General features: G+C 58.5%; 142 protein-coding genes and 10 pseudogenes. 85 read left to right on the forward strand and 67 right to left on the reverse strand.

Annotation, left to right across the window (positions count from 1 at the left end):
• Positions 1 to 139: pseudogene (locus ACZYSM_RS10680) on the forward strand (IS630 family transposase); the annotation flags it as partial.
• Here the strand turns inward: ACZYSM_RS10680 and ACZYSM_RS10685 are convergent.
• The 4 genes and pseudogenes from ACZYSM_RS10685 to ACZYSM_RS10700 form a co-directional block, all read right to left on the reverse strand.
• Positions 98 to 3,286, reverse strand: a complete 3,189-nt coding sequence (locus tag ACZYSM_RS10685) for a DUF637 domain-containing protein (protein WP_489071598.1) — start codon at positions 3,284 to 3,286, stop codon at positions 98 to 100. The pseudogene ACZYSM_RS10680 and the gene ACZYSM_RS10685 overlap by 42 nt on opposite strands.
• 290 nt (positions 3,287 to 3,576) lie before the next feature.
• Positions 3,577 to 3,936, reverse strand: a complete 360-nt coding sequence (locus ACZYSM_RS10690) for a hypothetical protein (protein ID WP_489071462.1) — start codon at positions 3,934 to 3,936, stop codon at positions 3,577 to 3,579.
• Positions 3,937 to 3,992: 56 nt separating this feature from the next.
• The gene (locus ACZYSM_RS10695; RefSeq protein ID WP_489071463.1) at positions 3,993 to 16,865 is read right to left on the reverse strand and encodes a hemagglutinin repeat-containing protein; all 12,873 of its coding nucleotides are present in this window, start codon (positions 16,863 to 16,865) and stop codon (positions 3,993 to 3,995) included.
• Positions 16,866 to 16,890: 25 nt separating this feature from the next.
• Positions 16,891 to 18,593 (reverse strand): annotated as a pseudogene (locus ACZYSM_RS10700) (ShlB/FhaC/HecB family hemolysin secretion/activation protein).
• 289 nt (positions 18,594 to 18,882) lie between these two features.
• On the opposite strand from ACZYSM_RS10700, the pseudogene ACZYSM_RS10705 reads away from it, so the two are divergent.
• Positions 18,883 to 19,011, forward strand: a pseudogene (locus ACZYSM_RS10705) (IS630 family transposase); the annotation flags it as partial.
• Between the two features lie 235 nt (positions 19,012 to 19,246).
• Here the strand turns inward: ACZYSM_RS10705 and ACZYSM_RS10710 are convergent.
• The 5 genes from ACZYSM_RS10710 to ACZYSM_RS10730 all read right to left on the reverse strand — a co-directional run bounded on the left by ACZYSM_RS10710 (position 19,247) and on the right by ACZYSM_RS10730 (position 25,787).
• Positions 19,247 to 19,624, reverse strand: coding sequence for a response regulator (locus ACZYSM_RS10710; RefSeq protein WP_489071464.1), 378 nt, complete (start codon positions 19,622 to 19,624; stop codon positions 19,247 to 19,249).
• A gap of 78 nt (positions 19,625 to 19,702) precedes the next feature.
• Positions 19,703 to 20,884 carry a hybrid sensor histidine kinase/response regulator gene (locus tag ACZYSM_RS10715; protein ID WP_489071465.1) on the reverse strand — a complete coding sequence of 394 codons (1,182 nt, stop codon included), beginning with the start codon at positions 20,882 to 20,884 and terminating at the stop codon, positions 19,703 to 19,705.
• Positions 20,878 to 21,483, reverse strand: a complete 606-nt coding sequence (locus ACZYSM_RS10720; protein WP_489071466.1) for a chemotaxis protein CheB — start codon at positions 21,481 to 21,483, stop codon at positions 20,878 to 20,880. Before ACZYSM_RS10720 ends, ACZYSM_RS10715 begins: the two co-directional genes overlap by 7 nt.
• The gene (locus ACZYSM_RS10725) at positions 21,480 to 22,295 is read right to left on the reverse strand and encodes a CheR family methyltransferase (protein WP_489071467.1); all 816 of its coding nucleotides are present in this window, start codon (positions 22,293 to 22,295) and stop codon (positions 21,480 to 21,482) included. The genes ACZYSM_RS10720 and ACZYSM_RS10725 overlap by 4 nt, the downstream gene beginning before the upstream one ends.
• Complete coding sequence (locus tag ACZYSM_RS10730; RefSeq protein ID WP_489071468.1) at positions 22,296 to 25,787, reverse strand: response regulator; 3,492 nt, start codon at positions 25,785 to 25,787, stop codon at positions 22,296 to 22,298.
• Between the two features lie 264 nt (positions 25,788 to 26,051).
• Between ACZYSM_RS10730 and ACZYSM_RS10735 the strand changes: the two genes are divergently transcribed.
• The 3 genes from ACZYSM_RS10735 to ACZYSM_RS10745 all read left to right on the forward strand — a co-directional run bounded on the left by ACZYSM_RS10735 (position 26,052) and on the right by ACZYSM_RS10745 (position 29,457).
• Positions 26,052 to 26,420, forward strand: a complete 369-nt coding sequence (locus tag ACZYSM_RS10735) for a response regulator (protein WP_489071469.1) — start codon at positions 26,052 to 26,054, stop codon at positions 26,418 to 26,420.
• A 213-nt stretch (positions 26,421 to 26,633) separates the two neighbouring features.
• Positions 26,634 to 27,926 (forward strand): glycosyltransferase, encoded by a 1,293-nt coding sequence (locus tag ACZYSM_RS10740; protein WP_489071470.1) that lies wholly within the window; start codon positions 26,634 to 26,636, stop codon positions 27,924 to 27,926.
• A gap of 346 nt (positions 27,927 to 28,272) precedes the next feature.
• Positions 28,273 to 29,457, forward strand: coding sequence for an MFS transporter (locus tag ACZYSM_RS10745; RefSeq protein ID WP_489071471.1), 1,185 nt, complete (start codon positions 28,273 to 28,275; stop codon positions 29,455 to 29,457).
• Positions 29,458 to 29,466: 9 nt separating this feature from the next.
• Here the strand turns inward: ACZYSM_RS10745 and ACZYSM_RS10750 are convergent, their stop codons facing one another.
• Together ACZYSM_RS10750 and ACZYSM_RS10755 are read right to left on the reverse strand one after the other, a co-directional pair.
• On the reverse strand, positions 29,467 to 30,504 hold the full coding sequence (locus ACZYSM_RS10750; protein ID WP_489071472.1) for an alpha/beta hydrolase family protein: 1,038 nt from the start codon (positions 30,502 to 30,504) through the stop codon (positions 29,467 to 29,469).
• Between the two features lie 252 nt (positions 30,505 to 30,756).
• Positions 30,757 to 31,368 carry an FMN-dependent NADH-azoreductase gene (locus tag ACZYSM_RS10755; protein ID WP_489071473.1) on the reverse strand — a complete coding sequence of 204 codons (612 nt, stop codon included), beginning with the start codon at positions 31,366 to 31,368 and terminating at the stop codon, positions 30,757 to 30,759.
• Positions 31,369 to 31,497: 129 nt separating this feature from the next.
• Between ACZYSM_RS10755 and ACZYSM_RS10760 the strand changes: the two genes are divergently transcribed.
• Positions 31,498 to 32,406 (forward strand): LysR substrate-binding domain-containing protein, encoded by a 909-nt coding sequence (locus tag ACZYSM_RS10760; RefSeq protein WP_489071474.1) that lies wholly within the window; start codon positions 31,498 to 31,500, stop codon positions 32,404 to 32,406.
• On the forward strand, positions 32,403 to 32,762 hold the full coding sequence (locus ACZYSM_RS10765) for an MmcQ/YjbR family DNA-binding protein (protein ID WP_489071475.1): 360 nt from the start codon (positions 32,403 to 32,405) through the stop codon (positions 32,760 to 32,762). Before ACZYSM_RS10760 ends, ACZYSM_RS10765 begins: the two co-directional genes overlap by 4 nt.
• On the opposite strand, the gene ACZYSM_RS10770 is transcribed toward ACZYSM_RS10765, so the two are convergent.
• The 6 genes from ACZYSM_RS10770 to speB (ACZYSM_RS10795) form a co-directional block, all read right to left on the reverse strand.
• Positions 32,759 to 33,187, reverse strand: coding sequence for a DUF1294 domain-containing protein (locus ACZYSM_RS10770; RefSeq protein WP_489071476.1), 429 nt, complete (start codon positions 33,185 to 33,187; stop codon positions 32,759 to 32,761). The two genes, ACZYSM_RS10765 and ACZYSM_RS10770, sit on opposite strands and share 4 nt — an antisense overlap.
• Entirely contained in the window at positions 33,184 to 34,014 is an 831-nt protein-coding gene (locus tag ACZYSM_RS10775; protein ID WP_489071477.1) for an undecaprenyl-diphosphate phosphatase, read from the reverse strand. The genes ACZYSM_RS10770 and ACZYSM_RS10775 overlap by 4 nt, the downstream gene beginning before the upstream one ends.
• Positions 34,015 to 34,513: 499 nt before the next feature.
• Positions 34,514 to 36,202: a choline dehydrogenase gene (gene betA, locus ACZYSM_RS10780; protein WP_489071478.1), complete on the reverse strand. Its 1,689-nt coding sequence runs from the start codon at positions 36,200 to 36,202 to the stop codon at positions 34,514 to 34,516.
• A 2-nt stretch (positions 36,203 to 36,204) separates the two neighbouring features.
• On the reverse strand, positions 36,205 to 37,773 hold the full coding sequence (locus ACZYSM_RS10785) for a purine-cytosine permease family protein (protein ID WP_489071479.1): 1,569 nt from the start codon (positions 37,771 to 37,773) through the stop codon (positions 36,205 to 36,207).
• Positions 37,774 to 37,942: 169 nt separating this feature from the next.
• Positions 37,943 to 39,451, reverse strand: a complete 1,509-nt coding sequence (locus tag ACZYSM_RS10790) for an aldehyde dehydrogenase family protein (protein WP_489071480.1) — start codon at positions 39,449 to 39,451, stop codon at positions 37,943 to 37,945.
• 97 nt (positions 39,452 to 39,548) lie between these two features.
• Positions 39,549 to 40,526: an agmatinase gene (gene speB / locus ACZYSM_RS10795; RefSeq protein ID WP_489071481.1), complete on the reverse strand. Its 978-nt coding sequence runs from the start codon at positions 40,524 to 40,526 to the stop codon at positions 39,549 to 39,551.
• Positions 40,527 to 40,680: 154 nt separating this feature from the next.
• Between speB (ACZYSM_RS10795) and ACZYSM_RS10800 the strand changes: the two genes are divergently transcribed.
• The 11 genes from ACZYSM_RS10800 (at position 40,681) to fapF (ending at position 51,811) form a co-directional block, all read left to right on the forward strand.
• Entirely contained in the window at positions 40,681 to 41,595 is a 915-nt protein-coding gene (locus ACZYSM_RS10800; RefSeq protein WP_489071482.1) for a LysR family transcriptional regulator, read from the forward strand.
• Positions 41,596 to 41,724: 129 nt separating this feature from the next.
• Positions 41,725 to 43,260: a sigma 54-interacting transcriptional regulator gene (locus tag ACZYSM_RS10805; protein WP_489071483.1), complete on the forward strand. Its 1,536-nt coding sequence runs from the start codon at positions 41,725 to 41,727 to the stop codon at positions 43,258 to 43,260.
• A gap of 477 nt (positions 43,261 to 43,737) precedes the next feature.
• On the forward strand, positions 43,738 to 44,994 hold the full coding sequence (glyA, locus tag ACZYSM_RS10810; protein WP_489071484.1) for a serine hydroxymethyltransferase: 1,257 nt from the start codon (positions 43,738 to 43,740) through the stop codon (positions 44,992 to 44,994).
• Between the two features lie 250 nt (positions 44,995 to 45,244).
• Positions 45,245 to 45,808 (forward strand): nicotinamide riboside transporter PnuC, encoded by a 564-nt coding sequence (pnuC, locus tag ACZYSM_RS10815; RefSeq protein ID WP_489071485.1) that lies wholly within the window; start codon positions 45,245 to 45,247, stop codon positions 45,806 to 45,808.
• A complete protein-coding gene (locus tag ACZYSM_RS10820) occupies positions 45,805 to 46,329 on the forward strand; it encodes an AAA family ATPase (RefSeq protein ID WP_489071486.1) in 525 nt (174 codons plus the stop codon). Before pnuC ends, ACZYSM_RS10820 begins: the two co-directional genes overlap by 4 nt.
• 329 nt (positions 46,330 to 46,658) lie before the next feature.
• Positions 46,659 to 47,099 (forward strand): fibril amyloid chaperone protein FapA, encoded by a 441-nt coding sequence (gene fapA, locus ACZYSM_RS10825; protein ID WP_489071487.1) that lies wholly within the window; start codon positions 46,659 to 46,661, stop codon positions 47,097 to 47,099.
• Complete coding sequence (fapB, locus tag ACZYSM_RS10830; protein WP_489071488.1) at positions 47,096 to 47,668, forward strand: fibril amyloid subunit FapB; 573 nt, start codon at positions 47,096 to 47,098, stop codon at positions 47,666 to 47,668. Before fapA ends, fapB begins: the two co-directional genes overlap by 4 nt.
• A 52-nt stretch (positions 47,669 to 47,720) precedes the next feature.
• The gene (locus ACZYSM_RS10835; RefSeq protein ID WP_489071489.1) at positions 47,721 to 48,968 is read left to right on the forward strand and encodes an autotransporter outer membrane beta-barrel domain-containing protein; all 1,248 of its coding nucleotides are present in this window, start codon (positions 47,721 to 47,723) and stop codon (positions 48,966 to 48,968) included.
• A gap of 70 nt (positions 48,969 to 49,038) precedes the next feature.
• Positions 49,039 to 49,719: a C39 family peptidase gene (locus tag ACZYSM_RS10840; protein WP_489071490.1), complete on the forward strand. Its 681-nt coding sequence runs from the start codon at positions 49,039 to 49,041 to the stop codon at positions 49,717 to 49,719.
• 33 nt (positions 49,720 to 49,752) lie between these two features.
• Complete coding sequence (gene fapE / locus ACZYSM_RS10845; RefSeq protein ID WP_489071491.1) at positions 49,753 to 50,490, forward strand: fibril amyloid subunit FapE; 738 nt, start codon at positions 49,753 to 49,755, stop codon at positions 50,488 to 50,490.
• A 46-nt stretch (positions 50,491 to 50,536) separates the two neighbouring features.
• Positions 50,537 to 51,811, forward strand: coding sequence for a fibril amyloid transporter FapF (fapF, locus tag ACZYSM_RS10850; protein WP_489071492.1), 1,275 nt, complete (start codon positions 50,537 to 50,539; stop codon positions 51,809 to 51,811).
• 57 nt (positions 51,812 to 51,868) lie between these two features.
• On the opposite strand, the gene ACZYSM_RS10855 is transcribed toward fapF, so the two are convergent.
• Positions 51,869 to 53,194: a sigma-54 dependent transcriptional regulator gene (locus tag ACZYSM_RS10855; protein WP_489071493.1), complete on the reverse strand. Its 1,326-nt coding sequence runs from the start codon at positions 53,192 to 53,194 to the stop codon at positions 51,869 to 51,871.
• Positions 53,195 to 53,548: 354 nt separating this feature from the next.
• Between ACZYSM_RS10855 and ACZYSM_RS10860 the strand changes: the two genes are divergently transcribed.
• Positions 53,549 to 53,815 (forward strand): hypothetical protein, encoded by a 267-nt coding sequence (locus tag ACZYSM_RS10860; RefSeq protein WP_489071494.1) that lies wholly within the window; start codon positions 53,549 to 53,551, stop codon positions 53,813 to 53,815.
• Positions 53,816 to 54,019: 204 nt separating this feature from the next.
• Here ACZYSM_RS10860 and ACZYSM_RS10865 read toward each other — a convergent pair whose 3' ends face one another.
• The gene (locus tag ACZYSM_RS10865) at positions 54,020 to 55,519 is read right to left on the reverse strand and encodes an aldehyde dehydrogenase family protein (RefSeq protein ID WP_489071495.1); all 1,500 of its coding nucleotides are present in this window, start codon (positions 55,517 to 55,519) and stop codon (positions 54,020 to 54,022) included.
• Positions 55,520 to 55,820: 301 nt separating this feature from the next.
• Here ACZYSM_RS10865 and tynA point away from each other — a divergent pair, with 301 nt between their 5' ends.
• The gene (gene tynA / locus ACZYSM_RS10870; protein ID WP_489071496.1) at positions 55,821 to 58,109 is read left to right on the forward strand and encodes a primary-amine oxidase; all 2,289 of its coding nucleotides are present in this window, start codon (positions 55,821 to 55,823) and stop codon (positions 58,107 to 58,109) included.
• A gap of 334 nt (positions 58,110 to 58,443) precedes the next feature.
• Here tynA and feaR read toward each other — a convergent pair whose 3' ends face one another.
• The 3 genes from feaR to paaY all read right to left on the reverse strand — a co-directional run bounded on the left by feaR (position 58,444) and on the right by paaY (position 61,198).
• The gene (feaR, locus tag ACZYSM_RS10875) at positions 58,444 to 59,358 is read right to left on the reverse strand and encodes a transcriptional regulator FeaR (protein WP_489071497.1); all 915 of its coding nucleotides are present in this window, start codon (positions 59,356 to 59,358) and stop codon (positions 58,444 to 58,446) included.
• Between the two features lie 102 nt (positions 59,359 to 59,460).
• Positions 59,461 to 60,384: a phenylacetic acid degradation operon negative regulatory protein PaaX gene (gene paaX / locus ACZYSM_RS10880; RefSeq protein WP_489071498.1), complete on the reverse strand. Its 924-nt coding sequence runs from the start codon at positions 60,382 to 60,384 to the stop codon at positions 59,461 to 59,463.
• A gap of 217 nt (positions 60,385 to 60,601) precedes the next feature.
• Positions 60,602 to 61,198, reverse strand: coding sequence for a phenylacetic acid degradation protein PaaY (gene paaY, locus ACZYSM_RS10885; protein ID WP_489071499.1), 597 nt, complete (start codon positions 61,196 to 61,198; stop codon positions 60,602 to 60,604).
• Positions 61,199 to 61,555: 357 nt separating this feature from the next.
• On the opposite strand from paaY, the gene paaF reads away from it, so the two are divergent.
• The 13 genes from paaF (at position 61,556) to nhaB (ending at position 75,688) form a co-directional block, all read left to right on the forward strand.
• Positions 61,556 to 62,329 (forward strand): 2,3-dehydroadipyl-CoA hydratase PaaF, encoded by a 774-nt coding sequence (paaF, locus tag ACZYSM_RS10890; protein WP_489071500.1) that lies wholly within the window; start codon positions 61,556 to 61,558, stop codon positions 62,327 to 62,329.
• A 50-nt stretch (positions 62,330 to 62,379) separates the two neighbouring features.
• Positions 62,380 to 63,171: a 2-(1,2-epoxy-1,2-dihydrophenyl)acetyl-CoA isomerase PaaG gene (gene paaG / locus ACZYSM_RS10895; protein ID WP_489071501.1), complete on the forward strand. Its 792-nt coding sequence runs from the start codon at positions 62,380 to 62,382 to the stop codon at positions 63,169 to 63,171.
• Positions 63,172 to 63,174: 3 nt separating this feature from the next.
• Positions 63,175 to 64,692, forward strand: coding sequence for a 3-hydroxyacyl-CoA dehydrogenase PaaH (gene paaH, locus ACZYSM_RS10900; RefSeq protein ID WP_489071502.1), 1,518 nt, complete (start codon positions 63,175 to 63,177; stop codon positions 64,690 to 64,692).
• A complete protein-coding gene (gene paaI / locus ACZYSM_RS10905) occupies positions 64,685 to 65,134 on the forward strand; it encodes a hydroxyphenylacetyl-CoA thioesterase PaaI (protein WP_489071503.1) in 450 nt (149 codons plus the stop codon). Before paaH ends, paaI begins: the two co-directional genes overlap by 8 nt.
• Complete coding sequence (gene pcaF, locus ACZYSM_RS10910) at positions 65,127 to 66,338, forward strand: 3-oxoadipyl-CoA thiolase (protein ID WP_489071504.1); 1,212 nt, start codon at positions 65,127 to 65,129, stop codon at positions 66,336 to 66,338. Before paaI ends, pcaF begins: the two co-directional genes overlap by 8 nt.
• A 99-nt stretch (positions 66,339 to 66,437) precedes the next feature.
• Positions 66,438 to 67,763 (forward strand): phenylacetate--CoA ligase PaaK, encoded by a 1,326-nt coding sequence (gene paaK, locus ACZYSM_RS10915; RefSeq protein ID WP_489071505.1) that lies wholly within the window; start codon positions 66,438 to 66,440, stop codon positions 67,761 to 67,763.
• Positions 67,764 to 67,937: 174 nt separating this feature from the next.
• Positions 67,938 to 68,927 carry a 1,2-phenylacetyl-CoA epoxidase subunit PaaA gene (paaA, locus tag ACZYSM_RS10920; RefSeq protein WP_489071506.1) on the forward strand — a complete coding sequence of 330 codons (990 nt, stop codon included), beginning with the start codon at positions 67,938 to 67,940 and terminating at the stop codon, positions 68,925 to 68,927.
• Between the two features lie 95 nt (positions 68,928 to 69,022).
• Positions 69,023 to 69,304 (forward strand): 1,2-phenylacetyl-CoA epoxidase subunit PaaB, encoded by a 282-nt coding sequence (gene paaB / locus ACZYSM_RS10925; protein ID WP_489071507.1) that lies wholly within the window; start codon positions 69,023 to 69,025, stop codon positions 69,302 to 69,304.
• Between the two features lie 8 nt (positions 69,305 to 69,312).
• A complete protein-coding gene (gene paaC, locus ACZYSM_RS10930) occupies positions 69,313 to 70,074 on the forward strand; it encodes a 1,2-phenylacetyl-CoA epoxidase subunit PaaC (protein ID WP_489071508.1) in 762 nt (253 codons plus the stop codon).
• Positions 70,061 to 70,594, forward strand: a complete 534-nt coding sequence (paaD, locus tag ACZYSM_RS10935; protein ID WP_489071509.1) for a 1,2-phenylacetyl-CoA epoxidase subunit PaaD — start codon at positions 70,061 to 70,063, stop codon at positions 70,592 to 70,594. Before paaC ends, paaD begins: the two co-directional genes overlap by 14 nt.
• A gap of 32 nt (positions 70,595 to 70,626) precedes the next feature.
• On the forward strand, positions 70,627 to 71,703 hold the full coding sequence (paaE, locus tag ACZYSM_RS10940) for a 1,2-phenylacetyl-CoA epoxidase subunit PaaE (protein ID WP_489071510.1): 1,077 nt from the start codon (positions 70,627 to 70,629) through the stop codon (positions 71,701 to 71,703).
• A 298-nt stretch (positions 71,704 to 72,001) separates the two neighbouring features.
• Positions 72,002 to 74,056, forward strand: coding sequence for a phenylacetic acid degradation bifunctional protein PaaZ (gene paaZ, locus ACZYSM_RS10945; protein ID WP_489071511.1), 2,055 nt, complete (start codon positions 72,002 to 72,004; stop codon positions 74,054 to 74,056).
• 129 nt (positions 74,057 to 74,185) lie between these two features.
• Positions 74,186 to 75,688 carry a sodium/proton antiporter NhaB gene (gene nhaB / locus ACZYSM_RS10950; RefSeq protein WP_489071512.1) on the forward strand — a complete coding sequence of 501 codons (1,503 nt, stop codon included), beginning with the start codon at positions 74,186 to 74,188 and terminating at the stop codon, positions 75,686 to 75,688.
• A 73-nt stretch (positions 75,689 to 75,761) separates the two neighbouring features.
• On the opposite strand, the gene ACZYSM_RS10955 is transcribed toward nhaB, so the two are convergent.
• The 3 genes from ACZYSM_RS10955 to gnd are packed head-to-tail and all read right to left on the reverse strand — an operon-like array spanning position 75,762 to position 79,101.
• The gene (locus ACZYSM_RS10955; RefSeq protein WP_489071513.1) at positions 75,762 to 76,583 is read right to left on the reverse strand and encodes an HAD family hydrolase; all 822 of its coding nucleotides are present in this window, start codon (positions 76,581 to 76,583) and stop codon (positions 75,762 to 75,764) included.
• Positions 76,580 to 78,100, reverse strand: a complete 1,521-nt coding sequence (zwf, locus tag ACZYSM_RS10960; protein WP_489071514.1) for a glucose-6-phosphate dehydrogenase — start codon at positions 78,098 to 78,100, stop codon at positions 76,580 to 76,582. The genes ACZYSM_RS10955 and zwf overlap by 4 nt, the downstream gene beginning before the upstream one ends.
• Complete coding sequence (gene gnd / locus ACZYSM_RS10965) at positions 78,097 to 79,101, reverse strand: phosphogluconate dehydrogenase (NAD(+)-dependent, decarboxylating) (protein ID WP_489071599.1); 1,005 nt, start codon at positions 79,099 to 79,101, stop codon at positions 78,097 to 78,099. Before gnd ends, zwf begins: the two co-directional genes overlap by 4 nt.
• A 250-nt stretch (positions 79,102 to 79,351) precedes the next feature.
• Here gnd and ACZYSM_RS10970 point away from each other — a divergent pair, with 250 nt between their 5' ends.
• Entirely contained in the window at positions 79,352 to 79,543 is a 192-nt protein-coding gene (locus ACZYSM_RS10970; RefSeq protein ID WP_489071515.1) for a DUF6026 family protein, read from the forward strand.
• A 319-nt stretch (positions 79,544 to 79,862) separates the two neighbouring features.
• Positions 79,863 to 80,084: a DUF2790 domain-containing protein gene (locus tag ACZYSM_RS10975; RefSeq protein WP_489071516.1), complete on the forward strand. Its 222-nt coding sequence runs from the start codon at positions 79,863 to 79,865 to the stop codon at positions 80,082 to 80,084.
• Between the two features lie 450 nt (positions 80,085 to 80,534).
• Here ACZYSM_RS10975 and ACZYSM_RS10980 read toward each other — a convergent pair whose 3' ends face one another.
• The 7 genes from ACZYSM_RS10980 to ACZYSM_RS11010 form a co-directional block, all read right to left on the reverse strand.
• Positions 80,535 to 81,026 carry a GNAT family N-acetyltransferase gene (locus tag ACZYSM_RS10980; protein WP_489071517.1) on the reverse strand — a complete coding sequence of 164 codons (492 nt, stop codon included), beginning with the start codon at positions 81,024 to 81,026 and terminating at the stop codon, positions 80,535 to 80,537.
• Positions 81,027 to 81,162: 136 nt separating this feature from the next.
• Entirely contained in the window at positions 81,163 to 81,744 is a 582-nt protein-coding gene (locus tag ACZYSM_RS10985) for a DinB family protein (RefSeq protein WP_489071518.1), read from the reverse strand.
• Positions 81,745 to 81,764: 20 nt separating this feature from the next.
• Positions 81,765 to 82,886 carry a cell division protein ZapE gene (gene zapE / locus ACZYSM_RS10990; RefSeq protein WP_489071519.1) on the reverse strand — a complete coding sequence of 374 codons (1,122 nt, stop codon included), beginning with the start codon at positions 82,884 to 82,886 and terminating at the stop codon, positions 81,765 to 81,767.
• Between the two features lie 186 nt (positions 82,887 to 83,072).
• Positions 83,073 to 83,414, reverse strand: coding sequence for a nuclear transport factor 2 family protein (locus tag ACZYSM_RS10995; RefSeq protein ID WP_489071520.1), 342 nt, complete (start codon positions 83,412 to 83,414; stop codon positions 83,073 to 83,075).
• A 54-nt stretch (positions 83,415 to 83,468) separates the two neighbouring features.
• Entirely contained in the window at positions 83,469 to 84,185 is a 717-nt protein-coding gene (locus ACZYSM_RS11000; RefSeq protein ID WP_489071521.1) for a helix-turn-helix transcriptional regulator, read from the reverse strand.
• 176 nt (positions 84,186 to 84,361) lie between these two features.
• Complete coding sequence (speB, locus tag ACZYSM_RS11005; protein WP_489071522.1) at positions 84,362 to 85,321, reverse strand: agmatinase; 960 nt, start codon at positions 85,319 to 85,321, stop codon at positions 84,362 to 84,364.
• Between the two features lie 13 nt (positions 85,322 to 85,334).
• Positions 85,335 to 86,426 (reverse strand): polyamine ABC transporter substrate-binding protein, encoded by a 1,092-nt coding sequence (locus ACZYSM_RS11010; RefSeq protein WP_489071523.1) that lies wholly within the window; start codon positions 86,424 to 86,426, stop codon positions 85,335 to 85,337.
• A gap of 101 nt (positions 86,427 to 86,527) precedes the next feature.
• On the opposite strand from ACZYSM_RS11010, the gene ACZYSM_RS11015 reads away from it, so the two are divergent.
• The 3 genes from ACZYSM_RS11015 (at position 86,528) to ACZYSM_RS11025 (ending at position 89,425) form a co-directional block, all read left to right on the forward strand.
• Positions 86,528 to 87,427, forward strand: a complete 900-nt coding sequence (locus ACZYSM_RS11015) for a LysR family transcriptional regulator (protein ID WP_489071524.1) — start codon at positions 86,528 to 86,530, stop codon at positions 87,425 to 87,427.
• Between the two features lie 90 nt (positions 87,428 to 87,517).
• The gene (locus tag ACZYSM_RS11020) at positions 87,518 to 88,918 is read left to right on the forward strand and encodes a nucleobase:cation symporter-2 family protein (protein ID WP_489071525.1); all 1,401 of its coding nucleotides are present in this window, start codon (positions 87,518 to 87,520) and stop codon (positions 88,916 to 88,918) included.
• Between the two features lie 36 nt (positions 88,919 to 88,954).
• Entirely contained in the window at positions 88,955 to 89,425 is a 471-nt protein-coding gene (locus tag ACZYSM_RS11025; protein WP_489071526.1) for an LEA/WHy family protein, read from the forward strand.
• 6 nt (positions 89,426 to 89,431) lie between these two features.
• Here the strand turns inward: ACZYSM_RS11025 and ACZYSM_RS11030 are convergent, their stop codons facing one another.
• Positions 89,432 to 90,955, reverse strand: a complete 1,524-nt coding sequence (locus tag ACZYSM_RS11030; RefSeq protein ID WP_489071527.1) for an MFS transporter — start codon at positions 90,953 to 90,955, stop codon at positions 89,432 to 89,434.
• Between the two features lie 130 nt (positions 90,956 to 91,085).
• On the opposite strand from ACZYSM_RS11030, the gene ACZYSM_RS11035 reads away from it, so the two are divergent.
• Together ACZYSM_RS11035 and ACZYSM_RS11040 are read left to right on the forward strand one after the other, a co-directional pair.
• Positions 91,086 to 91,982, forward strand: a complete 897-nt coding sequence (locus ACZYSM_RS11035; protein ID WP_489071528.1) for a LysR family transcriptional regulator — start codon at positions 91,086 to 91,088, stop codon at positions 91,980 to 91,982.
• A 53-nt stretch (positions 91,983 to 92,035) separates the two neighbouring features.
• On the forward strand, positions 92,036 to 92,581 hold the full coding sequence (locus tag ACZYSM_RS11040) for a GNAT family N-acetyltransferase (RefSeq protein ID WP_489071529.1): 546 nt from the start codon (positions 92,036 to 92,038) through the stop codon (positions 92,579 to 92,581).
• Here the strand turns inward: ACZYSM_RS11040 and ACZYSM_RS11045 are convergent.
• The gene (locus ACZYSM_RS11045) at positions 92,574 to 93,494 is read right to left on the reverse strand and encodes a carbon-nitrogen hydrolase family protein (RefSeq protein ID WP_489071530.1); all 921 of its coding nucleotides are present in this window, start codon (positions 93,492 to 93,494) and stop codon (positions 92,574 to 92,576) included. The genes ACZYSM_RS11040 and ACZYSM_RS11045 overlap by 8 nt on opposite strands.
• Positions 93,495 to 93,579: 85 nt before the next feature.
• Here ACZYSM_RS11045 and ACZYSM_RS11050 point away from each other — a divergent pair, with 85 nt between their 5' ends.
• Positions 93,580 to 94,488: a LysR family transcriptional regulator gene (locus ACZYSM_RS11050; protein ID WP_489071531.1), complete on the forward strand. Its 909-nt coding sequence runs from the start codon at positions 93,580 to 93,582 to the stop codon at positions 94,486 to 94,488.
• A 268-nt stretch (positions 94,489 to 94,756) separates the two neighbouring features.
• On the opposite strand, the gene ACZYSM_RS11055 is transcribed toward ACZYSM_RS11050, so the two are convergent.
• Positions 94,757 to 95,215: a hemerythrin domain-containing protein gene (locus ACZYSM_RS11055; RefSeq protein WP_489071532.1), complete on the reverse strand. Its 459-nt coding sequence runs from the start codon at positions 95,213 to 95,215 to the stop codon at positions 94,757 to 94,759.
• Between the two features lie 335 nt (positions 95,216 to 95,550).
• Here ACZYSM_RS11055 and ACZYSM_RS11060 point away from each other — a divergent pair.
• Positions 95,551 to 95,706, forward strand: a pseudogene (locus ACZYSM_RS11060) (IS4 family transposase); the annotation flags it as partial.
• A gap of 68 nt (positions 95,707 to 95,774) precedes the next feature.
• Here the strand turns inward: ACZYSM_RS11060 and ACZYSM_RS11065 are convergent.
• Both ACZYSM_RS11065 and ACZYSM_RS11070 read right to left on the reverse strand, forming a co-directional pair.
• Complete coding sequence (locus ACZYSM_RS11065) at positions 95,775 to 96,419, reverse strand: c-type cytochrome (protein ID WP_489071533.1); 645 nt, start codon at positions 96,417 to 96,419, stop codon at positions 95,775 to 95,777.
• Positions 96,420 to 96,459: 40 nt separating this feature from the next.
• Complete coding sequence (locus ACZYSM_RS11070) at positions 96,460 to 97,860, reverse strand: cytochrome C (protein WP_489071534.1); 1,401 nt, start codon at positions 97,858 to 97,860, stop codon at positions 96,460 to 96,462.
• Positions 97,861 to 98,313: 453 nt separating this feature from the next.
• Between ACZYSM_RS11070 and ACZYSM_RS11075 the strand changes: the two genes are divergently transcribed.
• Positions 98,314 to 98,748 (forward strand): YeeE/YedE family protein, encoded by a 435-nt coding sequence (locus ACZYSM_RS11075; protein WP_489071535.1) that lies wholly within the window; start codon positions 98,314 to 98,316, stop codon positions 98,746 to 98,748.
• Between the two features lie 2 nt (positions 98,749 to 98,750).
• Positions 98,751 to 99,194, forward strand: a complete 444-nt coding sequence (locus ACZYSM_RS11080; protein WP_489071536.1) for a DUF6691 family protein — start codon at positions 98,751 to 98,753, stop codon at positions 99,192 to 99,194.
• 49 nt (positions 99,195 to 99,243) lie between these two features.
• On the opposite strand, the gene ACZYSM_RS11085 is transcribed toward ACZYSM_RS11080, so the two are convergent.
• Together ACZYSM_RS11085 and ACZYSM_RS11090 are read right to left on the reverse strand one after the other, a co-directional pair.
• Positions 99,244 to 100,590, reverse strand: coding sequence for a sensor histidine kinase (locus ACZYSM_RS11085; RefSeq protein WP_489071537.1), 1,347 nt, complete (start codon positions 100,588 to 100,590; stop codon positions 99,244 to 99,246).
• Positions 100,587 to 101,246, reverse strand: a complete 660-nt coding sequence (locus ACZYSM_RS11090; protein WP_489071538.1) for a response regulator — start codon at positions 101,244 to 101,246, stop codon at positions 100,587 to 100,589. Before ACZYSM_RS11090 ends, ACZYSM_RS11085 begins: the two co-directional genes overlap by 4 nt.
• A 133-nt stretch (positions 101,247 to 101,379) precedes the next feature.
• On the opposite strand from ACZYSM_RS11090, the gene ACZYSM_RS11095 reads away from it, so the two are divergent.
• From ACZYSM_RS11095 to ACZYSM_RS11115, 5 genes are all read left to right on the forward strand, one after another.
• Entirely contained in the window at positions 101,380 to 101,850 is a 471-nt protein-coding gene (locus ACZYSM_RS11095) for a DUF2271 domain-containing protein (RefSeq protein ID WP_489071539.1), read from the forward strand.
• Positions 101,851 to 101,875: 25 nt separating this feature from the next.
• A complete protein-coding gene (locus ACZYSM_RS11100; protein WP_489071540.1) occupies positions 101,876 to 104,101 on the forward strand; it encodes a PepSY domain-containing protein in 2,226 nt (741 codons plus the stop codon).
• Positions 104,091 to 105,071, forward strand: coding sequence for an FAD:protein FMN transferase (locus ACZYSM_RS11105; RefSeq protein ID WP_489071541.1), 981 nt, complete (start codon positions 104,091 to 104,093; stop codon positions 105,069 to 105,071). Before ACZYSM_RS11100 ends, ACZYSM_RS11105 begins: the two co-directional genes overlap by 11 nt.
• Positions 105,072 to 105,212: 141 nt before the next feature.
• Positions 105,213 to 105,794 carry a Spy/CpxP family protein refolding chaperone gene (locus ACZYSM_RS11110; protein WP_489071542.1) on the forward strand — a complete coding sequence of 194 codons (582 nt, stop codon included), beginning with the start codon at positions 105,213 to 105,215 and terminating at the stop codon, positions 105,792 to 105,794.
• 45 nt (positions 105,795 to 105,839) lie between these two features.
• Positions 105,840 to 105,968, forward strand: a complete 129-nt coding sequence (locus tag ACZYSM_RS11115; protein WP_489071543.1) for a hypothetical protein — start codon at positions 105,840 to 105,842, stop codon at positions 105,966 to 105,968.
• Between the two features lie 377 nt (positions 105,969 to 106,345).
• On the opposite strand, the gene ACZYSM_RS11120 is transcribed toward ACZYSM_RS11115, so the two are convergent.
• Entirely contained in the window at positions 106,346 to 106,750 is a 405-nt protein-coding gene (locus ACZYSM_RS11120) for a PHP domain-containing protein (protein ID WP_489071603.1), read from the reverse strand.
• Positions 106,657 to 106,969, reverse strand: a pseudogene (locus ACZYSM_RS11125) (nitroreductase family protein). Before ACZYSM_RS11125 ends, ACZYSM_RS11120 begins: the two are co-directional and overlap by 94 nt.
• Positions 106,970 to 107,342: 373 nt before the next feature.
• On the opposite strand from ACZYSM_RS11125, the gene ACZYSM_RS11130 reads away from it, so the two are divergent.
• The 3 genes from ACZYSM_RS11130 to ACZYSM_RS11140 are packed head-to-tail and all read left to right on the forward strand — an operon-like array spanning position 107,343 to position 111,771.
• Entirely contained in the window at positions 107,343 to 108,161 is an 819-nt protein-coding gene (locus tag ACZYSM_RS11130) for a polysaccharide deacetylase family protein (RefSeq protein ID WP_489071544.1), read from the forward strand.
• Positions 108,158 to 109,429 (forward strand): putative glycoside hydrolase, encoded by a 1,272-nt coding sequence (locus ACZYSM_RS11135; RefSeq protein ID WP_489071545.1) that lies wholly within the window; start codon positions 108,158 to 108,160, stop codon positions 109,427 to 109,429. The genes ACZYSM_RS11130 and ACZYSM_RS11135 overlap by 4 nt, the downstream gene beginning before the upstream one ends.
• Complete coding sequence (locus ACZYSM_RS11140) at positions 109,381 to 111,771, forward strand: serine hydrolase (protein ID WP_489071546.1); 2,391 nt, start codon at positions 109,381 to 109,383, stop codon at positions 111,769 to 111,771. Before ACZYSM_RS11135 ends, ACZYSM_RS11140 begins: the two co-directional genes overlap by 49 nt.
• 75 nt (positions 111,772 to 111,846) lie before the next feature.
• On the opposite strand, the pseudogene ACZYSM_RS11145 reads toward ACZYSM_RS11140, so the two are convergent.
• Together ACZYSM_RS11145 and ACZYSM_RS11150 are read right to left on the reverse strand one after the other, a co-directional pair.
• Positions 111,847 to 112,116, reverse strand: a pseudogene (locus ACZYSM_RS11145) (MBL fold metallo-hydrolase); the annotation flags it as partial.
• A 124-nt stretch (positions 112,117 to 112,240) separates the two neighbouring features.
• Positions 112,241 to 113,152, reverse strand: a complete 912-nt coding sequence (locus ACZYSM_RS11150) for a universal stress protein (protein WP_489071600.1) — start codon at positions 113,150 to 113,152, stop codon at positions 112,241 to 112,243.
• A gap of 646 nt (positions 113,153 to 113,798) precedes the next feature.
• On the opposite strand from ACZYSM_RS11150, the gene ACZYSM_RS11155 reads away from it, so the two are divergent.
• The 3 genes from ACZYSM_RS11155 to ACZYSM_RS11165 all read left to right on the forward strand — a co-directional run bounded on the left by ACZYSM_RS11155 (position 113,799) and on the right by ACZYSM_RS11165 (position 116,146).
• On the forward strand, positions 113,799 to 114,224 hold the full coding sequence (locus tag ACZYSM_RS11155) for a potassium channel family protein (protein WP_489071547.1): 426 nt from the start codon (positions 113,799 to 113,801) through the stop codon (positions 114,222 to 114,224).
• 152 nt (positions 114,225 to 114,376) lie between these two features.
• Positions 114,377 to 115,129 (forward strand): fumarate/nitrate reduction transcriptional regulator Fnr, encoded by a 753-nt coding sequence (fnr, locus tag ACZYSM_RS11160; RefSeq protein ID WP_489071548.1) that lies wholly within the window; start codon positions 114,377 to 114,379, stop codon positions 115,127 to 115,129.
• 33 nt (positions 115,130 to 115,162) lie between these two features.
• Positions 115,163 to 116,146: a zinc-dependent alcohol dehydrogenase family protein gene (locus ACZYSM_RS11165; RefSeq protein WP_489071549.1), complete on the forward strand. Its 984-nt coding sequence runs from the start codon at positions 115,163 to 115,165 to the stop codon at positions 116,144 to 116,146.
• Here the strand turns inward: ACZYSM_RS11165 and ACZYSM_RS11170 are convergent.
• The gene (locus ACZYSM_RS11170) at positions 116,136 to 117,056 is read right to left on the reverse strand and encodes a universal stress protein (RefSeq protein ID WP_489071601.1); all 921 of its coding nucleotides are present in this window, start codon (positions 117,054 to 117,056) and stop codon (positions 116,136 to 116,138) included. The two genes, ACZYSM_RS11165 and ACZYSM_RS11170, sit on opposite strands and share 11 nt — an antisense overlap.
• Positions 117,057 to 117,276: 220 nt before the next feature.
• Between ACZYSM_RS11170 and ACZYSM_RS11175 the strand changes: the two genes are divergently transcribed.
• Positions 117,277 to 117,840 (forward strand): GNAT family N-acetyltransferase, encoded by a 564-nt coding sequence (locus tag ACZYSM_RS11175; RefSeq protein ID WP_489071550.1) that lies wholly within the window; start codon positions 117,277 to 117,279, stop codon positions 117,838 to 117,840.
• A gap of 53 nt (positions 117,841 to 117,893) precedes the next feature.
• Here ACZYSM_RS11175 and ACZYSM_RS11180 read toward each other — a convergent pair whose 3' ends face one another.
• The 4 genes and pseudogenes from ACZYSM_RS11180 to ACZYSM_RS11195 all read right to left on the reverse strand — a co-directional run.
• Positions 117,894 to 118,817 (reverse strand): universal stress protein, encoded by a 924-nt coding sequence (locus tag ACZYSM_RS11180; RefSeq protein WP_489071551.1) that lies wholly within the window; start codon positions 118,815 to 118,817, stop codon positions 117,894 to 117,896.
• A 140-nt stretch (positions 118,818 to 118,957) separates the two neighbouring features.
• Positions 118,958 to 120,196, reverse strand: coding sequence for an MgtC/SapB family protein (locus ACZYSM_RS11185; RefSeq protein WP_489071552.1), 1,239 nt, complete (start codon positions 120,194 to 120,196; stop codon positions 118,958 to 118,960).
• A 44-nt stretch (positions 120,197 to 120,240) separates the two neighbouring features.
• Positions 120,241 to 120,483 (reverse strand): hypothetical protein, encoded by a 243-nt coding sequence (locus ACZYSM_RS11190; protein ID WP_489071553.1) that lies wholly within the window; start codon positions 120,481 to 120,483, stop codon positions 120,241 to 120,243.
• 66 nt (positions 120,484 to 120,549) lie between these two features.
• Positions 120,550 to 120,666, reverse strand: a pseudogene (locus ACZYSM_RS11195) (NAD(P)-dependent alcohol dehydrogenase); the annotation flags it as partial.
• A 350-nt stretch (positions 120,667 to 121,016) separates the two neighbouring features.
• Here ACZYSM_RS11195 and ACZYSM_RS11200 point away from each other — a divergent pair.
• The gene (locus ACZYSM_RS11200; RefSeq protein ID WP_489071554.1) at positions 121,017 to 121,943 is read left to right on the forward strand and encodes a universal stress protein; all 927 of its coding nucleotides are present in this window, start codon (positions 121,017 to 121,019) and stop codon (positions 121,941 to 121,943) included.
• A gap of 141 nt (positions 121,944 to 122,084) precedes the next feature.
• Entirely contained in the window at positions 122,085 to 122,315 is a 231-nt protein-coding gene (locus ACZYSM_RS11205; RefSeq protein ID WP_489071555.1) for a hypothetical protein, read from the forward strand.
• Positions 122,316 to 122,772: 457 nt separating this feature from the next.
• Here the strand turns inward: ACZYSM_RS11205 and ACZYSM_RS11210 are convergent, their stop codons facing one another.
• A complete protein-coding gene (locus ACZYSM_RS11210; RefSeq protein WP_489071556.1) occupies positions 122,773 to 123,024 on the reverse strand; it encodes a hypothetical protein in 252 nt (83 codons plus the stop codon).
• A 165-nt stretch (positions 123,025 to 123,189) separates the two neighbouring features.
• Here ACZYSM_RS11210 and ACZYSM_RS11215 point away from each other — a divergent pair, with 165 nt between their 5' ends.
• The gene (locus ACZYSM_RS11215) at positions 123,190 to 123,507 is read left to right on the forward strand and encodes an ElaB/YgaM/YqjD family protein (protein WP_489071557.1); all 318 of its coding nucleotides are present in this window, start codon (positions 123,190 to 123,192) and stop codon (positions 123,505 to 123,507) included.
• Positions 123,508 to 123,726: 219 nt separating this feature from the next.
• Here the strand turns inward: ACZYSM_RS11215 and ACZYSM_RS11220 are convergent, their stop codons facing one another.
• Complete coding sequence (locus ACZYSM_RS11220; protein ID WP_489071558.1) at positions 123,727 to 124,764, reverse strand: Ldh family oxidoreductase; 1,038 nt, start codon at positions 124,762 to 124,764, stop codon at positions 123,727 to 123,729.
• 472 nt (positions 124,765 to 125,236) lie between these two features.
• Here ACZYSM_RS11220 and ACZYSM_RS11225 point away from each other — a divergent pair, with 472 nt between their 5' ends.
• Positions 125,237 to 125,617, forward strand: a complete 381-nt coding sequence (locus ACZYSM_RS11225; protein WP_489071559.1) for a fe2+ zn2+ uptake regulation protein — start codon at positions 125,237 to 125,239, stop codon at positions 125,615 to 125,617.
• A 17-nt stretch (positions 125,618 to 125,634) separates the two neighbouring features.
• On the opposite strand, the gene ACZYSM_RS11230 is transcribed toward ACZYSM_RS11225, so the two are convergent.
• Positions 125,635 to 125,823 (reverse strand): hypothetical protein, encoded by a 189-nt coding sequence (locus ACZYSM_RS11230; RefSeq protein ID WP_489071560.1) that lies wholly within the window; start codon positions 125,821 to 125,823, stop codon positions 125,635 to 125,637.
• Positions 125,824 to 126,156: 333 nt separating this feature from the next.
• Positions 126,157 to 127,077 (reverse strand): LysR family transcriptional regulator, encoded by a 921-nt coding sequence (locus ACZYSM_RS11235; RefSeq protein WP_489071561.1) that lies wholly within the window; start codon positions 127,075 to 127,077, stop codon positions 126,157 to 126,159.
• A gap of 122 nt (positions 127,078 to 127,199) precedes the next feature.
• On the opposite strand from ACZYSM_RS11235, the gene ACZYSM_RS11240 reads away from it, so the two are divergent.
• The 13 genes from ACZYSM_RS11240 (at position 127,200) to ACZYSM_RS11300 (ending at position 145,273) form a co-directional block, all read left to right on the forward strand.
• Positions 127,200 to 128,195 (forward strand): aldo/keto reductase, encoded by a 996-nt coding sequence (locus ACZYSM_RS11240; RefSeq protein ID WP_489071562.1) that lies wholly within the window; start codon positions 127,200 to 127,202, stop codon positions 128,193 to 128,195.
• A 152-nt stretch (positions 128,196 to 128,347) separates the two neighbouring features.
• On the forward strand, positions 128,348 to 128,794 hold the full coding sequence (locus ACZYSM_RS11245; protein ID WP_489071563.1) for a DUF411 domain-containing protein: 447 nt from the start codon (positions 128,348 to 128,350) through the stop codon (positions 128,792 to 128,794).
• Positions 128,794 to 129,228: a YqaA family protein gene (locus ACZYSM_RS11250; protein ID WP_489071564.1), complete on the forward strand. Its 435-nt coding sequence runs from the start codon at positions 128,794 to 128,796 to the stop codon at positions 129,226 to 129,228. The genes ACZYSM_RS11245 and ACZYSM_RS11250 overlap by 1 nt, the downstream gene beginning before the upstream one ends.
• Before the next feature lie 86 nt (positions 129,229 to 129,314).
• On the forward strand, positions 129,315 to 130,337 hold the full coding sequence (locus ACZYSM_RS11255) for an alpha/beta fold hydrolase (protein WP_489071565.1): 1,023 nt from the start codon (positions 129,315 to 129,317) through the stop codon (positions 130,335 to 130,337).
• A gap of 465 nt (positions 130,338 to 130,802) precedes the next feature.
• Entirely contained in the window at positions 130,803 to 132,371 is a 1,569-nt protein-coding gene (gene glgA / locus ACZYSM_RS11260; protein WP_489071566.1) for a glycogen synthase GlgA, read from the forward strand.
• Positions 132,372 to 132,384: 13 nt separating this feature from the next.
• Positions 132,385 to 134,205 (forward strand): malto-oligosyltrehalose trehalohydrolase, encoded by a 1,821-nt coding sequence (gene treZ / locus ACZYSM_RS11265; RefSeq protein ID WP_489071567.1) that lies wholly within the window; start codon positions 132,385 to 132,387, stop codon positions 134,203 to 134,205.
• Positions 134,202 to 136,283 (forward strand): 4-alpha-glucanotransferase, encoded by a 2,082-nt coding sequence (gene malQ / locus ACZYSM_RS11270; RefSeq protein ID WP_489071568.1) that lies wholly within the window; start codon positions 134,202 to 134,204, stop codon positions 136,281 to 136,283. Before treZ ends, malQ begins: the two co-directional genes overlap by 4 nt.
• Positions 136,280 to 139,066 carry a malto-oligosyltrehalose synthase gene (locus ACZYSM_RS11275; protein WP_489071569.1) on the forward strand — a complete coding sequence of 929 codons (2,787 nt, stop codon included), beginning with the start codon at positions 136,280 to 136,282 and terminating at the stop codon, positions 139,064 to 139,066. Before malQ ends, ACZYSM_RS11275 begins: the two co-directional genes overlap by 4 nt.
• Positions 139,067 to 139,087: 21 nt before the next feature.
• Positions 139,088 to 139,372: a DUF2934 domain-containing protein gene (locus ACZYSM_RS11280; protein WP_489071570.1), complete on the forward strand. Its 285-nt coding sequence runs from the start codon at positions 139,088 to 139,090 to the stop codon at positions 139,370 to 139,372.
• A gap of 158 nt (positions 139,373 to 139,530) precedes the next feature.
• Positions 139,531 to 141,690 carry a glycogen debranching protein GlgX gene (gene glgX / locus ACZYSM_RS11285; RefSeq protein ID WP_489071571.1) on the forward strand — a complete coding sequence of 720 codons (2,160 nt, stop codon included), beginning with the start codon at positions 139,531 to 139,533 and terminating at the stop codon, positions 141,688 to 141,690.
• Between the two features lie 362 nt (positions 141,691 to 142,052).
• On the forward strand, positions 142,053 to 142,811 hold the full coding sequence (locus tag ACZYSM_RS11290; protein ID WP_489071572.1) for a PIG-L deacetylase family protein: 759 nt from the start codon (positions 142,053 to 142,055) through the stop codon (positions 142,809 to 142,811).
• A gap of 137 nt (positions 142,812 to 142,948) precedes the next feature.
• Complete coding sequence (locus ACZYSM_RS11295) at positions 142,949 to 143,707, forward strand: endonuclease/exonuclease/phosphatase family protein (protein ID WP_489071573.1); 759 nt, start codon at positions 142,949 to 142,951, stop codon at positions 143,705 to 143,707.
• 498 nt (positions 143,708 to 144,205) lie between these two features.
• Positions 144,206 to 145,273: an autotransporter domain-containing protein gene (locus tag ACZYSM_RS11300; protein WP_489071574.1), complete on the forward strand. Its 1,068-nt coding sequence runs from the start codon at positions 144,206 to 144,208 to the stop codon at positions 145,271 to 145,273.
• Between the two features lie 194 nt (positions 145,274 to 145,467).
• On the opposite strand, the gene glgB is transcribed toward ACZYSM_RS11300, so the two are convergent.
• The 3 genes from glgB to ACZYSM_RS11315 form a co-directional block, all read right to left on the reverse strand.
• Positions 145,468 to 147,699, reverse strand: a complete 2,232-nt coding sequence (gene glgB / locus ACZYSM_RS11305) for a 1,4-alpha-glucan branching protein GlgB (protein ID WP_489071575.1) — start codon at positions 147,697 to 147,699, stop codon at positions 145,468 to 145,470.
• Positions 147,700 to 147,701: 2 nt separating this feature from the next.
• Positions 147,702 to 151,058, reverse strand: coding sequence for a maltose alpha-D-glucosyltransferase (treS, locus tag ACZYSM_RS11310; RefSeq protein ID WP_489071576.1), 3,357 nt, complete (start codon positions 151,056 to 151,058; stop codon positions 147,702 to 147,704).
• 127 nt (positions 151,059 to 151,185) lie between these two features.
• A complete protein-coding gene (locus ACZYSM_RS11315) occupies positions 151,186 to 153,183 on the reverse strand; it encodes an alpha-1,4-glucan--maltose-1-phosphate maltosyltransferase (protein ID WP_489071577.1) in 1,998 nt (665 codons plus the stop codon).
• 882 nt (positions 153,184 to 154,065) lie between these two features.
• On the opposite strand from ACZYSM_RS11315, the gene ACZYSM_RS11320 reads away from it, so the two are divergent.
• The 3 genes from ACZYSM_RS11320 (at position 154,066) to mapR (ending at position 158,697) form a co-directional block, all read left to right on the forward strand.
• On the forward strand, positions 154,066 to 155,283 hold the full coding sequence (locus tag ACZYSM_RS11320; protein ID WP_489071578.1) for a glycosyltransferase family 4 protein: 1,218 nt from the start codon (positions 154,066 to 154,068) through the stop codon (positions 155,281 to 155,283).
• Positions 155,284 to 155,631: 348 nt separating this feature from the next.
• Positions 155,632 to 157,044, forward strand: a complete 1,413-nt coding sequence (gene ccoG, locus ACZYSM_RS11325; protein ID WP_489071579.1) for a cytochrome c oxidase accessory protein CcoG — start codon at positions 155,632 to 155,634, stop codon at positions 157,042 to 157,044.
• A 243-nt stretch (positions 157,045 to 157,287) separates the two neighbouring features.
• Positions 157,288 to 158,697 carry a GntR family transcriptional regulator MpaR gene (mapR, locus tag ACZYSM_RS11330; RefSeq protein WP_489071580.1) on the forward strand — a complete coding sequence of 470 codons (1,410 nt, stop codon included), beginning with the start codon at positions 157,288 to 157,290 and terminating at the stop codon, positions 158,695 to 158,697.
• A 152-nt stretch (positions 158,698 to 158,849) separates the two neighbouring features.
• Here mapR and ACZYSM_RS11335 read toward each other — a convergent pair whose 3' ends face one another.
• From ACZYSM_RS11335 to tpx, 7 genes are all read right to left on the reverse strand, one after another.
• Positions 158,850 to 159,596: an SDR family oxidoreductase gene (locus ACZYSM_RS11335; RefSeq protein WP_489071581.1), complete on the reverse strand. Its 747-nt coding sequence runs from the start codon at positions 159,594 to 159,596 to the stop codon at positions 158,850 to 158,852.
• A 91-nt stretch (positions 159,597 to 159,687) separates the two neighbouring features.
• Positions 159,688 to 161,769 carry a putative bifunctional diguanylate cyclase/phosphodiesterase gene (locus ACZYSM_RS11340; protein ID WP_489071582.1) on the reverse strand — a complete coding sequence of 694 codons (2,082 nt, stop codon included), beginning with the start codon at positions 161,767 to 161,769 and terminating at the stop codon, positions 159,688 to 159,690.
• 280 nt (positions 161,770 to 162,049) lie between these two features.
• Entirely contained in the window at positions 162,050 to 163,543 is a 1,494-nt protein-coding gene (locus ACZYSM_RS11345) for an efflux transporter outer membrane subunit (RefSeq protein WP_489071583.1), read from the reverse strand.
• Positions 163,540 to 166,647, reverse strand: coding sequence for an efflux RND transporter permease subunit (locus ACZYSM_RS11350; RefSeq protein ID WP_489071584.1), 3,108 nt, complete (start codon positions 166,645 to 166,647; stop codon positions 163,540 to 163,542). Before ACZYSM_RS11350 ends, ACZYSM_RS11345 begins: the two co-directional genes overlap by 4 nt.
• On the reverse strand, positions 166,644 to 169,745 hold the full coding sequence (locus ACZYSM_RS11355; RefSeq protein ID WP_489071585.1) for an MdtB/MuxB family multidrug efflux RND transporter permease subunit: 3,102 nt from the start codon (positions 169,743 to 169,745) through the stop codon (positions 166,644 to 166,646). Before ACZYSM_RS11355 ends, ACZYSM_RS11350 begins: the two co-directional genes overlap by 4 nt.
• Entirely contained in the window at positions 169,742 to 171,058 is a 1,317-nt protein-coding gene (locus tag ACZYSM_RS11360; protein ID WP_489071586.1) for an MdtA/MuxA family multidrug efflux RND transporter periplasmic adaptor subunit, read from the reverse strand. Before ACZYSM_RS11360 ends, ACZYSM_RS11355 begins: the two co-directional genes overlap by 4 nt.
• A gap of 249 nt (positions 171,059 to 171,307) precedes the next feature.
• On the reverse strand, positions 171,308 to 171,808 hold the full coding sequence (gene tpx / locus ACZYSM_RS11365; RefSeq protein WP_489071587.1) for a thiol peroxidase: 501 nt from the start codon (positions 171,806 to 171,808) through the stop codon (positions 171,308 to 171,310).
• Between the two features lie 811 nt (positions 171,809 to 172,619).
• Here tpx and ACZYSM_RS11370 point away from each other — a divergent pair.
• The 4 genes and pseudogenes from ACZYSM_RS11370 to ACZYSM_RS11385 form a co-directional block, all read left to right on the forward strand.
• Positions 172,620 to 173,051, forward strand: a pseudogene (locus ACZYSM_RS11370) (hypothetical protein); the annotation flags it as partial.
• Between the two features lie 80 nt (positions 173,052 to 173,131).
• Positions 173,132 to 173,482 (forward strand): hypothetical protein, encoded by a 351-nt coding sequence (locus ACZYSM_RS11375; protein ID WP_489071588.1) that lies wholly within the window; start codon positions 173,132 to 173,134, stop codon positions 173,480 to 173,482.
• 35 nt (positions 173,483 to 173,517) lie between these two features.
• Entirely contained in the window at positions 173,518 to 174,921 is a 1,404-nt protein-coding gene (locus tag ACZYSM_RS11380; RefSeq protein WP_489071602.1) for a DUF1254 domain-containing protein, read from the forward strand.
• A 39-nt stretch (positions 174,922 to 174,960) separates the two neighbouring features.
• Positions 174,961 to 175,337: pseudogene (locus ACZYSM_RS11385) on the forward strand (transporter); the annotation flags it as partial.
• On the opposite strand, the gene ACZYSM_RS11390 reads toward ACZYSM_RS11385, so the two are convergent.
• Together ACZYSM_RS11390 and ACZYSM_RS11395 are read right to left on the reverse strand one after the other, a co-directional pair.
• Entirely contained in the window at positions 175,334 to 175,828 is a 495-nt protein-coding gene (locus tag ACZYSM_RS11390) for a DUF934 domain-containing protein (protein WP_489071589.1), read from the reverse strand. The pseudogene ACZYSM_RS11385 and the gene ACZYSM_RS11390 overlap by 4 nt on opposite strands.
• The gene (locus tag ACZYSM_RS11395; RefSeq protein WP_489071590.1) at positions 175,825 to 177,498 is read right to left on the reverse strand and encodes a nitrite/sulfite reductase; all 1,674 of its coding nucleotides are present in this window, start codon (positions 177,496 to 177,498) and stop codon (positions 175,825 to 175,827) included. Before ACZYSM_RS11395 ends, ACZYSM_RS11390 begins: the two co-directional genes overlap by 4 nt.
• Positions 177,499 to 177,923: 425 nt before the next feature.
• On the opposite strand from ACZYSM_RS11395, the gene ccoN reads away from it, so the two are divergent.
• The gene (ccoN, locus tag ACZYSM_RS11400) at positions 177,924 to 179,351 is read left to right on the forward strand and encodes a cytochrome-c oxidase, cbb3-type subunit I (protein WP_489071591.1); all 1,428 of its coding nucleotides are present in this window, start codon (positions 177,924 to 177,926) and stop codon (positions 179,349 to 179,351) included.
• A gap of 15 nt (positions 179,352 to 179,366) precedes the next feature.
• Positions 179,367 to 179,588 carry a cbb3-type cytochrome c oxidase subunit 3 gene (locus tag ACZYSM_RS11405; protein WP_489071592.1) on the forward strand — a complete coding sequence of 74 codons (222 nt, stop codon included), beginning with the start codon at positions 179,367 to 179,369 and terminating at the stop codon, positions 179,586 to 179,588.
• Between the two features lie 130 nt (positions 179,589 to 179,718).
• On the opposite strand, the gene ACZYSM_RS11410 is transcribed toward ACZYSM_RS11405, so the two are convergent.
• Positions 179,719 to 180,213, reverse strand: coding sequence for a hypothetical protein (locus tag ACZYSM_RS11410; protein ID WP_489071593.1), 495 nt, complete (start codon positions 180,211 to 180,213; stop codon positions 179,719 to 179,721).
• A gap of 221 nt (positions 180,214 to 180,434) precedes the next feature.
• Here ACZYSM_RS11410 and ACZYSM_RS11415 point away from each other — a divergent pair, with 221 nt between their 5' ends.
• Positions 180,435 to 181,127, forward strand: a complete 693-nt coding sequence (locus tag ACZYSM_RS11415) for an aspartate/glutamate racemase family protein (RefSeq protein ID WP_489071594.1) — start codon at positions 180,435 to 180,437, stop codon at positions 181,125 to 181,127.
• Between the two features lies 1 nt (position 181,128).
• Here the strand turns inward: ACZYSM_RS11415 and ACZYSM_RS11420 are convergent, their stop codons facing one another.
• Positions 181,129 to 181,650, reverse strand: a complete 522-nt coding sequence (locus ACZYSM_RS11420; RefSeq protein ID WP_489071595.1) for a GNAT family N-acetyltransferase — start codon at positions 181,648 to 181,650, stop codon at positions 181,129 to 181,131.
• A 112-nt stretch (positions 181,651 to 181,762) separates the two neighbouring features.
• Here ACZYSM_RS11420 and pdxR point away from each other — a divergent pair, with 112 nt between their 5' ends.
• Together pdxR and ACZYSM_RS11430 are read left to right on the forward strand one after the other, a co-directional pair.
• A complete protein-coding gene (gene pdxR, locus ACZYSM_RS11425) occupies positions 181,763 to 183,196 on the forward strand; it encodes a MocR-like pyridoxine biosynthesis transcription factor PdxR (protein ID WP_489071596.1) in 1,434 nt (477 codons plus the stop codon).
• Between the two features lie 29 nt (positions 183,197 to 183,225).
• Positions 183,226 to 183,354: pseudogene (locus tag ACZYSM_RS11430) on the forward strand (cupin domain-containing protein); the annotation flags it as partial.
• Between the two features lie 141 nt (positions 183,355 to 183,495).
• Here ACZYSM_RS11430 and ACZYSM_RS11435 read toward each other — a convergent pair.
• Positions 183,496 to 183,688 (reverse strand): hypothetical protein (locus ACZYSM_RS11435; protein ID WP_489071597.1); only part of this gene is annotated, 193 nt, incomplete at its 5' end.

Below are 183,688 nucleotides of genomic sequence, written 5' to 3' on the forward strand. Positions count from 1 at the left end.
TTTAGCATTACACAATGCTCAGCCAAGCCTATACGTCTGGAATGCAAAAGGTGAAGACATCTTGCGCAAGATCCAGCGTGCGCGAGAGGCGATGGCATCACAGTCCAAAGAGAACGTTTTTTCTGAGACAGCACACTAGCTCTGCCTCTTTAGCAGCCGCAGAACCTACACCCTTCCCCCCTCCACTAGAAAGCCCCCCATCCAGTGCCAACCCGATACCAATACCCGCCGCCGTGGCCGCCGCCTCGTTGGCCCTGATAACATCAGCGCCATTGCCCTGCATGGTGTGCAACGTATCGAGATAGCCCTTGAGCCGAATGTCTTCAGGCCAGCTCTGAACCGAACTCAGGGCTGCTTGGATATCTTCGACGGCACAACTCGGACAGTTAGCAGCCCCCATTGCCCAAAGCGCTGTCTTCGAACCGGCGCTGGCCATTCCTTCCATGGCAGCCGCAAATCCCTCTGCGCTGCCTGCTCCCTTCGCGCTGAGTACTTCGGCTCGGTACTGTGGATCGTGGTGATATTTGTACGGATCGACCAAGCCGATGTAATCAACCAGCGCCTTTACCGAATCACGGTCCTTGTACAGCTCTTGGAGGCCAATTTTTTCATTGTTGTAGTCGGCCAGGCTGACCTGGAACAACCCTACATTCTGAGTGCTGGAGAGCTCCGCGCGCAGGAAGCCGGCAGCTTCTGCGGTGTTACCGCTCCCCAAGCCTAATGCAGTGTTCCAACCGTTATCCACCATTGCAGCGGCAGTACGCAACAACTCTGTACGTGCCTGCTTTTCGGAAATTCCTCTTTCACTGGCGTATCGATTTATGCGTTCGTCGTCGGAGGCAAATTTGATTTCATCGGGGTGTAACTGTCGGTTGTACGCGGTGGCATTTTTGGCAATATCAACTCCTGTCTGAAGATCACCACCTACCAATCCGGCTGCTGCGAGGCCGACTAACTGGGATGCAGCCAGTTGCAGTTTCGGGTCACCTTTGACTAACGCTGCCAAACTATTACCAAGCGCTTCATTGGCACCGGCAGCCGTCGCTCCGGTGACAAACCCTTTGCCCGCTGCTTCACTGAGCATGCCACCAACCAATGCATGCAGGGCGACTTTTTGCAGACTGCTATCGCCCCATTTCTGTTGTTTTGCGTAATCCCCAACGGCATTAAAAGCAACGCCCTGCAACACGCTTTGCAGTTGAGAGTTCAGGACGTCACCAAGGTTATTGCCGAAACTTCCGCCCGATATGGCAGTGTTGGCCCCCGCCTGAAAGACTCCTTGAGCACCGGAGTAGGCGGCAAACTTGCCGATGTCTCCGACTTTACTCAGGTCGAAGCCGTGAGTGACCTTGTTGACGTTGTCGCCGGTGACACCGAATGCACTATCAAGATAGCCAGCGGTAAAACCAGCTGTCGCCGCTCCGGTAGCGTAGTTTTTCAGACTGTCTTTCGACGTTAGATCCTTGAAAACGGCTCCTATATTGCCGCGATTGTTAATGGTGCTTACCGCAGCCGTGCTTGCCATTGAAGTCAGTACGCTGGAGGCCATCACATTGCCAAAACCTGCGGCCACCGTGGAGGTAACCCCAGCAGCCGAAGTTACCGTCCCAGCAGCAGCCATCGCTGTACCTGAACCAGCTGTAGCACTCGCCGCAGTCCCCACCGCCGCGCTCGCCGCACCCGCCGTCACAATAATAATCGCCAGCATCGCCCCCTGGCCGAGGCTGGAGTTGCTGTACTTGAAGGAGTCATGCATCTCCTTCACTTGGCGCCAATCCACATCCCCACGCTTCCCGGCTTCCTTGAGCCAAGCCAGTTGTGGGTCGGCCTGGACCATCGCATCGATGGTCTGGCTGACAGACTTCTGATCGATCTGTTTGATGTCGATTTTTAGGCCATCGACGGCCTTGATTGCCAGTTGTCCTTGAGCCACCAGCTGGTTCTGACGCAGGGTCTCGTCGGTGTTGCCCTTGCCCTTGGCGCTGTTCCAGGCCAGATCACTGCTGCTCTTCTCGTGGCTCTCCTGATGCAGGTCCTTGACCGCTTCAAAGGTCACCTCGTCGCCACTGATAATCGCCAGATCCTTGCCACTTTCCAGCTTCGCCACCTGATACCGCTGGTCCCCACCGCTTTGCAACGTCAGGTCACCGCCGGTCTTGATTTCACTGCCGACATTGGTGACCTTCGTCACCTCATCGCGTTGAGTCTCTTTACTGCCCCAACTGCCTTTTTTCTTCATGTCGTACAGCGAGTAGTCGCTGTCTTGGGCGGCCAGCAGTTCGATGTTGTTTCCGGCGACCAGGTAGGCTTCATCGCCGGCGCTGACACGGCTGGAGATCAGCGTCAGGTCCTTGCCAGCACTCAGCGCAACACTGCCACCCGCATTGACGGTGGTGGACACCTGCTGGACATGGTCTTCCTGAAGGGTGAGTTTCTTGGTCTTGGAGTAGGAGTGTTCCTCGTCTGCCGCTGAGGCCAGGGTCAGGTTTTCGGTGGCGGCCATGTCGATATCGCGCTTGGCGTCGATCTGGCTGGCGATAGCGGTGAGGTCACGGCCTGCAATCATGTTCAGATCGCGGCCGGCACTGACGGAGGCGCTATTTTGAGTGATCGAGCCACTGTTTCTTTGACTGCCGTAAGCCTCTTTGAGGCTGCTCTCGGCAGAAGTGATGTTGATATCGCGGCCCGCATTGATCGATGTATCACCACCGCTTTGCAGGACGCTGCCGCTGTTGTTAACGTCGCGACCGGCATTGATGGTCAGGTTATTAGCCGCTTCGATGCGGGCGGCGTTATCGACGAAATTCCGTTGCTGGTTGTAGCTGTCGACGCTGCTGTTGTGGGTGGTCACGCTGCGTTCGTTGATCACGTCGCCACGGACCGCCGTCAGGCTCACATCTCGCCCGGCGATGATGCCGCCGGCCTTGTTGACGATGTTGTTGCCCGCCAGCAGATCCAGACGATTGCCGGCTTCCACCAGGCCGCTGTTGACTAGGTCGTTGCCGGCGGCGGCAGACAGGTTGTGGCTGGCGCGCAAGGTGCCGACGTTGTTCAGGTCCTTGCCGGCGATCAGGGTCACGTCGCTGCCCTGGATCAGGGCACCGTTGGCGGCCAGGCGGTTGTTGGCGTTGGCCAGGTACAGCACGGGTACCAGCACTTGCTCGCCATTGACCTCGGCATTTTCCATCCAGACGATGTCATGGGTCAGGGCCGCGACTTGTTCGGAGGTGAGGGTCACGCCGAGCGCCAGGTTGAGTGTGTCCTTGCTGGCGATGGCGTTGTTCATCAGGTATTTGAACAGCGCTTCGTCCGAGGTCTGGCCATCGATGAAGCGCTGGCCGGTACGGGCGACTACCGCCTGCTGAATCAGTTTCTGTTCGTAGAAACCGTCACCGAGGCGTTTGGCGCTTTGGTCGGGGTTGTAGCCCAGGTTCGCCAGCAGGTAGTCCGAGCTCATGAACTGCTTGAGGTCGGTGAGGGTTGGGTTGGTTCCAATCAGAGGAGCGCCCTGCGGCGCCCCACTTAATAATTTTCCATATTTTTAAAGAACGATTGGATCAGTTAAATACACCCTTCTCACAAAAAGGAAACATAAACAGATTCAACAACAGCACGAACATCATCGTCAATCTCTGGCACAGAAAAGCTAAAACCCAACTCATCAACATAAAATCCGTAAGAGTCGAAAAAAATCTTTAAACCTTTACTTTCAAACTCCCGACTTAACTTCAACGCCTCTTCGCCAACCAACGGCCGCCCTTCCCATAACAGATTACTCCGCCCAAAAAATTCCACCCCCTTTACAACGTCTAATTCATTATAATAAACATGCAAATCACACGACTTAAAAGCATCACAAGTATTCAGCGCCGAAGGCGTCTTTCTAAACTCAACAAACCCCTCACCCATCAATGCACGTACCTGCAGACGAGTCATACCTTTCTTCAACGGCCCCACGCTGCCGTCTACCAAGCAGTCAAACCTCACAGAACTCACCTCTTAAAATCATCAGAATTTAGTTTCGAAGCATAGTCCAGCATTTGCTTAATACCGGCCTCATACTTTTCACCAAACTTGCTTCTAATATCATCAACATCCATCTGAATGGCTTCTTTCAACTTACCTTCTGCGAGAAGGCCTTCTTGTTTTTCCCTATACGCACGAGCCTCCGGCGAAGAACCATTACTAGCGGTCATTTTATGATCCTCGGGGCTCATTTTTATCGCAGGCCCGTCTTTACTGCTTATAGGTGCGCCTTTGTAACACCCTTGAGCTGGGCAATGATGCGAGTCTAAACCATCATTTACAGGTTTACTTGTCTCACGGTGAGGTCCACCTGAAACCGCCTCAGACTGTTTCTTGTTGATCCCGTCTTTTATGGTGACATGCGACTCGTTCTTACCTCGCTTACCTCCAGGCAACGCCCCCGTCAAAATGCTAGTGATCAACGCCCCGCCACCAATCAGGTACCGGTCATCATCATCGTTAGAATCAAGGACCCTACCCTCAATTTTTGTTGCCAGTGCCTTGCCTATATCGGCCTGAAGCGCCTCCAGATTTTTCAGCAAGGTCTCGGCTAGCGACGTGTTCTCCACAGCTTGGCTTACGAGAAGCTGAATCACCCCCTTCGGGCCTTGAGCCAACGCTAGAACAAACCCTACCGCTTGGGCTTTTTCAGGGTTCTCTGCGATATACACGTTTATGTCAGAGACAACACGAAGTGACTCTTGTAGATCGGTTATCTCTGGCTCTATGTGCGTTGCTGCGAGGTTAATCGCATTAGGGTAGTCCTTCGTTAAACTACTCAGATCCGGTAGATCTTTTTGTACCGTCGCGATATCACGTTCGCTGACATGCTCGATGTTCTGCAGTTGCTGCATAACCTCTTGCTGGAACTTCCCGTCGCTCATCAGCCCCATGGCGTCAGGACGGCTCATTCCTGAAGCAATCAGCGCCTCAAGCGTTTGCTCCGCGAACGCTTTGCCGCCAATGGCTGCTGCGCCAGGGTCCATCTGCCGCCCTAACGCGGCCTCCACCTTATTGATCGTCAGATTCAACCCAGTACTGGCGGCGTCGTAGTTGTCTTTGGCTTGTTGGTCGTAGGTGAGCAGGCCATTCACCCAACCTTTCAACGTTACGCCGGGCTGAAGTGCTGCATCTATGGATGAGCTACTGGCATATAAATCTGTACGCGATTCATCATCCTTGGTTACCTCATTGGCCTTGGTGACGTCACGATTCAGCCCGGCTGTCGAATCAACACCCTTCTCTGCATCTTGGCGTACAACAATGTCACCGGCCCCTACTGTGGCCCGGACTGTCTGCTCACGATTCCTCTCGTAATTCCAGCCGTTGACACTCCAACCACTCTCGCCCTCCTTACCTTTACCTACCTGGCTAGCGTCTTGGGTGGCGCTGCCACCTGAACCGTAAGTGCCCCCTACGTTCAGGTAATAGCCATGCTCCTTATCTTTCCCTGCAATGTCACTGAAGCCCAACGTACCGGTATCCAGCTTTAGGTTGCCGCTGTCCGAGGCAATCAACGCACCGTCGAGTTGGGTATGCTTCTCTGTGCGGATGTCTACCTTGTTCTTGGCGGTGATGCTGGCCTGGTCCTCAACCCACAGGGTCTTACCGGTCGTTTGGCCATAACCGACTGATCCGCTGACACCTACGCCCAAACCGACGGTCACTGTCGCATTGATATCAAACTCTTTGCCTTTGGCCTTGCCTGTATCTGCAACCGAGGACACGTTCAGGTCTCGCCCCACCCGGCCAACAACTTCATCACCTCGTAAAGTGGAGCCGGCAACGGTGGTGTCCCGGCCACTCTTGAAGCCCAGGCGATTTCCTGCATAGAGGTAAGCCTCTTGCTGGCGCTGCCCCTCTCGCTCAAGGTTGCCCTTGCCAAGGCTTACGCTGGCGTAGACCCCTACACCGCCATTACCGGCGGCAAGCCCGACCTCTCCCCCACCACTACTTCTGTTGTTTTCACTCTCGTAGCTATTCTGGGCAGAGCGAATACTCAGATCATTCCCAGCTTTCAGATTGATGTCTCGACCCGCCTTGGCTTGAGTCCCCGTCAGGCTGAGATCATTGCTGGCACTCAGATTAATATCTCGACCCGCTCCAAGCTCAGCAGCGGTGGAGGAACCAGCGTTACGGTCTTGAGTCGCAACACCATGACTCCCCCCCACACCGATCTTAAAACCACCACTGGTTCCGCCATGGATACCACCCCAACTCTGGGTTTCGCTGTTCTCCTGGCTGACACTGCCTTTAGCAACATCGATGGCAACATCGCGACCTTTAACATTGATATCGCGACCGGCACCCAGTTGCGAACCTTTCACCGTGACATCGTTGTTCGCCGAAAGGTTGAGGTCGTTACCGGCATTCAGGGTAGATGGGCGATTAGTCTGTTCGACCACCTCCTGACTGGTGCTCTGCTTGCTATTACCAAACTTGGCGTCCCCTGTCGGACCAGCAAGGAACTGACCGACAGCATCCACGCCCTTGAGCGTACTGGAGCCTTTACTAACCCCATCCTCTCCTTTGCCCGCACCACTGACGGCATCTTTGGTATTGCCATAGTTGTGGCTAATCGTCGCACTCAGACCGTTGCGTTCACTTTCACGTTGCTGCTCAGTCAACCGTGCCTCACGAGCGGCATCAATATTGATGTTACGTCCGGCTGTCAGATCAATATCGTTAGCGGCCTTTAAGTCCGAACCGGTCTGATTGATATCTCGTTTGGCATTGATTGCCAGGTCCAGCCCAGCACTGATATGGCTGGCTGCTGCCGTTTGCTGCTCAAGACGATTTTTTTCTTTTTGGCGATCAGCGCCTGCAAAAAAGCTGACGCCATTATCGTCACTGGAAACGCCAATACCGGACTGCTTGTTCTTCTTCCAATCCTGTTCAGAGCTGGCGTTCTGAGCAGCCACGATGTTCACATCGCGCCCGGCATCCAGGCTGACGGTGCGACCGGCGCTGATGCTGCTGCCGACCAGATTGATATCCCGCTCAGCCTGTAGAGATGCGTCACGATCAGCCACGACTTGACTACCCACGCTCGTGCTGCTTTGCGCTGTTCGTCCTGCCTCTTTGGCCGATGAGATGGAAAGGAAACCACCCGAAACGGAAAGCCCTGTCTTTTTCTTGTATTGCTCGCTGTGGCTATAAGCTGTGTCGTTGGCAGAGACTAAATTGATATCACCTGTTTCTTTGACTAATCCCGCCCGCAGCTCGCTGTCATTTCCCGCCTCTACAGTGCTGGCTCGTAACCGAACATCGTTCCCCGCCGCGATGACAACGTCATTACCTGCACTCAACTCACTGGCGACTTGAGTCGCGGTGGTTTTGAGTTCGCTTTTTCCGCTCTTGGACAGGCCGAGGAAACCGGACTTGGTTTTCTTGCTGTAGGATCCGTGCTCCTCGATACCCGAGAGCACCGCCACATCATTGGTGGCGCCAACAATCAGATCGTTACCGGCTTTCAACTGGCTACCGATGACCGTGACATCGCGACCGCCATCCAGGCTTACACCACCGTTGGCCGATTTGCTGGTATTGACGGTCAGGTCATGACCGGCCTTGATGACCGAAGCCACGTTGGTACTGTCGTAACTCTCCTGCTGATTGCTGCTGCTTCGGCCAAACGAACCCTTGCTCTTCTTCAGGTAGAAAGAGGCACTTTCATCTTTGGCCGAGGTGATGGTGAGATCCCGAGCAGCATCGATATCAATGTCGCCACCACCCTGGATACGGCTGGCGACGATCTCCATGTCGTTGCCCGCACTCAGCGCAACACTGCCACCCGCATTGACGGTGGTGGACACCTGCTGGACATGGTCTTCCTGACTCGTCACCTTCTTGCTCTTGCTGTAGGAGTGCTGTTCATCCGCAGCCGAGGCCAGGGTCAGGTTTTCGGTGGCGGCCATGGCGATGTCGCGTTTGGCGTCGATCTGGCTGGCAATGGCGGTGAGGTCTCGGCCGGCGTTGATCGTCAGGTCGCGACCGGCGTCGACGCTGGAGCCGTTTTGGGTAATGGTTTGATCGCGGTGGTTGCTGCCGCGCGCGTTGCTGACGACCTGCTCGGCGGAGGTGATGTTGACGTCTCGACCGGCGTTGATCGTGGTGTCGGCGCCGCTTTTCAGGACACCGCCGCTGTTGTTGATATCGCGTCCGGCGTTGAGGGTCAGGTTGTTGGCCGCTTCGACGCGGGCGGCGTTGTCGACGAAGTCAGTCCGCTCGCTACGGTAGCCGCTGGCGCTTTCATGGGTGGTGACCGTGCGTTCGTTGATCACATCGCCATTGATGGCGGTCAGGCTCACATCGCGACCGGCGATGATGCCGCCGGCCTTGTTGATCAGGTTGTTGCCCGCCAACAGGTCCAGACGATTGCCGGCTTCCACCAGGCCGCTGTTGACCAGGTCGTTGCCGGCGGCGGCAGACAGGTTGTGGCTGGCGCGCAAGGTGCCGACGTTGTTCAGGTCCTTGCCGGCGATCAGGGTCACGTCGCTGCCCTGGATCAGGGCACCGTTGGCGGCCAGGCGGTTGTTGGCGTTGGCCAGGTACAGCACGGGTACCAGCACTTGCTCGCCATTGACCTCGGCATTTTCCATCCAGACGATGTCATGGGTCAGGGCCGCGACTTGTTCGGAGGTGAGGGTCACGCCGAGCGCCAGGTTGAGTGTGTCCTTGCTGGCGATGGCGTTGTTCATCAGGTATTTGAACAGCGCTTCGTCCGAGGTCTGGCCATCGATGAAGCGCTGGCCGGTACGGGCGACTACCGCCTGCTGAATCAGTTTCTGTTCGTAGAAACCGTCACCGAGGCGTTTGGCGCTTTGGTCGGGGTTGTAGCCCAGGTTCGCCAGCAGGTAGTCCGAGCTCATGAACTGCTTGAGGTCGGTCAGCACCGGGTTGGTTTCGATCAGGTATTTCTGGGGTTTGGACTGGCCGCTACTGGCCGGTAAACCCTGGACACGGTTAACCGTAAAGGCCGTGGAGCGGCCGGGCACTACAGCGCCCGATGGATCTGCGCCTGGAGTGCTGGCATTGATTGCGCTGGCATCAACACCAACATTGGCGACCTGACGATCCGCTGGACTCAGATCAACGGCGCTGGCAGAAACCTGAACGATGCTGCCCAGCTGAATGTCCCGCGCCTGGCCGGTAGGGAGTGGTTGCTGGCGCTGCGCCGGTGTGAGGCTCGCGCCGCCCATGGCCCAGCTTTGCGGACCGCTGGCGACGGGGGTGCTGCTGCCTTGCCCGCTCAGGCGGAACAAGCCGTTCTGGCCGGTGGGCAGGCTGAAGCCGGGGAGTGCCAGCGGGTTGACTTGCTGCTGGGCAAGGTTCGGCGGCAATTGCTGATTAAGCGTGATGCGGGTGGAATACTGACTGCCCGAGGAGCCGGTGCCGGTCCGGGGACCACTGCCGACGTAGTTGTAGCCGGGCCGTACCACGCTGTTGTCGATGTTGTTCTGGGCGTTGATGTTGACCGCACCGGCTGCCTGAATCACGGCGGCGTAGCTTTGATCGCTGGAGGCGAGCTTTCTGGTCTGACCAAACTGAGGAAGTTCAGCTTCTGTCGTGCCAATAAAGCTGCTCATCGCCGGCTCAAGACCACCCAGGTCATTGGCGTTATAGCCGCCGCTCTGATACCAGTACTTGTCAGTAAAGGCACTGGCCGCGTCATACCACCCCCCCGCATCCCTGGTCCGTTCGGAACGAAATACCCTGGAGGTTTCAGTCTCTCCTGTCTCGATTCCGCTGTTGGTCAAGTTGTTGACGGTGGCGGTCAGGCTACCGCCTGTGGCGATGGTGCTGCTCTGGTTGAGCAGGTCCCCACCGTTGACACTCAGATTGCCTCCCGCAGTGATACTCGAAGCGGCGCTGGCAGCGGTGACTTCGAATTTATCGCGCTGAAGTATTTGCCAGACGTGGTTTTCCTTGCCGCCGCCGCAATCACCCGCGTTATATCCCTCGATGCATTGCATCTCGGTAATTGATGCGGTGTAGATGCCCTGATTGTTGGTGGTCAGCACCGCACGGATATTCTGAATCGTGCTCGCCGCCAGGCTCATGCTGCCGTCGCTCTGAATCGACGCAGAACTGTTGACGATGCTGCCGGCCAGACCACCTTGCCCATCACGGTCAATTTTGAGATTGCCCAGACTGTAGATGTTGGCGTAGCTGTTGTTCAGCGCATTGACCCGAAGGCTCATGTCGCCGCCGCTGAAGATCAGCCCGTGATCGTTGACCAGTGAGCCGGTGGTGACGGTCAGTTGCTGTCCGCTGCCCAGCGTCCCGAGGTTATTGATCGCGCCTGCGGTCAGATTCAGATTGGTGGCCGAGGTCAGGCGACCGGCGTTGGTCAGCTGGCCACCGACGTTGATCGTGGTGTCGCCGCCGCCGGCGATGCTGGAGACGTTGTTCAGGTTCAGTTGGGCGGCGCTCAGGCCAAGTGTCCCCAGGCTGCTGACACGACCATTGCCCCAGTAAGTGCCGCCCAGGTTCAGGCTCATGCTGCCGTCACTGGCGATCAAGCCGTCGTTGTACCAGTTGCCGCCACTGCCGACGAAGCTGTTGGAGGCCAGCAGTTGACCGCTTGCGGTCTGACTGAAGTTGTTGACGTTGACGTTCAATCGCCCGGCCTGAATCACGCTGCTGTTGATCCAGCTATCGGCGTTGAGGCTCAGGCCGCCACGGGTGACGATGCTGCCACCGGCGCCGGTGACGTTGGCAGTAGAGATGTCGAAGGTGCCGTTGCCGACGTGCAACAGACTGCCGCCGCCATTGAGGAAGTTGCCGACACCTAGGCTCAGGTCGGTGTTGGCGCTTTCCAGGATGCCGTTACGGTTGTCGAATAGGCCGCCGATCTGGAAATTGGTTTTGCCGCTGGTGCCCAGGGCGCGCAGTTGACCGGTCTGGTTGTCGAGGCTGGCGGCCTTGATCGCGAGGGTAGTGTCGCTCTCGATGATGCCCAAGCGGTTATTCAGGGCGCCACTGAGATTGAGGTCGATCTGGTTGCCGGCGATCTGGCCGTCGTTGTCGCCGCTGTTGTCGAAGTTGCCGCCGGTGACGCTGACCCGGCCTTTCGCGTAGAGGCCGCCGTTGCGGTTGTCGAAGTTCGTGGTAGTGACGATCGCATCGCCGGTTTGCGCAGAGATGCGTCCACCGTAGTTGTCGATGCCGGCCAGGGTCGTCAGGTTCAGACGCTGGGCCTGGGTGATGCCGCCTTGGCGGTTGTTGTTCAGGTCGTAGCCGTTTTTCAGTACACCGGTCAGGTGGGCAGTGAATGCACCTTGCAGGCTGGAGAGCACGCCACCCCGATTGTCGAGGTTGCCAGCACTGATGGACAGCTCACCCGTCTTGGCCAGGATCCGGCCGCTCTGGCTGTCGATATCACCGCCCACAGTGAGGCTCAGGTTGCCCTGGCTTTGCAGTGTGCCCTTGGCATTGGCGAGGCTGGCGGCTTGTACGTGCAGGCCACCGTTCTGGCTGTAAATCAGGCCATCGGCGCTGTTCTGCACCGCTCCGCCGGTGGTGAGGGTCAGTTGATCATTGGCCGCGACCGTACCGCGATTGCGGTTATCCAGGCCGCCGGTGAGCAACGTCATCAACCCCTGGCTGGCGAGTTGACCGCCCTGGTTGTTGATCTGTGTCGAGCGCTGAACAACCAGAGGACCGGCGCTGGAAAGCTTGCCGTTGGTGTTGGTCAGGGCGCCGAGCAAATCCAGGGTAACTGCGCCGTTGCCCACCAGAGTGCCGTTGCTGTTGTCCAGCGTGGTGCCGATGAAGCTCAGGGCTTGTTGCGCGTTGATGGTGCCGCCGGCATTGCCCAGGGTCATTGCCTGCATGGCCAGGGTTGCGCCACTGTCGATCAAACCACCTTGGGCGTTGTTGATCAGACCGCTGATCGTCAGGGTCTGGTCACTGCCGCTGGAGAGGATGCCGCCGGTGCTGTTATCGAGACTCGCCGCAGTGACGGTCAGGGCTTTCTGGCTGACCAGCGCGCCTGCGCCGCTATTGAGGATGGCGCCGCTGACCGTCACGCCCACATCACCGCTACGGCTGGACAGCGTGCCGTTGTTGCGATTGTCCAGGCTTGACGTATTAAGGCTCAGCCCTTGCCAGCCGGAGATCAAACCGCCCTGGTTGAGCACCGTGCCGGCGTTGACTGCCAGCAGGTTGTTGCTGATCAGTTTGCCGGCGCTGTTGTCCAGCGCTCGTGCGCTCAGGTTGAGGCTCTGGCTGCTGGAGATTTCACCGCTCTGGTTAGTCAGGTCGCGCAGGTGATTGATGCTCAACGTGCCGGCCGTGGTGATCAGGCCGGCGCTGTTGTTCAGGTCGCCGGTGGCCGCACCGAAGTCGATGGCAATGGCGCTGCCCAGCAGCGAACCGCCTTGGTTGTTCAGTCCAGTACTGCTGATGTTCAGGTCGGTGGTGGCGTTGATCAGGCCCTGGTTCTGGTTGTTCAACTGACCGTCAAGGTTCAGCTCGAGGCTGGCACGACTGGTCGGCGTACCGCCGCTGTTGTCCAGGCTGGCGGCCCGTACATCGAGGGCCGCGGCAGCGATCATGCCTTTGACGTTGGTCAGCGCCTGATTGATGCGCAGGGTCAGGCCCTGGTTGCTCAGCAGTTTGCCGTTGCTGTTATCGAGGCTGTCGGCGGCCACGGTAAAAGCCTGGGCGCTGGAGATCTCACCGCCCTGGTTGTTGACGTCCTTGAGGTTCTTGAGCACCAGCAACGGTGCGTTGATCAAACCGTTCTGGTTGTTCAACTGACCGTGGTTCAGGTCCAGATCCAGGGACGTGTTGCTGAACAGCTGCCCCCCTTGCTGGTCCAAACCGCTAACGCTGACGGTCAGAGCGGTGGCACTGGCGATGCGACCGCCGTCCTGATTGGTCAGCTGGGCCGCTGTCAGGTTCAGGCTGTCGCCGCTGTTCAGACTTCCGGCGTGGCTGTTATCAAACGCACCCGTGTTGACGAGTACCGCGCCTTTACCGCTGATGTTGCCTTTGTTGCGGTTGTCGAGGCTGGCGCTATTGAGCGTGAGGCCAGCGTCGGTGACGATTTCGCCACCTTGGTTGGCCACTGCGCCAGTGGTAGCGAGCGTCAGCGCCCCCGCACTGGAAACGCTGCCCAAGGTGTTAGTCAGGCTGGCGGCGTTGACCCCGAGGGTCCCTTCCGCGCTCAGCAGGCCCTGGCTGTTATCCAGATCGCCGGTGAGACCGACTGTGAGGTTCTGCCGAGTCGTCAGCGAGCCGCCACTGTTGTCCAGGCGATTGCCCGTCAGACTCAGTCCGGCCTTGCCCGACAACAGACCTTTAGCACGGTTGATCACCTGATCGACCGTCAGCGCCAGCACACCGTCGGCGATCACCTGACCCGCATCGCTGTTATCCAGCGTGTTGCCAGTCAAGGTCACGTCGGCCTTGCTCGACAGCTCGCCGCCACGGTTGTCAACAGCACCCACCGTCAGTTGCAGCGCGTTAGTCGCGCCAACCAGACCGCCCTGGCGATTGTCGAGGGTCGCGCCTGTCAGCTGGAGGCCGCCGGTGGCGATCAGCTGACCGCCCTGGTTGTTCAGGGTGGTCACGTTGGCCGTGACCTGCGTTTTACCGGCGATCTGGCCATTGGTGTTGTCGAGGTTGTCGACGTTCAGTTGCATGTCACCGTCGGCAATCAGCGTCCCGCCCTGATTGACGAGCTGGCCGTCCACACTCAGTCCCAACGCGCCATGGCTGCTGATCAGACCTGCGGTGTTATCCAGGCTCGCGCTGTGAGCATCCAGTGCCGCTGCGGAAATCAAGCCTTTGACGTTGGTCAGTGCCTGATCGATGCGCAGGGTCAGCCCTTGGTTGCTGATCAGTTTGCCGTTGCTGTTGTCCAGGCTCTGGGCGGCCAGGGTGAAGACCTGGGCGCTGGAGATTTCACCGCCCTGGTTGTTGACGTCCTTGAGGTTTTTCAACATCAACAACGGCGCGTTGATCAAGCCGTTCTGATTGTTCAGTTGGCCCTGGTTCAGGTCCAGGCTCAGCGAGGTCTTGCTGAACAGTTCACCGCCTTGCTGATCGAAACCGGTGACGCTGGCGATCAGCGCCTTGTCGCTGGCGATACGGCTGGCAACACCATTGCTGACCTGGGCCGCGGTCAGGTCGAGGGTGTCACCGCTGATCAAGCGACCGCCCTGGGTGTTGTCGAAGGTGCCGGTGGTGACGCGAGTCACGCCCTTGCCGCTGAGCAAGCCGTTCTGGCTGTTGTTCAGACTCTGGCTGCTGAGGGTCAGCTCACCATCGGTGGTGATCGAACCTCTCTGGTTTATGAGTGCGCCGAGGGTAGTCAGCGACAGCGCGCCGGCACTCGACAGGCTACCGCCGGTGCTGTCGAGACTGGCGGCGTTGACCGTCAGGGTACCTTCGCTGCTGATCAGACCTTTGAGGTTGCTCAGGGCCTGGTCCAGGCGGATGTCGAGACCTTGCTGCGTGACAAGGCTGCCATCGCTGTTGTCCAGGCTCTGCCCCTCGATAGAGGTAGCGCCCTTGCTGAACAACAGGCCCTGGGTCTGGTTGATGACCTGCGCCACTTTCAGGCCCAGGTCCGTCCCCGCCAGGACTTTGCCGTTATCACTGTTGTTCAGGCTCTGGCCCGTGATGCTCACATCAACGGCACTGGACATTTCCCCGGCGCGGTTATCGACGTCATCGACGCTGAGTTTCAGCGCTTTTGTCGCCCCTACCAAACCGCCATTGCGGTTATCGAGACCTTTGCCACTCAGAGTCAGACTCCCTTGAGCGACCAGTTCACCGCCCTGGTTGGTCAGTTGTGCGATGTTGGCAGTCAGGTCGTTTTTGCTGGAGATGCGCCCAGTGCTGTTGTCGACGCTGGCCGCATCCAGTCGCACCGGCCCGACCGCACTGAGCAGACCGCCACGGTTATCCAGGTGGGTGCCGTTGAAGCTGACCGCAGCCTGACCGTTGATCAAACCTTGCTGGCGGTTATCCAGCTGTCCAACGTCGAGTTGCAGATCCTTGTCGGCGCGCACCTTGCCCATGCGGTTGTCCAGCGAGTCGCTGCGCAGGGTCAAGCGGTCCTTGCCGGTCAGGCTGCCACCCCGGTTGTCGAGGCTGCCGGCCTGAACGTCGACCGCCCCTTTTGCACTCAGGTCTCCCCCGCTCTGGTTGTCGAACAGGCCACTGATCCGCGCCGTCAGGCTGCCATCACTGACCAGGCTGCCTTCATGGCTGTTATCCAGGCCCGCGGCGGTGATGCTCACGCTTTTGCCGGAGCCGAGTACGCCATTCTGGTTATTCAGAGCGCCGATCAGACCGATGTTCAGCGCGACGTCACCCGTGACCTGACCGTCGCTGTTGTCCAGACTCGTGGAGGTCAACGTGGTGTTGCCAGCGCTGGAGACCTCACCATTGTGGTTATTCAAGTGGCCGAGGTTGGCGCTGAGGTTGCCATTGCTGCTGATCAAGCCTTGGCTGTTGAGTACCTGATCAGCTTTCAAGTCCAGCGTGGCGTTGCCCAGCACCCGGCCTTTATTCTGGTTATCCAGGGTTGCAGCAGTGATCCTGGTGTTTTGCTGGCCGCTCAAGGTGCCGCCCTGGTTGGTCAGGGTTTGCGTGGTGGTGACCGTCAGGCTGCGGCTGGCGATCACGCTCTTGCCGATGTTGTTGAGGTTTTGCGCGGTCAGGCTGATATCGCCGTTGGCGTTGCGACTGGTATCGGCATTGACCCCGGCTTCGATGATGCCGTTGTTGGTCAACTGGCCGCCGCTGCTCAGGGTGATGCTGTCGCGAGCAACGAGGGTTTGCTGGTTGGTCAGTGCACCTTGGGTTTGCACATTCAGTGCGGTGCCGGCGTAGACCGGTCCTTGGGCGTCGAGGCTGGCGGCTTTGACGTTGACCGCACCGGTGGCGGAGGTCTGGGCGACGCTCAGATGTCCGTTGGCATCCAGTTGAATATCACCGCCACTGGCGGCCACATTGCCCGCGAGCCTGACGCCGACACCGGCCTCGGTGCCGACCAGTTTGATCGCCCCGGCGTACATGCCGCCGAGGGCCGACGAGTCGATCGCCAATTCCGGTTTGGCGCTGCCGTCATCGGCACGGGCGGTGGCGTTTAGCGTTTGTGCATTGACGTCGTTACGACCGGCGACAATGGTCAGGTTTTTCGCCTGGATCTCGGCGTTGATTTTCGCCGAGCGGGTGATGATTTCAAAGCTGTCGACGTTGTTCGCATTGAGGCCTGCGCCGTCAATCGACACGCTGCCCTGATCGACCTGAAAACGGTCCAGTCGACCGTTATCCAGCACCGGTTTGCCGGTGGTCAGGGTGACGCGCGGGGTATTGATAAACCCGCAACCGTTGCAGCTGATGCCGTAGGGGTTGGCGACGATCACCCGGGCCGACTGCCCCGCCACTTCGGTGTAACCGCGCAACTGGCTCGGGCTGCCGCCGTTGACTTCGTTGAGGATGGTGTTGGCCGCAGCGCCCTGGAGGTTCGGGTTGCCGACGATGATTCCACCCAGCTGAGTCGGCTGGGTACGGTTGGTGGCGTTGTTGAGGATGACCCCGTTGGCACCGACGTTGTAGTCGTGGAACTGGTTGTGCGAGAGACCGCTGGCGTTCGGCGCGGCGATATTGACGATCGGTACCCCATTGCCCGCCTGGCCGAGGCTGGTGCCTGGCGCGCTGACGACAATGCCATCGGCCTGAGCCAGCAGCGGTTGCCAGAACATGGCGTTGGCCAGGATGAACGCCAGACCGCGTTTGGGTATCCCGCAGAAGTGCTCACGGGGTTTTACAGCAGCAGGCTGGCCGGCCAGAAAGGCCAGTTGACGAACATCCATGTCGAGAATCTCGGAAAAGCGAAAATTAAATGAACAGGTCCAGACGGAAATAGATCGGCGCTTCGCGCTCGGTCAGCGCATCCGGTCGTTCCAGGGAATGGGCAAAGGTCACGCTGGCGCCCAGGTGTTGGCCACGGGCAAACAACTCGACCGAGTTACTGGACATGCGCCCGTGCTGATCACCGTTGTAGCGATCGTCACGAATCACGCCCCGGTCATACCCCAGGCTGGTGCCGTATTCGGCGAGTACCGGGCGCATCCATTCCCAAGTCACCGGCCGACTCCAGCGCAGGTCGTTGCGCCAGTAGCCGCCGCTGTCGCCGGACAGTGACTGATCCTTGTAACCGCGGATCGACGACTGCCCGCCAAGGCTGGTGCGCTGCGGGCTGAACAACACATCTTCACTGCGCTGGCCAGTCATCAAACTGCTGAAGCTGAAAGACTCGTCCCAGAGTTTGAACGGCTGCAGGTAGCTGGCCGTTGCGGTGTACTTGCGGTAACGCGCGTTAGGCTCGCCGGGGCCGGGGTGGCCATTGCTCTGTGCGTCGAACGCGCCGATACCGTTCTGCATGCCAAGGTCGAGGTTGACGAAGGCACTGCCGACCCGCCGCCCGTGGTTGATGCCGAACTGCGCTTCGCTGAGACGGTTGCTGCTCAGCGCCAGTTTGCTGTCTTCGATGAAGTTGTTGGTGCGCAGGTAGGCCAGGCCAGCGCTGAGCGAGGTTTTGCTCAAGGCGTCGCGGTGGATCACCCGCTCGGCGCGTAACTGATGATTCTGGCTGTCGCCGGTCTGCTTGAAGTTGAAACCGTTGGCCTGCGCTTGTGAGCGGTATTCACTCTGGCTGTAGGTGTAACTGAAGTTCCACCACCCCCACGGCAGGTTGTAATAGAGCATGGCGTTGTTGGAGCTGTGCTGATGATCGCTCACGGCATCGTGGCCACCGCGCAGCATCAACTGATCGGCCAGACCCAGCGGGCTGTCCCAATCCAGAGTGGTGCCCCACTGCTGTTCACCGGTGCTTTTCTGGCCCTCGTTACTGCGCGACAAGCCTGCGCGCCAGGGCTTTTGCGGGGTGTTCTTGACCAGCACTTCGCTGCCCCCGACGGCTTTACCGGGAGCCAACTCCATCTGCGCCTGATTGGAGGGCAGACGGTTCAGTTGATCAACCAGTTGTTCGATTTCCCGCAGATTGACCAAGGCCCCGGTTTTACCTGGAAAGGCCATGGCCAACTCACGGTCCGACAGCTGGCTGCCCTCCGCACCTTTCAATCCTTCGAGCGTGCCCTCAACCACCAACACGCTCAGGTGACCGCTGGAAAGATCCTGTTGCGGCAGATAGGCGCGGCTGGTGACCAAGCCTTTTTCGATGTAGTGATCGGTGATGACCTTGAGCAGTTCGTTAAGCTGAGTGACGCCCAGGCACTGGCCGATATAGGGTTTGAGCAAGCGCTCGCGCTCAGCGGCAGACAGGCTGTCCGCGCCCTTGAGTTCGATGTCTTTGATGGGGAAGCAGCGGGTGCAGCCGGCGCGCTGGGCGCAGCCTCTTTGCCAGGCAGTTCTTTGAGTTCTTCGAGACGCCGGCGCTGCTCTTCTAGCAGTCGATCCTGGCGCTCGCGGATCAGGTCTTGTTCACCGGGGGTGGGTGCGGCGTGGGCCGCGAGTGGCGCGTTGGAAAGCAGGACAGCGAGAAGCAGACAGCGCCTCCATCCTTGGGCTGGCAAAAACATGGACGACCTTCAGAGATGGCGAAGTGACATATTCGAGGGTCGCGACGTTAATGCGCCATCATCCTGACGTCAATCTATTGGATTACCGCCGGTCTGGAAAAATGGTTCGAGATGCGGTGTATTTTGAGAGTTTTAGGCCGTTATCGCGGGCAATCGCGCTCTTACAGGGCTGCAGGTACTTCGGATTATTCCGAAATACCTCATAAGAGTTCAGTCGGCGAGAAGACTCCGCGTCGAGCGTTCATGATGCAGTCTCAACCCCACTCGTGTAGTCGTACCGTGCACCAGGAGTCCCGAAGAACACGCCGAGCTAAGCCGTCGCACAAGGTCCGCCACTATCAATCAACGTGATGGCCGCCGCGCTCGGGTGATCCTGTTGGCCGCCCAAGGTTGTTCGCGGGTTGAAATAGCCCGTTTGGTATTAAGTGTTCAGGTCCGATGCAATTGAGTGTGCAAATGGATGCAATTGCGCAGCTGCCGGAGGCTGAGTTCGATCTGGGCCGCATTCGGACGTAGCGGTCATAAAATCAGGCACTGCGTTTTTACAGGTTATCCGTGGTGGCATGATTTGCGACTGCTTCGTCCGAATGCGGCCCAAACCGAACGCAGGCTTCGCCAGCTGCTAGGCAAGCAATACGAGTTCGACCCCGGTTTTACGCCAGCATTTCCTGAATTTTCTCTTGCAGGGTATTCAGGTCGAAGGGTTTTTCCAGGATCGGCGCAGTCAGTGTTATGGGGCTGCCAGACTCGCGAATTTCAGCCGCGTAGCCGCTGATAAAGATCACTTTGAGATCTGGGCGAAGCTTGACCGCAGGCTCGGCAATCATCACCCCGGTGATGCCACCGGGCAGTCGATAATCGGTGATCATGATATCCAGGTGCGGTTTACTGGCCAGAATCTCGAAGGCCTGCTCGCCGTTCTCGGCTTGTAACACCCGATAGCCCAGGCCCGACAGATAGTCGGCGAGAAGCATCAGGATTACCGGTTCATCTTCGACGATCAATACGACGTCTTGTGCATCTTCACTCATGGGAAGCCTTTGTTCGGTCAATAGCTGCCTGATACGACCATCCGGTCACTCAGAGGTTGCGTTGCGTGCGGCCGTTTTCTAGAGCGGCAGACAAACACGAAATAACGAGCCTTCGTTGATCTTGCTTTCGACGCTGATAGAGCCACCATGGGCGGCGACAATCTGCTCGGAAATGAACAGGCCGAGGCCCAGCCCAGCCACTACGGTTGTTTCCGACACACGCTCAAACTGCTGAAAAATGCGTTTCTGATTCTCGTCGCTGATACCAATACCATGGTCACGCACCTCGACCCGCGCCTGACCGTCTTCGGTATACACGCGCACCTCGATCGGGCCTTTGCCACCGTAACGCAGCGCATTAGTCAGCAGATTGGACACCACCTGTTCGATGCGGAACTCATCCCAGCTGCCTTCAACCTTGTGGTCCGCAACGAAGTTCAATGACGACTCCACCGCATCGACTTGTGGAGCGAAGTTCTGCAGCAGATTACGCACCAATTGCGCCAGATCAAACCGGCTGGGGCGGATCGACAGCTTGCCGGTGCGGATCCGCGAGACATCGAGCATGTCTTCGATCAGCCGGATCAAGCTTTTGATCTGCCGCTCATCGCGATCAACCATAGCGTGCATCTTGTCCAAGGTAAAAGCCGCAGCGTTGTCACGGGCCAGATGCATCTTGCGCAACTGGGTTTCCAGAATCAGTCCGTTCAGCGGCGTGCGCACTTCATGGGCGACAATCGACATAAAGTCATCGCGCATGCGCACCGCTTGTTCGAGTTCGCTTTGCGTGTTCTGCAATTGCTTGAGCAGTGCTTCCTGCTCGCGGCGGCTCTGCTCCAGTGCTTCGACCTGCTGCTTCATGGCCTTGCTTTGCCGGTAAAGATCGACAAACACGTTGACCTTGCTTTTCACCGCATGGATATCCAGCGGCTTGTGCAAGAAGTCCACTGCCCCGCTTTCATAGCCCTTGAAGGCGTAATTCAACTCACGACCGGCAGCGCTGACAAAAACAATCGGGATGTTCTTGGTTTTCTCGGTACCGCGCATCAGCTCGGCCAGTTCGAACCCATTCATGCCCGGCATCTGCACGTCAAGAATGGCTATGGCGAATTCGTGTTGCAGCAGCAGGGACAAGGCTTCGTCCGCGGACAGGGCTTTATACACCGTGCGGTCTTCACGCTTGATCAGCGCTTCAAGGGCCAACAGATTCTCGGGAAGATCGTCGACGATCAGCAGCTTGGCCTGGATATTACTTAACATGCGATTCGTTCCAGCTCGACCAGCAAACGGCTGATGCCGAGCAAAGGGAGAATGTGATCCGGTTGGTGCAGCGCCAAGGCCGAAGCCGGCATGGTCGAGGCATGGGCTTCGTGCGGATCCTGAACCACGGTCAAGCCGCCACGCAGCTTGACCTGCTCCAGACCCCGCGCACCGTCCTGACTGGCGCCGGTCAACAGCACGGCGACCAGGCTCGGGCCATAGGCATCGGCAGCGGATTCGAACAGATAATCAATGGCCGGGCGCGAATGATGGATGCGGTCTTCCAGGCTCAATGACAGGCTACGGTCCTGCTCGACGGAAAGGTGATAGCCGGGTGCGGCGAAATACAGCGTTCCGGGTTCAATGAAGTCCTTGTCGCAGGCTTCTTTAACCGGCATCGACACCCGCCTGGCAAAGACTTCCACCAATTGGCTGCGGCGCTCATCGGGCAAGTGCAGGACGACGATGATCGGCAATGTAAAACCTTGCCCCAAGGCACTGAAAATGCGCAGCAAGGCCTCGACTCCACCCGCCGAGGCACCCACCACAATGGCCTCAACCCGAGGCAGGGTTTGTCGCTTGGCGAGGCCATGGTTCATAATTTTCGGTAGATCCGTTCTTGTTTGACCAAGGGTTCGAACTGCTTGCCATACCCTGAGAAATCCAGGGTTTCCTTGCTGCCCAGCGCCAGGAAACCACGGTGGCACAGCGATTCATGAAACAAGCTGAAGGCACGATCCTGTAATTTTTTATTAAAGTAAATCAGTACGTTACGGCACGAAATTAATTGAGTTTCTGAGAAGACACTGTCGGTCGCCAGACTGTGATCAGCGAAGGTCACGTTGTCGCGCAAGGTCTTGTCGAACATCGCGTAGTCGTATGCAGCAGTGTAGTAGTCGGCAAACGAACACTGACCGCCAGCCTGCTGATAGTTGCGGGTGTAAGCGCGAACATTTTCCAGCGAGAAGATGCCCTGCTTGGCCTTTTCCAGCGAGTGCGGGTTGATATCGGTCGCGTAGATGATGGTGCGGTCCAACAGACCTTCCTCGCGCAACAGGATGGCCATGGAGTAGACCTCCTCTCCCGTGCTGCAACCGGCAACCCAGATTTTGATCGAGGGATAGGTCTTGAGTAGCGGCACCACTTCCTGACGAATCGCCAGGAAGTGCGCAGGGTCGCGAAACATCTCGCTGACCGGAATGGTCAGCAACTGCAGCAGTTGCATGAACGCCGTCGGGTCGTGCAGCACACGCTCCTGCAATGCGGAAATGGTCTTGCACTCGAACTGGTGCAGCGCGTGGTTGACCCGGCGCTTGATCGAAGCGCCCGAGTAATCGCGAAAATCGTAGCTGTACTTGAGGTAAATCGCTTCGATCAGCAACCGCAGTTCGATCTCGGTATTTCGCTCCACTTAGATTCGTTCCATCTTCGGTAACCACACACGAATGAGCGAAAACAGTCGATCCAGGTCGATGGGCTTGGCCAGGTAATCATTGGCGCCTGCTTGCAGGCAACGTTCCTGATCATCCTTCATGGCCTTGGCCGTCACCGCGATGATCGGCAGTTTGCGCCAGCGCGGATCCTTGCGGATTTCGATGGTGGCTTCAAAGCCGTCCATTTCCGGCATCATCACGTCCATCAGCACCAGGTCGATATCGTCGACTTCATTCAGTTTCTCAATCGCCTCGCGGCCGTTACGGCCAATGACGACGACTGCACCTTTTTGCTCAAGGGCACTGGTGAGGGCGAAAATATTGCGTACGTCGTCGTCCACCAACAGCACCTTGCGCCCCTCGAAGACCTTGTCTCGGCTGCGGGCGGTCTTGAGCATCTTTTGCCGTTCATGGGACAACGTGGATTCGACTTTGTGCAGAAACAGCGTCACTTCATCGAGCAGACGCTCTGGAGAGCGCGCGCCCTTGATGATGATCGAGCGTGAGTATTTGCGCAGCTCAGCCTCTTCATCGCGGGTCAGGTTGCGCCCGGTGTAGACAATCACCGGCGGGAACGAACAGATGTCTTCGGTAGACATGCGCTTGAGCAGATCATTGCCCAGCATGTCCGGCAGCTTCAGGTCGATGATCATGCAGTCGTAGATTGTGCTGCGCAAAAGGTCCAGCGCATCCTGAGCCAGGCCGACGGCGGTGATCTCGATATCCTCATCGCCGATCAGACGGGCAATGCTGTCGCGTTGCAGATCGTCGTCTTCTACCAGCAGCACCCGCTTGACCTTCTGGGTCAACTTGGCTTCCAGGCGCGCGAACACGTCCTTGAGCTCTTCGCGGGTGGTGGGTTTGAGTGCATAACCAATGGCGCCCATGTGCATGGCGGCTTCAACGCGGTCCTCGACGGAAATGACGTGGACCGGAATGTGTCGGGTTTCAGCATGCTCCTTGAGGCGTTGCAGCACGGTCAGCCCGGAGTGATCCGGCAGGCGCATGTCCAGCAGGATTGCGTCCGGGATGAACTGGGTGGCGAGGCTGTAGCCCTCGTCGGCGCCATGGGCTACCAGGCACTGGTAACCCAGTTCGTGGGCCAGATCGAAGAGGATCTGCGCAAAGTTCGGCTCATCTTCCACCACCAGAATGCAGCGGGTGGCAAACGGTGCCTTGTCGCGATCATCGGCGAAACGTGGAATCTCGACTTCGTTTACGACGGGCGAGGGAGAAACCTTGATCGCTACGGGTGCGGCGACGACAGACATGGCCCTTATAAGCCCGGTTGGCTCTTCTCCAGGCTCGACATAGTGCTCAGGCAGCACCAGGGTGAAAATGCTCCCTTGGCCCGGCTCACTGGTGACGCTGATATAACCACCCAACAACGCCGCCAGGTCGCGGGAGATCGACAAGCCCAGTCCGGTGCCACCGTAACGGCGGTTGGTCGTGCCGTCGGCCTGGCGGAAGGCTTCAAAGATACTTTCCTGCTGATCCCCGGTAATACCGATTCCCGAGTCGCGCACGGTGAAGGCAATGCCCTCGCCCGGTTGGCGAGAGACCGTCAGGCTGACGTTGCCGTTCTCGGTGAACTTCAGCGCATTGGACAGCAGGTTCTTGAGGATCTGCTCCAGACGTTGACGGTCGGTGAAAATCATCTGTGGCGCGCCGGCCTGCAGCTCAATCTCGAATTCCAGGCGTTTGTGCATGGCCAATGGCTGGAACATCCCGCGCAAACCTTCCACCAGACGCGCCACATGGGTATTTTCCGGGCGCACTTCCAGCTTGCCGGCTTCGACTTTTGAAATGTCCAGAATGTCGTTGATCAGGTTAAGCAAATCGTTGCCGGCCGAGTAAATCGACTCCGCGAACTTGACCTGTTCAGCACTGAGGTTTTCTTGTGGGTTTTCAGCCAGCAATTTGGCCAGAATCAACGAGCTGTTCAGCGGCGTGCGCAGTTCGTGGGACATGTTGGCAAGGAATTCGGACTTGTATTTGCTTGAGCGCTGCAACTCTAGCGCACGGTCCTCCAACTGGACTTGAGCCTCACTCAATTCGCTATTCTTGCGGTCCATCGCATCGCGCTGCTCAGCCAGGGCCAGGGCCTGTTTGCCCAATTGCTCGTTGGTCTGTTCAAGTTCGACTTGCTGGCTTTCGAGGTGGGTCTGGGACTCTTTAAGGATCCGCGACTGCTCTTCAAGCTCTTCGTTGGCGGTCTTGAGCTCTTCCTGCTGCACTTGCAGCTCTTCATTGAGTTGCTGGGTTTCGGCGAGCACTTCCTGCAAGCGCTGACGATAGCGCGCCGCCTCAATAGAGGTGCCGATATTGCCGGCAATCAACTCCAGCAATTCGATATCGCGGTCGCTCAACGGTCGCAGGAACCCCAGTTCGATAACGCCATTGACCTGGCCATCGTTGTTGGTCGGCACCACCAGCACACTGCGCGGCACGCCTTCACCCAGCCCGGAGCTGACTTTGAAGTAATCCTGGGGCACATCGTCAAGCCGTATCACGCGGTCTTGCTGGGCTGCCTGGCCGACAATGCCTTCACCGCTGAAAATTGCCTGGTCCCGCTCTTCCTGCTCACGGGAGAAACCGTAGGTCGCAACACGCCTCAAGCCACCGTGTTCTTCTCGTACATACATGGCAGCGACGGCGGATCCCAGGTATTGCGCGCAAAACTGCAGAGTATTGCGTCCCAGCAAGTTCAGCGTGAGTTGGCCAAGCACCTGTTCGGCCAGCTCGGTCTGGCCGTTGCGCAGCCAGGCTTGTTGCTCCAGTCGCTGGGCACTGTTTTTCTGCGATTCGATATTTTCACGGTAACTCTTCGAAAGACTCAGCAAATCACGGCGACCGATATAGGCCAGCAAAGCGCTGATGCCGAGTACGAATAATAAATAGAGGGTGACGGTCAGGATGGTGGAGTGGCTGACATCCTCATTGCGGTTGACCCGCAGTTGCTGCTCCAGGGCGACGAACTCGTCATATTCCTTGCGCGTCTCGTCCGTCAAACGCTTGCCCCGGCCCGCTTGTACAACCCCGCGGTAATCACCGTTTTGTCGACGCAGATCAATCATCGACTGCGCATAGGTGTTCCATTCATTCTGCAAGGACTCCAGGCGCTTGAGTCGGCCGACTTGCTGGGGACTGTCCGCAACCAGCTCCTGCAGGCCGCGTAGTTCGCTAATAATCCGCGGTTTGGCCACTTCATAAGGGTCAAGGAAGTGCTCGTCACCGGTGATCAGAAAGCCGCGCATCCCTGTTTCCAGGTCGATGCTCAGCTTCGCCGCCTCGTTGGCGTTATTGATCACTCGGTCCGTGTGCTCGACCCACTGGATCACCGACAGTAAATAGGTGATCAAGGACACAAAAAAGACCGCGCTTAGTACACCCACCCCCAACGGTAGACCGACGTTGCGGCTCAGGAGCTTGCGAAAACCATGCTCATCAACCGAAGACGGAGGGGTCATTTGAAGGCCTTGGTGAAGTGTTAACGGTCACGGAGTTTGACTCAAAGTCGGGCGAAGGAGCTATTTTTCTGACAGCTTAGCGCGCAATTTCCTATGTCGTAGCTGCATAGGGTTCAGTAGACCGATTATTCTTGCAGGCCGTTGTACAGCTATGCTTTTTTTGTACGGCTTCGGGAGCTTGTCGGGGTCTGACAATGACTCAAGCAAGAGGCCGGCCTGTTTCACCGGCCGGCACCCACACGTTCATTTTTCGAGAGCCCCATCATGTCCACCACCGCCTCCACCATCCTGGTAGTCGAAGACGACACCATCGTGCGAATGCTGATCGTTGACGTGCTGGAAGAGTTGGAGTTCAAGGTGCTTGAAGCCGATGGCAGCGAAGTCGCCCTGAGCCTTCTCGAGGACAGCGGACAGACCATCGACCTATTGATGACAGACGTCGGGCTGCCTGGTATGGACGGTAAAGAGCTGGCCACCCGCGCCCGTGAGCTACGACCAGCGCTGCCGATTCTGTTTGCCAGCGGCTATGCCGAAAGTATTGAAGCCCCTGCCGGCATGTCGGTCATCGGCAAACCCTTTTCTATCGATCAACTGCGGGACAAGGTTCGCAGCATGCTGCTTGGCAGGGCGTAGCAGCTGTCGAGTAGAACGAGGCAGCGTTCGGCTGCGAAGCAGCCGTAAAACCCTGCACCTCAGTGTTTCAGATAAACCGCGAGCACAGGTTTACGAGGACTCCGTCCTCGGACGCTGCCATTTCCGGCCGCGAACATCCGCCTTACCTGTGATTTAATTGCGCCCCTCGCGAAACCCTCATCCCCCCTACCCGCTTCAAGGAACCCCCCGCTTATGAGTCAGACCGCCGCAACCAAAGTCCTGGTCATTGGTTACGTCTGGCCCGAGCCACGCTCATCTGCCGCCGGTGGGCATGTGATGCAAATCCTTGAGACTTTCTTGCAACAAGGCTGGGACGTCACCTTCAGCAGTCCTGCGGGCGTCGGGGAACATAAGGCGGACCTGCTTGCGCTGGGCATTCGAGAATGCCCGATCGAGTTGAATAACAGCAGTTTCGATACCTTTGTTGCCGAACTGGCTCCGGATATCGTGCTATTCGATCAGTTCATGATGGAAGAGCAATTCGGCTGGCGCGTAGAGAAACAATGCCCCGACGCTCTGCGCGTACTGGAGACATCGGATCTGCAAAGCCTGCGGCATGCACGTCATCAGCGGCTCAAGGAACGCCTCAAAGCCAGCGATGATCAGGATGACTTCAGTGCGCTGTTTGCCCCTGCCCTGCGCGAGGAATTCATGTACATGGCCGACACTGACCTGGCCAAACGGGAAATCGCCGCACTCTACCGCTGCGATCTCAGTCTGATGGTCTCTGAGGTCGAAATTGAGCTGTTGGTAGAGCAGTTCAAGGTGCCACGTCATTTGCTGCACTGGTGCCCGTTGATGCTCGACCCACCCGCACAGTCATTCGCCCCCTTCGAAGACCGCGCGCACTTTCTGAGTATCGGCAACTTCCGCCATGCGCCGAACTGGGATGCAGTGCTCTGGATGAAAACCACCCTCTGGCCGCTGATCCGTCAGCAACTGCCCGGCGCGCAATTGCATATCTATGGCGCCTACACCCCGCCCAAGGCCACTGCTTTGCACAACGCAGCGCAAGGTTTCCATGTCATGAACTGGGCCGAAGACGCCTTGCAAGTCATGTCCAGCGCGCGGATCTGCCTCGCTCCGCTGCGTTTCGGTGCAGGGATCAAAGGTAAGATTGTCGATGCCATGCTCTGTGGCACGCCCAATATCACCACGCCGATTGGCGCTGAAGGGATGAACGGTGACATGCCTTGGCCCGGTGCGATTACCGAAACCGCGAGTGCATTCGCCGATGCCGCAGTGCAGCTGTATAAAGATCAGAGGCTATGGACTCAAGCTCAGGATCGTGGACGTGAACTGTTGGCCGCCCGGTACCGGCAACAGGTCCACGGCCCTGCGCTGATCGAGCGCATCGTTCTATGCCGGGCGAATCTTGCGCAAGAGCGGCGAAATAACTTCACCGGCAGCATGCTGCGTCACCATCACCATAAAAGCACCCAATACATGGCGCAGTGGATTGAGGCGAAAAACCGCAGCAGTTGAAAGCCCTGATCTGGCGAGGTTCACCGATGAGCCGTTCGAAAGCGGTCATCAGGTATTCACCGGGCTGAAGGCCCTGGTTGGATCTTCGCTGACGGTTAAGACGTCATCGCGAACAAGCCCGCACATTTGATCGCATTCACCTCCCGCACGACACACATCCAGTGTGGGGGGCTGCGTTGCGCTTGCTCACGATGGCAGACGATCAATCTCCCCATACATCAAACGAATCCCACCCACTGAGACAACTGCAACCCTACCCCGAAAAACAAATCGTTAGCCTGCTTCCTTTTATTCTGCGCCCACGCCATGATGCAACTCTCCAACCGCCCGCCCGCGAACGACCCTCATGTCTGCGCAACAAACGCCCACATTCAGCTCCATGGCGATCACCCTGCAGATCGTCTCCATCGTTTTCTATACCTTTATCGCATTCCTGTGCATCGGCCTGCCGATCGCCGTGCTGCCCGGTTACGTCCACGAACAACTGGGGTTCAGTGCTGTGGTGGCCGGGCTGACCATCGGCTCGCAATACCTCGCGACCCTGCTCAGCCGCCCCATGGCGGGACGCATGTCGGACAGCATCGGCACCAAGCGCGCGATCATTTACGGCTTGGTAGGGATTGTCCTGAGTGGCGGGTTAACACTTATTTCTACCTTGCTGCAAAGCTTGCCGCTGCTGAGTCTGCTGATTCTGATCGGCGGCCGCTTGCTGCTGGGTATCGCCCAAGGCTTGATCGGGGTCGGCACCATCAGTTGGTGCATGGGGCAGGTCGGCGTGGAGCATACAGCTCGCTCGATTTCATGGAACGGCATCGCGTCTTATGGCGCCATCGCCATTGGCGCGCCGCTGGGAGTGGTGATGGTCGGCGAACTGGGCTTTGCCAGTCTGGGCATCGCCCTGTCGCTGCTGGCGGCGGCGGCTTTGCTACTGATCCGTAACAAACCTTCGGTTCCAGTCATTCGCGGCGAGCGTCTGCCCTTCTGGGACGTGTTTGGGCGCATTGCCCCGTACGGTGCCAGTCTGAGCCTGGCGTCTATCGGCTATGGCACCTTGACCACCTTTATTACACTCTTCTATGTCAGCCGTGGCTGGACCGGTGCCGCGTACTGCCTGACGGTATTCGGGATGTGTTTTATTCTGGCGCGTCTGCTTTTTATCTCCAGCATCAATCGGTTCGGTGGTTTCACATCGGCGATCGCCTGTATGTGCATCGAAACCGTGGGGCTGGTATTGCTCTGGCTTGCCCCCTCGACAGGCGTTGCCTTGATGGGCGCCGGGATGACCGGATTCGGTTTGTCACTGGTCTACCCAGCCCTCGGGGTCGAGGCGATCAAGCAAGTACCGAGCACCAGCCGCGGCGCGGGACTGAGTGCTTATGCGGTGTTTTTCGATCTGGCGCTGGCAATTGCCGGGCCATTGATGGGCGCCGTGGCGCTGAACCTGGGGTACTCGTGGATTTTTTTCTGCGCAGCGTTGTTGTCTGTCACCGGGCTGGGGCTGACCTTGCTGCTCAAACGCCGGTCTGCGTAGGAGCCGCCGCTATTGATCAGCGGTCTGCAACCCTGCCCTGCTTGGCTTGCCCAGCGTATTGGAAAAGAATTGGCCGGCTTCAGAGATCAAGTTACGGTGAATGTCTTCGCGGTCGACGCCGGCAGCGTCGGTACACAACGCAGGCATCGCTGCCAGTTGCTCCTCTGTACAGGGAGCCATGAACACAAAATGCCCGGCACCGGCCAGTAACTTGAAGTCAGGAGCAATCGGCAGTTTGCGCGCCAGCGCAGCGGCGTTTTTATCGATCGCCACCAGTTTGTCGCCGTCGCCACTGTAAAGCAGCACTGGTACATGTACATCGGCCAGTGTATGACGACCAAACTTCAGGCTCAGCGGCGCCATCAGTAACAAGGCGTGAACCCGCGGGTCGGCAACGGGCCGCAAGTCATCACGATCGACGATCAATTCACCCTGGGTGTTGCAGGCGTCGTTGTCGTCGGGGCGCTCCTGGCAATAGCGGCGCAGGCGATCCAGGTCCGGCGTGGCACCGGAGAGGATCAACGCGGTTTCGCCGCCGGCCGAATAGCCAATCACGCCAACCTGATCGGCGTTGACGAACGGTGACAGCATCGGGTCAGCCAGGGTCGCAGTAATCGCTTCGGAAATCTGGATCGGCCGGCCATACAGGTTGCTCAACGTGCCAAGGCGACTGTGATCCTTGTAGTTGTCGCCGGGGTGAATCACCGCGACCACCACAAAGCCTTTGCGCGCCAGTGACGTGGCGAGGTAGTGCAAGGCCAGGGGGGTTCCGGTATTGCCGTGGGACAGCATCAGCATCGGAAACCGGCCAATCGCAACTTTGGCGTCTTTGGTGGCTTCGATCTTATAACCCTCAACCTTGCTTGAATGCTCTATGCCAGTCGATGGGTAGAAGGCAATCGCCCGCATCGGCTGCAAATCCAGCGGATCGAGAAAGCTCATCTCATGGAAGCCGACGCTCCAATGCGGGGGTGGCGCAGGCGCGGCTTGCACTGTATTCAGGCTGCTGAGCAGGCAGATCAGTAACACTGCACTAAGACGCATCATCGGATGCCCCACCTTTGCTACGTAATAAGAAAGCCCGTTTTTTGCTGCCATCCCTTACAGCCAAGGCTTTGTGCCAGTCTTGGCCGCTTCTGAGGCGTGCGCAGCGCGGGGTCGGTAACCCATGACTGCATAACCTGGGCCAAAACCTGAAACATCAGAAACAAAAAAACTCCGTACTCTGACCATTTACTGGTGGCCAGAATACAGAGTTTAGTGGGTGTTACTTGAGCTATTTGAGTTTTTACACAAGCCTTACGCGGCAGCGAACAACTGCTCGCTGATTTGCGCCTGAGCATCGCTCATGGCTTTAACGCGGACTTCGTCACCGTAGGCCAGGCCGTGGGCACGGACGAACTCGATGTCCGTGATGCCCATGAAGCCGAACATGACTTTCAAGTACTCTTCGTGGCCGACGCCGGTGGCCTGGCCAACGTGCAAACCGCCGGAAGTCGAAACCACTACGACTTTCTTGTTACCGCACAGGCCTTCAGGACCAGCTTCGGTATAACGGAAGGTCTGGCCGGCAACCGCAATACGGTCGATCCAGGCTTTCAATTGGGTCGGAATGGTGAAGTTGTACATTGGCGCGGCGATCACCACAGCATCAGCCGCGAGGAATTCGGCCAGAGTCGAAGCGCTCAGCTCGGCTTCATGCTGCTGTGCGGCGTTACGCAGTTCAGCGGTAGTGCCAGCGGCAACCAGGGTGTTGGCGGAAAAGTGGCTGATGGCATCGCTTGCCAGGTCGCGGTAAGTCACCACGGCTGCCGGTTCAGCGGCTTGCCAGGCTTGAACGACACTGCGGCTGAGCTGACGGGAAGCCGAGTTGTCGCCCAGGATGCTCGAATCGATATGCAAGAGTTTCATGTGGGATCTCCAAGTGAGGATCGCCACAGGGCGATCAAGTGAGGACAATCCTACAGATGAAACCAATAGCTGATTAGCCGGCAATAATGCGATAGTTCGTCCCACTGATAGAACAGTCGAGTCCTGACCATGCAAGACCTCAATGACCTCTACTATTTCGCCAAGGTCGTGGAAGCCGGTGGTTTCGCCGCCGCAGGGCGTTTGCTGGGTATTCCAAAGTCGCGTCTGTCCCGGCGCATTGCCGAGTTGGAGGAGCGACTGAACGCCCGTTTACTGCAGCGCACCACGCGCCAATTGAAGTTGACCGCAGTCGGTGAGCGTTACCTGCGGCATTGCCAAGCCATGCTACTGGAAGCGGAAATGGCCGACGAAGCGGTCGCCAGCATGTCCAGTGAACCTCGCGGACGCCTGCGGGTGTCGTGCCCGGTTGGCCTGGCCCATGAGTTTCTGCCTACGGTGATCAGCACTTTTCTGGAGAAGTTCCCCCTGGTTCAGCTTGAGATGATGTTACTCAACCGCCGGGTTGACCTGGTGACCGAGGGCATCGATGTTGCCTTGAGAGTGCGTGAGCTCGGGGATGAGGATCCGCTACTGGTTACCCGCCGCCTGCGCCAGGCCCAAATGGTGATGATCGCAAGCCCGGCCTTTCTGCGCGAGCGGGAAATAAACAGTCCTGACGATTTGAAGAACGTCCCGGTGCTGGGCGCGCTGGAAGCCGACCGCATGGTGCATTTGCGCATGCTCGATGAGCACGGAAAAGTCTGCGATCTGACCCTTGAAGCGCGTTTGGGGATTGATGATTTCATTGTGCGCAAAGCCTGCACGCTGGCGGGTTTGGGGTTCACTATCCTGCCGATGATGTATTGCGAACAGGAACTGGAAAACGGCCAGCTGGTTCAGCTATTACCCCAGTGGTCGCTGCCTGGCGGCTGGCTGCTGGCGGTCTACCCTCATCGACGCGGCCTACTGCCCGCGGTGCGCGCCTGGATTGATCATTTGACCGAATCGTTCAAAAGCTGCGGAGATCGACTGCTATGAAAGCCAAGCTCATGACGGAAGAGGATGTGGCGCACTTCTGCCTGGCACTGCCCGGCGCCAGGGAAGATTACAAATGGGGTGGTGTGCGGGTGTTCTCGATTGCCGGGAACAAGATGTTTGCGCTGCAGAACCTGCGGGGTGCGTCGCTAGCCTTCAAGGTCGATAAAGAGCTGTTTCTCGGGCATGTCGACCGTCCGGGCATTCATCCTGCGCCTTATCTGGCGAGGGCGCAGTGGATCATCATGGAAACGCCCTACCCGCTGGCCACCGAAGAGCTGCAAGGCTTGCTGCAACGCTCCCATCAATTGGTCGTCAGCAAGTTGCCCAAGCGCGTGCAGATCGGATTACAGCTCTAGAACAAGGAGAACAGGCTGGCGCGGAGGAACAACTGATCGACCCAGAATACCTGGTGCAACAGCACGATCACCCAGAACACCAGTTGATACGAGACCTTGCGCGTCTTGTGCCGAAATAACTGTTGTGCCAACAAAGCCCCGGGCCAGCCACCGGCAAGTTCCACAGCGTGCAGAACGTTTTCCGGCGTCCGCCAGCTGTCGGCGCGGGCCTTGCGCTTGTCGTTCCAGTACAGGAAGAACGCCAGCAGGCTGACGATCCCGTAGGCAGCCAAGGGAATAATGGAAATCCCGCGCAGCCACAACATTGCCGATCCGAAACAGGGCAATGTGCACAACGCCAGAAAAACCAACCCTTTGAATCGCGGGTTCTGAACAGCAACCCCGGGCTGTTGCCCGGAGTTGTTGCGCGGCCGTGGTTCGGTCAAGGTTTGGCTGCCGCCCAGTCGACCCAGCCGAACTGCCAGGTGGCGAGAATCACCAGGCCAAAGGCAATCCGATACCAGGCAAACGCTGCGTAGCTGTGGCTGGCAATGAACTTGAGCAGCCCCTTGACCGCAATCATCGCGAAGATGAACGCGGTGACGAAGCCAATGGCGAAGACCGGAAAGTCATCGGGCTGAAACAAATGACGGTACTTGAAGCCCGAGTACACCGCCGCACCGACCATGGTCGGCATTGCCAGAAAGAACGAAAACTCCGTAGCGGTTTTGCGCGAAAGGCCAAACAGCAAACCACCGATGATGGTCGAGCCGGAGCGCGAAGTTCCGGGAATCATCGCCAAACACTGGGCAAAGCCGACTTTCAACGCATCTTTCCAGGTGATTTCGTCGACGGTTTCGGCATGTACTTGATGTTGACGTTGCTCGGCCCAGAGCATGATGATCCCGCCCACCACCAGGGCTGTGGCGACGGTAATCGGATTAAACAGGTACTGGTGAATCAGGTCGGCGAAAATCACCCCCAACACCACGGCTGGCAAGAACGCGATCAGCAGATTGATCGTGAATCGCTGGGCATTGCGTTGTGTCGGCAACCCGACAACAACGTCGAGGATCTTGCGGCGAAACTCCCAAACCACCGCCAGAATCGCCCCGAGCTGGATGATGATGTTAAAGGCCATGGCCCTTTCACCACCAAAATTCAGCAAGTCCGCGACAATAATCTGGTGTCCGGTACTGGAAATGGGCAAGAACTCAGTCAGCCCCTCTACAACCCCTAAAATCAATGCCTGAGCGGCGGTCCAAAGATCCATCTATCCCCCATGAAGCAATGCCTCCAGGCACGCCTCGTTAATATTTTCCATAGCGTTCACTGCAATAGCGCAGCTGAATTTCTGCGCACACAAAATCAACAAAAACCGTAAAAATCCTTGTAAAAACAAGTCGAATTCAAGTTTTTTTATGCGCGGCCGAAATGCTACCAGACATACCCGATTAACGCTGTAGCGTTAGTAGACTTGGGTCGGATTGGCCCACACCCCAAAGCGTATCTAAAGGCTGGCGGGTATTTATTACAAGAGTAAGAATACGCGGGGATGGGTTATCAATAGCTTGCGCGGTGTGTCACAGGCGCATGGGGTCGAGGACTTCAACTCCGGGTGTAACCCGCCTGGACCAGAACGCTGCGCCCCCCTGTAGGAGCAGCCGGTCGACGCTCGATTGCTCGCGATGGACTCAAGGGCAGCGCGTTTATTCAGAAAACACGCGTCTTCGTTAACGTCTATCGCGAGCAAGCTCGCTCCTACACTCCCATCAGCAGCGAACCTTTCGTACCGGCGCTGACGTGCGTTGACGGGTTTCCCATGCTTGGGCAAGACCGACGAGCGCATCGGATGCGGGCAGCATCTTGCGCCCACGAACCAGGTCGGCGGCTCGTTCGGCAAGCATGATAGTCGGGGCGTTGAGATTACCGTTGGGCTCGCTCGGAAACACCGATGAGTCGATCACCCGTAACCCTTCGATACCCCGTACACGCAATTGCGAGTCAACCACCGCCATCTCGTCCTCACCCATGCGGCATGAACCGCAGGGATGGTAGGTGCTCTCCAGATTTTCGCGGACGAACGCATCGATCTCTTCGTCAGTATTAACCAGAGGGCCGGGCGCAATTTCGCCATCACGGAAGCGATCCATCGCCGGCTGCCCGATAATTTCCCGGGTGAGACGAACACAGCGTCGGAACCCCTCGCGATCCTCTTCACGTTGCAGGTAGTTGAAGAGAATTTCCGGGTGTTCGTAAGGGTCGGCCGAGCGAATCCGCACATGGCCCCGGCTCTTGGGTTTGTTCGGCCCGGTGAGCACCATAAAGCCGTGCCCCTTGATGGGTTTGTTGCCGTCGTAACGCATCGCAGCGGGCAGAAAGTGAAACTGGATGTCGGGCCAGCGCAGCCCCTGCTCAGACCGAATAAAACCACCGGCCTCGAAGTGATTGGTCGCACCGAGCCCGTCCTTGCGCAGTAACCAGCGCAGACCGATCAACAATTTGCTGAGCGGGTCCATTTTGCTGTTGAGCGTCACCGGCTCCTTGCAGCCGAACTGGATGTAAATCTCGGAGTGGTCCTGCAGGTTTTCCCCGACACCAGGGAGGTGATGTTTGACCTCCACGCCGGCTTTCTTGAGCACCTCGGCCGGACCGATACCGGAGCGTTGCAGCAAGTGAGGGGCGCCAATCGGCCCGGCACAGATCAATACTTCTTTGTTGCAATGGACGGTATGGGTCTGGCCTTCGCAATCGTAGATGACCCCCACCGCCCGCTTGCCGTCGAGGATGATCTGACGGGTCATCGCTTTGGTGACCACGGTCAGGTTGGGCCGCTTCATGGCGGGTCGCAGATAGGCATTAGCGGTGGAACAGCGCACACCGTTTTTCACCGTCATGTGCATGGCGCCGAAGCCTTCCTGCATAAAACCATTGCAGTCGTCAGTCTTGATATAGCCCGCCTCGGCTCCCGCATCGACCCACGCCCCGTACAGCGGGTTTTTCATGTGATTGCCGCTGGTGGTGTGCAAGGGCCCGGAACCGCCCCGGTAATCGTCACCGCCCGCCTCGCAGCTTTCGGCGCGTTTGAAATATGGCAGGCAATTGCGGTAGCCCCACCCCTTGGCACCCAGCGATTCCCACTCGTCAAAGTCCAGCGCATGACCACGGATGTACACCAGCCCATTGATGGACGAAGAGCCACCCAGAACCTTGCCTCGCGGGCAGTGGATTCGACGTCCGTTGAGGTAGGGCTCCGGCTCGGTCTCGTAGCGCCAGTTGTACTTCGTGGTGTTCATCGGGATCGAAAATGCACTCGGCATCTGGATCACCACGCTGCGATCGCTACCACCGTATTCCAGAACCAGAACGCTGGTGTCGCAATCTTCAGTCAGACGGTTGGCCAGCACACACCCGGCAGAGCCCGCGCCGATGATGATGTAGTCAAATTGTTGGATCGCCATGGTTATCTCCCAAAAGTCTTTTCGCTGAGCAGCGGCGCAGGTCGTGAAGCCTTCTTGTCCCCGGTGGTGTAATGCGGGCACGTCTTCTCGATGCTCTGGATCACCGCTTCTTCGCGTTTCAAGTCAATCGAACGACTGAGCCAGTAGTACGCCAGTCCCGACACGATCAACCCTACAAGCCAGGCGACGTCGATGTTGCCGAGTGCTTTGGCGAGAGGGCCGACATAGACTTCCTTCTGCGCCACGCCGTCGAAGATGTAGAAGAACGGGATCATCGCGACGAAGCCAATCGCATACGAGGCGATACCGCGCAGGCCCCAGCTGCCATAGAGGGTGTTGTGCGGCGTGAAAAAGTGCGGGATGGCATAGCGGCCCCTGCGCACGAAGAAGTAGTCAGTCAGGTTGACTGCGGTCCAGGGCACCAGGAAGTACAGCATCACCACCAGGTAGATCCCGAGCACCGACAGGCCTGTGTCCGAACCTTGAATGCTCAGCGCCACGCCCAGCTGTAGCAGGATCACGAAACCAATGGCGAGGATGCGCGCCTTGCGTGTCGGTTCGATGTGTTTGATCGAGTCGACACAGGTCAGCGTGGTCAGCTTCGCACTGTAGATATTCATGGCGATGACCGGCAGGAACGCCAGGATCGTCACGACCACCACGACGGTGCCAATAATTGGCGACACGGTGTTGCCCACTTGCCCCAAGGCGACCAGTACATCAGTTGCATGCAGGTGATCGGCCAACCAGCCACCCACGGAGATCATCCAGGCACCGGACAGTGAGGCGCCGAGAAAGACCACCGCGATCAATTTGCCGCTGGGGGTGTTCTTCGGCAGGTAGCGCGAATAATCGGAAACATAGGGCGCGTAGGCGATGTTGTAACTCGCCGCTGCGGCAAACTGGGTGATGAAGCCTGTCCAGTTGAACCCTAAAGGTGCCGGAGCAACTTCGCCAGCGGCGAGTAGCGGCATCGGCGCATCGGGCACCCAGTGCATCAGCACCGCCAACGTCACCAGACCGTAAAGCGGAATCGACAGGTACAGCGCCCACTTGAAGCTGCGATGCATCCAGTCATGGCCGAGGATCGCCAGTACTGTCGCTGGCACCGTCACGGCTACCGCCACCACTATCGGGTTGAAACCGAAGAGTGCTTTGAGCCCCTGCATCATCAACACCAGGTTGACGATATTGAAGCCGGCGAAGACAAACAGCGTCGCCAGCAGTACCAGAATCACCCCGCGATAGCCGAACTGCGCCCGCGACTGGATCATCTGCGGCAGCCCAAGGTGTGGCCCCTGTGAACCGTGAAACGCCATGAACAACGTGCCGAACATGATGCCCAGCGTGCCGGCCAGGGTAGTCCATAAGGCGCTCAAGCCAACACTGGGGCCGACGAAGCCGATGGTCATGGTAAAGAAGGTGAAGTTGCCGAGGAACCAGAACGGTCCCTGGCTCGACAGTTTGTCGGTTCGTTCGCTTTCAGGGATGAAGTCGATCGAATGCCCTTCGACGGCTAACTTGTCGTCGCGAGGAGACGCTGTGACGGTGAGATCAGGATTAGTGTGCATGACGTACTCTTATAATTATTGAAGATCATGACGAGATAACTGCAATCTTTCGGGTGAACGGCGCCGCCTATTCACCTTTGGTAGAAAGACCTTTGGTAGAAAGCCGCGTCCTTGCCGTTCACGCCTGCGGCGCGTCATGCGTCAGGCGTGAACAAGCTTCAACCGATGATCAGGGCAGGGTTATCCAGACCGCCTTGGTCTCCAGCAAGTAATCGAGTTGCTCAGCCCCCAGGTCCTTGCCGAACCCGGACTGTTTGTAACCACCGAACGGCATCGAAGGGTCGATGGTGCTGTGGGCATTGACGTATACCGTCCCCGCCCGCAGCCGTGGAATCAGGCTGTGTACCCGGCCCAAGTCGTTGGAATACAGCGCGGCGGCCAGCCCATAGGGCGAGTCGTTGGCCAGAGTCAGGGCCTCCTCTACATCGTCGAAGGGCGCGGTGACCAGCACCGGACCAAAAATCTCCTCCTGGACGATACGCATGTCATTGCGGCAATGGGCGAAGATCGTCGGTTCGACAAAGTAGCCTGGGCCATCGACCGGCTGACCGCCGTAGACCAGTTCGGCACCTTCACGCTTGCCGATGGCGATGTAGTCCGTCACTCGCTCCTTTTGCAACGCCGACACCAATGGGCCGATGAAACAGTCGGGATCCAGTCCCGGGGCCATCTTCAACGTCCGGGTGTAGTCGATCAGCTCACGCAAGAACTCGTCGTAAATGCTGCGATGGACGTAGGCGCGGGTACCGGCGTCGCAGACCTGACCCGAGTTGAAGAACACTCCGTTGGCGATCGCTTGGGCTGCTGCCGGCACATCTGCATCGGCCAGCACGATAACCGGGGATTTTCCTCCGAGCTCGAGGGTTAGTCGCTTCATTTCGTCCACCGCTGCCCGCCCGACAGTGCGACCGACCGGGGTCGATCCGGTGAAGGTCAGTTTGTCGATGCCGGGGTGCGTCGCCATCGCCGCACCGACCACGCTACCGCGCCCGGTCACGATGTTGATCACGCCGTCCGGGATGCCCGCTTCCTGCACCAATTCAGCGAAGCGCAAGGCCGACAGCGACGTCAGCTCGGCGGGTTTGACGACGACTGTACAACCGGTTGCCAGCGCGGCACCGAGTTTCCAGGCCATGGTTTGCAGCGGGAAATTCCACGGCACGATGGCGCCGACCACGCCCACCGGTTCCTTGCGCGTATACGCCAGGTAGTTGCCCGGCAGAGATGGCTCGACGGTGCGCCCGTGAAGCTTGGTCGCCCAACCGGCGAAATAACGAAGCGTGTCGACCGTGCCCTGGATATCGACATCCCGCGCTTGAGCGGCTGACTTGCCCATGTCGATGGATTCGATTTCAGCCAGTTCGACGGCATTGGTTTCGATCAGATCAGCCAGGCGATGCATCATCCGCTCGCGTTCCAGCGGTTTGGCCTGACGCCAGGCGCCGCCGTCAAACTGGGCGCGGGCGGCTTGCACGGCGCGATCCAGATCGTCGGTGGTGCCCATGGGAATACGGGTGATCAAGCCTTCGGTCGACGGCTCGATGACATCGGAGGTCTGTCCGTCACTGGCTTCGACCCACGCGCCACCGATAAACATCTTCTGGACCTTGCCGAGGAAGGTTTGGGTGGCTTCGGATACACCGAATTTCTGCAGATACTGCTTAACGATCGTGTCCATTATTATTCTCTCTGGCCGGCGGTTACATTCGCGCCTGGCCACTGCCGTGGTTCAATGATCGCCCCGGCCTAGCACTGAGCCGGGGGTATTTCGTCAATCACATAGCCCGTGCTTTGGCTCGCTCGTGGTAGATGAAGCCGATGCTGTTTAGCAGCAGTTGCGCGGCGAGAATAGAGGTAACCCCGGCCGGGTCATAGACCGGCGCGACCTCCACCAGATCCATCCCGATGATGTTGCCTTTGCTGCGTTTGGCCAGGGCCTGGATGATTTCCAGTACTTCGTAATACAAGAAGCCGCCATGGCTGGGCGTACCCGTGCCCGGTGCGATGGACGGATCGAAACCGTCGATGTCGATCGTGATGTAGTAATTGACGCCCTGCGGAATCAGCTCCAACACGCCCTCAGTGCCAAGCCGACGGACATCGCGGACCGAAAGGATCTTCGAACCGGCGGCATGCGCAGCTTCATAGTCATCGCGATTGGACGACGAGACGTTACGGATGCCCATCTGGGTCATGCCGACGATGTGATCCATTTCCGAAGCGCGCCGCAGCGGGTTGCCATGCCCATAGCGAACACCATGACGCTCATCGACGAAATCCAGGTGAGCGTCGAAGTGCACGATATGAATCGGCCCCTTGCCCTCGAAGGCCTTGATCACCGGAGCGTGGACCGAGTGGTCGCCGCCCAGGACCACCGGCATGGCGCCTGCCTGGAGAATCTTGCGCACGGCAAACTCGATGTTGTCGTTACTGGTCTGCATGTCGGTATGGACGATATCGGCATCACCCACATCCACCATTCGCACGTCATCGCGGGTCAGGTAGAGCACGTCATCTTCATGGTCGTAAGCACCGGCATGACCGAAGGAGAACAAGGTCGATGCTTCACGAATCCCGCGCGGGCCAAAGCGAGCGCCGGAACGCCACTGAGTCCCCATGTCGTTGGGAGCGCCGAGGATGGCCACGTCAGCATCCAGTGCATCCCAATCGGTGCAGATCGGGGACTTGGCAAAGGTGCAGTGGCCTACGAATGGAAGGTTCAAGCGGCCGGATTCATAACCGTGCTTAGACATGTCGATGCATCTCCGTTCTTATTTTTTGGCGAGGGCGGAGCTGGTAAGTCACCGCCGTTGGAGTGACTATGAGCGCCGGATTTCAGAGAAAAAATGCTAACTATCCGATACTCACATCGGCATCGGCGATGCATCGACAAGCAGGAGGTTGGGGTTGAATCAGTTGCACGACGTGGACTTGAAATTGCTCAGGGTGTTTGCCGCCATCGTCAAATGCGGCGGCTTTTCCGCTGCCCAGGCGGCGCTGAATGTCGGCCAGTCGACCATCAGCGAACAGATGAGCCAGCTGGAAACCCGGCTCGGCGTGAAGCTCTGCCAACGTGGGCGCAGTGGCTTTCGCCTGACCGAACAAGGCGTGGCGGTTTACGAGTCGAGCCAACGCCTGTTGGCGGCCGTGGACAATTTCTGCCTGGATACCGATGTGCTCAAGCAGCACATCACCGGTCAGCTCAATTTGGGCATTATCGATTCAACCATCACCGACCCCGACTCACCTCTGCCAAAAACCACCCAGCGCTTCGTCTCCAGAGGGCACGATGTGCACCTCAACGTGTATGTCGGCACACCTGCGGAGCTGGAGGAGCGAGTACTTGATGGCCGTTTGCATCTGGCCATCGGGCACTTTCCGATCCACGTCCCCGGCCTGGAGTATTTATCGCTCTACCAAGAAGCTCTCGGACTTTACTGCGGTCGGCGTCATCCGCTGTTTGGCTGCAAAGCCGAGAGTGACGAGCTGCTCGAGGAGATCGGCGAGAGCCGTGTCGTCGCCCGGGGTTTCATGCAGCAATACGACCTTGAGCATCTGGGGGTCAGCAAAGCCGCAGCCACCGTCGACAACATCGAGGCGCTGGCCATTCTGATCATCTCGGGTGCCTATCTCGGCTTTCTGCCCATGCACTTCGCCGCCCAGTGGGTCAAAACCGGCGACATGCAGCAACTGGCACCGCAGAGCCTGCGACTGATGTCGCCGTTCGATGTCATCACTCGGCGCGGCGTCGCCCCGCCGCCGATTCTGCGGGTCTTCCTTGAAGACCTGGCGGCCACTGCACGCAATGAGGCCCATGCCTGAGTACCCGCGAGTCACCGGCGCTGGCAGCCACGTGTCAGCCACCCGGTGACAACCTCCTCGCCATAATCGAATGAGTCCCGGCATACTCATTCGCCTCAATGATCCGTTCGTATTCTTTTCAGGTTCCCTATGCGCATCCACGTCACGTTCATCGACCGCGTCGGCATCACCCAGGAAGTGCTCGCCTTGCTTGGCGCACGCAAGCTCAATCTGGATGCGGTCGAGATGGTCCCGCCGAACGTGTATATCGACGCCCCGACCCTCGACGCCGATGTACTGGGGGAACTGCGCGATGCCTTTTTGCGGGTGCAGGGTGTACAAACCGTGACGGTGGTCGACATCCTCCCCGGTCAACGCCGACGCCTGCAACTGGATGCCTTGTTGGCGGCCTTGGCCGACCCGGTATTGGCGGTGGATGGCGGCGGCCATGTGCTGCTGGCCAACCCGGCATTGATCGCGCTGTGCGGTCGCGAACCGATCGGTGAACCACTGACGGCGCTGTTCGACGATCAAACCCTGCAAGCTCTGCTGATCGAACACGGTTATCGCCTGCCGATGCGTGAAGTGACCCTCAACGGCCAAAGCTTGCTGCTCGATGCCATGCCGATCAGCGAAACCGGCGACCAGGGCAAGCAGCCGCTGGCGGGGGGGCTGCTGACGTTGTATTTGCCAAACCGCATCGGGGAACGCTTGGCCGCGCTTCATCACGACCACGCTGAAGGTTTCGATTCGCTACTGGGCGACTCGTTGCCAGTGCAAGCCCTGAAAACCCGGGCTCAACGTGTGGCCGCGCTCGACGCTCCGCTACTGATCCAGGGCGAAACCGGCACCGGTAAAGAGTTGGTGGCCCGCGCCTGCCACGCTATCAGCGCGCGGCGTGACTCACCGTTCCTGGCCCTTAACTGCGCGGCAATGCCCGAGAGCCTGGCCGAGAGCGAGTTGTTTGGCTATGCCCCGGGCGCCTTCACCGGCGCGCAACGTGGAGGCAAACTCGGGCTGCTCGAACTGGCGAACAATGGCACGGTATTTCTCGACGAAATTGGTGAGATGTCGCCCTATCTGCAAGCCAAACTGCTGCGCTTTTTAAGCGATGGTTGCTTCCGCCGGGTCGGTGGTGATCGCGAAGTAAAGGTCAACGTGCGCATCCTCAGTGCCACCCACCGCGATCTGGAAAAAATGGTCAGCGAAGGCAGTTTTCGTGAAGACCTGTTCTACCGGCTCAATGTGCTCAATCTGGAGGTGCCACCGCTTCGCGAGCGCGGCCATGACATCCTGTTGTTGGCCCGGCACTTCCTGCAGCAAGCCTGTAGCCAGATTCAACGTCCCACCTGTCAGTTGGCTCCCGGGACTTACTCCGCGTTGCTCGGCAACCGCTGGCCAGGCAATGTACGTCAGTTGCAGAACATCATTTTTCGCGCCGCGGCGATGTGCGAGAGTCCGCTGGTGGGTATCGAGGACCTGGATATCGCCAGTACTGCAGTGGCGTGGCAACAGGACGGTGAAATCGGCAGCCTGGAGGACGCGGTCGAAGGTTTCGAAAAAAATCTTCTGCAACAGCTCTACAGCAGTCATCCCTCTTGCCGTCTATTGGCCGCACGTCTACAGACCTCCCACAGCGCCATCGCTCAGCGGCTGCGCAAATATGGTATTCCCGGCAAAGCCTGATCATGGCGCCGAACCCCTGTAGCGAAATCGCGACAGTGTATGGAATTCAAGACAGTCCCGCCCATCGCTCCTCCCTCGCGACGTTACGCAAACCGTAGCAGCTGCCGTAGGCTGCGTCCGGCTGCGCAGCAGTCGCAAATCCTGCTTCTACAGTTTGTCTGGAATACCGCAGTGCCTGATTTTACGACTGCTGCGCAGCCGGACGCAGGCTTCGCCAGCTGCTACGGGGGAAGCGCTGAACCTGAAATTGCTTAACTGACGGGCATTGGGCCTTGCATCGTTAAGCCTTGTTCAATAAAAGCCCTGTATTGAAATCAGTACACTTGTATTCACGTCACCTCTCTCGAGTAATCGATAAGCTATTGATATAAAACAGGTATATGCAACTGGCACCTGACTTGCTATAGAACCTGTTCAGTCAGGCTCGCTGCCCAGCCACCGGTAGCGGTCACTCACAATAATCCAGAGGAATGCGCCATGTTCAGCAAGCACGACCAGATCAAAGGCTACGACGACCCGTTGCTGGCAGCGATGAACGCAGAAGAAGCCCGGCAAGAGCATCACATCGAGCTGATCGCCTCAGAGAACTACACCAGCAAACGCGTGATGGAAGCCCAAGGCAGTGGCCTGACCAATAAGTACGCCGAAGGTTATCCTGGCAAACGCTACTACGGCGGCTGCGAGCACGTCGATGTGGTCGAAGCACTGGCCATCGATCGCGCCAAACAGCTGTTCGGTGCCGACTACGCCAACGTCCAGCCGCACTCCGGCAGCCAGGCCAACGCAGCGGTCTATCTTGCGCTGCTGAACGCCGGCGACACCGTACTCGGCATGAGCCTGGCCCACGGCGGTCACCTGACCCACGGCGCCAAGGTCAGCTTCTCCGGCAAGCTCTATAACGCTGTGCAGTACGGCATCGACACCGCCACCGGGCTGATCGATTACGACGAAGTCGAGCGTCTGGCGGTCGAGCACAAACCGAAAATGATCATCGCCGGGTTCTCGGCGTACTCGAAAACCCTGGATTTCCCACGCTTCCGTCAGATCGCGGACAAAGTCGGCGCCTACCTGTTTGTCGACATGGCTCACGTCGCCGGCCTGGTGGCTGCTGGCCTGTACCCTAACCCGCTGCCGTATGCCGACGTGGTTACCACCACAACCCACAAAACCCTGCGCGGTCCTCGTGGCGGTTTGATCCTGGCCAAGGCCAACCCGGACCTTGAGAAAAAACTCCAGTCCGCAGTATTCCCCGGCGGTCAGGGCGGCCCGTTGATGCATGTCATCGCCGCCAAAGCGGTGTGCTTCAAGGAAGCGCTGGAGCCCGGCTTCAAGGTCTATCAGGCACAAGTGATCCGAAACGCCCAAGCGATGGCCAAGGTCTTTATCGAGCGCGGCTACGACGTGGTCTCCGGCGGTACCGACAACCACCTGTTCCTGGTCAGCCTGATTCGCCAAGGCCTGACCGGCAAAGACGCCGACGCCGCCCTTGGGCGCGCCGGAATCACCGTGAACAAGAACGCCGTACCGAACGACCCACAGTCGCCATTCGTGACCTCGGGCCTGCGGATTGGCACCCCGGCGATCACCAGCCGAGGCTTCAAGGAAGCCCAGTGCATCGAGCTCACGGGCTGGATCTGCGACATCCTTGATCACCTTGGTGACGCCGATCTCGAGGCGCGAGTCGCCCAAAAAGCGGCGGCGTTGTGTGCGGACTTTCCGGTCTACCGCGACTGAAGCAACGGGCTACGGTTTTGGGTGCGCTCGGACATTCACGGGCGTACTCAGTCGATGTAGGAGCACGACTTGCCGGCGATGGCGTCTTTGAAATCGCCATCGTCGGAACGCCGCCCGGAGCAAGCTCAGCGCCTACAAAAAGCCATCTATTAAAATGAGCTATTTCTAGTTCTATAAGAGCTGCCGCAGCCTGCGACGGCGCCCACCCGGTTACAATCCGCCCCCTCTTCGACTTCTCCAAGGAATCCGCATGTCCGGGCTTGAACTGTTTGCCGCCGCACTCGGTGTGATCGCCGTCTGGCTGACAGTCAAACAGAACCCCTGGTGCTGGCCGATCGGGCTGGTCATGGTGCTGCTTTACAGCTGGATCTTCTTTGAGGTGAAACTGTATTCGGACATGCTCCTGCAAGTGATCTATGCCGCCTTGCAGCTCTATGGCTGGTGGCAATGGACTCGCGCGGGCGAGACTCGGCATGGACGGCCAGCCAGTCAACTGGACACTCAATCGATGCTGCTTGGCCTTGCCGTCGGCGCAGTTGGCAGTCTGCTGCTGGGAGCCGCCATGGCCCATTGGACAGATGCGGCTCAGCCATGGCTGGACGCCGCACTGACCGGATTCAGTCTGGTCGCGCAGATGTGGATGGCACAGAAACGTGTGCAGTGCTGGCCACTGTGGATCGCGGTTGATGTGATTTTCGTCGGTCTGTTCGTCTACAAGGGCTTGTACCTGACCGCCGCCCTCTATGGCCTGTTTACTCTGCTGGCCGTACAAGGCTGGCGGGAATGGCGCGTTGATCCGGCGTTGCGCGCATGAAAGTGCTGGTCTTGAGCGGTCCGGAGTCCAGCGGCAAGAGTTGGCTGGCGGCAGAGCTCCAAGCCCGGTTCGGCGGGCTGCTGGTGGGCGAGTATGTGCGTTATTTCATTGAGCAGAATCCTCGCGATACCTGCCTGGCCGACATCCCGGCCATCGCCAACGGGCAGTTGGCCTGGGAAGACCAGGCTCGGGCGCAATTGCCGGCCTTGCTGATTCTCGATACTCATCTGCTGAGCAATATGCTCTGGAGCCAAACCCTGTTTGGCGACTGCCCGGCCTGGGTTGAGCAGGCGTTGCTGTCCCGGCATTACGATCTGCACCTGCTGCTCAGCCCGGAGGCGGTCGTCTGGACTGACGACGGTCAACGCTGTCAGCCGGATCTTGCCGATCGCCAGGCATTTTTCCAGGCCAGTCGCGATTGGCTCGACCGGCACCAGCAGACTTACCAGATGCTGCGTGGCGACTGGGTACAGCGCAGGCGCGATGCATTCGAGGCGGTTAATCGGCTGCTGGGCGCCTGACTTCAGCACGCCCCGCCCGGCAAAATGTCCATTCCTGAAACACTCTCCTACCCACAAACCCGCCAAATGAATCGGCTCAAGCCTCGCCGGGGGCAAAGTGTTAATCAACTGAAACAGTCGATCCACACAGTCCATGATGAGCAATTGCGGACAGATCAACGGCGCAATGCCCGGCAATCTGTCTCAGCGTCGTTACAACAAATTTTGACTCCTGCCACAAAGAATCACAACCCACTGTTTTAACTATAAAAATAAAAAGCGGCACACCTTCTGCTCTCTTCCTCACAACGCTGAGAAGGGCCAGCGCACTTTAAGAAGGAATTGCCGTTGTGGGGAATATTGATAAAGGCATTTTTCGCCTCCTGCTGATCGGATGTGCATTGGGTTCGAGTATCAGTCTGCCTGTCCAGGCCGCCGATGGGATCATTGTCATTCAGCGGGAAGTCCAAACGCGTAACGCGACTCGCCCGCCCATGGTTCCCGACCCTAACCCCCTGACCGTCAATGCCAACCCGTCCAAACAAGTCATCAGTGCAACCAATGAACTGTCGGACAGTGACATTTCTGGCATCAGCAGCGGTGCAAGCATCGCCGGCACGATCACTCAAGCCACCGGCACGCTGAGCGGCAGCATCAACGGTCAGTCACAGCTGCCCGGCTTGTCCGCAGGACATTCCGCAGGCTCCGGCAACGGCATTGCCAACAGGATCGACGGCACCATCCAGCAAGGCCTGGGCAGTCTGAATGTTATCGGGGGGACAATGAAATGAATCGCACTCTGCTGATTCTGGCCATGTTTTGCAGTGCGCCGACCTTTGCCCAACCTCCTGTCATCGATACGGCCACCATCGACAACTCCGGCAGTCAGTACCAGGGCAACTTCTCGGTCAACCAGGCTGCCGGCGATCAGCAACAACAGGCCAACGCCCGAGCCATCGCCATTGACACCGACGCAAGCGCCACCACGCAGATTCGCCAACGGTTGCGTACTCAGGTCGATCCCAGGATCGATGCCCAGTCAGCCATTAAAGGCAACGCCTTCAGTAACGGGAATGGCGTACTGGGGGTCAACCAGAGTTCGGGCGCCAGCAACCAGCAAGCCAACGCCCTGCGGATAAGCATCAGTGCTACGCCGCAAAGTATCGACGACAGCGTCCTCATGCAACAGAACGTGGCGCTGCTCAACAACTCCGATTCAACGGATCTTACTCCTGGCCATCGCCAGGTCGCTACCAGCGACCAGGCCTTCACCGGTAGCCGTGGGGTGATCCAGTTGAATCAGAGCGCCGGGGTGGGAAACCGAACGGCCAACACCCTGAGCGTACGGGTCGCGGATTGACCCAAAAGGTAAAAAACAACACTTAACCTAAAATAAAGTACGGAGAATCAGCATGAAACCTTCAATGGCACTCAAGCCTCTGGTTTTCGCAATCGCTGCGGTAATGGCTATTGCTGTACAAGCTGGCCAGGGTGGTGACGAGGAGCATCATCATCATCACGTAAATCCAAAAGACACCACCAATGCTGGCGCCACTGCCAACGCTACAGATAAACAAACCAGCACTGGCAACTACATCAGCAATGAAGGGACTAAAAACACTGCCAACATGACCAACTCGGCCACGGGCGCCTCCGGTAACGTGGGCGTCAACGTTGCAGCAGGCGACGGCAACCAACAAGACAACGCTGCCGCCATTGCCAGCGGCGATGGCTCATTTGTCTTTGGGTCTGTGGTGGCAACCGCCAAGGTCACGCAAACCCAAAACAACAACGAGGTCTACAACCAATCCACCAACAACAGCGCCAATATGAGTGGTTCGGCTAACGGCGGCAGCGGCAACCTGGGTATCAACATGGCTGCTGGCGACCTTAACCAACAGAAAAACACCATGGCGATCGCTGTGTCTGGCGGCAAGCACGCTACTGCAACCGCGAGTGCCGATCAATCAGGCCCAGGCCTGAGGGTGGATAACGACGCCGATCGGACGTTCCGCGTGGATACGCTGTCGCGTACCGTCTCAGCCAGCGGTCATGAGTCTTTCAGAGAGGCATCCGCATCGCACTCTGCTTCGGACTTTACCAAGCGCGCTGCTGCGGCCTTTACTGCGCACGAAGCTACGGCATCTGCTTCGCGCTCTGCCAGCGCCTCTGCCAGCGCCTCTGCTTCGCACGCTGCTGTGAATGCTAATCTGGATGTGAACGCGGACGTGGACTTTAGCGCTAGCAGGAATAATGGCTGGCACCACAGCAGCAGCAGTGTGGATCTCAATGCAGATATCGACGCATCGCTCCAAGCATCGATCGACAAATCGCACAGCGCATCGAACAGCGCATCGCACAGCGCATCGAGCAGCGCATCGCGCGACGCATCGGCCAGCGCATCGTTCGCCGCTTCTGGCAGTGAATCGAAAAATAAATCGCAAAGTTTCAGCGAATCCAGCGCCTTTGACTTGAGCAACACCGTGTCCTGGCAAGTGCTGACCCCAACTGGCTGGGCAAACCCTGTGACCAACACTGCCAACCTGAACGGTTCGGTGAATGGTGGCAGCGGCAACCTGGGCGTCAACGTGGCTGCCGGTGTTGGCAACCAACAAAGCAACTCGCTGTCCATTGCATCCGGTTGCAGAACCTGCCTGTAAACAAAGCTCCAGAGTCTGGAGAGCCCCCTTCGGGGGGCTTTTTTTCACTCTTGCACGAAGGCATCCAATCATGCGCATTTTCGCCCTGGTGTTCCTGGTTTTTCTGGCTGGCCTGAGCGAAGCGGGACAAATGCCGCTTTCCGTCTTGCCAGGTGGAGCGGTCGTTTTCAAACCGGTCCAGAGCATGCGTGAGCGCAAATTTGCCGACCTGGTCCAACAGAAAACCGACTTCAGTTGCGGTGCAGCTTCCCTGGCGACCGTATTGCGCCAGGCCTATTGGCTGGACGTAACCGAGGCCCAAATCATCGAAGGCATGCTGGCTCACTCCGACCAGAATCTGGTCCGCGTCCAAGGCTTCTCCATGCTCGACATGAAGCGTTACGTGGAAAGTATCGGCATGCGGGCCCGTGGTTACCGGGTATCGCCGGAAGGTCTGACCAGTGTCGCGATTCCGGTCATCGTGCTCATGGACATCCGCGGCTACAAGCACTTCGTGGTCATGCAAAAAGCGGAGAAAGACTGGGTGTATATCGGTGATCCGGTACTCGGTCACAAACGCTTCAAGTTCGACGACTTTGTCAAAGGCTGGAACGGCATCATCTTCGCCGTCATAGGCCAGGGCTACGACAAGACCAACGTCTTGCGCGAACCTCCTTTGCCACTGACCGCCAAGAACCGCATCAACGCCTTCAGCCCGGTGCGGGACGCAGAGTTGATGGATTTCGGATTCATCCAGAGCGACTTCTTCTAATGACAAGGGAGCACGAAGCTCCGGGAGTATCCAATGAAGACTCCATACTGGCTGGCCGTCGTTTGCCTGGCCGCCAGCCTGCCAACACAAGCACTCACGTTCAAACCGATTGAACTCAAGGATCAGGAGTTGGCGACCCTTCGCGGCCGGTTTGTCATGCCGGGCCGGATCATCAGTTTCGGGGTTGTCATGACCAGTACCTGGCAAAATGCCCGCGGTGACATGATCGGGGCAACCTCCTCGATGCAGATTCAAGAATCGACCATCAAGCCACAGTTCTATGTGTCGATGATCGACAAGAAAGGTGATGGTTCACCGGTCTCCCAGGGTTCCGGCAATGTCAGCGGCGGCGGCCTCAGCAGCACCCAGGGTGTAACCCAGGTCGTGCGCGCCGCCGGCGACTACAACAGCGCCTACAACAATGTCGACATCAACGTCAAAGAAGCCAACCAGGCACCACAAATGGATACCCAGGGCCAGCCATTGACCGCCGGCACGACCCTGTCCGCCTCCAACGGTGCCGGGGCCTTCAGTATGTCGTCGAGTAGCGCTGGCGTGCAGTTGAGCATCCAGGCCAACAACAATCAGGGCAGTACCGTGCAACGCCTTGCCCAGGGCGGCCTGCTGCAGAACGCGACCTTGCTCGGCGGAAGAAACCAGGTGAACAACCTGACGTCCCTCAATGTCGTCCTGCGCAACAACCTGCCGACCGTCGGGGCGCTGGACTGCAATCTGGACCAACTAAAAGGCCTACACACTCTCGGATACTGATCTACGCTGAGTCTCATCAAATGTAGTCAGAAGGGACGGCTAACCCATGCACAGATCGTTCGCGTTCAGAGCTGTCGTTTGTTTGAGTACCCTGGTCCCGGCCACTTTGCTGCAAGCAGCACCGGATCCCCAGGTAGAAGCCCTAAAACAAGAACTCATGGAGCTGAAACAGCGTTACGAAGCACAACAGAACGCGCTGATGGTACTTGAGCAGCGCGTTAAACAAGTCGAAGAAACACCTGCAACACCTGCTCCCAAACGCCTGACCCGCTCCCCTGCCGAACAGACCGCAGGCGCCAAGACTGTGGCCACGGGTGCCCCTGGGACCAGTTCGTATGGGCAGTCGCTCAAGGACGACTCCGGACCTGCGCAAAGCGTGTCCAACCTGTATGACGAAGCCAGCGGCTTCTTCGGTGGCGGCAAGTTCAGTCTCGAAACGGGCATGACTTATACCCACTATGATACCCGTGCATTGGTGCTCAATGGCTTTCTGGCTCTTGACTCGATTTTTCTCGGCAACATCAACATTGACCGCATCAAGGCCGACAACTGGACCCTGGACCTGACAGGCCGCTACAACGTGGCGCAACGCTGGCAATTCGACCTCAACGTCCCGGTCGTCTATCGAGAATCGACGTACTCCTCTGGTGGTGCAGGAGGCGCAGCCCCGGTCTCATCCGACGCCACTGTTAAGCGCGATCCGACCATAGGCGATGTCAACTTTGGTGTTGCCTACAAGTTCCTCGATGAATCGGAAAGCCTGCCCGACGCGGTCGTCACTCTGCGAGTCAAGGCGCCGACCGGTAAAAATCCGTACGGAATCAAGCTGATCAAGGACCCGGGCAACGACAATTTGTCGGTACCTCAGTCACTCCCTACCGGCAACGGTGTCTGGTCGATTACCCCGGGTATCTCGCTGGTCAAGACCTACGACCCTGCCGTGCTCTTCGGCAGCCTGTCCTATACCTACAACATGCAGGATTCCTTCAGCGATATCAGCCCCACTGTAAATTCCACGGTCCCGGGAGATGTGAAACTGGGCGATTCCTGGCAGATCGGCGCCGGCATTGCGTTTGCCTTGAACGAGAAGATGAGTATGTCGTTTTCGTTTTCCGACCAATTCGCCCGCAAAAGCAAAGTCAAACCAAGCGGCCAGGACTGGCAATCAATCCCGGACAGCGACTACAACGCTGCCAACTTCAACATCGGCCTGACCATGGCGGCAACCGACAAACTGACGATAGTCCCCAACCTCGCCATCGGCCTGACCCAGGACGCACCGGCCTTCTCCTTCAGTCTGAAATTCCCGTACTACTTCTAATGGCCACTCAAACGACAAAGCCCGCTTCGGCGGGCTTTGTCGTTTGAAGCTTGAACGTCAGCGTATCTGGTGCTTGTGCAACAAGCGGTAGAAGGTAGGCCGCGAAATACCGAGCACTCTTGCCGCGATACTCAAATTGTCACTGTGGCGATTCAATACATCGCACAGTGCCTGGCGTTCGGCGCGGTACTTGTAGTCCTCAAGAGTTCCCATGGGCGCTGCAATTGCCTGATGGCTGAGTAACCCCAGGTCCCGCGCTTCGATTTGCCGTCCCTCGGCCAGGACCAACCCACGGCGAACACGGTTGGCCAGTTCACGCACATTGCCCGGCCAGTCATGTTTACCCATGGCGATCAGCGCGTCCTCACTGAAACTGCGCGGACGCCGCCCGGTTTCCTGGCTATAAAAGTGGGAAAAGTGGTTGGCCAGCATCGACAGGTCACCATGGCGTTCACGCAACGGCGCGGTGACGACTTGCAAAACGTTCAACCGGTAATACAGGTCCTCACGAAAAAGCTTTTTCTCGATGGCGGCTTCAAGATCGACGTGGGTTGCTGCCAATACCCGTACATCTACCGGAATCGGTTGACTGCCACCGACTCGCTCGATGTGTTTTTCTTGCAAAAATCGCAGCAGATTGGCTTGCAGCTCAAGTGGCAGATCGCCGATTTCGTCGAGGAACAATGTCCCGCCATGGGCCGCTTCGATACGTCCGACCTTGCGCTGGTGAGCACCCGTAAAAGCGCCCTTTTCATGACCAAAGAGTTCGGACTGAATCAGATGCTCGGGGATAGCCCCGCAATTGATCGCCACGAACGGCTTGCTGTGGCGATGCGACTGCCGGTGCAGGGTTCTTGCCACCAACTCCTTGCCGGTGCCGCTCTCGCCACGGATCAAAACCGGCGACTCGGTAGGCGCCAGTTTGCTCAACAGTTTGCGTAACTCACGAATCGATTGGCTGTCACCGAGCAATTCATGCTCCGGCTGGTCGACATGAATCGAACCTCGCCCGCGTAACCGCGCCATGCCAAATGCGCGGCCCAGGGTTATCTGAACCCGCGAGACATCGAAAGGTAAGGTATGAAAGTCAAAAAACCATTCGCAGACAAAATCACCGACATTCTGCAAACGCAGAACGTCCTGGTTAAGCACCGCGATCCATTCAGTCCCGCTGTGGCTGATCAGTTCCTTGACCGCCTCCGGTCGCTCCAGGTGAAACGGCTGCAGCCGCAGCAAGCCCACATCGCAGGGGCGATCCGTGGCGAACTCAAGCGTACAGCTGTCGACGTCCCAACCGATCGTACGTAATCCAGGCAGCAGAAGGTGACAGTCGTCACAGGGATCGACCACTAGCAATCGTCGTAAGGCTGGTGCTTCGATCATGACGGTTCCTTGGCGCCAAATTTTAGAAATGTTATTAGAAACAATCGTTTGGCAAACATGAAATTAACATTAGCAAGAACTTGAAGCGGCCTTGTATCGTTTGATTATAGGACTAATACCAAACCCTCCTGAATTCGCTATAAGAGCAAACCTTGTTAGTTACCTAACGAAATTGCTACCTTTCATTCAGCGTTCAAAACCGCTGTTTAAGTTGAGGCCATGAAAGAAAGTTGAAAAAACTCGCTATTGCATGTGACCTACCCCACCTCTGCGGGCATCAGTACAAGTAACCAGCCGAACGGTAAGCCCAACCGACGGCACATCACTTGTTTGGGCACAAAGAGAGAAGACCCCATGAACGCCCCGCTCCGCATCAACGAAGCACTTTTGATTGCCGGCCACGCATTCGAGCCTTTTCAATGCGTCGCCTGGGCCCCGCAAGACGGTAATGGCGAACTCAGCCTGACCGTTATCGACCGGACCAACACCCATATTGGCCGCAAACAGATTCCAATTAGCGCCTATTCCGACCCGGCACAACTGGAAAGCCTGTTGGAAGAGGCACGCGCCGAGCTGAGCCAGGAAGGCTATACACTGCAATCCTGGTCAATGCCGGAGTAAGCATTCTCGCGGATCACTATCAGTGTTATCCGCGCAATGCGCTTACCCAACTCTGGATATACCGCCTTTCGTCGCGTTCGCTTTAACGCTTGAAAGCGACGTGGCGGTGTATCAACGTATTGAAATCTCCCCATTGGCGACTTTCTACGCCGACTCAAGCGCCCGGCTTCACCTGCGCCATGTCCCCTCTTCTTTAATGAGGGCTCAATGTCGTATGCAAATAGACTTGGTTTCGGTGAAAGCGTCGAGCCAATCGGCTCCGAAATCTCGCCCGTTTCCAGACTGTTTGAAACCACCGAAAGGCATGTTCGCATCAATCAGCGTGTGACTGTTGACCCATACCGTACCGGCCTCGATACGGGGTGTCAGGTCCATGGCCGCCGACAAACTGCGGGTCCACACACTGGCCGTGAGCCCGTATTCGGTATCGTTGGCCTTGCTCAGCGCCTCTTCGGCATCGGTAACCCGCGTCAGGGTCACTACGGGGCCAAATACTTCGTCTCGGGTCAGCGAGAGGCGGTCCTCGGGATTGATGACCAGGGTCGGTGAAACGTAAAAACCTTCATTGTCCGGCCCCCTTGCGCCACTGATCAGCTCGGCATGGTGGGTGCGAGCATCGGCCAGGTAGGACTCGATTTTCAGTTGATGCGCTTTAGAGGCGACCGGATTGATTTGAGTGGTCGGGTCCATGCCCGGCCCTATCGAAAGCCCTTTGACCGCCAACTCGAAATCGCCCGCCAGTCGGTCGAAAAGAGGAGCCTCTACGTAAATGCGTGAACTCGCGGCACACACCTGACCCTGATTCAGAAAACTGGCCATCATCAAGCCTTCAACCACCTGCTTCGGGTCGGCGTCCTTGAGTACGATTGCCGGGTTCTTACCGCCCAACTCAAGGGTAATTCGGGTCAGTCGGTCGACGGCGCTACGGGCAATGCCTTTACCCGTGGCGGTCGAACCGGTGAAACTGATTTTGCTGATCAGTGGGTGGCTGGTCAGGGTTCGGCCGCACACGCTGCCGCTGCCGGTCACCACATTGAACACCCCTGCCGGGACGCCGGCTTCGGTGGCCAGTTCGGCCATGCGCATCAACGTCAAAGGAGTGATCTCCGATGGCTTGATCACAATCGAGCAACCGGCAGCCAGGGCAGGCATCACCTTCCACATGCCGATCATCAGCGGGAAGTTCCAGGGAACAATCCCGGCGACCACACCGATGGGTTCCTTGCGCGTATACGCAGTGTATCGAGCACCGTCGGGAACAGGGATCGACAGGTCCAGGGTGCGCCCCGAGATCTTGGTGGTCAGCCCTGCTGTATAGCGCATCCAGTTCAATGTGCAGCCCACTTCAAAGGCCCGCGCAACAATGATCGATTTGCCTTGTTCCAGGGTTTCCAGCTGAGCCAGTTCTTCAGCATGTCGTTCGAGCAAGTCGGCATAACGCAACAAGATACGCTCGCGCTCTGCGGGTAAGCGGCGGGACCATATGCCCGAGAGAAAGGCTTTATGGGCCGATGTCACCGCACGCTCCACATCGTACTCATTGGCGTCGGCGGTAGAGGCGATCTGCAGACCGGTTGCGGGGTTGTACACCGGCAAGGTGCTGGTGGACCGGGCGCTGACCCAACCGCCATCGATATACAAGCCATGGCTTCGCTTCAAGAAAGAATTGACACTGCCCAGTGTCACAATCCCATCGTGGTTCATAATCCTTGCCTCATGCTGATGATTGGAAATAACTCCACAGCCGCAATACCCATCAACGACAGGTCATGAGTAGCAGTGCTTTGAGTCAGAGCCTAAATCAGCCATTGCGCGCTTGATTTCTCGTCTGTGCCAGACAGGTTTCTATCCATGCCAATCTCGATTCAGATTACTCGGTCCAGCTTCAGAGAGCCGATTTAGGCACAGAGCAAAAGGTTTCTGGCAGGAATCAAAAAGAAGCCACCCTCCAGCTGTAGCAAAGTGCAGGTGTGCCTATCCTCGGCTTCTCTCAAGGAACTCAGAAATGTTCACGTCCGTAGCGCTGCTAAAAAGAAAACCTATTGCTCGACTCGCGCTGGCCATCACCTTAGGCACGCTCGGCTTGCCTTGCTGGTTGCCCAAGGCCGATGCCCATGGAGCAGCCGCCGAAATGGTGCCTCTGCAATCGACCCTTGAGGAGTTTGGCGCCACGGTTAAATGGGACAACTATGCCAACCTGTTCGTCATTGCCAAGGACGGCGCCTACGTAAAGGTCAAGCCTGACAGCAAGGTGGCAATGCTCAATGGCAAACGGATGGAGTTGTCCGTCCCGGTGGTGTTCAAAGGCAAGACCGCGTTCATGTCCAAGGACTTCATCAACCAGGTGTTCCAGTCCGGACTGGACAAGACCTTTGTCGTCGAGACCCGCCCTAACCCGCTTAACCCCCTGAGCGCGGACGAAATCAAGAGCGCAGTCGATATCATCAAAAAATCGGACAACTATCGGCCGGGCTTTCGCTTCACCGAAGTGTCCGTCCATACGCCACCCAAGGATCAGGTCTGGAACTTTGTCTATACCGGGCAAAACGTCTCCCAGCCGCGCCAGGCCAATATCGTTGTTCTGGATGGCAAGCACGTCATCGAGGGCCTGGTAGATCTCGACAGCAAGACACTCATGTCCTGGACACCTGTCGAAGGCGCCCACGGCATGGTGTTGCTGGACGACTTCGCTACGGTGCAGTCAGCGATTGAATCGAGCCCCGAATACGCGCAAGCACTGGCCAAGCGTGGCATCACCGATGTCAAAAAGGTCGTAGCCACCCCATTGACGGTCGGTTACTTCGACGGCAAAGACGGCCTGGCGCAGGATAAAAGACTCCTGAAAATCGTCAGTTACCTCAATACCGATGACGGCAACTACTGGGCGCACCCGATTGAAGGCCTGGTCGCGATTGTCGATCTGGAGCAAAAGAAGCTCATCAAGATCGAAGATGAGGCCCTCATCCCGGTCCCGATGAAGCCGACACCCTATGATGGTCGTGGACGCAAGGGAGTGCAGGTCAAACCGCTGGAGATCATTGAGCCAGAGGGGAAAAACTACACCATTACCGGCAACAGCATCCATTGGCAGAACTGGGACTTTCATGTTCGCCTCGATTCGCGGGTCGGTCCGATCCTGTCCACGGTCACCTATGACGACAAGGGCAAGAAACGCAAGATCATGTACGAGGGCTCGCTGGGCGGCATGATTGTGCCTTATGGCGATCCTGACGTTGGCTGGTACTTCAAGGCCTACCTGGATTCGGGTGATTACGGCATGGGCACCTTGACCTCGCCGATTGCACGCGGCAAAGATGCCCCGCAAAACGCCGTGCTGCTGGACGCCACCATTGCTGACTACACAGGCGCACCGACCTCGATCCCTCACGCCATGGCGGTGTTCGAGCGCTACGCCGGCCCGGAATATAAACACCAGGAGATGGGCCAGCCCAACCTCAGCACCGAGCGTCGCGAGTTGGTCATCCGCTGGATCAGCACCGTCGGCAACTACGACTACATCTTCGACTGGGTCTTCCAACAGAACGGGACCATCGGCATCGATGCCGGCGCCACCGGTATCGAAGCGGTCAAGGGCGTGAAATCCAAAACCATGCATGAGGCGACAGCGAAAGAAGACACACGCTATGGCACCCTTCTGGACCACAACATCGTGGGCACCACCCACCAGCACATCTACAACTTCCGACTGGACATGGATGTGGACGGTGAGAACAACTCACTGGTTGAAGTCAATCCGGTGATTGCCCAGAACGACCGTGGCGGGCCGCGGACCAGCACGATGCAGACCGAGCAACAAGTCGTCAGCACCGAACAGCAAGCCGCACAGAAATTCGACCCCTCGACCGTCCGCTTGATGACCAACTTCAGCAAGGAAAACAAAGTTGGCAACCCGGTTTCCTATCAGTTGATTCCTTATGCTGGCGGTACTCACCCGGTTGCCAAAGGCGCCAACTTTGGCAAGGACGAATGGCTCTATCACCGCCTGAGCTTCATGGACAAGCAACTCTGGGTGACTCGCTACAATCCAGAGGAAAAGTACCCGGAGGGTAAATACCCTAATCGCTCAGACAAAGACGCGGGGCTGGGGCTGTTCACCAAGGACAACCAGTCCATCGAAAATACCGATGATGTGGTCTGGCTGACCACCGGCACCACCCACATCGCTCGGGCCGAAGAGTGGCCAATCATGCCAACCGAGTGGGTGCATGTGCTGTTGAAGCCCTGGAACTTCTTCGATGAAACGCCAACGCTGAACTTGAACGCACCGAAGTAAAGGAGGCACTTAAAAAGGAGGCTCCAGCGGATAATGCCGATTATTTAAGCGTCATTTTGCGAGGAAGGCTTCAGGTTGTTCACCAGTTTCAAAATCCACCCCTCTCCCTAACCCTCTCCCCAAAGGGGCGAGGGAACTGAATGGGGGGTCCTGAAGATGTACTGCGACCTGAATGTAATTCGTTGAGTCCATAGTCGACGTGGTTTCACAGGTCACAGCAGCTCGACAGGCACTCAAGATCAGTTCCCTCGCCCCCCTGGGGAGAGGGTTAGGGTGAGGGGTGGATTTAGGATCAGAAGACTGCGTCCGACTCACTCAGCAACCACCACCACAATCAAGCATGTTTCTTGCGGTATTCCCCGGGAGAAATCCCGAAGCGGGATTTGAACGCCGTGGAGAAGTAGCTCGAATCGGAAAAGCCCCATGAATAACCCAGTACCGACAATTTCTGCTCCTTTCCCGATTGGCGCAGGGATTCAGCGCACAAATCCAGACGGCGATTCTTGATGTATCGCGCGACGACCAGTCCCTTCTTGGCAAACATTCGATAAAGGCCTCGCATCGACATGCCCACTTCCCGCGCCAGCAGTTCAGGGCAGAGGTCTTCCGAACGAATATGCTCATCAATGTAACCGAGGGTCTTGCGGAAGATACGCTCATGCAAATCACTGCAGTCTTCGGTATGACTGATGGCCGGACGCAGCAGGCTGACAACGGCCTCCAGGGTCGCTTCGCTTTCCTGCTGGCTCAGGCTGTTCTGGCGCGTGGCATCCAGGATCAGGTGGTGAGACAGCATCGCGATGGGTGATGTCGCGGCAATCCGGTGACCGCACCTTACCTGATTGAAGCGCAGGGTCTGCTCGACCAACCGGTACGGCAAAATCAGCGACAACTGCCGGGAGTTCTCACTGTAGGTGAAGTCGCTGGGGCGCGAAGCGTCAATCAGCGTGATGTCACCGGCTGACAGCGAAACCTTATTGTCGCCCTGGGCCATACCGGCAGTGCCGTCGAGCTGAAATACCGCAAAGTATTTGCTTCCTTCGCCAGCGGCAACTTCCCGGGGCGTGCGGTACAACCGTGCCTGGCAGGCATCGACAAAGCTGAGCTTCAACGCGCCGCTTTGGTATTCCCGGATCTGGCCGGAAAACCCGGAGCCCAGGGTTTGCGCATTAAAGGCGCCGCAGATCTGATTGATCTGGTTGAGCCACTGATCAAACCCATCACGGCGCTGTGCAGTTGTAGAAATCATGTCAGGCCTCACGCAGGCTTATTTTTATTATCTACGCCAATCCACGATAAATCGGGATGTTTCGGATCTCCTGAACAGTGATTCTCCCTGAACGATGACGAGCTATTTAAGCCCGCCAAAACGCCGATAAAAACTTTCACCGACATCCGGTAACGGGCCGTCAGCAGTTTCCAGCGCGCTGTTCAGCCACTCCTCTGCCTTGGCGTAGATCAACCGGTAGATGTTGCGGCACAACTGCCGAGCGGCACGTCCTTCCCAGTCGCCGGGCAACAACTCGTCCGGTAATTGCGGGTCACGTAACAGCAGTTTGCGGTATTCATGAATAAGCAGAACCCGTGCCAGGAAGCAGTCGGACGGCTGCAGGTTTTCTTGCTCGCGAAGTGCTTGCCAGAGCGGTCGGAACAGCTGAATGAACTCGCTGTAGTGGGTCGCCAGTTCCTCGATATTCCAGCTCTCGCGCACCTGCAAACGCAAGGCCTTGGAGGCCAGCACGTCCTGGGCGGTGGTTTCGAAGACGATGGTCTCTTCCTGGGCGCCGAGGTCCAGCAACGTGGCGTTGACATCCGCCCGGTCGCTGCGTGGGCAGGCCAATACCACCGGCGAGATCGCACCAAAACCTTGCCATTCAAGCTCTTCGCGCACTTGTTTGCGCTTGTCCTGAGTCAGCTGCGAGAGCATTACCAGGCACCAGGAACCGTCCCAGACAGGCACAGTGGAGCTGTAGACCCGTTTGAAGGCCTTGTCGAAACGCCGCCGGCCAGCACCGGTCAAGCTGTAGTAGCTGCGCCGCCCGACTTTCTCGGCGGTCAGCCAGCCTTCTTTGGTCAAGCGAAAGATCGAGGTGCGGATCAGCCGTTCGTTGATGCCTATCGGCTCAAGTAATTGAATCAGACTGCCCAGCCAGACCGTCCCGCCATGGGGTTCGATAGCATCCCCGTACAAAGTAATGATCAAGGAGCTGGCGCGGATCGGCGTCTGCTCCTGAAAGCGCGTAATAAGATGGGTCAAAGGTGTCAGGGACGACATGGACGTACCGAGGAAAAAAGGAGGGAATATACCGGTTTCATGAAGCGCTCACCTACCTGTAGCAGCTGCCGAAGGCTGCGTCCGGCTGCGAAGCAGTCGCAATTCAGACGATACGTTCTTCCTGAAGTAACACGGCTGCCGGTTTTACGACCGCGTCGGTCGGGCGCGACTCCGAGGCGAACGCAGGCTACGCCAGCTGCTACAGGGGGCTTGCCACTCATTGCGTCGCGCCTTTTGGCCGCAGGCCGCTGTCTGTGATACGTCGGCGATTGGGTTCCGGCTCACTCAGCGGTTCGCAGACGTGCATCTGCTCAAGGCAACGTTTGGCCAGTTGCTGGTACTCACGGGTACCCGCCTGCTTCCACGACACCTCCTCATCACTGAGGGTGCGTTTGACACTGGCCGGAGCCCCCATCACCAAAGACTGCTCAGGGCATTCGAAGCCAGCCTTGACGAAGGCCGCCGCCGCGACGAACGAGCGAGGGGCGATCCGGGCATTGTCCATGACCACCGCATTCATACCCACCAGCGCATCGGCGCCAATCCGGCAACCATGCAATACCGCGCCGTGGCCGATATGTCCGTTGCGTTCGACCACGGTGTCACTGTCCGGGAAACCGTGCATCACGCAGGTGTCCTGCAGATTGGCGCCCTCCTCCAGCACGATTCGGCCAAAGTCCCCGCGCAGGCTGGCCAGCGGCCCGACGTAACAATGCGGACCGACAATCACGTCGCCAATCAGCACGGCTGAAGGATGAACGTAAGCACTGGGGTCAACCACCGGGGTCAGACCATCGAGGCTATAGCAGGTCATGGAGCACTCCTTATAGAAAGCGCAAAGCGATGCCGATGAAGGATCATTTTGTATCACATCGCTTTATAAGCATAAAGGACAAAAAACCGTATCACTTATAAAAATCCTCGAAACGTCACCGTCACCCCACCCATATCTTTGCCTATAAACCAGTAATTACGGCAAAACGGCCTCTTTTAAAGACCTTCAAGGTCAGACACTCAAAAGTCAAAACCACATCAATTAGACACGTTAAATCAATTTCAAACTTGCATTTACGTATCACGTTGTAGGTATACTCGGGAAAAACCGGCCTACCGAGCCGACCCAACAATGAGCCGGCATCACAGCCGAGCGTGCACCGTGAGGGCATCCGCCATGCCTCAAACCCTTGCTATCGAGTTCATCGAGCCGGGCGTCCGCCTGATTACCCTGCAGCGCCCGCAAGCGCTGAATGCCCTCAACACCTTGTTGCTGGGTGAACTGGCCACCGAACTGAGCGCCGCCGAAGCCGATCCCCATACCCGCGCTGTAGTCCTGACCGGCAGCCGCAAAGCCTTCGCGGCAGGCGCCGACATCACGGAAATGGCCGAGCGTGATCTGGTCGGCATTCTCGACGACCCACGCCAGGCCTCATGGCAAAGCATTACCCGCTTCAACAAGCCTCTGATCGCTGCCGTCAACGGCTTCGCCCTCGGCGGCGGCTGCGAATTGGCGATGCACGCCGACATCATCATCGCCGGTGAAGACGCCCGTTTCGGCCAGCCGGAAATCAATCTCGGAATCATGCCCGGCGCTGGCGGCACCCAACGCCTGCTGCGTGCCGTCGGCAAGTCCATGGCGATGCAGATGGTCCTGACCGGTGAGTCGATCGACGCTCGCCAGGCCCAACGCGCTGGCCTGGTCAGCGAAGTGACCCAACCGGAACTCACCGTCGAACGCGCCCTGCAGATTGCCCGCAGCATTGCCGGCAAAGCCCCGCTGGCCGTGCGCCTGGCCAAGGAAGCGCTGCTCAAGGCCATGGACACCGATCTGGCCAGCGGCCTGCGTTTCGAGCGCCATGCTTTCACCCTTCTGGCTGGCACCCGCGACCGCGACGAAGGCATTCGGGCCTTTCAGGAAAAACGCACACCGACCTTCACCGGGCAATAACCCGGTCATCCGTCACTGATTCGAACGACCTCTTAGAGAGCGCCATAACCATGAACTTCGAACACATCCTGTTTTCCATCGAGGCCGGCGTCGCCCTCCTCAGCCTCAATCGGCCGGACCAGCTCAATAGCTTCAATGCCCAGATGCATGGCGAAGTGAAAGAAGCGCTGAAACAGGTCCGACGGAATCCGGACGTCCGCGTCTTGCTGCTGACCGGTGAAGGTCGCGGTTTCTGTGCCGGGCAGGACCTGAGCGACCGCGATGTCGCGCCGGGCAGCGCGGTGCCGGATCTGGGCGAGTCCATCGAGAAGTTCTACAACCCGCTGATCCGTCAGTTGCGCGATCTGCCGATGCCGGTGATCTGCGCAGTTAACGGTGTGGCAGCAGGAGCTGGCGCAAACATCCCGCTGGCGTGCGACCTGGTGCTGGCGGCGCGCTCGGCGAGTTTCATTCAAGCCTTCTGCAAAATCGGCCTGATCCCCGACTCCGGCGGCACCTGGACCTTGCCACGCCTGGTCGGCATGGCTCGGGCCAAGGCGTTGGCGTTGCTGGGCAATCGCTTGAGTGCCGAGCACGCCGAACAATGGGGGCTGATCTATCGCTGCGTGGAGGACGCCGAGTTGCGCGATGAAGCCTTGAAGCTCGCCCGTCACCTGGCCACCCAACCGACCTATGGCCTGGCACTGATCAAACGCAGCCTGAACGCCAGCATGAGCAACAGCTTTGATGAGCAGCTTGATCTAGAGAGAGACCTGCAACGTCTGGCCGGGCGCAGCGAAGATTACCGTGAGGGCGTCAGCGCCTTTATGGAAAAACGCAGTCCTGTCTTCAAGGGGCGCTGAATCATGACCGCACTGAACACCAACGCCCGTGTTGCGGTGATCGGCGCCGGCGCCATGGGTGCCGGGATTGCTCAGGTCGCCGCACAGGCTGGCCACCCGGTGCTGCTGCTGGACAATCGTCCCGGCGCAGCGGCCCAGGCCATTGATGGCATTGACCGGCAACTGGCCAAACGGGTCGAGAAAGGCAAACTGACGGCCCAGGCGCGGACTGCAACCGTCGCGCGCCTGCAGGCAGTGGAAGCCGTCGAAGCCCTGGCCGATTGCGAGCTGATCATCGAAGCCATCGTCGAAAATCTGGAGGTCAAACGCGCCCTGTTCCGGCAGCTGGAAAGCCTCTGCAGTGAACGCTGCATTCTGGCCAGCAACACCTCCTCGCTCTCGATTACCAGTATTGCTGCACAGCTGAACCGTCCAGAACGCCTGCTCGGCCTGCACTTCTTTAACCCGGCGCCCATCATGGCACTGGTTGAAATCGTCTCAGGCCTGGCCAGCGATCCAGCCCTGGCTGCATGCCTTTACGACACCGCCAAGGCGTGGGGTAAAAAACCGGTGCATACCCGCTCCACACCGGGTTTTATCGTCAACCGCGTGGCCCGACCGTTCTACGCAGAGAGCTTGCGCCTGCTACAGGAAGGCGCCGCCGATTGCCCGACCCTGGATGCGCTGATGCGCGATGCCGGCGGATTTGCCATGGGCGCTTTCGAGCTGACCGACCTGATCGGCCACGACGTCAACTATGCGGTGACCTGTTCGGTGTTCGACGCCTATTACGGCGATACCCGCTTCCAGCCCTCGCTGATCCAAAAAGAGCTGGTGGAGGCCGGGCACCTGGGACGCAAGAGCGGTCATGGCTTTTATAGCTATGCCGAAGGTGCCGAGCGCCCTCAACCTGCTGAAATCAGCAGCGATGCTTCCATAGAAGCCTGTGTCGTGGAAGGCCATATGGGCATTGCTCAGGGATTGATCCCGCGCTTGCGCGAGCATGGCATCGAGATCATCCAGCGCGATGGCCAAGGTCTGCTGCGGATCGGTGACGCGGTGCTGGCCTTGAGCGATGGACGCATGGCTAGCCAACGAGCCCGGGAGGATGGCCTGCGTAACCTGATCTTGCTGGACTTGGCGTTCGACTATGGCCACGCCGGCCGCATCGCTATCAGTTGCTCGGCAGACATTTCCGAGCCCGCTCTCAAGCAAGGTGTCGCGCTGCTGCAGCGGGCCGGCCTGAAAGTCAGTTTGCTCAGCGACAGCCCGGCACTCGCAGTCCTGCGCACCGTCGCCATGCTTGCCAATGAAGCGGCCGACGCCCTGCTGCAAGGTGTTGCATCAGCTGCTGATATCGATCTGGCGATGCGCGCCGGAGTCAACTATCCCCAAGGACCGCTGGCCTGGGCAGATTCCATAGGGCTTTCGCGCATCCTCAAGGTGCTGGAAAACCTGCACGCCAGTTACGGCGAAGAGCGTTATCGACCGTCGCTGTTGTTGCGGCGCCGGGTCGCTGAAGGGAGGACTTTCCATGACTAACCATGAAGCAATGAACCTGGCCAGCAGCTGCGCGCAAGCGATGTTTGAGCGCGACAACGCCAGCCAGGCGATGGGCATGCGCCTGCTTTCGGTGGCACCCGGCAGCACCCGACTGGGCATGAGCGTACGCGCCGATATGATTCAGGGCCACGGTACCTGCCATGGCGGCTACCTGTTCGCCCTCGCCGACTCGGCGTTTGCCTTCGCCTGCAACAGCTACAACGAGGCCACGGTGGCCATCGGCTGCAGCATCGACTACATCGCACCGGCGCGTCTGGGCGACACCTTGATCGCCGACTGTATCGAGCAAAGCCGCTCGGGCCGCACCGGCAACTACGACGTGCGCATTGAAAACCAACAGGGCCAGTTGATCGCCCTGTTCCATGGCAAGTCCTACAAAGTGCGCGGCTCTGTGCTGGCGCAGGAGAACCCGAATGAATGACGCCTTGATCATCGATGCGGTCCGCACCCCGATCGGTCGCTACGCCGGCGCCTTGAGTAGCGTGCGCGCCGACGACCTCGGTGCGGTGCCGCTGCGCGAACTGATGCAACGCCACCCACAGGTCGACTGGAATGCGGTCGACGATGTGATCTACGGCTGCGCCAACCAGGCCGGCGAAGACAACCGCAACGTCGCACGGATGTCCGCACTGCTGGCCGGGCTGCCGGTCAGCGTGCCCGGCACCACTCTCAACCGTCTGTGCGGTTCCGGGCTGGATGCGATCGGCACCGCAGCCCGGGCGATTCGCTGTGGCGAAGCCGGACTGATGTTGGTGGGCGGCGTGGAATCGATGTCCCGTGCACCCCTGGTGATGGGCAAGGCCGAACAGGCGTTTTCCCGTCAGGCGGAGATCTTCGACACCACCATCGGCTGGCGCTTCGTCAATCCGCTGATGAAAAAAGCCTTCGGCATCGACTCCATGCCGGAGACCGCAGAGAACGTCGCCGCGCAGTTCAACATCTCACGCGCCGATCAGGACGCTTTTGCCCTGCGCAGCCAGCAACGCGCCGCCGCAGCCCAGGCCAGCGGGCGTTTTGCCAAAGAAATCGTTGCAGTGCAAATCCCTCAGCGCAAAGGCCCGGCCAACGTCGTCGAGCATGACGAACACCCGCGTGGCGACACCACCCTTGAGCAGTTGCAGAAGCTCGGCACGCCGTTCCGCGAAGGCGGCAGCGTCACCGCCGGCAATGCGTCCGGAGTCAACGACGGTGCCTGCGCACTGTTGCTGGCCAGTCCCGACATGGCCAAACGCCACGGGCTGATAGCTCGCGGCCGGGTGGTCGCCATGGCCACCGCCGGGGTAGAACCACGGATCATGGGCATCGGCCCGGTCCCGGCCACTCGCAAGGTGCTGGCACTGGCCAACCTGAGCCTGGCCGACATGGACGTGATCGAACTCAACGAAGCGTTTGCTGCCCAGGGCCTGGCCGTGTTGCGCGAACTTGGTTTGAGCGACACCGATCCGCGGGTCAACCCCAACGGCGGCGCCATCGCTCTCGGCCACCCACTGGGCATGAGCGGCGCACGTCTGGTAACCACGGCCCTGCATGAACTTGAAGAACGTCAGGGCCGCTACGCCTTGTGCACCATGTGTATCGGTGTTGGCCAGGGCATAGCGCTGATCATCGAGCGTCTACCCCACTAAAGAATCGCGATTCCCAGGGAGCCGAGAGGTATCCTTGGGGCATGCACTCAAAGCGCTCCTTCGGGAGGGCTGAAACACAAAAACAATTCGAGTGAAGTCATGAACATGCCAATTGCCAAAGCCGTGCTTGATCCAGTGCTGGACCCGATGGAAACCGCCAGCATCGACGAACTGCGCCAGCACCAGCTGGAACGCCTGCGCTGGAGCCTGAACCACGCTTACCAGAACGTACCGCTGTACCGTGAGCGCTTCGATGCACTGGGCGTGCACCCGGACGACATCAAGTCCCTGGACGATCTGGCGAAATTCCCGTTCACCACCAAATCCGACCTGCGTGACAACTACCCCTATGGCATGTTCGCCGTGCCGATGCATGACGTCGTACGCCTGCATGCCTCCAGCGGCACCACCGGCAAGCCGACGGTGGTGGGTTACACCCAGAACGACATCGACACCTGGGCCAACGTGGTTGCGCGCTCGATCCGCGCGGGCGGCGGTCGACGTGGCGACAAAGTGCATATTTCCTACGGCTACGGCCTGTTCACCGGTGGCCTCGGCGCCCACTACGGCGCCGAACGTTTGGGCTGCACAGTCATTCCGATGTCCGGCGGCCAGACCGAAAAACAAGTGCAACTGATCAAGGATTTCCAGCCGGACATCATCATGGTCACGCCGTCTTACATGCTCAACATCGCCGATGAAATCGAGCGCCAGGGCATCGACCCACACAAACTGGCCTTGCGCCTGGGTATCTTCGGCGCCGAGCCCTGGACCGCCGAACTGCGCAGCGCCATCGAGCAGCGCTTGGGCATCACCGCCCTGGATATCTATGGGCTTTCGGAAATCATGGGCCCCGGCGTCGCCATGGAGTGCGCCGAGACCAAGGATGGCCCGACCATCTGGGAAGACCACTTCTACCCGGAAATCATCGACCCGATCACCGGAGAAGTCCTGCCGGATGGGCAAATGGGCGAACTGGTGTTCACCTCACTGAGCAAAGAAGCCTTGCCGATGATCCGTTATCGCACCCGCGACCTTACCCGCCTGCTGCCCGGCACGGCACGACCGATGCGCCGCATCGACAAGATCACCGGGCGCAGCGATGACATGCTGATCATTCGCGGGGTCAATGTGTTTCCAACGCAGATCGAGGAGCAGGTGCTGAAGGTCAAACAGCTGTCCGAGTCCTACGAGATCCACCTGTACCGCAATGGCAACCTGGACAGCGTCGACGTGCATGTGGAACTCAAGGCCGAACATCAACACTTGGCCGACGAACAGCAAAAGGCTGTCTGCGCCGAGTTAAGCCGCCACATCAAGACCTACATCGGCATCAGTTCGCGTATCGTTTTGCAGCCAGCCTTCTCGATCAAACGCTCCGAAGGCAAAGCCTGCCACGTAGTCGACAATCGCCCAAAAGCCTGACCAACCCTCTTTCAGCCCCGCTACGGCGGGGCTTTTTTTTGCCCACAGAAAAAGCCGTCCAGCGCAAAACGATACAAAAACACATACGACACTGTTTTTTGTGTTTGATATTAATTTCTGTATCGCTTATAAATAACTCCATGACCAAGAACCCATTCATGGCGGAGACATCGTATGTACGCACAGCTTGTAGAAACCGGGGTGAAGCACATCAAGTCCCTGGACGAGATGTCCGAACAGGAACGCGCCTTTCAGGAAAAAATCGATTCGGAAATCAAGATCGAAGCCAAGAACTGGATGCCTGATGCCTACCGTCAGACCCTCATTCGGCAGATCTCCCAGCATGCTCACTCGGAAATCGTCGGCATGCTGCCCGAAGGCAACTGGGTCACCCGTGCCCCATCGCTCAAACGCAAGCTGCAGTTGATGGCCAAGATTCAGGACGAAGCCGGCCACGGCCTGTACCTGTACAGCGCCATGGAAACCCTCGGCGCCGACCGCGACGAGGAAATCGCCAAGCTGCACAGCGGCCGCGCCAAGTACTCGAGCATCTTCAACTACCCGACGCTGAACTGGGCTGACATGGGCGCAGTGGGCTGGCTGGTGGATGGCGCCGCAATCGTCAATCAGGTGGTGTTGCAGCGCACCTCCTATGGCCCCTACTCCCGGGCCATGGTGCGGATCTGCAAGGAAGAGAGCTTCCACCAGCGCCAAGGCTACGAAATCCTTTTGACCATGATGCGCCACGGCAATCAGGCGCAAAAAGACATGGTCCAGGATGCGATCAACCGCTTGTGGTGGCCGTCGCTGATGATGTTCGGCCCCAGCGATGAACATTCGCCCAACAGCGCTCAATCCATGGCCTGGAAAATCAAGCGCCAAAGCAACGATGAACTGCGTCAGCGTTTCGTCGACCAGACCATCCCGCAACTGGAACTGCTGGGCTGCACCGCACCGGATCCGGACCTTAAGTGGAACGCCGAACGCGGCCACTACGACTTTGGCGAGATCCAGTGGAACGAATTCTATGAAGTGCTCAAGGGCAATGGCCCGTGCAACCAGGAGCGCGTTGCCACCCGCCGCAAAGCCATTGAGGACGGCGCCTGGGTCCGTGAGGCCGCGGTCGCCCATGCCCGCAAAAAGCAAAACAAAAACGCCGCCTGAGGCTAACCCCGTACCCACGCAGGAGCTGCCGCAGGCTGGGATCTGTTGATCCTCAGCCCTTGCGTCTCAACGCGTACCGATCTGGAGTCACCGCCATGTCCGAATGGACCCTCTTCGAAGTCTTCGTGCGCAGCAAGCACGGCCTCAACCACAAGCATGTCGGCAGCGTGCATGCCGCCGATACCGCCATGGCTATCGAGAACGCTCGCGAGCTCTACACCCGTCGCAGCGAAGGCGTGAGCCTGTGGGTGGTGCCTTCGGCACTGATCACCGCCTCCTCGCCGGATGAAAAAGACCCGCTGTTCGACCCGGCGGACGACAAGGTTTATCGCCACGCCAGCTTCTACGAGCTGCCGGCCGAAGTCGGGCACATGTGAGGCTGACCATGAACAACAAGACTGATCTGATCGAATACTTGCTGCGTCTGGGTGACAGCGCCCTGATCCAGGGTCAGCGCCTGTGCCAATGGTGCGGCCATGCCCCGGCGCTGGAAGAAGAACTGGCGCTGATGAACGTTGGTCTCGACCTGGTGGGCCAGGCCCGCAACTGGCTGGAGTATGCCGCCGAGCTGCTGGATGACGGCCGCGACGCCGACCACCTGGCGTTCCGCCGCGACGAGCGGGCCTATCGCAATCTGCTGCTGGTGGAACAACCCAACGGCGATTACGCGGTGACCATCCTCAAACAATTCCTTTACGACGCCTGGCACTTGCAGGTGCTCAGCGGCCTGAGCCAGTCCAGCGACTCGCGCATCCAGGGGATCGCCGCCAAAGCGGTGAAGGAAGTGACCTATCACCTGCGCCGCTCCAGCGAGTGGGTCGAACGCCTGGGTGACGGTACCGAGGAAAGCCATAAACGCATGCTCGCAGCCATCCCGGAGATCTGGCGTTTCACCCTCGAACTGGTAACCACTGATGACAGTGAACAACGCCTGTGCGCCGCAGGCATCACTCCGAACGCGGCCCAAGTAGCGGCGGCCTGGCAAGCCAAAGTCACCGAGATATTTGCCAGCGCCACCCTGCCGTTGCCAACCGCGCCAAGCTATTTCTACCTGAATTCCCGCCGCGGACTGCACACCGAACATCTGGGCATTCTGCTGGCCGAGATGCAATCACTCCCCCGAGCGTACCCCGATGCGACCTGGTGAGCTGATTAGCAGCGACCGCGGCGCTCGCCCGGGCCAGGCCAGCGACCTGGATGCGGCCTGGGCAACCCTGGCGCGGGTCATGGACCCGGAAGTGCCGGTGGTCAGCGTGGTCGATCTAGGCATTGTTCGCGATCTCGATTGGCAGGCCGGGCATCTGCATGTGGTGGTCACGCCGACCTACTCCGGCTGCCCGGCCACTGAAGTGATCGAAAGCGATATCCGCGAAGCGCTGGAACTCGCCGGTTTCAAGGCGCCGAAATTGGAGCGCAAATTGACCCCAGCCTGGACCACCGACTGGATCACCAACAGCGGTCGCGAGCGCCTGCGCGCCTACGGCATCGCTCCGCCCAACGGCAGCACCAGCAAACGCAGCCTACTCGGTGAAAGCGCCAGCATCCTCTGCCCACAATGTGGCAGCGCTCATACCGAAGTGCTCAGCGAGTTTGGTTCCACCGCGTGCAAGGCGCTGTACCGCTGCCGTGATTGCCTGGAACCGTTCGACTATTTCAAGTGCATCTGAGCGGCCATCGCCGTCCATGCTGGAGAACAATAATGAGTAAATTCCACAGCCTGACCATCAAGGATGTGCGCAATGAGACCCGTGACGCGGTGTCCATCGCCTTCGAGATTCCGCAGCACCTGCAAGACAGCTTTCATTTCACCCAGGGCCAGCATCTGGTGATGCGCACCCAACTGGATGGCGAAGAAGTCCGACGCTCCTACTCGATCTGCACCGGGGTCAACGACGGTGAATTGCGCATAGCTATCAAGCGTGTGGCCGGCGGGCGTTTTTCAGCGTTTGCCAATGAACAATTGAAGGCCGGGCACCGCCTGGAAGTGATGCCGCCGACCGGGCACTTTCACGTTGAACTCGACCCGACCCGCCATGGCAATTACCTGGCGGTCGCGGCCGGCAGCGGGATCACGCCGATCCTGTCGATCATCAAAACCACCCTGGAAAACGAGCCGCACAGCCGCGTCACGTTGCTGTATGGCAACCGTTCAAGCTCGGGTGCGTTGTTTCGCGAGCAGCTGGAAGACCTGAAAAACCGCTACTTGCAGCGTTTGAACCTGATTTTCGTGTTCAGCCGCGAACAGCAGGATGTCGACCTTTATAACGGTCGGATCAACGCCGAGAAATGCGAGCAACTGTTCTCTCGCTGGCTCGACGTCAAAGCCCTGGACGCCGCGTTTATCTGCGGCCCGCAGGACATGACCGAAACCGTGCGCGACAGCCTGAAAGCCAAAGGCATGCCCGCTGACCGTATCCATTTCGAACTGTTCGCCGCCGTCGGCAGCCAGCAAAAACGTGAGGCGCGTGAAGCGGCTCAGCAGGTCGATGCGGCCGTCAGCCAGATCACCGTCATCAGCGATGGCCGCGCCCTGGCCTTCGACTTACCGCGCAACAGCCAAAGCATCCTCGATGCCGGCAATGCCCAAGGCGCTGAACTGCCCTACTCGTGCAAGGCCGGCGTTTGCTCGACCTGCAAATGCAAGGTCATCGAAGGCGAAGTGGAAATGGACAGCAACCACGCCCTGGAAGATTACGAAGTGGCTGCCGGGTATGTGCTGTCGTGCCAGGCGTTTCCGGTCAGCGACAAGGTAGTGCTGGATTTTGATCAGCTTTGAACCGCATTCGCGGGCAAACCCTAATGCCTGTAGGAGCGAGCTTGCTCGCGATGGACGTTAACGATAACGCGTGTTTTCTGAGTAAACGCGCCGCTCTTGAGTCCATCGCGAGCAAGCTCGCTCCTACATAGGGCACCCGTAAACACGCTTGACCCCACAACAAAAACAACAAAAGAGAACCGCCCATGACGCCGTCGATGAAAACCGGCTGATCCTCGGCTACACCCTGGCGCTTTGGTAACCCCTGATCGGCGCGGTACCGCCGCGCCGGCACACTTCATAACCCGGAGGAATCGTGATGCCTCACGCCCCTACCCTGCAAAGTTTCATCGCCGGTCGCTGGATCGGTCAACACGGTGCTCAAGTGCTGCGCAGCGCCATTGACGGCCACGAGATTGCGCGCACTCACGAAGAGCGTCCGGACTTCGCCGAGGCCATCGAGCATGGCCGTCGCCAAGGCGTCAGTACGCTGATGGCGCTGGACTTCCAGCAGCGCGCCCAGCGTCTCAAGGCACTGGCCTTGTACCTGAGCGAACGCAAGGAGCAACTCTACGCGATCTCCCACCACAGCGGCGCCACCCGCGCCGACAGCTGGATCGATATCGAAGGCGGCAACAGCACGCTGTTCACCTACGCCAGTCTCGGCTCCCGTGAACTGCCGTCGGGCAACATCGTTCACGAAGGTCCGGCCATGTCGTTGAGCAAGCTGGGCAGCTTCGCCGGCACGCACATTCTGGTGCCCCGTGGCGGAGTGGCGGTGCACATCAACGCCTTCAACTTCCCGATCTGGGGCATGTTGGAAAAATTCGCGCCGAGCTTTCTCGCCGGCATGCCGTGCATTGTCAAACCGGCCAGTGCTACCAGCTATCTGACCGAGGCGGTGGTGCGCTTGATGGACGAATCCGGTTTGCTGCCCGCAGGCAGTCTGCAACTGATCATCGGCAGCACCGGTGATCTGTTGGATCGCCTGCAAGGCCAGGACGTGGTGACCTTCACCGGCTCGGCCGACACCGCCGCCAAACTGCGAGTCAATCCGAACCTGATTCGCAACTCGGTGCCGTTCAACGCCGAAGCAGACTCGCTGAACTGCGCGATCCTCGCCCCAGACGTCCCCCCCGACGACGAAGAGTTCGAGCTGTTCATCAAGGAAGTCGCCCGGGAAATGACCACCAAGGCCGGGCAGAAATGCACCGCCATTCGCCGTGCGATTGTCCCGGCCAGGCACATCGATGCAGTCGCGACCCGCCTGCGGGATCGGCTGGCGAAAGTCGTGGTCGGCGACCCGTCAGTGGAAGGCGTGCGCATGGGGGCATTGGCCTCCCACGATCAGCAAAAAGACGTCGCTGAACGTTTGGAAAGTCTGTTGCAGAGCAGCGACCTGTTGTTCGGTGCCCGCGACGGCTTCGAGCCTCGCGGTGAAAACGTCAGCCAGGGTGCATTCTTTGCGCCGACCCTGCTGCTGGCCCGTGACCCGCACGCCGAAGGTGGCGCGCACGATATCGAAGCGTTCGGTCCGGTCAGTACCCTGATGGCCTACAACGACCTCGATGAAGCGCTGGCCCTGGCCGCTCGCGGCAAAGGCAGCCTGGTGGCGAGCTTGATCACCAAAGACCCACAGATCGCCGCCAAAGCCATTCCGGTGGCCGCCGCCTGGCACGGGCGCTTGTTGGTACTCGACCGCGAATCCGCTGCTGAATCCACCGGCCACGGTTCACCCCTGCCACAGCTCAAGCACGGTGGCCCGGGTCGTGCCGGTGGTGGTGAGGAACTCGGCGGTTTACGCGCCGTGAAGCACTACCTGCAACGCGCGGCAGTGCAAGGCTCGCCAACCATGTTGGCAGCGGTCACCGGAGAATACGTGCGTGGCGCCAAGGTCATCGAAACCGAAGTGCACCCGTTCCGTCGGTTCTTCCAGGATTTGCAGATCGGCGAATCATTGCTGACTCATCGTCGTACTGTGACCGAGGCTGATCTGGTGAACTTCGGTTGCCTGTCTGGCGACCACTTCTATATGCACTTCGATGACATCGCGGCAAAGGAATCGCAGTTCGGCAAGCGCATCGCCCACGGTTACTTCGTGCTGTCGGCGGCAGCCGGTCTGTTCGTCTCGCCAGCGCCCGGCCCAGTGCTGGCCAACTACGGCCTCGACACTTTGCGCTTCATCAATCCGGTGGGCATCGGCGACACCATCCAGGCCCGCCTGACCTGCAAACGCAAAATCGACCAGGGCAAAAAGAGCCCCCAAGGCATTCCGCAAGGCGTGGTGGCCTGGGATGTGGAAGTGACCAATCAGCTGGGAGAGCTGGTGGCCAGTTATGACATTTTGACCTTGGTGGTGAAGCGGGAGGAGTAACCACGCCACAGACCGTTCCCACGTCCACACCGCGTGGGAACGATCCTCGGGCCTCAAGACTTTTTCCCACACTTGATCTTCCCTTTCGCTTACGGCAACTTGCGCGCTTCTCAATACAAGGAGCTGCCGATGTCCGGTTCAATGGCCCAGGCGTTCGCGCACAATTTTCTCGGGCATTCGCCACGCTGGTACAAGGCAAGTATTGTTGCGTTCCTGATCCTCAATCCGCTGGTGCTCTGGACCGTCGGCCCGGTGGCTGCCGGCTGGCTGCTGGTGGCGGAGTTCATTTTCACCCTGGCCATGGCGCTCAAGTGCTACCCGTTGATGCCCGGCGGGCTGCTGATGGTCGAAGCCCTGCTGCTGCGCATGACGACGCCTCAGGCACTGTATGACGAACTGCTGCACAACTTCCCGGTGATCCTGCTGCTGATGTTCATGGTGGCGGGCATCTATTTCATGAAAGACCTGCTGCTGTTTCTGTTCTCGCGCTTGCTGCTGGGGGTTCGCTCCAAGGCGTTGCTGAGCTTGATGTTCTGTTTCCTTTCGGCCTTTCTGTCAGCGTTTCTCGATGCCTTGACGGTGACGGCTGTGATCATTAGTGCTGCAGTAGGGTTTTACTCGGTCTATCACCGCGTGGCCTCGGGCAATGACCCACGCCAGGACAGTGAATTCAGCGACGACCAACACCTGCCGAAGCTGCACCACGAAGACCTCGAACAATTTCGCTCTTTCCTGCGCAGCCTGCTGATGCATGGTGCGGTGGGCACGGCCCTGGGCGGTGTCTGCACGCTGGTGGGCGAACCGCAGAACCTGCTGATCGGCCATGAGATGGGCTGGCACTTCTCCGAGTTCTTCCTGAAAATCGCCCCGGTATCGCTGCCGGTGCTGGTGGCAGGTCTGGTGACCTGCGTGCTGCTGGAGCAGTTGCGTTGGTTCGGTTACGGCACCTTGCTACCGGACAACGTGCGCGCGGTACTGGCCAACTATGCCGCTGAAGACAACGCCGAACGCACCTCCCGTCAGCGCGCGGCGCTACTGGTTCAGGGCCTGGCGGCGCTGATTCTGATCGCCGGGCTGGCATTTCACATCGCCGAGGTCGGCCTGATAGGCTTGATGGTGATCGTACTGATTACCTCGTTCACCGGCATCACCGAAGAGCATCGCATCGGCAACGCCTTCAAGGACGCAATGCCATTTACTGCGTTGTTGGTGGTGTTTTTCGCCGTGGTCGCGGTGATTCACGATCAACAGCTGTTCACGCCATTGATTCAGTGGGTGCTGGCCCTGCCGCCAGAACAACAACCAGGCATGCTGTTTATCGCCAACGGCCTGTTGTCGGCCATCAGCGATAACGTGTTCGTGGCGACGATTTACATCACTGAAGTGAAGCAGGCGTTCATTTCCGGCCATATGAGCCGCGAACACTTCGAGACCCTGGCGATCGCCATCAATACCGGCACCAACCTGCCGAGCGTGGCAACGCCGAATGGGCAAGCGGCGTTCTTGTTTCTGCTGACGTCGGCGATTGCGCCATTGATTCGCTTGTCGTACGGAAGGATGGTGTGGATGGCGTTGCCGTATACGGTGGTAATGGGTGTGTTGGGGTGGTATGCGGTGAGTTATTGGTTGTAAGCCGAAGAGCGAATTGGACCCCTTGTAGCAGCTGGCGCAGCCTTCGGCAGCTGCTACGGGTAATCACCCAGCTTCAACGCGGCAAAATATACCGCTCGATGGCCTCTGCCGCGCCATCTTCGATATTGCTGCCAGTCACCAGATCAGCCTGACGCTTCACCACTTCCTCCGCCTGCCCCATGGCAATCGACAACCCGGCGCGATGAAACATCGCCGGGTCGTTGCCGCCGTCGCCGATAGCAGCCGTGTACTCAAGCGGCACTCCCAAAAACCCGGCCAGCGTCGCCAATGCCTCGCCCTTGTTCGCCTGCATCGCGGTCACGTCCAGATAAACCGGTTGTGAGCGCGAGACCTGTGCCTCACCGTCGACCCTGGGTTGCAACTGCGCCTCCAGCTCAACCAGTAACTGAGCGTTGTGACTGGCGGCGACGATCTTGTCGATGCGATCCAGATACGGCTCAAAGCTCTCGACCACCACCGGCGGATAGCCCAGGCCGTGCTGTTCTCGGGGCACCATTGGCCCATGAGGATCGTGCAGCAGCCAGTCACCTCCGGAAAACACCCAGACCTCCACCTCCGGTTGCCCACTGAATAACGCAAGCGTGGCGATTGCTGCATCCCGCGGAAGGTAATGGGCGACCAGAAAACTACCGTCCGGATGAACGATGGTTCCTCCATTAAATGCCGCCGTCGGCAGATCGACGCCCAAGGCTTCGATCTGCTGCAGCATGGCCCTGGGCGGTCGGCCGGTCGCCAGGCTGAAGAAAACCCCGGCCTCACGTAACGCCTGCACGGCCTCAATCGTACGCTGACTGAGGCTGTGGTCGGGACGCAACAAAGTGCCGTCCATGTCACTGAGCAAAAACTGGATGGGATGACGCGTTTGGCTACTCATCCCAGGCTGTGCCAGACGCGACCGTCACGGGCCAGAAGTTCCTCAGCTGTCGCCGGGCCATCTTCGCCTGCCGGGTAAGTCTGAACGGTGGAGTCCTCTTTCCAGGCATCAAGGAACGGTTGCACGGCGCGCCAGCCATTTTCGATATTGTCAGCGCGCTGGAACAACGTCTGGTCGCCGGTCAGGCAGTCGTAGATCAAGGTCTCGTAGCCGGTGGACGGCTGCATCTCGAAGAAGTCCTTGTAGGCGAATCCCAGCTCGATGTTGGCCATAGCCAGCGCCGGCCCAGGGCGCTTGGCCAGCAAGTCAAACCACATGCCTTCGTTGGGCTGGATCTGAATCCTCAGATAGGTCGGTTGCAGTTCATTCACTTCGGTATCGCGAAACTGCGCGTACGGCGCGGGTTTGAAACAGATGGCGATTTCCGTGTCACGCACACTCATGCGCTTGCCGGTGCGCAGGTAGAACGGCACACCGACCCAGCGCCAGTTGTCGATCATGACCTTGAGCGCGACATAGGTTTCGGTGCTGCTGTCGGGTGCCACATTCGGTTCATCGCGGTAACCGGGCAGCGGCTTGCCGCCGAGTTCGCCCGCCGCGTACTGGCCGCGCACCGAGTTCGCCCGCGCCTCTTCGGTGGACCAGGGGCGGATCGCCCCGACAACTTTGGCCTTTTCCCCACGCACCGCATCGGCGCCGAAAGCGGCCGGTGGTTCCATTGCGACCATCGCCAACAACTGGAACAGGTGATTGGGCACCATGTCCCGCAGCGCACCGGTGTGTTCGTAGAAGCTGCCGCGCGTCTCGACCCCGACAGTTTCCGCCGCGGTGATTTGCACATGATCGATGTAATGGTTGTTCCAGAAGGCCTCAAACAGGCTGTTGGAAAACCGGCTGACGAGGATGTTCTGAACCGTTTCCTTACCCAGGTAATGGTCGATCCGGTAGATCTGCTTCTCCGTCATGACCTTGAGCAGGCAAACGTTCAACGCTTCGGCAGTGTGCAGGTCGGAGCCGAAAGGCTTTTCGATCACCACCCGGCGAAAGGCCTCCGGGGTTTCTACGAGCAGACCGGATGCTCCAAGGCGACGCACCACTTCGCTGAAAAAGCGCGGTGCGGTCGCCAGGTAAAACACGACGTTACCGGTGCCGCTGGCGGCGATTTTCGCCGCCAGCGCCTCGTAGGTGCTGTCGTCGAGGAAGTCACCCTGAACATAGCTGATGCCGCTGGCCAGCTTGGCCCACAACGCCGGGTCCAGGGCATCCTCACCTTTGCCAACCTTGTTGGCCGCCTCGGTACGAATAAAGTCTTCGAGCTTCTTGGCGAAGTCGATATCGCTGATTGCGTTGTGATCGACGCCGACGATACTCAGGCCATCGCTTAGCAAACCGTCACGACTGAGGTTGTACAGCGCTGGCATCAGCAGACGCTTGACCAGATCACCATGGGCGCCGAACAGGAACAGCGTGGTCGGCGGTGCGGGTTCTGCCTTGTTTTTTTTCCGGCGCGAGGTCATTTTTTGGGGGTCTCGACATGGCCGCCAAAGCCGAAACGCATGGCTGACAACAGTTTGTCGCCATAGGTGCTTTGCTGGCGGGAGCGAAAGCGCGCGAACAACGAGTTGGACAACACCGGGACCGGCACCGATTGCTCCATGGCCGCCTCGATAGTCCAGCGCCCTTCACCGCTGTCAGCGACTGCGCCCGAATACCCGTCGAGTTTCGGATCGCTGGCCAGGGCGTCGGCGGTCAGGTCCAGCAGCCAGGAGGAAACCACGCTGCCACGGCGCCAGACTTCGGCGATGTCGGCCACGTTCAGATCAAAGCGTTGATCTTCCGGCAGGTTCTCCGAGGCTTTGGTTTTGAGAATGTCGAAACCTTCGGCAAACGCCTGCATCATTCCGTATTCGATGCCGTTGTGAATCATTTTCACGAAGTGCCCCGAACCTGCTGGGCCGGCGTGAATGTAACCGCGTTCGGCGCGATCATCCTCGGCCACCCGATCCTTGGTCCGGGGGATATTGCCCAGGCCCGGCGCCAGGCTGTCGAACAGCGGGTCGAGGCGTTTGACCACCTCGGTATCGCCGCCGATCATCATGCAGTAACCGCGCTCAAGGCCCCAGACGCCGCCGGAGGTGCCGACGTCGATGTAGTGCAGGCCTTTTTCCGACAGCGTGCGAGCGCGACGGATGTCGTCCTTATAGAAGGTGTTGCCGCCGTCGATGATCACATCGCCGGCATCGAGCAATTGGCTCAAGGTGTCGATGGTTTCTTCGGTCGGCTCACCGGCCGGAAGCATTACCCAGACCGCTCGTGGTTTCTCCAGGCCCGCGACCAGTGCCGGCAAGTCCGCAACACCGGTTGCGCCCTCTTCGCTCAAGGTGGTGACAAACGCGGCGTTGCGGTCGTAAACCACGGTGGAATGCCCATTGAGCATCAGGCGCCGCGCAATATTGCCGCCCATGCGGCCCAGTCCGATAATCCCCAATTGCATGTGCTGATGCTCCTTACTACAAATAAATGTGTGTCAAAGGTTATAGCGCAATGAGGCTAATGAGGGTTAGTCCAGAGCGTCCGGACATAGTTTCCCCTCAAGCGGACCAATACGCGGGATCACGTCAGAAATCACGACGAAGACACAGGGACAATTAAAAATAAAAAAGTTCCATTTGCAGGAAAAAGAAATCAGAATCGGCACCGATAGTGGTCCTGCGCTCAGATTCGAGAGGCCGAACCACCGGTGTGACACGCCATTTGCGAGGTGAGCAATGGGCACAGTACTTACGGCACGTCCTGCACAAACTCTTTACGTCACCATTCGTCGTGACGAATTGCGTCTATTGAAAGAAGAGCGCGAGCAATTGCTCAATCAGGTCGCACAGCTGCGCCAGCTGTTGCAACAGGCGCAACCCCAGGAAATCACCGACTCATCTCCCACCCCGCGTGCGCTGAACCACTGAGACCTGAACGCCTTGCTCCCCTGACAATGGGGAAACAGGGCGTACTGCCAGCACCAAATCCATTGCCCCCCTTGAACATGCTACGAGTGTCGACGGCTTATCGTCTGCCCGGCAGCTGGCCTACACCGTCGTCGGTATGATGTCTCGCTATGAGTTCGACAAACACCTATCAGCCTCATCGACCTGCACTGACCTGTCAAAAATGTAATCTTCGCCCCATGCTGGCGTTAACTTCCATTTAATAGAATGGCCACACACTGCGCCCCTGACCTTTTGGCACGCACGAAGGACACCACACACTATTGATGGGAAGCACAGCATGAAACTTTCAACCTTGATCCTCGCTGGCCTGATGACCGTTAGTTCTGCAGCCGCCTTCGCCGAAGGGGGTTCCGAACGATCCAGGCAACATTGGGAAAACTTTAATTTTAGCCAGCAACAAGTCCACGGCAAATCCGATAACACGGCGTCTGTCGACACGGTTAAAACCGCACCCGCCACTGACGATCAGACAGTAAAAGAACAAAAACCCAACGCCTGATCCTCACGCAGCAATCGACTAAAACCTGGCAATACCATTCTTTTGGCAGAGATTAATATTGGCGTCCTGTTGGACTAATGCCAGTCAGTTAAGGAAATCAGGTCTCTGTAGGAGCAGCCGGTCGACGCTCGATTGCTCGCGATGGACGCTAATGATAACGCGTGTTTTCTGAGCAAACGCGCCGCCCTTGAGTCCATCGCGAGCAAGCTCGCTCCTACAGGGGCACAGCGTTCGCTTAACTGACCAGCATTATCCTGTTGGACGCCTTTTTTTGTGCCTGGCACATTCACAACGCTCGCCTTGCTTATCGGTAAATGACCGGAAAATTACGAATACGTTAAGAACGAGCAAAAAGCTGCCGATGCTCTGTCTGGAGCATCGGCCGATTCTGGTGATCGTAGTACATCGGGGCTGGAGCGGTCACTCATGCACGCGGGGTTCCCGACATTCTTACAAGGCTTTAGTCCAGAACAACATGCGGCCATGGGCCGGGTCGAACATCCCTGCGGCGAAACCGAATTTACCGTAGGAGGCCTGAGCCACCGCATTGCCTTCGAGGACTTCCAGGGTGATTTTGCAGCAGCCACGTTGACGGGCGATATCCTCGACCTTTTGCAGCATTTTCTGACTGATGCCAAGCCCGCGGTACTTCTTCACCACCGCCACGTCATGCACATTGACCAATGGACGACAGGCGAAGGTTGAAAACCCTTCGAAACAGTTGACCAACCCGGCCGGCTCGCCACCGACGAACGCCAAAACACTGAACGCATGAGGACGCTTGGCCAGTTCGCCGGGTAGATTCTGCAATACATCGGCCGACAACGGCTCGCCACCGCCCATGGGATCTTCGGCGTAGTGGTTCAGGACAAAGCTGATGGCTTCGGCATGCACCGGGTTGGTATAGCTGGCTTGTAGTACCAGAATTTCTGCGGATTCCATTTCCATCCTCGATCGCATAGTGATGTCCCCTTCCTCAACACGTCTCCAGACGGCTGAAAGGGTCAGCGGACCTTATCGCGGCCAGACCCGTTCCGACAATCCCTTTGCATTTTTTCGTCAGCATGGGTGTTCGTACTTACATTCCCCAAATCTGCTCTTCGGTCCAGCCCAGCTCGGCAAAATCTTCGGCGCGCAACGCGGCTTCAGCGGCACAGAAGAACTCATCCAGCTGCGGAGGATTGACCGAAGTGCCGCTGAGCATGGCGTGGACCTGGCCACGGTGATGGAGTTGATGTTCGAACAGATGGGAGAGCATGCGTAACCGACTGTCACGCTGTGGACGATCACGGGTGATGGTCACGACACGGCCCATGTCCGCGTCCTGCAGTTGCTCGCAGTAAGCGATCAGGCGACGGTCCACCAAAGCTTGTTCACGCTTGAGTTCTGCGCTGGTGTCGAACGGCTCGTCTTCCTTGAAGAATACATAACAATCGGGATGGGGAGACTCACCGTGCAGCTCTCGCTCCAGCGCATCCACATAAAACCAGTCGCAGGTCAGGATGTGATTAAGGGTGGCCTTGATACTCGGAAAGAAGCTGACACGCCGCGCAACAAACTCAGCCTGGCTCAACTGCCCGCAAGCCTTGGCCAAACGGTGATTGGCCCAGCCGTTCTGGTAAGCCATGGTCAGTAAATGGTGGGACAGAGGCTGGTTCACAGTGGCACCTCCTATGGTTTTCAAAGCACCTGACAAAACCGCTGCAACTGCATTTCCCGCAAGCGGCTGAGGGTGCGGCGAAACGCAAACTCCAGATAACCCTCGGTGTACAACGACTCCATCGGCACCTGGGCCTCGATGTATAGAGGGACCTTGCGGTCGTAACACTCATCGACCAACGCGATAAAGCGCCGAACGCTGTCGTCATGCACCGACAACTCCGGCAGCTCCCGGTCTCCGGCGTCGACCCGTTCGACCCCGTCTTCCGTGCCGCGGGAAATTCGTCCGGGGCGCTTTTGTGCACTGAGGTTCGGTACTTCGCTCAATAGAATAGCGCTGAACCTGTCGCACAACGCCATGAAGTCCATTGCCGCAAAGGGTTGCTCACACAGGTCCGCATAACGGCACCAGAGCACGGTATCGCTGGACTGCACGGCCGTGATGGAACGGTAACCGACGCTGACCGGCTCGCGAGAAACTGCTTGCCCGACAGTCAAACCCTTGAACACTTCGCTCATGGCATTTGGCTGGTCGAACGCACTGACCCAATAACGTTGAACACCGAGGCCCGGATGCAAGCGATGGTCTTCACTGCCATCCACCGCCACCACCCGCATATGGTTTTTGATCGCGGCAATGGCCGGTAGAAACCGCTCACGATTGAAACCATCGGCGTAGAGCTGGTCCGGCGGCTGATTGGAGGTGGAGACGATGACCACGCCTTCCTCGAACATCACCTGAAACAGTCGCCCGAGGATGATCGCGTCGCCAATGTCGTTGACGAACAGCTCGTCGAAACACAGCACCCGCACCTCGGCACTCAGCTCGCGGGCCAACGCCTTCAATGGGTCGGCGGTACCGGTCAACTGAAAGGAGCGCTGATGCACCCAGCCCATGAAATGGTGGAAGTGCTGACGGCGGGCTGGTATGCGCAAACGTTGGTAGAACTGGTCCATCAACCAGGTCTTGCCTCGGCCCACCGGCCCCCATAAGTAGGCACCTGTGACGTGCGTGCGACCCTGATGCAAGGCTTGGTGACACTGCTCAAGCGCCTGCACCGCTTTCCATTGCGCGTCATCCTGGACGAAGCCTTTTTGCTCGATGGCATGTTGATAGGCGCTGAGGGGGGAATCGAAGGTCATTACAGGCAGATTTGGTCCGGGCTGAAGCCGGGTAATGTAGCAGCTGGCGAAGCCTGCGTCCGGCCGCGAAGCGCTCGTAAAATCGGCCACCGTGGTTCTATAGGAGAATCGCGATAACCGGATTACGACTGTTTCCCAGCCGGACGCAGGCTTCGCCAGCGGCTACATGACCGCGCGAATCTTCATCTACAGCGAAATATCCAGCCGGGTGATCTTGCCGCGCTCGTCAAGCCGGAATACATAGCGCAATTCCAGCGGGCTGCCGGGAAAGGTGCCGGAGATCAGGTTGTTGACCAGCACCTTGCCGGTGCGTTGTTGCACATCAAGGACTTCGACCCGCGGCTGGTAACGTCGGGCGGCATCTTCCATCCATTGGGCGATGGCGATGGTGCCGACCCGATGCTCGCCTTCATCAAAAACGTTGGCATCCTCGGCGAAGAAGCTGGCGACCGCCGAACTGTCACGGGCATTGGCGGCCGCAATGTAAGCGGCGATGGCGGGCGCAAGTGAAGAGGCTGGATTCGACATGTTGATACGGCTCCTTGTTTGTTGATTCTGGAGCCATGCTAAAACAGCCGTGTGTCAATTCTTGTCAGGAGTGAAACGTCCTGCTTCATCCAGTTGCATCAGCTTGCGCCAGGCTCGCAGCAGGTCACTGCGACGCCCCGGATAGTGCTCACCCTGCTCGCTGGCAGCAGCAATCCGATCGGTGCGAAAAGTCCGATAAGCCTCGCGCAGTTCACACCAGGCGACGATCACCCGCACTTCGTTGAAAAAGCCCAGCGCCAACGGCCAGATCAACCGCTGGCTCGGGACTTTGTTTACGTCTGCGTAATCGATGTGCAACTTTGCCTGACCGCGAATGGCCTGGCGAAAGACATTCAACTCCACGGCATTCTGCGGGTAACCGTAACCCGGCGGTCCGGGCAACACCGTCGGGTTGCGCAAGGCGTCTTGCGCGGCAGGCGCCAACACCGCAGCAATCTTCGCCAAGGCATCGGCCGCCGCTTTGCTCAGCACCTCATCGCCGCGTTGATCGACATAACGCAAACCCAGCACGATGGCTTCAGTCTCGTCGGCATTCAGCATCAACGGCGGAAGAAACAGGCCGCTGCGCAGTACGTAGCCAATGCCCGCTTCGCCATAGATCGGCGCTCCGAGGGCGGTCAATTCGGCAACGTCGCGGTACAGCGTGCGCTCGGAAATCTCCAGTTCGCTGGCCAGCACCGCCGCTGTCACCGGACGGCTCTTGCCGCGCAATACTTGCAGCAAGGTTAATAAACGGGTGGTACGCGACACGCTGATCACGCTCTTGTTCGAAAGGGTTCGTGGAGATTAGCAGAGCGTCCTGTCAGAAACTGTCAGTAGAGAAATCAGCGGTGAGTACCGGTTGGCGTACCTCGATGCGGGAAGTCAGTTAAACCTTGGGTGACAAGAGATCGCCCGCACCGAAAGCGTGCGGGCTTCAATCCGGCCTACCGGTCCACCTTATGCCGCGCCGCATACACACACAGCATCTCCATCGCCAGGGTCGCTGCCGCCAATGAGGTGATTTCCGCGCTGTCATAGGCCGGGGCGACTTCCACTACGTCCATGCCCACCAGATTGATCCCGCGTAAGCCGCCGATGATTTCCAGCGCCTGCACCGTGCTCAAGCCGCCACACACCGGCGTGCCGGTCCCAGGAGCGAATGCCGGGTCCAGACAATCGATATCAAACGTCAGGTACACCGGGTTATCGCCGACCCGCTCGCGGATCGATTCGATGATTGCGTCGCAACCTCGCCGATGCACCTGCCGCGCATCCAGTACCTGAAACCCCTGATGGTCATTATTAGTGGTGCGTAAACCGATCTGCACCGAGCGGGACGGATCCACCAGCCCTTCCTTCGCCGCGTGCCAGAACATGGTGCCGTGGTCGATGCGTTTGCCATCTTCATCCGGCCAGGTGTCGCTGTGGGCGTCGAAATGGATCAGCGACAAGGGGCCGTGCTTTCTGGCATGAGCCTTGAGCAGCGGATAGCTGATGAAGTGGTCCCCGCCAAACGTCAACATCGCACAACCGGCCGCGAGGATTTTCTCGGCATGGGCTTCGATGCTGTCCGGCACCGACTGCGGCGTGCCGGAGTCGAAGCTGCAATCGCCGTAGTCGATCACCGCCAAATGGTCGAACGGATCGAAGGTCCATGGCCAATGCCGTTCCCAGGCGATTCCGGTGGAGGCGTTGCGAATCCCCCGTGGCCCGAAACGCGCGCCCGGGCGGTTGCTGGTGGCAGTGTCGAACGGCACGCCGCTGACCACCACATCAACACCGCGCAAGTCGCGGCTGTAACGACGGCGCATGAAACTGGTGATACCGGCGTAGGTGCTTTCAGCTGCTGTTCCGTAGAGGCTGTCGCGGGTGATGGCCTGGTCGTTCAAATCGGCGATATCCATACAGAGGTCCTTATTATTGGCGGGTACGGAAAGTGGTCCACACGCGAGTGCGCTGACGCATGTCCTTGAGGCTCATGCTGCGGTCGGCGTACAGGCGATCCCGTACATCGGCGGGCGGAAAAATGTCGGCATCCTCACGCACAGCGGCATCCACCAAGGGTGTCGCGGCCAGGTTGGCGCTGGCGAAATACAACGTGTTAGTCAGCCCTGCCACCGATTCGGGGCGCAGCATGAACTCGATAAAGGCCCGGGCTTCTTCCGGGTGTGGAGCGTCCTTGGGGATGGCCAGGTTGTCCTGCCATACCAGCGTGCCTTCCTTGGGAATCCGGTAGGCCACCTCAAACGGCTTGTTGGCTTTGCGTGCCTGATCGGCAGCCACGCTGGCGTCACCGTTGTAGGTCAGCGCCAGGCACACGCTGCCGTTGGCCAAATCGTTGATCTGCCGACCGCTGGCCACGTACAGCACCGAAGGTTGCAACTGATGCAACAAGACTTCGGCGGCAGCCAGATCGCTCTTGTCAGTGCTGTAGGGATCTTTACCGAGGTAATGCAGCGCCAGACCGATCACTTCCTGGGGTGAATCAAGTATGGCGATGCCGCAGTCCTTCAACTTGCTGGCATATTCAGGCTTGAACAGCAGGTCCAGGCTATTCAGAGGTACGCCGGGTAACCGCTTCTGCACGGCTTCGACATTGATGCCCAGGCCCAGCGTGCCCCAGGTGTAGGGCACACCGTAACGGTTACCCGGATCGACAGCGGCAAGCTTTTTCAGCAAATCCGGATCAAGGTTGGCGTAGCCTTTAAGGTTGTCGTGGGGGATTTCCTTCAGCGCGCCTGCGGCCAGACCACGAGCCAGCACGCTGGACGACGGCACCACCACGTCATAACCGCTGCCGCCGGTCAGCAGTTTGGTCTCCAGAACTTCCGGGGTATCGAACGTGTCGTAGCGCACGTGGATGCCGGTTTCCTGTTCAAAACGCTGCAACGCCTCGGGCGCCACGTAATCGGCCCAACTGTAGAGGTTGACCACTTTGTCTTCGGCCTGCGCCGACAGTGCGATGGCGAAAGCCAGAGCGGGATAACAGAGTCTGAGAACCGAACGCATATCAAGCACCTGCCGCAATGGAGTGCCTGCAGCATGCGTCAGGGGATACATTGTAAAAATATTAAGTTTATTATCCTGACTTTCGCCCGGAGTAATGTTTGATGCTCGGACAAATTCACGATCTGGACCTGCATTTGCTGCGTTTGTTTGTCAGCGTCGTGGAATGCGGCGGCTTCAGTGCCGCCCAAGGCGAACTCGGCCTGAGCCAGTCGAGCATCAGCCAGCAGATGGCCAAGCTCGAAACCCGTCTCGGCTACCGGCTGTGCAGTCGTGGCAAAGGTGGTTTCAAACTGACGCCCAAAGGCGAACAACTGCTCGGCTCGACTCGTGAGCTGTTCCAATCCATTGAAGCGTTCCGCCATCAGTCCAACGGTGTGGCCGGTCGATTGCTCGGTGAAGTGCGCCTGGGTCTGTCCGAAGCCCTCGATCAATCTGTGCTGCAACGGGTCGCCGAAGCCATCCGGCGCTTTCGTGAACGGGATGAATCGGTGCGTATCGAGCTGATCAGCGCCATGCCCGGCGAAATGGAAAGGCTGTTGCTACAACAGCGGCTGGACCTGGCGATCGGGTATTTTTCACAAGTACAAAGCGCCTTCGATTACCGCGAACTGTTCACTGAAACCCAACATCTGTATTGCGCGGAAGGTCATCCGCTGTTCACCAACGACGCACCGGACGATGAGGCACTGCAGAGCACCGATCGGGTCGACCATCCTTATCGCTTCCTGCGAAGCGACGAACCTTTTCAGGGCAAGCTCTGCTCTGCCCGCTCCGAGCAGGTCGAAGGCACCCTCGCCTTCATCCTTTCCGGTAAGCATGTCGGCTATCTGCCCAGCCACTTCGCCCGTTCCTGGGAGGAAAAAGGCCTGCTTAAAGCCGTGCGCCAGCCAGACCTGAGCTTTGAGGTGGCCTTTCACCTGGCCCGTCATCGGGCACAGGTGCCGGGGGATGCGCAGCGGGCATTCGAGGAAGACTTGCTGACGGCGTTTTCCCTGACCTAGGGGCTTTTCGCGTTGCCCTTGATGCCCTCTGCTGGCATCCTGCGCCTCCATTTTCTGACCCGGCCCCGTATTTTGTCTGACGCCAATCCCATGCATCGTTCTGACCTGATCTACGGTCTCTACGACCGCCCGCATTTCACGGCGACACTCTTTGCCGCACTGCAACATGTGTTGGCGAGTTTTGTCGGCATCATCACCCCGACCCTGATCGTTGGCGGTGCCCTCGGCCTGCAAAGCGAAGTGCCCTACCTGATCAGCATGGCGCTGTTCGTCTCGGGTCTGGGCACCTTCGTTCAGGCTCGGCGTTTTGGCCCTGTCGGCTCGGGTCTGCTGTGTCTGCAAGGCACCAGCTTCTCTTTTATCAGCGTTATTCTCAGCGCCGGGTTCATGGTCAAAGCCCGTGGTGGCGGCACCGATGAAATTCTCTCGACGATCTTTGGTGTGTGTTTCTTTGCCGCGTTTATCGAAGTGGTGCTGAGCCAGTTCATCGGCAAGCTGCGCAAGCTGATTACGCCCGTTGTCACTGGCACCATCATTACCTTGATGGGGTTGTCGCTGATCAAAGTCGCCATGACCGACATGGCCGGCGGTTTCGGCGCCACGGACCTGGGCTCTGCGAGCCACCTGGCCCTGGCCGGGCTGGTGCTGGGGACCATCGTGGTACTCAACCGCGTCGATGCCCCCTTCCTGCGTCTGGGGGCCATCGTCATCGGCCTGACCCTCGGTTATGCGGTCGCCTGGTTCATGGGGCAGGTCGACTTCAGCAGCGTGCAGGATGTGCCGCTGATGAGCGTGCCGGTGCCGTTCAAGTACGGTTTCTCGTTCGACTGGGTGGCGTTTGTTCCGGTGGCGGTGATTTTCCTTATCTCACCGCTGGAAGCCGCTGGCGACCTGACCGCCAACTCGATGATTTCCCAGCAACCGGTCAAAGGCCCGGTGTACATCCGGCGGATCAAGTCCGGGCTGCTGGCGGACGGTCTCAACTCGGTGATGGCCGCGACCTTCAACAGCATGCCAATGGTGACCTTCGCCCAGAACAACGGGGTGATCCAGCTCACCGGCGTGGCCAGCCGCTACGTGGCGTTCTTTATTGCCGGGCTGTTGGTGTTGTTGGGGCTGTTCCCGATGATTGGCGCAGTGCTGCAACTGATGCCCAAACCGGTGCTCGGCGGCGCCGAGTTGATCATGTTCGGTACTGTCGCGGTGGCCGGGATCAAGATCCTCGCCGAAGCCGGCCTGCATCGACGCAACATGCTGATCGTGGCGATATCCTTAGGCATGGGCCTGGGCGTCGCAGCGGTACCGGAAGTGCTGCGCGATTTGCCGAAGGCGCTGCACAACATCTTCGAGTCACCAATCACCGTCGGCGCGTTCTGCGCTATCTTGCTGAACATCTTCCTGCCAGAAGAATTCATTGAGCTGGAAGAAGACGAATTCGACCCGGAAGCCTCCACGCTCAAGGTCATGCAGAACCCGGATATCACCCCGTAGCGGCTACAGTAACCGAATCAACCAGAGATCATGTTCATGCGCAGACTCATCGGTTTATCCCTCTCCCTGCTTTTGCTCACCTTGAGCGCCTGCGCCCTGTTCCCCAATCGTGATCCGCTGAACATCAACGTAGTGGGCATCGAGCCGCTGCAAAGCCAGGATCTGGAAGTGCGTTTCGCGGTGAAAATTCGCCTGCAAAACCCCAACGAAACACCGATCGACTACAGCGGTGTGGCCCTGAACCTTGAAGTCAACGGGCGCCCACTGGCCAGTGGCGTGAGCGATCAAAAAGGTTCAATCCCGCGTTTCTCCGAAACTATTCTCACGGTGCCGGTGAGCATTTCGGCGTTCTCTGTGCTGCGTCAGACCCTTGGACTGAGCCAGACCCAAACCCTCGACAACCTGCCTTACGTGCTGCACGGCAAACTCGCGGGCGGGCCGTTCGGCACCATGCGTTTTGTTGAGCGCGGCAATCTCAGCCTGCCTGGCTCGACCGCAGCCTGGTGAGCCGCGTCATGTTTTGCGCGGCTCACGTAAAGCGACAAACACCACCAATGCCGAGACCACAGTAATCCCGATCAGCACATACAGCAGTTGGCTAAAGGCGTTGGCATACAACAGCAACAACGCCTCACGACTGAGGTACGGCAACAGCGCTGCACTGGCTTGCAGGTTGCCGGTGGCCAACTGTTGCGCCGCGTGGGAAATGTGTTCTGAATCCGCCGCTGCGTCGCTGATCGAAACCTGGAGCAGTCCGGCCAATACAGCGATCACCAGCGCCAACGCAATGCCCTCCCCGGCGACCCGGGTCGTACTGAATATCCCGGTGGCCATGCCGGCGCGCTCCTTGGGCACCACACTCACCGACAGCCCGTCCATCAAGCCCCACGGCATGCCTGCGCCCAACCCGATCACCAACATTGGCAGCACATATTCTGCCGGTGGCTGTCCTGGCGCGACGCGGCTGAGCCCATACAAGCCTGCTGCGGCGATCAGCAATCCGACACCCGAAATCACCCCGGCGTTAATCCAGCGGGTCAACAGCGCCGCCAGAAACGGCACAATAACCATGGGTGCAGACAAAGCGATCATCATCAAGCCGGCGTCGACCTCGCTGTAGCCTTCGACACCGATAAAGCGGATCGGCAGCAGAATCAACAGCACCACGAAGCAGTAGCAAGTGGCAATCGGCAGCACCTGAACGCCGACAAAACGCGGGTAACGAAACAACGACAAATCGAGCATCGGCCGCAAGACCCACAACTCCACTGCGATAAACCCCAGCAACGACGCCAGCGCTCCCAGCAGCAGACTCAACACCAGCCCACTGCTCCAGCCACTTCCCGGTGCCTGCAAAATCCCCCAGGTAAACAGTACCAGCGCTGCGGTAAAACTCAGTGTGCCCGGCCAATCGACGCCAGCGGCGTCAGGGTCGCGAGACTCGTGCATCCGCGGCACACCAAACAGCAACGACACACCGCCGATGAGCGTCGCGGACAAGAAGATAGCGCGCCAACCGAAGTGCTCGATCAACACCCCGGCCAGAATCGGGCCAAGGGCCAGGCCGACGCCGAACGTCGTGCCTAGCAGACTGAAGGCTCGGGTTCGCTCCACACCGTCAAACTCCTGCGCCAGTGCTGCCGAACCGCCGGCCAGCGCGGCGGCTCCGGCGAGCCCCTGGACGGCCCTCAGTAGATCGAGCCAAAGCACCGAGGGTGCAAACGCCAATGCTAGAGACGTCACGGCGAATAGCGCGATGCCAATTCCGAATACTCGTTTGCGACCGTATTCGTCGGCCAGCGTCCCGGCGGCCATCAGCGCACTACCGAAACTCAGCATGAAGGCGTTGGTCATCCAACTCAGGGCTAAGGCACTGCCGCCCAGTTCACGACCAATTGCAGGAGTGGCGACGGCGACCCCGACAAACGTCAACGGTAATATCAACGCCGCCAGGCAAACCGCCGCCAACACCACGTAGGGATCACGGGTGCTGGACGGGAAAACTACAGTGTTGGAAATATCGACTTCGCGGCTCATTTGCACCTCAGATGTCTGTAGCCGACAACGCGGCATTCAAGTCGATTCAATGGTAGATTCGCTTCAATCAGCGAGAAACAGGGCGAAAGTCCCGACTTAAAGGACTAAAACGCTCGAATTGAGGTCAACCTTGGACAATTTGAATGGCTTGCTTGCCTTCGTCCGCGCGGCGCAAATGCGCAGCTTTGTCGCCGCTGGAGAGCGATTGGGGATTTCAGCTTCGGCGGTCGGAAAAAGTGTGGCGCGGCTTGAAGAAAAACTCGGCGTACGACTGCTCAACCGCAGTACCCGACGCATTAGTCTGACCGACGAGGGCACGTTGTTTTTTGAACGCTGCCAACGCATCGTCAACGAGGTCGAGGAGGCGCAAGCAGAACTCGCACGAATCACCGACACACCCCGGGGCAAGTTGCGCGTCAGCCTGCCCGCCATTGGCTACCGCATGCTGCTGCCGATCCTCCCCGAATTCGCCGAACGCTACCCGGACATCGAGCTGGACCTGGACTTCAATGACCGGCTGATTGACGTCATCGCCGAAGGTGTCGATGCGGTGATTCGCAGCGGCGAGTTGATGGATTCTCAGCTCAAGTCGCGCACGCTGGGACCGTTTCGCTTCGTGCTGATCAGCGCGCCCCACTACTTTGCTCGTCATGGCACACCCACGACGCCGAGGGAACTGGAGCAGCACGCTTGCTTGCGTTACAAATTTCCAGGCACCGCCCAGCTGCAGGAATGGAAACTGCGCAGTGCAGCCGATGAGCCACCGTTGCTACTCAGAAGCGCGCTGACCAGCAATAACCTGGAAGCGCTGATCTTCGCCGCGACCCAAGGGCTGGGGATCGCCTTTATCCCGGATTTTGTGGTCCGCGATGCGTTGGCCGACGGCACGTTGATCTCGGTGCTGGATGACTACCAGACCGACAGCGGAAAATTTTCGGTACTGTGGCCGAGCAGTCGACACCTGCTGCCAAAACTGCGAGTGTTTGTCGACTTTCTGGCCGAGCGGCTGGTATTAGGAAAACCCTGAATTCTGAACTGTGAAAGCCGTTTTATCGCGCACCCCAAGGAGCAACATCGCACATGGAAACCACGCCCATCCTGTACACCGAACGGCTGATTCTGCGCCCGCTGGAGCTGGCCGACGCCGAAGCCATTCAGCAGCAGTTCCCCCATTGGGAAGTGGTGCGTTTTCTCAATGCGATGATCCCCTGGCCTTATCCGGCGGACGGCGCACTCCGCTATTTGCAGGACATGGCTTTGCCGGCGATTGCCCGGGGTGAAGAGTGGCATTGGTCGATTCGTTTGAAGTCAGCGCCCGAGCAACTGATCGGTAACGTCAGCCTGATGGAAGAGCAAGACAACAACCGCGGCTTCTGGCTTGCACCGCAATGGCAGGGTCAGGGGCTGATGAGCGAAGCCAGTGCGGCGGTGACCGAGTACTGGTTCCAGACCCTGGACCGCGCGCTGATGCGAGTCCCCAAGGCCTCGCAAAACCTGGCGTCACGGCGCATCTCCGAGCGCGACGGCATGCGCCTGATCAGCACCGAAGAGCGCAACTTCGTCAGCGGGCGCTTGCCGTGCGACACCTGGGAAATCACCCGTGAGGAATGGCGGCGTCTCAGATAAACCGCACCCCCGGCTTCGCCCGCTCATCCACGGTCAGCTCGAATACGTCCGGGCGCGCGTAGTGTCCGGTGACGTCGAAGTCGTAACGAGCGCGGACCAGTTGGTCGGTGTCGATTTCAGCCGTCAGCAGACCCGCGCCGCCCAACAACGGTCCGGCGAGAATATCGCCCATGGGACCGACGATCACGCTGCCGCCGGCAATCAGCGGGCGTTCGGCCGGCCAGTTGGCGATGTCCAGGCCCAAGGCTTGCGGTGAATCCTGAACCTGACAGGCGCTGATCACAAAGCAACGTCCTTCGTGAGCGATATGACGCATGCTGACCTGCCACATTTCTCGCTCATCCACTGTCGGCGCGCACCAGACTTCCACGCCTTTGGCGTACATCGCGGTGCGCAGCAGCGGCATCATGTTTTCCCAGCACACCGCGGCGCCGATTCGCCCGACTTTGGAGTCAATCACCGGCAAGGTCGAGCCATCGCCCTTGCCCCAGATCAGCCGCTCGGTGCCGGTGGGCATCAGTTTGCGGTGTTTGGCAACCAGGCCGCCTTGGGGTTCGAAATACAGCACAGTGCAATACAGCGTGCTGCCGCAACGTTCGATCACCCCCAGCACCAAACTGGCACCGGTGCGCGCCGACAATCCCGCCAAGGCTTTGGTTTCAATACCGGGCACATCGATGGCATTGGCGAAATAGCGGGCAAAGGCTTCGCGACCTTCCGGCAAGCGATAGCCCAATTGCGTTCCAAAACCTTCACCTTTCGGGTAGCCGCCGAGCAAGGCTTCCGGCATCACCACCAGGCTTGCGCCAGATTCGAGGATGGCGCCTTCATAAGCGAGAATCTGTTCCAGGGTCTCGCCCTTGCCGGCGGGCAATGAGCCGATTTGCAGTGCAGCAACGATGGACTTTGGCATCGCGGTAACTCCGTGAGCAATGAGGTGTTGCTCATTCTCCGGCCGCGCTCGATCATGAATAAAGACCACTTCAACGCTGAATGATATGAGCCAAATGAATATCGCCAACGTCGACCTCAACTTGCTCAAGGCCTTCGAGGCGCTGCATGACGAGTCCAGTGCCAGTCGGGCGGCGTTGCGCCTGGGGGTGACGCAATCTGCCATGAGTGCGGCGTTGCGGCGGTTGCGGGACTTGTACGGTGATCAACTCTTCGTGCGCACTGGTCGTGGATTGGCGCCGACGCTACGGGCCAACCAACTGAAACCGGTGGTCAGTGAAGCCCTGAACAAGTGTCGACAAAGCCTGGCGATGGTCGACCCCACTGTCGGCCACTATGAAGGTCGTTCGGTCACCGTCGGTTTATCGGACGACTTCGAAATTGCCTACGGCCGCCGGCTGATCGAGGAGATCGCCCGGCGCGCGCCAAAACTGCGGCTGATCTTTCGTCAAACCCACAGCCAGATTGTTGCCCATGCCTTGATGGAACGCAGTATCGACCTGGCAATCACCGCCGGTGGTTTTGCCGAGCGCATGCTCAGCCGCCAAGTGCTCGGTGAAGGGAGTTATCTGTGCCTGGCGGACCCGGCCAGCCTGGCCGACGGGCAGCATGAAATCAGCCTCGAGGAGTTCGTCGCCCGCGAGCATATCCTGGTGTCTTCGGGTGGTTTTATCGGGATTACCGATGAGGGGTTGGCCGGATTAGGACTAAGCCGACAGGTCTGCGCCTCGACCACACACTTCGCGGCGCTCCCCTACCTGCTCAAGGGTAGCCAGGCTGTGGCGACCATCCCGGCGCATGCAGCACAACGTATTGCCGCGCTCACCGGACTGACGCTGCTGCCCTGTCCTCTGGCGCTGCCACGCTATCCGATCGAACTGGGCTGGCGCACCGACAATCAGCTCGATCCGGTGGTGCTGAAGGTCCGCGAGGCGATAGTGGCGTGTTTCGTGTAGAAGAGATTACCTCCTCGCCGCCAGCGAAGTTCATACCTTTTGTTTGGTTTATACCCTATATGAGATCGCCACTATAGCCCCCCTCATGTCGACTAACATGTGGGACGGCTTAACTAAATGTATTTAGCTTAATTAAATATTAATTCAATAGAGGTTCGGGTGACGCCCTCCCTACTCAACATCTACACATTCCAGAAAAGCTCCGATATTACTTGAGCATTCCTTTTGCATAGTTACTTTGCGAGCTCAAGTAGGGTGAAGGTTCCGGTTAGTGCCACTGGTGCTTTATTTCCTGCCACTGTTTGTCTGATAGCCACTTATCTGCCATCGGGAAGAAAATACTCTCCTCAGCATCCATGTGATCATAGTACTTCCTGATGAAGTCATCGATGGCGTCAGCGATTACTCTCGCCTCTTGAGTTGAGTCCTCCAACATTTTGAGCTGTCCAGCAATGCGCTCAAATGCCAGATGATCTCGCTCGATATCCTGGACCCGTTGGTGGATCGGTGCCTCAGTCGCTAGCAAGGCCCGCCTAATGAGCTCTTCATTTTCATGGTGGTGTCGCTCTGCATCACCATGCAAGGCTTCCAGCATCTTAAACAACAGCTTACAGTCATCGGAACCAGCGGATTCATGCCTCACTCTACCCAGCAATCCTTTGATCTGAGTAATTTTTAGAGCCACTTCATGATGATAGGCGTGCAGTTCATTCAACAAGACGTTCATATCAAATCCTCACCATCTCACCAAACCATCACAGAAAAACATTACCAACCACAAGCCCCCCAAGGAAAGCCATATATATCGACCCGCACAACTTCTAATACACCTACCCAAAAGCATTCACCAGCGCGCATTAATCTTTTTTAGTATAGCTTGGCAAAAAAACTCTCACCCCAAGAAATTTGCCACCCTTGGATAAATTTGAAATATCAAGCGAGTGTTCATATGCACTATTTGATCTGCTTAAGGAGACGCTACAACAATTGCCAGCCAACCCCAAGAAATCCGCACTTTTTCTTAGGAAAAATCATAAGCCCGGGATTTTAGGAAGCCTGCGTATGCCGGGTCGTGTCTACCCCAGATAGGCGATCAAGCGAGTGGACCGGCTGCTGGGGAATCGGCATCTGCAAAAAGAGAGCTCGCTGTTTTACTAGATCATGTTACGGGCCTTGCCGGGGTCGCTGAAACATCCATTGATCCTGGTTGATTGGTCTTGAAATGACTCAAAGCGCTCCCGACTTCATTCATTTGTAATGAAGATGTCCGAGCGCCACAAAGATCATCATTTTTTTGCCCCAAGTGTCGCAATGTAATGAGCGACAGATTCGGCATCAGCGTCAGACAGTGAATGAGTGACCTGCTTCATCAGGGCACCACGAGGGCGCTGGTCGGTCTGTTGAAAAACCTTGATCTGGCGAATCACGTAGTAGGCATGTTGACCCGCCAGGCGCGGAAACTGACCATTGCCCTGGCCGTCGGCACCGTGGCAGGAACTGCACTGAGCGACGCCCGACTCAGGCAAGCCCTTGCGAAAGATTAGTTCACCGCGTGCATCAGGCTTATCGGCGTCAGCCTTCATGGGGCTCTGACTTGAAAAATAGTCTGCCAGTTCGCTGATCTGGGTCTCTGTCAAATGGGTAAACCCCCACATGTACTGAGTCCCGGTTTCATCGCTGCGTACATGGCCCTTGAAGTCCGTAAGCTGCAACTTCAGGTACTCTTTTTGCTGGCCGGCCAACTTGGGAAACATCGGCGAGATAGACTCCCCCGTCAGCCCATGGCACATGGAGCAAACCTTGTCCACCATGGCGACGCCGGATATGGGTGAGGTTTTTTCCGACGCCTCCTCGTTCGTACCGGTGCAGCCCGTGAGCGCAACGACGCAGAGGGCAAGAATAAAACTTGATTGATTCAAAGCATCCTTCATGTCCATTGTCTCCGTTGTCTACGCCCAAGCTCTCAACAGATCAAAACGCGTACCACATATAAAGATACGTGGTGTCGTTTTCACTGGCATCACGGCCATTACCGTCGTAGTCGTTCGTTGCGCCCAAATAGCGGGTGAAATAGTTGTATTGAAGTCCGACCCTCAGGTTCTGCATCGGTAACCAGAAAACCTCAGGCGTCCACATCTGTGTATCAGGTGAAAAATTGGCACTGTCCGGGTACGCCGTGGCATCCGAGCTGCCGTTGACATTGGTATACGCCAGGCTCGCACCATATTTGGCACGGTATACATAACTGCCCTTCAACTTGAGCGATCGGAGGGACGAGGGTCCATCGAAGAGTGTCTGGGTGTCATCCCTGATTTCTTCCTTTACATACCGTATCTGTGCCGTGAAAGCATGGGGTTCAAGGAGGTACTGATACTGGCCATCGAAGCCTACGTCCCGGTACTCGGTGCTGCCCTGGCCGTGGATCGGATTGTTGGAGTCATCCATGGGAAGAATTTTGGCATTCATCGCAAAGGCCCCCACCATCACGTTCTGGGCCCCCCACTCGTAGGTATAGGCCAGCCTTGCATAAGGGCTTGAGCCATCCATGTACGTCAACGGATGGTAGGTGTCGCCCTTCTTGTTGCCCATACTCAGAAAGGACCACGGTTCTTTGGCTGTCTGGTAGGAGGTCAGCTCCAGATACAACGACTTGTTCAAATAAACATAGGCACCGATACCCGCCACCTGTTGAGCCAGGCCCCCTTCAATCAGCGTCGATGTCGGGACCCCGCCAAAGGCGCCCAAGGTTGAACTGACATACGGATAGCCCCAGGCAGGCGTGCTGTTCCAGACATCCTGAACCGTAGGGTTGTTATTCAATGTGACACCCCAGATGACATCACGCGAGGCATCAACCATGCGGTCCGCGTAACGAAGATCAAAGTTGTCCGAGCCCAGGTGCCCTACCCAATTACCCGCGGCGTCCTGGTGGTCATACGAGCTGTAGGTGAATTGGGCAAAGCCGCCGATGACGTCAGTGATTTTTCCGCCCAGAAACACGCTTCCAAAATCGAGTACGGCTTGCTTGTCTTTGGGTGAAATCGAGTCGCCCGCACCGTCGCTGTTGTTGCGCGTTGAGGTGAAGTCGCCGACGATCATGGCGGCCAGAGGGTTGGTTTGTACGCCGTTGGTATAACCCGTCAGCTTGAACAGGCGCCCGTAAGGTGTCAGTTCAGGAAATTGCCCACCCGCATGGCAGGCAACGCAGCTTTGCCCTGTTTGACGTGCAAAGGAAGGCAGGGCCTGGGCTGACTGACAGAGCACCAGGAGCACTAGTGCCCCCAACAGGGTTCCAGGTCGCCCAAATGACCTGAAAAAAAACGACCGCGCCACCGCCTTCTTCCCGCCTGCTTCGCCGTCCTTTACGTACATTTTAATTCCCCCTGAAAAAGAGGCTGCCAAGTGACATCACCCTGGATGGAGCCTAGCTCGATTAAAAAAGTCGGTATTGGCGTCGATGTTTTTTAAGCACACAACGCGAATTGCGCACACGTTTGTTGACGTAGCTCAATTAATCGTCCGTATCAAAGCGTAGGAATGATCACCGGGCTGGGCGTCAACACAATGCGTCGAGAACCTGCGTATTGAAATCAGGTGGTTGACGATCGACAGAAAGGATATGCGCTCTTCAGCAAGCAACCTGTTTCGACTCAAACGCTACGCAGATTTTCTGAAGTGAAAAAACAGGCGGATGACCAATATTGGCAAGCCAGGCAGGAATGGTTGCGTACTCGGGATAAAATCAGTCAATAAGCGAAAGCTGTTGGCTGAATGCCCTTGCCGCCAGCCTTGATCGGCATTCACTATCCTGCGTAGGAGAACTTAATGGTCATTGACTGGATCAATTTCACTCCATGGAAGTCATTGGCCGGCGGGTCTCTGATTGGCTTGGCCGCGGGGCTCTTTGTTGTATTCAACGGGAGAGTGGCCGGGATCAGCGGTTTACTGGGTAGCTTATGCAGTCGAACTCATGAAGGCCGTTTGGAAAAAGCTGCATTTGTGCTCGGATTGTTCATTGCCCCTCTGATTTGGCTACTTTTCACACCCCTTCCCATTATCGAGTTTCAGAATGGCTGGGGCAGCCTGTTGGCAGCGGGGTTTCTGGTAGGGCTTGGTACCCGTTATGGATCAGGTTGTACCAGTGGACATGGCGTATGTGGCATCTCCAGATTGTCGTTACGCTCCATGGTGGCGACGCTGGGCTTCATGACGGCGGGACTGGTAACCGTGTTCATCATTCGCCATCTTTTGGGGGGCTGACTATGCGGGCGCTAGTGGCGTTGCTTGCAGGATTAATTTTCGGAGTGGGCTTATTGCTCGCGGGCATGGCAAATCCCGCCAAGGTACTGGGGTTCCTCGATCTGACCGGGACCTGGGATCCATCACTGGCGCTGGTGATGTCCGGTGCCATTGCCGTAGCGATCCTGCCGTTCAGTTGGTCAAAACGACAGAAGCGTTCTCTCTTGGGCGAATCAATGCAACTGCCTCAAAACCGCATACTCGATCGACGCTTGATCGCAGGAAGCTTGATATTCGGCATTGGCTGGGGCATCGCCGGTATTTGCCCAGGACCTGCAATCGTTGATCTGGGCGCCGGATTCTGGCAAGCAGGTGTGTTTTTTGCTGCCATGTTGACGGGCATGCTCCTCTTCGAAGTACTTGAACGCTTTACCGGGAAGGGAGACCTCAGTAAAGAAACCCAATAAAGACCAGTAACCTCAATGTAGTCAGCTGTTGGCTGTGAGGGATGGAGCCTCACTCAGGCTGCCGCATCGGTGCGAGAAGAAACTGGACAATAGCTTCGAAACCATCCGGCCTACCACTCGCAGGCGACGCAAGCGACATACTGGCATTGACCCCTTGCACGATGGTTTTGGCTATTGCCAACCCAAGACCTGAGCCACTCGTTTGGTTGCTCCCGCGCACGAAGCGCTCGGTCAGGCGTTGCAACACCGGCTCTGGCACCGCGGGCCCACCATTAACCACTCGCAGCGTTGCCTGACTGGAAAGGCTCACTTCAATGGGCTGATCCAGCGCTCCATACTTCATCGCGTTCTCGATCAGGTTACGCACAAGAATGGCAAAAGCGTCAGGATCAATCGCCGATAGCACGCTTTGCGCTGCGGGCAAGACCAGATGAATCCGCTGACCGGCCGCGTGATTGCACTCATCAACAACATGCGCAAGCAAGGGAATCAGGTCTTGCTGCGCTTCGGACAGTAGCCCACCACCTTCAGCCTTGGCCAGTTGCATCAGTTTTTCCGAGAGTCGTGTCAGTGCTTGAAGGGAGGCCTCGATCTTGGCTGCACGCACTTGAAGCGGGCCCTCAGGCGCCTCGCGGCGTAACCGCTGGATTTGCGCCAGCGTCGCTGCCAGTGGGGTGCGCAGCTCATGGGCACTGTTGGCAGTAAAACTGCGTTCGGCCTCTAATGCCTTGCGCAGTCGCTCCATCAGATGGTTGACCGCCTCGGCCAACGGGTCGATTTCGGCAGGCAATCGATCCACCTTGATGGGAGACAAATCACCGACCCCACGCGTCTCGATGGCTCGGCGGTAAGCCCAAACGCTGCGCAGGCTGACGTGCACGAACAACCAGGTGCCCAATAAGCTGATTGGAATCAGTGCCAACAATGGCAGAAGCAGCGCAAGCAATGCCTCCTGCGCCGCTTCGCGTCGATGGGCCAAGGGCTCGGCCATTTCGATAGAAATGCCTTCGCGCAGAGCGCTGGCCCCGTATAAACGATACCTGGATGTGGTCGTGAAACCTTCCACCGGCAGCGGATTGAATATGCTCGGGTCGGCATCATGGGACTGCATAAGAATCTCGCCCTTGGCACCTCGGACCAGGTACGTCAGGTACTCCTTGCGCACTTTGAGCGGTGCAATATGTCGAGCCTGGCGAGGCTCATCACGGTTGCCGGTTTCGAGCACGGCCAATGGCAGAATTCGCTGGGCCGTTTCCTCCAGTGCACTGTCGAAGGCCTCGTTCAATTCGTGTTGCACCACGAGCCAGGCGCCTACAGTCGCTCCCAGCCAGAGCAGGGTCATGCCCAGGGTCAGCCCCAGACCCAGGCGCTTTTGCAGACTTGAGGCCGGCTTCATACCGGCATCAACCGGTAGCCCATCCCGCGGACAGTCTCAATCATGTCGCGGCCCAGTTTCTTGCGCAGCCGGCTGATATAGACCTCAATGGTGTTGCTTTCAATTTCGGCCCCAAACGCGTACAGACGATCTTCCAGCTGGGATTTGGACAACAAAGCGCCGGGCCGCTGGATGAAGGCTTCGAACAATGCCCACTCGCGAGCGGTCAGGTCTAGCGTAATGCCGGCGCGCAGAACTGTGCGAGCGGTCATGTCGATCTGTAGCTCCCCTACTTTGATTTGCGGGTTGGGATTACCGCTGTAACGTCGTGCCACGGCCGCGACTCGGGCAGACAACTCAAATAGATCGAAGGGTTTGACCAGATAGTCGTCAGCACCCGCATTCAAGCCATCAATACGATCGGATATCTGGTCCCGAGCCGTGAGAATAATCACGGGCGTGACGTCCCCTGCCCCACGTTGCTTGCGCAAAAAATCCAACCCGCGCCCGTCCGGCAGCATCAGGTCGAGCAAGATCAGGTCATAACGCGTCGTTCGCACACTGGTCTGAGCGTGATCGAGACGCTGCACCCAGTCCACCGCGTGACCGTCATCTGCAATTTGCTCGCGTACCGCTTCGCCGAGCCCCACAGCGTCCTCAACCAACAAAACCCGCATGCAACACCTCCTGTGATGGTTCGCCGTACGACACATTGGCTGGCGAACCTGACAAAGACCTGAATCCCCCTTCAGGTTGCTGTCAGCTTACAGGCGCAGGATCCAGCCACAACGTTTGAACGAGGAACCCACCATGAAAAAGATTGCTGCTGCGGTTTGTCTCGCCAGTGTCATTGCGCTGCCGGGTTTGGCCCAGGCGCGGGAAGTCACCCTGACCACCCAGCTGAAAAATTACGACGGCAATGATGCGTATCTGGCGTTTTATGTGACCGACGCCAACGGCAAATACCAAAAAACCCTGTGGGTGGCCGGCAGGAAGGCCAAGTACTACAGGCATTTGTCTGACTGGGCCCGCGGCAGTGGCTTGAGCCCCAGCGAGTTTGACGGGGTCAGCGGCGCCAGTGTCGGTAGCGGACGCACCCTGAAAGTGAGCGTTGAACTGGCAGATGCATTGATTGATGCCGGTTATCAAATCCGCGTCGACAGTGCTGTCGAGAACAAACGTGAGGCTCGCTCCGATATTGCCGTGCCATTGACTACCCAAGGTGCAGGGAAGCCTTCGACCGGCAACGGTTACATCGAGTCTTTTACTTACGACATGTGACATCGGCACCCCTTGGAGGCTGACCATGCTACGCCAGTTTCATTCACTGCCCGGGCTTGTCGCCGCCCTATTGGTCATGCTGCTAGCCATCAGCGGGGCGATTTTGTCTATCAATCCGGCCCTGGAAAGACTGAACGCGACAATACCTGCATCCGGTCAGTTGAATGTTGCCGAGTTGGCCGGTCGAGTGGCGAACCACTACCCTGGGGTCGAAAAAGTCCGCCGCACGCCCTCGGGCTCAGTCATCGTCTATTTCACCCAGGACGGTCAGGCCGGCGCCGAACGCGTCGACCCGCTGACCGGAGTGAGTGTTGCGGCCTATGTACCCTCCCGTTTCTCCCGCTGGGTAAAAGACCTGCACAGGTCATTGCTGCTTGGCACGCCGGGGCACGCGGTATCAGGCATCGGCGCACTGTTTATATTGATACTGTCGATTTCCGGGGCTGCACTGCTGGCAAAGCGCCTGGGCGGCTGGCGGCGCGTGATGCAGCCACTACGCGGGAGTTTCAATCAGCGCTGGCACGCTGAAGTCGGGCGTTTCGCGATGTTGGGCTTGCTGTTGTCGGCGTTGACCGGGATGTACATGTCGGCCACCACCTTCAGCCTGATCTCGGACGGGATGCAACGCGAGCCGGTATTTCCGAGCACCATCAGCGCCGGCCCGGCAGCACCGATCACGACCTTACCAGCGCTCATGGCGACTGACCTGAACGACCTGCGCGAGCTGGTCTTCCCCAGCGTCGGTCATCCTGAGGATTTCTTTTCGTTGCGTACCGCGCAGGGCGACGGTTATGTCGATCCCGCCAGTGGAGCGCTGTTGTCTTACTTGCCCCACGACCGCATGCGTAATGCCTACGAGTTCATCTACCAGCTGCATACCGGCGAAAACTTCTGGTGGTTGGGCCTGCTCCTCGGCGTTTGCGCACTCAGCGTGCCGTTGATGAGCGTCACCGGTGCGCTGCTATGGTGGCGCCGTCGCCAGTCAATGCCGAAAATCCCTCACAACAGTGGCGCGCAAACCGCCGACACGGTGATTCTGGTCGGGAGCGAAAGCAACAGCACGTGGGGGTTTGCCAAAACCTTGCATGAGGCTTTGCACCAGACAGGCCACCGAGTCCATACCGCAACCATGAACCAGCTCGCGGCAGAGTATCGCAGTACCCAACGGCTGTTCATCCTGACCGCCACGACCGGTGATGGTGACGCGCCCGCCTCTGCATCGCAGTTCTTGAAGCGTCTGGCGAGTGCCCGCGTAAAACCTGATCTGGATTTCGCTGTACTGGGATTTGGCGATCGGCAGTTTCCGAAGTTTTGTCAGTTTGCCAAGGACACTCAGGCGGCTCTGCTTGCTTCAGGCTGGTCGCAGCTGCTTGAACTTGAAACCATCAATCGCCAATCCCCCCAGGAGTTCACACGTTGGGGCTCCGCCGTTGGCCAGTTAATGGGGCATGAACTGACGCTCGTACATACACCCCTTCGGCCTGAAACCAAGACCTTGGTGTTGATGGAGCGCATGGAATACGGCGAGCACGTGAATGCACCCACCCATATTCTGCGTTTCAAAGCGCTAACACCTTCGCGCGTGCCGGGTTGGTTCAAACCTGTGCGAAAGGGAGATGGCCTACCCCATTTCGAAGTTGGCGATTTAGTCGCCATTGTGCCACCTGGCGGCCTCGTGCCGCGCTTCTACTCACTGGCCAGCGGATCAGATGACGGCGTTTTAGAAATTTGTGTGCGCAAACACGAAAGCGGTGTGTGCTCCGGCTTCCTCCATGATTTGCCGGTGGGGGGTCAGATTGAGGCATTCATTCAGCCCAATCCTGATTTTCGCCCCGCGTCTGGAAAAAAACCGGTAATTCTCATCGGTGCCGGTACCGGTATCGGTCCTTTAGCGGGATTTATCCGCAACAACACAGCCCGGCACCCGATGCACCTGTATTGGGGAGGACGTCACCCGGAGTCCGACTTTCTCTATGAGCCCGAGCTCAATGGTTATCTGTCGGACCAACGTCTCACCCAGTTACACGTCGCGTTTTCCCAAGTGCACAAGCGTAGCTATGTGCAGGACCGACTCATCGCCGACGCCTTGGCGTTACGCCGATTGATGGATAAAGGTGCCCAAGTACTGGTGTGCGGGAGTCGCGAGATGGCCAAAGGCGTGATGAACGCTCTGGATGAAGTGTTGGCTCCGCTCAACTTGACCGTGCTGACGCTCAAAGCACAAGGACGCTACCGTGAAGATGTCTACTGAACCCCATGAGTCCTCCTTATGCCGCTACAGCCTGAGCGGCGAAACCATGGGCACCCGTTACAGCGCGTTGTTTTTCGCCGAACCGCAGGTAGATGAGGCAGCCATTGGCAAGAGCCTGTTTGCAGCCGTCGACAATGTGGATCAACAGATGTCGACATGGAAGCCGCAGTCCGCCCTCAACCGTCTTAATGCGGCACCTGAACAGCAATGGCTGCCTGTGCCTGACGAACTGGCCAAGGTGCTGACAACCGCTTTGCGTGTAGGCCGTCAATCCAGTGGTGCGTTTGATATCGCCGTGGGTGATCTGGTCAACGCCTGGGGCTTTGGTCCTGGCGAACAGCAACCAACCCCACAGCTCATTAACACGTTACATCGCCAGGTACGGGCACCAGCCACTCGAACACTGGAGATTGATCCTGTGCGCAACCTGGCCCGTAAACGCTCAGCAACCACCCTCGATCTTTCGGGCATCGCCAAAGGTTTCGCGGTGGATGAAATGGCACGCTGCCTCGATGGCTGGGGGATGACGAACTACCTGGTGGGAATCGATGGTGAAATGCGCGCACGCGGAACCAAGCCGGATGGAGAGTCCTGGGTCGTCGCCATTGAAAGACCCCGCCGTGGCGTTCGTGAAGTCATGGGCGTAATGGAGATCAGCGATGCGGCGATTGCCACGTCCGGGGACTATCGACACTGGATCGAAGTTGCCGGCCAGCGATACGCTCATACGATGGATCCCGCTCTCGGTGCGCCGCTGTCCAACCAACTCGCCGCAGTCACAGTGGTTGCCTCCACCTGCATGCTCGCCGATGCATGGGCCACTGCGCTCATGGTCCTGGGAGAAAAAGCCGGCCCCGAGCTCGCGCAGGAGCGTGGCATGGATGCAGTGTTCGTATTACATGACGGCGAGCAGTTCAGGGAAATATCGGTTGTTGCTGGACGCCTCCAGACGCAGATTGAAGCGCGCTGAAACGACCGAACCACCCCTGCCAATGCCAGCCCGTCGATCCGCTTGCCCGTTTGTATGCCTGTTTTCTGATGTGGATCAGACTCTCCCCCAGACCGACTCCTATTCTCGAATGGACCCCAACGGTATTGAGAGGAGCTGAAGATGAAAAAATCAGGCTTGATCGGCCAATGCCTGTTGATGGCGGCAAGTGTTTTACTGTTGCCATCAACCAGCGTCTTTGCTAACCCACAAATGTCACCACCAGGCGGCATGCTCAGTCACCACTCGGATTTCGACTGGGTCAAACATACGCAGCAGACCCTGGATGATCTCAAGGGCAAGCTGAATCTCAAGCCGGAGCAAATGCCCGCATGGGATACATGGGCCACGGGGGTGATAACAGATGCCAATCAGCAACTGGAAAAGGACAAAACCGGACGTGACGAAGGGGCGAGTACGCCGAACGCGCTGATGGATGAAACGACACCGCAAAGAATGGCCAAAGGGATAGAGCGTTTGCGTGCACAAACCCTCTGGATGCAGGCGCATCTGGTTCGCCTGGACGCTGCTCTGGTGCGCACCAAAACCTTCTACGAAGCCTTGGATACTGAACAAAAAACCATTTTCGACCTATTCTGGACTGTGATGCATCACAGAGTCTCCGACCAAGACGGTCGGCAGATCCCTATGCACATGTTCAGACCCCGAATGGAAGGCGACCAGGACGAATCCAGCAAACAGTAAGCGGTAAGCGGTAAGCGGTACTCACTGCTCTATTGGGTGGACATCATGAACATCAACTCGGTAAAACGTTGCGCGCTGATCGGGGTAATCCTGATCGCCACAAGCCTTGCATTGCCGGCCAACGCCGAGCGACACGGAGGCGGTCATGGCGGCGGTCCGTTTTGTGGGGCATAGGTCTTGGCTTGGGCCTGGGCTGGGAAGCCGCGTACCTTCGCGGTCCGTATTACTACCCCTCCTATCCGGTCTACTACTACCCGACCCCTGTTTATTACTATCCGGCCAACCCGCCTTCGGTGGCAGCACCCCCCAACATTCAGTCTGCGCCAAGCTGGTATTACTGCCCTTCAGCCAAAGGCTACTACCCCTATGTGCGCCAGTGTCCTGAAGCATGGCGTATGGTTCCGGGGACACCACCCGGCCCCATACACTGATTGGCGGAGCTGATTTCGCAGACAGCATCTGGCACGTTGGTAGACGCTGGATGCATTTCCATGTGTGCGCCATTGGTGGAGAAAAAGAGTGGACCGCTTCAATCCTCCGCCAGCAACGACTCATCCCCGGGCGGAACCTGAGGTCAGGAACGCCTTGAGTTCCGTCAGGGAACGGGTGTTGAGAATGTTGGGGTTTTCCAGCCAGGCACGGCGTGCCTGAGCGACCCCGTAACGCAAATAGGCGAAGTCGGCGGTGCGATGTGCATCCGAGTTGATGCTGATGAGCACACCTTCATCCTTGGCGTATCGGCACTGGAGGTCGAACAGGTCCATGCGTTGCGGCTGCGCATTGAGTTCCAGACAGCAACCACGCTGCCGGGCAGCCTTGATGATTGCAGGCAGATCCAGGTTCAGAGGGTCGCGTTCATTGATCAGCCAACCCAGCGGATCTCTGGTTCCTTGTGCGGAACGGATGCGGGCGCGGACTTCGGATGGCCAACGATGATTGGCGCCACTGGCGTCCACTTGGCAGGAAGGCCAAGTGCATGCTTCCCATCCGGAGTATCAAGAAAACTTTGGACGAAACCGATCCAACAGCCCTTGATCACGTATCACCGTGAACGTCCACGGTTGTTGATTTACCGCGTTGGGCGCCTGTGCGGCGGCGTTGATCAAACGACGAATGATGGGTTCATCAACAGTTTCCGTCGAGCGACGGCCCGAGATCGCCTCGTTGATATTCATGTCGGTAAGCCTAGAAGTTGTCGTTTCATAAAGTGGCCCGCCAACGAGGATCTACTATTGATTTAGATCAGATGAAGGCGGGACCAACCTCTCCTCTCGTTTCGTCTGGCGACTCGCTCCCCTCTGAGCGGCTCCACGTTGCGCGACATTGATCTGCATCAGAAGGACGATGCGCGTTCAACGCACACTGGCTACGCCTCGCTCTCGCGAGACGGGCAACGCGGGTGAAAATGGCTCGCGCAGGAGCACTGACATGTACGGAAAAATCAGGGCGTATATCGACGGCAGCGTCGCGTCTTTCCGGTGCCGGCACGCGCCCCCTCTGATCCGGCGGGGGGCCGGCCACAGGCGGGACGGACGGCGGGTTGCTTGTATGAGTCGCTCGATCCGGCTTCTGGTGTGCGCTGTGCTGGTGTGCATCTGCGGGCTTGCCTGGGGCGCGGACGCAGCCGAGCAGAGCGCCGGACCGCGCGTTACGATCCTCGTTTACCACCGTTTTTCGCAGACACTGGACGACTCGATGACCGTGCGCATGAGCACCTTCGAAACCCAGTTACGCGTCCTGCACGAGCATGGCTACCACATCGTGCCGCTGCGCGAGGTTGTCGACTGGCTGCGGGATCCGAATGCGACGTTACCGGAGAAACCGGTGGCGATCACCGTCGACGACGGGCATCGTTCGGTATTCGAAAAGCTGCTGCCCATCGTGCTGCGCGAGCGCTTTGCGGTCACGCTGTTCATCTACCCATCGGCGATCTCGAACGCGTCCTATGCGCTGACCTGGGAGCAATTGCGTACCCTGCAACAGACCGGGCTCATGGACATCCAGTCGCATACGTACTGGCATCCCAACTTCAACGTCGAACGCAGACGCCGTACGCCGGCGGATTTCCAGCAATTCGTCCGCACACAACTCGACAAATCGCGTCGACGTCTCGAGTCGCAAACCGGTGCGCATATCGACATGCTCGCGTGGCCGTTCGGCATCTACGACGACGAGTTGATCGCACTCGCCTCCGACGAGGGTTACGTCGTCGCCTTCACACTGGACGCGCACAAGGCGGACCGGCACGCGCGGCTGCTGGCACTGCCGCGCTTTCTGATGATCGATGCCTACGGCGCCAGCGCGTTCGCGCGCCTGCTTGGCGAACCGAACTCTCTGCCGATGCCCGCAACGGGGAACGCACGATGACCTTCATCCGCGCATTGAGGCGCTATGCACTCCCGGCGCTGCTCGCCGTCACGACCCTGCTGACCGAGCGAGGCGCCCTGGCTGTCACCGGCGTCGTGCTCGACTCAAGCACGCAAAATCCGGTTGCCGACGCAATCATCACGACATCGGCCGGCGTGATGCGTACCGACGAATACGGGCGGTTCGAGACGGCTCAGGCGGTCGAGAGCGTCGCGGCCCGCGCCCCTGGGTATCTGCGCACCGAGGCTAAAGTGTCCGGCGAAACGCCCGTGACGCTCGCGCTGACCCCGTTTCGCCCCAAAGCGCTCTATCTGTCGGTGTTCGGCATAACCAGCAAGACGCTGCGCAACCAGGCCGTCAACCTTGCCGAAAGCACCGTGATCAATGCATTCGTGATCGACGTCAAGGGCGACCGCGGCCTGACGCCGTATCGCAGTGCGGCGCGCGAGTCGATCGGCGCGGCGGCACGCGTGACTGTGCGCGCACCACAGTACCGGGACTTTGCCGCACTGCTTGCCAGGCTGCATGCGCAAAACCTGTACTTGATCGCGCGCATCGTGGTGTTCAAGGATGACCCACTCGCCGACGCGCATCCGGAGTGGAGTGTGCACACCGCAGAAGGCACGCCGTGGCGCGATAGCGAGAACCTGCAATGGATGGATCCGTTTTCGCAAGACGTATGGCAGCACAATCTCGATGTCGCCGAGGAGGCGGCGCGGATGGGCTTCGACGAGGTCCAGTTCGACTATGTGCGCTTTCCCGACAAGAGCGGGCTACACTTTGCCCTCCAGAACACCCGTCGCAACCGGACCGCGGCGATCGTCGGCTTCCTTCAGGCCGCGCGCGCACGGCTCGCACCCTACAATGTATTTGTCTCCGCAGACATCTTCGGCTACGTCTGCTGGAATCTCGACGATACCGCGATCGGCCAGCAAATCGAATTGCTGGGCGAGCCGCTCGACTATATTTCGCCGATGCTATACCCGTCCGGCTTCACCTGGGGGCTGCCGGGCTTGACCAACCCGGTCACCGACCCTGGTCAGGTCGTCAGGCGTACCCTGGCAGAGGCGGTGCAGCGCACCCATCTGCCGGCCGTGCGTTTTCGTCCGTGGTTGCAGGCCTTTCGCGACTATGCGTTCGATCAACGCCCGTTTGACGCGGCGGCGATCAGTGCGCAGGTAAACGCCGCCGACGCAGCCGGCAACGATGGATGGATGTTATGGAACCCGCGCAATCACTACGACGCCGCCGATTTGCCGCACCATTGATCAGTGCGCTGAAGCGCTGGGCGATGCTGGTTGGAATGGCGACGGCGGCGCAGATCGCGAGTGCCGTCGATCTCGATGCAGCGGCGCGCCTGCAAGCCGCACAGATTGTCGAGGGGCAGATCGCCGCCGGACGCGTTCCGGGGGCCGTCGTCCTGATCGGGGACGCCACGCACGTGCTCTATCGCCAAGCCTTTGGGCAACGCGCGACGACGCCCGACCCCGAGCCGATGACACTGAGCACCGAGTTCGATCTCGCGTCGCTGACCAAGGTCATCGCGACCACCACGGCAATCATGCAACTGGCCGAAGCGCGCCGCATCGACCTGGACGCACCCGTTGCGCGGTATTGGCCCGCCTTTGCCGCATACGGCAAAGACGCGGTGACGGTGCGTGACCTGCTGGCACACACCTCCGGGCTGCTGCCAGACCTGCCTGTGCGGCCAGTGCATCCGGATCGCGAAGGCGTGCTGAGCGCGATCGCGTCGCAGCGTCTGCGCAGCGCGCCAGGTGAACGCGTCATCTACAGCGACCTGAACTTCGTGGTGCTCGGCGAACTGGTCGAGCGCATCACGCACCTTGCGCTCGACACGTATTGCCGGGTTCACATCTTCGGGCCGCTCGGGATGCGCGACACGGTTTTTCTGCCCGACGCCGGGCAAGCGGCACGCAGTGCGCCGACGATCGCCAACAAGGCCGGTATCCGCCGCGGCCGCGTGCACGATCCGACGGCCGAATGGATGGGCGGTGTCTCCGGCAACGCCGGGCTGTTTTCCACGGCGGATGACCTCGCCCGCTTCGCGCAGATGCTACTGAACGAAGGGCGCGCGGGCACCCTGCAGATTCTGCGGCCAGCCAGCATCGCCACGCTCGCGGCGGCCGCCTCGCCGCTCGCGGCCATGCCGTGGCGCGGCCTCGGCTGGGAACTGGCCGCACCGTTCGCGCCGAACCATGACCGTCTGCCGCCGATTGGCCTGATCGGCCACACCGGGTACACCGGCACGGGCCTGTGGATCGATCTGGTGACGCGCCAATTCATCGTCATCCTGACCAACCGTGTGTACCCGGATGACCGCGGTGACGCCCGCCCGCTTCGTGCACAGTTGCTCGCGCTGCTGGGCAGTCGGGCCGCGCCTGCCAGCGCTGCGCAAATCGGCCGGTTGCTGCCGTCGGCGTTGCCAGCGCTGCGTGCCGCCGATCGCCTGCCGACCTCGACAGGCCCGGTGCTGACCGGCATCGACGTGCTCGAGGCGCAGCAGTTTGCGCCGCTCGCAGGCAGGCGCGTGGGCTTGATCACCAATCGCAGCGGCTTCGACGCCGAGGGCAGGCGCACCATTGACGTACTCGCGCACGCGCCAGGCGTCAGGCTGGCAGCGCTGTTCTCGCCGGAACACGGGCTGAACATCGACCTGGACGAGCGGGTCGGCGACACACTCGACACGGCGACAGGCCTCACCGTACACAGTCTCTACGGCGCGGCGCGGCGCTTCCCGGCCGGTTCGCTCTCGGGACTGGATGCGCTGATCTTCGACATTCAGGATGCCGGTGTGCGCTTCTTCACCTACGAGACCACGCTCGGCTACGCACTTGAGGCCGCAGCGGCGCGGCGCATTCCGCTGTTCGTGCTGGACCGGCCCGATCCGCTCGGTGCGCAGCGATTCGGCGGACCGGTGCTGGACAGCCGCCACGAATCGTTCACCGGCTATTTCCCTGCGCCGCTGCAGCCCGGCATGACGGTCGGCGAGCTGGCGAGTCTGTTCAACCGCAACAAGCACATTGGCGCGGATTTGCGCGTTGTGCCGATGCTGGGGTACCGGCGCACGATGGCCTTCGCCGACACCGGTCTGGGTTGGGTGCCGCTATCGCCGAACCTGCGCACGCTGCCCCAGCTCGACCTGTACCCGGATGTCGGTTTGCTCGAGGGCGCGAATCTGAGTGTGGGGCGCGGTACACCGCATCCGTTCGAGTGGATCGGCGCGCCGTGGATCGACGCAACCCGGCTCGCAAACGCGCTGAATGCGCTTGACGTCGGCGCGCATTTCGAGCCGATCGACTTCGTCCCGACCGAGTCAACCTGGCACGGTCAGCTCTGTCATGGCGTGAGCATCGCTCGCGACGCTGCGCCCGCGCAACGTCCCGTCGCAAGCCTGGGATTGGCACTGCTCGCCACACTGCATGCGCTCTATCCCGAGACCTTCGATCTTGCTGCGACCCGCGAGTCGATCGGCTCGCCAACCGTGTGGCAAGCGATTCGCGACGGCGCGGCACCTGGCGCGGCGCAAGCGCTCGACGCCGCACCGCTTGAGCACTTCGCGCAACAACGGCAGGAGAACTTGCGCTATTGACCTTGACGCGACGCGCAAACCGTCGCGGCCTGCGGTGGCGTTTCTGACCCTTCACAACTCTCCGACGATCGGCGCATCACAGGTCGCGGTCGTGGCATAGACCGGGCCGCGATAACCGTTGCGCACCAACACCGGCAGGTAGCCGCTGTGATCCAGATGAGCATGGGTCAGAACGATGGCCTCCAGATCTCGAACCGGCAGATGAAAAGGGTCCCAGTTGTGCAAGCGCAGCTGTTTGTAGCCCTGGAACAGACCGCAATCGATCAGCACATGTTTGTCGTTATGTTCCAGCAGGTACTTGCTGCCCGTGACCGTGCCAGCCGCACCGAGAAATGTCATTCGCATGCCCGTCTCCTCGAACACTAATAGGTACGCTATTGATCGCCCTTTTCCGCCCCGGACACTTGATTTCCATCAACTGCGCCCTCCCCCCACTCGAATGCCAGCCCTCATCAACGCTATGAAAGTACTAAGGCATCGGCTTGACGATCATCAAACTGCAGGGAGCCCGATCCAGCGTGCTCTCGGCGGTACTGCCAATAAAGATGCTTACCCCCCTATGATGCACGGTGCCCATAACAATCATGTCGAATGCATTATTCGCCGCGAAGCGTTCGATCATTGTGTGGGGCGTTCCGGTCACTCGATGCCTTCGTATCTGTGGAACCCCGTAGCGTTCGGCGAGCGTATCAAAGGCCTCTTCCTGGGCGTCGTTGACGGCATCTCTTAAACTCGCGTCCATGGTCAGGTTTTGCAGGTTCACCTCGGAGTCACTATCCACTGTCCAACCACTGACATTCAGCAGATGCAATTTCGCTCCACAGGACGAGGCCAGCGTCGAGGCCACGTCGAGGATTCGGTCATTGAGCCCTTGCGTCAATTCTTCAAGATGGGAAAGGTCGATGGCCGCGAGAATTTTCATGGGCAACGGGTTTCTCGCATCGGTGACCAGGTGCAAGGGGGCCGGGCAGTCACGCAGCAATAGCCAGTCCAGGGGCCTGTAGAAAACCCGTTTAAATGCCGATACACGCTGTACATCCTTGATCACGATGTCCGCCCGGAAGTCATTCACGTACTCAAGCACCTCCTCGATACTCGGTTTGGCCCAGATCACTTCAGTGGTCACTTGCAGGCCTTTGCACTGCCCAAACCGGGCTTGCTGCTCAAGCCAGTGACGGTGCACCTGCAAGTACCCCTCGCGGGCCTGCGCCATGGCCTCGTGGTCAAATAGCCCTGCGACAGCCAATGCTTCGACGTAATCGAAAGCGACGATGTGCAACATCGCACCTGTCGCTCTGGCCAGGGACTCTGCCCGATCAAAAGCCGGGGTACGGGACATTTCTCTCGGGGTGATCAGCAGTAAACGACGAATTTCAAACATCACACACCTCGCCTGCAGACGCTTTGTCAGTTGAGCCTGATGAACAGCACTCCTGTGCTGGCTTTCCATCAGCAAACGGATCAATGAAAAACATCACTGATGAATATCGATAGTGAGCGGCAGGCGTTGGATGAGGTTGATAAAGATCACAAAAAGCCGTCGTTGTGCGCTTAAGACCAAAAAGTGCCCTTGGTGAAAGAAACATTGTTGATACAGCTCAATAGATGCCCGCTTCCCAATCGTAGAAGCGCTAGTAGTTACCGGGCTCCTGCAGTCTGTTGCAAGCTACGTATCGAATACCTCGGCCCGCGCCGCCTGTTCGGCTCCGGGGCGAGAAAGGTGGAAGATCACCTGCTGATTGCCTGACGTACACCGGGGCCTGACAGCTCAAGGTTCAGCGTAAACCCGGCGCTCGAGCTAATGGCGTCTAGAATCGTATTCAGATGCCCAAAGGGCTTGAGCCTCAGCGCTGGGCAATTGAGCCTGCTGGAAGAGGAAACACTGACGCCCGAAGAGTTCCCTCCATTGATGCCCCTCACATTTTCCTCGACGTCGCCGCAACCGATACAAGCGCCCCCATAAGGATCAATCATTGCCATCGCCAGTGCCTGGATCGGCACAGGAACCCGCACTTTCGAGGTTTGCCATGCTTGCGGTAACACTGATCAATACGCTGGTGGTAATCGTGGCCGTGGTTATCCACTACGAATGTCTGTTACGCCTGAACGACGGGCTACCCAGGCTCAAGGCCTGGAGTCGATTCAGAATCGTCGTCGGGGTATTTGGCGCGCTGCTGGCCCATGCGCTCGAAGTCTGGTGCTTTGCGCTGGTCTATTACCTGATGACACGCTCCAGCGAGTGGGGAAGTCTGAGTGGCAACTTTGACGGCTCGCTCATGGACTGTGTGTACTTTTCCTTCACCACCTTCACCACCATCGGTTTCGGCGACATATCGCCCTTGGGCAAGCTCAAGTACCTGACCGGGCTGCAGGGACTGACCGGCCTGGTACTGATCTCCTGGACAGCGTCGTTTCTGTTTCTCGAAATGCAGAAATACTGGAAGAACAAATAGCAGCCTCGGGGGGACAACCGCGTCCACGCGACCTACTGTCTATCCGCCAGGCCCCATCTCCTTTCGTCGTACACCCTCCCACCGGTTTACACATTAAGGGCTTGCTTGGGCTCTCAAGATCTATGCTTGATACATTCATAGAGGGGCGCGTCATGTCACCGTCTGAGATCCGACCCCGTCACGCTCATTACCTCAAGGCTGCCTGCTCCAACTGCAGCGTGCTGGAGTTGTGCCTGCCAATTGGCCTGACCGGTCAGGAAGTCGAGCAACTGGACACCCTGATCGCCCAGCGCGTGAAGGTTAAAAAAGGCGCAGCGTTGTACCGCACAGGCGATCCATTGCGCTCGCTTTACGCGGTACGCATAGGGTCTTTCAAGACCAATGTGCTGTCTATTGACGGTCGCGAGCAGGTGACCGGTTTTCAAATACCCGGCGAGATGCTCGGCCTGGACGCCATCAGCGCAGACCAGCACGCGTGCAATGCTTTCGCCCTTGAAGACAGCGAAGTGTGTCCTATCCCTTACGCCCAGCTGGAAAGGCTTGCCCGGGAGTTGCCTTCACTGCAGCACAACCTGAACAAACTCCTGAGCCGGGAAATAGTGCGTGATCACGACATGCTGATGTTAATGGGCAATATGAACTCGGACGAACGCCTCGCGGCCTTTCTGCTGAATCTGTCGCAGCGGCTTAACATGCGCGGATACTCGTCCAGGGAGTTTGTACTGAAGATGCGTCGCGAAGAGATCGGCTCCTATCTGGGGCTGCGTCTGGAAACCATCTGCAGAGGCATTGCCCACCTGCGCGACCAGGCACTGGTCGAAATCTCGGGCCGTAACGTCAAAGTCCTGAATATGGACGGGCTCAAGCATCTGGTCGCTGGCTGTCATCGGGACGCGCCGCTCTGACGTCGTAGGTGCCTTTGCTTATGGAGAATCGTCATGCGTGCCATGGTGCTGCATACCCCTGGCCAGCCATTGCAACGGGAAGAACGCGCGATCCCGACACCTGGCGTACAACAACTGTTAATAAAAGTCCTGGCCTGTGGCGTGTGCCGCACCGACCTGCATTTGGTGGACGGTGAACTGCCACAAGCGGTACTGCCGCGAGTACCGGGGCATGAAATCGTCGGGGAAGTGACGGCCGTGGGGGCTGACGTTGCGGCCGACTGGATCGGCCGGCGGGTCGGCGTTCCCTGGCTCGGGTGGACCTGCGGGCAGTGTGAGTTTTGCCGCTCCGGCCGGGAGAACCTCTGTGATCAGGCGCAATTCACCGGTTGTCATCTGGACGGCGGTTACGCCGACTACACCGTTGCCGACGTGCGCTTCTGCTTTCCCATTCCGGATACGCTCTCGGCCACTGAAGCAGCGCCGTTGCTGTGCGCCGGGCTGATCGGTTTTCGCGCGCTGCAAATGGCAAAAACTGCACGCCATTTGGGCCTCTACGGGTTCGGCGCCGCGGCGCATCTGGCGATCCAGGTGGCGCTGGGCCGAGGGCAGCAGGTATATGCCTTCGCCCGACCCGGCGACAGCGAGAGCCAGGCCTATGCCCGAACACTGGGTGCACACTGGGCAGGCCCTTCGGACCAGAAACCACCACACCCGCTCGACGCCAGTTTGATATTCGCTCCCGTCGGTGCACTGGTGCCGTTGGCGCTGGAGGCGACCGTCAAGGGTGGCTGCGTGATTTGCGCTGGCATCCACATGAGCGACATCCCTGCTTTTCCCTATCGACTGCTCTGGGGTGAGCGCAGCGTGCGCTCGGTGGCCAACCTGACGCGCGAAGACGGCATAGCGTTTTTTCAAGAAATCCAGCGCACGCCCGTGCACAGCGATGTCACCTGTTTTGCACTGGACGATGCCAATCAAGCGCTGGCGCACCTGAGGACAGGTCAGGTCAAAGGCGCAATCGTGCTCACTCCCTGACCGCCAAACCGGGTGACCTGACCGCCAGAATGCTTCCAGGCACCGAATAAAGAGCCCGTTCAGTGGTGCTGCCGATCAAGCGATCCAACCCGACCCGGTGCACGGTGCCCATCACCACCACATCGGCCAGGTACTCCTCGACAAATTCACTCAATGCCCGAACCGGCTGACCCATGACAAAGTGCCGACGTTCGGGCGGTACACCGTAGCGATCGGCCAGGGTCACAAATGCCAGGTGCAGGGATTCCCGCAGCTCCTCCATGTAATCCACCCCCCATCCGTCGCTGACCATCGCTACATCGCCATTGAACGCGGGCGACAGGTCATAGGCGTACAGCAAATGCAGCGGTGCGTCGCACTGCAAGGCAAGGGCGTTCGCGGTCTGGATGATGGTGTCGTTGAGGCCACTGATCTGAGTCTGCGGGTCGAAGGGGTCCACCGCCGCCACAATCCGATGAGGCAAACCGTAACGGGCCTGGTTGACCAAGTGCACAGGCACCGGACTCTCACGCAGCAGGTGGCAATCGAATGGCGTGATGAACACCCGTTTGAGCACCGGTTCCAACGTGGCGTCCTTGATCAGCAGGTCAGGCTTGAACTCCTCGACATGCTTCAAGATATCCAGCAGCGGATGGGTGGTGAAGACCACTTCGACCGAGACCTTTAGCCCATCCCCGCTCAGCCGCTGGATTTCCTCCGACATCCAGCGGCGATAGCGTCGCAGATAGCTCTGAAAAGCCGCTTCGTCGACTTTTTCCTCCCACAAATGGATGATCGGCACCGGTTCGACAAAGGCACATACATGCAGTACCGCCTCACACGCCTTGGCCAGGGCGACGGCGCGCAGCAAGGCTGGAGACTGATGCAGGGTTCGGTCGGCGATCAGCAGTAAACGTTGGTATTGACCCATCACACACCTCGGCGCGGCACCGGTCGATCCACCGGCATGTTCCAAGACTGCGCTCATTGCCCCCCACGGCGGTTGATTTACATCAAATCCTGGCGATTGATGACACCCGCACCGAGTATCTGATCCAGATCAGATTCGAGCGCCGTCAGTGGCGTAAAAAGGGATGAACCGCGTGGCCTTTTACCGCACACCCCCTTTATGTCAGATGGAGGATCGCACCATGCTCACGGTCAAAGACCACAACGAGCGAGCCGCTGCCGCCTATGCTGCGGTCTCTGGACAATACTGGATTGAAGCGCTCAGGGATGGCCGACATGTACTGATCCGGCCATTGACGGAAAAGGACCGCGAGCGCGAGTGCGCCTTCATCAAGCGCTTGTCCCCCGAATCCCGGCATATGCGTTTTCTAGCGCAAATCAACGAGCCAGGTACAGCCATGCTCGACCAACTGATGGACATCGACTGCAAGCAGCGTATGGCCTACATAGCCCTGATCCACGAAAACGGTAAATTGATCGAAATCGGTATCAGCCGCTATGCCGCCACTGCCGAACATGAATGCGAATGCGCGATCACGGTCGCCGATGAATGGCAGCACCTGGGGCTGGGTACGCTGTTGATGGAGCATTTGATCAAGACCGCACGCAAGAACGGTTTTCATCAGATGTATTCCATTGATGCCTCAAGCAATGCCCCCATGCGTGACTTGGCAAAAGCCCTGGGATTTGAAGTTCATAACGATCCTGACGATGCCCGCCAGGTCATTCACCGCCTCATGCTGTAAAAAAACGCCCCTTGGAGCACCAGGTACTGGCTCTCCGAGGGGCGATTCAACACCTATGACTGCAACAGCTCGCCCGGTTTGATCGCCAACACGCTGCAAGGCGCCCGGTGCAAGAGATGTTCCGCGGTACTGCCCAAGCGTTTGTTCAACCCTCTATGTTGCACCGTTCCCATGACGATGACGTCCGCCAGATGATCGGTCGCAAACTCGCAGATACTCTGCAGTGGCGCTCCCTCAATGAAGTGGCGACGATCAGGTGGAACGCCATGACGTTCGGCCAAGGCTGCAAATGCCTCATGTTGAGCCTCTCCTAATGCCTCATAGATACCGGTGGCAAGGGGCAATACGCCAAAGCCCATATCCGTGGCGTACACCGCTGCCCAGTCATACACATGCACCAACTCAAGCCGGGCGCCGCACTGTTCGGCCAGTTTCACTGCCGCCTTGATGATCTGATCGTTGAACACCAGGTCTTGGTCTTCACTGCGCAACACATCGACGATCGCCACAACATTACGTGGCCGTGGATTGCGAGCGTTAGTGACCAGATGCACCGGCACCGGACAATCACGCAGCAACTGCCAGTCCAGCGGAGTGAAGAAGACTCGTTTCAATGCAGATTCTTCCTGAGCATCCTTGATGATCAACGCCAAAGGCATCTCGTTGATGAAGTGAAGGATCTCTTGGTAAGGATCTTGTATCCAAACCACCTCACTCGTGACCTCAACGCCGTGTTTGCTCATCAATTCAGCTTGCTGCTCGAGCCATTGCCAATGGGTTTGAAGATAGCCCTCCCGAGCCCGGCTTACTTGCTCGGGGGCGAACAGGCCGGCCACCGCCAAGGCTTCGAGGTAATCGAACGCCACGATATGCAAGGGCAATTGCATTGCCTGAGCCAACGCGGCGGCACGACCGAACGCCGGTGTATGGGTCATGGCTGAGGGGGCGATTAACAGTAAACGCTGAATCTGCGACATAAGGCACCTCGGCACGCGGCCATCTCAATACGGAGAGTAAGACTCAAGGTTGAGCGTTCCAGGCGTAGGCGACTTGATCTTTATCAGCTCTGATGCACGCTTCGCCTTGTCTTGATTGATACGGCAAGGCATCAAGCGCTTCAGTGCAACAAGATGCCTGCCCACATCGCCAGCGTCAGCAATACCTGTCCAGGGATGACATAGGCGGCGAACTGTCGACCGCCGCTGACCCAGGCCACCACGCATTTGCTCAGCGAATTGCTACTGACAGCGATCAGCGCAGGGCCGGCAATGGCATCGAAGGGTATCTGGCCGGCCTTGGCCAGGGAGGCAATGGACGCCGTCGAGGAATGAGCATCGGCAAAACCACTAAAGGCCGCTGTCAGCATTACGCCCACCTGGCCAAAGTAACTGAGCATCACCGAAGACAGGAAGGTAATAACGGTCATGGCCAGCGTCACGATCAAGGCGAGTTTGAGATTGAACGCGCCGCCGACCTTGACCCGCTCGTTGGCGCCCCCTGTCGGTTTGGGAAACATCAAGCAAACGCCATACAACGCCGTGGCGACGACTCCGAATAGCAACGGCCCCCACATGGTCCGCAACAGGCCAGGATCAACCGCCCCCAGGATCAGGCCCACCTGAGTCACGGTCGCCAGATTGGACAGCACCGCAGCGGCGCTCAGGACTTTGATGTTCGCCGGTTCCTTGGCAACGATATGCCCCATGGCCGCAATGGTCACGGTACTGGATGCAAACCCTGAAGCGATTGCACTGATCGGATAGCCGTAGCGGGTGCCCACGGTGCGAACCGCGATATGCCCCACCGCGCCGACCGCCATCAACAGCACGGTCAAGGTGCAAATGGTACGTAAATTGATAGCGGCATACGGCCCGATGAAGCGATCGGGCGCCAGGGGCAGCACCACCAACGCGGTGATCAGCAACACCAGCCCATCGCGTATTTCCGCTTCGGTCAACTGGCTGCGTGCAAAGTGATGCAACCTCTGCCGATAGGTCAGCAGTCCCGCCATCACCACACCAATGGCAATGGCCAGCTCGGGCGCAGTGCCACACAACGCCCCCAGTACCAACACCGTGAGCAAGGCCACTTCACTGGTAATACCAGGATCGTTGCCGAGGTTTTTCAAGTAAGCGGCGGTGACGAGCAGCCCCAGACAGATCGCAACGATCCCCAGCAACAGACCACCGCCGACCAGCATGGCGACATAGCCCAGCAGCGCGGTGATTGCGAACGTCCGTAACCCGGCACAGGCACGGCTGTCGCCCCGTCCCTTGCGGCGCTCGCGCTCAAGACCGATCAGCATGCCGATCCCTAGCGCAGCGGCTGCATTGGCCATGCCGATGGTTTCATTCATTGGGTACGCACCTGGGTGAGTGATGCCCTCCCTGACCTTGGCACTTATCTCGCGAGGTCAGCCAGCGCCATTTGCACAACAGCGGGGCCAGATTGGTTGCCGGGCGCCTGCCCGGTCAACGGCACCGTGGCGGCGGTTATCGGCCAGGCATGAGGCGCATCGATGCGCGCCTTGAGTTGCCTGACGAACGCCTCTGCTTGATCCAGATGGTCGAAACTCGCCTCCCACCCATCCATGTGTACGGCCCAACGGTGTTTTGCCGGTTGTTCTGTTATTTCAATGATCATAGTCAGCCTCGGTTCAACCCCGGAACAGGGTCAGCGGGAAGCGCATCCCAGCCTCCAAAAACTCCATTACGGCGTAATGGCAACCTTCATCACGCCGTCAGGTTGGTGGGCAAACAGCTCATGAGCTGCTTCGATATCGTCCAGTTTGAAACGGTGGGTCACGAGCGGATTCGAACGTACCCTGGGTCCCCAGCGCATCCAATGGGCCGACTTCAGGGATCGGTTTGTCATCGAGGACGATCCGGTTTTTCTCGACGAAGATCGCCACTTTCATGGTTGCCTGATGATCTCTCCTGCCCCTGTATACCGGCTTGAGTTGAGCACAAAGTTCAGTCTGTGCCGGGGTTGCGGACGAGAGGTTGATCATGGTCAATAATTACGGGATTGGAGACGTATCCAACGACCGTATGTCGGGCGACAAAGTCAGTCTCCAGGCCGTTTGATACAGATCAAGCTCAGGAGCCTGGTTAACGTCACGATCAGATCACGACTCAGGAACCGACGACGTTGCGTTTACCCATGAGAGGTTTGTCATGTCTGGTCAATCACGTTTCATGCTGATCGTCTCGCCGCTGATGCAGCACAGTCCGGCCTTCGACAGGGCCGCGGCACTGGCCAAGGCCGAAGGTGCGGCGCTGCACATCGTGGCCTTCGACTACCTGGAAGGCCTGGCGACTGCCGGCCTGATCAACGACCAGGCTCGTGAAGATATGCGTCTTGGCTACATCGAACGCCACCGCCAGTGGCTTGAGGAACAGGCCAGACCCTTGCGCAAGATTGGCCTGGAGGTCACCACCGAGGTGACGTGGGTTGAACGCCCACTCCAGGAAATCCTCATCCACCTCAAAGAACAACCCATAGAGTTGGTGATTAAAGCGCTGGAGCATGAATCGCTGCTCTCGCGCCTGATGTTCACGCCTCTCGATGTGCACTTGCTGCGCGAGTGTCCGGTGCCGCTGCATTTCGTCAGTAATACCGCGCATGCCTTGCCTCGCAAGGTGATCGCAGCAGTCGACCCTTTCCATCGCAATGATCAGTACCTGGGTCTCAACGACCGGATACTCTACGAAGCAGTAAAACTGGCGAGCGTCTGCAACGCCGAGATCGACGTCGTCTACGCCTATGACCTTTCATCCATCAGTGCGGACGAATTCGACTTCAACAACGTTTCGACCTTCTTCTCTTCAGGCAAAGCCAAGACCCTGTTCGATGCTCAGGAGGAAGCCTTCAATGCACTGGCCGAGCGCAACGGTATTGCACCGCAGCAGCGTCACATGATCATGGGCAACCCAGCCAAGGTCCTGGCCAGCTATGCCGATGCCTATGACGTCGATGTGATTGTCATGGGCCGGGTCAGCCATCGGAGGATGGGTCGATTGGTCGGTAGCACGGCGGAAAACCTTTTGTACAAAATGCCATGCAGTGTCTGGGTGGTTTCCCCCGAAGAACTTAATGAATGATAAGGACGGATATTCACATGAAGTGATAATAGTAAGGCAATCGAACTCCCCCGGGCAAAGCGCCCACGTGCGCTGAAAATACAGCGCTGAAAGGTCCAAATGATGTTCGTGGGCAGAATGAGTCCACGTTCGGAGAACCGAATGAAACGCGAGGACGTCAAAACCAAACACGGTGAAGGCATGCACTTCGACACGCATGTGATAGCCAATCCGGCCAACACGAACGAGTGGATCATCCTTTTCAAAAAAGAGGCGGGAAGAAGTTACTTTCTGGTCAATGACAACGAAGAAATCGAGTCATTTGGGCGCCTGGAAGACCTGATCCATGAGCTTCGGTACATTGGCATCAAGTCCGCCGAAGTTCACTTCTGATTGTTCCTGTCTTGGAGTTTGATCATGTCAGTAAAGGTCGAGCATCTGTCTAGCCAACGCGAAGAGCTTTAGTCTGTTTGCTTCGATAGCCGGAGCGTTCAGTTTCGCAATGAACGGGGGGCTAGGGATTATGCGGCCACACTCAAAGAAAGAGTCGAAGCGCCGTATGTCTTCCCACGAATACACCACCCCACTCACAGCCAAGGTCACTGGCCGGAGCTGATCTGGACGCCAGCTCAATTGGACAGGTTCAACATCTGGCCAAAGCGCCCTGAGAAAGGTAGCTGGCACGCGACAATCCTCTTTTAGTGGTTGATGAGCTGTTGAAACTGCGCAACATTCTCGGCCGTGACAGGGCGGTATGGAATCAGCAAGTCGCAACGGGCTTTTCATCGACCAATTTCATGGCTGTCTGCAACACAGGAGAGCCTGCCCATGCCATACAAGGAAGGTCTGGCTACTTCGCCGCCATCAACCGATTGACTTCACTGCGCACCATGTTCGCGAATTCCGGCGGGGACATGAGATCCAGCTCCGAACGCACCCACTCCGCCCATTTGCCCTTGCGCTTGGCGCGCTCACTGAACAAACGTGCGCCCTCGCCTTTGGCCTTGCCCAGGTTGCTTTGCCAAAGGTCGAACAGACGGGACTTTTCATCTTCAAGCGCAGCGCGCTCGGCAAGGGGCTGGTTAGCCAGATTGAAGCTCATGGGGGTTACCTGCTGCGTAAAGTAGGCGACATCTTACACTGTAGGAAGAAATGTCTTAGCCTGGATTTCTCGTCGACTGTCGGCTCAGGCTCAAAATAGCTGCAACTTTTTCACGTGCAGCTGACTCCATTGTTCACTGCCCGTTCACCTGAAAGGAGTATCTCAATGGCCCGGAAAAACACCGTGCAAATGGCCGAAGAACAAATCAAGGATCAAGTTTTCAGCGAACTGCAGGCGCTGATCGAAGAGTCGGAAAAGTTACTCAAAAGCAGTGCCTCGCTGGTGGGTGAGGAAGGTGAAGGCCTGCGTGAACAAGTCGCACTGAAACTCAAGCAGGCACTGGACGCCGTATCCAACGTACGCGAGCGCAGTAAGCCGGTGGTCGATGCCACCGAAATCTATATCGGTGGGCATCCTTGGCAGACGGTAGCGATTTCCGCCGGTTTTGGTCTGGTAGTCGGTTTGTTACTGGGACGTCGTTAATACGCCAGTTCAAAAGGCGAGCTACCGGCTAATGCCTGTCAGTTAAGCGAATGTGGTCCACTGTAGGAGCGAGCTTGCTCGCGATGGTCGTTAACGATAACGCGTGTTTACTGGCTAAACGCGGCGCTCTTGAGTCCATCGCGAGCAAGCTCGCTCCTACAATAGAGACCTCATTTCCTTAACTGACAGGCATTAAGCTACCGGCTCGCCTTGTTCACGTCAAAGTCCTGCCAACTCGCGCAGCTGCGCCAACTCTGCAGCGGCAATCTGAATCCCTTCGTCACCGGCCTTCGCCCGCTCACGATGACGGCGGTCGCCCGGCAAACGCTTGAGCCCTACCCCGTGCATCTGCCGCACCAATTCCTGACTGCGCTCGGCAAAACTCTGCCCGGCCGCTTTGCCGGGGTCGATCACGATGATCAACTGACCGGTCCAGGGAGTCTTCGCCCCGGGGTGATTAGACCAATCGAACTCGAACGAGAAGTTGCCACCGGTCAAGGCGGCGGCCAGCAATTCGACCATCATCGATAACGCCGAGCCCTTATGCCCGCCAAACGGCAACAGCGCACCGCCTTCCAGAATAGCTTTCGGGTCTTGAGTCGGTTGGCCCAGGCTGTCCACGCCCATGCCGGCGGGTAGACGCTCGCCCTTGCGCGCGGCGATCTGTACATCACCATGGGCGATGGCGCTGGTGGCCAGATCGAAAACAATCGGATCGCCACCGGCCCGCGGCGCGGCAAAGGCAATCGGGTTTGTACCAAACAGCGGGCGATCGGCGCCATGGGGCACGACGCAGGTCATGCTGTTGACCACGCTTAACGCCACCAGCCCTTCATAAGCGAAGGGTTCAACATCCGGCCAGAGTGCCGCGAAGTGATGGGAATTGCGTATCGCCAACACCGCGATCCCGGCGCTTTGGGCTTTCTCGACAAGAAGCGCCCGAGCCGCCGCCAGGGCTGGCTGAGCAAACCCGTTGGCCGCGTCGACCCTGACAAAACCTGATGCCACGTCTTCAACGATCGGCACCGCCTTGCCATCGACCCAGCCGCTCGCCAGCGTCGATACATAACCGGGGATACGGAACACACCGTGACTGAGGGCACCATCACGCTCAGCGCCCGCGCAGTTCTCGGACAAGACGCGAGCCACTTCGAGTGAAGTACCGTGACGCAGAAAAATTTGCTCTAACAACGCCACCAGCTGGGCATAGGTGAGGTGTTCTGACGAAGACTCGTCAACCAAAGGTGATGCAGACATCTGAAGCTCCAGTTTAATTATTGGAGGGGGCAACAGCGTATGAAGATCCGGCACCTCGATTAAACAACGCTTAGCGAGCGCCCTGTCAACTTTTGTTACTTGAGCCTTGCGCATGCACGGGCAATCACGGCTGTTCTCGTCGTCTGCCCGGTGCTCAATTCGATTGCGCGGCAAGCGCCTAAAAGCTGAAAAGGCCGCCATCCTGAGGGATCGCGGCCTTTTGCCTGGGCCCGGCTGAAACTGACTGCGCGGCCACCTTCCCTGTCCGATCGTCCCTCTCGCCATACAAGACGAAGCAAGCGTAGACAATTTAACGGGTGTTGAGCTGTCTATAGTAGGTATCTGACATGCCTGTGACTTGATACCGACAATTTTTCGACATCCAACTCTTCATGATTTGGCGTACTCGTTCGTCTTAGTAACTAAGAGCGCCCATCATTTTCCTGATCAGGCTCTGAAAAGGAGTTTTTGCATGTACAACCAGCAATTGCCAATGGACGGTAAACAAACCTTGCACAGCCCAACACTCGGTGGTGACGCCGGTGTATTCGGCAAAAGCGCCGAGCGTCATAGCAATGACCGGATCAGGTTGTTGCTCAAAAGCTTCGGCCTGCGCACCAGCCTGATTCGCCTGAAGGTGATCGACGCCTTGTTGACGGCGGCCGAGAGCGACCGCTCGCTTGGCGTACGCGGTGTACACAGCCATTTGTTGGATCTAGGCATTCCCTTGTCCTTTCTCAGCGTGCGCGAGGTGCTCAAGCGCCTGTGCAGCGAAGGCGTGATCACGCTGAATCCGGACAAGAGCTACAGCCTGAATCAACAGGCCGTCGCGCTACTTCACAGCAAGGACTGAAACCCTGGAGCCTTGGCTCAGGGCTTGACCTTGCGGCGCATTACGCCATTGACCACCACCACGACCACCGCCACCCCAATGGCGATGTACTGGAACATTTTTTCGGTGATCATCCCGGCGTTTTGCATGTAGGACAGGCCAAACATGATCCCCAGTACAACCAGGGAGATCAGAATCGAATATTTCAAACGTTGCGACTGAGTCATTACGGGTTCCTGAACCTGAAAATATGTATCCAGTTTGTATCCGCACGCATGCCAAGACCCTACCTTTAAGCGGGGATGGGCGGCTACAAACGGGGTCTCATGTTACAGCCGATGAAGAGTTTTGGCTTCATTGCGGCTTTAACCATGAGGATTTTGAAATGCTCCGTCGAATCACAATGCTGATTCCCTTGCTGATTATCTTGACCCTGAGCGGCTGCCTGTTCTTCCCTCGCGAAGGCGGCGGGCACCGTCATTACTATGGTGGCCCTGGTTATTATCAACATCGCTAAGCGTCTTCAGTGAACCTGTAGCTCACACTGTCCATAGCCACAATCATCCTCCCGGGCGCTGAAAGCCACTTTGCGTCCGGGAGCACAGATCAACCAGCCAATCCACGAATACCCGCACCCGCGCAGACAATTGGCGGTGCGGGGGATAAAGCGCCGTCAGTGGCAACCTTGGCGGCAGTACTTCCCTGAGGACCTCGCACAAGCTGCCTTCTCGTAGCTGCCGGGCGATGTGGTAATAAGGCGTCTGCACCAGACCATATCCCGCTTCACAGGCCGCCAGATAACCATCGGCACTGTTGACCGAGACCTGCTTGGGCAAGTCGATCAATTGCACCTCATCACCTATCTGAAACTCCAGGCCATAGCGCTTGCCCGAGGTGCTGGAGAAATACTCAACTACCTGATGCCCGACAAGGTCTTCCAGGCACAGCGGCGTACCTTTGCGCTGCAAGTAATCCAGACTGGCACAGGTCACCTGATCCATCAGGGCCAATGGACGGGCCACCAGCGAATCATCCAGAGACAACCCGCCACGCACCACGCAATCAACCCCTTCGCGTATCAGGTCCACAGGCCGATCATTCAAGCCAATTTCCAGCTCGATCAATGGATAAAGAGAGGTGAACTCGGGGAGTGCCGGAATCACGATCAAACGACCGATAGCGGCGGGCATGTCGACCCGCAACGTACCGCGCGGATTGTGGCGAGCGGCAGAAAATACCGCCTCGGTCTCCTCCAGATCCGCCAGCAGGCGAATGCAGCGCTGATAATAGGCCGCTCCGTCGAGGGTAGTGCTGACTTGCCGCGTTGTGCGTTGCAACAGTTGCACACCCAAGTGCGCCTCCAGTTGCTTGATCAGAATAGTCACCGAGGCACGAGGCAGTTGCAGGCTGTCAGCGGCCCTGGCAAAGCCGCCCAACTCGACAATCCGCGTGAATACACGCATGGCGTTAAAACGATCCATTGCTTTGCCCTGCTCGTCATTATTTAGCAATTACAAATAGTGATAGCGGTTTTAGCCGGTTTATCTTGGTTTTGTCGAGGGGAACAATGGAGCCCTTCCTCATCATCAAGAGCTCAAAACCTATGCACACTCGTCAACTCGGTAAAAATGGCCCACAGGTTTCCGCCATCGGTCTTGGCTGCATGGGCATGACCGACTTCTACACCACCGGCACAGACACCCAAGAGGCGATCGCCACCTTGCATCGGGCCTTGGAGTTGGGCGTCAACCTGCTGGATACCGCCGACATGTACGGCCCTCACACCAATGAAGAACTGATCGGCAAGGCGATTCGGGGTAAACGAGATCAAGTATTCCTGGCCAGCAAATTCGGCATCGTCCGCGATCCGCTGAACCCGACTACCCGCGCGGTCAATGGTCGACCGGATTACATTCGCACCTCGATTGACGGCACCTTGAAACGCCTGGGTGTGGAAACTCTGGACCTGTATTACCAGCACCGTATCGACCCCGACGTCGCGATCGAGGAAACCGTGGGGGCCATGGCGGAGCTAGTCAAAGCCGGCAAGGTGCGCTATCTCGGCTTGAGCGAAGCATCGGCCAATACCCTTGAGCGTGCGCACAAGGTTCATCCGATCAGCGCGCTGCAAAGTGAATATTCATTGTGGAGTCGCGATCAGGAACACAACGATTGCCTGGCGACCTGCCAGCGCCTGGGAATCGCTTTTGTGCCTTACAGCCCGCTCGGTCGAGGCTTTCTGACCGGCACCCTGAAAAGCCCGGACGACTTTGCCGCCGATGACTACCGCCGCTTCAGCCCGCGCTTTCAAGGGGAAAATTTTGCGAAGAACCTGCTACTGGTCGAGAAAGTGCAGGCATTGGCCGCCGATAAAGGCGTGACTGCCGGCCAACTGGCGCTGGCCTGGGTGCTCGCGCAAGGCGACTACCTGATCCCGATTCCGGGGACCAAGCAGCGCAAATATCTGGAAGAGAACGTCGCGGCATTGGACGTCAAGTTGAGCGCTGGAGAGTTACAGGCTCTGGAAGCCATCTTCCCGGCCAACGCTACCGCGGGGCTGCGCTATCCCGAGGCGGTGATGCAAATGCTCGACAGATAGCAGACGTTTGTTCATTCGCCCGTTCGGAACCCTCGAGCGGGCAACTTTCCCCTTGCATCCCGCCTTTGTATAACTTTGAAACATAAGTGACCTTTTTCATCGGAGAAAATGTTCAAAATGCGCTACGTGAAATGATCGACAAGAGATTACCGATGAAAACCACACTGCGTCTGGCAGCCCTTTCTGCCCTGTTCATCACATCACTCGCCCAAGCTGCTGAACTGATCCCGATCGATGTACACCGTGATGCCAATTGCGGTTGCTGCAAAAAGTGGATCGCTCACCTGCAAGCGAACGGCTTCAAGGTCAACGACCACGTCGAAGCCAATATGAGCGATGTCAAACAGCGCCTCGGTGTCCCACCGCGATTGGCTTCGTGCCACACCGGCGTGATCAACGGCAAATTCGTCGAAGGCCATGTCCCTGCTGAACAAGTACTGGCATTGGCTAAACGTTCGGATTTGCTCGGTGTGGCCGCTCCAGGCATGCCCATGGGTTCGCCGGGAATGGAAATGGATGGTATGGCCGATGCTTATCAGGTCATCGGCTTGAGCAAAAACGGAACGGATGAAGTGGTCGCCGACTACCCGGCGCATTAATGCTCGCAGGCTACCTCGGGCTGTTCCTCGCGGCGTTCGGCGCCGCCACTTTGCTGCCGTTGCAGTCCGAGGCGGTGCTGGTCGGCCTGTTGCTCAGCGACACGTACATGGTCTGGTTGCTGTTGAGCATCGCCACCGCCGGGAATGTACTGGGTTCGCTGGTGAACTGGTGGCTGGGGCGCGGCGTTGAACGTTTCCGGGATAAACGCTGGTTTCCAGTCAGCCCTCAATCATTGGAAAAGGCCCAAAAGCATTATCAGCGTTATGGTCATTGGTCATTACTGCTGAGTTGGGTGCCGATCATTGGTGATCCACTGACATTGGTCGCCGGGGTGATGGGAGAGCCGTTCTGGCGCTTTCTGCTGATCGTGATCCTCGCCAAGTGCGCACGCTACCTGGTATTGGCCTGGGCGACCCTGGGCTGGATGCAATGAACATTTTGATCCAAAGGACTGTCACTGATTAATCCCGGCTTAATCGCGCCTTAGCAGCCTCGACGGTTTCCCAACGGAGTTCGCCCATGCCCCCCTCACGTTCCTTGTGGCTTTGCAGTCTGTTGCTGACGGCGTCACTCCCCACCTTCGCTGCAACCAAAGGTCCCACCTATGGGCCGGAACTTCAGGGTTTCGAATACCCCTATCCCGTCCAGCACTTTGCCTTCGAATCTCAGGGCAAGTCCCTGCAAATGGGTTACATGGACGTGCCGGCCAGCGGCAAGGCCAACGGTCGCAGCGTGGTGCTGATGCACGGCAAGAATTTCTGCGGTGCCACTTGGGACAGCTCGATCAAAGCCTTGAGCGACGCCGGCTATCGGGTCATCGCCCCGGATCAGATCGGTTTCTGCACCTCAAGCAAACCGGACAGCTATCAGTACAGCTTCCAGCAATTGGCAATCAACACTCACGACCTGTTGAACACACTCGGGATCCAGCGGGTCAGCCTGCTGGGCCACTCCACTGGCGGCATGCTCGCCACTCGTTACGCGCTGCTCTATCCCGAACAGGTCGAACAACTGGCACTGGTCAATCCGATCGGTCTGGAAGACTGGAAGGCCTTGGGTGTTCCCCATCGCAGCGTCGATCAGTGGTATGCGCGGGAGTTGAAAGTGACCGCCGAGGACATCCACAACTACGAACGCAGCACTTATTACGCTGGGCGCTGGAAACCGGAGTTCGACCGCTGGGTGGATATGCTCGCTGGCCTGAACAACGGCCCGGGGCATACTCAGGTAGCCTGGAACTCGGCGCTGATTTACGACATGATTTTCACCCAGCCGGTGTTCTACGAGCTCAAGAATCTGAAGATGCCGACACTGCTGTTGATCGGCACTGACGACACGACCGCCATCAGCAAGGACATTGCCCCGCCAGCGGTCAAGGCGAAGATCGGCAACTATCACGTGCTTGGCAAGCAAGCGGCCAAACTCATCCCTCAATCGACGCTGGTGGAATTTCCTGGCCTGGGCCATGCACCGCAGATGGAAGAACCGGCGCAATTCCACCAGGCACTGATCGGCTGGCTCAACACCCCGCTCACTCGTTAACAAGCATGCGCACCATCATGGTGCGCATGCATTTTTTTCGCGCACCTCCGTCTGGCAATTTCCTCACCATTTTCGCGCCTAGGGCTCAATTTATCTGCCCTTCGTCAGTGCGCCTGTAACACTCGCATGGTAGGTAATCGCCTCATTAAGCATTTTGTCGGACAATTTTGCCAAGTTGCCTCCCCCGCTCTAACTTCTGGCCTAGACTCAGTTTCGCGGATGAAATCCGGTCGGCAACCTGCCTGAAAAAAAGTCGAAACTTTCTGCTCAAGGGGGAGGTCAGGTTAAAGGTAGGGGTCGCAGCGTCTGGTGCAATCCTTGCAACGGTCACTCCACTCCTTCTGCTTCACCGCATTGGGCAGCGTTTGCTCTTCTTTGCGTAGCGCTTTTGCGCCCGGCCACAGGAGTTGGCCACCAACACCGCTGGTGGATACCAAGAACAGATCAATAAAATGGGAGAAACACATGATCAGTGCTGCAGTAGAAAACCTGGGTGAGCATCCTCAGCAGCAGACCAGCGATCCAGTGCCGTTACCGGTTTTCGCATCGGGTGGCAAGACAGTGCTGCCGGCTCCCAGGCAGAATCCCAATAGAAAAAAAGTCTTGTTCGTGACCTCGGAAATTTCCGATCTGGTGAAAACCGGTGGTTTGGGTGACGTCTCCGCGGCGCTGCCCAGGGCCATGGCGCAACTGCATGATGTACGGGTACTGATCCCCGGCTATCCCCAAGTACTCAACAGCGAAAACCCGATCCATATTATTGGCGAGCTGGGCGGTCATGCTGCGCTGCCGCCCTGCAAGATCGGCCGCATGGACATGCCCGACGGCCTGGTCATTTATGTGTTGATCTGCCCTGAGTTGTACGAACGCGAGGGCACGCCTTACGGCGCCAACAACGGTCGCGACTGGCCGGACAACCATATCCGCTTCGCCCGCCTCGGCCTGGCCGCTGCCGATATCGCCGCCAATCTGGCGCAGATTCATTGGTGCCCTGACCTGGTGCACGCCCACGACTGGCCTGCCGGCCTGGCACCGGCCTACATGCATTGGCGCGGTCAGCGCACACCAACCCTCTTCACCATCCATAACCTCGCCTATCAGGGCGTGGTCAGCCTGGCCTCCTGCCCGGAGCTGGGCATTCCGACGCACGCCCTGCAACAGGACGGCATGGAGTTCTACGGAAAGATGTCTTTTCTCAAGGCCGGTATGGCGTACTCAAGCCATATCACCACCGTCAGCGCGACCTACGCTCAGGAAATCACCACGCCGGCTTTCGGCTGCGGTCTCCATGGCTTTTTGGCCAGCAAGACCCAGCAAGGTCTGCTCAGCGGCATCCCCAATGGCATCGATGAAAGCTGGGAAGCGTCCACCGATCCGCATCTGGTCTGCCCGTTCAGCATCGGTGACTGGCAAGGCAAAGCGGTCAACGCCGCCCATGTGCGCAAGCTGTTTGGCCTGAAAGATTCCAAGGGGCCATTGTTCGCCGTCGTCTCGCGGCTGGTTTATCAAAAGGGTCTGGACCTGACTGAAGGCGTGGCCGATTTCATCGTCGCTTCGGGTGGTCAGATCGCGATCATCGGGCGCGGCGAGCCGGAAGAAGAACAAGCCATGCGTGCGCTGGCCCTGCGTTTCCCCGGTCAGATCAGTGTGCGTATCGGCTTCAATGAAACCGATGCCCGACGCATGTTCGCCGGCAGCGATTTCCTGCTGATGCCGTCGCGTTATGAGCCCTGTGGCTTGAGCCAGATGTATGCCCAGCGCTTCGGCTCGTTGCCGGTGGCACGCAATACCGGTGGGCTGGCCGATACCATCGAAAACGGTGTCACCGGTTTTCTGTTCGACGAATCCACGGTGCCGAGCTTCGAAGAAGCACTGCACCGGGCATTCAAAGTATTTGCCTACCCCGCGCTGCTCAATGCCATGCGCTGCCGGGCCATGGCGGCGCCCTTCAACTGGTGCAAGGCGGTCGAACCCTACGCCGAACTTTACGAGCAACTAGTGGCTAAAGCGCTGGGTAAATCGGGCAAACAGTAAGAGGTCTTCATAGATGCCTTTACGGACTCTGGAAACCTGGCCCCACGGCGCAATCATGCTGGATGCGGAGCACACCCGCTTTGCCTTGTGGGCGCCAGATGCGTTTTATGTGAGCCTGGAGCTGGAAAACGGCCAGTCGCTGCCGCTATTACCTCAAACCGACGGCTGGTTCGTGATTCAAACCCGCTGCCCCGTCGGTACCCGTTATCGCTACAACATCGATGGCGAACTGGATGTACCTGACCCCGCCGCCAAGGCTCAGGACGGTGACGTGGACTCTCACAGTGTGGTGGTCGACCCTCTCGCCTATCAATGGCAGCACAGCACATGGCAAGGCCGCCCGTGGCATGAAGCAGTGATCTATGAACTGCATGTCGGCGTGCTGGGTGGTTATAGCGAAGTGGAAAAACATTTGCCGCGCCTGGCCGCATTGGGCATCACGGCGATCGAGTTAATGCCTCTCGCGCAATTCCCCGGCGAGCGAAACTGGGGTTATGACGGGGTTTTTCCGTATGCACCGCAAGCCTCCTACGGTTCACCCGAACAGCTCAAACAATTGATCGACTGTGCCCACGGCTTGGGTCTGGCGGTGATTCTCGACGTGGTCTACAACCACTTCGGCCCGGACGGTAACTACCTGCATCGCTACGCCAAAAGTTTTTTTCGCGAAGACAAACACACCCCTTGGGGCGCCGCCATCGACTTCCGTCGCCGCGAAGTGCGCGACTTCTTCATCGACAATGCGTTGATGTGGATTCTGGAGTATCGCTTCGATGGCCTTCGCCTGGACGCCGTGCACGCCATTGATGACCCGGAGTTCCTGCAAGAACTGGCACACCGCGTGCGGCAACAAGTTCCCCCCTCGCGGCATGTCTGGCTCACCCTAGAAAACGAGTTCAATCAGGCCAGCCTCCTGGAACAAGGCTTCGACGCGCAATGGAACGATGATGGCCATAACGCGTTGCACGTGCTGTTGACGGGCGAAACCGATGCTTATTACGCCGACTTCGCTGAACAGCCAACCGAGAAACTCGCCCGCTGCCTGAGTCAGGGCTTTGTCTACCAGGGTCATACCACCCGCCACGGCACACCCCGTGGTGAACCCAGCGGACATCTGCCGCCCAGCGCTTTCGTATTGTTCTTGCAGAACCACGACCAGATCGGCAACCGCGCCTTGGGCGAACGACTGAACCAATTGGCGCCTGCACAAGCGCTGCAGGCCGCCACCGTGCTGTTGCTGTTATCGCCGATGATTCCCTTATTGTTCATGGGCGATGAAGACGCTGTCAGCGAGCCTTTTCTATTTTTCACCAGTCACCACGGTGAGTTGGCCGACGCTGTTCGCGAGGGGCGGCGCAATGAGTTCGCTGCCTTCAGCGCCTTCACCGATCCGCACAAACGTGAACTGATCCCTGACCCGAATGCACCAGAAACCTTTCACGCCTCACGACCGGTTCTGACTGAAACCAATGACCATACGCAGCGCGCGACGCAGAAACTGTATCGGCAACTGCTGGAGATCCGCCGTCGAGAGATCATTCCCCGACTGCCCGGTACCCAGGCACTGGGTGCCGATGTCCTGGCCGATGGCGCGGTCAGCGCCCGCTGGCGACTGGGTGACGGCAGCCTGCTGCGAATTGACCTGAACCTCAGCGCGCAACCGGTGGCCCACTCACCACAGGCCCCGGCATTGCAGGATCAGGCGCAAGCACTTTTCGAATACCCGCAGGAGGCATTCAGCCTTCTGCAACAGGGCACACTCGCCCCGTACAGCGCGCTTGTCAGCCTGACGGCAGCGGCATCGTTGCCACCCCTGACTGGAGAGTACCCATGAGCGATACGCAACTGGAAATACTCGCCAGCCGAGCGGGCCTGGCGGTCGACTGGATCGATGCTAACGGCCAACCGCAAAAAGTCACCCCTGCGGTGCTGCGTGCCGTACTGACAGGGCTGGGTCATCGCGCCTCCACGACACAAGAAATCGAAGCCAGCCTGCTCGAGCTAGAGCACGTCCAACAGAACAAACAACTGCCACCGCTGTTGACTGCAGACGCCGGCAAAGGGCTGGATCTGGCGCACTACTTTGCCCCTGAAACGCCCTGTGAGATCCATCTGGAAGACGGCGCCATCCTTAACCTGAAACTGGACGCCAACGCTGTACTGCCAGGGCTGATTCCGGTCGGCTATCAAAGCATCAGCATCGCCGGGCAACACTTCACCCTCGCTGTGGCGCCCGCCCATTGCCACAGCGTGGCCGATGCGGTCAACAGCACGACGCCGCGCGCCTGGGGCCTGAGCGTGCAGCTGTATGCCCTGCGACGCTGCGGCGATGGTGGTTTCGGCGACACCCAAGCGCTGGAGGACCTCGCCCGGATAGCCGGCGAGCGCGGTGCCGATGCCTTGGCCATCAGCCCGCTGCACGCAATGTTCAGCAGCGACACTCAACGCTACAGCCCTTACTCCCCTTCCAGTCGCCTGTTTCTCAATAGCCTGTATGCCTCACCCGGAGCGATTCTGGGTGAGCGTGCGCTGCGCACAGCGATTGACGCTACCGGCCTTGCCGAAAAGCTGCACCACCTGGAGCAACACTCACTGATCGACTGGCCCGCTGCAGCAGACGCCAAACAGCGCCTGCTGCGGGCGCTGTATGAGGGCTTTTGTCACGGTGAACACCCACTGCACGAAGACTTCAGCAGCTTTCGTCATGGCGGTGGCGACGCGCTGGAAAACCATTGCCGATTCGAGGCTATTCAAACCGAGCGCGCGGCCCGCGGCGAAAGCCTCGACTGGCGCGAATGGCCAGAACAATGGCGCGATCCACGCAGCGCGGCACTGGCCGAATTCGCCGAAAAAAACGCCGAACACATCGGCTTCTTCGCTTTCTGCCAATGGTTGATCGCCCGGTGTCTGGAGCGTGCGCAAACGGCGGCACGCAGCAGCGGCATGGGCATCGGCCTGATCGCCGATCTGGCGGTGGGTGCTGACGGCGGTGGCAGCCAGGCCTGGAGTCGCCAGGATGAGTTGCTCGCTGCGCTGACGGTCGGCGCACCACCGGACATCCTCAATCGCGCTGGACAAGGCTGGGGCATTTCGGCGTTTAGTCCTGAGGGGCTGGTGCGCAACGGTTTTCGGGCTTTCATCGAAATGCTCAGGGCCAACTTCGCCCACGCCGGCGGACTGCGAATCGACCATGTGATGGGCCTGCAGCGCCTGTGGGTGATCCCTCTCGGCGCATCACCGAGTGACGGTGCCTATTTGTATTACCCGGTGGACGACCTGCTGCGGCTGCTGGCGCTGGAATCTTTTCGGCACCAGGCCATCGTGCTCGGCGAAGACCTCGGTACCGTGCCGGACGGACTGCGGGAAAAACTGATCGCCCGCTCGATGCTCGGCATGCGCGTGCTGCTCTTCGAGCAAGACCACAACGCGCACTTCAAACCGATCCTCGACTGGCCGGATAACGCCTTGGCCACCACCAGTACTCATGACCTGCCGACGCTCAACGGCTGGTGGCACGGCCGCGATATCGAATGGAACGTGCACCTTGGGCAGGCCGACACTACCACCCAATCCCATTGGCGAGCACATCGACAGCGCGAACGTGACGGGTTGCGTCGGGTCTTGAGCCAGGACCCGCAGAATTTTCGCGAAGAGAGCCACGAGACCGATCAAGTGCTCGACGCCAGCGTGCGTTTCCTGGGTCACACCCGCGCGCCACTGGTATTGCTGCCGCTGGAGGATGCCTTGGGTATCGAGGAACAGGCCAACCTGCCTGGCACGACCGACAACCACCCCAACTGGCGTCGGCGCTTACCCGGCGACAGCGAAGCACTGCTCGATGACCCGGATGCCGCACGGCGCCTGGAAATGCTCGCCTGCGCCCGGCAACAAGCCTTCGAGCGTGACCGATGAACGACACGGTCACTCACCCGCTTCGGGCGACCGTGCGCCTGCAATTTCATAAGGATTTCACCCTGGATGACGCGGTGCCTTTGCTGCCGTACTTCGCCAGCCTGGGCATCAGCCATATCTACGCCTCGCCACTGCTTCGCGCCCGCGCCGGGTCCATGCATGGCTATGACGTGGTCGACCCGACCACCGTCAATCCCCAACTGGGTGGCGAAGCCGCTCTGCGCCGTCTGGTCGGCGCCCTGCGCCAACAGCACATGGGCCTGATCCTCGATATCGTTTCCAACCATATGGCGGTAGGTGGCGCCGACAATCCCTGGTGGCTGGATTTGCTGGAGTGGGGTCGGCTCAGCCCCTATGGTGAGTTCTTCGACATCCAGTGGCACTCGCCAGACCCTTTGCTTGAAGGCCAGTTACTGCTGCCATTTCTCGGTACCGACTATGGCGTGGCGTTACAGGACGGGACCATCCCCCTGCGTTTTGATCCAGGCCACGGGGCTTTTTATGTCGAGCATTACGAGCACCACTTCCCGATCTGCCCCACCGACTACGGTGAGCTGCTCAAACCCGGCGATCAACTTGATCCGGAACACGCACAACGGCTCAAGTCTCTGGCTGATCGTTTCACCACTCTTCACTACCTGTCTGACGCCCCTTCCCTGGCATTGCCACTGCAACAGGAACTGGTCGAACTGGCCCGGCAACCGGTCATCCAACACGCCATTGAACACACCCTGAGCCTGTACGACTCCCGCCAACCTGAAGGCCTCGACCGCTTGCACAACCTGCTGGAGCGGCAAAGTTATCGCCTGGCCAGTTGGCGCACCGCGGCCGACGATATCAATTGGCGGCGTTTCTTCGACATCAATGAGTTGGGCGGTCTGCGGGTTGAACGGCCGGTGGTGTTCGAAGCCACCCACGCAAAAATTTTCCAGCTGATCCGCGACGGTCTGGTGGACGGTTTGCGTATCGACCATATCGACGGGCTTGCCGACCCACGAGGTTACTGCCGCAAACTGCGACGTCGGGTCGATGCCTTGTCGCCTTTGCGGCATTTCCCGATCTATGTCGAGAAAATTCTCGGCCAAAACGAAACACTGCACCGCGACTGGCAGGTGGACGGCAGCACCGGCTACGAGTTCATGGACCAGTTGTCGCTGTTGCAACATGACCCACAAGGCGCCGAGACCCTCGCCGAGCTTTGGAGCACCCACAGCGAACGCCCCGCCGGGTTCATTCAAGAGGTGCTCCTGGCCCGTCAGCAAACTCTCAACGGTTCCCTTGCCGGGGATTTCGAAAGCGTTGCCCAAGCGTTGTTGCAGATTGCCCGCGATGACCTGATGAGCCGCGACCTGACCCTGGGTGCGATTCGCCGGGCGTTACAGGAACTAATCGTGCACTTTACGGTGTACCGCACCTACATCGGTGCCTGTGGCCGTCCAGCGCAAGACCAGGTGTTTTTTCAGCAAGCCATGACCGGTGCCCGCAGCACGCTGAGCGAAGCCGACTGGCCGGTGCTCGACTACCTTGAGCGCTGGCTGGGCGGCGAGCCATGGCGCAGGCGACCTATGGGCAGGCAACGCAAGATCCTCAAGCATGCCTGTGTGCGCTTTCAACAGCTGACCTCTCCGGCGGCGGCCAAGGCGGTGGAAGACACCGCGTTCTATCGCTCGGCCGTGCTGCTGTCGCGCAATGACGTCGGCTTCAGCACCGAACAGTTCAGCGCCCCTATCGCCGACTTTCACCAAGCTTGCAGCCAGCGCCTGGCGACCTTCCCGGACAACCTGCTGGCGACGGCGACCCATGACCACAAGCGCGGTGAAGACACCCGCGCCAGGCTGGCAGTACTCAGCGAGCGCAGCACCTGGTATGCCGAACAGGTCGAGCATTGGCGAACACTCGCCGCACCGCTGCGGACCGATCCGAAGGCGCCGTCAGCGGGTGACGAACTGATCCTCTATCAAGCCCTGCTTGGCAGTTGGCCGCTGGAGTTGCGCATTGACGATTCTCAAGCCTTGCAGGACTACGCTCAACGTCTCTGGCAATGGCAGCAAAAAGCCCTGCGCGAAGCCAAACTCCAGAGCAGTTGGAGCGCGCCCAACGAGGCTTATGAACAGGCCGCCCACGAATTCCTCGAACACCTGCTGTTATCTCCGCAGGGGCTTGAGTTGCGCTCGGCCATCGGCAATGCCGCGCAAATGATCGCCCCAGCCGGAGCCTTGAATGGTTTGGCTCAAACCTTGCTGCGGCTCACGGTACCAGGCGTCCCTGATCTTTATCAGGGCAATGAGTTCTGGGACTTCAGCCTGGTGGATCCGGATAACCGACGGCCCGTGGATTTCAACGCCCGGCAACAGGCAATGAAGGCGCCTTGCGACATCTCACAGTTGCTGGTGAGCTGGCGTGACGGGCATGTCAAACAAGCACTGATTGCACAGGCGCTGGCCCGGCGCTCCGAGCATCCGGAGCTGTTTCGCCGGGGCCGCTATCAGGCACTGGAAGTGCTCGGTCAACAGGCCGAACACGTGCTGGCGTTCTTGCGCGAAATCGATGGTCAGCGGGCGGTGGTGATTGTTCCCAGGCTTGTAGCCAACCTGCTGAAAGCGGGTGCCCAACCTCTAGTGGGCGCTCTGGAATGGGGCGATACCCGGGTAAAACTGCCGTTTGCCGCTTCCGGGAAAAATCTAAAGGGATTTTTTTCAACGTGGGCAGTCACACACCACAATGAGTTAATGATCAGCGCCGCGTTGGCGGACTTCCCGGTCAATCTTTTTATACAAACTTGAGTTCAGTTCAGGAGCATTGCGATGAGTACCGACGACAAACGTGTCCGTGAATTTGCCTATCAAATCTGGGAGTCCGAAGGTAAGCCCGAAGGTCAGGAAGCCCGCCATTGGGAGATGGCGCGCAAACTGGCAGAGGCCGAAGCCCTGGCCCCGACCAAGCCGTCTAAAACCAGCACGACCAAAGCCGCGCCAAAAGCCACACAAAAAGCCAAACCGGCCGCTGCCGCACCGGTGGTGACGCCGCAGGGTGAAAAAAAAGCCGCCGTGAAAAAAACGCGAGCGCCGCGTAAACCACCGGCCAACTGACGTCATTACAGCCAATCCGCGAACGCTGCCCCCTGTAGGAGCGAGCTTGCTCGCGATGGACTCAAGGGCGACGCGTTTATTCAGAAAACACGCGTTTTCGTTAACGTCCATCGCGGGCAAGCTCGCTCCTACATCTGAATTCATTTGCAGGAGCATCTATGACCACACCAAAAAAAGCCGCGCCCGAGCCTCACGTCGAAGCCTCGCGTATCCGTGAAGGCTTGCCCTTCCCGTTGGGCGCTACCTGGGATGGCCTTGGTGTCAACTTTGCTCTGTTCTCGGCCCACGCAACCAAGGTCGAACTGTGCCTGTTCGACGACGCCGGCGAAGTAGAGCTCGAACGCATCGAGCTGCCGGAATACACCGACGAAATCTTCCACGGCTATCTGCCCGACGCCCATCCCGGCCTGATTTACGGCTACCGGGTCTATGGTGCGTACGACCCGGAAAACGGTCACCGGTTCAACCATAACAAGCTGCTGATCGACCCCTACGCCAAGCAACTGGTCGGCAAGTTGAAATGGTCTGAAGCGCTGTTCGGCTACACCATCGGCCACGCCGATGCGGACCTGAGTTTCGACGAACGTGACAGCGCACCGTTCGTGCCCAAGTGCAAAGTCATCGACCCGGCCCACACCTGGGGTCACGATCATCGCGTCAGTGTGCCGTGGGACCGGACGATCATTTATGAGACCCACGTGCGCGGCATGACCATGAGTCACCCCTCCGTCCCCGAGAACGTGCGTGGCACCTTCGCCGGGTTGATGGTCGATGACGTAATGGAACATATCCGCAAGCTCGGCGTGTCGTCGGTCGAGCTACTGCCGATTCATGCCTTCGTCAACGATCAGCATCTGCTGCACAAGGGCATGACCAACTACTGGGGCTACAACAGCATCGCCTTCTTCGCTCCGGACCCGCGCTACCTGGCCAGCGGCAAGATCGCCGAGTTCAAAGAGATGGTTGCGCACCTGCACGAAGCCAATCTGGAAGTGATTCTCGACGTTGTCTACAACCACACCGCCGAAGGCAACGAGCAAGGCCCGACCCTGTCCATGCGCGGCATCGACAACGCCTCTTACTACCGTTTGATGCCAGAAGACAAACGCTTCTACATCAATGATTCCGGGACCGGTAACACCCTGGACCTGAGTCACCCCTGCGTGCTGCAAATGGTCACCGACTCACTGCGCTACTGGGCCACGGAAATGCACGTGGACGGTTTCCGTTTCGATCTGGCGACCATTCTGGGGCGGTATCACGACGGCTTCGACGAACGCCACAGCTTCCTTGTCGCCTGTCGCCAGGACCCGGTACTGCGTCAGGTGAAGATGATCGCCGAGCCTTGGGACATCGGTCCCGGTGGTTATCAGGTCGGTGGTTTCCCGCCGGGCTGGGTGGAATGGAACGACAAATTTCGTGACACTGCGCGCGCGTTCTGGAAAGGCGACAATGGTCAGCTCGCCGATTTCGCCGCACGCATGACGGCCTCTGGAGAGCTGTTCAATCAGCGCGGGCGCCGGCCTTACTCATCACTCAACTTCGTCACGGCCCACGATGGCTTCACCCTGCACGATCTGGTGTCGTACAACGACAAACACAACGAGGCCAACGACGAGGACAATCAGGATGGCAGCAACAACAACCTGTCCTGGAATCACGGCGTCGAAGGCCCGACTGACGACCCTGAAATCAATGCCCTGCGCGCGCGCCAGATGCGTAACTTCTTTGCGACGTTGCTGCTGGCCCAGGGCACGCCGATGCTGGTGGCCGGGGACGAATTCGCCCGCACCCAGCACGGCAACAACAACGCCTACTGCCAGGACAGCGAAATCGGTTGGGTCAATTGGGACCTCGACGAAGACGGCAAGTCGCTGCTCAAGTTCGTCAAACGCCTGATCAAGCTGCGGCTGACCTATCCGATCCTGCGTCGCGGGCGCTTTCTGGTCGGCAATTACAACGAGGACATCGGCGTCAAAGACGTCACCTGGCTAGCGCCGGACGGCACTGAGATGACCACCGAGCAATGGGAAGACAGCCACGGCCGCTGCCTGGGCATGTTGCTCGACGGCCGCGCCCAAGAGACCGGCATCCGCCGTCCGGGCGCAGATGCGACCCTGCTGCTGGTGGTCAACGCCCATCACGACATCGTCAATTTCCTGCTCCCGGAAGTACCGGACGGCGGTTTCTGGACCTGCATGGTGGACACCAACCAACCCTCGGTTCGTGGTCAGGAACGCTTTGATTTCAATTATGAATACTCAGTGACAGGACGCTCGCTGTTGCTGTTCGAACTGCAACACGAGGAAGAGGATTGAAATCTGTGGGAGCGTGGCTTGCCCGCGAAGCTAACGCTGCAGTCTTTCAGGCATTGCGCGTCATCGTTCTTCGCGGGCAAGCCACGCTCCCACAGGTTCTGCGCCTTAACTGATTGGCATCAGGCCAAGGGTGGTTTTGGTGGTTTTCTGAAAGCGCAGAACCTGTTCGTTTAAAAAAACCACGACCGCTTCTTCATACAAGGGCGACGTACGCCTGAGTATGAGCAATACTCAGTGCGCGGCAATCCAGGGTCAGGAAAGCCAGCAAACCTCTATTAACACGCCATCGCCGACGTGCAGAGGATTGACCTGAAGCCATGATTCAAGACTGGCGGCGCTATCAAAACAAGGATGTGACACCCATGAAGTCCGTATCCCTCCTCGAAAACAGCCTCCCCGCACAGGTATGGAACAGCGCGCGACAGCTGGAAAACATCCCAGTCATCAATACCAGCAGTTTGGTTCCACCCGGTGCTCGCGCTGTCATAGTCGCCCCTCACCCGGGCGATGAGGTCGTGACCTGTGGCGGCCTGCTGCAGTTACTGGCCAGTCTTGGCCATCCCTTGCAGCTGATCTCGATCACCGACGGCAGCGCCAGTCATCCGGGCTCGAACCTGTGGTCGGCCAAGCGCCTGAGTGTATTCCGCCCACAGGAAAGTGTCGAAGCGCTGCGGCGTCTGGGATTGCCCATGCACAGCCTGAAGTGGATCCGTGGCGGCTTCACTGACAACGCCCTGGCCGAACGTGAGCATCAAATGACTCAGTTCATCGCGCGCTATTTGCGCCCCGGCGACGTGGTATTCAGCACCTGGCGCGAAGACGGCGACATCGACCATGAAGCCGTCGGCCGGGCCAGCGCCAAAGCCGCGGCGATGGTCAATGCACAGTTTTATGAGTTTCCGGTCTGGGCCTGGCACAGGCCGGTTCGCGAGCAGGGGCTGATTCCCTGGCAACGGGCCCGCAAGATTCGTCTGGACACCTGGACCGTGGCCCGAAAAAGCCATGCGACCCATGCCTACGCCAGCCAACTGGATGGCGAGCCCGCAATCGGTATCGCACCGATGCTGCCGCGGGTCATTCTGGAGCGCATGCGTCTGTCGTACGAAATCGTGTTTGTGTAATCGATGCAAGTACGGATCAATACGCCTGAAAACTCTGAACTGCCGGGCAACGTGTCAGTCGCATAAGTAACCAGTCCTGATTCAGAGGAGTGACCGTGACTAACGATTCAGACAGGTGCTCCGCCAGCTCAGCGTCAATGAGCAACTCATTGGTGATTCATCGTCTGAGAGTTCTGACGGTCAACACCCACAAAGGCTTCACGGCCTTCAACCGGCGTTTCATCCTGCCGGAATTGCGCGAAGCCGTTCGCAGCACCTCGGCGGACCTGGTTTTTTTGCAAGAAGTGCTGGGCGAACACGACCGCCATGCCTCGCGCTTGAACAACTGGCCGCAGCAGTCACAGTACGAGTTTCTCGCTGACAGCATGTGGAGCGATTTCGCCTATGGACGCAACGCGGTTTATCCGAACGGCCATCACGGCAACGCCCTATTGTCGAAATACCCCATCCGGCAACACCGCAATCTCGACGTATCCATCACCGGCCCCGAACGTCGCGGGCTGCTGCATTGCGTGCTTGAAGTGCCGGGGCATAACGAAGTGCACGCGATCTGCGTGCACTTGAGTTTGCTGGAAAGCCATCGTCAGTTGCAGCTGGCCCTGCTCTGCCAACTGCTCGAATCGCTGCCCGAGGAGGCGCCGGTCATCATTGCTGGCGACTTCAACGATTGGCAGTTACGAGGCAACGCCACCCTCGCCCAGCGCGACTATCTGCATGAAGCCTTCGAACGCCATCACGGACGCCCGGCGAAAACCTACCCGGCGCGTTTTCCGTTACTGCGCCTGGACCGTATCTACCTGCGCAATGCCAGCAGCCACGAGCCAAAGATTCTCAGTCACAGACCGTGGACACATCTCTCCGATCACTTGCCATTGGCGGTGGAAGTGCACCTTTAAACGCCCTTCGCTCAAGACCGAGCAAAACCCCTCATCGGCGGACATTGGCATCGGTCTGATAGTCAGCGTCACGTCGTCTGTCAGCCTGTACACCAGCGCCGATTACAGCACCAACATTGATAGCAATGACCTCAGGGGTATCGTTGACAACCTGGGCATCCGGATGAGTTGGTAGTCTCGTAGCTACCTAACGAAAGCCTCTAGCCTGCTGCCTGGAGAATGATTTGACGTACAAACAAGAGCTTAGAGAAACCATAAATATCAGCTATTTGACGCGCCTAAATTAATCCTACCGCCCATCGTTCAATTTCTTGACGCGCCGCCTTGGGTCTTCTTAGCTACACCTTACTACCCCCGGAAACACTACCAGGGGCAAGCCTCGAAACGCCTGCGCAAGCGGGCCGCCAGGGCTTTGCCTCATTAAATTCGGTCGCCCCTCATTCGGGGTAGGAGAGACGCCAGAGCGAGATAAGGCATGCGATTGCAAGGTAGACCTCCATGAAAACCTCCTTCACCTCACAAGAGATCAAAATCACTATTTGCACCGTTTCGACGTCACTGCTGCTGTGTTCTTCCATGGAGGTTAAGGCAGCCTCCCCTGAAGATCAGTCGATCCCCTGGTATCACCAGGACGTTCCAGCGTTTACCTTGCCAACACCTGATTTGATGTTTACTGGCCGCGTCACTTCAAACCCCACTTTCGATACTCACCCGCTGACCATTTACGAGGCCGCGCCCTCTGCGTGGGAGCGGGTGTATGGTCAAGCCTCCAGGCAGGCTGAAACCGAATACCTCACCTCAGCGTTTTCCGACAACGCCGATGGCCTCCTCAAGGCGCCAGCCCTTTACACCCTGCAAAATGACAGCGGCCCTACCCAGCGCGTCGGCCTGCTAGGTGGACAGAGCCAGTTCCAGGCCAACAGCAACGGTATTCTGCCCACCCGCCTTATGGCCGACCCGAGTAATGACAACCTTAACCTGCAAGGCTCAAGCCTCGGTGCCTACTGGAGCCTGACAGGTCTGCAGGGCTGGCATGTGGATTTGACCGCGAGCGGTGGCCGGGTCAACGGCTATAGCCGCACCGATGTCGGCGTACGACAAGCGGCCGAAGGTAGCGCGATGACACTGTCGGTCGAAGGTGGATTTCCCATCGGCATCAGCGATAACTGGGTAGTTGAACCCCAGGCTCAGTTGATCAACCAGCGGATTACCCTGGACACCCCGAATGCCGGAAGTGGCAACTCGTCGTCCAGCGACTTGACCTCCTGGAGTGGCCGGGTTGGTGCGCGTTTGAAAGGTAACTACCAGATTAGCGGGCTGCCAATCGAACCCTACGTTCGGACCAACTTGTGGCACACGGTAAACACCAGTGACACGCTGACCCTCGGCCAGGTCGACAAGATCAGCAGTAGCCGCAACTCCTCCACCGTTGAACTGGGCCTTGGCCTGATAGCCAAGGTCTCGCCCACCGTGAACCTTTATATGAGCGCCGATTACAGCAGCGACGTCGACACCAACGCCCTCAACGGCTTGATCGGGGTCCTGGGTATACAGATGCGTTGGTGAGGATGTGGGTGTTGGGCAGTGACATGTTTAGTGTCTGAGCCGCCGTCATCGCGAACATCGGAACGCCGCCCGGCCCACTCCCACATTAGTTTTGCGTCGATCCATGATGCCGCGAACGACGCAAAACTAATGAGGGAAGGACCGGGCGACGTTCGCTTGCTCGCGATGGACTTGCAGCCGCCGCTATCGCTCGATCACCCCTCGGGCCGCAAGATCAACACGGCCAACGGCGGTAGATTCAACGCCAGCGACAACACCTGGCCATGGCTGGGCTCGTCCTCGGTGAAGACGCCCCCGCCGTTACCATAGTTGGAGCCGGCATAGGTGTCGGCATCGCTGTTGATCACCTCGTTCCAGCGCCCGGCAAACGGCACGCCGATCCGATAGGCCTGACGGGGCACCGGCGTGAAGTTGGCCACCACCAGCACTGGGCGCCCTTCCTTGCTCCAGCGCATCCAGGCGTAGACGCTATTGATCGCATCATCACCGATCAACCACTGGAAACCCTGCGGAGCATCGTCCTGATCGTGCAGCGCCGGCTCTTCGCGGTACAGCCGATTGAGGTCCCCCACCAGTTTCTGCACACCTCTGTGTTCCGGGTACTGCAACAAATACCAATCAAGCTGCTGATCGTGATTCCACTCCCGCCATTGGCCGAACTCGCAGCCCATAAACAGTAGCTTCTTGCCCGGATGCGCCCACATGAAAGTCAGGTAGGCCCGCAGGTTGGCGAATTTCTGCCAGCGGTCACCGGGCATTTTGTCGATCAGCGAATGCTTGCCGTGCACCACTTCATCATGGGAAATCGGCAGAATGAAACGCTCGGACCAGGCGTAAACCAGGCCGAAGCTCAACTCGTTGTGATGGTGAGCGCGGTACACCGGATCCTGCTGAATGTAATGCAGCGAGTCGTGCATCCAGCCCATGTTCCATTTGTAAGCGAAGCCCAAACCACCCTGCTGGGTGCTCTGACTGACCCCTGGCCAGGCGGTGGATTCCTCGGCAATCATCAGCGCACCCGGCGCTTCCAGAGCGATCACATCGTTCAGGTGGCGGACAAAATCGATGGCTTCCAGGTTCTCGCGACCGCCATGACGATTGGGCACCCACTCGCCGGGGTTACGTGAATAGTCGCGGTAGAGCATCGAGGCCACCGCATCCACCCGCAGACCATCGACATGGTAATGCTTGAGCCAGTGCAGCGCCGAAGCCAGCATGAATCCGTGAACTTCGGTTCGACCCAGGTTGTAGATCAGTGTGTCCCAGTCCTGATGGAAGCCTTCCATCGGGTTGCCGTACTCGTACAGCGCGGTACCGTCGAACTGCGCCAGGCCATGGGTATCGGTGGGAAAATGCGCCGGCACCCAATCCAGAATCACGCCGATGTCCGCCTTATGGCAGGCGTTGACGAATGCAGCGAAATCATCCGGTGAGCCGTAACGGGCGCTCGGGGCAAACTGCGACAGCGGCTGGTAACCCCAGGAACCACCGAACGGATGTTCCATGATCGGCATCAGTTCGATATGGGTGAAGCCGAGATCCTGCACATAGGGAATCAAACGCTCCGCCAGTTCGTGCCAATTGTACTGACGTGCTACTTCTCCCAGGTCATCGACTTCGCACTGCCAGGAGCCGGCATGCAGCTCATAGATCGACAACGGCGCATCCGGCCGTTGGCGCTCGCCACGGGTCTGCATCCACTCCTGGTCCTGCCAGTCGATCTTCAGCGGGGAAGCGACTTTCGATGCAGTGTCCGGCGGCAGCTGAGTCGCCAGTGCCATCGGATCAGCCTTGAGCGGCAGAATCCCGTCCGCACCAAGAATCTCGTACTTGTAGGCCTCCCCTGCTTGCAGACGCGGGATAAACAATTCCCACACGCCAGAGGGATGACGCAGGCGCATGGGATGCCGACGGCCATCCCAGATGTTGAAGTCGCCCACCACCGAGACCCGCCGGGCATTCGGTGCCCACACCGCAAAGCGCACGCCGTCGACACCGTCCACGGTCTTCAACTGCGCACCAAGGCAGGCGCTCAGGTCGCGGTGATTGCCTTCGGCGAACAGGTACAGATCCATTTCGCCCAACAGCTGACCAAAGCTGTAGGGGTCTTCGCAGGTCTGCTCGCCGCCCGCCCAGTTGATCTGCAACTGATAGGCCTGAGCCCGGTCGAAATGCCCGACAAACAAACCCGGCACATCGGCCGCGTTCAGACTTCCGAGCGCTTCACCACTGTCCCTGGCCAGCACCTGAACACTCAGGGCATCCGGTAAAAAGGCACGGATAATCTGCCCGCCTGCACCATCGTCATGGGGGCCCAGAATCGCAAACGGGTCGCGATGCTCGGCACGTACCAAGGCCTCAATATCCTTTGCGCTGGGCAGCAATCTCACTGTCGAATGTCCCTGTTCCCTGCTTGAGAAACTCATGACTACTCTCCGCTGGTCTCTGTGTCGGAAAAGGGTTTAAGCCCACTCAATAACCCGTACAAACCGTGCAATGGCACCGGCAGCCAAGTGGGTCGATTTTCCGCTTCATACACCACTTCATAGGCTGCTTTCTCCAGGCTGAACAACGCCAGCGCGGCGTCTTCACCTTCAGCGTTTTTCCATGCATGAGCAAGACTAGCTGTTGCCAGCCGATACGCCCGGATAAAGGCTTGTTTCGTCTCACTTAAATAACGATCCGTCACACGCTTGCGCGCGGCATGGGCCTGCGCCGAGCTGTCGACACTCTGCACATTCAGCGCCATCGCCGCCGCATAGTCGAACGAGCGCAGCACACCACCGACGTCCTTGTACGGACTGTGCTTGCCACGACGCTCATGCAATGCGCGCGCCGGTTCGCCTTCGAAGTCGATCAGGTAGGCGTCGCTTTTGATCACCAGCACCTGCCCCAGGTGCAGATCACCGTGTACCCGCATACGCAAGCCGCCGACGGTTTGTTTCGCCAGGCTCTGGATATGGCTCAGCAGGGCTTTCTTGTGTTGCAGCAAACGGCTGACCAATGCCTGATCCTCAGGCCCAAGCTCGGCCTGATGTTGCTCGATCATCTGCAAGGCGCGTTCCAGTTGCGCACCGATATGCGTGGCGCATGCCTGTACATCCTTGAGCGTACTCGGTTGCGCGCTGAAATCAGGATTGTCAGTCGGCGCGGCCAATACCTGATGCATCTCGCCCAGCCGCTGCCCCAGCATACCGGCGAAATCTTTCAATTCCGTCAGGGCGTTGTAATGCTGTTCCTGCTCGGAAATGGCTTCGGCCAATTCATCGCGAATCGCCCGTTCAAGGTTGTTCTGCGTCCACTCCCAAGCGTCGCCCTGATTGCTCAGGTAACCCTGGGCGATCATCAGCAGATTGTCCTGCCCCTGCTCGTCACGGCGAATCACCGAGCCGAGCAGCGGTGAGATATTAGTGAAGCCTGCCGAGGTCAAATAAGCGCCCATCTCCAGTTCCGGATGAACGCCGGCGCTGACTTTGCGGATCAGTTTCAACACCAGACTGCCACCGACGACCACTGAACTGTTGGACTGCTCGGCCGACAAGTAACGCACTTCAGATTCCTGGTTCAGACCGAGTTTGATCAGTTCGGCGGTGGGCTCGAAACGGATCTCGCCGTCGGTTGACGGCACGACGCTTTGGGTCTGAATGGCCTGCAAAACCGCACGAACAAAGGTATCGAGGCTGTAGGCATCGGTGATCAGGCCAACCTGCCGTCCGCGCCGGACCCGCGCCAGTGCAAGCTGCTGCGGCAAGGCTGCGCTGAACTGATCCTCGGCCAACAAACCGAATGGCAACTGATAGCGACTCGTCTGCCCATCACTGGTGACCTCGATCTCGCTGAGCAGTACCGGATGCTGCGGGTCACCAAAGCGCACGCCGTAGGCGATATGTACCTGTTCGATGGCCGAGTCCTTGCCCGCGAACCAGCGCCGTTTGGGCAGCCAGGCCGGCAGTGAGGTTTGCTCCAGGGTGGTGCGCGACGGAGCTTCAAGCAACTCTTCGAGGCGTTTTTTCAGGACCAGGGTGGTGAAGTCCGGCATGCTTTTCGCCGGTTCCACGTGCCAGCTCGGCATTTGATTTTCCGCCGCCAGCACGAACCAATAGAAACCGTACGGCGCCAGGGTCAGCAAAAAGGTCAGCTGACCTATCGGTGGAAAAGCATTCCCACCGAGCATCTCCACCGGCACCATCCCGACGAACGCCGACAGGTCCAGTTCGGCTGCCTGAGCGCTGCGGGACACGTTGGCCACACAGAGGATGATTTCGTGCTTGCCGTCGGCTCCTGTGTATTCCCGGGTATAGGCCAAAATCCGTCGATTACTTGGCGAGAGCATCTTCAGCGTGCCGCGACCGAACGCCTTCGACTGTTTACGCACCGCCAGCATCCGCCGGTTCCAGTTCAGCAGTGAATGCGGATCGCCGGCCTGAGTCTCGACGTTCACCGACAGATAGCCGTAGAGCGGGTCCATGATCGGTGGCAGCACCAGGCTGGCCGGGTCGGCGCGGGAGAAACCGCCGTTACGGTCGATCGACCATTGCATCGGTGTGCGCACACCGTCGCGGTCTCCGAGGTAGATATTGTCGCCCATGCCGATTTCATCGCCGTAATACAGGGTCGGCGTGCCTGGCATCGACAGCAGCAGACTGTTAAGCAACTCGATCCGGCGGCGGTCGCGTTCCATCAGCGGTGCCAAGCGCCGACGAATCCCCAGGTTGATCCGCGCCCGACGGTCGGCCGCGTAGTAATTCCACAGGTAATCGCGCTCTTTGTCGGTGACCATTTCCAGGGTCAGCTCATCATGATTGCGCAGGAAAATCGCCCATTGGCAGTTGGCGGGAATCTCCGGGGTCTGACGCAGGATGTCGGTGATCGGAAAGCGATCTTCCTGGGCCAGTGCCATGTACATGCGCGGCATCAACGGGAAGTGAAAGGCCATGTGGCACTCGTCGCCACTCTCCCCCTTGGAAGCACCGCCTTTCGTATCACCGAAGTACAGCTGAGTGTCTTCCGGCCACTGGTTGGCTTCGGCCAGCAGCATGCGGTCCGGGTAATTGGCATCGATCTCGGCACGGATCTGCTTGAGCACCTGATGGGTCTCCGGCAGGTTCTCGTTGTTGGTGCCGTCGCGTTCGATCAGGTAGGGAATCGCATCCAGCCGCAAGCCGTCGATGCCCATGTCCAGCCAGTAGCGCATCACCGAGAGCACGGCTTTCATGACTTGCGGGTTGTCGAAATTCAGGTCCGGTTGGTGAGAATAGAAACGGTGCCAGAAGTACTGACCGGCTACCGGGTCCCAGGTCCAGTTGGATTTTTCGGTGTCGAGAAAAATGATCCGTGTGCCATCGTATTTCTGATCGTCATCGGACCATACATAGAAGTCCCGCGCTGCCGATCCGGGCTTGGCTTTGCGCGCGCGCTGAAACCACGGGTGTTGGTCGGAGGTGTGGTTGATGACCAGCTCGGTGATGACACGCAGCCCACGCTGGTGAGCCTCGGCGATAAAGCGCCTGGCGTCGGCCATGGTCCCATAGTCGGCGTGAACGCCCCGGTACTCGGCAATGTCGTAACCATCGTCGCGCCGCGGCGACGGGTAGAACGGCAGCAACCAGATGGTGTTCACACCCAGATCGGCAATGTAATCAAGTTTGGAGATAAGACCAGGAAAGTCGCCGATTCCATCGTTATTGGAGTCGAAAAATGACTTTACGTGAACTTGATAGATCACCGCGTCCTTGTACCAGAGCGGATCATTGATAAAGGCGGCTGACCTGGGCTTCTTCGCCATTGGAAACTCCTCTTTAAGTGCGGTGACGGCGCCTAATGTGGGAGCGAGCCTGCTCGCGAAGGCGGTCTGTCAGTTGACTAAGAGCTTTCGCGAGCAGGCTCGCTCCCACAGGGCTCTGTGTCGGCCTTTAGCTCTTGGTTATCCGCCAGATCCCGAACGGCTGGTGCCACGGTTCGATCCGCATCCACTGATTTTTTCCGTACCAGGTCCAGCGATGGCCGCTCATCAAGTCCTCGCCCTGGGTGGCAGCGTTGTCGGGCAAGCCCATCTCCCACAGCGGCAATTCGAAATTCGCCTCTTGCGCATTGAAAGGATCAAGGCTGACCGCCACCAGAATGAAATTGCTGCCATCGGCGCTCCGTTTGCCGAAATACAGAATGTTGTCGTTCCAGGCGTTGTAGACCGTAAGCCCCAGATGAGTGTGCAGCGCCGGGTTCTGTCGGCGAATGCGGTTGAGCTGGGCAATCTCGGCAATGATGTTGCCCGGCGCGTTGAAGTCCCGTGGGCGGATCTGATACTTCTCCGAGTCCAGGTACTCCTCCTTGCCCGGCACTGGCGCGGCTTCACACAGCTCGAAGCCCGAGTACATGCCCCACAACCCCGAGCCCATGGTCGCCAGCGCGGCACGGATCAAGAATCCGGCACGACCGGACTCATGCAGAAAACCCGGGTTGATGTCCGGGGTATTGACGAAGAAATTCGGCCGGAAACACTCGCGCCACGGCGACTCGTTCAGCTCGGTGAGATACGTCGCCAGCTCAGCCTTGGTATTGCGCCAGGTGAAATAGGTGTAGCTCTGGGAATAGCCGACCTTGCCGAGGCGCGCCATCATCGCTGGCGTGGTAAAAGCCTCGGCGAGAAAAATCACGTCGGGATAGACCGCCCGTACATCGGCGATCATCCATTGCCAGAATGGCAAAGGTTTGGTGTGTGGGTTATCGACCCGAAAGATCTTCACCCCCTCCTCGACCCAACCGACGACGACATCTCGCAGTTCGAGCCAAAGGCTGGGAATCGCCTCGGCGGCATAGAAGTCGACGTTGACGATGTCCTGATACTTCTTCGGCGGATTCTCGGCGTATTTGATGGTGCCGTCCGGCCGCCAGTTGAACCAGCCCGGATGCTGCTCAAGCCACGGGTGATCCTGGGAACACTGAATGGCGAAGTCCAGGGCGATTTCCAGCCCATGCTCAGCGGCAGCGGCCACCAGCCGGTGGAAATCTTCACGGGTGCCCAATTCAGAGTGAATCGCCTCATGCCCACCCTCGGCGCTACCGATGGCATAGGGGCTGCCCGGATCATCAGGACCGGCCGTCAAAGAATTGTTCGGACCTTTGCGGTAGCTGCGGCCAATCGGGTGGATCGGCGGGAAGTACAGAACGTCGAAGCCCATGTCATGGAGCATCGGCAATCGCGAATGCACATCATTAAAGGTGCCATGGCGCGCCGGGTCATCGGTGATCGAGCGCGGAAACAGCTCATACCAACTGGCGAACTGCGCCAGCTCACGTTCGACGTCCAGCGGGTATTCGGGGCTGATACTGAGGAAGGCACGATGATCGGTCTGGGCCATCAGTTCAGCGCTGCGTTGGTGCAGAAACAACGCGACCTGTTCGGTTTCAAGCAAACCGGACAGTTCATGGTGCAACGCGTTCAACTGCTCACTCAACACGCCTTCACTACGTTCGAGCGCTTGCCTCACCAGGTTGCGCCCTTCCTGCAACTCCAGGCTGACCGGCACGCCAGCCATGTGTTTCTTGCCCAGCTCATAACAAAAACTGGCGAACTGATCAATCCAGGCTTCGATGCAAAACACATAGAGACCTTGCCTGTCCAACGTGAACTGCCCTTGCCAGCCGTTGTTACCCAAGTCGGTCATGTCCTGGCTTTGCCAGACGCAATCAGCCGACCCACGCCAGCGGATCTTGACGGCCAGCTTGTCATGGCCGTCGGCGAACACCTTGCTGGTAACCGTCACGGGCTGGCCCACCACGGCTTTGACCGCAAACTGACCACCATCGATGACAGGCTGGGTGCTCTCGATCGCAATTCGCGGCAATAACAACGCCTGCGACAAGGGTAATTTCGGGTTGTGCTCAAGCTCTGTCGGTTTTTCAGCAATCATCGAGCATCTCTCCTTACGCCCCATGGACGCTCTTGTGCCTGGCTTGTGCCTGGTCGTATCTCACATGCGCTCGTCTGTCTCTGAATGAACTCACTTAGGTTCCGAGCCAAAAAACCAACGGAAAGTTCAGACGAATTTACCTGCGGCGTACCTCGGCAAACAATCGGGAGTCAAAGTCCCGCGTCGACGGTCAACCGCTTTACTCCTGTCAACAACAAGCAGAATCGAGGCCACGTTAATGGGTATTCCAATTCCAGCTGAAACGCCTGATCCCAATATTGATGAGCCGACCCTGCCACCGCCCGACCCTGCACCTATTCCGGAGCAGGACCCGATACCACCCGGCATTCAGGCGCCAGTGGGAGACCCTCCGAGCGGCGAACCGCCGGTCAAGGCTTGATGCAAGAGTAGTTATAGATCCCGGCAGGCGTGCTTGAGGTGGCTTCTTGAAGTGGCAGTTTTTTTGTCAATTGAGGCTACCGTTCGTCGCCTTTCCTTGAAAAAAACAAGCCTGCTTCAGGATGTAACGCACATAAAAAAAGAAATTACGTACTTGATCCTACAGTTACGTTTCGGCCAGCGTCACCTTCATATATTTCAGCCTGATTTGACTGATCCAGATCACAAACAGCGTCAAGCGTCTGCGTTAGGGGTTGGCGTCTCGCTGTAACGGGCTCGCCAGGGGTGCAGCAACGAACGACTCGACTTACCTCAAATGAGAACGCCCTGTAGGGATCTTAAAAAAATCCCCCTAAGTGCCGGCAGAACGCCAGCAGCGCTACTAAGCTAATTACAACATGCAAAAGGTTCACCCAGCTGGCACAGAGGCGTGTTCCCTGATACCGCGCTTTAGAGTAGTTAGAGGTTCAAAGGGAGGAGCATATGATAAATGAACCGTACATCCTATTTACTAGAATACCGATAATAAAAGATGACAGTGGCAAACTATTTACCGACCCTCTGTGGGCAAAGGATTTAAAACTACATTTAGACTACATAGAAAACTTCGGAATTTGTTGTCCCGTTGAAAAAAGCAAGAACCCCGAAGGACTAAAAGACATTACCAACCTGGGAATCAAGTGGGTTTTTGAATTAAAAAAAGATCATGGACTTAACTCCACCTTAAAAAACTTACTCCCAAACTTCAGCGTAGTAAGAAAAGCATGCACGAAAGCAAAAATTGTTCATTCTGGAGGTGCAGGATGGGCATTTCCTTTGTCTTTTTATTTGTTACCACTTAAGCCGTTTATATCTTTTCAATGGGTTATCGTTATAGAGTCTTCTTTCTGGATGCTTGGCCAGGGCGAGCATAAAACGATTAGAAAAATAATCGAACATTACGCTCATAAAATTCTGTTAACACGCTGCTTAAGGGCAGCCAATGCAAGAATATTCACCCAATCATTTTACAGGGAATATTTTTTGGGAGATGACAAAAGGCGAACATTGATAAATCCTGCAACTTGGGTAGATAAAAGCGATGCTGTAAGTCCAGGAGTTGTTGAGCGCAGGTTTCAAAACAGGAGTGATAATGCAGTAAAGATATTATTTCCATCACGCCTCGTAATAGATAAAGGCGTTTTTGTTGTACTCGCCGCCATAGAAAAATTGCAATTTTCCGATATCAATATAAGTATAACCATCATGGGCGCCGGTGAGTTAAAGGGGAAATGCCAGCGCTTTGCAAGCAATAGCCATGGGAGTATCAATGTCAAATACCAAAACCCTGTTGATTACGGGAAAGAATTTTTTGAGGTACTTGCCCAATATGATTGGGTATTAATTCCTACTCTAAAGCAGGAGCAGCCTAGAATTATTTTTGACGCGTTTAGCCAAGGTATTCCTGTCATAGGATCAGACACTTCTGGAATAAAGGATATTACGAATAAAGATAACGCTTTTACTTTTGAAACGGGGAATTCATCTAGCTTGGCAGAGGTCATTAGTCATGTTGCACGCAATCCTGGTCTCGCACTCAAGATGGGGCTGGCTGGCTTGGAGTATGCGGCTGGAAAGACCCATTTGCAGATGCATCAAGACAGAGAGATATTCCTTAAGGAAGTAGTGTCACCGCTCCATGAACCTGAACGAGCCCCATGAAAGACAGGACACCGTTTATAGGCAAACGGTTATCATACCGTGCCTGGAATTTTTCGTCCGGGCCTACGCAAGAAACATGGAAATTTGCAGAGCATTGGCGTGCAAGCATTTGAAGGTCACCGACAGTGGTTCGGTGATTTGACTGATGCAGATCACAGACAGCGCTCAGGGTCTGGGTTAGGCGCTGGCGTCTCGCTGTGACGGGGCCGCCGAGGGTGCAGCAACTTGTCGCAGGCAAGCGCCGGGAGCTCATCTGATCCGCTTTTTATTCCAATACCTGAGTCTGTTATGCAAACAGATCACTGGTCATAGTGCATCGGCCTGATGGAGGCTGATGAGCGAAAGACCATGAGCGATAGAATCCCCGTCCGATTAGTAGAAACATTCGAGCCTTCGCGTCCACAGATGAAGGCCAAATCCAGCGACAACCTGATCCATACGCGCAGCTTTACCGGTTTGTTCCGTAACTTGAGATTGAGCGGCGCAGGCTTTTTGTTTCTGGCGTTCTTCGGCACCGTGTGGTTGAACTGGGGCGGCCGTCAGGCGGTGCTCTGGGACCTGTCGGAAAGCAAGTTCCACATCTTCGGCGCGACGTTCTGGCCGCAGGATTTCATTCTGCTCTCGGCGCTGCTGATCATCTGCGCCTTCGGCCTGTTCGCGATCACTGTATTCGCCGGTAGGGTCTGGTGCGGCTACACCTGCCCTCAGAGTTCCTTTACCTGGCTGTTCATGTGGTGCGAAAAGGTCACCGAAGGCGAGCGCAATCAGCGTATCAAGCTGCAGGCCGCGCCCTGGAGTCTGAACAAACTGATGCGCCGTTCGGCCAAGCACACGATGTGGCTGGCCATCAGCCTGATCACCGGGTTGACCTTTGTCGGGTACTTCACGCCAATCCGGCCGCTGGCCAATGAGCTGCTGACCTTTCAAATGGCCGGTGTCAGCCTGTTCTGGGTGGTGTTTTTCACCGGTGCGACCTACATCAACGCCGGCTGGCTGCGCGAAGCCGTGTGCATGCACATGTGCCCGTATGCGCGGTTCCAGAGTGTGATGTTCGACAAAGACACCCTGACCATCTCCTACGATGTCGCCCGTGGCGAAAACCGTGGCCCGCGCAAACGTGATGCGAAACCTGCCGAAGTGGGTCTGGGCGATTGCATCGACTGTCATTTGTGCGTGCAGGTCTGCCCGACCGGCATCGACATCCGCGACGGCCTGCAGATGGAATGCATCGGTTGCGCAGCCTGTATCGACGCCTGCGATTCGATCATGGACAAAATGGGCTACGCCCGTGGCCTGATCAGCTATACCTCCGAGCATGAACTGCAGGGTGGCAAGACTCACCTGCTGCGCCCACGACTGATCGGCTACAGCGCGGTGCTGCTGGTGATGATCGGCGCGTTGGCGCTGGCCTTGGTGGAACGGCCGATGGTCTCGCTGGATGTGAGCAAGGACCGTGGCCTGTTCCGGGAAAACAGTCTGGGCCAGATCGAGAACATCTACAGCCTGAAGGTCATCAACAAGACCCAGCAGCGGCAGGACTACCGTTTGTCCTTGGTGGACGGTGACGGCTTCCAGTTGCAGGGCAAGACCGAGCTGAGCCTGGCGCCAGGAGAAATTGTTGATGTGCCGGTGTCAGTGGCGATGACCACCGACAAGCCAAGCAGCAGCTCGCAGAAGATCAGCTTCAAAATCACTGACAGCGACGAGCCAGACATTTATAGCGTGGCGAAGAGCCGGTTTGTTGCGCCGTTGAATCGATGAACCTTTAGAATCCTCCCCTCACCCTAACCCTCTCCCCAGGGGGTAGAGGGGACTGACCGAAGTGTCTATCGATTTACGGCGACCTGAAACACCGGGTCGATTATGGATTCAAAGCAGATTTTTCAAGTCGCAGTAAACCTTAAATATCCCCCTATCAGTCCCCTCGCCCCTCTGGGGAGAGGGTTAGGGTGAGGGGGCGATACCCCTGACACCCAACACAAAACCTAGCAACAAGGCTTTTCGATGAAACGCTACGAAAAATTCGCTGACGACATCGCTGAACTGATCCGCTCCGGGGTGCTCGGCCCTGGCCAGCGCGTGCCGTCGGTGCGTTACGCCAGCCAGACCTACGGGGTCAGCCCGTCCACGGTGTTCCAGGCGTATTACCTGCTGGAGCGTCGCGGCTTGATCCGTGCCCGGCCGCGCTCCGGCTACTTCGTCAACACCCACGCGCCGAGCCCATTCTCGGAGCCGGTGATCAGCAGCCAGGTCAACGAATCCACCGAAGTCGACGTCAGCGAACTGGTGTTCTCGGTGCTCGACTCGATCAAGGACCCGAACACCGTGCCCTTTGGGTCGGCCTTCCCCAGCCCGACCCTGTTCCCGCTACAACGTCTGGCCCGGTCATTGGCTAGCGCCAGCCGCGAAATGGACCCGCGAATGGTGGTCACCGACATGTCGCCGGGTAACCCGCAATTGCGTCGGCAAATTGCCCTGCGCTACATGGTCGGCGGCTTGATGCTGCCCATGGAAGAGTTATTGATCACCAACGGCGCCCTCGAGGCCCTGAACCTGTGCCTGCAAGCGGTGACCGAACCCGGTGACCTGGTGGCCATCGAAGCCCCGGCGTTTTATGCCAGCCTGCAAGTGCTGGAACGACTGAAGCTCAAAGCCGTGGAAATCCCCGTGCACCCACGAGATGGCATCGACCTTGGAGTCCTGGCGCAAACCCTCGAGCGACACCCGATCAAAGCCTGCTGGTGCATGACCAGCTTCCAGAACCCCATGGGCGCAACGATGCCCGAGGCCAAGAAACAGGAACTGGTGGAGCTATTGCGCACTCATCAAGTGCCGCTGATCGAGGACGACGTCTACGCCGAACTCTATTACGGCCAACAGGCGCCGAAACCGGCCAAGTCCTTCGACACTGAAGGTCTGGTGATGCACTGCGGCTCGTTCGCCAAAAGCCTGGCACCTGGTTACCGCATCGGCTGGGTCGCCGCCGGGCGCTATGCGCAAAAAATCGAGCGTCTGAAACTCATGACCTCGCTCTGCGCCTCAATGCCCGCCCAGGCCGCCATCGCCGACTACCTGCAACACGGCGGCTACGACCGTCATCTGCGCAAACTACGCTACGCCCTGGAAGAACAGCAAAGCGCCATGCTCGCAGCCATCGCCCGCTACTTCCCGGCGCAAACCCGCGTCAGCCAACCGGCAGGCGGCTACTTTCTGTGGCTGGAACTGCCGGCGCAAATGGACTCGTTGAAGCTGTTTCAGATGGCCCTGGCCCAAGGCATCAGCATTGCACCGGGGCCGATCTTCTCGCCGACCCAGCGGTTCAGGAATTGTATTCGATTGAATTACGGCAGCCCCTGGAACGAGGACGCCGAGAAGGCGATGGAGACGTTGGGCAGAATTGTGCGGTCGTTCTGAGGGTTCGATGTCGTCTGGGGCATCGCCATCGCGAGCAGGCTCGCTCCCACATTGGATCTGCGTTGTTCACACCATAGTGGCCATATGCAGATCAACTGTGGGAGCGAGCCTGCTCGCGATGACGGCTGAACAGACGATGTAGCTCTGAAGAATTAACGCCCGCCCCCCAAATCCACAAAAGTCCCGGTCGCATACGACGCCTTGTCCGACAGCAACCAGATAATCGCTTCGGCCACTTCCTCAGGACGGCCGCCGCGGGCCATGGGGATGCCGGGTTCGAGTTTGCTGACCCGGTCCGGGTCGCCGCTCAGGGCGTGGAAATCGGTGTAGATGTAACCCGGGCGCACCGAATTGACGCGGATCCCCTCGCCTGCCACTTCTTTGGACAGACCAATAGTGAAGGTATCCAGCGCACCTTTGGAGGCCGCGTAATCGACGTATTCACCCGGTGAACCCAGGCGCGAAGCAACAGAGGAGACGTTGACGATACTGCCGCCCTGGCCGCCGTGTTTGGGCGACATGCGCAATACCGCGTGCTTGGCGCAAAGAATCGGCCCCAGCACGTTGGTTTTCATGACTTTGAGAATGCGAAACTCGGACATTTCATCGACCCGGGACTTGTGCCCGACGGTGCCCGCGTTGTTGACCAGTGCCGTCACTCGGCCCAGTTCGGTATCGACCCGATGGAACAAGCCGATGACTTCGTCTTCGATACTGACATCGGCGCGCACGGCAATCGCCTGGGCGCCCAGATCGCGAACTTGCTCGAGTACGTGCTGGGCGGCCTGCTCGTCCGCCTGGTAATTGATACAGATTCGATAACCCTGCTGCGCTGCCAGCAGCGCGGTGGCCGCGCCGATACCGCGGCTGCCACCAGTGATGACCATGACTTTGTCCATGCTTGCTCTCCCTATTCAGACCTTAAGCATTGGTCGCACAATACCTGCCAGCGAGTGCTTTTGCATGGGCTCAAGTCAAGCACAACGCGGTTCAACTTACCGCGAGTTGCTCCGCGCTATGGATCTCAGCCATAAAGCGCTCCGCGGGCAGTGGATGCCCGAGCAGATAACCTTGCAGCGAATCGCAACCCAACTGGGTCAGGAAGTTCTGCTGAACGTCGGTCTCCACGCCTTCTGCGACGATCCGCAGCCCCAACGCCTGACCGAGGGCGACGATCGCTGAGACGATGGCGGCGTCATCGCTATCATGTTCCAGATCGCGGACAAAACCACGGTCGATCTTCAATTCGTTGGCCGGCAAACGCTTGAGGTACATCAGACTCGAATAACCGGTGCCAAAGTCATCAATGGACAAATCGACACCCATTTCCGAGAGTTCCTGGAGCACCGTCATGCTCGCATCCGCGTCGCTCATAGCGGTGGTTTCAGTGATTTCCAGGGTCAGACTGTTGGCTGGCAAGTGGTGCCGCGCCAAGGCGCCGGCGACGCTTTTCACCAGCTCCGCATGACAAAACTGCAAGGCCGACAGGTTCACTGCGATACGCCAATCGGTGTAACCCTGCACGTACCACTCTCGCATCTGGCGGCAGGCTTCGTTCAATACCCACTCGCCTATCGGGATGATCAAACCGGTCTTTTCCGCCAGTTCGATAAATTTGTCCGGCAATAGCATGCCGTGTTGCGGATGTTCCCAGCGTAGCAAGGCCTCGGCACCTACTGGCTGGCCGTTGCTGGCATCGAACTTGGGTTGGTAATACAGACTGAATTGCTCGTGCTCGACAGCAGCGCGCAAGTCTTGCAGCAATTGCAGATGTTTACGGGCGTTGGTGTTCATCGAGGCATCGAAGAAACGGTAGCCGTTTTTGCCAGTACCTTTGGCGTGATACATCGCCGCGTCGGCGTTCATCAGCAATTCTTGTGCAGTCTCACCATTACCGGGGTAAAGGGCGATGCCGATGCTGGCGGATATTTGCAAGTCATGCTCAGCAACCCGAAACGAGCGCGAGAGTAGCCCAACCTGACGGGCCGCCAAGCGCAGGGCATCGTCCGGTTCGCCGAGCTGCACCAGCAACACGAATTCGTCACCACCGATGCGCGCCAGCGTGTCCTGGCTGCGCAAATCCTCGCGCAAGCGCAGACCGACTTCACGCAGCAACTGGTCGCCCATGTGATGCCCAAAGGCATCATTAACCGGTTTGAAACCGTCCAGATCGATGAACATCAGCGCAAAACAACCACCCTGTTCCTGCACCAGACTCATCGCCTGATCAATCCGGTCGGCCAGCAGCACCCGGTTCGGCAATCCGGTCAAGGTGTCGTGCAGGGCCAGTTGGGTGAGTTCCTGATTGGCCTGGGTCAACGAATCGGCCAGATCGGCAGTGCGGGCTTCCAGGCGCGCATCGAGGATGGAGGTCAGCAAGGCAATGCACAACACCGCCAGGGTCGTGACCAGCACCAGGTTGTCCAGGCCCTTACCGCTCAGGCCATCGATCGCCGCGCCACAAAAGCTGCCGTCGGCGAAACGCGCGGCGGCCATACCGGTGTAATGCATACCGACAATGGCGATGCCCATGATGACCGCCGCACCGCCACGGGCCAATCTGACGTAAGGCGTGTCCTGGCGCAGCCGGAAGGCAATCCACAGCGCCGCGGCAGAGGCCGCGACGCTGAACAACAAGGAAGCGCTGAACAATGTCGGGTCGTAATCGATACCCGGCTGCATGCGCATGGCGGCCATGCCGGTGTAATGCATGGCGCTGATCCCCGCGCCCATGATCAAGGCTCCGAAAGCCAACTGCCAGCCCGGCAAGCGCGGTTGACTGACCAGCCACAGGGCAAAACCACAGGACAGGATGGCGATCAGCAGGGATAACAAAGTGATCATGACGTCATAACCGAGGTCAATCGGCAATGTGACGGCCAGCATGCCGATAAAGTGCATCGACCAGACACCCACGCCCATGGCCAGCGCACCGCCAGCCGTCCACAGATGAACCGCCCGGCCTTTAGCAGTGGCGATACGCCCGGTAAGGTCGAGTGCGGTATAGGAAGCGAGAATCGCTACACAAAGGGAAACCAAAACCAGGACGGGGGAATAACTACCGATGAGCATGGGGCTTCTCGAGACCAGTGAGCCGAACTGCATCCATGCTCGGGGCAAAGTGGCGGATTGTACCGATTGCGCGAAATAACGCACTGAGAAAAAGTATCAATATGCCATTAGTCGATAGTCCGCTTATGTAGCAGCTGGCGAAGCCTGCGTTCGGCCGCGTAGCGGACGTAAATTAAACACCAAGATTCCGCAGGCTGATCGCAGAGGCTCATTCACGAGCACTTCGCACTCGAACGCAGGCTTCGCCAGCTGCTACAAAACCTGCCTGTATCTTTATCCCCTACTCTTTCTCACTCACCTGCAACTGCCCATCCCAACCACCGCCCAGCGCAGCGATCAGTTGTACGCTGGCGATCAAACGGCTTTGCTGCAGGGTCAGCACGCTACGTTCGTTGCTCAGGGCAGTGGCCTGGACCACCACCACATCGAGGTAGGCGATCAACCCGGCTTTGTACTGATTCTGGGTCAGACGCAAGGATTCGCGGGCCGACTCCAGGGCTTGCTGACGCACCGCCGCTTCGTCTTCCAGTGCCTTGAGCTGCACCAGGAAGTTTTCCACTTCGCGGAAACCGTCGAGCACAGTCTGCCGGTATTTGGCAACGGTCTGGTCATACACCGCTTCAGTGCGATCAACCTCCGCCGAGCGCTGGCCGCCGTCGAATAGCGTCATGGCCAGTTTCGGTCCCACCGACCAGAAGCGGTTTGGCAGGCTCACCCAGTTAGCGAAGGTACTGCTGCTGTAACCGCCGCTCAGGCTCAGCGTCAGGTCTGGGTAGTAGGCGGCTTCAGCCACGCCGATGTTGGCGTTGGCGGCGATCACCGAGCGCTCGGCCGAAGCGATGTCGGGACGGCGCTCAAGCAGCTGCGACGGCAGGCTCAAGGGAATCTGCGGCAACGCCGGGATGTCCTGGGTTTGCGCCAGACTGAACTCAGCCGGCGGCACACCCGTCAGCACCGCGATGGCGTTTTCCAGTTGCGCGCGTTGCCAGATCAGGTCGATGAGGTCGGCCTGGGTACTCTTGAGCTGCGTTTGCGCCTGGGCGACCGCATCTTTGCCGGATACGCCAGCGCGGTATTGGTTTTCGGTCATTGTCAGGGAACGCTGATAAGTCTCGACCGTCGCTTCCAATAGACGCTTCTGCTGATCGATCACCCGCAGTTGCAGGTAGTTCTGCACCAATTGCGACTGTTGGCTCAGGCGCATCGCCGCCAGATCCGCGAAGCTGGCCTCGGCGCTGGCCTCGTTGGCTTCCAGGCCACGACGCAATTTGCCCCAGACATCCGCCTCCCAACTAACGCCCAATTGGGTGTTGTAGGTATCGCGAATGCCGCTGCTGGAGCTGGTCAAGCTCGAACTACTGCTGCCCGTGCCCTGACTGGAACGGGTTTTCCCGGCGCTCAGGTTCGCACTGGGAAAGAACGAACCTTGCGCGCTGCGGACCAAGGCCTGGGCCTGACGGTACTGAGCTTCCGATTGGGCGACGGTCTGGTTGGCGCTGTTGAGCTTCTCGATCAGACCGTCGAGTTGCTGATCACCGTATAGCTCCCACCAGGCACCACGGGCCAGGGAATCGCTGGGATTGGCCTGACGCCAGCCCTGGGCCTCTTTGTATTGGGCTGGAGCACTCAGTTCCGGCCGATGGTAATCCGGGCCGATTGCACAGGCGCTGAGCATAAGCCCACACAAGGTCAGGCTGAGCAGACGCGAACCGCGGGCCATGACCAGACTTTGGGCGGACAGCACGGGGGCTTTGGGAGGCGAACGGTCAGTCATAGCGGAGTTTCCAGAGCAGCATCGGTACGTATCCCACGCCACAGGTTGAAGCGATGGCGTAGACGGTCGAGATAGAGGTAAACCACCGGAGTGGTGTAAAGCGTCAGAACCTGGCTGAAAATCAGCCCGCCGATAATCGTCAGGCCCAGCGGCTGACGCATTTCTGCGCCCTCGGCGGTGCTCAACAACAACGGCAAGGCACCGAGAATCGCCGCCAGAGTGGTCATCAGAATGGGCCGCAGCCGCAACAGGCAGGCGCTGCGGATCGACTCTAGCGGCGCCATCCCCCGCTGACGCTCAAACTGCAGCGCCAGGTCGATCATCAGGATCGCGTTTTTCTTCACCACGCCGATCAGCAAGAACAGCCCGAGTAACGAGATCAGGCTGAATTCACCGCCGAACGCGTAGATCGACAACAGCGCGCCGACCCCGGCCGACGGCAGGGTTGAAAGAATGGTCAGCGGGTGAATGTAGCTCTCATAGAGCACCCCCAGCACCAGGTACACCGCCACCAGCGCGCCGAGAATCATCCATGGCTGGCTCTTTTGCGTCGCGGCGAAGGCGTCCGCGGTGCCGGCCATCTTGGCGATCACCTCTTCCGGCAACCCGACCTTGGCGATAGCCCGTTCGATGGCCGCAGTACCCTGCTCGACGGTGACGCCATCGGCCATGTCGAAGGCAATGCTTTCAGACGCAAACTGCCCTTCATGGCTGACCCGGTCGTTTTCCAGGCTGTTTTCGTAATGGGCGATACCCGACAGCGGGATGCGCTGGCCAGCGGCGGTGATCACCTGTACCTGATTCAGAGTAATCGGGTCCTGAGCGTATTTCGGATTGACCTCCATCACCACCTGATACTGGTTGAGGCTGTCATAGATGGTGGAAATCTGCCGCTGGCTGTAGGCGTTGTTCAGCACCGCCGTGACCATGTTCATGTCGACGCCAAGGCGCTTGGCCTGATCGCGATCGACCACCAGCGTCACCTGTTGGGCGCCCCGCCCTTCGCGGGCGTCGATGGCAGTCAGCTCGGGCAAGGCTTTGAGTGCGGTGACGACTTTCGGGTACCACTCGCGCAATGCGCCCAGATCGCCACTTTGCAAGATGTAGGAGTATTGCGAAGTGGTCTGCTCGCGACCACCACCAAATTGCAGATCCTGGTCGGCCATAAGCATCAATCGCGCGCCCGGCACCTTGGGTACCGCCTTGCGCAGGCGCTCGATGACTATCTGCGCGGAAATCTGGCGTTCCTTGATCGGTTTCAGACGCACCAGCATGAAGGCGTTGTTGGTACCGTTGTTGCCGCCAATAAAGCCGGCGACGCTTTCTACCGCCGGGTCGGCCAATACCGCGCGACGGAAAATTTCCATCTTCGGCTGCATCACATTGAACGATAGCCCGTCATCGCCGCGCACAAACCCGATCAGCTGACCGGTGTCCTGTTGCGGCAGGAAGGTTTTGGGCACCACCACATACAGCGCGACGTTAACTCCGATGGTGATCAGCAGGCTGAGCAAGGTCAGCCGTCGATGACGCAATACCCAATCCAGGCTGCGCGCATAGCCGCTGACCATCCACTCATTGGCCCGCTGGCTCCAGCGTTGCAAGCGATTTTCCTGGCCGGGGATGTGGGGCTTTAGCCAGCGCGCGCAGAGCATCGGTGTCAGGGTCAGCGAGACCACCAGCGAGACCACAATGGACGCTGCCAGGGTGATGGAAAACTCGCGAAACAGACTCTCGATGATCCCGCCCATAAACAGGATCGAGAGAAACACCGCCACCAGCGAGACGTTCATCGACAGCAGCGTGAACCCCACCTCCTGAGCCCCCCTATACGCCGCCTTCATCGGCGACACACCTTCGTCGATATGCCGGGAGATGTTCTCCAGCACCACGATGGCGTCGTCCACCACCAGCCCGGTGGCGAGAATCAGCGCCATCAGCGACAGGTTGTTCAGGGAAAATCCATAGAGGTACATGATGGCGAAAGTGCCGACCAGCGACACCGGCACCGCCAATGTCGGGATCAACGAGGCGCGGAAGTTCCCAAGAAACAGAAACACCACCAGAATCACCAGCGACACGGCAATCAACAGGGTCATTTCCGCTTCGTGCAAGGTGGCCTTGATCACCGGTGAGCGGTCCATGGCCAGGTTCAGTTTGACGCTGGCCGGCAACACCGCCTGCAACGCCGGCAGCTGAGCCTTGATCTCGTTGACCGTTTCGATGATGTTGGCCCCGGCCTGCCGGTTAATCACCAGCAGCACCGCCGCGTCATCGTTGAAAAAGCCGCTGTTGTAGCGGTCTTCAACGCTATCGCTAACCTTCGCCACGTCACTCAGGCGCAACGTCGAGCCGTTCTGGTAACGGATGATCAGCGGTTCATAATCCTTGGCTTTCTCTAGTTGGTCGTTAGCCTGCACCTGCCACATGCGTTGGTCGTCTTCGACCGAGCCTTTGGGTCGGCGCACGTTAGCGTTAGCGATGGTGTTCCGCACATCGTCCAGTGCCACGCCGTACTGGTTGAGCAACTGCGGCTCCAGCTCGATGCGCACTGCCGGCAGCGAACTGCCGCCGATCTGCACTTCACCAACACCCGGCACCTGAGACAGGCTTTGCGACAAGATGGTCGAGGCCAAATCGTAGAGCTGGCCCTTTTGCAGCACATCCGAGGTCAGCGACAACACCATGATCGGTGCCTGGGACGGGTTGACCTTTTTGTAGGTCGGCATGCTGCGCATACCGCTGGGCAGCAGGTTGCGCGAGGCGTTGATCGCCGCCTGGACTTCCCGCGCCGCGCCGTTGATGTCGCGATCGAGGTCAAATTGCAGGATCACCCGGGTCGAGCCCTGGCTGGAACGGCTGCTCATGGTGTTGACCCCGGCAATGGCGCCGAAGGAGCGTTCCAGCGGCGTCGCCACCGTTGAAGCCATGACTTCCGGGCTGGCACCGGGCAGGCTGGCCTGAACCACGATCACCGGGAAATCCATCTGTGGCAGCGGCGCCACCGGTAGCAAACCGAAGCTCACGCCACCCAGCAGCACGATCGCCAGGCTCAGCAACATGGTCGCTACCGGCCGGCGAATGAAGGGTCCGGACAGGTTCATGGCTCAACCGGCTCCAGACGATCCGCTACCGGCCGCACGCGCCGAGCGAGACGGTCGAAGTACAGGTAAATCACCGGGGTGGTGAACAGCGTCAGCACCTGACTGACCAGTAATCCACCGACCATCACTAAACCCAGCGGTTGACGCAGTTCAGCACCGGAACCGGTGGCGAGCATCAACGGTACCGCGCCGAACAGTGCGGCCAGCGTCGTCATCAGAATCGGCCGGAACCGCAGCAAAGCCGCTTGATAGATCGCCGCTTGCGGGTCCATGCCCTGATTGCGTTCGGCATCAAGGGCAAAGTCGATCATCATGATCGCGTTCTTTTTCACGATACCGATCAGCAAAATGATGCCGATGATCGCGATCATTCCCAAGTCATTGCCGCTGAGAATCAACGCCAGCAAGGCGCCGACCGCCGCCGACGGCAAGGTCGACAGAATGGTGATCGGGTGGATGTAGCTCTCGTAGAGCACACCTAGCACGATGTACATGGTCACCACCGCCGCCAGAATCAGCAACAAGGTGCTCGACAACGAAGCTTCAAACGCTTGGGCGGCGCCCTGGAACTGGGTCTGCACGCCGATCGGCATGCCAATATCCTGCTGCACTTTATTGATCAGTTCGACCGCCTGCCCCAACGCCACACCGGGCGCCAGGTTGAACGACATCATCACCGCAGGGAACTGGCCGATATGGGTAATCGCCAGTTGCGTCTGACGCTCTTCGACATGGGCCAGGCTGGACAACCGTACCTGGCCGCCATTGGTGGTTTTGACGTGGATCTGCTCCAGCGCCTGCGGACCGATCTTCTCCCCGGACTGCGACTGCAACACAACCCGGTACTGGCTGGCCTGGGTGTAAATGGTGGAAATCTGCCGCTGACCGAAGGCGTCATACAGCGCATCAGTGATGTTCGACACCGACACGCCAATCCGCGACGCCGCATCGCGGTCGATTACCAGATAGACCTGTAAACCCTTGTCCTGCAAATCGCTGGCAACGTCGGTCAGCTCCGGATGCCTGGCCAGTGCTTCGACCAGCCTGCCACTCCAGAGGTTGAGCATGTCGGCGTCGGGAGAGGACATACTGAACTGGTACTGAGTACGACTGACCCGGTCTTCGATGGTCAAGTCCTGCACCGGCTGCATGAACAGCCTGATACCGACAAGCTTGTCCAGCTCAGGCTGCAAGCGCGCAATCACTTGGGTTGCGCTCAAGTCTCGCGCATTGTGGGGTTTGAGGTTGATCAGCAGTCGGCCGCTGTTCAGCGTGGCGTTATCGCCGTCGACGCCGATGTAGGACGACAGGCTTTGCACCGCTGGATCTTGCAAAATGACCTTGGCCAGTTCTTGCTGGCGCTGGCTCATGGCGGCGAACGAAATCGACTGCGGCGCTTCGGAAATCCCCTGGATCACCCCAGTGTCCTGCACGGGAAAGAAGCCCTTGGGCACGACCATATAGAGAAACACCGTCAGTCCCAGGGTGGCGATAGCCACCAGCAAGGTCAGCGGCTGGTGTTTCAGCACCCACTGCAACTTACGCCCGTAGGCGGCAATCATCCAGTCGATCCAGGCGCCGCTGGCACGGTAAAAACGGCCCTGCTCTTCTTCTTTAGGCTCACGTTTGAGCAAGCGCGCGCACATCATCGGCGTCAGGGTCAGAGAGACGACCAAAGAAATCAGGATCGCCACCGCCAGGGTGATGGCGAACTCGCGGAACAAGCGCCCCACCACGTCGGCCATGAACAGCAACGGAATCAGCACCGCAATCAGCGACAGGGTCAGCGAGATCAAGGTGAAGCCGATCTGCTTGGCGCCCTTGAGCGACGCCACCAGGGGGCTGTCGCCCTCCTCGATGAAGCGCGAAATGTTTTCGAGCATGACGATGGCGTCGTCCACCACAAAACCGGTGGCGATGGTCAGGGCCATCAGGGTCAGGTTGTTGACCGAAAATCCGGCCAGGTACATCACGCCAAAGGTACCGACCAGCGACAGCGGTACGGCAATCGACGGAATGATGGTCGCACTGGCCCTGCGCAGGAACAGGAACGTCACCATGACCACCAGAGCAATGGCGATCAGCAGTTCGTGTTGCACGTCGGTGACCGAGGCACGGATGGTCTGGGTGCGGTCGGTGAGCACGGTCACCTCGAGGCCGGCCGGCAGATTGTCGGTGATGCTTGGCAGCAACGCCTTGATCCGGTCGACCACTTCGATCACGTTCGCGCCCGGCTGGCGCTGGATGTTCAGCAACACGGCCTGGTTTTCATTGGCCCAGGCGGCAAGACGTTCGTTCTCGGCACCGTCGACAATTTGTGCCACGTCCTTCAGACGCAACGGCGCGCCGTTTTTATAGGCAAGGATCAACTCGGCGTAGTCTTTGGGCGAGGTCAACTGGTCGTTGGCATCGAGCATCGACACCCGGGTCGGGCCGTCGAAGTTGCCCTTGGGCTGGTTGACGTTGGAGGCGCCGATCAGGGTGCGCACGTCCGAGAGGTTCAAGCCGTTGGCCGCCAGAGCTTCGGGATTGACCTTGATCCGCACCGCCTGACGCTGACCGCCGGCGATGCTGACCATGCCGACGCCGCTGATCTGGGCGATTTTCTGCGCCATGCGGGTATCGACCAAATCATTGAGTTTGGGCAACAGCATGGTCTTGGACGTAATGGCCAGGGTCAGCACCGGGGTGTCCGCCGGGTTGACCTTGTTGTACACCGGCGGCGCCGGCAGGTCTTTGGGCAGCAGGTTGGTGGCGGCATTGATCGCGGCCTGCACCTGTTGCTCGGCGACATCCATATTGATGTCTAGGTTGAAGCGCAAGGTCAGCACCGAGGCGCCGCCGGAACTGGTCGAGGCCATCTGGGTCAGGCCGGGCATTTGCCCGAACTGACGCTCCAGCGGCGCGGTGACCGCACTGGTCATCACATCCGGACTGGCGCCAGGGTAAAGGGTCATCACCCGAATGGTCGGGTAATCGACCTGGGGCAATGCCGAGACCGGCAACAGGCGATAGGCAATCAGGCCGGCCAGGACAATGGCCAACATGCTCAGGGTAGTGGCTACCGGTCGGAGGATGAACAGCCGCGAGATGTTCATGCGCCGCCCTTTTTCGCCTTGTCGGTGGCGGCCGGTTCAACCCCGGTGTTTACCGGCTTGCCCTGCAGGTGCTCGGTCGGGGTGGCCGGCACCTCTTGGCTGTCGTTGACCACTTCCACTTCGCTGCCCTCTTTCAAGCGGTCGGTGCCTTCAAGGACTACGCGGTCGCCCGGGGCGAGGCCTTCTTTGATAACCGTTACAACACCGTCACTGGCACCCACCTTCAACGGCAGAATCTTGACCTTTTTGTCGCCGTCCAGCGCATAGACGAAGGTGCCGTTGTTACCAAACTGGATCGCCGCCGACGGCGCCAGCACCGCGTCTTTCAACGTGTCTGCGAGCAAGCGCACATTGACGAACTGGTTGGGGAACAACGTTTGATCACGGTTCTCGTAGCGCGCCTTGAATTTCAGGGTTCCGGTGGTGATGTCGATCTGGTTGTCCAGACTCTGCAAGACGCCGGTAGCTTGCAACTTCACATCGCCGCGGTCCCAGGCTTCGACCGGCAATTTGGCTCCGCTGCGGTAGCGCTCAAGCACGGTCGTCAGGCTGTTTTCCGGCAACGTAAAGGCGACGCTGATCGGTTGAGTCTGGGTAATGATCACCAACGCTGCGGTGTCATTGGCCGCCACAAGGTTGCCGACGTCCAGTTGACGCAAGCCCAGACGCCCGGCAATCGGTGCGCGAATCTTGGTGAACTCCAGGTTGAGCCTGGCGTCATTGACCGCCGCCTGATTGGTCTTGACCGTGCCCTGATACTGGCCCACCAGCGCCGCGGCGGTGTCCAGCGTCTGTTTGGCGATACTGTCTTCGGCGTACAGGCCGCGGTAGCGCTCCAGATCGACCAAGGCGTTTTTAAGTTGCGCCTGATTCTGCAGCAAGGTGCCTTCGGCCTGAAGCAAGGCATTCTGGTACGGACGCGGGTCGATCTCGGCCAGCAAATCACCCGCCTTGACCATCTGCCCTTCCTCGAACGCGATCTTGATCAACTCACCGGCCACGCGACTGCGCACATTGATGGTATTCAACGCCGTGACGGTACCCAACGCTTTGTAGTACAGCGGGAAATCGCCACGCGTTGCTGGCGCAACGCGTACCGGAACCGGTCCGGTGGCCCCACCGAAACCCGGGCGCATGACGCCGGATTTGCCGGCATGCCCAGTGGCGGCTTTCTGCCCTGCTGCTTCTTTATGAGCAACCTCAGTTGGCCAGTACTTCCAGCACAGACCGACGATGGCCAACAGGACAAGCAGGCCGAATAGCCAGCGACGGGGGTTACGGGAGGCGGTGGACTGCATGGAGTGATCAACCATTGGGGGCGTGAGCATCTTCTACGGAAGGCTGAAAGATAAGCACTGGCGGGGATTTAGCAAAGCGCCTTTACCGGCAATTTACTTTGGGCTTACGTTGTAGGAGCGAGCTTGCTCGCGATGGACTCAAGGGCAGCACGTTTATTCAAAAACACGCGTTATCGTTAACGTCCATCGCGAGCAAGCTCGCTCCTACAAGCACAAATAAAAACGGCCTGGACAGGGCCAGGCCGTTAATAATTGTAAAACCTGTTACTTCAAAACGGCCAACGCCGCGTCATAGTTAGGCTCTTCAGCGATTTCTTTAACCAGTTCGCTGTGCAGCACAGTGTCGTTTTCGTCGAGAACTACCACGGCACGGGCAGTCAGGCCTTTGAGTGGACCGTCAGCGATAGCCACGCCGTAGTTCTGGATGAACTCGGCGCCACGCAGGGTGGACAGGTTCTGGACGTTTTCCAGACCTTCCGCGCCGCAGAAGCGCGCTTGGGCGAACGGCAGGTCAGCCGAAATGCACAACACAACAGTGTTGGCTACATCGTTGGCCTGGGCGTTGAACTTGCGCACGGAAGTGGCGCAGGTCGGGGTGTCGATGCTTGGGAAAATGTTCAGCACTTTGCGCTTGCCGGCAAAGCTCGCCAGGGTAACGTCGGACAGATTGCCTGCAACCAGGGAGAATGCAGGCGCCTTGGAACCGGCTTGTGGCAGCTGGCCGTTGACTTGAACCGGGTTGCCTTTAAGAGTGACTTGAGCCATGAACGGAGTCCTTTTAAACGGAGTTATTGTGAGCAATCTTGGAGCGTTTCGCGGAGAAGAAGTTAAACACGAAAGCGCCTTGCAGCCTATCCCGTAATGCTGACAGACAGCTTCGAATCCATGACCTGAAATGCCCTGCTCATGACTGAAATGCACCGGTTCAGGCCCAGCCACCCTGGCAGCTCTAATTGCAGCATCCTCCGTTAGTTCGGGCCTACCCGCAAAAAGAACGCTTCCTGGCAGTCTTGCCGGAGGGTTCATTGACGAGGCCCCACCCAGGTTATCCGATGTGGCCTTACGAAGAATCACTGGCCAGCAAATGGATAAACCATTCCACACCATAGAAATACTTAGTAACTGATTAGAGAGTTTAAATCTTCAGTCAATACTTAGAGGCCATTCGAAAAACGACCTTAAAGCAATGCCAGTCAGTTAAGCGAACGCTGTGCCCCTACAACAGAGGCCTTCATTTCCTTAACTGACTGGCATTAACCTTAAAGCCTGCGTTTATTTAAAGGTCATCCCGGGAGTGCCCCGGAATCAATCCTGCCAATTCAGATCCACTGTCAGCTTCAACCCACTGAATGCTTTATTTTTTTTCGGACACAAAAAACAGTGAACCTGCACACAAAACCAAAGAATCAGCGCCTTCGTTTGGCTATCTCATGGTTAGCTGCTAGCTTGAACGGGTATGCCCTACAGGCTTGACAGCACAAAGATTACATATAAACCGGCCATGAAGTGCCGGGTCGTCCAATGACGCCGCGAAGGGAACCGGTGAATCATGTCGAAAAATCTATACGTGTCCGCCATGCTAGTGGCAGCGACATTGGCGCCTGCGTTTTACGCAATGGCCGACAATGCCGAAGAGGCAAACAAGAGCAACAACCCGCTGAACCTGGCCCCAGGCATGAACCTGCAGGACTACTACACCCCCAGACTCTACAACACCAACGTCCACACTAATGACCTGTTGGTGCGCGGCACTTTGCCGATTGCGCCTAATGATTTCATCGGTATCCCGCAGCTGCTGCGGGCCACCGCGCCAATCAGCACCCGCCCCGATCCCAATGGAGGCTACAGCACTGGCGAGGGCGATCTGAACCTGTTCGATATCTTCCTGCTCAAGACCGACGGCGTGCAGCTGGGCATCGGCCCGCAGATCACCGCACCGATCGCCAGCAAGGACGAACTCGGCACCGGTAAATGGCAAGCAGGTCTGGCGGCCATCGCCATCGACAGTGGAACGCAAAGGTGAAGGGGTGTCGCAATTTACCCTGCTCGCCGGACTGAATGTCACCTTCGGAAACTAAGGAAGTCGCTATGAATGGTTTGCTTCGCGCAGCGGGTTTTAGCGTAATGGCATTGGCCGCGAGTTGTGGTGTCGGTGCTCAAGTTCAAGCTCTGGACACTCGTTTTGGCCCAATCAATATGGAAGGCGAACTGCCGTCCCGCGACGCCATTGCCAAGCTCTACGCCGAACTGGATTTCCAGCAGGCCACACAGGCTTATCTGTGGGCCTTGCCGTTGGTGTCCTACGCCCAATGGCAGGAAGAGTTTCGCGACAAACCTGGCGCCCACAGCGGCGACCTGATGGTGCTCAACAGCTACGCAGACAAACTCGGGGTGATCACCGCCAACGCGACGACATCACGGCTGTGGAATAACGCCTGAAAAATGAATACGTTTATGAGAAGGACAACACAATGATCAATGCAAGACCGACACGCCTGTTGCTCGCCAGCCTTACACTGCTGCTGAGCAGTACTGCCTGGGCTGACTTCAGCGCCACACCCGCTGAAGCCCAGGCGATTGCCAAAGAGGCGTACCTCTATGGCTTCCCGGTGGTAGAGATGTACAAGACCCTGTACACCCAGGCCGTGGACAAAAAAGGCCCGAATTTCAAGGCGCCGTTCAACCATATCGGCAATACCGCCATGGCCTTCACGCCCAAGGACACGGCATTCGTCACCCCAAACTCCGACACGCCCTACTCGTTCGTCTGGATGGACCTGCGGGCCGAACCCGTGGTCCTGACGCTGCCGGCGATTGAGGAAAGCCGCTACTACTCGGTCCAGTTGATCGACCTTTACACGCAGAACTTTGCCTACCTTGGTACCCGTAGCACCGGTAACAAAGGGGGTCACTTCATGATCGCCGGCCCCGATTGGCAAGGTCAGCAACCGGTGAACATCGACCGCCTGGTGCGCAGCGAAAGCAACATTGCCTACGCGCTGTATCGCACGCAGTTGTTCGACGAGAAGGACCTGAGCAAGGTCAAGCAGATCCAGAAGGGTTACAAGGTTCAGACACTGAGCCAGTACCTGGGTCAGCCGGCCCCGGCGGCCGCCGCTAAAATCGACTGGCCCAAGCCGACCGCCACCATGAGCGACAGCCCGGAGCTGTTTTCCTACCTCAATTTCATGCTCGGCTTCGCCCCGGCACAAGACGTCGAGAAAGACCTGCTGGCGCGCTTCGCGAAAATCGGCATCGTCGCAGGCAAGCCGTTCGAGTTCAAAACCCTGAGCGCCGAACAACGCAAAGCCCTGGAAGCCGGGATCGCCGATGGCAAGGCCGAGTTCGCCGCGTTCAAGAAGGACAAGGTCGACACTCATCAGGTCAGCAGCGGTAATTTGTTTAGTACCCGCGACCGCTTGAATAACAACTATCTGTATCGCTATGCCGGCGCCAACATGGGGATTTTCGGTAACTCCGCCGAAGAAGCGAACTACATCGGCTATTTCGTCGACAACCAAGGCAAACCGGTCAATGGCGCGAAACACAGCTATACCCTGCACTTCGACAAAGGTTCGCTGCCACCGGCCGACGCCTTCTGGTCGCTGACCATGTACGACGGCAAGAGCAAGTTGCTGGTGTCCAACCACATGCAACGCTACCTGATCAACTCGCACATGCTGCCGAACCTGAAACTCGATGCAGACGGCGGCCTGACCCTCTACGTGCAGCACTCAGAACCCGTCAAAGACAAAAAAAGCAATTGGTTGCCGGCACCACACGGGCCGTTCTATGCCGTGTTGCGGATTTACCTGCCAAAACCCGAGGTCGTCAACGGCCAGTGGCCCATACCGTTGCTGACACCGATCAACCCGTAGGCCAAGAACCGCCGACCCATCCAAGCAAGGAGCTACGCAATGGGTTCACTTTCCAGACTGGGTACGTTCAGCGCCGCCACACTGGCGCTGACACCGCTGCTCAGCTTCGCCGACAACGCCCGCGACTGGTAGAATCTGCCGACCAACCTGGATATGGTGTTCGGCTACTACAACCGGATCAAGACCAACACCCCGATCGACACCGCGCTGCCCCTCGATGGCCTGTCGCTCGATGCCGATCTGTACATCGCCCGTTACGCCCATTCGTTCACCATCGACGTCGTTGGGCGTTCCAGCCGGAAATCGGCTTCGGCACGCCGATCGGCCCGACCTGGCTGGAACTCAACACCTGGGTTTCGCTGTTTGGCGATAAGGGACACCGAAAAGATCTTCGCAGCCCCCTGTGTGCAGCTCAACGCCTGCGAAACAACGGTCGAGGCTCGATCACTGAACGGCCGTACAACACGCTCATCCCGGCCAGGCCCTTGAGCGCGTCTTCGGCGGATTTGTCTTCACGCACCGCAAAGGCATCGAAGCCGCATTGGCGCATATGGCTGAGCTGATCGCGCAGCACATCGCCAATCGCGCGCAACTCACCCTGCCAACCCAAACGTGTGCGCAGCAGATAGGCCTGACTGTAGGCGCGGCCATCGCGAAAGCTCGGGAAATCCAGGGCAATCAGCGGCAGGTTGGGGAGCCACGGGGTCAGGTTTTCCACTTCATCGTCAGGGCCAAGCCAGACGCCCTCAATGGGTGCCGTGGTCTCGGCATTGTGCGCGAGCCACTGGGATAGCGGCAGAATCAACTGTCCAGTCGGCACCTCCTCTGCCGCGTCACGAACCAACTGCCAGGGATCGTCACGCATCCACTCGGCGATACCCTCTCGCAATCGCAGCAGATTGTTCATACCGAGACCTCCAGAACCTTCGGATAGACCCGTTCCTTGAACGGCTCCAGACCAATGCGTTGCAAGGTATCGACAAACAATTCTTCACTTTCCCGGTATCGGGCAAAGGTGGCGATGATACGCTCGATGACGTCCGGCACTTCGGCCGCGCTGAAGGACGGGCCGATCACCTTACCCAATGCACTGTTCTTGCCCTGGGAGCCGCCCAGGGTGATCTGATACCACTCGCTACCGTTTTTATCGACGCCAAGGATGCCGATATTACCGATGTGATGGTGTCCGCAGGCGTTCATGCAACCGGAGATGTTAAGGCTGATATCCCCCAGGTCGTGCAGGTAATCCAGATCGTCGAAACGCGCTTGAATGGCCTGAGCAATCGGGATCGACTTGGCGTTGGCCAAGGCACAGAAGTCACCGCCGGGACAGGCAATGATGTCGGTCAGCAAGCCAATATTGGCGCAGCCAAGTCCCTGTTCACAGGCCAGGCACCAGAGCGCATAGAGATCAGCCTTGGGCACATCCGGCAGGACGATGTTCTGTTCATGGGCGATGCGGATTTCGCCAAAGCCGAACTGCCCGGACCAGTCGGCGACCGCTTCCATCTGCTCAGCCGTGACGTCACCCGGTGGTGAAGCCATGCCGGGTTTGGTCGACAGCACCACGCTGGTGTAGCCCGGCACTTTGTGCGGCTGCACGTTGCGCGAAACCCAGCGTGCGAAGTTCGGGGTGTCGCTCAGACGGGTACCGAAATCCAGATCGGTATCGGCAAGCGTACGATAAGCCGGCGGCACAAAGGCACTGGCCACACGCTCGTATTCGACGTCAGTCAACTGCGCCGGGCCGTCCTTGAGGTGCTGCCACTCCTCCTCCACTTCCTTGGCAAAGGCGTCGATGCCCAAGGCTTTGACCAGAATCTTGATCCGCGCCTTGTACTTGTTATCGCGTCGGCCATGGCGGTTATAGACCCGCAGCACCGCTTCGACATACGACAGCAGGTGCTGCCACGGCAAACCCTCACGAATCTGCAAACCGAGGATCGGCGTGCGCCCCAGACCACCACCGACGATCACCCGCAACAGCATCTGGCCGTTAGCGTCGCGATAAAGGTAAAGACCGATGTCATGCATCATGATCGCCGCCCGATCCTGCTTCGCCGAGCAGATGGCGATCTTGAATTTTCGCGGCAGGAAGAGAAATTCCGGGTTAATGGTCGACCACTGTCGCAGGATCTCCGCCAGCGGCCGCGGGTCGAGCAACTCGTCGGCGGCGACCCCGGCAAAGGCTTCGGTGGTGATGTTGCGTACGCAGTTGCCGGAGGTCTGGATCGCGTGCATTTCCACCTGCGCCAAGCGTTCGAGGATGTCCGGCACCTGAGCCAGTTCGATCCAGTTGAACTGCATGTTCTGCCGCGTGGTGAAGTGACCGTAGCCGCGATCGTAATCCCGGGCGATGCTCGCCAGGGTGCGCATTTGTTGCGCCCCGAGGGTGCCGTAGGGGATCGCGACCCGCAGCATGTAAGCGTGCTTTTGCATGTACAGGCCGTTTTGCAGGCGCAACGGCAGGAACTCTTCCTCGCTCAACTCGCCCCCCATAAAGCGCTCGACCTGATCGCGAAACTGCGCGACCCGTTCAAAGACCAGGGCACGGTCATAGTCGTCATAGTGATACATGGTCCTACCTCATCAGTGCTGACCCCAAACTCACACATCACGTAGCAGCTGCCGAGCCCGCGAGGCTGCGTTCGGCTCGGTCCGCGTTCGGGCGAAGCAGTCGTAGAGCCCGAGCATGCGGTGCGTCTGTCATACCGCGTCGTCTGGATTACGAACGCTGCGCACTCGAACGCAGCCTCGCGGGCTCGGCAGCTGCTACAGGGTGGATATGCCAACTATGCACCTGCAGCTCAGTACGTTACAGATTCAGGTAAAGACTAAAAAACCATATCAGAGTGCGGTAAATGGCCACTGGCAGGCGCTCCATCTGATCCGTATTAATGCAGTTTTTCTGAGTCTGTTTTGTTTCACCCATGCTTTCTACAGTGCACGGCATGCCAGACCGGGTGGCCTGGCAAGACTTTGCAACCGTGGAAGAATTGACCATGAGCACAGCAGCAATCGGACAGGCCTATAACTACAAGGTCGTCCGCCAATTTGTCGTGGCAACAGTGGTGTGGGGCGTGATCGGAATGGCGATGGGCGTGTGGATCGCCTCGCAACTGGTCTGGCCGCAAATGAACCTGGACCTGCCGTGGACCACCTTCGGCCGCTTGCGTCCGCTGCACACCAGCCTGGTGATTTTCGGCTTTGCCGGCAGCGCGCAATTCGCCGCCAGCTATTACGCGGTACAGCGCACCTGCCAGGTGCGCCTGTACTCCGACAAGCTGGCCGCCTTCACCTTCTGGGGCTGGCAGTCGGTGGTCACGATCATGCTGATCACCTTGCCGCTGGGCTACACCACCACCAAGGAATACGCCGAGATCGAATTCTCCGGCGCGGTGTGGATGACCGTGGTCTGGGTCGCCTATGCGATTGTGTTCTTCACCACCGTGGTGCAGCGCAAGACTAAACACATCTACGTCGGCAACTGGTTCTTCGGCGCGTTCATTGTGGTGATTGCCATGCTGCACGTGGTCAATCACCTGTCGATCCCGGTGGACTGGTTCAAGTCTTACCCGGTCTACTCAGGCGCCACCGACGCCATGGTCCAGTGGTGGTACGGGCACAACGCGGTGGGCTTCTTCCTGACCACCGGTTTCCTCGGGATGATGTATTACTTCGTGCCGAAACAGGTCGGGCGCCCGGTGTATTCGTACCGTTTGTCCATCGTGCACTTCTGGGCGCTGATCACCCTGTACATCTGGGCCGGTCCGCACCATTTGCACTACACCGCACTGCCGGACTGGGCGCAGTCACTGGGTATGGCCATGTCGCTGATCCTGCTGGCACCCAGCTGGGGCGGGATGATCAACGGGATGATGACCCTCTCCGGCGCCTGGCATAAATTGCGCACCGACCCGATCCTGCGCTTTTTGGTGCTGTCACTGGCGTTCTACGGTATGTCGACCTTTGAAGGGCCGATGATGGCGATCAAGACGGTCAACGCCCTCTCCCACTACACCGACTGGACCATCGGCCACGTACACGCCGGCGCCCTCGGTTGGGTGGCGATGATCACCTTCGGCTCGCTGTACCACATGATCCCGAAAGTCTTCGGCCGCGAGCAGATGCACAGCATCGGCCTGATCAACGCGCACTTCTGGCTGGCGACCATCGGCACGGTGTTGTACATCGCCTCGATGTGGGTCAACGGCATCACTCAGGGCCTGATGTGGCGCGCGATCAACGACGACGGCACACTCACCTACTCCTTCGTTGAGGCGCTACAGGCCAGTCATCCAGGGTTTGTGGTGCGGTTTGTTGGCGGGGTGTTCTTCCTCAGCGGCATGCTGCTGATGGCTTACAACGTGTGGCGCACGGTGCGGGTCGCGGATATGAAAATGGCCCACAGTGACGCGCAAATCGCCTGAGGCCAGGAGCTTGAGATGATCGACATCGTGTTGAACGTATTGGGGGCGTCGGGGCTTTGGCTGGCGGTCGAATACTGCCTGAAGCACCAGACGGCGGAGAGCCTGGAGGATGCGAGTCTGATTCCGTTTGCCGATGACCCTGAAGTGGCGCGAAGGGTGGAATTGGCGACCGGCAAGACTGTTAAAGCGGTGGCGCCGGAAGAGGCTAAACCGGGGTGGGTCAACCTCGAAATCTGATGCGCCACTAATCCATTGTGGGAGCGAGCCTGCTCGCGAAGACGGAGTGTCAGTCGACATCGTGTTGACTGATACACCGCTTTCGCGAGCAGGCTCGCTCCCACAGGGATAGGGTGTCAGGTCAGAGGATTCAGCCCCGCTCGCGCGGAATCAGGCTCTGCAACTGCTGCGCCAGGAAATCGGCATCAAAGGCAAAGATATCCGGGTCTTTAAGACCATTGGTCTTGCGCCACTGCCAGTCGGTCGACGGTGGTTGGCACACCAGCGAGACGCTGCCGTAACGTGCGGCCGTCAGGCCCATCACCGCCACCGAGATCAAGCCACCGACACCCATCACTTCCGGCACGAATTCCACCGGTTTTCCGGCGATTTGAATCGTCAGTTTCTCGGTTTTGAAGGGTGAGGTTTCGACGGGAATGTTCGGACCTGAAGCAACGTAGGCTTCGCGGCTCACCTCAAGCAGGTTCGGACTTTTCACGGGCTCAAGCCACTGTTCGATATGGTCGAACAGTTCGCCGATGCGCACCGCCCAATCAGCCGATTGGGTCTCGAACACCTGCTTCTTGTGCGCTTCGCTTTCTGCGTAGTGGCGAAGCATCTCGCCCAGTTGCTTTACGTCGTCCATCGCGATGTTCCTTGGGTGAAGCATGACTGCAAGGTATTGATCATGGCAGATGCCGACAAGCTGCGTATGACTAAAACCTGCTGCGCCGACGACCCGCCAGCGCAGACCATTAACCGATGATGGAATTGATCGGCAATCACGGGCACTGTAAGCGGCCCACGGAAAATTTTCCCTTCCGGGCATTTTCCTCGACAAAGATTTGCCATCAACAGGAGAACAGCATGCGCACCATCGGCCTGATCGGCGGCATGAGCTGGGAGTCCAGCGCCGAGTATTACCGCATTATCAACCAGCAAGTACGCGACCGACTGGGGCCGCTACGTTCGGCAAAATTGCTGATGTACAGCGTCGACTTCGGCCCTGTCGAACAGGCCCAGCATGCCGGGCGCTGGGACGATGCTGCGCTGATTCTGGTAGACGCGGCACGTCGCCTGGAAGCCGGCGGCGCCGAGTGCATCGTGCTCTGTACCAACACCATGCACCGGGTGGCCGAGCAGATTCAGGCGACTATATCAGTGCCTTTTTTGCACATTGCCGACCCGGCCAGGCAGGCAGCGGTGGATGCCGGCGCCATGACCGTAGGCCTGCTGGGGACGGCGTTCACCATGGAACAGGACTTCCTCAAGGATCGTCTCGCAGCCCAAGGGCTCAAGGTGTTGGTGCCAGAAGCCACCGAGCGCGACGCGGTGCACCGGATCATCTACGACGAGCTGTGCGTCGGGGTGATCAGCGACCGCTCGCGGGAAATCTATCAACGGGTCATCGAATCGCTGGCAGCGCGCGGCGCCCAGGCAATCATTCTCGGTTGCACCGAAATCGGCCTGTTGATCAAGCCGGAGCACAGCTCGCTGCCGCTGCTCGACACCACCGAGTTGCATGCCCAGGCCGCGGTGGCGTTTGCCTTAGGCGACTGACTCAGGAGGCCGTTCGTGTGCGACGCAGGCGCGCCATGCTCAGTGCATCAACCAGGCCGCCGTCACGAACGGCGTAGTCGCGCAGCAGGCCTTCGGTCTCGAAGCCAAACTTGCGGTACAGCCCATGGGCGGCTTCGTTGTCGGCGTACACCATCAGCTCCACACGTTGCAGATTCATCCAGTTGTCGGCAACGTCCAGCACCGCAGCCAACAATTTCGAGCCAACACCCTTGCCCTGCCAGGCAACCGCCACGCCCATCCCGATGCCGCCGCAATGGCTGCGGCGGATGCGCAAAAACTGCTCCAGTCCGCAATTGCCGATCACCGAGCCTTGATGCAAGGCCACCAACTGAATCTGCCGCTCGTTGTCCGGCGCGATGCGTCTGCGCCACAGATCGCTGGTCTGAAACGGCATTTGCAGCACTTGGCGCGCGACCGCCGGGTCGTTGTAGAGCGCGGTAATGCCATCGACATGGGCTTCGGTGAAGCGCTCGATGATAATCGTGGGATCGCTAGCGGGCATGGTGGTTCGTCCTTGAAACTGCAGAGTGACTGCCGAGTGTAATGCGCTGATCCCATCTGTGGCGAGTTACGAGTAACCTTGCACACGACCGACCGCCTTCAGGACTCCCCACATGGAACTTCATGTCGTCATCAATGGCCGCAAGGACCTGGCCGAGCAGTTGTACCAACAACTGCGGGAAGCCATCGAATCCGGCCGACTTACCGCCGGGGCACAGCTGCCACCCAGTCGTTTACTGGCCGAGCAACTGGGGGTTTCGCGCAAGACGGTCTCCGACACCTACACGCTGCTGACCTATGAAAACTTCCTGATCGGCAAGATCGGCCGTGGCACCTTCGTCAACGCTCGAGCCGCCAAAGCCGAGCGCAAGCAAAGCGCGGCGGACCTGGCTTGCGCACACAGCCTGGAAAACTGGCAGAACCTGCCAACGCCTTTGCGCCATCCAACCCTGGAAGGCATTTTGCGCTGTGAGTTCATTGGCGGCGCGACCTCCCGCAATCAATTTCCTCAGGAACAATGGCGGCGCTGCACTCAGGATGCGCTGCGCCGGATCGCTCTCAACGGTGGGTTCTACAGCCAACCCGAAGGCCTCCCCGCCCTGCGCAGTGCCATCGCCGGGCATGTCGCGTTCTCCCGTGGTGTGGCCTGTCATGACGACGACATCGTAGTCTGCAACGGAGCGCAGCAAGCGTTGGATCTGATTGCCCGAGTGGTCATCGAACCGGGCAGCATTGTCGCCATGGAAGACCCCGGTTACACCCCGGCGCGGCTGTTGTTTACCGCCCAGGGTGCGACGGTGGTTGGTGTACCCGTGGACGCCGAAGGTATCCAGGTGGAGTTGATTCCCGACGGTACGAGGCTGATTTATGTCACCCCATCGCACCAGTTTCCCCTCGGCATGCCGATGAGCCCTGCGCGCCGCGAGGCGCTGCTGGAACGCGCCCGAGTGCTGGGCGCGATCGTGATTGAGGACGATTACGACAGCGAGTTCCGCTATGAGGGTCGGCCCACCGATTCCCTGCAAAGCATGGACACCCGGGGCGTGGTTGCTTACGTCGGGACCTTCTCGAAAACCATGCTGCCGGAGTTGCGACTCGGTTACGCAGTGCTGCCACCGGCGATCCACAGTGCGGTGATCAAGGCCAAGCAACTGACCGACTGCCACACCTCGACCCTGCCGCAATGGGCGCTGGCGAAGTTCATTTCCGAGGGCTATCTGCTCAAGCATATCCGTCGTTGCCACACGGTCTACGCCGGGCGCCGGGAACGAATTCTCAACCGTCTGCACGGCGATCTTTCGCCGTGGTTCGAAGTCGTACCATCGATTGCCGGTTTCCATATGGCCGCGCTGTGCAAGGTGGCGGTGGATATCCCATTACTGATCGAACTGGCAAAGAAAGTCGAAGTCGGGCTTTACCCCCTGGACGTTTTCTTCCACGACACGCCGATCAGAAGTGGGTTGATCATTGGCTTCGGCGCGATCGAGACCCTGGACATCGGCCCGGCGCTGGACAAGGTCAGGGATATCCTCAAACAGATCGCCTGATTGGTTCAGTGGTTTTCCTGCGGATTGGATACCGGTACGAAGCGGCCGGTTTCAGGCACCCGGTATCGGCCAACGCCAGCCAGACCAAACCGGCCAGACTGATGGTATTCATGGTATTGGATAAAACAGATGAAGTTCTGATCCCGTTGAAAAACTAATAGCTGGGTCGCCAGCTATAAACAATAAAGCCCGAAGGATACACTGAGGCCTTATTATTTCATTCGGCACTTAACAACACTCTTTTAAGTCGCACAAAAACACCGAACACCCGACAACTTCACGGGCAGGGTATTTTCTTTTTACGGCACAGGTTTAGTCTGGAACAATGCCCGGCCAATCCCGGCGACTGCAACTTCCCGACTTAAGGAAACTCTGAAAAAGACTTCCCGATCTGGTGAAATACGCACCTCACACGAACAGAACGGTTGAGCCCCGATGAAACAGATGTCCTTCGCCGATGCCGAATACGCCGGCAAACGTAAGCAAACCCGA

Source organism: Pseudomonas sp. F220 (assembly GCF_057813935.1).

Bases quoted from the DNA above. Each gene is read 5' to 3' on its own strand.
- ACZYSM_RS10685 (WP_489071598.1), bottom strand. From the start codon at position 3,286: ATGAACAACGCCATCGCCAGCAAGGACACACTCAACCTGGCGCTCGGC.
- ACZYSM_RS10690 (WP_489071462.1), bottom strand. From the start codon at position 3,936: ATGACTCGTCTGCAGGTACGTGCATTGATGGGTGAGGGGTTTGTTGAG.
- ACZYSM_RS10695 (WP_489071463.1), bottom strand. From the start codon at position 16,865: ATGGATGTTCGTCAACTGGCCTTTCTGGCCGGCCAGCCTGCTGCTGTA.
- ACZYSM_RS10710 (WP_489071464.1), bottom strand. From the start codon at position 19,624: ATGAGTGAAGATGCACAAGACGTCGTATTGATCGTCGAAGATGAACCG.
- ACZYSM_RS10715 (WP_489071465.1), bottom strand. From the start codon at position 20,884: ATGTTAAGTAATATCCAGGCCAAGCTGCTGATCGTCGACGATCTTCCC.
- ACZYSM_RS10720 (WP_489071466.1), bottom strand. From the start codon at position 21,483: ATGAACCATGGCCTCGCCAAGCGACAAACCCTGCCTCGGGTTGAGGCC.
- ACZYSM_RS10730 (WP_489071468.1), bottom strand. From the start codon at position 25,787: ATGACCCCTCCGTCTTCGGTTGATGAGCATGGTTTTCGCAAGCTCCTG.
- ACZYSM_RS10735 (WP_489071469.1), top strand. From the start codon at position 26,052: ATGTCCACCACCGCCTCCACCATCCTGGTAGTCGAAGACGACACCATC.
- ACZYSM_RS10740 (WP_489071470.1), top strand. From the start codon at position 26,634: ATGAGTCAGACCGCCGCAACCAAAGTCCTGGTCATTGGTTACGTCTGG.
- ACZYSM_RS10745 (WP_489071471.1), top strand. From the start codon at position 28,273: ATGTCTGCGCAACAAACGCCCACATTCAGCTCCATGGCGATCACCCTG.
- ACZYSM_RS10750 (WP_489071472.1), bottom strand. From the start codon at position 30,504: ATGATGCGTCTTAGTGCAGTGTTACTGATCTGCCTGCTCAGCAGCCTG.
- ACZYSM_RS10755 (WP_489071473.1), bottom strand. From the start codon at position 31,368: ATGAAACTCTTGCATATCGATTCGAGCATCCTGGGCGACAACTCGGCT.
- ACZYSM_RS10760 (WP_489071474.1), top strand. From the start codon at position 31,498: ATGCAAGACCTCAATGACCTCTACTATTTCGCCAAGGTCGTGGAAGCC.
- ACZYSM_RS10765 (WP_489071475.1), top strand. From the start codon at position 32,403: ATGAAAGCCAAGCTCATGACGGAAGAGGATGTGGCGCACTTCTGCCTG.
- ACZYSM_RS10775 (WP_489071477.1), bottom strand. From the start codon at position 34,014: ATGGATCTTTGGACCGCCGCTCAGGCATTGATTTTAGGGGTTGTAGAG.
- betA (WP_489071478.1), bottom strand. From the start codon at position 36,202: ATGGCGATCCAACAATTTGACTACATCATCATCGGCGCGGGCTCTGCC.
- ACZYSM_RS10785 (WP_489071479.1), bottom strand. From the start codon at position 37,773: ATGCACACTAATCCTGATCTCACCGTCACAGCGTCTCCTCGCGACGAC.
- ACZYSM_RS10790 (WP_489071480.1), bottom strand. From the start codon at position 39,451: ATGGACACGATCGTTAAGCAGTATCTGCAGAAATTCGGTGTATCCGAA.
- speB (WP_489071481.1), bottom strand. From the start codon at position 40,526: ATGTCTAAGCACGGTTATGAATCCGGCCGCTTGAACCTTCCATTCGTA.
- ACZYSM_RS10805 (WP_489071483.1), top strand. From the start codon at position 41,725: ATGCGCATCCACGTCACGTTCATCGACCGCGTCGGCATCACCCAGGAA.
- glyA (WP_489071484.1), top strand. From the start codon at position 43,738: ATGTTCAGCAAGCACGACCAGATCAAAGGCTACGACGACCCGTTGCTG.
- pnuC (WP_489071485.1), top strand. From the start codon at position 45,245: ATGTCCGGGCTTGAACTGTTTGCCGCCGCACTCGGTGTGATCGCCGTC.
- ACZYSM_RS10820 (WP_489071486.1), top strand. From the start codon at position 45,805: ATGAAAGTGCTGGTCTTGAGCGGTCCGGAGTCCAGCGGCAAGAGTTGG.
- fapB (WP_489071488.1), top strand. From the start codon at position 47,096: ATGAATCGCACTCTGCTGATTCTGGCCATGTTTTGCAGTGCGCCGACC.
- ACZYSM_RS10835 (WP_489071489.1), top strand. From the start codon at position 47,721: ATGAAACCTTCAATGGCACTCAAGCCTCTGGTTTTCGCAATCGCTGCG.
- ACZYSM_RS10840 (WP_489071490.1), top strand. From the start codon at position 49,039: ATGCGCATTTTCGCCCTGGTGTTCCTGGTTTTTCTGGCTGGCCTGAGC.
- fapE (WP_489071491.1), top strand. From the start codon at position 49,753: ATGAAGACTCCATACTGGCTGGCCGTCGTTTGCCTGGCCGCCAGCCTG.
- fapF (WP_489071492.1), top strand. From the start codon at position 50,537: ATGCACAGATCGTTCGCGTTCAGAGCTGTCGTTTGTTTGAGTACCCTG.
- ACZYSM_RS10855 (WP_489071493.1), bottom strand. From the start codon at position 53,194: ATGATCGAAGCACCAGCCTTACGACGATTGCTAGTGGTCGATCCCTGT.
- ACZYSM_RS10860 (WP_489071494.1), top strand. From the start codon at position 53,549: ATGAACGCCCCGCTCCGCATCAACGAAGCACTTTTGATTGCCGGCCAC.
- ACZYSM_RS10865 (WP_489071495.1), bottom strand. From the start codon at position 55,519: ATGAACCACGATGGGATTGTGACACTGGGCAGTGTCAATTCTTTCTTG.
- tynA (WP_489071496.1), top strand. From the start codon at position 55,821: ATGTTCACGTCCGTAGCGCTGCTAAAAAGAAAACCTATTGCTCGACTC.
- feaR (WP_489071497.1), bottom strand. From the start codon at position 59,358: ATGATTTCTACAACTGCACAGCGCCGTGATGGGTTTGATCAGTGGCTC.
- paaX (WP_489071498.1), bottom strand. From the start codon at position 60,384: ATGTCGTCCCTGACACCTTTGACCCATCTTATTACGCGCTTTCAGGAG.
- paaY (WP_489071499.1), bottom strand. From the start codon at position 61,198: ATGACCTGCTATAGCCTCGATGGTCTGACCCCGGTGGTTGACCCCAGT.
- paaF (WP_489071500.1), top strand. From the start codon at position 61,556: ATGCCTCAAACCCTTGCTATCGAGTTCATCGAGCCGGGCGTCCGCCTG.
- paaG (WP_489071501.1), top strand. From the start codon at position 62,380: ATGAACTTCGAACACATCCTGTTTTCCATCGAGGCCGGCGTCGCCCTC.
- paaH (WP_489071502.1), top strand. From the start codon at position 63,175: ATGACCGCACTGAACACCAACGCCCGTGTTGCGGTGATCGGCGCCGGC.
- paaI (WP_489071503.1), top strand. From the start codon at position 64,685: ATGACTAACCATGAAGCAATGAACCTGGCCAGCAGCTGCGCGCAAGCG.
- pcaF (WP_489071504.1), top strand. From the start codon at position 65,127: ATGAATGACGCCTTGATCATCGATGCGGTCCGCACCCCGATCGGTCGC.
- paaK (WP_489071505.1), top strand. From the start codon at position 66,438: ATGAACATGCCAATTGCCAAAGCCGTGCTTGATCCAGTGCTGGACCCG.
- paaA (WP_489071506.1), top strand. From the start codon at position 67,938: ATGTACGCACAGCTTGTAGAAACCGGGGTGAAGCACATCAAGTCCCTG.
- paaB (WP_489071507.1), top strand. From the start codon at position 69,023: ATGTCCGAATGGACCCTCTTCGAAGTCTTCGTGCGCAGCAAGCACGGC.
- paaC (WP_489071508.1), top strand. From the start codon at position 69,313: ATGAACAACAAGACTGATCTGATCGAATACTTGCTGCGTCTGGGTGAC.
- paaD (WP_489071509.1), top strand. From the start codon at position 70,061: ATGCGACCTGGTGAGCTGATTAGCAGCGACCGCGGCGCTCGCCCGGGC.
- paaE (WP_489071510.1), top strand. From the start codon at position 70,627: ATGAGTAAATTCCACAGCCTGACCATCAAGGATGTGCGCAATGAGACC.
- paaZ (WP_489071511.1), top strand. From the start codon at position 72,002: ATGCCTCACGCCCCTACCCTGCAAAGTTTCATCGCCGGTCGCTGGATC.
- nhaB (WP_489071512.1), top strand. From the start codon at position 74,186: ATGTCCGGTTCAATGGCCCAGGCGTTCGCGCACAATTTTCTCGGGCAT.
- ACZYSM_RS10955 (WP_489071513.1), bottom strand. From the start codon at position 76,583: ATGAGTAGCCAAACGCGTCATCCCATCCAGTTTTTGCTCAGTGACATG.
- zwf (WP_489071514.1), bottom strand. From the start codon at position 78,100: ATGACCTCGCGCCGGAAAAAAAACAAGGCAGAACCCGCACCGCCGACC.
- ACZYSM_RS10970 (WP_489071515.1), top strand. From the start codon at position 79,352: ATGGGCACAGTACTTACGGCACGTCCTGCACAAACTCTTTACGTCACC.
- ACZYSM_RS10975 (WP_489071516.1), top strand. From the start codon at position 79,863: ATGAAACTTTCAACCTTGATCCTCGCTGGCCTGATGACCGTTAGTTCT.
- ACZYSM_RS10980 (WP_489071517.1), bottom strand. From the start codon at position 81,026: ATGGAATCCGCAGAAATTCTGGTACTACAAGCCAGCTATACCAACCCG.
- zapE (WP_489071519.1), bottom strand. From the start codon at position 82,886: ATGACCTTCGATTCCCCCCTCAGCGCCTATCAACATGCCATCGAGCAA.
- ACZYSM_RS10995 (WP_489071520.1), bottom strand. From the start codon at position 83,414: ATGTCGAATCCAGCCTCTTCACTTGCGCCCGCCATCGCCGCTTACATT.
- speB (WP_489071522.1), bottom strand. From the start codon at position 85,321: ATGGATATCGCCGATTTGAACGACCAGGCCATCACCCGCGACAGCCTC.
- ACZYSM_RS11010 (WP_489071523.1), bottom strand. From the start codon at position 86,426: ATGCGTTCGGTTCTCAGACTCTGTTATCCCGCTCTGGCTTTCGCCATC.
- ACZYSM_RS11015 (WP_489071524.1), top strand. From the start codon at position 86,528: ATGCTCGGACAAATTCACGATCTGGACCTGCATTTGCTGCGTTTGTTT.
- ACZYSM_RS11020 (WP_489071525.1), top strand. From the start codon at position 87,518: ATGCATCGTTCTGACCTGATCTACGGTCTCTACGACCGCCCGCATTTC.
- ACZYSM_RS11025 (WP_489071526.1), top strand. From the start codon at position 88,955: ATGCGCAGACTCATCGGTTTATCCCTCTCCCTGCTTTTGCTCACCTTG.
- ACZYSM_RS11030 (WP_489071527.1), bottom strand. From the start codon at position 90,955: ATGAGCCGCGAAGTCGATATTTCCAACACTGTAGTTTTCCCGTCCAGC.
- ACZYSM_RS11040 (WP_489071529.1), top strand. From the start codon at position 92,036: ATGGAAACCACGCCCATCCTGTACACCGAACGGCTGATTCTGCGCCCG.
- ACZYSM_RS11045 (WP_489071530.1), bottom strand. From the start codon at position 93,494: ATGCCAAAGTCCATCGTTGCTGCACTGCAAATCGGCTCATTGCCCGCC.
- ACZYSM_RS11050 (WP_489071531.1), top strand. From the start codon at position 93,580: ATGAGCCAAATGAATATCGCCAACGTCGACCTCAACTTGCTCAAGGCC.
- ACZYSM_RS11055 (WP_489071532.1), bottom strand. From the start codon at position 95,215: ATGAACGTCTTGTTGAATGAACTGCACGCCTATCATCATGAAGTGGCT.
- ACZYSM_RS11065 (WP_489071533.1), bottom strand. From the start codon at position 96,419: ATGAAGGATGCTTTGAATCAATCAAGTTTTATTCTTGCCCTCTGCGTC.
- ACZYSM_RS11070 (WP_489071534.1), bottom strand. From the start codon at position 97,860: ATGTACGTAAAGGACGGCGAAGCAGGCGGGAAGAAGGCGGTGGCGCGG.
- ACZYSM_RS11075 (WP_489071535.1), top strand. From the start codon at position 98,314: ATGGTCATTGACTGGATCAATTTCACTCCATGGAAGTCATTGGCCGGC.
- ACZYSM_RS11080 (WP_489071536.1), top strand. From the start codon at position 98,751: ATGCGGGCGCTAGTGGCGTTGCTTGCAGGATTAATTTTCGGAGTGGGC.
- ACZYSM_RS11085 (WP_489071537.1), bottom strand. From the start codon at position 100,590: ATGAAGCCGGCCTCAAGTCTGCAAAAGCGCCTGGGTCTGGGGCTGACC.
- ACZYSM_RS11090 (WP_489071538.1), bottom strand. From the start codon at position 101,246: ATGCGGGTTTTGTTGGTTGAGGACGCTGTGGGGCTCGGCGAAGCGGTA.
- ACZYSM_RS11095 (WP_489071539.1), top strand. From the start codon at position 101,380: ATGAAAAAGATTGCTGCTGCGGTTTGTCTCGCCAGTGTCATTGCGCTG.
- ACZYSM_RS11100 (WP_489071540.1), top strand. From the start codon at position 101,876: ATGCTACGCCAGTTTCATTCACTGCCCGGGCTTGTCGCCGCCCTATTG.
- ACZYSM_RS11105 (WP_489071541.1), top strand. From the start codon at position 104,091: ATGTCTACTGAACCCCATGAGTCCTCCTTATGCCGCTACAGCCTGAGC.
- ACZYSM_RS11110 (WP_489071542.1), top strand. From the start codon at position 105,213: ATGAAAAAATCAGGCTTGATCGGCCAATGCCTGTTGATGGCGGCAAGT.
- ACZYSM_RS11115 (WP_489071543.1), top strand. From the start codon at position 105,840: ATGAACATCAACTCGGTAAAACGTTGCGCGCTGATCGGGGTAATCCTG.
- ACZYSM_RS11130 (WP_489071544.1), top strand. From the start codon at position 107,343: ATGAGTCGCTCGATCCGGCTTCTGGTGTGCGCTGTGCTGGTGTGCATC.
- ACZYSM_RS11135 (WP_489071545.1), top strand. From the start codon at position 108,158: ATGACCTTCATCCGCGCATTGAGGCGCTATGCACTCCCGGCGCTGCTC.
- ACZYSM_RS11140 (WP_489071546.1), top strand. From the start codon at position 109,381: ATGGAACCCGCGCAATCACTACGACGCCGCCGATTTGCCGCACCATTG.
- ACZYSM_RS11150 (WP_489071600.1), bottom strand. From the start codon at position 113,152: ATGTTTGAAATTCGTCGTTTACTGCTGATCACCCCGAGAGAAATGTCC.
- ACZYSM_RS11155 (WP_489071547.1), top strand. From the start codon at position 113,799: ATGCTTGCGGTAACACTGATCAATACGCTGGTGGTAATCGTGGCCGTG.
- fnr (WP_489071548.1), top strand. From the start codon at position 114,377: ATGTCACCGTCTGAGATCCGACCCCGTCACGCTCATTACCTCAAGGCT.
- ACZYSM_RS11165 (WP_489071549.1), top strand. From the start codon at position 115,163: ATGCGTGCCATGGTGCTGCATACCCCTGGCCAGCCATTGCAACGGGAA.
- ACZYSM_RS11170 (WP_489071601.1), bottom strand. From the start codon at position 117,056: ATGGGTCAATACCAACGTTTACTGCTGATCGCCGACCGAACCCTGCAT.
- ACZYSM_RS11175 (WP_489071550.1), top strand. From the start codon at position 117,277: ATGCTCACGGTCAAAGACCACAACGAGCGAGCCGCTGCCGCCTATGCT.
- ACZYSM_RS11180 (WP_489071551.1), bottom strand. From the start codon at position 118,817: ATGTCGCAGATTCAGCGTTTACTGTTAATCGCCCCCTCAGCCATGACC.
- ACZYSM_RS11185 (WP_489071552.1), bottom strand. From the start codon at position 120,196: ATGAATGAAACCATCGGCATGGCCAATGCAGCCGCTGCGCTAGGGATC.
- ACZYSM_RS11190 (WP_489071553.1), bottom strand. From the start codon at position 120,483: ATGATCATTGAAATAACAGAACAACCGGCAAAACACCGTTGGGCCGTA.
- ACZYSM_RS11200 (WP_489071554.1), top strand. From the start codon at position 121,017: ATGTCTGGTCAATCACGTTTCATGCTGATCGTCTCGCCGCTGATGCAG.
- ACZYSM_RS11205 (WP_489071555.1), top strand. From the start codon at position 122,085: ATGAAACGCGAGGACGTCAAAACCAAACACGGTGAAGGCATGCACTTC.
- ACZYSM_RS11210 (WP_489071556.1), bottom strand. From the start codon at position 123,024: ATGAGCTTCAATCTGGCTAACCAGCCCCTTGCCGAGCGCGCTGCGCTT.
- ACZYSM_RS11215 (WP_489071557.1), top strand. From the start codon at position 123,190: ATGGCCCGGAAAAACACCGTGCAAATGGCCGAAGAACAAATCAAGGAT.
- ACZYSM_RS11220 (WP_489071558.1), bottom strand. From the start codon at position 124,764: ATGTCTGCATCACCTTTGGTTGACGAGTCTTCGTCAGAACACCTCACC.
- ACZYSM_RS11225 (WP_489071559.1), top strand. From the start codon at position 125,237: ATGTACAACCAGCAATTGCCAATGGACGGTAAACAAACCTTGCACAGC.
- ACZYSM_RS11230 (WP_489071560.1), bottom strand. From the start codon at position 125,823: ATGACTCAGTCGCAACGTTTGAAATATTCGATTCTGATCTCCCTGGTT.
- ACZYSM_RS11235 (WP_489071561.1), bottom strand. From the start codon at position 127,077: ATGGATCGTTTTAACGCCATGCGTGTATTCACGCGGATTGTCGAGTTG.
- ACZYSM_RS11240 (WP_489071562.1), top strand. From the start codon at position 127,200: ATGCACACTCGTCAACTCGGTAAAAATGGCCCACAGGTTTCCGCCATC.
- ACZYSM_RS11245 (WP_489071563.1), top strand. From the start codon at position 128,348: ATGAAAACCACACTGCGTCTGGCAGCCCTTTCTGCCCTGTTCATCACA.
- ACZYSM_RS11250 (WP_489071564.1), top strand. From the start codon at position 128,794: ATGCTCGCAGGCTACCTCGGGCTGTTCCTCGCGGCGTTCGGCGCCGCC.
- ACZYSM_RS11255 (WP_489071565.1), top strand. From the start codon at position 129,315: ATGCCCCCCTCACGTTCCTTGTGGCTTTGCAGTCTGTTGCTGACGGCG.
- glgA (WP_489071566.1), top strand. From the start codon at position 130,803: ATGATCAGTGCTGCAGTAGAAAACCTGGGTGAGCATCCTCAGCAGCAG.
- treZ (WP_489071567.1), top strand. From the start codon at position 132,385: ATGCCTTTACGGACTCTGGAAACCTGGCCCCACGGCGCAATCATGCTG.
- malQ (WP_489071568.1), top strand. From the start codon at position 134,202: ATGAGCGATACGCAACTGGAAATACTCGCCAGCCGAGCGGGCCTGGCG.
- ACZYSM_RS11275 (WP_489071569.1), top strand. From the start codon at position 136,280: ATGAACGACACGGTCACTCACCCGCTTCGGGCGACCGTGCGCCTGCAA.
- ACZYSM_RS11280 (WP_489071570.1), top strand. From the start codon at position 139,088: ATGAGTACCGACGACAAACGTGTCCGTGAATTTGCCTATCAAATCTGG.
- glgX (WP_489071571.1), top strand. From the start codon at position 139,531: ATGACCACACCAAAAAAAGCCGCGCCCGAGCCTCACGTCGAAGCCTCG.
- ACZYSM_RS11290 (WP_489071572.1), top strand. From the start codon at position 142,053: ATGAAGTCCGTATCCCTCCTCGAAAACAGCCTCCCCGCACAGGTATGG.
- ACZYSM_RS11295 (WP_489071573.1), top strand. From the start codon at position 142,949: ATGAGCAACTCATTGGTGATTCATCGTCTGAGAGTTCTGACGGTCAAC.
- ACZYSM_RS11300 (WP_489071574.1), top strand. From the start codon at position 144,206: ATGAAAACCTCCTTCACCTCACAAGAGATCAAAATCACTATTTGCACC.
- glgB (WP_489071575.1), bottom strand. From the start codon at position 147,699: ATGAGTTTCTCAAGCAGGGAACAGGGACATTCGACAGTGAGATTGCTG.
- treS (WP_489071576.1), bottom strand. From the start codon at position 151,058: ATGGCGAAGAAGCCCAGGTCAGCCGCCTTTATCAATGATCCGCTCTGG.
- ACZYSM_RS11315 (WP_489071577.1), bottom strand. From the start codon at position 153,183: ATGATTGCTGAAAAACCGACAGAGCTTGAGCACAACCCGAAATTACCC.
- ACZYSM_RS11320 (WP_489071578.1), top strand. From the start codon at position 154,066: ATGATAAATGAACCGTACATCCTATTTACTAGAATACCGATAATAAAA.
- ccoG (WP_489071579.1), top strand. From the start codon at position 155,632: ATGAGCGATAGAATCCCCGTCCGATTAGTAGAAACATTCGAGCCTTCG.
- mapR (WP_489071580.1), top strand. From the start codon at position 157,288: ATGAAACGCTACGAAAAATTCGCTGACGACATCGCTGAACTGATCCGC.
- ACZYSM_RS11335 (WP_489071581.1), bottom strand. From the start codon at position 159,596: ATGGACAAAGTCATGGTCATCACTGGTGGCAGCCGCGGTATCGGCGCG.
- ACZYSM_RS11340 (WP_489071582.1), bottom strand. From the start codon at position 161,769: ATGCTCATCGGTAGTTATTCCCCCGTCCTGGTTTTGGTTTCCCTTTGT.
- ACZYSM_RS11345 (WP_489071583.1), bottom strand. From the start codon at position 163,543: ATGACTGACCGTTCGCCTCCCAAAGCCCCCGTGCTGTCCGCCCAAAGT.
- ACZYSM_RS11350 (WP_489071584.1), bottom strand. From the start codon at position 166,647: ATGAACCTGTCCGGACCCTTCATTCGCCGGCCGGTAGCGACCATGTTG.
- ACZYSM_RS11355 (WP_489071585.1), bottom strand. From the start codon at position 169,745: ATGAACATCTCGCGGCTGTTCATCCTCCGACCGGTAGCCACTACCCTG.
- ACZYSM_RS11360 (WP_489071586.1), bottom strand. From the start codon at position 171,058: ATGGTTGATCACTCCATGCAGTCCACCGCCTCCCGTAACCCCCGTCGC.
- tpx (WP_489071587.1), bottom strand. From the start codon at position 171,808: ATGGCTCAAGTCACTCTTAAAGGCAACCCGGTTCAAGTCAACGGCCAG.
- ACZYSM_RS11375 (WP_489071588.1), top strand. From the start codon at position 173,132: ATGAATGGTTTGCTTCGCGCAGCGGGTTTTAGCGTAATGGCATTGGCC.
- ACZYSM_RS11390 (WP_489071589.1), bottom strand. From the start codon at position 175,828: ATGAACAATCTGCTGCGATTGCGAGAGGGTATCGCCGAGTGGATGCGT.
- ACZYSM_RS11395 (WP_489071590.1), bottom strand. From the start codon at position 177,498: ATGTATCACTATGACGACTATGACCGTGCCCTGGTCTTTGAACGGGTC.
- ccoN (WP_489071591.1), top strand. From the start codon at position 177,924: ATGAGCACAGCAGCAATCGGACAGGCCTATAACTACAAGGTCGTCCGC.
- ACZYSM_RS11405 (WP_489071592.1), top strand. From the start codon at position 179,367: ATGATCGACATCGTGTTGAACGTATTGGGGGCGTCGGGGCTTTGGCTG.
- ACZYSM_RS11410 (WP_489071593.1), bottom strand. From the start codon at position 180,213: ATGGACGACGTAAAGCAACTGGGCGAGATGCTTCGCCACTACGCAGAA.
- ACZYSM_RS11415 (WP_489071594.1), top strand. From the start codon at position 180,435: ATGCGCACCATCGGCCTGATCGGCGGCATGAGCTGGGAGTCCAGCGCC.
- ACZYSM_RS11420 (WP_489071595.1), bottom strand. From the start codon at position 181,650: ATGCCCGCTAGCGATCCCACGATTATCATCGAGCGCTTCACCGAAGCC.
- pdxR (WP_489071596.1), top strand. From the start codon at position 181,763: ATGGAACTTCATGTCGTCATCAATGGCCGCAAGGACCTGGCCGAGCAG.